Source organism: Psychroserpens sp. S379A (assembly GCF_049800755.1).
Classification (GTDB): Bacteria; Bacteroidota; Bacteroidia; order Flavobacteriales; family Flavobacteriaceae; genus Psychroserpens.
The window spans coordinates 115,343-317,201 of sequence record NZ_JBNAFQ010000003.1; the positions used below are offsets into that span (position 1 = coordinate 115,343).

The 201,859-nt window shown below is 32.1% G+C and carries 190 protein-coding genes and 3 tRNA genes; 79 read left to right on the forward strand and 114 right to left on the reverse strand.

Features of this window, described 5'->3' with window-relative positions:
* Positions 1-11: 11 nt before the first annotated feature.
* Complete coding sequence (locus ACP15M_RS09650; RefSeq protein ID WP_425077003.1) at positions 12-2,174, forward strand: M3 family metallopeptidase; 2,163 nt, start codon at positions 12-14, stop codon at positions 2,172-2,174.
* Between the two features lie 124 nt (positions 2,175-2,298).
* Entirely contained in the window at positions 2,299-2,655 is a 357-nt protein-coding gene (locus tag ACP15M_RS09655) for a hypothetical protein (protein ID WP_425077004.1), read from the forward strand.
* Positions 2,656-2,659: 4 nt separating this feature from the next.
* Here ACP15M_RS09655 and ACP15M_RS09660 read toward each other — a convergent pair whose 3' ends face one another.
* Both ACP15M_RS09660 and ACP15M_RS09665 read right to left on the reverse strand, forming a co-directional pair.
* Positions 2,660-3,271, reverse strand: coding sequence for a trimeric intracellular cation channel family protein (locus ACP15M_RS09660; protein ID WP_425077005.1), 612 nt, complete (start codon positions 3,269-3,271; stop codon positions 2,660-2,662).
* Positions 3,272-3,498: 227 nt separating this feature from the next.
* Positions 3,499-4,215, reverse strand: coding sequence for an RDD family protein (locus ACP15M_RS09665; protein WP_425077006.1), 717 nt, complete (start codon positions 4,213-4,215; stop codon positions 3,499-3,501).
* Between the two features lie 35 nt (positions 4,216-4,250).
* Between ACP15M_RS09665 and ACP15M_RS09670 the strand changes: the two genes are divergently transcribed.
* Genes ACP15M_RS09670 through ACP15M_RS09695 form a run of 6 tightly spaced genes read left to right on the forward strand, consistent with a single transcriptional unit; the run spans position 4,251 to position 10,435 of the window.
* Positions 4,251-5,237 carry a stage II sporulation protein M gene (locus ACP15M_RS09670; RefSeq protein WP_425077007.1) on the forward strand — a complete coding sequence of 329 codons (987 nt, stop codon included), beginning with the start codon at positions 4,251-4,253 and terminating at the stop codon, positions 5,235-5,237.
* Between the two features lie 6 nt (positions 5,238-5,243).
* On the forward strand, positions 5,244-6,119 hold the full coding sequence (locus tag ACP15M_RS09675) for a glycerophosphoryl diester phosphodiesterase membrane domain-containing protein (RefSeq protein ID WP_425077008.1): 876 nt from the start codon (positions 5,244-5,246) through the stop codon (positions 6,117-6,119).
* Positions 6,120-6,869: a DUF4129 domain-containing protein gene (locus ACP15M_RS09680; protein WP_425077009.1), complete on the forward strand. Its 750-nt coding sequence runs from the start codon at positions 6,120-6,122 to the stop codon at positions 6,867-6,869.
* Entirely contained in the window at positions 6,862-8,103 is a 1,242-nt protein-coding gene (locus ACP15M_RS09685) for a DUF4350 domain-containing protein (RefSeq protein WP_425077010.1), read from the forward strand. The genes ACP15M_RS09680 and ACP15M_RS09685 overlap by 8 nt, the downstream gene beginning before the upstream one ends.
* Positions 8,085-9,068 carry an AAA family ATPase gene (locus ACP15M_RS09690; protein WP_425077011.1) on the forward strand — a complete coding sequence of 328 codons (984 nt, stop codon included), beginning with the start codon at positions 8,085-8,087 and terminating at the stop codon, positions 9,066-9,068. The genes ACP15M_RS09685 and ACP15M_RS09690 overlap by 19 nt, the downstream gene beginning before the upstream one ends.
* A 35-nt stretch (positions 9,069-9,103) precedes the next feature.
* Complete coding sequence (locus ACP15M_RS09695; protein WP_425077012.1) at positions 9,104-10,435, forward strand: DUF58 domain-containing protein; 1,332 nt, start codon at positions 9,104-9,106, stop codon at positions 10,433-10,435.
* Positions 10,436-11,138: 703 nt separating this feature from the next.
* Here the strand turns inward: ACP15M_RS09695 and ACP15M_RS09700 are convergent.
* From ACP15M_RS09700 to ACP15M_RS09710, 3 genes are read right to left on the reverse strand one after another with little or no spacing between them, the layout of a single operon-like run.
* A complete protein-coding gene (locus ACP15M_RS09700) occupies positions 11,139-13,439 on the reverse strand; it encodes a TonB-dependent receptor domain-containing protein (RefSeq protein ID WP_425077013.1) in 2,301 nt (766 codons plus the stop codon).
* Positions 13,436-14,362 carry a FecR family protein gene (locus tag ACP15M_RS09705; RefSeq protein ID WP_425077014.1) on the reverse strand — a complete coding sequence of 309 codons (927 nt, stop codon included), beginning with the start codon at positions 14,360-14,362 and terminating at the stop codon, positions 13,436-13,438. Before ACP15M_RS09705 ends, ACP15M_RS09700 begins: the two co-directional genes overlap by 4 nt.
* 56 nt (positions 14,363-14,418) lie before the next feature.
* Positions 14,419-14,931, reverse strand: coding sequence for an RNA polymerase sigma factor (locus ACP15M_RS09710; protein WP_425077191.1), 513 nt, complete (start codon positions 14,929-14,931; stop codon positions 14,419-14,421).
* Positions 14,932-15,061: 130 nt separating this feature from the next.
* On the opposite strand from ACP15M_RS09710, the gene ACP15M_RS09715 reads away from it, so the two are divergent.
* Positions 15,062-16,711, forward strand: coding sequence for a hypothetical protein (locus ACP15M_RS09715; protein ID WP_425077015.1), 1,650 nt, complete (start codon positions 15,062-15,064; stop codon positions 16,709-16,711).
* Between the two features lie 76 nt (positions 16,712-16,787).
* On the opposite strand, the gene ACP15M_RS09720 is transcribed toward ACP15M_RS09715, so the two are convergent.
* Positions 16,788-17,267 (reverse strand): Dps family protein, encoded by a 480-nt coding sequence (locus tag ACP15M_RS09720; protein ID WP_425077016.1) that lies wholly within the window; start codon positions 17,265-17,267, stop codon positions 16,788-16,790.
* Between the two features lie 106 nt (positions 17,268-17,373).
* On the opposite strand from ACP15M_RS09720, the gene ACP15M_RS09725 reads away from it, so the two are divergent.
* Positions 17,374-18,312 (forward strand): LysR substrate-binding domain-containing protein, encoded by a 939-nt coding sequence (locus tag ACP15M_RS09725; protein ID WP_425077017.1) that lies wholly within the window; start codon positions 17,374-17,376, stop codon positions 18,310-18,312.
* A gap of 50 nt (positions 18,313-18,362) precedes the next feature.
* On the opposite strand, the gene ACP15M_RS09730 is transcribed toward ACP15M_RS09725, so the two are convergent.
* The 7 genes from ACP15M_RS09730 to ACP15M_RS09760 form a co-directional block, all read right to left on the reverse strand.
* Positions 18,363-19,328, reverse strand: a complete 966-nt coding sequence (locus ACP15M_RS09730) for a hypothetical protein (RefSeq protein WP_425077018.1) — start codon at positions 19,326-19,328, stop codon at positions 18,363-18,365.
* Positions 19,291-20,334, reverse strand: a complete 1,044-nt coding sequence (locus ACP15M_RS09735) for a cytochrome-c peroxidase (protein ID WP_425077019.1) — start codon at positions 20,332-20,334, stop codon at positions 19,291-19,293. Before ACP15M_RS09735 ends, ACP15M_RS09730 begins: the two co-directional genes overlap by 38 nt.
* Before the next feature lie 84 nt (positions 20,335-20,418).
* Positions 20,419-21,219, reverse strand: a complete 801-nt coding sequence (locus tag ACP15M_RS09740) for an MbnP family protein (RefSeq protein WP_425077020.1) — start codon at positions 21,217-21,219, stop codon at positions 20,419-20,421.
* A 109-nt stretch (positions 21,220-21,328) separates the two neighbouring features.
* A complete protein-coding gene (locus tag ACP15M_RS09745; RefSeq protein ID WP_425077021.1) occupies positions 21,329-21,643 on the reverse strand; it encodes a hypothetical protein in 315 nt (104 codons plus the stop codon).
* 160 nt (positions 21,644-21,803) lie between these two features.
* Positions 21,804-22,001: a hypothetical protein gene (locus ACP15M_RS09750; protein ID WP_425077022.1), complete on the reverse strand. Its 198-nt coding sequence runs from the start codon at positions 21,999-22,001 to the stop codon at positions 21,804-21,806.
* Between the two features lie 133 nt (positions 22,002-22,134).
* Entirely contained in the window at positions 22,135-22,935 is an 801-nt protein-coding gene (locus tag ACP15M_RS09755; RefSeq protein ID WP_425077023.1) for a TIGR00266 family protein, read from the reverse strand.
* Positions 22,936-23,057: 122 nt separating this feature from the next.
* On the reverse strand, positions 23,058-23,513 hold the full coding sequence (locus tag ACP15M_RS09760) for a DUF4442 domain-containing protein (protein WP_425077024.1): 456 nt from the start codon (positions 23,511-23,513) through the stop codon (positions 23,058-23,060).
* 145 nt (positions 23,514-23,658) lie between these two features.
* Here ACP15M_RS09760 and ACP15M_RS09765 point away from each other — a divergent pair, with 145 nt between their 5' ends.
* The 6 genes from ACP15M_RS09765 (at position 23,659) to ACP15M_RS09790 (ending at position 29,963) form a co-directional block, all read left to right on the forward strand.
* Positions 23,659-24,105 carry a DUF4870 domain-containing protein gene (locus ACP15M_RS09765; protein ID WP_425077025.1) on the forward strand — a complete coding sequence of 149 codons (447 nt, stop codon included), beginning with the start codon at positions 23,659-23,661 and terminating at the stop codon, positions 24,103-24,105.
* Between the two features lie 77 nt (positions 24,106-24,182).
* A complete protein-coding gene (locus tag ACP15M_RS09770; RefSeq protein ID WP_425077026.1) occupies positions 24,183-24,521 on the forward strand; it encodes a PadR family transcriptional regulator in 339 nt (112 codons plus the stop codon).
* Complete coding sequence (locus tag ACP15M_RS09775; RefSeq protein WP_425077027.1) at positions 24,521-26,302, forward strand: PspC domain-containing protein; 1,782 nt, start codon at positions 24,521-24,523, stop codon at positions 26,300-26,302. The genes ACP15M_RS09770 and ACP15M_RS09775 overlap by 1 nt, the downstream gene beginning before the upstream one ends.
* 139 nt (positions 26,303-26,441) lie before the next feature.
* Positions 26,442-27,164: a head GIN domain-containing protein gene (locus ACP15M_RS09780; RefSeq protein WP_425077028.1), complete on the forward strand. Its 723-nt coding sequence runs from the start codon at positions 26,442-26,444 to the stop codon at positions 27,162-27,164.
* Between the two features lie 108 nt (positions 27,165-27,272).
* The gene (locus ACP15M_RS09785) at positions 27,273-28,109 is read left to right on the forward strand and encodes a GIN domain-containing protein (RefSeq protein WP_425077029.1); all 837 of its coding nucleotides are present in this window, start codon (positions 27,273-27,275) and stop codon (positions 28,107-28,109) included.
* A gap of 36 nt (positions 28,110-28,145) precedes the next feature.
* Complete coding sequence (locus tag ACP15M_RS09790) at positions 28,146-29,963, forward strand: M2 family metallopeptidase (protein WP_425077030.1); 1,818 nt, start codon at positions 28,146-28,148, stop codon at positions 29,961-29,963.
* 76 nt (positions 29,964-30,039) lie between these two features.
* On the opposite strand, the gene trxB is transcribed toward ACP15M_RS09790, so the two are convergent.
* A complete protein-coding gene (trxB, locus tag ACP15M_RS09795; protein ID WP_425077031.1) occupies positions 30,040-31,020 on the reverse strand; it encodes a thioredoxin-disulfide reductase in 981 nt (326 codons plus the stop codon).
* A gap of 267 nt (positions 31,021-31,287) precedes the next feature.
* Here trxB and ACP15M_RS09800 point away from each other — a divergent pair, with 267 nt between their 5' ends.
* Entirely contained in the window at positions 31,288-31,545 is a 258-nt protein-coding gene (locus tag ACP15M_RS09800) for a hypothetical protein (protein WP_425077032.1), read from the forward strand.
* 62 nt (positions 31,546-31,607) lie between these two features.
* Here ACP15M_RS09800 and ACP15M_RS09805 read toward each other — a convergent pair.
* Positions 31,608-31,682 (reverse strand) — tRNA-Pro (locus tag ACP15M_RS09805).
* Between the two features lie 125 nt (positions 31,683-31,807).
* Between ACP15M_RS09805 and ACP15M_RS09810 the strand changes: the two genes are divergently transcribed.
* From ACP15M_RS09810 to ACP15M_RS09875, 14 genes are all read left to right on the forward strand, one after another.
* Positions 31,808-32,911 carry a PQQ-dependent sugar dehydrogenase gene (locus ACP15M_RS09810; protein WP_425077033.1) on the forward strand — a complete coding sequence of 368 codons (1,104 nt, stop codon included), beginning with the start codon at positions 31,808-31,810 and terminating at the stop codon, positions 32,909-32,911.
* A 127-nt stretch (positions 32,912-33,038) separates the two neighbouring features.
* Entirely contained in the window at positions 33,039-33,647 is a 609-nt protein-coding gene (gene udk / locus ACP15M_RS09815; protein WP_425077034.1) for a uridine kinase, read from the forward strand.
* The gene (locus ACP15M_RS09820; protein WP_425077035.1) at positions 33,647-33,952 is read left to right on the forward strand and encodes an FtsB family cell division protein; all 306 of its coding nucleotides are present in this window, start codon (positions 33,647-33,649) and stop codon (positions 33,950-33,952) included. Before udk ends, ACP15M_RS09820 begins: the two co-directional genes overlap by 1 nt.
* Complete coding sequence (locus ACP15M_RS09825) at positions 33,945-35,324, forward strand: methylmalonyl-CoA mutase subunit beta (protein WP_425077036.1); 1,380 nt, start codon at positions 33,945-33,947, stop codon at positions 35,322-35,324. The genes ACP15M_RS09820 and ACP15M_RS09825 overlap by 8 nt, the downstream gene beginning before the upstream one ends.
* Positions 35,325-35,335: 11 nt before the next feature.
* Positions 35,336-35,977, forward strand: coding sequence for a hypothetical protein (locus ACP15M_RS09830; RefSeq protein ID WP_425077037.1), 642 nt, complete (start codon positions 35,336-35,338; stop codon positions 35,975-35,977).
* 18 nt (positions 35,978-35,995) lie between these two features.
* Positions 35,996-38,122 (forward strand): methylmalonyl-CoA mutase, encoded by a 2,127-nt coding sequence (gene scpA, locus ACP15M_RS09835; RefSeq protein WP_425077038.1) that lies wholly within the window; start codon positions 35,996-35,998, stop codon positions 38,120-38,122.
* A 229-nt stretch (positions 38,123-38,351) separates the two neighbouring features.
* A complete protein-coding gene (locus ACP15M_RS09840; RefSeq protein ID WP_425077039.1) occupies positions 38,352-41,186 on the forward strand; it encodes a M16 family metallopeptidase in 2,835 nt (944 codons plus the stop codon).
* Between the two features lie 136 nt (positions 41,187-41,322).
* Positions 41,323-42,087 carry a ParA family protein gene (locus ACP15M_RS09845; RefSeq protein ID WP_425077040.1) on the forward strand — a complete coding sequence of 255 codons (765 nt, stop codon included), beginning with the start codon at positions 41,323-41,325 and terminating at the stop codon, positions 42,085-42,087.
* Positions 42,087-42,986: a ParB/RepB/Spo0J family partition protein gene (locus tag ACP15M_RS09850; protein ID WP_425077041.1), complete on the forward strand. Its 900-nt coding sequence runs from the start codon at positions 42,087-42,089 to the stop codon at positions 42,984-42,986. Before ACP15M_RS09845 ends, ACP15M_RS09850 begins: the two co-directional genes overlap by 1 nt.
* A complete protein-coding gene (locus tag ACP15M_RS09855; RefSeq protein WP_425077042.1) occupies positions 42,976-43,566 on the forward strand; it encodes a DUF5683 domain-containing protein in 591 nt (196 codons plus the stop codon). The genes ACP15M_RS09850 and ACP15M_RS09855 overlap by 11 nt, the downstream gene beginning before the upstream one ends.
* A gap of 3 nt (positions 43,567-43,569) precedes the next feature.
* Entirely contained in the window at positions 43,570-44,271 is a 702-nt protein-coding gene (dapB, locus tag ACP15M_RS09860; protein WP_425077043.1) for a 4-hydroxy-tetrahydrodipicolinate reductase, read from the forward strand.
* A 60-nt stretch (positions 44,272-44,331) separates the two neighbouring features.
* Complete coding sequence (gene lepB, locus ACP15M_RS09865) at positions 44,332-45,912, forward strand: signal peptidase I (protein WP_425077044.1); 1,581 nt, start codon at positions 44,332-44,334, stop codon at positions 45,910-45,912.
* A 24-nt stretch (positions 45,913-45,936) separates the two neighbouring features.
* Complete coding sequence (locus tag ACP15M_RS09870) at positions 45,937-46,557, forward strand: WbqC family protein (protein WP_425077045.1); 621 nt, start codon at positions 45,937-45,939, stop codon at positions 46,555-46,557.
* Positions 46,557-46,865, forward strand: a complete 309-nt coding sequence (locus tag ACP15M_RS09875; RefSeq protein WP_425077046.1) for a DUF6122 family protein — start codon at positions 46,557-46,559, stop codon at positions 46,863-46,865. The genes ACP15M_RS09870 and ACP15M_RS09875 overlap by 1 nt, the downstream gene beginning before the upstream one ends.
* A gap of 30 nt (positions 46,866-46,895) precedes the next feature.
* Here ACP15M_RS09875 and ACP15M_RS09880 read toward each other — a convergent pair whose 3' ends face one another.
* The 8 genes from ACP15M_RS09880 to ACP15M_RS09915 form a co-directional block, all read right to left on the reverse strand.
* Positions 46,896-47,918, reverse strand: coding sequence for an endonuclease/exonuclease/phosphatase family protein (locus tag ACP15M_RS09880; RefSeq protein WP_425077047.1), 1,023 nt, complete (start codon positions 47,916-47,918; stop codon positions 46,896-46,898).
* A 10-nt stretch (positions 47,919-47,928) separates the two neighbouring features.
* The gene (locus tag ACP15M_RS09885) at positions 47,929-48,804 is read right to left on the reverse strand and encodes a rhomboid family intramembrane serine protease (protein ID WP_425077048.1); all 876 of its coding nucleotides are present in this window, start codon (positions 48,802-48,804) and stop codon (positions 47,929-47,931) included.
* Complete coding sequence (locus ACP15M_RS09890) at positions 48,801-49,562, reverse strand: rhomboid family intramembrane serine protease (protein ID WP_425077192.1); 762 nt, start codon at positions 49,560-49,562, stop codon at positions 48,801-48,803. Before ACP15M_RS09890 ends, ACP15M_RS09885 begins: the two co-directional genes overlap by 4 nt.
* Before the next feature lie 9 nt (positions 49,563-49,571).
* On the reverse strand, positions 49,572-51,434 hold the full coding sequence (gene mutL, locus ACP15M_RS09895; RefSeq protein WP_425077049.1) for a DNA mismatch repair endonuclease MutL: 1,863 nt from the start codon (positions 51,432-51,434) through the stop codon (positions 49,572-49,574).
* Complete coding sequence (locus ACP15M_RS09900) at positions 51,434-51,721, reverse strand: riboflavin synthase subunit beta (protein ID WP_425077050.1); 288 nt, start codon at positions 51,719-51,721, stop codon at positions 51,434-51,436. Before ACP15M_RS09900 ends, mutL begins: the two co-directional genes overlap by 1 nt.
* A gap of 2 nt (positions 51,722-51,723) precedes the next feature.
* Complete coding sequence (locus ACP15M_RS09905) at positions 51,724-51,948, reverse strand: hypothetical protein (protein WP_425077051.1); 225 nt, start codon at positions 51,946-51,948, stop codon at positions 51,724-51,726.
* A gap of 149 nt (positions 51,949-52,097) precedes the next feature.
* Positions 52,098-52,580: a 6,7-dimethyl-8-ribityllumazine synthase gene (ribH, locus tag ACP15M_RS09910; protein ID WP_425077052.1), complete on the reverse strand. Its 483-nt coding sequence runs from the start codon at positions 52,578-52,580 to the stop codon at positions 52,098-52,100.
* 1 nt (position 52,581) lies between these two features.
* Positions 52,582-53,346 (reverse strand): tetratricopeptide repeat protein, encoded by a 765-nt coding sequence (locus ACP15M_RS09915; protein ID WP_425077053.1) that lies wholly within the window; start codon positions 53,344-53,346, stop codon positions 52,582-52,584.
* A 121-nt stretch (positions 53,347-53,467) separates the two neighbouring features.
* Between ACP15M_RS09915 and recF the strand changes: the two genes are divergently transcribed.
* The 4 genes from recF (at position 53,468) to ACP15M_RS09935 (ending at position 56,477) form a co-directional block, all read left to right on the forward strand.
* Entirely contained in the window at positions 53,468-54,547 is a 1,080-nt protein-coding gene (gene recF / locus ACP15M_RS09920) for a DNA replication/repair protein RecF (protein ID WP_425077054.1), read from the forward strand.
* Positions 54,544-54,972 (forward strand): lipocalin family protein, encoded by a 429-nt coding sequence (locus ACP15M_RS09925; protein ID WP_425077055.1) that lies wholly within the window; start codon positions 54,544-54,546, stop codon positions 54,970-54,972. The genes recF and ACP15M_RS09925 overlap by 4 nt, the downstream gene beginning before the upstream one ends.
* 6 nt (positions 54,973-54,978) lie before the next feature.
* On the forward strand, positions 54,979-55,275 hold the full coding sequence (locus ACP15M_RS09930; RefSeq protein WP_425077056.1) for a DUF721 domain-containing protein: 297 nt from the start codon (positions 54,979-54,981) through the stop codon (positions 55,273-55,275).
* A gap of 68 nt (positions 55,276-55,343) precedes the next feature.
* Positions 55,344-56,477 carry an acyltransferase family protein gene (locus tag ACP15M_RS09935; RefSeq protein WP_425077057.1) on the forward strand — a complete coding sequence of 378 codons (1,134 nt, stop codon included), beginning with the start codon at positions 55,344-55,346 and terminating at the stop codon, positions 56,475-56,477.
* A 162-nt stretch (positions 56,478-56,639) separates the two neighbouring features.
* Here ACP15M_RS09935 and ACP15M_RS09940 read toward each other — a convergent pair whose 3' ends face one another.
* Positions 56,640-57,572 carry a peptidylprolyl isomerase gene (locus ACP15M_RS09940; RefSeq protein WP_425077058.1) on the reverse strand — a complete coding sequence of 311 codons (933 nt, stop codon included), beginning with the start codon at positions 57,570-57,572 and terminating at the stop codon, positions 56,640-56,642.
* Positions 57,573-57,699: 127 nt separating this feature from the next.
* Here ACP15M_RS09940 and ACP15M_RS09945 point away from each other — a divergent pair, with 127 nt between their 5' ends.
* A complete protein-coding gene (locus ACP15M_RS09945; protein WP_425077059.1) occupies positions 57,700-58,155 on the forward strand; it encodes a hypothetical protein in 456 nt (151 codons plus the stop codon).
* Here the strand turns inward: ACP15M_RS09945 and ACP15M_RS09950 are convergent, their stop codons facing one another.
* The 5 genes from ACP15M_RS09950 to recQ all read right to left on the reverse strand — a co-directional run bounded on the left by ACP15M_RS09950 (position 58,156) and on the right by recQ (position 62,433).
* A complete protein-coding gene (locus ACP15M_RS09950; protein ID WP_425077060.1) occupies positions 58,156-58,764 on the reverse strand; it encodes a MarR family transcriptional regulator in 609 nt (202 codons plus the stop codon).
* A gap of 54 nt (positions 58,765-58,818) precedes the next feature.
* A complete protein-coding gene (locus ACP15M_RS09955) occupies positions 58,819-59,082 on the reverse strand; it encodes a DUF2024 family protein (protein ID WP_425077061.1) in 264 nt (87 codons plus the stop codon).
* A 3-nt stretch (positions 59,083-59,085) separates the two neighbouring features.
* On the reverse strand, positions 59,086-59,811 hold the full coding sequence (locus tag ACP15M_RS09960) for a hypothetical protein (RefSeq protein ID WP_425077062.1): 726 nt from the start codon (positions 59,809-59,811) through the stop codon (positions 59,086-59,088).
* A gap of 55 nt (positions 59,812-59,866) precedes the next feature.
* The gene (locus ACP15M_RS09965; protein WP_425077063.1) at positions 59,867-60,100 is read right to left on the reverse strand and encodes a thioredoxin family protein; all 234 of its coding nucleotides are present in this window, start codon (positions 60,098-60,100) and stop codon (positions 59,867-59,869) included.
* A gap of 131 nt (positions 60,101-60,231) precedes the next feature.
* A complete protein-coding gene (recQ, locus tag ACP15M_RS09970; RefSeq protein ID WP_425077064.1) occupies positions 60,232-62,433 on the reverse strand; it encodes a DNA helicase RecQ in 2,202 nt (733 codons plus the stop codon).
* A gap of 86 nt (positions 62,434-62,519) precedes the next feature.
* Between recQ and ACP15M_RS09975 the strand changes: the two genes are divergently transcribed.
* The 4 genes from ACP15M_RS09975 to lptB all read left to right on the forward strand — a co-directional run bounded on the left by ACP15M_RS09975 (position 62,520) and on the right by lptB (position 65,465).
* Positions 62,520-63,488, forward strand: a complete 969-nt coding sequence (locus ACP15M_RS09975) for a KpsF/GutQ family sugar-phosphate isomerase (protein ID WP_425077065.1) — start codon at positions 62,520-62,522, stop codon at positions 63,486-63,488.
* Entirely contained in the window at positions 63,488-64,315 is an 828-nt protein-coding gene (tatC, locus tag ACP15M_RS09980; protein ID WP_425077066.1) for a twin-arginine translocase subunit TatC, read from the forward strand. The genes ACP15M_RS09975 and tatC overlap by 1 nt, the downstream gene beginning before the upstream one ends.
* Complete coding sequence (locus ACP15M_RS09985; RefSeq protein ID WP_425077067.1) at positions 64,308-64,655, forward strand: carboxymuconolactone decarboxylase family protein; 348 nt, start codon at positions 64,308-64,310, stop codon at positions 64,653-64,655. The genes tatC and ACP15M_RS09985 overlap by 8 nt, the downstream gene beginning before the upstream one ends.
* A gap of 66 nt (positions 64,656-64,721) precedes the next feature.
* Positions 64,722-65,465 (forward strand): LPS export ABC transporter ATP-binding protein, encoded by a 744-nt coding sequence (lptB, locus tag ACP15M_RS09990; RefSeq protein WP_425077068.1) that lies wholly within the window; start codon positions 64,722-64,724, stop codon positions 65,463-65,465.
* Here the strand turns inward: lptB and ACP15M_RS09995 are convergent.
* From ACP15M_RS09995 to ACP15M_RS10005, 3 genes are all read right to left on the reverse strand, one after another.
* Positions 65,462-67,045: a hypothetical protein gene (locus tag ACP15M_RS09995; protein WP_425077069.1), complete on the reverse strand. Its 1,584-nt coding sequence runs from the start codon at positions 67,043-67,045 to the stop codon at positions 65,462-65,464. The genes lptB and ACP15M_RS09995 overlap by 4 nt on opposite strands.
* Positions 67,046-67,375: 330 nt before the next feature.
* Complete coding sequence (locus tag ACP15M_RS10000) at positions 67,376-68,191, reverse strand: TerC family protein (RefSeq protein ID WP_425077070.1); 816 nt, start codon at positions 68,189-68,191, stop codon at positions 67,376-67,378.
* Between the two features lie 9 nt (positions 68,192-68,200).
* Positions 68,201-68,956: a CDP-alcohol phosphatidyltransferase family protein gene (locus ACP15M_RS10005; RefSeq protein ID WP_425077071.1), complete on the reverse strand. Its 756-nt coding sequence runs from the start codon at positions 68,954-68,956 to the stop codon at positions 68,201-68,203.
* A gap of 122 nt (positions 68,957-69,078) precedes the next feature.
* On the opposite strand from ACP15M_RS10005, the gene ACP15M_RS10010 reads away from it, so the two are divergent.
* Both ACP15M_RS10010 and ACP15M_RS10015 read left to right on the forward strand, forming a co-directional pair.
* Positions 69,079-70,149, forward strand: a complete 1,071-nt coding sequence (locus ACP15M_RS10010; protein ID WP_425077072.1) for a PorV/PorQ family protein — start codon at positions 69,079-69,081, stop codon at positions 70,147-70,149.
* A gap of 17 nt (positions 70,150-70,166) precedes the next feature.
* Positions 70,167-71,336, forward strand: coding sequence for a DUF4105 domain-containing protein (locus tag ACP15M_RS10015; RefSeq protein WP_425077073.1), 1,170 nt, complete (start codon positions 70,167-70,169; stop codon positions 71,334-71,336).
* Between the two features lie 5 nt (positions 71,337-71,341).
* Here ACP15M_RS10015 and ACP15M_RS10020 read toward each other — a convergent pair whose 3' ends face one another.
* The 21 genes from ACP15M_RS10020 to ACP15M_RS10120 all read right to left on the reverse strand — a co-directional run bounded on the left by ACP15M_RS10020 (position 71,342) and on the right by ACP15M_RS10120 (position 94,393).
* On the reverse strand, positions 71,342-72,736 hold the full coding sequence (locus ACP15M_RS10020) for an exopolysaccharide biosynthesis polyprenyl glycosylphosphotransferase (protein WP_425077074.1): 1,395 nt from the start codon (positions 72,734-72,736) through the stop codon (positions 71,342-71,344).
* A gap of 40 nt (positions 72,737-72,776) precedes the next feature.
* Entirely contained in the window at positions 72,777-73,799 is a 1,023-nt protein-coding gene (locus tag ACP15M_RS10025; protein ID WP_425077075.1) for a glycosyltransferase family 4 protein, read from the reverse strand.
* Entirely contained in the window at positions 73,750-75,114 is a 1,365-nt protein-coding gene (locus ACP15M_RS10030; RefSeq protein WP_425077076.1) for an O-antigen ligase family protein, read from the reverse strand. Before ACP15M_RS10030 ends, ACP15M_RS10025 begins: the two co-directional genes overlap by 50 nt.
* Positions 75,115-75,158: 44 nt before the next feature.
* Complete coding sequence (locus tag ACP15M_RS10035) at positions 75,159-75,971, reverse strand: transglutaminase domain-containing protein (protein WP_425077077.1); 813 nt, start codon at positions 75,969-75,971, stop codon at positions 75,159-75,161.
* A 144-nt stretch (positions 75,972-76,115) separates the two neighbouring features.
* Positions 76,116-77,258: a glycosyltransferase gene (locus ACP15M_RS10040; protein ID WP_425077078.1), complete on the reverse strand. Its 1,143-nt coding sequence runs from the start codon at positions 77,256-77,258 to the stop codon at positions 76,116-76,118.
* 30 nt (positions 77,259-77,288) lie between these two features.
* Positions 77,289-78,260 carry a hypothetical protein gene (locus ACP15M_RS10045; protein WP_425077079.1) on the reverse strand — a complete coding sequence of 324 codons (972 nt, stop codon included), beginning with the start codon at positions 78,258-78,260 and terminating at the stop codon, positions 77,289-77,291.
* The gene (locus tag ACP15M_RS10050) at positions 78,260-79,705 is read right to left on the reverse strand and encodes an MBOAT family O-acyltransferase (RefSeq protein WP_425077080.1); all 1,446 of its coding nucleotides are present in this window, start codon (positions 79,703-79,705) and stop codon (positions 78,260-78,262) included. Before ACP15M_RS10050 ends, ACP15M_RS10045 begins: the two co-directional genes overlap by 1 nt.
* 28 nt (positions 79,706-79,733) lie before the next feature.
* Entirely contained in the window at positions 79,734-80,831 is a 1,098-nt protein-coding gene (locus ACP15M_RS10055) for a glycosyltransferase family 4 protein (RefSeq protein ID WP_425077081.1), read from the reverse strand.
* Complete coding sequence (locus ACP15M_RS10060; protein ID WP_425077082.1) at positions 80,828-82,156, reverse strand: glycosyltransferase family 2 protein; 1,329 nt, start codon at positions 82,154-82,156, stop codon at positions 80,828-80,830. The genes ACP15M_RS10055 and ACP15M_RS10060 overlap by 4 nt, the downstream gene beginning before the upstream one ends.
* A 69-nt stretch (positions 82,157-82,225) precedes the next feature.
* Complete coding sequence (locus ACP15M_RS10065) at positions 82,226-83,059, reverse strand: FkbM family methyltransferase (RefSeq protein WP_425077083.1); 834 nt, start codon at positions 83,057-83,059, stop codon at positions 82,226-82,228.
* A gap of 26 nt (positions 83,060-83,085) precedes the next feature.
* A complete protein-coding gene (locus ACP15M_RS10070; protein ID WP_425077084.1) occupies positions 83,086-83,823 on the reverse strand; it encodes a class I SAM-dependent methyltransferase in 738 nt (245 codons plus the stop codon).
* Positions 83,824-83,922: 99 nt separating this feature from the next.
* Positions 83,923-85,122: a glycosyltransferase family 4 protein gene (locus ACP15M_RS10075; RefSeq protein ID WP_425077085.1), complete on the reverse strand. Its 1,200-nt coding sequence runs from the start codon at positions 85,120-85,122 to the stop codon at positions 83,923-83,925.
* Positions 85,123-85,130: 8 nt separating this feature from the next.
* The gene (locus ACP15M_RS10080; protein ID WP_425077086.1) at positions 85,131-86,297 is read right to left on the reverse strand and encodes a glycosyltransferase family 4 protein; all 1,167 of its coding nucleotides are present in this window, start codon (positions 86,295-86,297) and stop codon (positions 85,131-85,133) included.
* A 32-nt stretch (positions 86,298-86,329) separates the two neighbouring features.
* Positions 86,330-87,118: an FkbM family methyltransferase gene (locus tag ACP15M_RS10085; protein WP_425077087.1), complete on the reverse strand. Its 789-nt coding sequence runs from the start codon at positions 87,116-87,118 to the stop codon at positions 86,330-86,332.
* Positions 87,119-87,142: 24 nt separating this feature from the next.
* Positions 87,143-88,036, reverse strand: a complete 894-nt coding sequence (locus ACP15M_RS10090; RefSeq protein WP_425077088.1) for an FkbM family methyltransferase — start codon at positions 88,034-88,036, stop codon at positions 87,143-87,145.
* A gap of 32 nt (positions 88,037-88,068) precedes the next feature.
* On the reverse strand, positions 88,069-89,136 hold the full coding sequence (locus ACP15M_RS10095) for a hypothetical protein (RefSeq protein WP_425077089.1): 1,068 nt from the start codon (positions 89,134-89,136) through the stop codon (positions 88,069-88,071).
* Positions 89,137-89,154: 18 nt separating this feature from the next.
* Complete coding sequence (locus tag ACP15M_RS10100; RefSeq protein ID WP_425077090.1) at positions 89,155-90,006, reverse strand: sulfotransferase family protein; 852 nt, start codon at positions 90,004-90,006, stop codon at positions 89,155-89,157.
* Positions 90,006-91,100 (reverse strand): glycosyltransferase, encoded by a 1,095-nt coding sequence (locus tag ACP15M_RS10105; protein WP_425077091.1) that lies wholly within the window; start codon positions 91,098-91,100, stop codon positions 90,006-90,008. The genes ACP15M_RS10100 and ACP15M_RS10105 overlap by 1 nt, the downstream gene beginning before the upstream one ends.
* A gap of 30 nt (positions 91,101-91,130) precedes the next feature.
* On the reverse strand, positions 91,131-92,519 hold the full coding sequence (locus tag ACP15M_RS10110; RefSeq protein WP_425077092.1) for an asparagine synthase-related protein: 1,389 nt from the start codon (positions 92,517-92,519) through the stop codon (positions 91,131-91,133).
* Between the two features lie 3 nt (positions 92,520-92,522).
* Positions 92,523-93,524 (reverse strand): glycosyltransferase family 2 protein, encoded by a 1,002-nt coding sequence (locus ACP15M_RS10115; protein ID WP_425077093.1) that lies wholly within the window; start codon positions 93,522-93,524, stop codon positions 92,523-92,525.
* 5 nt (positions 93,525-93,529) lie between these two features.
* Positions 93,530-94,393 (reverse strand): glycosyltransferase family 2 protein, encoded by an 864-nt coding sequence (locus ACP15M_RS10120; RefSeq protein ID WP_425077094.1) that lies wholly within the window; start codon positions 94,391-94,393, stop codon positions 93,530-93,532.
* A 110-nt stretch (positions 94,394-94,503) separates the two neighbouring features.
* On the opposite strand from ACP15M_RS10120, the gene ACP15M_RS10125 reads away from it, so the two are divergent.
* Complete coding sequence (locus ACP15M_RS10125) at positions 94,504-95,397, forward strand: sulfotransferase (protein WP_425077095.1); 894 nt, start codon at positions 94,504-94,506, stop codon at positions 95,395-95,397.
* A 6-nt stretch (positions 95,398-95,403) separates the two neighbouring features.
* Here the strand turns inward: ACP15M_RS10125 and ACP15M_RS10130 are convergent, their stop codons facing one another.
* From ACP15M_RS10130 to ACP15M_RS10210, 17 genes are read right to left on the reverse strand one after another with little or no spacing between them, the layout of a single operon-like run.
* Positions 95,404-96,444 (reverse strand): hypothetical protein, encoded by a 1,041-nt coding sequence (locus ACP15M_RS10130; RefSeq protein ID WP_425077096.1) that lies wholly within the window; start codon positions 96,442-96,444, stop codon positions 95,404-95,406.
* Positions 96,365-98,212 (reverse strand): asparagine synthase (glutamine-hydrolyzing), encoded by a 1,848-nt coding sequence (gene asnB, locus ACP15M_RS10135; RefSeq protein WP_425077097.1) that lies wholly within the window; start codon positions 98,210-98,212, stop codon positions 96,365-96,367. Before asnB ends, ACP15M_RS10130 begins: the two co-directional genes overlap by 80 nt.
* 20 nt (positions 98,213-98,232) lie before the next feature.
* Positions 98,233-99,399 carry a glycosyltransferase family 4 protein gene (locus tag ACP15M_RS10140; protein WP_425077098.1) on the reverse strand — a complete coding sequence of 389 codons (1,167 nt, stop codon included), beginning with the start codon at positions 99,397-99,399 and terminating at the stop codon, positions 98,233-98,235.
* A 17-nt stretch (positions 99,400-99,416) separates the two neighbouring features.
* The gene (locus tag ACP15M_RS10145) at positions 99,417-100,313 is read right to left on the reverse strand and encodes a sulfotransferase domain-containing protein (RefSeq protein WP_425077099.1); all 897 of its coding nucleotides are present in this window, start codon (positions 100,311-100,313) and stop codon (positions 99,417-99,419) included.
* 19 nt (positions 100,314-100,332) lie between these two features.
* Positions 100,333-101,265 carry a hypothetical protein gene (locus ACP15M_RS10150; protein ID WP_425077100.1) on the reverse strand — a complete coding sequence of 311 codons (933 nt, stop codon included), beginning with the start codon at positions 101,263-101,265 and terminating at the stop codon, positions 100,333-100,335.
* Complete coding sequence (locus ACP15M_RS10155; RefSeq protein WP_425077101.1) at positions 101,262-102,203, reverse strand: glycosyltransferase family 2 protein; 942 nt, start codon at positions 102,201-102,203, stop codon at positions 101,262-101,264. Before ACP15M_RS10155 ends, ACP15M_RS10150 begins: the two co-directional genes overlap by 4 nt.
* A 29-nt stretch (positions 102,204-102,232) precedes the next feature.
* A complete protein-coding gene (locus ACP15M_RS10160; RefSeq protein WP_425077102.1) occupies positions 102,233-103,576 on the reverse strand; it encodes a sulfotransferase in 1,344 nt (447 codons plus the stop codon).
* The gene (locus ACP15M_RS10165; RefSeq protein ID WP_425077103.1) at positions 103,573-104,811 is read right to left on the reverse strand and encodes a polysaccharide ABC transporter ATP-binding protein; all 1,239 of its coding nucleotides are present in this window, start codon (positions 104,809-104,811) and stop codon (positions 103,573-103,575) included. The genes ACP15M_RS10160 and ACP15M_RS10165 overlap by 4 nt, the downstream gene beginning before the upstream one ends.
* Before the next feature lie 2 nt (positions 104,812-104,813).
* Entirely contained in the window at positions 104,814-105,680 is an 867-nt protein-coding gene (locus ACP15M_RS10170; RefSeq protein WP_425077104.1) for an ABC transporter permease, read from the reverse strand.
* Between the two features lie 54 nt (positions 105,681-105,734).
* On the reverse strand, positions 105,735-106,565 hold the full coding sequence (locus tag ACP15M_RS10175) for a glycosyltransferase family 2 protein (protein WP_425077105.1): 831 nt from the start codon (positions 106,563-106,565) through the stop codon (positions 105,735-105,737).
* A complete protein-coding gene (locus tag ACP15M_RS10180; RefSeq protein WP_425077106.1) occupies positions 106,558-107,418 on the reverse strand; it encodes a polysaccharide pyruvyl transferase family protein in 861 nt (286 codons plus the stop codon). Before ACP15M_RS10180 ends, ACP15M_RS10175 begins: the two co-directional genes overlap by 8 nt.
* Before the next feature lie 2 nt (positions 107,419-107,420).
* Positions 107,421-108,179: a sulfotransferase gene (locus tag ACP15M_RS10185; RefSeq protein WP_425077107.1), complete on the reverse strand. Its 759-nt coding sequence runs from the start codon at positions 108,177-108,179 to the stop codon at positions 107,421-107,423.
* Positions 108,180-108,181: 2 nt separating this feature from the next.
* Positions 108,182-109,168, reverse strand: a complete 987-nt coding sequence (locus ACP15M_RS10190; RefSeq protein ID WP_425077108.1) for an SDR family oxidoreductase — start codon at positions 109,166-109,168, stop codon at positions 108,182-108,184.
* Positions 109,168-110,460 carry a nucleotide sugar dehydrogenase gene (locus ACP15M_RS10195; RefSeq protein ID WP_425077109.1) on the reverse strand — a complete coding sequence of 431 codons (1,293 nt, stop codon included), beginning with the start codon at positions 110,458-110,460 and terminating at the stop codon, positions 109,168-109,170. The genes ACP15M_RS10190 and ACP15M_RS10195 overlap by 1 nt, the downstream gene beginning before the upstream one ends.
* 1 nt (position 110,461) lies before the next feature.
* Entirely contained in the window at positions 110,462-111,049 is a 588-nt protein-coding gene (locus tag ACP15M_RS10200; protein ID WP_425077110.1) for a sugar transferase, read from the reverse strand.
* A gap of 2 nt (positions 111,050-111,051) precedes the next feature.
* Positions 111,052-113,529 carry a polysaccharide biosynthesis tyrosine autokinase gene (locus ACP15M_RS10205; protein ID WP_425077111.1) on the reverse strand — a complete coding sequence of 826 codons (2,478 nt, stop codon included), beginning with the start codon at positions 113,527-113,529 and terminating at the stop codon, positions 111,052-111,054.
* 3 nt (positions 113,530-113,532) lie between these two features.
* Positions 113,533-114,327, reverse strand: a complete 795-nt coding sequence (locus ACP15M_RS10210) for a polysaccharide biosynthesis/export family protein (RefSeq protein ID WP_425077112.1) — start codon at positions 114,325-114,327, stop codon at positions 113,533-113,535.
* 103 nt (positions 114,328-114,430) lie between these two features.
* On the opposite strand from ACP15M_RS10210, the gene ACP15M_RS10215 reads away from it, so the two are divergent.
* From ACP15M_RS10215 to ACP15M_RS10250, 8 genes are all read left to right on the forward strand, one after another.
* Positions 114,431-116,299, forward strand: coding sequence for an ABC-F family ATP-binding cassette domain-containing protein (locus tag ACP15M_RS10215; protein WP_425077113.1), 1,869 nt, complete (start codon positions 114,431-114,433; stop codon positions 116,297-116,299).
* A 119-nt stretch (positions 116,300-116,418) separates the two neighbouring features.
* Positions 116,419-117,189 (forward strand): O-methyltransferase, encoded by a 771-nt coding sequence (locus ACP15M_RS10220; protein ID WP_425077114.1) that lies wholly within the window; start codon positions 116,419-116,421, stop codon positions 117,187-117,189.
* Positions 117,190-117,263: 74 nt separating this feature from the next.
* Positions 117,264-117,947: an ABC transporter ATP-binding protein gene (locus ACP15M_RS10225; RefSeq protein ID WP_425077115.1), complete on the forward strand. Its 684-nt coding sequence runs from the start codon at positions 117,264-117,266 to the stop codon at positions 117,945-117,947.
* A gap of 61 nt (positions 117,948-118,008) precedes the next feature.
* A complete protein-coding gene (locus ACP15M_RS10230; RefSeq protein ID WP_425077116.1) occupies positions 118,009-118,584 on the forward strand; it encodes a cob(I)yrinic acid a,c-diamide adenosyltransferase in 576 nt (191 codons plus the stop codon).
* A gap of 152 nt (positions 118,585-118,736) precedes the next feature.
* Entirely contained in the window at positions 118,737-118,958 is a 222-nt protein-coding gene (locus tag ACP15M_RS10235) for a DUF2795 domain-containing protein (protein ID WP_010177336.1), read from the forward strand.
* 178 nt (positions 118,959-119,136) lie between these two features.
* Positions 119,137-122,493, forward strand: a complete 3,357-nt coding sequence (gene secA, locus ACP15M_RS10240) for a preprotein translocase subunit SecA (RefSeq protein WP_425077117.1) — start codon at positions 119,137-119,139, stop codon at positions 122,491-122,493.
* Between the two features lie 143 nt (positions 122,494-122,636).
* Positions 122,637-122,765, forward strand: coding sequence for a hypothetical protein (locus ACP15M_RS10245; protein ID WP_425077118.1), 129 nt, complete (start codon positions 122,637-122,639; stop codon positions 122,763-122,765).
* Between the two features lie 12 nt (positions 122,766-122,777).
* Positions 122,778-123,041: a hypothetical protein gene (locus ACP15M_RS10250; protein WP_425077119.1), complete on the forward strand. Its 264-nt coding sequence runs from the start codon at positions 122,778-122,780 to the stop codon at positions 123,039-123,041.
* 2 nt (positions 123,042-123,043) lie between these two features.
* Here the strand turns inward: ACP15M_RS10250 and ACP15M_RS10255 are convergent, their stop codons facing one another.
* From ACP15M_RS10255 to ACP15M_RS10270, 4 genes are all read right to left on the reverse strand, one after another.
* The gene (locus ACP15M_RS10255; protein WP_425077120.1) at positions 123,044-123,739 is read right to left on the reverse strand and encodes a peptidoglycan DD-metalloendopeptidase family protein; all 696 of its coding nucleotides are present in this window, start codon (positions 123,737-123,739) and stop codon (positions 123,044-123,046) included.
* A 64-nt stretch (positions 123,740-123,803) separates the two neighbouring features.
* Positions 123,804-125,423: a hypothetical protein gene (locus ACP15M_RS10260; RefSeq protein WP_425077121.1), complete on the reverse strand. Its 1,620-nt coding sequence runs from the start codon at positions 125,421-125,423 to the stop codon at positions 123,804-123,806.
* Between the two features lie 51 nt (positions 125,424-125,474).
* Positions 125,475-126,053 (reverse strand): hypothetical protein, encoded by a 579-nt coding sequence (locus ACP15M_RS10265; protein ID WP_425077122.1) that lies wholly within the window; start codon positions 126,051-126,053, stop codon positions 125,475-125,477.
* On the reverse strand, positions 126,037-126,588 hold the full coding sequence (locus tag ACP15M_RS10270; RefSeq protein WP_425077123.1) for an RNA polymerase sigma factor: 552 nt from the start codon (positions 126,586-126,588) through the stop codon (positions 126,037-126,039). The genes ACP15M_RS10265 and ACP15M_RS10270 overlap by 17 nt, the downstream gene beginning before the upstream one ends.
* 177 nt (positions 126,589-126,765) lie before the next feature.
* Here ACP15M_RS10270 and ACP15M_RS10275 point away from each other — a divergent pair, with 177 nt between their 5' ends.
* From ACP15M_RS10275 to ACP15M_RS10285, 3 genes are read left to right on the forward strand one after another with little or no spacing between them, the layout of a single operon-like run.
* On the forward strand, positions 126,766-127,341 hold the full coding sequence (locus tag ACP15M_RS10275) for a DUF2911 domain-containing protein (protein ID WP_425077124.1): 576 nt from the start codon (positions 126,766-126,768) through the stop codon (positions 127,339-127,341).
* 6 nt (positions 127,342-127,347) lie between these two features.
* A complete protein-coding gene (meaB, locus tag ACP15M_RS10280) occupies positions 127,348-128,427 on the forward strand; it encodes a methylmalonyl Co-A mutase-associated GTPase MeaB (protein WP_425077125.1) in 1,080 nt (359 codons plus the stop codon).
* 48 nt (positions 128,428-128,475) lie between these two features.
* Positions 128,476-129,192, forward strand: a complete 717-nt coding sequence (locus ACP15M_RS10285; RefSeq protein ID WP_425077126.1) for a glycosyltransferase family 2 protein — start codon at positions 128,476-128,478, stop codon at positions 129,190-129,192.
* On the opposite strand, the gene ACP15M_RS10290 is transcribed toward ACP15M_RS10285, so the two are convergent.
* The 10 genes from ACP15M_RS10290 to ACP15M_RS10335 all read right to left on the reverse strand — a co-directional run bounded on the left by ACP15M_RS10290 (position 129,189) and on the right by ACP15M_RS10335 (position 141,260).
* Entirely contained in the window at positions 129,189-129,767 is a 579-nt protein-coding gene (locus ACP15M_RS10290; RefSeq protein WP_425077127.1) for a phosphatase PAP2 family protein, read from the reverse strand. The two genes, ACP15M_RS10285 and ACP15M_RS10290, sit on opposite strands and share 4 nt — an antisense overlap.
* A complete protein-coding gene (locus ACP15M_RS10295) occupies positions 129,767-129,994 on the reverse strand; it encodes a hypothetical protein (protein WP_425077128.1) in 228 nt (75 codons plus the stop codon). The genes ACP15M_RS10290 and ACP15M_RS10295 overlap by 1 nt, the downstream gene beginning before the upstream one ends.
* 18 nt (positions 129,995-130,012) lie before the next feature.
* Positions 130,013-131,395 carry an MATE family efflux transporter gene (locus ACP15M_RS10300; protein WP_425077129.1) on the reverse strand — a complete coding sequence of 461 codons (1,383 nt, stop codon included), beginning with the start codon at positions 131,393-131,395 and terminating at the stop codon, positions 130,013-130,015.
* Positions 131,396-131,778: 383 nt separating this feature from the next.
* Positions 131,779-132,888, reverse strand: coding sequence for an ATP-grasp domain-containing protein (locus tag ACP15M_RS10305; protein ID WP_425077130.1), 1,110 nt, complete (start codon positions 132,886-132,888; stop codon positions 131,779-131,781).
* Positions 132,889-132,934: 46 nt separating this feature from the next.
* Positions 132,935-133,882 carry an NAD(P)H-dependent flavin oxidoreductase gene (locus tag ACP15M_RS10310; RefSeq protein WP_425077131.1) on the reverse strand — a complete coding sequence of 316 codons (948 nt, stop codon included), beginning with the start codon at positions 133,880-133,882 and terminating at the stop codon, positions 132,935-132,937.
* Positions 133,883-135,496, reverse strand: coding sequence for a S8 family serine peptidase (locus tag ACP15M_RS10315; RefSeq protein WP_425077132.1), 1,614 nt, complete (start codon positions 135,494-135,496; stop codon positions 133,883-133,885).
* Positions 135,497-135,528: 32 nt separating this feature from the next.
* A complete protein-coding gene (gene mnmA / locus ACP15M_RS10320) occupies positions 135,529-136,716 on the reverse strand; it encodes a tRNA 2-thiouridine(34) synthase MnmA (RefSeq protein ID WP_425077133.1) in 1,188 nt (395 codons plus the stop codon).
* A 78-nt stretch (positions 136,717-136,794) separates the two neighbouring features.
* The gene (locus ACP15M_RS10325) at positions 136,795-137,493 is read right to left on the reverse strand and encodes a toxin-antitoxin system YwqK family antitoxin (protein ID WP_425077134.1); all 699 of its coding nucleotides are present in this window, start codon (positions 137,491-137,493) and stop codon (positions 136,795-136,797) included.
* Between the two features lie 126 nt (positions 137,494-137,619).
* Positions 137,620-139,542, reverse strand: a complete 1,923-nt coding sequence (gene yidC, locus ACP15M_RS10330) for a membrane protein insertase YidC (RefSeq protein ID WP_425077135.1) — start codon at positions 139,540-139,542, stop codon at positions 137,620-137,622.
* Positions 139,543-139,622: 80 nt separating this feature from the next.
* Complete coding sequence (locus ACP15M_RS10335) at positions 139,623-141,260, reverse strand: CTP synthase (RefSeq protein WP_425077136.1); 1,638 nt, start codon at positions 141,258-141,260, stop codon at positions 139,623-139,625.
* 444 nt (positions 141,261-141,704) lie between these two features.
* On the opposite strand from ACP15M_RS10335, the gene ACP15M_RS10340 reads away from it, so the two are divergent.
* From ACP15M_RS10340 to ACP15M_RS10370, 7 genes are all read left to right on the forward strand, one after another.
* A complete protein-coding gene (locus tag ACP15M_RS10340) occupies positions 141,705-142,538 on the forward strand; it encodes a hypothetical protein (protein WP_425077137.1) in 834 nt (277 codons plus the stop codon).
* Between the two features lie 245 nt (positions 142,539-142,783).
* Complete coding sequence (locus ACP15M_RS10345) at positions 142,784-144,385, forward strand: T9SS type A sorting domain-containing protein (protein ID WP_425077138.1); 1,602 nt, start codon at positions 142,784-142,786, stop codon at positions 144,383-144,385.
* Between the two features lie 353 nt (positions 144,386-144,738).
* A complete protein-coding gene (locus ACP15M_RS10350) occupies positions 144,739-145,302 on the forward strand; it encodes a Crp/Fnr family transcriptional regulator (protein WP_425077139.1) in 564 nt (187 codons plus the stop codon).
* 115 nt (positions 145,303-145,417) lie between these two features.
* Positions 145,418-145,834 carry a DoxX family protein gene (locus ACP15M_RS10355; RefSeq protein ID WP_425077140.1) on the forward strand — a complete coding sequence of 139 codons (417 nt, stop codon included), beginning with the start codon at positions 145,418-145,420 and terminating at the stop codon, positions 145,832-145,834.
* A gap of 156 nt (positions 145,835-145,990) precedes the next feature.
* Positions 145,991-146,185, forward strand: a complete 195-nt coding sequence (locus ACP15M_RS10360; RefSeq protein WP_425077141.1) for a tautomerase family protein — start codon at positions 145,991-145,993, stop codon at positions 146,183-146,185.
* Positions 146,186-146,187: 2 nt separating this feature from the next.
* Positions 146,188-146,562 carry a nuclear transport factor 2 family protein gene (locus tag ACP15M_RS10365; RefSeq protein ID WP_425077142.1) on the forward strand — a complete coding sequence of 125 codons (375 nt, stop codon included), beginning with the start codon at positions 146,188-146,190 and terminating at the stop codon, positions 146,560-146,562.
* Between the two features lie 128 nt (positions 146,563-146,690).
* Complete coding sequence (locus tag ACP15M_RS10370) at positions 146,691-147,722, forward strand: serine hydrolase domain-containing protein (protein WP_425077143.1); 1,032 nt, start codon at positions 146,691-146,693, stop codon at positions 147,720-147,722.
* Between the two features lie 115 nt (positions 147,723-147,837).
* On the opposite strand, the gene ACP15M_RS10375 is transcribed toward ACP15M_RS10370, so the two are convergent.
* From ACP15M_RS10375 to ACP15M_RS10435, 13 genes are all read right to left on the reverse strand, one after another.
* Positions 147,838-152,040, reverse strand: coding sequence for a CARDB domain-containing protein (locus ACP15M_RS10375; RefSeq protein ID WP_425077144.1), 4,203 nt, complete (start codon positions 152,038-152,040; stop codon positions 147,838-147,840).
* Positions 152,041-152,143: 103 nt separating this feature from the next.
* Positions 152,144-152,374: a DUF3820 family protein gene (locus ACP15M_RS10380; protein WP_425077145.1), complete on the reverse strand. Its 231-nt coding sequence runs from the start codon at positions 152,372-152,374 to the stop codon at positions 152,144-152,146.
* 213 nt (positions 152,375-152,587) lie between these two features.
* Positions 152,588-153,130: a DUF922 domain-containing protein gene (locus ACP15M_RS10385; protein ID WP_425077146.1), complete on the reverse strand. Its 543-nt coding sequence runs from the start codon at positions 153,128-153,130 to the stop codon at positions 152,588-152,590.
* Positions 153,130-153,531, reverse strand: coding sequence for an OsmC family protein (locus ACP15M_RS10390; protein ID WP_425077147.1), 402 nt, complete (start codon positions 153,529-153,531; stop codon positions 153,130-153,132). Before ACP15M_RS10390 ends, ACP15M_RS10385 begins: the two co-directional genes overlap by 1 nt.
* The gene (locus tag ACP15M_RS10395) at positions 153,528-155,435 is read right to left on the reverse strand and encodes a LysM peptidoglycan-binding domain-containing protein (RefSeq protein WP_425077148.1); all 1,908 of its coding nucleotides are present in this window, start codon (positions 155,433-155,435) and stop codon (positions 153,528-153,530) included. The genes ACP15M_RS10390 and ACP15M_RS10395 overlap by 4 nt, the downstream gene beginning before the upstream one ends.
* Before the next feature lie 164 nt (positions 155,436-155,599).
* The gene (gene guaA, locus ACP15M_RS10400; protein ID WP_425077149.1) at positions 155,600-157,135 is read right to left on the reverse strand and encodes a glutamine-hydrolyzing GMP synthase; all 1,536 of its coding nucleotides are present in this window, start codon (positions 157,133-157,135) and stop codon (positions 155,600-155,602) included.
* A gap of 106 nt (positions 157,136-157,241) precedes the next feature.
* Complete coding sequence (locus ACP15M_RS10405; RefSeq protein WP_425077150.1) at positions 157,242-158,612, reverse strand: pyridoxal phosphate-dependent decarboxylase family protein; 1,371 nt, start codon at positions 158,610-158,612, stop codon at positions 157,242-157,244.
* Between the two features lie 21 nt (positions 158,613-158,633).
* On the reverse strand, positions 158,634-159,446 hold the full coding sequence (gene pyrF / locus ACP15M_RS10410; RefSeq protein ID WP_425077151.1) for an orotidine-5'-phosphate decarboxylase: 813 nt from the start codon (positions 159,444-159,446) through the stop codon (positions 158,634-158,636).
* 33 nt (positions 159,447-159,479) lie between these two features.
* Complete coding sequence (prfA, locus tag ACP15M_RS10415; protein ID WP_425077152.1) at positions 159,480-160,556, reverse strand: peptide chain release factor 1; 1,077 nt, start codon at positions 160,554-160,556, stop codon at positions 159,480-159,482.
* A gap of 399 nt (positions 160,557-160,955) precedes the next feature.
* A complete protein-coding gene (locus ACP15M_RS10420; protein ID WP_425077153.1) occupies positions 160,956-162,134 on the reverse strand; it encodes an AIR synthase related protein in 1,179 nt (392 codons plus the stop codon).
* Positions 162,135-162,171: 37 nt separating this feature from the next.
* Positions 162,172-162,873: a Curli production assembly/transport component CsgG gene (locus ACP15M_RS10425; protein WP_425077154.1), complete on the reverse strand. Its 702-nt coding sequence runs from the start codon at positions 162,871-162,873 to the stop codon at positions 162,172-162,174.
* A gap of 227 nt (positions 162,874-163,100) precedes the next feature.
* On the reverse strand, positions 163,101-163,241 hold the full coding sequence (locus ACP15M_RS10430; RefSeq protein ID WP_425077155.1) for a hypothetical protein: 141 nt from the start codon (positions 163,239-163,241) through the stop codon (positions 163,101-163,103).
* Between the two features lie 298 nt (positions 163,242-163,539).
* Complete coding sequence (locus ACP15M_RS10435; RefSeq protein ID WP_425077156.1) at positions 163,540-165,726, reverse strand: glutamine synthetase III; 2,187 nt, start codon at positions 165,724-165,726, stop codon at positions 163,540-163,542.
* Between the two features lie 188 nt (positions 165,727-165,914).
* Here ACP15M_RS10435 and ACP15M_RS10440 point away from each other — a divergent pair, with 188 nt between their 5' ends.
* Complete coding sequence (locus ACP15M_RS10440) at positions 165,915-166,928, forward strand: glutamine synthetase beta-grasp domain-containing protein (RefSeq protein ID WP_425077157.1); 1,014 nt, start codon at positions 165,915-165,917, stop codon at positions 166,926-166,928.
* A 55-nt stretch (positions 166,929-166,983) separates the two neighbouring features.
* Here ACP15M_RS10440 and ACP15M_RS10445 read toward each other — a convergent pair whose 3' ends face one another.
* Positions 166,984-167,925 carry a calcium/sodium antiporter gene (locus tag ACP15M_RS10445; RefSeq protein ID WP_425077158.1) on the reverse strand — a complete coding sequence of 314 codons (942 nt, stop codon included), beginning with the start codon at positions 167,923-167,925 and terminating at the stop codon, positions 166,984-166,986.
* A gap of 253 nt (positions 167,926-168,178) precedes the next feature.
* Here ACP15M_RS10445 and ACP15M_RS10450 point away from each other — a divergent pair, with 253 nt between their 5' ends.
* Positions 168,179-168,538 carry a BlaI/MecI/CopY family transcriptional regulator gene (locus ACP15M_RS10450; protein WP_425077159.1) on the forward strand — a complete coding sequence of 120 codons (360 nt, stop codon included), beginning with the start codon at positions 168,179-168,181 and terminating at the stop codon, positions 168,536-168,538.
* A gap of 2 nt (positions 168,539-168,540) precedes the next feature.
* Positions 168,541-170,718, forward strand: coding sequence for a M56 family metallopeptidase (locus ACP15M_RS10455; RefSeq protein ID WP_425077160.1), 2,178 nt, complete (start codon positions 168,541-168,543; stop codon positions 170,716-170,718).
* A gap of 45 nt (positions 170,719-170,763) precedes the next feature.
* Here the strand turns inward: ACP15M_RS10455 and ACP15M_RS10460 are convergent, their stop codons facing one another.
* Positions 170,764-172,743, reverse strand: coding sequence for an endonuclease (locus ACP15M_RS10460; RefSeq protein WP_425077161.1), 1,980 nt, complete (start codon positions 172,741-172,743; stop codon positions 170,764-170,766).
* A gap of 644 nt (positions 172,744-173,387) precedes the next feature.
* On the opposite strand from ACP15M_RS10460, the gene ACP15M_RS10465 reads away from it, so the two are divergent.
* From ACP15M_RS10465 to ACP15M_RS10490, 6 genes are all read left to right on the forward strand, one after another.
* The gene (locus ACP15M_RS10465; RefSeq protein ID WP_425077162.1) at positions 173,388-173,540 is read left to right on the forward strand and encodes an SsrA-binding protein; all 153 of its coding nucleotides are present in this window, start codon (positions 173,388-173,390) and stop codon (positions 173,538-173,540) included.
* 100 nt (positions 173,541-173,640) lie between these two features.
* A tRNA-Arg gene (locus tag ACP15M_RS10470) sits at positions 173,641-173,714 on the forward strand.
* Positions 173,715-173,902: 188 nt separating this feature from the next.
* Positions 173,903-174,463, forward strand: a complete 561-nt coding sequence (locus ACP15M_RS10475) for a YeeE/YedE family protein (protein ID WP_425077163.1) — start codon at positions 173,903-173,905, stop codon at positions 174,461-174,463.
* A gap of 1 nt (position 174,464) precedes the next feature.
* Entirely contained in the window at positions 174,465-174,872 is a 408-nt protein-coding gene (locus ACP15M_RS10480) for a DUF6691 family protein (protein WP_425077164.1), read from the forward strand.
* Positions 174,873-174,976: 104 nt separating this feature from the next.
* Positions 174,977-176,383, forward strand: coding sequence for an MBL fold metallo-hydrolase (locus ACP15M_RS10485; RefSeq protein WP_425077165.1), 1,407 nt, complete (start codon positions 174,977-174,979; stop codon positions 176,381-176,383).
* A 3-nt stretch (positions 176,384-176,386) separates the two neighbouring features.
* Positions 176,387-176,656 (forward strand): heavy-metal-associated domain-containing protein, encoded by a 270-nt coding sequence (locus tag ACP15M_RS10490; RefSeq protein ID WP_425077166.1) that lies wholly within the window; start codon positions 176,387-176,389, stop codon positions 176,654-176,656.
* On the opposite strand, the gene ACP15M_RS10495 is transcribed toward ACP15M_RS10490, so the two are convergent.
* From ACP15M_RS10495 to ACP15M_RS10530, 8 genes are all read right to left on the reverse strand, one after another.
* A complete protein-coding gene (locus tag ACP15M_RS10495) occupies positions 176,653-176,943 on the reverse strand; it encodes an ATP-dependent Clp protease adaptor ClpS (protein ID WP_425077167.1) in 291 nt (96 codons plus the stop codon). The two genes, ACP15M_RS10490 and ACP15M_RS10495, sit on opposite strands and share 4 nt — an antisense overlap.
* A 38-nt stretch (positions 176,944-176,981) precedes the next feature.
* Positions 176,982-177,818 carry a 50S ribosomal protein L11 methyltransferase gene (gene prmA / locus ACP15M_RS10500; RefSeq protein WP_425077168.1) on the reverse strand — a complete coding sequence of 279 codons (837 nt, stop codon included), beginning with the start codon at positions 177,816-177,818 and terminating at the stop codon, positions 176,982-176,984.
* A gap of 275 nt (positions 177,819-178,093) precedes the next feature.
* Positions 178,094-178,843: a triose-phosphate isomerase gene (gene tpiA, locus ACP15M_RS10505; RefSeq protein WP_425077169.1), complete on the reverse strand. Its 750-nt coding sequence runs from the start codon at positions 178,841-178,843 to the stop codon at positions 178,094-178,096.
* A 37-nt stretch (positions 178,844-178,880) separates the two neighbouring features.
* Entirely contained in the window at positions 178,881-179,369 is a 489-nt protein-coding gene (locus ACP15M_RS10510) for a TlpA family protein disulfide reductase (protein WP_425077170.1), read from the reverse strand.
* A gap of 4 nt (positions 179,370-179,373) precedes the next feature.
* Positions 179,374-180,450, reverse strand: coding sequence for an ABC transporter permease (locus ACP15M_RS10515; protein WP_425077171.1), 1,077 nt, complete (start codon positions 180,448-180,450; stop codon positions 179,374-179,376).
* Positions 180,451-180,504: 54 nt separating this feature from the next.
* Entirely contained in the window at positions 180,505-180,870 is a 366-nt protein-coding gene (locus tag ACP15M_RS10520) for a four helix bundle protein (protein WP_425077172.1), read from the reverse strand.
* 103 nt (positions 180,871-180,973) lie between these two features.
* The gene (locus ACP15M_RS10525) at positions 180,974-182,077 is read right to left on the reverse strand and encodes a BT_3928 family protein (RefSeq protein ID WP_425077173.1); all 1,104 of its coding nucleotides are present in this window, start codon (positions 182,075-182,077) and stop codon (positions 180,974-180,976) included.
* 68 nt (positions 182,078-182,145) lie between these two features.
* Positions 182,146-182,685: a DUF1599 domain-containing protein gene (locus ACP15M_RS10530; RefSeq protein WP_425077174.1), complete on the reverse strand. Its 540-nt coding sequence runs from the start codon at positions 182,683-182,685 to the stop codon at positions 182,146-182,148.
* Between the two features lie 130 nt (positions 182,686-182,815).
* Here ACP15M_RS10530 and folP point away from each other — a divergent pair, with 130 nt between their 5' ends.
* Genes folP through ACP15M_RS10555 form a run of 5 tightly spaced genes read left to right on the forward strand, consistent with a single transcriptional unit; the run spans position 182,816 to position 186,735 of the window.
* On the forward strand, positions 182,816-183,589 hold the full coding sequence (folP, locus tag ACP15M_RS10535) for a dihydropteroate synthase (RefSeq protein WP_425077193.1): 774 nt from the start codon (positions 182,816-182,818) through the stop codon (positions 183,587-183,589).
* Between the two features lie 46 nt (positions 183,590-183,635).
* A complete protein-coding gene (locus ACP15M_RS10540; protein WP_425077175.1) occupies positions 183,636-184,325 on the forward strand; it encodes a hypothetical protein in 690 nt (229 codons plus the stop codon).
* A 35-nt stretch (positions 184,326-184,360) separates the two neighbouring features.
* A complete protein-coding gene (cdaA, locus tag ACP15M_RS10545; protein ID WP_425077176.1) occupies positions 184,361-185,143 on the forward strand; it encodes a diadenylate cyclase CdaA in 783 nt (260 codons plus the stop codon).
* Position 185,144: 1 nt separating this feature from the next.
* Positions 185,145-185,939: a DUF3667 domain-containing protein gene (locus tag ACP15M_RS10550; protein ID WP_425077177.1), complete on the forward strand. Its 795-nt coding sequence runs from the start codon at positions 185,145-185,147 to the stop codon at positions 185,937-185,939.
* Between the two features lies 1 nt (position 185,940).
* Positions 185,941-186,735, forward strand: coding sequence for a DUF3667 domain-containing protein (locus tag ACP15M_RS10555; RefSeq protein WP_425077178.1), 795 nt, complete (start codon positions 185,941-185,943; stop codon positions 186,733-186,735).
* Here ACP15M_RS10555 and ACP15M_RS10560 read toward each other — a convergent pair.
* Both ACP15M_RS10560 and truA read right to left on the reverse strand, forming a co-directional pair.
* Positions 186,732-188,498, reverse strand: coding sequence for an ABC transporter ATP-binding protein (locus ACP15M_RS10560; RefSeq protein ID WP_425077179.1), 1,767 nt, complete (start codon positions 188,496-188,498; stop codon positions 186,732-186,734). The two genes, ACP15M_RS10555 and ACP15M_RS10560, sit on opposite strands and share 4 nt — an antisense overlap.
* The gene (gene truA / locus ACP15M_RS10565; RefSeq protein WP_425077180.1) at positions 188,498-189,238 is read right to left on the reverse strand and encodes a tRNA pseudouridine(38-40) synthase TruA; all 741 of its coding nucleotides are present in this window, start codon (positions 189,236-189,238) and stop codon (positions 188,498-188,500) included. Before truA ends, ACP15M_RS10560 begins: the two co-directional genes overlap by 1 nt.
* Positions 189,239-189,340: 102 nt before the next feature.
* Here truA and ACP15M_RS10570 point away from each other — a divergent pair, with 102 nt between their 5' ends.
* Positions 189,341-189,835 (forward strand): metallophosphoesterase family protein, encoded by a 495-nt coding sequence (locus ACP15M_RS10570; RefSeq protein WP_425077181.1) that lies wholly within the window; start codon positions 189,341-189,343, stop codon positions 189,833-189,835.
* A gap of 157 nt (positions 189,836-189,992) precedes the next feature.
* On the opposite strand, the gene ACP15M_RS10575 is transcribed toward ACP15M_RS10570, so the two are convergent.
* On the reverse strand, positions 189,993-190,403 hold the full coding sequence (locus ACP15M_RS10575) for a DUF4293 domain-containing protein (protein ID WP_425077182.1): 411 nt from the start codon (positions 190,401-190,403) through the stop codon (positions 189,993-189,995).
* A 222-nt stretch (positions 190,404-190,625) separates the two neighbouring features.
* On the opposite strand from ACP15M_RS10575, the gene rho reads away from it, so the two are divergent.
* Entirely contained in the window at positions 190,626-192,251 is a 1,626-nt protein-coding gene (gene rho, locus ACP15M_RS10580; protein ID WP_425077183.1) for a transcription termination factor Rho, read from the forward strand.
* Between the two features lie 146 nt (positions 192,252-192,397).
* Here rho and rpsT read toward each other — a convergent pair whose 3' ends face one another.
* From rpsT to proS, 3 genes are all read right to left on the reverse strand, one after another.
* Entirely contained in the window at positions 192,398-192,649 is a 252-nt protein-coding gene (gene rpsT, locus ACP15M_RS10585) for a 30S ribosomal protein S20 (protein WP_425077184.1), read from the reverse strand.
* A gap of 25 nt (positions 192,650-192,674) precedes the next feature.
* Positions 192,675-192,746: transfer RNA gene (locus ACP15M_RS10590), tRNA-Glu, on the reverse strand.
* A gap of 146 nt (positions 192,747-192,892) precedes the next feature.
* Positions 192,893-194,371 (reverse strand): proline--tRNA ligase, encoded by a 1,479-nt coding sequence (proS, locus tag ACP15M_RS10595; RefSeq protein ID WP_425077185.1) that lies wholly within the window; start codon positions 194,369-194,371, stop codon positions 192,893-192,895.
* Positions 194,372-194,688: 317 nt separating this feature from the next.
* On the opposite strand from proS, the gene ACP15M_RS10600 reads away from it, so the two are divergent.
* Positions 194,689-195,687, forward strand: a complete 999-nt coding sequence (locus tag ACP15M_RS10600) for a hypothetical protein (RefSeq protein ID WP_425077186.1) — start codon at positions 194,689-194,691, stop codon at positions 195,685-195,687.
* A 32-nt stretch (positions 195,688-195,719) separates the two neighbouring features.
* Positions 195,720-197,240, forward strand: coding sequence for an OmpP1/FadL family transporter (locus ACP15M_RS10605; RefSeq protein WP_425077187.1), 1,521 nt, complete (start codon positions 195,720-195,722; stop codon positions 197,238-197,240).
* Between the two features lie 80 nt (positions 197,241-197,320).
* Here the strand turns inward: ACP15M_RS10605 and ACP15M_RS10610 are convergent.
* A partial coding sequence (locus ACP15M_RS10610; RefSeq protein ID WP_425077188.1) for a T9SS type B sorting domain-containing protein occupies positions 197,321-201,859 on the reverse strand: 4,539 nt, incomplete at its 5' end.

Sequence of the window (201,859 nt, forward strand, 5' to 3'; positions counted from 1 at the left end):
TAACAAACATAATGATTTCAAAATCGATTAAAGCTGCTCTTTTATGCAGTATTGTCCTATTTGCAAGTTGCAAGGAAGACGAAAAAAAAGCCGAAAACAAAGAAGAAACGACAACCATGAGTGACAATATTTTGTTACAGGATTGGACTGGTCCTTACGAAGGTGTTCCTGCATTTGATAAAATGAATGCAGCAGATATTAAAGAAGCTGTAGAAACAGGTATGGAACTAAACCTTGCCGAAATCGATGCTATTGCTAATAATGAAGAACCAGCAACCTTTGAAAACACTATTGTTGCTATGGAAGCAGCTGGTAAAACTTTAAATAATGTGTTTACCTATTACGGAATTTTAAGTAGTAATATGTCATCTCCAGAGTTTAGAGAAATTCGTGCCGAATTAGCACCTAAATTATCTGAATTTTCCTCAAAAATATCTCAGAATGCAGCCTTGTTTCAACGCATTAAAACCGTTTATGAAGCCTCTCAAAAATCACCTCTTGAAGCAGAAGCACAACGTGTTGTTGATTTAACTTATAAGAGTTTTGAAATGAATGGTGCCAACTTAGATGCTGCTAAAAAAGAGCGTTATGCTGCAATCAACAAAGAATTATCTAGTCTTTATAATGATTTTTCTGACCACGTATTACACGATGAAGAAAATTATGTGACCTATTTAACAAAAGATCAATTAGATGGCTTATCTGAAGGGTTTATAAAATCGGCAGCTAAAATAGCAACAGATAAAGGACAAGATGGTAAATATGCAATTACCAATACACGTTCTTCAATGGATCCTTTTTTAACCTATTCTACTGAGCGTGAATTACGTAAACAAGTATGGACAAACTACTACTCTCGTGGAGATAATGGTGATGAATACGATAATAATGAACTCATTGCTAAAATACTTAAACTACGTAGAGAACGTGTAGAACTTATGGGTTATGATAATTATGCGCAATGGCGTTTACAAGATCGTATGGCTAAGACTCCTGAAAATGCTATGAATCTTATGGAAGCGGTTTGGCCTGCTGCAATTGCTCGTGTTGCTGAAGAAGTTCAAGACATGCAAGCGGTTGCCAACGAACTTGGAGATAAGATTACTATTGAGCCTTGGGATTACAGGTATTATGCTGAAAAAGTTCGTAAAAAGAAATACGATTTAGATAGCGATGAAGTAAAGCAATATTTACAATTAGATAAATTAACTGAAGCGATGTTTTATGTAGCTGGACGTTTATTTAATTACAAATTCTCACCTATTGAAAAAGGAAAAGTTCCTGTATTTCATGAAGATGTAAACGTTTGGGAAGTTACAGACAAAGACTCAGATAAGCATATTGGCTTATGGTATTTAGATCCTTATGCTAGAGAAGGAAAACGTTCTGGAGCTTGGGCAACTACGTACAGAAGTTACACCTCTTTTGAAGGCGAAACTAATGTACTTGCTTCTAATAATTCTAATTTTGTAAAACCAGCTCCTGGTGAAGCTGTTTTGGTGTCTTGGGATGATGCTACTACTTTCTTCCACGAATTTGGTCATGCATTACACTTCTTTTCGAGTAATGTAAAATACCCAACACTTAATGGAGGTGTAAGAGACTATACTGAGTTTCAATCACAATTACTAGAACGTTGGTTGTCTACAGATGAAGTTATCAATCAATTTTTAGTGCATTATAAAACTGGAGAGCCTATTCCTGCTGCATTGGTTGAAAAAATTAAGAAAGCATCTACCTTTAATCAAGGATTTGGAACTACTGAATATTTAGCATCTGCTCTAATGGATATGAAATTACATTTAGCAGATCCAGCTAATATTGATATTGATAAATTTGAGCGCGAAACTTTAGCTGAATTAAACATGCCAAAAGAATTACCTATGCGTCATAGAACACCTCACTTCGGACACGTATTTTCTGGTGAAGGCTATGCAACTGCTTATTATGGTTATATGTGGGCAGATGTTTTAACGAGTGATGCTTCGGAAGCTTTTAAAGAAGCTCCTGGAGGATTTTACGATGCTGATGTGGCTGAAAAATTAGTAAAATACTTATTCGCACCTAGAAATGCTATGGATCCTGCTGAAGCTTACAGACTATTTAGAGGTCGTGATGCTAAAATTGAAGCACTAATGAGAGACAGAGGATTTCCTGTAACCTCAACTAAGTAAACTATTTTTAAATATAAAAAACCGTTATCAGATTGTAAGATTTGATAACGGTTTTTTATTAAAACTAATCTATACAATTAATAACAAATTCATTCGTTTTTTATCAAACTAACCATAATTTATCATGACATTTAATAAAAAGATTTTTCTAAACATTCCAGAATATCTTTTAATTGCTGCTGTACTTTTTTATTGGATGTCTGCAGGTTTAGTCATCAATTATATTGCAATTGTACTCTTAGTAATCATTATTTTACAAATGATTTACAAAAACAAGGTTATTGGTATTATAATTCCTACTATAATGATTTTAACTTGCTTCTATATGATTATAGCGTTGCTTTCAGAAGTTCGTGAATTTCCAAGTTTTAATGCTGAAGCGCAAACGCTTCTATTTGTAGGATTAGCCTATTTTTCAATAACTATAATAGCTTCAATTGTTATGATAATTAAATATACATCTTTATCAAATAAACAATAGAAGCTTAGGAGTTTTCTTTATACAAGCTAGGCAAACTAATTTTAAACTTTACAGCAAGTAGACGTATGATGATAACAATCATACCAGCTATAATAAAAACAACATTGTTATTAATCGTAAATTCGCGAAGCAAAAAATAAGTCAGACCTCCAATAATACAAGCAATTGCATAAATTTCCTTTCTAAAAATCACAGGAATTTCATTACATAAAATATCTCTAATCACACCTCCAAAACAAGCTGTAATTGTACCTAAAGCGATACAAATAATAGGATGCAATCCAGCAATAACGCCTTTTTCTATACCAATAACTGTGTAAAGTCCTATACCTATGGTATCAAATAGAAAAAGAGATTTACGCAAATAACTAAGCTTGCTTTTTAACACTATTGCAAATACTGTTGCTCCAAATATGACATAAACATAAGTCATATTAGTCATCCAAAATACAGGTTGAATACCAATTAGTACGTCACGCAAAGAACCTCCTCCTACTGCTGTAACAAAAGCAATGATAAGTACTCCAAAAGGATCCATCTTTTTATTAAGTGCGATTAGCACACCAGAAATAGCAAACGCTACTGTTCCTAAAATGTCTAAAATTTGAAAAAACATACTGAGTCTAAACTAGAGATAACAAATGTACTTTGCAAATGTAGATCATCATCAATTATGAATAATTATTTAATTTATAAAAAGTTAAATCTAAAGACAATTCACACAAGTTTTTTTTCAAAAAACTTGGTTCGGAATAAGTGACTTTCGTTTTGTGAGATGCTTCGACTTCGCTCAGCATAAGCGATTCATACAAGTTTTTTTTTTCAAAAAACTTGGTTCTCTGCTTACATGTTTTGTGTGAAGTAGTTATAATCTTTAATAACAGTATCCACAAAATCTATAGGTTTTTGCGTGGTTTCAATCTCCATGACTTTAGTGATCTTATTAGAAAGCGATAAAATAATATTGTGCTGACCTTTAACACGTGCTTCATCGTAAAGATTTTTGATAAATTGCATTTCGTCATCTTTAAAAACCGTCACTTGACTATAGGTAGGAATATAATCTTTTGGAATCTCTTTTAACAAGGTATCATGAACACTTAACTTTACTTTTTCGCTAATCACTGTTGTACCTGCAGCTATATCTCCAACACGTTGACCATTACCTCTAATCAATATCGACAATACTGCTAATCCACCACTTGTTAACGATACATCTACAATACGAAGAATCCAACGTACAAAATAATTTGCAAAACTAGGTTTTGAGCCATCTAATTTTACAACTCTAGTCTTCATAGTATATTTACCAATGGTTTGACCATTCCAAAAGGTTTCTAATAAGACATAATACAAAAAAGCTGGTAATGACACTAAAAGCCATAATGCCCAAAGATCTGAATTATCAAGTGCCAAAGACATCATAATTATAATCATGGCAAAAAAATAAAGTCCGATAACTAAGGTGTCAATAAGGTAAGCCAATAGTCTATCTCCTAAATTAGCAACATTTTGTTGAATCCCTACATTTTGAGCGGTTTCTATTTGAAATTCTTCCATATTTTCTTTTCTTTGAAAGTAAATTAAATCCTCTAATGCGAGAAGCTGCTTTCGTTAAGCAAAATAAAGATAAATGGTTAAAATTTGAAAATGTTCTTTCAAATAATAATAGCATAGATCCTAACGAACTTTCAGACTTATATATTGAAATTACAGATCATCTCAGTTATGCCAACACGTTTTACAAAAACAGTAACACTGAGCGCTATTTAAATCAAATTGCATCGCAAGCGCATCAAAAAATTTACAAAACAAAAAAAGAATCTAAAAATCGTCTTATTTCATTTTTTAAAACGGAATTTCCATTGATGTTTTATCAGCATCATCGCGAGCTTTTAATTGCATTTTTTGTGTTTCTTTTGTTCTGTATCGCTGGAGCTTATTCGGCTGCTACTGATGGTGATTTTGTGCGTTCCATTCTTGGTGATGCTTATGTGAATATGACCTTAGACAACATTGAAAACAATGATCCCATGGCAGTTTACAAACAAATGGGAGAGTTTAACATGGCACTTGGCATTACCATCAATAATATAAAAGTAGCACTTATGGCTTTTGCCTACGGAATTATGTTTGGTATTGGATCTTTATTTATCATGATGCAAAACGGTATCATGCTTGGCAGCTTTCAATATTTCTTTTATGAAAAAGGCTTGCTTTGGGAATCTGTAAGAACCATATGGATTCATGGAACTTTTGAAATTTCTGTAATCATAATTGCTGGATGCTCTGGATTAGTTTTAGGAAATGGTATGTTATTTACTGGAACTTACACACGATTAGAAGCTTTTAAACGTGGTGTTATTAACGGACTTAAAATTTTAATAAGTACCATTCCATTTTTTATAGTTGCTGGACTTCTTGAAGGCTTTGTCACTAGACATACTGAAATGCCAGATTGGTTAGCCATTTGTATTATTGGTGGTTCACTTGCTATCGTTATTTTTTATTATGTGATTTACCCAAGACAGCTTTATAAAAAGTCCCAACAAATTCAACTTAATGAACTTAAAACCGACTAAAACAAAATGAAAAACTATATAGAATTAAAAAAGCAACGTGAATTCGGACAATTACTAGCTGATACATTTGCCTTTATTAGAAATGAATTCAAACCCTTTTTTGGTGCCATCATAAAAATATCTGGACCTTATGTAGCTCTATTTCTATTTGCTATGGTGTTTTACATATACATTATAGGTGATATGTTTAATTTTGATTTATTACAATCAAATCAATTTGGTGCTAGCCCTTTAAAAATGATTTTTGCCTATGTTCTCTATTTTGTTACTGCTATTTTAGCCTATACGTTTACAACATCAACAGTATTACATTACATCAAATCTTATATTGATAATAATGGTATTGCTAATGTTGACGACATTAAGCAAAATGTTTATAAGAGCTTTTGGAGTTTTCTTGGGCTTTCAATCCTTAAGGGATTAACCATCATTGTATCTATATTAATTTGTTGTTTACCTGTATTTTATTTTATAGTTCCAATGATTGTTACCTTACCTATTTTAGTGTTTGAAAAAAGTAATGCTGGTGATGCCTATAGTAAAAGCTATTCGCTTATAAAAGATGAATTTTGGATTACCTTAGCGACCATCATTATTTTTCTAATAATTTATTGGGTAGTTTCTAGCGTATTTGCTGTTCCAACAGTGATTTACACCTATGCCAAAATGGGTGTTTTTAGTGGTGAAATTGATCCTGGTAATTTTGATACTTTTATCGATCCTGTGTATATACTACTGAATGTTTTAAGCACCTTTTTTCAATACCTTCTTAATATCATAACTATTGTAGGAACTGCCTTTATTTATTTTAATTTAAATGAACGAAAATATTTTTCAGGCACTTTAGAACGCATTGACTCATTAGGAAAACTAGACGAGTAAATGAGGCTATTCTGGTTCTTTATCTGCTTTTTTTTATGTGTTCAGTTTAGCTCAACACAAGACAAAGATTCGGTTATATCTTATGACGATTCAGCACTTGAGGTCAGAGATATTTCAGAAGATGATCTTGAAAGTTATAAAAGTGATGATGATTTTAATTACATTGAGAGTGAGCCAGAAGATAATTTTCTTGTTAGAGCATACAACACTTTTGTAAATTGGATTAGCAATCTTATTCGTGAAATTGTAGAAGCTATTTTTGGTGTTGGTGAAGCTCAAGGGTTGTTATACTTTATCTTTAATGTAGTTCCATATCTTATATTAGCGTTATTGATTTTCTTATTGCTTCGGTTTTTCTTAAAAGTCAATTCAAGAACACTTATTACTGGTCAAAAAGAAGCGGCAAGTTTTCAGTTTACCGAAGAAGAGCAAATTATTAAAAATGAAGACATTAACGCATTAATCACTAAGGCAGTTTCAGAAAAAAACTACAGATTAGCCATTCGCTATTATTATTTGTTATCTCTAAAATATCTTACTGAAAAAGAAGTCGTTGTTTGGCAACAAGAAAAAACAAATGAAGATTATATTACTGAAATAAAATCTGAAACCTTAAAAAACAACTTTAAAAGCATTACAAGAATATACGATTATGTTTGGTATGGCGAATTTGATATTGACCAATTACGATTTGAAAGCCTTAAAACATCGTTTGAAACCTTAAACAATAGCATAAGTAATCGTGAGTAAACAAGTTAAATTTTATATCGCTTTAACTGCATTGGCAATTTTCGGAATTGTACTCTTAGAGTATTCTAAACCCAAACAAATCAATTGGTTTGCCTCTTATGTAAAGCATCATAAAATTCCGTTTGGCACTTATGTTTTTCATGAGCAACTTGAACGTTTATTTTCTGAATCAAAAATCACACATCTTGAAAATCCTCCTTATCAAAATTTATCGCAATCTGATAGTATAAATGGAACTTATGTCTTTATAAATGACTATGTTCAATTTGGCGACACAGAACTAGAAAAATTACTCGATTGGACCTCTAAAGGCAATACTCTTTTTATAGCTTCAGAAGATTTTGATGAACAACTGTTAGATACTCTACAACTTGACACAGATGTACTAAGCATTTTTGAAGTTGAAAGTGATCATTTTAAATTTCAGCTTAGTAACACTACACTAGACACTACAACTGTTGCTTTTGACAAGAGTAATTACGCTTCATTTTTTAATACCATCGACACACTTAACACCTCAGTTTTAAGCACTATAAAAGAAATTAAAGTTGATGAAGACACTCAAGATTCAATTCAAGTAAAAACACCTATCAATGCCATAAAACAACCATTCGGAAATGGCACTATTGTATTAAGTACTTTTCCGCAAGCATTTACAAATTACTTTATTTTAAATACTCCCAATCAAAATTACACAGCAGGATTGATGTCGTATTTAAGCGATTCTAAGCCATTATATATTGATCACCATTACAAGTCTGGAAAAGCATATTACACATCACCAATGTATATTTTATTAAACACCAAAGCTTTAAAATGGGCTTATTACATCATGCTTATTGGAGTTGTAGTCTATATAATTTTTGAAGGAAAACGTAAACAAAGAGCCATACCTATTGTAAAGCCTCTTAAAAATCAAACTTTAGATTTTACACGTACCATTGCTAATATGTATTACGAAAAAGAAAAACACTATGAAATTGCACAACATAAAATTCAGCATTTTTTAGAATACATCAGAACGCATTTACATTTAAGCACCACTACTATTAATGATGAATTTATAAAAAACCTTGCTGCAAGGAGTAATAATAGCATTGAAGACACAAAATCTTTATTCGAAACTATTGAATATTTTAGCCAAAACACTCAACTCGACAATATACAATTAGAGCGATTAAATACGCTTATAGAAACTTTTAAAAGTAATAACTCATGGAAGAAAAAGACCTAAATTTTGATAATAGAATTCCTTTAGAGGACTTAAAAAATGCGGTAGATCAAATCAAAAGCGAATTGCGTAAAGTTATTGTAGGACAAGATCAGTTTGTAGAATTGCTTATCGTAGCACTTTTAGCCGATGGTCATGTGCTTATAGAAGGTGTTCCTGGTATTGCAAAAACCATTACTGCAAAACTGTTTGCCAAAGTGCTTAAAACTAATTTTAGCCGAATTCAATTTACACCAGATTTAATGCCAAGTGATGTTTTAGGAACGTCTATACTAAACATGAAAGATTCAGAATTTGAATTTAAACCTGGTCCAATATTTTCAAATATCGTTCTTATAGATGAAATCAATAGAGCTCCTGCAAAAACTCAAGCGGCTTTATTTGAAACGATGGAAGAACGTCAGGCAACCATAGATGGTAAAACCTATACCTTTGAAGCTCCTTTTATGGTATTAGCTACTCAAAATCCGATAGAGCAAGAAGGTACTTATGCTTTGCCTGAAGCACAATTAGACCGTTTTATTTTTAAGATTAAAGTCGATTATCCGAGTCTTGAAGATGAAATTAAAATTATTGATTCTCATCATAAACGTCAAGGACAACTACCACAAACTATTATTGAGTCTGTACTTGACACCAAAAGCTTAGAAGAATACAAATCTAAAACTCAAGCTATTGTTGTTGAAGAAAAAATTATAAAATACATTGCTGAAATTGTTTCAAAAACACGAAATCATCCGCATTTGTATTTAGGTGGTTCGCCAAGAGCATCTATTTCAATTTTAAATACTGCAAAAGCTTTTGCTGCAATTAACGGACGAGATTTTGTGATTCCAGAAGATGTAAAAAAAGCTGTAAAACCAGTTTTAAACCACAGAATTATTCTAACTCCAGAACGCGAAATGGAAGGCATGACTACCGAACAGGTTGTAGATATGATTGTGCAATCTGTTGAAGTACCACGTTAAGAGTTATTAGAAATAGAAATCTATTGAAATAAAAGATGAAATTTATAAAGTCACTATACATACACAAACAATTTTACATCTATTTAGCTGTAATTTCGGTGTGCTTTTTAGTGTCTTATTGGCTACCACTTTTATATGCTTTTTCATGGATACTGGTTGTGTTTTTAGCGGTTCTTTTTATAACCGACTTGCTCCTCCTCTATCGTTTTAAAAATGCCATTAAAGCGCGACGCATTCTACCAGATAAATTATCTAATAGTGATGATAACTCTATTCCGTTAACGCTTAGTAACTACTATCCTTTTACTCTTTATATTGATGTTATTGATGAACTGCCTATTCAATTTCAAAAACGAGATTTTTCATATAAAACCATTTTAAAACCTAATCAAAATCATGATTTTACGTACGAAGTAAGACCTGTAGAACGTGGTGAATATGTGTTTGGTAATCTTAATGTTTATACCTCGTCTAAATTGCGAATTGTGAAGCGCAAATACCAGTTTCAAAATGAGCAAATGGTGCCTGTATACCCTTCGTTTATTCAAATGCAGAAGTACGACTTTCTAGCTATTGGAAACCATTTAACACAAATCGGACTTAAAAAGATTAGACGTATTGGCCATACTTCAGAGTTTGAACAAATAAAAGAATATGTTGTTGGTGATGACTACAGAACGATTAATTGGAAAGCCACTGCAAAACGTGCGCAATTGATGGTTAATCAATTTCAAGATGAAAAGTCGCAACCCATTTATTCTATAATTGATACTGGTCGTGTGATGAAAATGCCTTTTGATGGTTTAAAGTTATTAGATTACGCTATCAATTCGGCTTTAGCTTTTAGCAACGTCGCTTTAAAAAAACATGATAAAGTTGGATTACTAAGTTTTTCAAAAAATATTGAAACCTTTCTGCCAGCCATTCATAAAATTACTTATCTCAATAAAATTTTAGAGGCTTTATATAACATCAACACACAATTTACGGATAGTGATTACGGATTGCTATATGCGCAAATAAAGCGAAAAGTAACACATCGAAGTTTACTTTTACTCTATACAAACTTTGAGCACATTAGTGCTTTGAAACGCCAATTACCATACCTTCAAGCTATTTCTAAAAAACATATGCTTGTGGTTATTTTATTTGAAAATACTGAATTAGAAACACTTATTTCTACTAATGCTGAAGATTTACAAAGCATTTATCATAAAACCATAGCCGAAAAATTTGCTTACGAAAAACGATTGATGGTTAAAGAACTTCAAAAACATGGCATTCAAAGTATTTTAACTGCTCCTGAAGAGCTCACAATTAATACCATTAACAAATACTTAGAAATTAAAGCAAGAGGGCTACTTTAAGTGTCATTCTGACCGAAGCGGAAGAATCTTCATCATTTACAACTCCAGTTTTTCTAAATAGGTTAAGATTTCTCGGCAAGCTCGAAATGACAATTAAACATCATTAGAGTGTCATTCAAAGTCAAAGCACTGAAGCAAAGAATCTTATCATAATAATGCATAACTATAGATTCCTCCATTCTAATCGAAATGACATTAAAACACGATAATAATCAAACACTATTCGAGTATCATTCAGAACCAACATAGTGAAGCGAAGCATCTTATCATAATGCATAACTATAGATTCCTCCATTCTAGTCGGAATGATATTAAAACACGATAATAATCAAACACTATTCGAGTGTCATTCAGAGCGAACATAGTGAAGCGAAGCATCTTATCATAATGCATAACTATAGATTCCTCCATTCTAATCGAAATGACATTAAAACACATTAATAATCAAACACTATTCGAGTATCATTCAGAACCAACTTAGTGAAGCGAAGCATCTTATCATAATGCATAACTATAGATTCCTCCATTCTAGTCGGAATGACATTAAAACACATTAATAATCAAACACTATTCGAGTGTCATTCAGAGCGAACATAGTGAAGCGAAGCATCTTATAAATCCAAATCTTCAATCTTTCAATCATTCAATCATTCAATCCTTCAAACTTTCAAACTTTCAAACTTTCAAACTTTCAAACTTTTAATCATAAATACACTCTAAACATGAGGTTAGGCGTAAATCCTAAAGAAAACTTATCAATCACTTCAATATCATTATTAAAGTTGTTATTTCCGAGGTACTCTCTACTAATCAAATTATTTTTATTGTAAACATTTCGTATTGAAAGTCCGATTTTTCCCCTTAGCTTACTACCTTCAGAAAAGCTAAAGGTATAAGTAGACGATAAATCTAAGCGATGGTAATCTGGCAATCGTTTAGTGTTGATACCATCGTTAAATTGAATTCCGTTTGAAGTTTCTGTAGATTCTGTAAATGGTTTTCCTGTTTGCCAACGCCATCCTAAAGCAATTTGAAAATTTGAAATCTTATAACTCAATGATGTACTAAGCGAATGCATCACATTAGATCTAGATGTGAATGCTTTACCATTGTTTAAATTACGATAGGTGCTTTCAGAATTATTAAACGAATAACTTACCCAAGAATTAAAACCGTTAAACCGCTTTCTTAAAAACACATCTACACCATAAATGCTTTGCTCTCCTAAATTAAACTGACTGTTTTGCGGATTTAAAAACCCAAAGGACAAAGCTGTAATATTATCAAGTGTTTTGTAATAATTATCAATATCAAAAGTCCATCCTTTATTAGTATATATAAAACCTAAAGACACTTGCTTGCTGTTTATAATTGGAAACTCTTTTTCGTTTGCCAAACGCCAAAGACTGTTTTCTAAAGATAAATCGCTAATAATGGTTTCATCTATTTCACTAATCACTTGATTTTTAATTTCTCCAGATACTTGAAGCTTAAAATTTTTAAACAATTGTTTATACAATAAAAGTCTAGGTTCAAACTTATAAGTATTTAGCTCATCAAAATAAGTCACTCTTGCTCCAATAGAAATATCAAACAACTTTTTGTTTTTATAATCGTAATTGGCATACAAACTATGTGTTTGAACCATCGATTCATCTTGATCTAAAATAAACTCAAGATTAGCTGTGTTTTTAAAAATATAACCAACATCTTTTAGCGTGTATTGATAGCCTAACGTCAGAGTGTTTTTAGTATTAATCTTCTGTTGAAACTCCGTAGAAATTCCTGAATCATGAATAAGGTTTCGTTTTTCAAAATCTGAAATTTGTGAGCTGTTTTCTGAAGTTATATAATTATAATCCAATTCATAATCTGAAAAAAATGCAGCAGTATATTGCTTTAAATTTTTATTCCATTGTTTTTCCCAGCCCAAACTATAGCCTGTGTTTTTAATCGTCATACGATCATTAAATGTGCTATTAGCAGTTGTATTATTTACAGTATAATCTAACTGATTGTCGATAGAAATTAGACTTGCAAACACGTAGTTATTAGCATTCGGTCTATAATTCAATTTGATGTTATAATCTAAAAAGCTAAAATCGTTATCAGGATTATCGCCATTTTCAATTTTGGTACTTTCAAATACTTTATCTGCCAATCTATTAAAAGTAACTGTTTGATATAAATTGGCATAACTAGACCTTACTGAAGCTTGTATTCCTAGTTTATCTTTTATAATTGGAGTTTCGATTAAAGCATCTGCATTAATCCCATTAAAACCCATTTGAACTTGAAGTTCTTGTTCTATTTTGGTATTGGTCGTCATGGTAATAACGCTCGAAGCACGTTCTCCATATCTAGGATGCGAGCCTTTATTAATAAACGTAATATGTTTTGTTGCATTAGGATTAAAAGGAGAAATCATTCCGAAGAGATGTCCTTTATGGTATATATTTATTCCGTCCCAAACAAATCTGTTTTGATCCAATTTTCCGCCTCTAACCAAAAAACCAGAAGCTGTTTCGTTAGGACTCACAACTCCTGGTAATAATTGAATACTCTCCAAAACATCTGGTTCGGTTAATCCAGGTAAAATTGCAAGATTAGTTGGTTGTATTTCATACGAACCATCTTTTTGTTTTGAAATACCTTTAGCGAGATAACTTGTAATAACGACCTTTTCTAGTTCTTGAATACGTTCTTCGGAAGTCCTTTTATTTACAATAATATATCTGTGATCTACAACCTCAAAACTGAGTTGTGCTTGAAGCTCTATCTCAGACAAAACTTCGCTTAGTGTTCGTTTTTCTTTTTTTAAAGAAATTGTTTTATCAGGTAAAATATTGTCATAGTAAGAAAATCGAACATCATAAACCTCTTCAATAATTTCAAAAGCATTTTGTAAGGTTTCAGAATTGAAACTAATATAAAATTTAGCCTCTTCTTGCGAAAAGGCTAAACTAGGTAGTAATACCAAAAAGCAAATAATCAATTTTTTCACTTTATGTTCAAATAAATGTTTCCTTTTTCTTTTTCAAAATACTGTATTTGTAAAGACTTAAATACTGTTTTTAAAGCAGTGTTCAAATTTTTATGGGTAAAACTACCTGTATATAATATGTTTTCATCGATTGCATTAGAATGAATTTGAATATTATACTGCGATTCTAAAGCCGAAATCACATACTTTATTGGTACGCTTTTAAAGCTACTTTCGCCATAAATCCAACTCGGATTGACATTAGTAACATTCCATTGTTCAATGGTATTTCCGTTAATTCGTCTTACAGAATTTGTAGGACGAAGTATAAAAGATTCATCGTTAGTTTGTACGCTAACTTTTCCTTCAAAACATACCACTTCAAAAAGATCTTCAACTGTATTTACATTAAATTGAGTTCCTAAAACTTGAACCTTTCCATTAGCTGTTTCAACCGTAAATGTGCTTCCTTTTTTAACTTTAAAATACGCTTCGCCATCTAGGGTTAGCGTTCTATTTTCTTTCCAATCGTCTTCATTATAAGTTAAGGTAGATTTGGAATTTATAATGACTTCAGAACCATCTAATAATGCAATGGTTTTTTGCTCGCCAAAACTAGTTTCAATAGTTACTACATCATTACCAAGAATTGAAAACAAACCTATAAACAGCACAATTGAAGCAGCAATTCCTATAAACCAAGGGTTGCTATTTAAACGACGTACTTTTCTTTTTTTAAGAGCAATTTTTTCTTGAATTTTCTCAAAGGAAGGTTCAGTAGACGCTTCTAAAGCTTCATAGGCAACAAGTCCTTTTTTAAGTTTTAAAAATGATTTGTAATCACTTTCAGAAACTAAAGTTTTTAACTCAGCATCAGAGAGTTCTCCAGCTAACCATTGTGCTAAAAACGTATCGTTTTCGTTATTTTTATCTGTTATATTCATGACTTATCATATATAGGACAACTCTGTTTTAAAAAACCCTACTTTTATTTTCTTTTTTAAATATTTCCAATGTCTGCTCTTAAAACCAATAGTGCAGAATGCATTCGTTTTTCCACTGCTTTTACCGAAATACCTAACTGTGCTGCAATATCTTTATACGTCTTTTTTTCAATTCTATTAAGTAAAAACACTTCTCTTTGTTTTTCGGGAAGTGAGTCGATAGTGCGTTGCAACTTCTCCATAAATTCTTTTTCTAACATAATAAATTCTGGAGATTCATTGGTATGTTGATGCCTTATACTTTGTTGGTGCTTGTGTACCACTTTTTCATGCTTAACTAGATTTAAAAACATGTTTGATGCTACAGTATATAAATAGCTCTTTACTTTGTCAAATTCAACCCGACCACAATTATCCCAAAGTTTTACGAAGGTCTCTTGCAAAATATCTTCAGCTTTATCTATATCTTGGGTTTTAAAAAAAATAAAACGTCTTATATCTTTTGCATACATTTGATAAAGCTTTTCAAATGTTTTGGAATGACAAATATTATGTTGGTCTTTAGGCATTAAAAAGAATGAATGAATGAAGCTCAAAACTAATTAAAAAAAAATTAGAGAAAAAAGTAGGGTATTTTTTTTTAGAGTTGTCTTAGTTATGATTAATCGCTAAAAAAAATCAATTAACTTAAAAAATTCTATGATGAAAAATTTTAAAATATTTCTTTTAAGCTTTGCTCTTATAGCAGGTTTTTTAACCTCATGTTCTAATGAAGACTCAGTTGTTGAAGAACAAAACATTAACGAAACCGAAGCTATTACTCAATCTTTAAACCGACTTGCACAACAATTTGACAATGATGGTAATGTGGTTGCAACATCAAATCCTGCTGGTAACATTGTGTTTGATTTTGGTTTTGATTTTATATACCCATTAAACTTATCATTTAACAATGGAGCTACTGTTGCAGTAAATAACTTAGATGAGTTGATTGAAATTTTAATAAACTCAACTGATAATTTATACGTCAATGGAATCGAATTCCCTTTTGAAGTTGAAATCTATGATGAAGATTCTGATGCTATTGTTGTAATCAGTATTAATAACGAAGAAGAATTTCTTGATTTAATTGAAGACCTTTGGGATGATGATGATTCTTGTGAATGCTACGAAGTTTATGATCCTGTTTGTATTGAAATTCAAGATCCAAATGGAAATTCATTTGTTATTACTTATCCTAATGAATGCTATGCATTATGTGACGGATTTACTCCAAACGATTTTTCGAATAATTGTGAAGAAGACTACAATAATCCTGGCGGATTTGAATGTTTTGAATTTAATTTCCCTATCTCAATTGTAACTGATGCAGATGTTACAATTGTGGTTAACTCCCAAAATGAACTTGACAATGCACTTTATAATACATATAGCTTTGACTTTGTATATCCTTTCCAAATAACGACAGACGATGGTGACATTGAAACCATCGAAGATGCTGAAGATTTTTATGAAGAATTAGAAGACTGCTTTGATGATTATGAAGAACCATGTCTTTTAGATATTGCTTCTTTAGAAGTATTGTTGCAAGAATGTGACAACATGGAAGCAGAAATATATAATGCTAATGGAGACAACTTAGAAAATGAATATTATCTTGCCTTTGATGGCAATGGAGAATTGATTGTTAATGGCGAACCAACTGTTGTTGATTCTGGTTCGTGGAGTATTTCTACTACTAACGAAAATACCATTCTTACTATTAACGGTTTACTAACCTTTACAGATTTAAATGGTAGCTGGGAATTATCTGAATGTGAAGAGCTAGAACTAGAATTTACAAATGGAAACCAGTCTTTAGAAATTGACCTAGATTGTGAAGACATAATAGTTGAGCCTTGTGACGAATGCGATGATGAAGAATATGATCCTGTTTGTGTTGAATTTACTGATTCAAATGGTAATATTATAAGACTTCCATTTAATAATGAATGTGAGGCATTATGTGAAGGCTTTACTTCTGAAGACATTATAGACTGTGAAGAAAATAGCGATTGTACCATAGACCCTGTTTTAGTTATACTACTTGAATGTCCTTGGACTGTTAATAATTCTATAACTTATGAATTTGACGACAATGGAGAAGTAACCATTTCTGGATCTGGTTTAACAACTGTAGGATCATGGACTATTTTTATGGGTAATAATGGTTATCCAGTTGTAAATATTGAAGCAAACATCGGAAACTTTAATGACGAATGGCATTTTGTAGATTGTAACTTAATTAACAGTCTTCAAGTCAATAGTGCAACCAATCCTGCCTCTCAGATAGCATTAGATTGCGAATAGGCACAATAATAAGTTTATCTCATAAAAAAACCTTCAAAATATATTTTGAAGGTTTTTTTATTGGTCTTGGTGTTTTCTAAACTGTTTCACCTAACCAAGCTTTCATCATCCAAACTGTTTTCTCTTGCTCTGTAATCAATTCACTCATCATAGCGCTAGTACCTTCATCATTTGCATCACTAGAAACATCTAATATTTGGCGTTCTAGTTTAAGCAATTCAGTAAGCGAATCTACAATTAACTTTACAGCTTTATCATCCTGTGATATATCTTTTCCAACTGGAATTTTAGCCGCTTTTGAATAATCATCAAACGTATGTAATGGTGTTTCTCCTAAAGTTAAAATACGCTCAGCAATTTCGTCAACTTTTACATTTGCATCAGTATATAATTCTTCAAACTTCACATGAAGATCAAAAAATTGTTTTCCTTTTATGTTCCAATGAATTCCTCTTAAATTCTGATAATACAATTGAAAATTTGCTAATAAATCATTTAAATCATTAGCGATTGTCTGTGCTTTTTTGGTATCTAAACCAATACTATTTAGTGTCATACTTTTATATTGTTTTTATTGATACAAATTTAACACATAATTTATTTGCTCAATCATAGTTTTTATAAATAGTTTTTATATTTTTATAGTCTAAATAAATACAAAAATGACAATCACACAACTTCACTACGTTCTCGCTATAGCTGAACATAAAAATTTCACCAAAGCGGCCGAAAAATGTTTTGTTACGCAACCAACTTTAAGTACGCAAATACAAAAATTAGAAGATGAATTGGACGTTTTAATATTCGACCGAAGTAAAAAACCAATAGAGTTAACTGATGTTGGTCGGAAAATTGTACATCAAGCAAAAAATATTGTAGATGAGTCAGGTCGCATTCAAGATATTGTAGACCAGCAAAAAGGATTTATTGGAGGTGAGTTTAAGTTAGGAATTATTCCAACGATAATGCCAACATTACTTCCAATGTTTTTAAAGGCGTTTATCAAAAAATATCCTAAAGTAAAACTCAAAATTGAAGAGCTTACAACCGAAGAAATTATTACTCGTATTAACGATGGTCATCTCGATGCTGCCATTGCTGCTACACCTTTAGTTTTAGAATCTATTAAAGAGCGTGTTTTGTATTATGAGCCTTTTGTTGGTTATATTCCTAATGATCACAGATTATATAGCAAGAAAAAATTAGACACAACCGATTTAGATATTGATGACATTCTTTTATTAGAAGATGGTCATTGTTTTAGAGATGGCGTGATTAATTTATGTAAAACATTCAAAAACCATATAGATGATCAATTTCAATTAGAGAGCGGAAGTATAGAAACTCTAATCAAACTATCTAATGAAGGTTTAGGCATGACGTTATTGCCTTATTTACATACCATGGAATTAAACGATAAACAAAAAGACAAACTACGTCATTTTAATGAGCCTTCTCCAGCTAGAGAAGTTAGCATTATTTACCATAAAAATGAATTAAAGATGCAAATTATCGATGCTTTGCACAATACTATTTCTGGTATTATTAGAGGTGCGATTGCATTTCAAAATGTTGATATTATTAGTCCTATGCCTAAATAAAAAAACGCAGTTAAATTAAATTTAGCTGCGTTTTTTATGTAGTAAAAAGGTTATAACGAAAAATTTAAATAAAGAGATAACTGCTGCTTAGACTCTACATCTCCATTTAATAAATTTTGTTTTAAAGGCAGCGTATATTTAGCACCTAATAAAAATTTTCCTTTAGTGAATTCTGAGCCAACAGAAGCATTAAAAATTGATCCATCAGTATTTTTCAATTCTTCATCAAATTGTTCTATAGAGTCATATACGTCTCCTGAAACACCAACAAACGGTTTAATTGATGTTAACTTAACTTTGAAATTATAAAACAAACTAGTTGCATAACTAAATTGATTTCCAAATTTATAATCATTCTTGTTTTCAGATTTAAAATAGTAAGACATATTAGCTATAACACCAATGTTGTTTTTACTAAATCCATACATTAAAGTTGGAAACACATCTAAACTACCTGTTCCCACTTGAAACCCTGGGTTAACTTTATTAGTTAACTTTTCTTCAAACTCTCCTGTTGGAAACTTCACTCCCAAACCTATATTTAAAACGTGATCTGAACGTTCTCTATCTGTATTAAAATCGACTACACCCTCTTTTTTCTTTTTGTAAAATTTAAAGCGGTACCAACCCATTACATTAATATCTCCTAAACCACTTATTTGCTCAGAACGATCTTGAAAGTCACGCGTTAAATCCTGAAAAGGCACTACTGCACTCATATAAAAAGAATCATTTATTGGAACTGTTCCCCAAAGTTGATAGGTATTAAAACGTTCTTTACTTTTAGGTGAATCTTCAAATATTCCATCGCGAGATTCAAAGCTTTGGTGTATATATCTCAATCCAACAAAATTCGACATACTTAAATCTCCAAAAGAAGTGCTTCCGCTAGTTGTGGAACAACCACAAAGATCACAAGCGTAAACTTTTCCGAATAAAAAAGTCAATCCAATCAAAAGCACCAAGCTTTTGTTCCATTTAAAACTCTGAAAATCTCTCATCTTGTAAGAATTCATAATCGGTTAATGTTTTTAGAAAAGCAATGATGCTAGATTTTTCGTAATCAGAAAGTGTAATTCCGTAAGTTCCATCTTCTCTCAGTAAAGAAATGTCTACATTTCCATTATCAACTAATCCTGAATCGTAAAAATCTAAAACAACTTCTAATGTAGAAAAACGTCCATCATGCATATAAGGGAACGTTTTTTCAACATTTCTCAAACTAGGCACACGGAATTTATAAAGATCGTTTGGGTCTTCTAAAATATTAAATCTACCTTTATCATTTAACATCGGATTTACAGGTAGTCCGTTGTTTCTAAACGAATGATCAGTAAATAAATCTGTTGCATGACAACTTGCACATTTAGCTTGAAAACTATTTCTTCCATCCAATTCAATAGGAGATAACTGTACATTATCTTCTTCTCTAACATATTTATCGTATTTAGAATTAGATGAAATCATCATAACCATAAATTGAGATAAAGCTTTAAGCATGTTTTCACTATTCACTTCGCCATTTTCAAAAGCACGACCAAATTGATATTGATAATCAGCATCATTTTTTAATTTATCAATAACATTACTTAATGTTTCTCCCATTTCTAGTTCACTAGTAATCGGAATAATAGGTTGTAAATCTAAATGTGACGCTGCTCCATCCCACATAAAATCCATTTGATAAGCCATATTTTGAATGGGTTGCGCATTTCTAAATCCAATACCACCATTTACACCATGGCTTAAATTATGCCCATGATGAGTAAATGCAAATGCTTGTTCATGACAAAATGCACAAGGGATTGAATTATTTGAAGACAATCTCCCATCGTAAAACAATGATTTTCCTAGTTCAAAACCTTCCTGAGTTAAAGGATTGTTATCTAAATCATAAACTAAATCTGGAAAATTAGATGGTAAATCTAGAACCAATGGCTTTGATACATACAAACTGTCATCATTTGAACAAGACACCAAAACTAGTTGAAGAAAAATAACTATAATTAGTTTTTTTTTCATTTTAGTAATATTTAAATTTGAGTATAAAGTGCCAGAGAAAGCAATTAAACAATCACTCTCTAGCACCTTAAACTTAACCTCAAATTAATTATGTACGTGATGTACTTCAAAAATTCCCATTAAATTATTTGCGATAACAGGAGTTGTTTCTTGATTTGTGTGTACTTGATTATAGCCATCTGAGAAATTAATAGATGTTTCACCATCAAAAACTTTAGAGATATCGGCAACAATATGAACTTCTGGCTGAGCTGATTCTCTAACTCTAACCGTGTTTGGAAATGTAAGAGTTACTTCTCTATAATTATCTAAAGATGTACCTACACTTCCCATATGTATATTAACTGGTTCATTAGTATCTAAAGTATTAGAAGTATAAGTTCCATCAAAACGCATAAATCTGTAACCTGTAGCCCAAGACCATAACATTCCTTCTTCTTGAGCAAGGTCTAAGAAATCTCCTTGACCTTCTGCTCCTAATGCAAAACGTCCTTGATCTACACCAATACCAAAAGTAATTTCAGTATAATTAGCTGCATCTACGTTATCTAAAGTTATAAATATTTCGCCTGCATTATTCCCATCGGCTTCATCAACAATAAATATATTATCTTCTGTTGGATATGTATATACATTTCCATTATCATCTTTAACACGTACATTACTAATGATGTACTTAAGTGTTTCTAATTGGTAAGATTCTTGATTTGATTTACTATAAGACGTGCCAAAAATAAAGTCTTGGTCTCCAACTCCATTGTCAAATTTTAAAACTAACTCTCCTTTTTGTCCTGCAAGGTCTTCTTGTGATGCGTCATCATCTGATGAACATGATATGATTGATATGCACAGTAATAGTGCAAATGTAATTTTTGTAATTTTCATTTGTATTTGATTTAATTATTGAATAATATACTATTAAGGAAGCACTTTACGGTCTTCCTTTAAGGTTTCAAGTTTTAGTATAAAAACTGAATAAAACGATAAATAAATCTTACGAAATAGGAGGTTTATAAAGCTTAGATCCTAAGCTAAATGCATAAAGATTGGCATACTTATAATTGTGAACTACACTCCATTTACTAACATAGATATCCTTTTGCTTTTCTAAGGTTTTATGAAAAAAAACAGGAAAAAAAGATTCAGCCAAAACATTACTTATTGTATTTGAACTACTATTTGAAGTCTTAGTAGAAACTACCTGCAATTGTTTTGATAAATGACATTTTCCGTTACATTGTAATTCTGGCTCTTCTTTATTTACACAATAGGTTTCGATAATATAATCAATATTTAACTGATAATACAAAACCTGACCAACATAGTATATTGGTCGAAATGCAAAAGCTAGTAGTAATATGAAAACGAATAATTTCTTCAGGACACTAATTTTGCAACAAAGTTAATCTAAAATGAATTCATGGTGAAACTAAATATAAAAAAAGAGCGACTCATTGAGTCGCTCTTTTTTATGCTTTTAATAATATTAAACATTGATCTAATTCAGGGTTCTGTAGAATTAAAGATTTGATATAAATCTTAAGCTCTTCAATTTCGTAAGGTAACAAACGACTAAGTGCTTTTTTTAATTCTTTACAAAACAATGTACTGTCAAAACTTACTTTTGCAAGTACAGTTTTGGTGTACTCGAACATTGCTCTTGCCATAATGTAAAGTTAATTTAGGTTTTAGTTAAGTAGATTTATGTATAGGCTTTCCATTTTGATTACCTTATAAATTTAGTAAAAAATTTGATTGCTTGTTGAACCTAAACAAAAATTTAACAGAAAAAATAATATTTTAAAACCTATTATCGCCATCAAGCAAATCGCCTAATCCACCAAGAATACTACCTTCTCCTCTATCTTTCCCTCCGCTTCTAGGTGCAGATGCTAACACTCGTCCAGCTAATCTGCTAAATGGTAAAGATTGAATATATACAGTACCAGGACCTTGTAATCTTGCAAAGAATAAACCTTCTCCACCAAAGATGGTATTCTTAATACCTCCAACAAATTCAATATCGTAATCCACTCCTTGCGTAAAACCGACAAGGCATCCTGTATCGACTTTCATTACTTCACCAGCTTGCAATACTTTTTTAGCCATTGTTCCTCCTGCATGTACAAATGCCATACCATCACCTTCTAACTTTTGCATGATAAACCCTTCACCTCCAAACAATCCTCGACCTAATTTTTTTGAAAACTCAATACCAACACTAACGCCTTTAGCTGCGCATAAAAAAGCATCTTTCTGGCAAATGAACTTTCCATTAAATTCTGTTAAATCAATAGGAATAATTTTACCAGGATAAGGTGAGGCAAAAGATACATTTCGTTTGCCTGTTAAGTCGTTATAAAAAGCTGTCATAAATAAACTTTCGCCTGTAAGTATACGCTTACCAGCTCCTAAAATTTTTCCGAAGAATCCAGAATCTTTTTGAGAACCATCTCCAAAAACAGTTTCCATTTTAATACCTTCATCCATCATCATAAAGCTTCCTGCTTCAGCAACAACACCTTCATTAGGATCTAACTCTATTTCTACAAATTGCATTTCTTCGCCGTAAATTCTGTAATCTATTTCATGTGATGTCATAATTCTATATCTTTAGTTGTTGATTTATTTATAAGTTGAATTGTTTTGACTTTTGTTACAGACTAAAAAAATTCCAAATTCTAAATCCATAATTCCTACTGCAAACTTTTCACTTTACACCTTTAACTTTTAACTTTAATACTCCATTCAAAATTAAAATCGGAAACTTGAATACCTTCCGAATTTATACCTTTAGAATTTAACACTATACTTTGTCCTTCTCCTGTTTGAATAGCTTTAGTAATTAAATCATCGATGGCTTGACCTTGGTTACAGGTAAAACGTATTCGTCCAGTGGCTTTTTTACTATATGTCGCATTATTACTGGTTACTAACATCGACATTTTTTGTCCGCTTGACTTAATTTTAGACATCACTAAAGCTCCAGTGGTTAACTCTGCAGCCATACCTTGTACTGCCCAAAACATCGATTTAAACGGATTTTGATTGATCCACCTGTGCTTAACTGAAACTTCACAGGCTGTATCAGATAGCGACTTTGTACGTACACCACAAAAATAAGCAGCAGGCAATTTAAATAATAAAAAGAGATTTAGTTTTCTTGGCGAAACAGTCATATTTACTAGAAGTTTCAGCTAAAATATTGAAAATAATCCATATTTCAATTTGTTAATATTATGTTAATTTTTAGTACTATGCGTAACATAATACCTTCTTTTAGACATATATTTGCATAAGAAATTACTATATGTTTTAAAAATCATGCAAGACAATCATCAAAAAAACATCGCAACATTTATTCATTTATCTACGTTTAGCAGGTTTATCATTCCGTTTGGAAACTTTATTGGACCAATCATACTATGGATGGCTAATAAAGAAAAATCAGAATTTGTAGATGCACATGGTAAACAAGCTATCAATTTTCAAATGAGCATCCTTTTGTATGCACTAGTTCTAGGATTACTAACGGTTCCGTTTTTTCTTTTCAATGTAATTAGTTCTTTAGACTTTCTAGATATTAATGCTTTTGATGGCATACATATTAATATCTCAGAACCTTCGCCTCTATTGTATTTAGGAGGCGGATTAGGTGCTTTGGCTGTATTAGGCTTTATATTAGAACTTGTATTTATTGTTATCGCTAGTTTAAAAGCTAGAGATGGAGAGTTTTATCATTATCCGTTAACTATAGACTTTATAAAATAAAAATAATATTTCATCAATTAACCATCAATCATCAATCAAAAAATGAACAGTTTATCAAAACTAAATCTCACTAAAGTATGAAGATAGAAAACACAAAAGCTCAAATGCGTAAAGGCGTATTAGAATACTGCATATTATCGGTCTTAAAAGATGAAGATGCTTATGTTGCAGAAATTCTAGGTACACTTAAAGACGCAAAACTGCTTGTAGTAGAAGGTACGATTTACCCTTTACTTACGAGACTTAAAAATGCTGGATTACTCAATTATCGTTGGGAAGAATCCACCTCAGGACCTCCAAGAAAGTATTATGGGCTTACAGAAACAGGACAATTGTTTTTAAAAGAACTTAATGGCACTTGGACCGAATTACAAAACGCAGTTAATATAGTAACCAGTCAAAAAACAAAAAAATAATGAATAAGACAGTCAACATAAATTTAGCAGGTATATTCTTCCATATCGATGAAGATGCATACTTAAAATTACAGCGCTATCTTGAGGCTATAAAACGTTCATTTACAGACTCTCAAGGTCAATCAGAAATTATATCAGATATAGAAGCACGTATTGCAGAATTATTTAACGAACGTGTTCAAAACGAAAAACAAGTTATTAGAATTAAAGAAGTCGATGAAATTATTGCCATCATGGGACAACCAGAAGATTATTTGGTAGATGACGAAATCTTTGAAGACGAACCTAAAACATCGTATCAAAAAAGTTCAAGTCATAGATCTTCTAAAAAGTTTTTTCGTGATACAGACAACTCTTATATTGGTGGAGTTTCTGCTGGGTTAGGACATTACTTTGGTATCGATGCCATTTGGATTCGTTTAATATGGATCTTACTAATTTTTGGTGCAGGAACTGGAGTACTACTATATATCCTTTTATGGGTTTTAGTTCCTGAAGCTAAAACAACATCAGAAAAACTAACCATGACTGGTGAACCAGTTAACATTAGTAACATCGAAAAAAAAATTAAAGACGGATTTGATAGTGTATCGCAAACTGTTTCAGACACGGTAAAAAATGTAGACTTACCAAAGCAAGGACAAAAAATTAAGTCCTCATCAAAAACCTTTTTTGATACCATTGGTGATATCATTATGTTCTTCTTTAAAGTGTTTGCAAAATTTATTGGAATCATCTTAATTATCGTAGGAGCAGCAACCTTAATTTCGTTGTTGATATTTTGCTTAAGTCTTGGAGCCATAGACGTCATTCATTTTCCTGGACTAGATTTGTTTGAAGCCGCAAATGCAGCAAATACACCTGTGTGGCTAATTTCATTAATCTCACTATTTGCCATTGGAGTACCATTTTTCTTTGTTTTCTATTTAGGACTTAAAATTTTAATCAATAACTTAAAATCTATTGGCAATGTTGCAAAATTCACACTTTTAGGTTTGTGGCTAATGGCAATTATTGGTAGTGTTATTATAGGCATTAGACAAGCAAGTGAACATGCTTATGATGCTACTGTTAGCAAAAAAGAACTACTCAACATTAAAACTAATGATACATTAACACTCACTATGGTTAATAATACCATGTATAGCAAGCAATTTGGAAGACATGGCAATTCTTTAAGAGCTGTATACGATGAAAATGATGAAAAACTCATTTACAGTAGAGATGTTAGACTTATTGTACGTTCTACAAAAGATTCATTAGCTTCAATTAATATTGAAAGAACTGCTGAAGGCAGAAATTATAAAGAAGCTAAGCAAAGAGCACAAGAAATAAATTACGGTTACAATTTAACAAATAAAAAACTTGAACTAGATGGCTTTTTAACTACAGCTTTTGAAAACAAATTTAGAGATCAAGAAATAGAAGTTACATTATACTTACCTGAAGGCACTATTCTTTATGCTGAAGACAACACCTATTCATATCACAGAAACTCTAGTTACTATAATGACATTTTAGATAATGGTATGGAAAATCAGTTTTTAGAGATAACAACTAATGGCGTGAAATGTTTAGACTGTCCTGAAGATGAAGAATTCAAGGTAAAGGTAGATATTGAAAACGAAACTACTGGACTCAAAATAAATGATGAAGGCATTGAAGTAAATACCGAAGATAGTAGCCTAAAAATTGACAATGATGGTATCAAAGCTAAATCAGACAGCGTAAATCTCAACATCGATGATGATGGTATAGAAATCACTTCAGATGATAATTAACAATTCAGAAACATAAATCAACAGTTCAGGTATTTCAGTTTTGAAAACCATTCTAAAACTGAAATATTTGAACCATCAATCAAAAAACGAACAATTAATCATTAACACACTGAAATAATTCAGTAAAAAACAATCAATCATGACAACACTAATAAAAATCATTGTAAGCGCTCTACTGAGTGTGCTATTAGTGTCTTGTAACTTCGATATGAACTTTGGAGTTAAAGGCAATGGAGATGTGACAACAACTAACAGAGAAATAAATGAAGATTTTAATACCATCTCTGCAAATGAAGGCTTAGATGTTTACCTTACTCAAGGTGATACCGAAGGTATTAGAGTACAAGCCGACGAAAATCTTCAAGATATTATTCTTACTGAAGTTGAAAATGGCGTATTAAAAATTCACACCAAAGAAAACATTAGTCATGCAGCTTCAAAAAAGGTAATCGTAAATTTTAAAACTATTGATAAAATATCAGCATCTAGCGGAAGCGACCTTACATCAACTTCAGTCATTACTGCAGACGAACTTGAAGTTTATACATCTAGTGGTAGTGATGCAAAACTAGACGTTAAGGTCAACCATCTCGTTTGCGAATCTTCTAGTGGTAGTGATCTTAAAATATCTGGCACAACGCATACACTCAGAGCTGAAGCTTCAAGTGGTAGCGATATTAAAGCAGCCAATCTTAAAGCTGTCAGTACCATGGCTAAAGCGAGCAGTGGCGCAGATATTTCAGTAAATACTTCAAAAGAATTAACGGCAAGTGCCAATAGTGGAGGCGACATAAAATATTATGGAAATCCTGAAAAAGTAGAAAAAAACGACGGTCCATCTGGAAGCATAAAAAAAAGATAACCTGCTAAAAATCAACTAACCAACTTGTTTTTTTAAGCCATTTCAAACTCAATTTCGAGTTTGGGATGGTTTTTGTTTTATATTTGTTATAACACTTAATGTAAACGAATGAAAAAAATTGCCTTATTTCTAATAATTACCTTGAGTTTTTGTGTTTTTGGTTTTTCGCAAGATACAGATAAAATAAAAGGAGATAGAAATGTAACCATTAAACAAACCTACATTGACGACTTTAATACAATTATAGTTGGTGAAGATTTTGAAGTTGAACTATACTTTAACAGTAAACCTTCTGTTGAAATTGAAACTGACGATAATTTACATGAATATATTACAATTGAAGTGATTGACAGTGTGCTTACTTTTAGAACAACAAAAGACATTAGGTCTAAAAAAGCCATGAAAATTAAAGTAAATTACAGCAATGGGTTTTCACATATTGAAACACGAGATAACGCCGAAATAAGATCATTAACTTCTTTAGAGCTAGATAATGCAAGCTTAAAAACTTCAGGATCTTCAAAAGCATACTTAAACATTAAAGCCACTAACTTCAATATTAATAGTTTAGATAAAGCTAAAGCAAAACTCAATCTAACTGCGACAAATACTACTATACAATTGAGCGATAATAGTAAACTTAGTGCTCTTATTAACTCTACAGAAACCACAATAGATTTATATCAACGTGCTAGTTTAGATGTTGAAGGTACAACCGATAATTTACTTTTAACCTCTGATAACAATGCAAAATTTGATGGTAAAAATTTCACTGCAAAAACCTGTACTGCGATATGTGAATTTGATAGCGACACTTATTTAGAGGTTACCGAATCTATCATTATTGAAGCCTCAGGATCTAGCGAAATCTACCTGTTTGCAAATCCAAAAATCACGATAAATAAATTTACTGATACTGCAAAACTTCAGAAAAAAGAAAAATAATAACCAATTAATAACTTTAACTCTAATTAACTTAAAATGAAGAAAACACTTTTACTACTTGCGATTCTCATATCTATAGCGTCGTGTAAAAATGACACTACAAAAGCAGAAACAACTACGGCATCAAAAGAAGATGTACAAGCTTTTTTAGATGAGTACACTGGAGAATTCACAAAACTATACTATGAATCTGCACTTGCAGAATGGGATGCCAACACCAAAATTGTAGCAGGTGATACTACTAATGCTTACAACGTTCAAAAAGCTAATGAAGCTTTAGCAAAATTTACTGGAAGCACAGATGTTATTGAAAAAACAAAACAATTTCTTGAAAACAAAGGTGATTTAGACATCGTACAAATACGTCAGCTTAACACTATTTTATATGCAGCTGCAAATAATCCTGAAACGGTTTCAGAGTTAGTTAAAGTTCGTATAGCTGCTGAAAATGCTCAAAACGAAGCCCTTTTTGGATACGACTTTCAAGTTAACGGAAAATCTGTTACTACAGGAGACATCGATAAAGTATTACGCGAATCTAATGATGAAGCCGAACGTTTAGCGAATTGGGAAGCCTCAAAAGCTGTTGGTAAAGGCCTTAAGGATGGATTAAAAGACTTGAGAAAACTACGTAATGAAACAGTGAAAGCTTTAGGTTATGACGATTATTTCACTTACCAAGTTTCAGATTATGGAATGACACGTCAAGAAATGCTAGATGAAATGAACAAGATGGTTAAAGAAGTTTGGCCACTATATAGAGAATTACATACTTGGGCTAGATACGAGCTTGCTAAAAAGTTTAACGCTAAAGTTCCAGAGTTTCTTCCAGCACACTGGTTGCCTAATCGTTGGGGACAAGATTGGAGTTCGCTAGTTACTGTTGAAGGTTTAGATATTGATGCTGCTTTAGCAGGTAAAGATCCTGAATGGATTGTAAAAGAAGGCGAAAATTTTTACAAAAGCATTGGCTTTGATCCTCTTCCAAAGAGTTTTTATGAGAAATCAAGTATGTATCCTCTTCCTGCTGATGCTCCTTACAAAAAAAACAATCATGCTTCAGCATGGCATATGGATTTAGAAAATGATTTGCGTTGCTTAATGAGTGTTGAACCAAATGCTGATTACTACGAAACCATTCATCATGAATTAGGTCATATTTATTATTACCAAGCTTACACCAATCCAAATGTTCCTCCTTTACTTCGTGGTGGAGCTAATAGAGGTTACCATGAAGCTATTGGAAGTTTATTAGGTTTTGCTGCCATGCAAAAACCATTTTTAGCTGGTAAAGGTCTTGTAGACGCAAATGCAAAAATTGACGAAACTCAAAACTTACTAAAAGAAGCTTTAAGTAATATTGTGTTCTTACCATTTTCAGCTGGTGTTATGACCGAATTTGAAAATGCGTTATATGCTGAAAATTTATCAAAAAATGAATTTAATAAAAAATGGTGGGAACTAGCTAAAAAGTATCAAGGTATGGTTCCTCCATCAGATCGTGGAGAAGAATTTTGCGATGCTGCTTCAAAAACACACATAAACAATGATGCTGCTCAATATTATGACTATGCTGTATCTTATATTTTATTGTTTCAGTTTCACGATCACATTTCTAAAAACATCTTAAAACAAGATCCGCATGCAACTAATTATTTTGGAAGCAAAGAGGTAGGAACGTTTTTAAAAGGTGTTCTAGAAACAGGAGCTAATAACGATTGGAGAAAATTACTTTATGAAAGTGTTGGTAGTGAAATGAGTGCTAAGCCAATGTTAGAATATTTCAATCCGTTAATGGACTATCTAAAAGAAGTAAACAAAGGAAGAACACATACGCTTCCTGAAAGTTTATAGTGTCATTTAAATTCAATAAAAAAAGAGCTTAAAGAAATTAACTTTAAGCTCTTTTTTATATCTATATTTTACAATACTAATTGTAAGTAGACGTACTTACCTCAAAACTTGAATCTTTAGCCGCTAAATAACGCTCAGCATCTAAAGCAGCCATACATCCTGTTCCTGCAGCTGTTACAGCTTGTCTATATACATGGTCTGCAGCATCACCCGAAACAAACACACCATCAATATTAGTTTTTGCTGTTCCAGGCACATTAATGATATAACCTGTTTCGTCTAAATCTAAAAAGTCTTTAAAAATATCTGTATTGGGTTTATGACCAATAGCTACAAAAAAGCCAGTAGCAGGAATCTCAAATTTTTCATTTGTTTTATTATTAAAAACTCGAACTCCAGTAACAACTTGTCCGTCACCTAAAACCTCATCAGTTTCAGTATTATAAAGAATATCAATATTTTCAGTATTCTCAACTCTAGCTTGCATAATTTTAGAGGCTCTAAATTCATCTCGTCTTACTAGCATTGTTACTTTCTTACAAAGTTTAGATAAGTAGTGCGCTTCTTCACAAGCTGAATCTCCTGCACCAACAATTACAACTTCTTGATTTCTATAAAAGAATCCATCACAAACAGCACAAGCAGAAACACCTCCTCCAAGTTTTAAATATTTCTGTTCTGAATCTAACCCTAAGTACTTAGCAGAAGCTCCAGTTGAAATAATAACAGTATCACAATGAATTTCTTTAGTTTCGTTTACCCAAACTTTATGAATATCTCCCGAAAAATCAACTTTAGTAATCCATCCGTCACGAATATCTGTTCCAAAACGAGCAGCTTGATTTTGAAGCTCTATCATCATTTCTGGTCCTGTAATTCCATCTGGATAACCTGGGAAGTTCTCTACATCATTAGTCGTTGTTAATTGTCCTCCAGGTTGTGTTCCTTGATATAAAACTGGATTCATATTTGCTCTTGCAGCATATATAGCAGCAGTATATCCTGCTGGTCCTGATCCTATGATTAGGCATTTTACGTGTTCAATAGTCTCTGACATATTTTTATTACATTTTTTCTAAAACAAAAGTAGAATTTTTGAGAGAAACCTAACATAGAAGTTATCAACAGTTCCTATTTAAATATTCATGTTTTCAATAGGAACCAAAAACACAACCGAAGAACTTAAAACAATCAGTAAAATTTCTAAATAAACTAAAACCAATCAATCTCTTGTTGGCACATGGGAACTCATAGGAGTTTATAATTATAAAAAAATACTATAAAAGACTCTTTTAAAACCTCTGAAGACTATAGACAAGTAAAAATGTATACCTCCTCTGAAGTTATGTGGAGCAAAAGTGTTCCAAAAGATTTTACTGAATGGTTTGGTTATGGATCATATGATCTTAATGACAATACACTTTCTGAAGTTTTAGATTATGGTTCAAAAATTATGAGTGAGATTATTCAAGAGAAAAAAGAATTTATTTATGAAATCCATTTAACTGAAAACTCATTTATTCAAATTGAAATTGATGACGATGGTAATCGTATCTATATTCTGAAAACTACAAACGAATAGAATAAAAATTGAAACTATCATACATTAAAAAAAGCTGAACATTTCTGCTCAGCTTTAGCTTGTCGGAGTGGCAGGATTCGAACCTGCGACCTCCGCGTCCCAAACGCGGCGCGATAACCGGGCTACGCTACACTCCGAATTGGTTATCTTTAAATTTTAAAAAGCAAAATCTTACACTTTCTAAAATCGGATTGCAAATATATATCTTTTCTTTAAAAACTGATACATTTTATTATTAAATTTAAAGTCTAAAGCTTTTTTTATGACCTTTAAGAATAATTTTTTAGTGTTCATTGTATTTTATGCTTTACTAGCCTGTGCTCAAGATAAAAACCCAATAAACACAGAACACACTTACGAAGTGATTGTCGAAGACCTCAACAATCCTTGGGGATTTGTTTTTCTTCCCGATAAGTCAATATTAATTAACGAGAAAGATGGCAGAATTATTCACTTTAAAAACGGAAAAAAAACTGAAATTAAAAATGCACCTAATATCTATAATCACGGACAAGGAGGTCTTTTAGACATCGTATTACATCCTGATTATACTAATAATGGCTGGATTTATTTAACCTATGCTTCTTCTGATGAGAATGATAAAGGTGGTCATACAGCCTTAATGAGAGCTAAACTTAAAAATAACACCTTAATAAATAAGGAACTTCTTTATAAAGCTTCACCTAACACAACTAAAGGCCAGCATTTTGGCTCAAGAATTGTTTTTGATGACAAAGGTTATCTATACTTTACGATAGGAGATCGTGGAAATCGCGATAAAAATCCTCAAGATATTACTCGTGATGGCGGAAAAGTTTATCGCTTACATGATGATGGTCGAATTCCCGATGACAATCCATTTGTAAACAGTCTAAACGCAAAAAAAGCAATCTACTCATATGGACATCGAAATCCGCAAGGCATGACTATTCATCCTGATACTAGAGCCATTTGGACACATGAACATGGTCCAAGAGGTGGAGATGAAATAAACATAATACAAGCAGGAAAAAACTATGGCTGGCCAGTAATTAGTTACGGAATAAATTACAGCGGAACTCGCTTTACAGATATAACTAAAAAAGAAGGCATGGAACAACCGTTACATTATTGGGATCCTTCAATTGCACCTAGCGGAATGGCTTTTATTTCAAGTAACAAGTATAAAGGTTGGAAAGGAAATCTGCTTATTGGCTCTTTAAAGTTTCAGTATTTAAACAACTGTTATATTAAAAATGGTAAAGTAATAAAAGAAGAACGATTACTCGATGGGTTAGGTCGTGTTAGATCTGTAAATCAAGGTCCTGATGGTTTCATTTATGTTGGCATTGAAAATTTAGGAATCGTAAAACTACTCAAGAAATAAAGTACCATATCAGTAATAATTCGTAAAACTAAAATTGAGTACTAAAAACTAAAAAAGAAGTTTCAAAAATTAAACCATAAACTGAGCATAAATAATTAAATTTGTAGATACATTTTAAAACAAAATTATGCTCATCATAGGTATTGCTGGCGGAACTGGATGTGGAAAAACCACAGTGGTCAATCAAATTCTAAACCAACTTCCTGAAGGTGAAGTTGGAGTTATTTCTCAAGACTCCTACTACAAGGACACCTCTCATTTAAGTTACGACGAACGTGTGAAGATTAATTTTGACCATCCTAGATCTATTGATTTTGAATTGTTAGAATCGCATTTAAAAGACCTTAAAAATGATAAAGCTATTGAGCAACCAGTATATTCATTTGTTAAGCACAATAGAACTGGAGACACCATAAAAACTCTTCCTAGAAAGGTAATGATCGTTGAAGGGATTTTAATTTTAACAAACCCTGAGCTCAGAGACATGTTCGACATAAAAATATTTGTACATGCAGATAGTGACGAACGCTTAATTAGACGACTTAAAAGAGATATTTCAGAACGTGGACGCGATATTGACGAAGTCTTGTCAAGATATCAAAACACCTTAAAACCAATGCATCAACAATTCATTGAACCAATGAAGGAGTATGCAGATATCATTATACCTAACAATAAATACAATACTGTAGCTGTTGATATTGTAAAAACTATTATTAATGAAAGACTGAATTAATGAGTAAATATCTCAAAAACATATTTGTCATTATCTTTATTGTTTTTTCGGTTTGGATGCTATTTATTGATTCTAACTCGCTAATGATTCATCACGAACTTAATGAAGACATTTCCGATTTAGAAGACGAAAAAGAATATTACCGAAAGGAAATCGAAAAAGACAAAAAGGCAATAAAAGAATTGAGTACAGAAGATGGTATTGAAAAATTAGCTCGTGAAAAATATTATATGAAAAAAGATAATGAAGACATTTATATCATTGAATATGAAGACAGCTTAAAAACTAAAACAAAAGATGACTAAATCTTTATTTAAACAATTTTCTGAAGTTTCCTCAAAAGAATGGAAGCAAAAAATTCAGGTAGATCTTAAAGGCGCAAATTACAACGATACACTTATATGGCAAACCAATGAAGGTATTGATGTAAAACCATTTTATCATAAGGACGAGTTTGATGAACTTCCAGAGGTTTCTGCTTCAAAAGCAACAACCTTTAAAATTTGTCAAACCATATTTGTAGCAGATGTAAAAAAATCGAATGCAAAAGCCTTAGATGTCATTTCAAGAGGTGCTGAAGCCTTGAAATTTATTATTCCAACCGATAGCGTTTCCATAGAACACCTTCTTAAAAATATTGATCTATCCAAGATTAGTACCTACTTTGAGTTACAGTTTTTATCTTCAGAATATGTAAAACAAATACAGGTTCTAAAAAAAGAAGATGTTTCTATATACATCAATACAGATATTATTGGCAATCTAGCAGCTTCAGGAAATTGGTTTTCTAACCTTAAAGACGACCACAATCATTTTGAATCTATAGTCAACACTACAAAAACATTAAGTATCAATGCGTCGCTTTACCAAAATGCTGGAGCAAATATCATTCAACAACTAGCATACGCACTTGCGCATGCCAATGAATATTTAAATCATTTTGATAAAAAATTAGATCTCACGTCAAAAGAGCAGTTACAAGTTGTCTTTAATGTATCTGTTGGTACAAATTATTTTTTTGAAATTGCAAAGCTTCGTGCTTTGAGAGTGCTTTGGAAAACTTTAGCGTCTGAGTATAATGCAAATCCTGAATGTCACATTTTTGCTTTACCTTCAATGCGAAATAAAACCATATACGATTACAACACAAATATACTAAGAACCACTACAGAATGTATGAGCGCAATTCTTGGTGGTGCTAATACAATTAACAACTTAGCATACGATGTCGTTTATCACAAAAGCAATGAATTTAGTGAACGTATTTCCCGCAATCAATTACTCATTTTAAAACATGAGAGCTACTTCAATACAGTAAATAATCCAGCTGATGGAACCTATTATATCGAATCATTAACCAATCAAATTTTAGAAAAGGCTTTAGAATTATTTAAAGATATAGAAGAGAATGGAGGGTTTTTAAGCCAACTAAAAAACGGAACTATTCAAAGAAAAATTAAAGAGAGTGCTACTAAAGAACAGGCTCAGTTTGATGAAGGAAAACTTGTACTATTAGGTACTAATAAACATCCAAATAAAGAGGATAAAATGCAACATGAATTAGAAATTCATCCGTTTTTAAAAACTAATCCTATCAAAACATTAATTGAACCAATACTTCAAAAAAGACTATCAAACAGATTGGATACAAACAGATTAGAAGAAGAAAACAATTAAAATCAAACACAATGAAAACACAATTTATTTTTTTTGTAATATGTTTAACTCTTGTAAATTGCAAAGAACCACAACCTAAATTAACATTTAAGTATTCCAACAAACCAGAACTCGTTAATTGTGGAGATGAAAACTCTAAATTACTCAACGAAGCCATTTATAATTTAGAAGAAATCCTCATTAAAAATTACGTAAGCAAAAACCCAAATTTAACTTATGCTTATCGCGCTTTTTTAAAAGAAAGCACAAACAACAGAACCAATTACAACACCATTTCTAACCAACACGCCTTAGATATATTTGAAAGCCTAAAACGTATTGAAGGCTTATGGATAAACAAAGACAATAATCTTTCACTTAATTACAACCACGACATATTTAACTGCATTAGCAACAATATCAAAGACCAAGATTTAAAGTCCACCTTTAATGCGCTTTTATCAACAAATAGTATGAGTATTAGAATGCTGAAAGATGTTCTAGTATCAAAAAGCAGCAGACTCAACACCGACAAGTATTTAGCAACTTATGTAGCTCTAGAACTATATTACTCTAAACTATCTAATGTTGATTTGTCTAAAACACAAGAGACACCTAAAGACCAAAAGCTTAAAAAAGAAAAAGATCCACACGCTGGACACAATCATGGTTAGATGACGAAACCCATTGAAATGAAGAGAAAAAATATTCAACATATTAAGTTAGACCAAACATCTAATCAAAACACCAAAGAACAACCAGCAAGTGAATTTAAAACGGCTGAAGATATTGATATCAAATCAACATATTCTAAAGCAGACATTAAAAACCTTGAACACCTTAACTTTGTCGCTGGCATTACTCCTAACCTAAGAGGACCATACTCAACCATGTATGTGCGCAGACCATGGACAATTCGTCAATACGCAGGCTTTTCTACTGCCGAAGACAGTAACGCATTTTACAGACGAAACCTTGCTGCTGGACAAAAAGGACTATCTGTTGCTTTCGACTTAGCCACACATAGAGGTTACGATTCCGATCACGAACGTGTTGTTGGTGACGTTGGAAAAGCTGGTGTTGCAATTGATAGCGTCGAAGACATGAAAATTCTTTTCGATCAAATTCCGCTAGATAAAATGTCGGTTTCAATGACCATGAATGGCGCAGTATTACCCATTATGGCGTTTTACATCATAGCTGCAGAAGAACAAGGCGTAAAACCCGAACAACTAGCAGGAACCATACAAAATGATATCCTGAAGGAGTTTATGGTACGAAACACCTATATCTATCCTCCTACACCTTCAATGAAAATTATTTCTGATATTTTTGAATACACCAGTCAGAACATGCCAAAATTCAACAGCATTAGTATTTCTGGCTATCACATGCAAGAAGCTGGAGCCACATGCGACATTGAACTAGCCTATACTCTAGCTGATGGTTTAGAGTACATCAAAAAAGGTCTAGAAGCAGGAATGGATATCGACACCTTCGCTCCTCGCCTGTCCTTCTTTTGGGCTATTGGCATGAACCATTTTATGGAAATCGCTAAAATGAGAGCTGCCAGAATGTTATGGGCAAAACTAGTCAGTCAATTCAATCCTAAGAATCCAAAATCTTTAGCATTACGAACACATTGTCAAACCTCAGGATGGAGCCTAACAGAGCAAGACCCATTTAATAATGTAGCAAGAACAACCATTGAAGCTGCTGCTGCTGCATTTGGAGGCACACAAAGCTTACACACCAATGCTTTGGACGAAGCCATTGCTTTGCCTACAGATTTTTCAGCAAGAATAGCGCGTAATACTCAAATATTTTTGCAAGAAGAAACAGGAATCACAAAAACTGTTGACCCATGGGCTGGAAGCTATTATGTTGAAAAACTAACACATGATATCGCTCAAAAAGCTTGGTCGCTAATCGAAGAAGTAGAAGAACTTGGAGGCATGACCAAAGCTATTGAAGCTGGAATTCCAAAATTAAGAATTGAAGAAGCTGCTGCTCGTAAACAAGCACGAATTGATTCTGGTCAAGACATCATTGTCGGTGTAAATAAATACCGATTAAAAGAAGAAGATCCAATATCTACTTTAGAAGTCGACAACCAAACTGTAAGAAACGGACAAATTAAACGCTTAAACAAAATTAAAGCATCTAGAAATCCTGAAGCTGTAAAGCAATCTTTAAAAAAAATAACTGAAGCCACTAAAACAGGACAAGAAAATTTATTAGCTTTAGCCGTAGATGCCGCTCGTAATCGAGCTACTTTAGGAGAAATTAGTGACGCTTTAGAAGCTGAATTCGGCAGATACAAAGCTCAAATAAAATCATTTTCAGGCGTGTATAGTAAAGAAATTAAAGACGATATAAGTTTTCAAAAGGCTAGAGAATTAGCAGACAAATTTGCTGAGCAAGACGGAAGAAGACCACGTATCATGATTGCAAAAATGGGACAAGATGGTCACGATAGAGGCGCTAAAGTAGTCGCTACCGGTTACGCAGACGTTGGCTTTGATGTAGACATTGGTCCTTTATTCCAAACACCTCAAGAAGCTGCAAAACAAGCTATAGAAAATGATGTTCATGTTTTAGGCGTATCGTCCTTAGCTGCAGGACATAAGACACTTGTACCTCAAGTGATAGAAGAACTCAAAAACTATGGTCGTGAAGACATCATGGTCATCGTTGGAGGTGTAATTCCTAAGCAAGATTATCAATATTTGTTTGATGCTGGAGCTGTTGCAGTTTTTGGACCAGGAACAAAAATTAGTGATGCAGCAATTAAGATTTTAGAGATTTTAATTGAGTAAGCAACACTCTATTTTTATACCTCTATAAAATTGAAGTGAATATTTTTCTACTTCATAAATCTCTCTACCCTATTCTTAAAATCAACAACCTCTAAGAGTCACATTTTTAAATGTTTAGATTTTTTTTAATCTAAATGGAAGAAAATTAGCACACCATGCAATTTTCAACTAAATTTTTAGTTATATTTGGTTAACAACATTTTTTTCAATCCAAAAACTCTAAAAACTCATGAAAAAACTATCACTTTCAGCATCAGTATTGATGCTTTTTATGCTTGTTCTTAATCTACAGGCTCAAGAAGTCTTAAAAAAGACAACAAAGATCAATCCTACTGAAAAAATTCCTTTTAATCCAGAAGTCAAGATAGGAAAACTCAGCAACGGTCTCACCTATTATATCAAAAACAATGGAAAGCCAGAAAATAAAGTTGAACTTAGACTTGTCGTAAATGCTGGTTCTATATTAGAAGATGAAGACCAATTAGGTTTAGCACACTTTATGGAGCATATGAATTTTAACGGAACTAAGAATTTCAAGAAAAACGAACTCGTTGATTACCTGCAAAGTATTGGTGTGAAATTTGGAGCGCATTTAAATGCGTATACTAGTTTTGACGAAACAGTATACATTCTTCCTATCCCAAGTGATGATCCTGAAAAATTAGAAAAAGGGTTTCAAATTATTGAAGATTGGGCACACAATGCACTTTTAACCAATGAAGAAATTGATAATGAAAGAGGTGTTGTACTTGAAGAATATCGTTTAGGTAAAGGCGCTAATGAACGTATGATGCAAAAGTATCTACCAAAAATGCTATATGGTTCAAAGTATGCTGAACGTCTTCCTATTGGAACTAAAGAAAACTTAGAAACCTTTGACTACGAAAGCATTAAGCGTTATTATAAGGATTGGTACAGACCAGACCTCATGGCAGTAATGGCTGTTGGTGATGTTGACGTAGCAACACTTGAAGCTAAAATAAAAGAGCATTTTGGTAAAATTCCAGCTGCCAAGAATCCTAGACCAAGACCAGTATTTGACCTACCTAATCACAAAGAAACTTTTGTGGCAATAGAATCAGATAAGGAAGCTTCCTTTTCGCAAGTACAGGTAATGTTTAAGGATAGAGAAAACTCTAAAGCAGATGAAACTCTAGGTGAATACAGACAATCTATTGTTCAAAGTTTGTTCTCTCAAATGATAAACAATCGTTTAGAAGAACTAAGAAATGGTGAAAATCCACCTTTTGTTTTTGGTTCTAGTGGATATGGTGGAACATATGCACGAACTAAAAATGCATATCAATCTTTTGCTATGACTAGTGAAACTGGACAAATGCAAGCTCTAAAAACTCTATTGGAAGAAAATGAACGTGTAAGACAACATGGTTTTTTTAAAGGTGAATTAGAGCGTGCTAAAAAAGACATTATCGCTCGTATGGAAAAATCATACAAAGATAGTGACAAAATGGAGTCTAACAGAGTCGTTAGCGAATATATTAGACACTTTTTAGAAAATGAGCCAATGCCTGGAATTGAATGGGAATACAATTTTTACAAACAACAACTTCCTCGCATAGGCTTAGATGAGGTTAATGCTTTAATTTCTAGCTATATTAAAGATGATAACAGAGTGATTATCCTAACTGGTCCTGAAAAAGATGGTGTTACAAAAGTTACTGAAGAAGAAGTTAGATCACTCTTAGAAAGTGTTAAAAACACTAAACTCACTCCATACGAAGATACAGCTGTTGCAGAATCGCTTATTACAACGCTTCCTGCTTCTGGAACAATCACAGATTATTCTGTTGACGAGAAACTTGGCACTACTACTCTTACGCTAAGTAATGGTGCAAAAGTAACTTATAAGGTTACCGATTTTAAAAATGATGAAATTTTATTTGATTCGTTTAGCTTCGGAGGAAATTCCTTATACACTAATGAAGAGCATATTGCTACTGTTAATGCAAATGGTGGTCTAGCAGAAGCAGGTGTAAATGGATTCAATAAAACTGAAATGTCAAAAATGATGTCTGGTAAAATTGTTAGAGTTCGACCAAGTATTGGCACATATAGCGAAGGCATGTCTGGTAATGCAACACCTAAAGATATGGAGGATTTATTTCAGCTAATACATCTTTATTTTACTTCACTTAACAAAGACGAAAAAGCATTTAAGTCATTCATTGAAAAACAAAAATCTTTTCTTGGCAATATGATGTCTAATCCGCAAACTTATTTTTCAGTAAAAATGGGAGAATTTATGTATGGCAAAAGCCCAAGATATACTGGCTTTCCTACTCCAGAAAAAATGGATCAAGCAAACTACGATTTAGCATACGAAAAATACCAAGAACGTTTTGCTGATGCTGGAGATTTTCACTTCTACTTTGTTGGTAATATAGATGAAAAAAAGCTTGCCGAATTTAGCATGAAATATTTAGCTAGTTTACCATCTACTAATTCTAAAGAATCTTACAAAGTAAGCGATTTTAGACCACTTACTGGAATGCACGAAAAAATCATCGAAAAAGGTGAAGACCCAAAAAGTGCGGTTAGAATCACCTATCATGGACCGACAGAATACGATGCTAAAGAAGCGCTTGCGTTTAAAAGTTTAGCCGAAGTATTATCTATCAAGCTTATTGAAAAACTTAGAGAAGAAGAAGGTGGTGTTTATGGAGCTGGTGCAAATGCTAGCATAAGTAAAATGCCTTATGGTTGGTATCGATTTAATATTAGTTTCCCTTGTGGACCAGAAAATGTAGAGAAGTTAAAAAATGCTGCGCTTACAGAAGTAGAAAAGCTTATTGCTAGTGGTCCTAGTGAAAAAGACTTAGACAAAGTTAAAGAAGCTCAAATTCTAGACAGAAAAGAAGACATAAAAGAAAACAGATTTTGGCTTAGAACATTAAAGAATGCTGACTACCAAGACAAAGATGCAAGTAAGATTTTTGATTTTGAAGAAACCGTAAGAAGTTTAACAACTGCAGACCTGCAAAATGTTGCAAAAAAATACCTTACAAAAGGGTACATTTTAGGCATTCATAATCCTGAACAATAAATCTTAACACTATAATCTAAAAGACCACTTTTGCATATTGCAAAGGTGGTTTTTGTTTATACCTCTGTTAACAACTTACCCTTTTAAAACACATAAATAATCGTATTTTTACACTTCATAAAAACCAAATCAATTAATGGGTAAAATCATTGCAATTGCCAATCAAAAAGGAGGTGTTGGAAAAACAACAACCTCTGTAAATCTTGCAGCTTCTCTTGGTGTGTTAGAAAAAAAAGTATTGCTTATAGATGCAGATCCTCAAGCTAATGCTACTTCTGGACTAGGAATAGATGTTGAAAGTGTTGAAGTTGGTTCCTACCAATTGTTAGAACATACTGTAACTGCAGAAGACTGTATAGTAAGCACCAATTCACCAAACGTTGATATCATTCCAGCCCATATCGATTTAGTGGCTATAGAAATAGAGCTTGTCGATAAAGACGAACGTGAATACATGCTCAAAAATGCTATATCGCACTTAAAATCTACTTACGATTACATTTTAATAGATTGCGCTCCTTCTTTAGGGTTGCTCACTTTAAACGCCTTAACAGCTTCAGATGCTGTAATCATTCCTATTCAATGTGAATATTTTGCACTTGAAGGCCTCGGTAAATTATTAAATACTGTAAAAAGTGTTCAGAAAATACACAATAAAGAATTAGATATTGAAGGCATGCTGCTCACCATGTATGACCAACGCTTACGCTTATCTAATCAAGTGGTTGAAGAAGTTCAAAAACATTTCAACGACATGGTTTTTGAAACCGTTATACAACGTAATGTACGCTTAGGAGAAGCTCCTAGCTATGGAGAAAGTATTATTAAATACGATGTTAGTAGTAAAGGTGCTTCAAATTATTTAAGTTTGGCTAAAGAAATTATTAATAAAAACGAATAATGGCGAAGGCAACAAAAAAACAAGCATTAGGACGAGGACTTTCTGCACTTCTGAAAGATCCTTCTAACGATATTAGCTCTGCTAAAGACAAAAACGCTGATACTATCATTGGAAATATTGTTGAGCTTGATATTAATGCTATTGAAATCAATCCGTTTCAGCCTCGTACCAACTTTAATGAAGAAACCTTACGCGAATTAGCATCTTCAATTAGAGAGCTTGGTGTTATTCAACCCATTACAGTAAGAAAATTAGACTTTAATAAGTTTCAACTTGTCTCTGGTGAACGTCGTTTTAGAGCTTCAAAATTAATCGGATTAGAAACCATTCCTGCTTATATTAGAATTGCTAACGATCAAGAATCTTTAGAAATGGCTTTGGTTGAAAATATCCAAAGACAAGACCTAGATCCAATCGAAATTGCACTCTCTTACCAACGCTTAATTGATGAAATCAAATTAACGCAAGAGCAAATGAGTGAACGTGTTGGAAAAAAACGTTCTACAATTGCTAACTATCTACGTTTATTAAAACTAGACCCAATTATTCAAACTGGAATACGAGATGGCTTTATTTCAATGGGACATGGTCGAGCTATTATAAACATAGAAGACCAAAGCGCACAGCTGGATATTTATGAAAAAATTATAACCGACAAATTATCGGTTAGAGCAACTGAACAGCTTGTAAAAAACTTTCACAACACCAATACTGTTAAGGCTACTAAAAAGGAAGAACTTCCAAAATTTATTAAAAAAGGAGTTAAAGAATTTTCCGAATACTTTGGACATAAAATTAGCGTTAAAGTATCTAAGAATGGTAAAGGACATATTTCTATTCCGTTTCATTCTGAAGAAGACTTTAATCGCATAAAAAAACTCGTTCAAAGTGCCAAATAAGCAGCTTTATATCATTGGTCTTTTTATTCTTTTTGGGTTGAGCTCGTTTGCTCAAAACAAAAAAGACAGTGACAGTTTACAAGTTGATACAGATTTTATTGTGGTTGCCGATAGCATTCAGCGTAAACCAATAAACATTTTAGCGCCTTCAAAAGCGGCCTTCTATTCTGCTGTTTTGCCAGGTTTAGGACAAGCCTACAATAAAAAATATTGGAAAATTCCTATTGTATACGCAGCTCTTGGTGCTGGTATCTATTTTTATAGTACAAACAATAAAGAATATAACGAATACAGAGATGAATACAAGCGACGATTAGCTGGCAATAGTCCGTTAAGTGGTAAATTTCCTGGTGTTAGTGACGAAGGACTTATTAACGCTCAAAAAACGCTTAAACGTAATAAAGAACTATCTCTACTCATTACCATTGGATTATATGCTCTAAACATTATTGACGCTAATGTTGATGCACATTTACTGCAATATAATGTTGATGAAAACCTAGCCATTAAACCGCATTTTCAGTATAATCAAATGGAGAATTCTTCAGACTTAGGACTCACACTCAACTTTAAATTCTAAACCATGAACATTGCGTTATTGGGCTACGGAAAAATGGGCAAAGCCATCGAAACCATTGCAGTTAGCAGAGGACATCATATCGTTCAAAAAGTATCGAGTCACACTAAAGACTATTCATTAGAGAATGTTGATATAGCAATCGATTTTAGTTTGCCTTCAACAGCTTTTAAAAATATAAGCAACTGCATTTTACAGCAAACACCTGTAATTTCAGGAACTACAGGATGGCTAGAAAAGTATGACGATGTAGTTTCACTTTGCCAAAAAAACAATGGGACGTTTTTATACGCTTCAAATTTTAGTTTAGGTGTCAATATCTTTTTTGAAGTCAATAAAATATTAGCTAAGTTGATGAAAGACTTACCTCAATATAAAGTAGGTATTGAAGAAATTCATCATACTCAAAAACTTGATGCTCCAAGTGGCACAGCGATTACTTTAGCTGAAGATATTATCAATCAATCAAACCATAAAAACTGGACGCTAGAGACTGCAAAACCAAATGAGATTGGTATTTTAGCAAAACGAATTGAAAACGTTCCTGGAACACATCAAATCAATTATGAATCTGAAGTTGATAGCATTTCAATACAACACACAGCGCATAATAGAAAAGGATTTGCGCTTGGCGCTGTAATTGCTGCCGAATGGATTTATAATAAAACAGGAGTTTACACCATGAAAGATGTGTTAAACATTGGTTAATGTAATGGTTATGAGTAACGTTTTTAAATATTTTTCAACCAACAACACAAATAATATATTATGACAATAACGCAGTGGTTAATTTTCATTTTAATAATTCAAGTTGTTCACGGACTTGGCACATGGAAACTATACGTTAAAGCTGGACGACAAGCTTGGGAAGCCTTTGTTCCTGTATACAATTCAGTAATCTTAATGAAAATCATCAACAGACCTTGGTGGTGGACGATTTTACTGTTTGTGCCAATAGTAAATTTGATTATGCTTCCTGTGGTTTGGGTTGAAACTGCTAGAAGTTTTGGTAAAAACACATATCAAGACACCTTTTTAGCCATAATCACATTAGGTTTTTATAACTACTACTTAAATTATGCTGCTGATGTGTCATATATTGAAGATAGAGACTTACAGCCGAAATCGAGTTCAGGTGATTGGGTAAGCTCTATTTTATTTGCTGTGGTTGCGGCTACTATTGTTCATACCTATTTTATTCAACCTTTTACGATTCCTAGTTCTTCATTAGAAAAATCGTTGCTAGTTGGAGATTTCCTTTTTGTAAGCAAATTTCATTATGGAGCCAGAATACCAATGACTACAGTTGGCGCTCCAATGGTTCACGATACCATTCCTGTTTTAAATAAAAAGTCTTATGTATTTGATGATCGCTTTGATAAAAGAGAGAGTTCATGGAAAAACAAACTTCAGTTACCATATTTGAGATTGCCAGGTTTTGAAGATATTGAGCGTAATGACATTGTAGTTTTTAATCAGCCAGCAGACACCTTGCTAGATATGAACGATTTTAATCCGGATCGTAATTACTACAAACCTATCGATAAAAAAACAAACTTAGTGAAGCGTTGTGTTGGTGTTCCTGGTGATTCTTTAGAGATTATTGATGGTTATGTTTATATTAACGGAAAACAAAATCAATTGCCAGATAGAGCAAAACTTCAGTTTGCTTACGATATTGTCTTAAAAGGAAATTATACTGGTCAGCAAATTTTGGAAGCTTTAAAACGCTATGACATTACTGACAATCCATATCAAGTAGATGAAGGTGCTATTGTCGTTCAAGCTACTGAAGAATCTGTAGCTAAAGCAAAAAACAATCCTTATTTTGCAAGTATCACTAGACGTATATCTCCTAAAGGTTTTGATGGAAACCTGTTTCCTAGAGATCCTCAATATCCTTGGAATTACGATAATTTCGGTCCAATTTATATTCCAAAAGAAGGCGAAACCATCAATTTAGATTTAGACGTTTTACCATTGTATAGACGTTTAATCTCTGAATATGAAGGTAATTCTCTTGTCGTTCGAGGCAATCAAATTATAATTAATGGCTCACCTGCTACTTCCTATACATTTAAACAAAATTATTACTGGATGATGGGAGACAATAGAGACAACTCTATTGATGCTAGAGCTTGGGGATTTGTGCCTTTTGACCATGTGGTTGGAAAACCTGTTTTTATTTGGATGAGTTGGGATGGACTTAAAAATCCGCGTTGGGAACGTTGGTTTACAACTGTTGGAGGAAGCGGAAAAGCGACATCTTACCTTATTCCATTTTTAGTTATTTTATTTGGTTGGATTGGCTTTAGTAAATGGCGTAAACGAAAAAAAGCGAATAGTTAAACGCTTTTAGTTCTAAATAGAGTAATGAAAGTCTTATTACATCCTACTTACTTTCCAAGTATTGCACATTTTGTAGCGATGATGAAGGCTGAAACTATTGTGTTTGAGGTTCATGACAACTACCAAAAACAAACCTATAGAAACAGAGCTACTATTTTTGGTGCAAACGGAAGGTTAGACCTTAATGTACCTGTGCATTATTCTCAAAAAAATAGGCAATTGTATAAAGAAGTTTGTGTATCAACTATTGATAATTGGCAAGATCTACATCTAAAATCTTTAGAATCTGCATATCGTGCATCGCCTTTTTTTGAGTTTTACATTGACGACTTAAAACCACTTTTTGAAATGAACGTGCAACATATCATGGATTTCAACTTTAAGTGTTTAGAAGCCATATTTGATTGTTTGCAATTACCATTTAAATACCAAGTTACAACACATTTTGAAAAAGAACCCAAAAACATTATAGATGCAAGACCTCTAGCAAATAGCAGAAAAGAAATCGTACAAAATTTCCAGTCTTACGCTCAAGTATTTGATGACAAACATGGCTTCTTAAATAACTTAAGCATTTTAGATTTGCTCTTTAATGAAGGTCCTAATTCAACTATATATTTAGAATCTCAAAAATTGACACTGTAATGCTTCAATCACTAATTCATTATAGTATTCATTTTATACTACCATTACTAATTGCCTTACTTTACTTTAAAAACCAATGGAAATTTGCGACTATCGTTATGCTAAGTACAATGCTTATCGATTTAGACCATCTTTTAGCAACACCAATTTTTGATGCGAATCGTTGTAGTATCAATTTTCATCCGCTTCACTCCTATTATGCCATTGGAATTTATGTGTTATTAGCATGTATTAAGAAAACTAGGCTCTTAGGAATTGGATTATTAATTCATATTCTAGCTGATACTGCAGATTGCTTAATGATGTAACTGTTAGGTGTTAGGTGAAAAACAAAAACTCTATTTTTCCAGCTTTACTTTAGCCATTATCGGATAATGATCTGAAAGCTTTTCGTCAAAGGTTTTAAACGAATTTACTTTAAAGGCTTCATCAACCAACACAAAATCTATTCGAACAGGAAAAAACTTAAAATCGAAGGTTCTTCCGAAGCCATTTCCAGCGTATTTAAATGCATCTTTAAGATTACCTTTTATTTCTTTGTAAACGTAAGAATATGCGGTATTATTAAAATCACCACAAATAATCATTTTGTACGAACACTGTTTTTTATGCATCAAAAACAATTCAGTTTGAAATTGCTGCATCTTAAACGTACTACTTACACGTTTGAATAAGTTTTCAGAATTTTCGTTGGCTAATTTTTCAACTGCTGGATCAATTCCTAAGGATTGTAAGTGAACATTATAGATTCTTATCGTATCTGCTCCTTTAACAACATCGGCATAAATGGCATTATTAGATGTTTTTGGAAACTCAATAGAACCAGATTTAATTATCGGGAACTTTGTAAAAATCGCTTGTCCGTTTTTCACTTTATCTCCAGATAACTCTTCATACTTATAATAACCATCAAAATTAATCTCGTTATCTGGTCGATACTCTTGCATACAAAGAATATCTGGCTGATGTTCAGAAATAAAATTAGAAATATCCTGTTTTACAGTCTTATCTTTAATCCAATCAAACACATTGAATAAACGCACGTTATAATTCATTATAGAAATATTCTCGCTATCATCAATATTTTTAGACGCTGAAAACTTATACAAAGAAAACACATGGTTATATCCTAGAGCTAAAACGAAAACTGAGAGTAAAAGCTGACGCTTAACATTAAGTAGCCAATACACAGCAAATAAAATGTTGATGATGATTAATGCAGGAACTGCTAGACTTAAAACCGACAAGAAAGCGAACTGCTTTGGCGACATATATGGTAAGATGTAAGATAATAACAAGGCAAATGCCATCAATGAATTGACGACAAATATCAACTTGTCAAAACCTTTTAGATTTTTCATTTAAAAATCATTAATCCTTTCCTGCTTTAAACAAAAACGCTTTTTCTTCTTTAGTTAAGCTATCATAACCACTTTTACTGATTTTATCTAGGATAAGATCAATTTTTTTCTGGTTATTAAACTCGTTAAACTGTTCTTTATTATGACCAGCAAATGGTTTCTTTTTGTTTCTATGAACCGTTTTTAATGGAGATTTTGTTTTAAATAAATTAGTAAAACCATCCATAAACCTCTCAAACCCTTTACCAATATCGTTGCCTTTAAGGAGTTGTGTGGCATACAAATAGCCTAAAATACTGCCACCAAAATGAGCCACTTTACCACCTTGATTTATCCCGAAAAGTCCAATAAAATCAATAATAACAATTGCTAAGCCAATATGCCATAATTTTATAGTTATGGCAAAAAATTGCGCTTCACGATAAGGCATATATGCGCACAAAAATATCAATAAAGCATTCACTCCTGCTGATGCGCCAACTAATGGTCCAACATTTACTAAAAGCGACTGAGGCACAATATTATAGATTAACAAAAACAATAAAGCTCCAGATAAAATACCCATAAAATAAATGGTTAGCGACTGTTTAGGCGGAAATAAGTTAACCATACTTCTTGAAATGAAATACAGTACAATCATATTAAATGCTAAATGCAACAACCCATAATGCGCAAAACCATAGGTAATTATTGACCAAGGCTTGATTAAAAATTCAAAAAAATCTTTAGGTAGCTCTAACCAAGCCAAAGTATGCGTTCTTGGAATATTTACAAAGACTTGAATTAGCCAACCTATAAAAAAAACACCTATATTAACTACAATGATTTTTTCAAAAACATTGAGGTGCTTGAGTTTTTCTTTTATATCGTAAGTTAAAGAGGTCATCTATCCCAACGATTTTGGTTAAACTGTGTTTTTTTCCAATACCACATAATGATAAATCCGGTTAATGCACCACCAACGTGAGCCATATAGGCTGTATTACTTGGACTGAAAAATGACTGACCAGTAATTGCTGAGACGATATCTAAAATGATAATTCCAGGAATAAAATACTTAGCCTTAATAGGAATTGGCAAGAATATCAACATGAGTTTGGCTTCAGGATTCATCATACCAAAAGCTGCTAAAATTCCCATAATACAACCTGAAGCTCCAACCATTCTGCCATAAAATGATTCATTGAGAATTTTTAAATTTTCCGAACCAATCAAATTACTAACTGCAGCCTCATTTAGACCATCAGGACTATTCATCACAGACACAATTTCTGAAACCGTATAACCTTTTTCCAATAACAACTTGATTGAGTCATAAAACTCAAAATAATTAAACCCTAATTGAAATAACATCGCACCAAATCCTGCAGACATATAAATAAACAAGAATTTCTTACTTCCTAATTGTGTTTCTACAGCGGTCCCAAACATCCATAAAGCAAACATATTAAAAAAGATATGTGCTGGTCCTCCATGCATAAACATGTGAGTTATAATCTGCCAAGGCTTAAACCAATCATTTAATGGAAAAAATAAAGAAAACCATTGACCAAATAATAGTCCGTTTTGGATAGCTATTGTTCCAACAAACATAATCACGTTAATGATTAATAAATGTTTTACGGTATCTGTAATGCCTCTCATCATAAATTTTTACATAAATTTTTTATCAAAATCATCAACACTCATCGTTATAAACGTCGTTCTATTACTTGGTGACACTGAAGGCGCTTTGCAAGCAAACAAACTATTGACCAAATGTTCTTGTTCTATACTTGTTAACGATTGTCCAGATTTAATAGCTAAACTTTTTGATAATGATTTAGCTAGTAAATCGGTTGCACTAAAATTACTATCTGGTACTTCCTGCTCAACATCACTAATGAGCTGTTCTAAAATAATAGACACTTCACTTTCAGGAACGTTTACTGGAACACCTGTAATTTCTATACTACTAGTTTCAAACTTTGAAAACACAAAACCTGTGTGTTCTAAATCTTCTTTCAATTGCTTTAGCAATTCCATCTCAGAAGATGAAAACTGTAACTGTAACGGAAATAATAATTGCTGACTTACAGCTTCTTTAACAGTTGTATGTTTTAGCAAACCTTCATAAAGTATGCGTTGATGTGCTCGATGTTGATCTACAATCAACATTCCAGATTTAATCGTACTAATAATATATTTATTGTGTAATTGATAAGTCGTTTGAGTCGATTCAACAGCATTCGTATCATTAAAAAGTGACACATTCTCTGGTTGACTCTCTAACTCAATTTCACTAAAGTCTTGAGGAGTTGTTTTTGTGCTTTTACTTTCTAATCCAACATACAAGCTTTCCCAGTTTGCAACAGGTTCTTTCTTAAAAGATGCTGAAAAATTACCTGATCTTTCAGATATTTTTTCTTCCTGAAACGGATTATAACTTCTGTCAACTTCAATCGTTGGATTAGACACCTGTTTTCCTTCAAAATTGTAAGGTGTATCTAGATTTTTATCACGATCAAAATCTAAAACAGGCGCAATATTAAACTGTCCTAAACTATGTTTAACCGAAGACCGCAAAATAGCATATAACGTATGCTCATCGTCAAACTTAATTTCAGTTTTAGTCGGATGAATATTTATATCAATCGTTTTTGGATCGACCGTTAAGTTTAAAAAGTAACTTGGATGGCTTCCTTCTTTTAACAACCCTTCAAATGCAGCATTAATCGCATGGTTGAGATATGCACTTTTTATAAATCTATTATTGACAAAAAAGAATTGTTCAGTTTTTGTTTTTCTAGCAAATTCAGGCTTACCTACAAAACCAGATATTTTTAAAACTTCGGTTTCTTCTTCAACAGGTACTAATTTCTCGTTGGTTTTTCCTCCAAAAATATTCACCACACGTTGTCTATAATTGCTCTTTGGAAGGTTAAAGTTTTCGCTTCCGTTGTGAAACATCACAAAAGCAATATCAGGATGCGCTAAGGCAACACGATGAAACTCATCAATAATATGTCGTAATTCGACAGTATTCGATTTTAAAAAATTTCGTCGTGCAGGAATATTAAAAAACAAGTGTTTTACAGCTATTGAAGTCCCTTTAGGCGTCACAACAACCTCTTGAGATTTGATGTCGCTACCTTCAATTTCAATTTGAGTGCCAAGCTCATCGTCATCTCGTTTGGTTTTCAATTCTACATGAGCAATGGCAGCAATACTTGCCAAAGCCTCACCACGAAAACCTTTTGTATTTAAGCTGAATAAATCTTCGGCAGAACGAATTTTAGAGGTCGCATGACGTTCAAAACTCAAACGCGCATCAGTAGTGCTCATTCCTTTACCATCATCAATTACTTGAATTAAAGTTTTTCCAGCATCTTTTACAATAAGTTTAATGTGCTGAGACTCTGCATCAATAGCATTTTCAAGCAATTCTTTAACTACTGAAGCTGGACGTTGTACGACTTCGCCTGCTGCAATTTGATTAGCAACATGATCTGGTAAAAGTTGAATGATGTCTGCCATTAGCGATTTGGAAAGAATATTGTAAGGTCAAAATCTATGATAAACAAGAATACTAAAATTAAAATTCCGATAATAATCATGGTTCGTCTATTAGCTCCAGATTTATCTTCATTGTATTTATAATCATCTAAAGCATTATTGAGTTTTGTTTTTAAACCTTTATTGCTAGAAGCCGTTACACGATACTCATCAAACTTATGTTTAAGCTCAAACGGATTGCCTTCGCCTTTATAATAACGAGGCGTATAACTGTACTTTTTGTTCTTGCGTGTGTTTAAAATTCCCATAATTATGATATTTCGTAATGATTTAAAATAAACCAAACAACAATTATCATTCCTAAAACAATTAATAATACTACTAATTTGTTTGCAGGTTTACTTTTAGATTTCCCCTGACTTCTAATGGTTTCCCATTGCGACTTGATATTTTTATCTGAACTGTCTTGAGATTCCCTTAGATGTCTAGGAGTATAACTAAAGCGTTTGTTTTTTTGTTGCTGAAATAAATTCACTACAAAACCTTATAGATGTTATATTCAAAAGTACTGAATTTACAAGGAATAAAGGCTTCAGAAAACCTAAAAATTGTTAACAACTAGAAATGTAGAAGGTTATAAAGTTGGAAAGTTAGGAAAGTTAAGAATTATACTTAGTACAATACTTACTTTCTGCGTAACTCTGCCATTTTAATAGCAGCAATAGCAGCTTCGGTACCTTTATTACCATGTTTACCACCTGAGCGATCAATAGATTGTTGTTGATTATTATCGGTAAGCACACAAAAAATCACAGGAGTATCTGATGTTACATTTAAATCCTTAATCCCTTGTGTAACACCATCGCAAACAAAATCGAAGTGTTTCGTTTCGCCTTGAATCACACATCCAATAGCAATGACTGCATCAACATTTTGAGAAATCATTTTTTTAGATCCATAAATGAGTTCAAAACTTCCTGGAACATCCCATTTAATAATATTTTCGGGTAATGCACCACAATCTAACAAGGCATCTAAAGCACCTTTGTAAAGTCCGTTAGTAATGGTATCATTCCATTCTGAAACAACAATCCCAAACCGAAAATCTTTCGCGTTTGGGATTGTGTTTTTATCGTAATTTGATAAGTTATGGTTTGCAGTTGCCATATTAGTTCTTTGCTTCTGCTCTTCCTATAAATACATCAATATTAGTAGCTTCAGAAGCGCTTGAAAATTCTTCTTTTATTCTTTTAAAATAACCCAATGCTTTTTCAGATTGTCCTAAACCTAAAGCCACATTAGCAGCTTTAAACAAATACATTGGTGTTGTATATTCATTTGAAGAAGCAGCAATTGCTTTTTCATAATAACTAAGAGCATCTTCTGGTTGATTTAATTGTACGAATGCATCTCCAATTCCACCTTGAGCAACAGGTCCTAAAACAGCATCATCTGTTTTAAAGTCGCTTAAATGCTTTACAGCATTTGTATAATCTTTAGTATTTAAATATGCCATTCCAGCATAATAATTGGCTAAGTTTCCAGCTGGAGTGCTTCCATATTCATTAACGATATCTAGCATACCATATTTTCCTTCTCCACCAGTTAAGGCTAGATTATATAATGAATCTTTAGCAGTTCCGTTTACAGCTTCTTCAAAATATTTTTGAGCAGTAAACATTTCGTTCATAGCTTCACTCGCTTTTGGTTCTGCAATAAACTTATTGTAACCTAAGTATCCTAAAACAATAGCAGCAGCAAGACCAACGACTATAAAAATATTCTTCTGATTCTTAACAGCCCAATCTTCAGCTTTAGAAGCACCTTCATCTAAGGTGTTAAAAACTTCAGCAGTTGTTGAGTTTTCTTCAATAGCTTCAACTTTTTCAACTTTTGTTTTTGGTTTGTAACCTCTTTTCTTATAAGTTGCCATAATTCTTTATTTGTGCCCGCAAAAATAAAATTTTTATTGGGAATTAAAAGGTAAATTATTTGTTATTTTTACTTCTTCTTATTAGAGATTAAACCTAAATACGAATATTCCAGTCTGTTTTATGATTTTAAAAACCCTCAGCTTGGTCAATTACAAGAATTTTGAAAGTCAGGATTTTGAGTTTGACAACAAGATAAATTGCTTTGTTGGCTTTAATGGCGTTGGGAAAACTAATGTTCTAGATGCTATATATCATTTGTCTTTTGGAAAAAGTTATTTTAATCCAATAGCCACACAAAACATTAATCATAATGCAGATTTTTTTGTGGTTGATGGTATTTTTGACAAACACGAACGTACTGAAAAAATTATTGTGTCTCTTAAACGCGGACAAAAGAAAATGATTAAACGCAATGGAAAAGCTTATGATAAATTTAGCGATCATATTGGGTTTATTCCATTAGTTATCATATCTCCAGCAGATCGTGACTTAATTATTGAAGGCAGTGACACTAGGCGAAAATTTATAGATAGTGTTATCTCACAAAGTGACAAAGTGTATCTCAACAATTTGATTAACTACAATAAAGTGCTCTCTCAGCGTAATGCACTTTTAAAATATTTTGCGCTCAACAATACTTACAATCAACAAACTATTGAGGTTTACAATGAACAATTACACACTTTTGGCTCTGAAATTTTTAAAACAAGACATGAATTCTTAAAGGCTTTTATTCCTATTTTTAAAGCACGTTATGAAGCGATAAGTAATAAAAATGAACAGGTTAATCTAGTGTATAAAAGTGATTTGTTTGAAAATGACTTAAACACGCTTTTACTACAACGCATCAATAAGGATAAAGCTTTACAGTATACAAGTGTTGGAATTCACAAAGACGATTTAAGTTTTGAAATTGAAACACATCCTATTAAAAAATTTGGAAGTCAAGGTCAGCAAAAATCCTTTTTAATTGCGTTGAAGCTGGCACAATTCGATTTTATAAAACAGCAAAATGGTGTTACGCCTTTACTGCTTTTAGATGATATTTTTGATAAATTAGACGAACAACGTGTGGCACAAATTATCAGTTTGGTTGATAACGAAAATTTTGGTCAGTTGTTTATAAGTGACACACATGCTGAACGGACTGAAAATGTAGTCAAGCAAATTCATCAATCGTATAAAATTTTTAAATTGTGAAAAAAGAACAAAGATTACTTTGCTTTATCGTCTTAATAGGAATCTGTTTTGGATGTTCGAAAAATCCGAATTCTTTTATACCTCATCTTAATGGTTACTGGGAAATTGAAGAAGTGACGCTTTCTAACGGAACCAAAAAAAGCTATACTTATAATGATACTGTAGATTATATTGAAATTTCAGATAGTTTAACAGGATTTAGAACCAAATTAAAGCCTAATTTATCTGGAACTTATGAAACTTCAACAGATAAAGAAGGTATTACCATTAAAATTGAAAATGACAGCTTACATTTGTTATACACTACGCCTTATGCTAGTTGGAAAGAAACAGTTTTAAATGCTAATAAAGATCAATTATTAATCATAAACGCTAATAAAGATATGTACCTTTATAAAAAGTACGAAGCTTTTAACTTAGACTAAACTCTCATGGCAAAACGCAATAATGAACATTTACCGATAAGTGATATTTTAAAAGAGTTTGTTGATGCAAACAATCTTCAAACTGGTTTAGATAAAGTCAATGTTAGAGAGGCTTGGGCTAAAATGATGGGAAATGGCGTCAACAATTACACCACAAATATTGTTTTAGAGCGCGGCACGCTTTATGTACAATTGAGTTCTAGCGTATTGCGTGAAGAACTGAGTTATGGAAAAGAAAAAATCATACAGATGCTTAATGAAGCTTTAGGCAAAGACATTATTAGTAAATTGGTACTGCGTTAATTCGATATAAACTTAATGCTTGAAAGGTCGTTTGTTTTAAAACGCTTACAGTTACGCACAAATAAGAAATGAAAAAAGAAAACATCTATTTCCCAAACTTAAATGGATTGAGGTTTATAGCTGCGTTTTTAGTATTAATACATCACATCGAACAATTTAAAGTAATCTATGGTGTTGCTAACTCACAAGTTAAGATTCCTTTTATTGGAATTATTGGAAAACTTGGAGTGGTTTTATTTTTTGTGCTTAGTGGTTTTTTAATAACCTACTTATTATTGGTTGAAGAAAAGACAATTAAAAAAATAAGTATTTCTAAATTCTACATGCGTAGAATATTACGTATATGGCCTTTATATTTCTTCATTATTCTCTTAGCTTTTTTAGTACTTCCGAACATAGACATTTTCATTTTACCTAATTATGGTAAAGATGTTATTTATTCAAATTTATCTTGGAAATTACTCTTGTATGTTTTTTTCTTACCAAATCTAGTGCTTTCTTTATACGGAATTGTTCCTTATGCGTCTCATACTTGGTCTATAGGAACCGAAGAACAATACTATTTGGTTTGGCCAGTACTTCTAAAACATATAAAAAAATATCGCGTTGTATTAATGTTTGCCATTATCATTATTTATCTCGCTGTTAAGTTCTTTTTTACAACCTCGTTTGCTAGTTTTATTCCTCACCACAAAATATTACGTTCATTTTGGAATTCATTTCCTATTGATTGTATGGCAATTGGTGGTATCTATGCTATTCTTCTTTTTCAAAAGCATCGATTTTTAAAATACCTATTACGAAATGATTTGTTTTATGCTTCAATTCTTATCGTTTCTATTTTGATGATAAAAGGTGTACGCATTCCTAATTTTCACTATGAATTTTACTCTGTATTCTTTGGAATAATCATTCTTAATTTTTCAGTTAATGATAAGATTAAACTATCATTAGAAAATAAAATCTTGAATTATCTTGGTTCTATATCTTATGGTTTATACATGTACCATCCCATTGGTATTGTATTAGCGCTGTCTATAAGCTTATCGTTAGATTTTAGCACAAATTGGATTTTATATCCACTGAGTTTGGCTTTAACCATACTAATGTCTAGCTTATCATATACCTATTTTGAATCGTTTTTCCTTAGGTTTAAGAAACGGTTTTCATATATTAGAAGTGGTCATGCAAAAGCTGAATAAAATAGTATTCAAATAAAAAAGCACCTTAGTAAAGGTGCTTTTTTATTTGCTATGAGATACTGAAACAAGTTCAATATTAATAGTTTTAAAAATCAAAAGATACTTCGACAAGCTCAGTATAAGTGACTCACTCAATTTTGCTTTGCAAAATTGGTTCGCTACTTACTTTACATCCATCAACTCCACATCAAAAACTAAAGTCGCATTTGGTGGAATAACTCCTCCTGCTCCAGCAGAACCATAACCTAAATCACTAGGAATTACCAAACGTGCTTTATCGCCTACATTAAGTAAACAAATACCTTCGTCCCAACCAGGAATCACTTGTCCGACTCCAACTTGAAAATCTAAAGGCGCATTTCTTTTGTATGACGAATCAAATACAGTTCCATCTGCTAACTGACCTTTATAATGTACTGATACCATTTTACCAGCTTCCGCTGCTTTACCTTCACCTTTTTGAATGATTTGATAACGCAATCCACTTTTTGTTTCTTCAAATCCTGAAGCCAACTTATCTAATTCAGCTTTAGCAGCTTCACGTTCAGCAGCAACACGTTTTTCGCGTGCGCCTTCAAAAGTTCTAAACGCTTCAATAGCATTAAAAGCTTCAGCAGTTGCTCCAACTCTAATAATCTCTAAGGTTTCAATTGCATCACCTTGAGCAATAGCATCAACAACCTCTTGTCCTTCTTTTACTTTTCCGAAAACCGTATGATTATTATCTAACCAAGGTGTTTCGACATGCGTTATAAAAAACTGACTTCCGTTAGTTCCTGGTCCAGCATTTGCCATAGACAAAACTCCTGGTCCATCATGTTTTAAATCTGGATGAAACTCATCATCAAATTTATAACCTGGATTTCCTGTTCCTGTTCCTTGCGGACAACCACCTTGAATCATAAAATCTTGAATTACTCTATGAAATTTCAATCCATCGTAATAAGGATTTCCTTGTGGCTTTGCTGAATTTTCTAAATTACCTTCAGCTAAAGCAACAAAATTACCTACTGTTCCTGGCGTTTTTTCGAATTCTAAAGCGACTAAAATTTCGCCTTTTGTAGTATTAAATTTTGCGTATAAACCGTCTTGCATTGTGTTTTGTTTAAATTGAGGTGCAAAGATACACAATGATTTAGGATTTTCGAATTGCGATTCAAGAAATACACTCTAATTTTGTACTCGTAAATATTAAACCTAATTTTACCGAAAATTCCACTCTATGAGTTTTATTACCAAATTAAAAGCCGCTTTTGGAAATCCGAGAGCAATGGAAAAACTTCATGTAGACGACCATACAGAAGCCATTATTAATGATATAGAACATGAGCCCTTTGCCATTTCTGATTCTAACGTGTTGTATGCTGGTTTAAATGAGCTAGGCGGTTATTATTTTTTACAAACTGTTATTGTTGGAACCTTTCATATAAAAACAAATAAAGGCGCACAACTTAAAGTGATTGGTCATGATTTTGAATTGCTTTTAGAGTCTGATATGGTAGAATTAGAATCTGACCATTCTAATGTATCTAACAGAAGTATTTCTAAAATTGATTTTCAAATTGAAGAAACTGATGCTGCAAAAATAAAGCGTTCTAACTTGAAACAGCTTATTTTAACTAGCAAAAAAGAAGTTATTGAATTCTCGGTTTATGAATCAAATGACGAGGAAGAATAATTAGATTTTTTCTTCAAACTCAGGACAATCCAATCGTATATCAGTATTTAGTAATTCCTTTTCTAATAAATTACAATAATCTGAATCATTTTGTTTTTGGTAATACTTGCATCCAAAACATGTGCGTTGTACTGTTAAAATTCCTTTTCGATTTAATTTATAAATTAATTCGCTTAAGGTTTTAAAAACACTTTCTAAATCTTCTTGTTCTAATGTATCTACTTGATGTTTTAAAGGTGACGCAAAATCATAAGTTTGAGAAAGAACTTGTTTTCCTAATTGAGAAACATGAATCGTATAACTTCTGCTATCACTAGACGAATAATCTTTAAGAATTAATTGTTTTTTATTTAGAATTTTAATGGCATCGCTTATTGTTGGTTTGGTAACGTTAAACTCTTTAGCCAAATGACTTACATTACAAAGTTCTTGTTTGTGATAGGCTATAAAAATTAAAATTTGAATTTGTATTGGACTTAATCCAACTTGTTTCGCTTTTTCCCAAAGTAAAATTTTGAAGACTTCAGATATACGTTCAAGACCAGCTACAATCTTACTAGGAAGATTGTTCTGCTGATAACTAGGATTAAAAATACTTTTGTTCATCATATAAAAAGCCTGCCGAATTTTGGTCGACAGGCAAAGTTAGTCATCCTAATTAAATTAATGACAATTTTCCATTTCGATTATTGAATAGCCTTGTTTGACTATCTCATTTATAACAGCTTCTGAAGCTTTTTCTATATGACAGAAGTTGCATTTTTTAGAATTTAACTCATCCGTTTCAAAAGATTTACTAGATAAATACTGATTCCCATATTGAAAGATCTTTTCTTCATCATTTAAGATGCTTGGTACAAGAATATCAAAATGCATTGTTTTGCCATCCTTTCTTTGAACATAGGTATCCCAAACTGAAACTTTCATAACTTATTGCTTTACTTTATATGGTAATGATAAGTTTTCGCTCGCCACACTAAATACGTCGTACACACCTAACATTGGTAATTCATTATTACTCGTATTCACTTTCATAAAAGCCGAAACACCATCGTAGTTAAAATCTGTTCTGTTATTTATTCTGTAATCTGGCACTATAACTTTAATTGTATTTGTACTCGTCATCACAGGATAACCAGGAGAATCCATATACATTGGCATTCCTGGATTTGTTGGAGGTAAAACCACAGTATCGTCAGCCTTTTTAAATTGTTTTACCGAAAGACCTCCAGCAACTCGATCATCTTTATGAAGTATTACCCAATGAGGATGCCAAACAACTCCATCATTATCATATACTTGATCACTATTTTCGTCCCATAAAGGCGTATCGTCAAAATCGGGATGAGAGGTTAATGCTAGTGCAACAATACCTTCTGTTTGATTAAAACCTACATCTGTTGATTTTAATGACGTTGGAAAAACATAACCTAACACCTCAGCGCCATCTAATTTACCAATTTTTGATGGCACTGTTCGTCCAGCTATTCCGTTTACAGATATTTCCCAAACTGTTATACCCAAATCGTTTTGATGTTTCACTTCTACTTTCGAAATGATAAAATCATCAGATTTATATTTATGTTCTTGAGCACTAGAGATAAGACCTTGACTTATAAGTAATACTACTATAATTAATGTTTGTATAGATTTCATAATTAAATTGTATTATTGATTTTAAATTAGGATCCCTAACTATTTAAATTAAAGATTAGCCTTTAACATCTGCTATAGAGGCACCAAAATTGATATGCAATGTGTTTCCGTTTGGTGTTACCAATGCTGGTACAGATTGAACTCCAGCTTGTTCTGCTTCTGAAATTCTTGATCGTTCTTCTCCAATGTTTACAACTTCAACATTATCTGATCCTACTAAATTAATAATGTCATGCTCTGCACTTACACAAACAGAGCATCCTGCGTGATAAAAAATTGATTTTCTCATTTTAATAAACTTTAAATTATTGCAATATTGCGATACAAATATAGTTAGGATTCCTTACTTTTAAAAATATTTATATGTAAAATTTATAACTCTTTATAAAAATAAGGTTGTATATTGCTTAAAACAAGGTTCTAATTAGCCACTTCGCTCATAAACTTAATGCGAAACAATCGGAGTTCTTCTTCTTCATAATCACCATCAAACTCATCAACAGCTTCAGAAATCTTATCGGTTTCAGATTCCATAAAATAGTCGTGAATTTCTTCTTGTTGATCTTCATCAAGAATTTCATCTATCCAATAATTAATATTGAGTTTGGTTCCAGAGAACACAATAGCTTCCATCTCTTTAATAAAATCAGACATATCCATTCCTTTAGAAGAGGCAATATCATCTAAACGTAATTTTCTATCGACATTTTGAATGATATATAACTTAATTGCAGAATTTGATCCTGTGCTTTTAACCACAAAATCATCAGGTCTTAAAATATCATTATCATCAACATAAGTAGCTATTAGTGCTATAAAGTCTTTTCCATATTTTTTAGCCTTTCCTTCTCCAACACCATGAACATGACTTAACTCATCAATAGTAATCGGATATTTTAAAGCCATGTCTTCAAGAGAAGGGTCCTGAAAAATAACAAATGGTGGCACTCCTAATTTTTTAGCATTGCGCTTTCTAAGGTCTTTAAGCATCGTCATTAATTTCTCATCAGCAACACCTCCACCTCCTTTAGACGCAGTAATAATTCCATCATCTGAAGTTTCATCGAACACATGATCTTCGGTCATCATAAAAGATGTTGGAGAATCGATAAAATCACGACCTGCTTTTGGCAATCGTAACACACCATAGGTTTCGATATCCTTCTTTAAATAACCAGCCACTAAAACCTGACGAATTAAAGCCATCCAGTAACGTTTGTCTTTATCTTTTCCTATACCAAAAAATGGTAAGGTATCTGTTTTATGTGAAGAAATAAGTGCATTTGAAGTTCCTACTAAAACATTTACCAAATCTTTAGATTTGTATTTCTCTTTAGTTTTATCGACCGTTTCTAATAAGGTAATCACTTCTGCTTTAGCTTCATGCTGTTTTTTTGGATGACGAACATTATCGTCCATATCTCCTCCTTCACCAGTTTCATTATCAAACTCCTCACCAAAATAATGTAATATAAACTTTCGTCTAGATACTGAACTTTCAGCAAAAGCAACAACTTCTTGCAATAGTGCTTGTCCGATTTCTTGCTCTGCAACAGGTTTACCAGACATAAATTTTTCTAATTTTTCTATGTCTTTATAAGCATAATATGCCAAGCAATGTCCTTCTCCTCCATCACGACCAGCTCTACCTGTTTCTTGGTAATAACTTTCAATACTTTTTGGCATATCATGATGAATTACAAAACGTACATCAGGTTTGTCTATTCCCATACCAAATGCAATGGTAGCTACAACCACATCTGCATCTTCCATTAAAAACATATCTTGATGCTTCACACGCGTTTTAGGATCTAAACCAGCATGATAAGGCACAGCATTTATGCCATTAACTTGAAGCACTTGAGCTAACTCTTCAACTCGTTTTCGACTCAAACAGTAGACAATACCAGACTTCCCTTCATTTTGCTTCACAAATCGAATGATATCTGCATCTACATTTTTCGTTTTAGGGCGAATTTCATAATATAAATTCGGTCTATTAAATGACGCTTTAAAGGTAGTTGCATCAGTAATATCTAAACTTTTTAAAATATCTTCTTGAACCTTTGGAGTTGCAGTTGCTGTTAATCCAATAATTGGAATATTGTCTCCAATACGTTTAATAATATGTCTTAGATTTCTGTATTCTGGTCTAAAATCGTGTCCCCATTCACTAATACAATGGGCTTCATCTACTGCCATAAATGAAATAGTGACTGTTCTTAAAAACTCAACATGCTCTTCTTTGGTAAGAGATTCTGGAGCTACATACAGTAATTTTGTAATTCCATTTGTGATATCTTCTTTAACACGTTTGACTTCAGTTTTGTTTAATGACGAATTTAAAACGTGTGCAACACCTTCTTCATTTGACACACCTCTAATCGCGTCAACCTGATTCTTCATTAAAGCAATTAAAGGAGATACAATTATGGCTGTTCCTTCTTTTATTAGCGCTGGAAGCTGATAACATAATGATTTTCCTCCACCAGTTGGCATGATAACAAATACATCCTCACCAGCAACAACACTTTTAATGACACTCTCTTGAAGCCCTTTAAAATTTGAAAAACCAAAGTATTGTTTAAGCGCAGAATGTATATCAATTTCTTTTATACTCATTAATCCCTATTAGTATTTTTGATACATTTGCATAAGACTAAAGATAACAATTTCTTTAAATCCATCAAACTCAAAAAAAATTAATTTTGAACAGTATACAATCTATCTTAGAAACTGGTAGAAAAACTATTGATTTAGAGCGTGATGCAATCGCTAATCTCAGTCATTTATTAACTGATGATTTTGCACATGCTGTATCTTTAATTTACAACTCTAAAGGTCGTGTTATTATTACAGGAATTGGTAAAAGTGCCATTATTGCTAATAAAATTGTAGCTACACTCAATTCCACAGGAACTCCAGCAGTCTTTATGCATGCTGCTGATGCAATACATGGCGATTTAGGGTTAATTCTTGAAGATGATGTTGTGATATGTATTTCTAAAAGTGGAAATACTCCAGAGATTAAAGTTTTAGTGCCTCTAATTAAAAATGCTAAAAATAAAATGATAGCCATTACTGGAAATGACACTTCATTTTTAGCACAACAAGCAGATTTTATACTAAATACATTTGTTGAGCAAGAGGCTTGTCCGAATAATTTAGCTCCAACAACAAGTACAACTGCTCAGTTAGTAATGGGAGACGCATTAGCGGTTTGCTTGTTAGAACTTCGTGGTTTTTCAAGTCAGGATTTTGCAAAATACCATCCTGGAGGAGCTTTAGGAAAACGCTTATATTTAAGAGTAAGTGATTTATCATCTGTAAATGAAAAGCCTAAAGTAAAATTAGACACTTCGGCAAAAAATGTGATTGTAGAAATTTCGGAAAAAATGCTAGGTGTTACAGCTGTAGTTGATGAGAATAATAAGATTGTAGGAATTATTACTGATGGTGATTTAAGACGAATGCTAACCAAAAGTGAAGATTTTATTCATTTAAGTGCTCAAGATATTATGGGAAGTCATCCAAAACGTATCGATGAAGATGCTATGGCTATTGATGCTATGGAGCTTATGGAAGAAAATGGTATTTCTCAATTATTAGTTGAAAAAAACGGAGAATATGCTGGTGTTATTCATATTCATGATTTAATTAAAGAAGGTATCATATAATGGCAAAGAACAATCCTAATGAGATGTCTTTCTTAGATCATGTTGAAGACTTAAGATGGCATTTAATTCGTATAACTATAGGCATTTTAGTTTGTGCAACTGTTGCTTTTATTTTTAGTGGCTTCGTTTTTGAGCATATCATATTTGCGCCAAAGCGAATGGACTTTCCTACCTATAAATGGTTATGTAAAGCTTCGCAGTTAATAGGTATTAATGATGCAACATTTTGTGCTACTGAGTTTCCTTTTAAAATTCAAAGTAGAACTATGGCTGGTCAGTTCTCGGCAGATATTTGGACCTCAATTTTTGCTGGACTTGTATTGGCTTTTCCGTATGTAGTTTATCAATTATGGAGTTTTATTAGTCCTGGTTTACGTAGCAGTGAACGTAAATACTCTAAAGGATTTATCTTTATTACGTCTTTGTTATTCTTTCTTGGTGTGCTATTTGGTTACTATATAGTTACACCATTATCAATAAATTTTTTAGCTAACTATAGTGTAAGTTCAGAAATCTCAAATGAGTTTGATATTAGTTCGTACATTTCAATATTACGATCTTCGAGTTTGGCTTCAGGATTAGTATTTCAGTTGCCAATTATTGTCTATTTCTTAACAAAAATTGGATTGGTTACTCCTCAAATCATGAAAAAATACCGAAAGTTTGCTTTGGTAATTGTCCTAGTGCTTTCTGCTATAATTACACCTCCAGATTTAGCTAGCCAAATTATTGTTGCTATTCCAATTTTAATATTATACCAAGTGAGTATATACATATCAAAAGTTGTATTAAAAAACTTAAATAAAAAAAGAAAAAATCATGCCTAATAGTGTTTCAGAGTTTAATGCCTATCGTTCTAAAATGAATGATGCCATACTAGCAGATAATAATAAAATTATTAAACGTATTTTTAATCTAGACACCAACGCTTTTACTGAAGGTGCTTTAGATAAAAAAACCAAAGAGTTATTAGGATTGGTAGCTTCTACGGTTTTAAGGTGTGATGATTGTATTAAATATCATTTAGAAGCAACCTACAAAGAAGGTCTTAAAAAAGAAGAAGTTGTTGAAGCTTTAGGTATTGCAACTTTGGTTGGTGGAACAATTGTGATACCTCATTTACGACGTGCTTATGAATATTGGGATGCCTTAGAAAATCAACAGTAAATCTAAGAGCGTTAAACTTATAATAAAGAAAAAGTAAGTCGTAGTTAATTTACTATTTTAGCAATCATGAAAAAATTAAGAGCCGATAATTTAATGAAATCCTATAGCGGAAGAAAAGTCGTTAAAGACGTTTCGTTAGAAGTCAATCAAGGAGAGATTGTTGGATTACTTGGACCAAATGGAGCTGGTAAAACCACTTCTTTTTACATGATTGTTGGACTCATAAAACCTAATGGTGGTAATATCTATCTTGATGATACTGAAATTACTAACTATCCAATGTACAAACGTGCTCAAAACGGAATTGGATATCTGGCTCAAGAAGCTTCTGTGTTTAGAAAATTAAGTATTGAAGACAACATCTTAAGCGTGCTTCAAATGACTAAACTCAGTAAAAAAGAACAGGAGCATAAAATGGAATCCTTAATTGAAGAGTTTAGCCTAGGACATATTCGTACTAACAGAGGTGATTTATTATCTGGTGGTGAGCGTCGTCGTACCGAAATTGCTAGAGCTTTAGCTACAGATCCTGATTTTATTTTACTAGACGAACCCTTTGCTGGTGTAGATCCTGTTGCTGTTGAAGATATTCAAAGAATTATTGCACAACTTACCAAAAAAAATATTGGAATTTTAATTACAGATCACAACGTACAAGAAACATTAGCAATTACAGATCGAACATATTTAATGTTTGAAGGAAGTATTCTTAAAGCTGGTAAGCCTGAAGAATTAGCCAATGACGACATGGTTAGAAAAGTTTACTTAGGTCAGAACTTTGAACTGCGTAAAAAGAAATTAGAGTTTTAAGGGATTTTTAAAATGCCCCAATGTGCGCTTTTTTGGGAAAAATTCTCTTTATATTTTGTCTTCAATTTTGAAATAATATTTGTGTACTGAGTATATATAACTACTTCAGATTGCTTTAGCTTTAAAGATTTAATGTTTTCAATATCAAACAGTTCGTTTTTAGATTTTAACACACTAACGGTTACTGTATCAGTATCTTTTACAAAATCTCTAACTTTACTAGATCTTATTCTTCTGTTTGCTTTATGTTTTGTCATATAGCCCAACTCTATCAACTTGTTGGTCATATAACTATGTTGTACATCTTGTAATATACTTAGATTGTTATCTATTGCATAATTGACAGATTCATTTCTATTTAAATCTAAGTCGTACACAAAATCTTTCCATTCTTCAAAGAGGCAATATGAAAAACCAAACAATGGTCTTGGTCCTTCTAGAGTTGGCATGGCCATTCCTGATTTAAAAACCAATTCAACTGTATTTAATTTAACAAAATTATCTGGATTGAAGCCTGCATCAATACTTAACTCATTTCCAACTTTATTCTTGAGTTCAAATCCAGGTCCCCAAGCCGAACTAGAAGTAACATTTACACCTATAATCCAAGGCAAGAATATTGTACAAATAACTAGAACTTTACCTCCTTTATGATTCATTAGTTTCATTCCTGAAACGCTCAACAAAATTAAAGGCACAATTAATGTAATCATATATTTATATGATGGATACAAACCAATTATCAAATAAGGAAACAAACCAATTAAAAAAAGAATACCGTTTTTATATGTTGCATGTTTAAAATCATAATAAACACCAGCTATTAATAGAAAAATTAATGCAGGTGTCAAAAACGTAATTGCAACAGCACCTAAACTTAGTAAAGAGGTTTCTTTTCGTTGCATAATAGAATTCCCTTCGCTATAGGTCATATATATATCTGTTGGAGAATATCCAGATAAGTAAATAAAGAAAACCACAGATAATGTATACATTAGGAATACAAACACCATTTTTTTTGAAAATATTTTAGACAAAACCTCTTTAAAACCGTTAGCTTGATATAAAATATATTCGCCAAACAAAATGAATAAATAAAAGCCACAGCTCCATCTAAAACTAGCACCTAATCCGAATAGTAAAACTGAAAAAGTTAAATGCGTCCATTTTCCATTTTTCAAAAATTTTAATAAAAAAATATGCGATAACAATAAACCTGAAATAGAAATCATGGTAGGATTAACTAAAAGGCTTGAAAAAAGTACTTCTGGAATAATAAAAGGCAGTAGCAACAATCCGTAGAAACTATGTTTGTGATTGTTACCGTTTTTAAGAAATATGATGTGTGCTAACAAACATAACGACAACAAACCAAATATAAAGGAAATACATATTGAAAAACCTCTTATAAAAGGTTCATTTTTTGCATCTAAAACCGATAAAATTATATCAAACATACTATGATAAGAAGAATATGGTGGCTGCATTTCAGCTTTTCTTCCCATAAGATGATACATCACTGTTGCTGCATCGTCACCTTCAATATAACTGAAACAAAGACTAAAAATGTATAAACACATGTAAATAAACATGTAGTATAAAAACACCTTAATTTTCATAAAATTGTTTTACTAATTTTAAAACCTTTTCTTGTTGCTCATTACTCAACTCATAATACAGCATCAAATCCATTAAGAGTTTCTTTAAATTGATCTTGCAAATCGCAATCTAAAACAACAACCCAAATTCCTTTTTAAATGTTTTAATCAAGTCATAATTACTAGATGTTGCTCAAAATTACGGCCCAACCTAACAGGTTTTATTATTAATTGCAGCCTTGCTATTTCTGAATAAAATTCTCTAAAATTGTTTCAGCTATACAAACAGGACTTACAAAAGGAATATGCGGTTTAGGATTTTTCTTTATTTGATTTTGTTGCTTCTTGTATCAATTTTTTCTGATATCGACCTTGTACAATATCAACAATAACTAAAATAGCAATTACAAAATAAAAGGTCGTTTTACTCATTGGAACAATTTCATTTCCAAATATTTTTAAATGTGCCAGATGACCTCCTTCGGTTACGAGCATGATTCCGACAATAAAAAGAATAAACAAACCAAGAACTTCATACATTCGGTTTTTTGCTAAAAATATTGATATTCTGTCTGCTAACAATAACATAAGCAATCCGCTAGCAACAATTGCAATAGCCATAACGACAAACGCAGTTGTAGAGTTTTCAATATCACTTGTTAGTCCGATAGCAGCTAGAATAGAATCGAATGAAAACACCAAATTCATAATCACAATACTAGTAATCACTGCGTTTGAAGATTTCCTACTGTCTTGATTACCATTAAGGTCTTCTTCAAAATTGCTTTTCCCAATCATGTGCCAGATCTCTTTTATAGCTGTATAGATGATAAAAGCACCTCCTGCAAGTACAATTAAACTGTGACCATTAAATGCAAAATGAAATACGTCGCCAATCTTACCTGTTAACCATGAGAAAGGCTCTTGAAAGAAATCAATAATAGATACCAACACAAATAACAATACGATTCTAAGTACAATAGCAATTAAAATCCCAATTTTTCTAACACGTTTCTGGTCACTTAAAGGTGCTTTTTTTGATTCTAAAGAAATATAAAGCAGGTTATCAAATCCTAATACTGCCTGAAGCAACACAAGCATTAATAATGTAAAAATGACTTCTAACATAGAAATAAATTATTTAGTTGTAAGATTTTTAATTACTGAAAGTACGATGTAAAGTATGATGATTAATGGAATTGCAATAAAATGAAACACAATCATAAAAAGTACACTTATACTAATTAAAATGTACCGAAATTTATTATCTGTAAACCCAAAGTTTTTAAATTTTAACGCAAATAGCTTAATGTTTGAATTAAGTAAATAACAACTTACTATAGTTATTCCTATTAAAAACCATTGGTTTGAGATCAACAAATTAAAACTTACGTTATTCTGAAATTCAACAATTAAAGGCAATGATATGATGAGTAAAGTATTGGCTGGAGTTGGCAAGCCTTTAAAATAGGTTTGTTGGTCTTCATCTATATTAAATTTAGCCAATCGGTAAGCCGAAGCTAATGTAATGCATAAACCTATTAATGGCAATAGACTTATAGATGTAAGGTCTAACATTGTCTCAGAACTCCATTGAGTTTCAGTTACCTTTTCTGGAACATTCATGCTCATAGACATTAATTTAAACATGACAATACCAGGAACCAATCCACTAGTAACCATATCTGCTAAAGAATCTAACTGTACGCCTAAAGCACTTTGCACGTTTAGCTTTCTAGCTAAAAGTCCGTCAAAAAAATCGAAGAAAATTCCGAGAAAAACAAAAAATGCAGCAGCCACAAAATTATTATAAACGGCAAATATTGCTGCAATGCTTCCGCAGAACAAATTAAGAAGTGTAACAAAATTAGGAATGTACTTTTTTACAGACATGCAAAAGATTTATGTAAAAATAGCAAACTATTTTAGACTTATACAAGTGTAATGCAATAACTACATCATTTTGCAGTTTAATAGATTAAAAATATTATGCATCTTTGTAAAAATTTTTGCTGTTGAAGACATACTTACTCATCATACTGTCATTAATGACATTGGCAGGCTCTGCTCAAACTACTCGCAAATATTCCAATGAATTTTTAAATATTGGTGTTGATGCTGCTGCTCTTGGTATGAGTAATGCTGTGGTTTCACATACTTCAGATGTAAACTCTGGTTACTGGAATCCTGCTGGATTAGTTGAGTTAGAAGACAACCAACTTGCAGCCATGCATTCTAGTTACTTTGCTAATATTGCCAACTACAATTATTTAGCCTTTGCAAAACCTTTAGATGACAGAAGCGCTATTGCTGTATCTCTTATTCGTTTTAGTGTCGACGATATTTTAGACACAACACAATTAATTGACGATCAAGGTAATATTAATTACGATCGTGTGAGCCTCTTCTCTACTGCAGATTATGCCTTAACATTTTCATATGCTAGAAATTTGCCAATACCTGGTTTAAGCTATGGTGTTAATGCCAAAGTGGTAAGACGAATTATTGGTGATTTTGCTAGTTCTTGGGGTTTTGGTTTAGATTTAGGAATACAATTTGAAAATGATAACGATTGGAAGTTTGGTATCATGGCAAGAGATATCACTACAACCTTTAACGCTTGGTCTTTTGATGATGATAAACTTGAAGACATTCAAAGTGCTATTGAAGGTCAAAACCAAACCGAACCTGAAAGCACAGAGCTAACCATTCCGAAATTACAAATAGGAATGTCTAAAAAATTCATTTTTCATTACGATTACTCATTATTAGCGTCTTTTGATTTAAATGTTAGATTTGAAGAAAACAACGATCTTATATCTACGTCTATAGCCAGTATTAATCCTGCCTTAGGTTTTGAATTTGGTTATACAGATTTAGTGTTTTTAAGAGGTGGTGTAGGAAATTTTCAAAATGAATTACAACTCGATAATTCTGAAAAGCTAACCTTTCAACCTAGTTTGGGCTTAGGTTTTAAATACAAAGGCATATATATAGATTATGCATTTACAGATATAGGAGACCAAAGTGTTGCATTATATAGTAATGTATTTTCTTTAAAACTTGATTTTAGTATCTTTAGATAGTGAATACATTCGCCTATATGAAGCTAAATATTTTATTCCTCTTTTCTTTTTTAATTTCCGCAATCACATTTGGACAACAAAGGCAGTTATCACCTCAAGCAGAAATTTCAGTTTTAACTATAGGTTCTGGAACGAATCTCAATGATGCTTTTGGTCATAATGGTTTCAGAATTAAAGACAGGCAGTTAGGTTTAGATGTTGTATATGGTTATGGCGAATATGATTTTGATACGCCTAATTTTTATTTAAAATTTGCACAAGGAAAACTCAACTACCTTATTAGTAAACATTCGTTTTCAGATTTTTATAAAATCTACACCTATTATGACAGAACCATACAAGAGCAGGTTTTAAATTTATCGGCTTCAGAAAAACAAAAGCTATATGATTATTTAGTTCATAATTATAAACCTGAAAACAGAAGATATCTGTATGATTTCTTTTATGATAATTGCGCAACTAAAATTAGAGATGTGACCAATCATATTTCTGATAAGACAATTACCTTTTCAACGCCTAAAACCTACAAAGCAAAAACTTTTAGGCAACTTATACATGAACATGTTGGACTTAACACTTGGGGAAGTTTTGGAATAGATATGGCATTAGGCTCTGTAATTGATAAAACAGCAGAACCTTATGAACAGATGTTTTTACCTAAGTATATTCATGATTTTTTTGGTGAAACAAAAATTAGCAACTCTAAACCCTTGGTAAAAGAAAGCAAAACCATTTATAAAAAAAGGCATCAAAACCATACTGAAAACTTTTTATGGAGCCCTTTTATGATAATGACTTTGATTGCTGTTTTTATTCTTTATATCACTTACAAGGATAAAAAACAACACAAACGCAGTAAATGGTTAGATGTTTTTGTTTTCGGAATTACAGGTGTTTTAGGAGTCTTGATGTTACTCTTATGGTTTGGCACTAATCATTCTGCAACAGCTCAAAACTATAATATTTTATGGGCTTTTCCATTAAACTTACTAGTGATTGGTCAACTATTAAAACCGAAGATAAAAAACTGGTTTAAAAGTTATTTAAAGTTTTTAATCATCATGTTTGGCTTAATTACCTTGCATTGGATTATTGGTGTTCAGGTATTTGCAATAGCTTTAATTCCATTACTTATTGCTTTGCTTTATAGATATATCTACATCTATAATTTTTTAAGCAAAGCATAAACTTTTTATTGTCCACGATAATACAGTATTGTGCTTAAGGTTTTTACTACGATGTTTAAATCTAAAAACACGCTTCGATGTTTGATATAATATAAATCGTATTGTAACTTCATTAAACTATCGTCAACTGATGAGCCATATCTTGTTTTTACTTGAGCCCAACCTGTAAGTCCAGGTTTAACTATATGTCTTGTTTCGTAAAATGGTATAATTCTAGACAATTCATTAACAAAAAACGGACGTTCAGGTCTTGGTCCAATGATACTCATTTCTCCTTTTAAAACATTAATAAACTGAGGAATTTCATCTAGTCTAGAGCGCCTCAAAAATTTACCAAACTTGGTGATTCTAACATCATTTTTTTCAGCCCATTTTGCTCCATCACTTTCAGCATTAACAATCATACTCCTTAATTTCTTAATCTGAAATACCTTTCCGTTTTTACCAACACGCTCTTGAGAGTAAAATAATGGTCCTTTATTAGCTATAAGATTTCCTATTAGAATAATTGGTAATAAAAGTATTCCTATTAACAAACCAATAATTGAAAAGAGAATATCAAACGTTCTGTGAAAAAATAAGTATAACGTATTTTGATTGCTCCTACTAAACGGAAAGTATTTATAAAAGTCTTTTCCTACAAACTGTATTGGCACGCGATAAGTGATTTCCTCGTAAACTTGAGTGTATTCTCGTATTGTAAAGCCGTGTTCTAATAAATTTATTAAATCGTGATATATTTCGGGAGTTATGGTTTCAGAATTGTAACTAGCGACTAAAATTTCAGATATTTTATGCTTCTGAATCACATCCATAAGCTCATGAGGCTGAAACTCTTTTAAACCCTTAAATTTAATCGGTTTGTTAGCTTCTTTTTCGCAATTAATAAATCCAATTATCTTGTAGTTTGGGTCTGTTTCTTTTAAAGGTTTAATAATGTTTTCAATATTAGAAATTTCGCCAACTAAGACTACTTTTTTATAAAATCGTGGCGAAGAAATGAAGGTTGTATATATGAGTCGCCATAAAAATAACATGACGATTATAGTTAAATAAAAGTAAAGAATTTGCAACCTATTTTCGGGTAATGATGGTGTAAAGAAAGGAGTTAACAGATAAAACAAAACAGTCGTTGAAACTGTAATTACAATATTTCTAAAAGTAACATCTAGTTTATCAGATTTTTGAAGGTCATAAATTTCAAAAATGGTTCCAAAAACAGTAATATATAGCACCAATACATATAACGCTACACTATTTCGATTATTAATCATTAAATAATCGAAATCTAGAAATAACTCAATAATATATAGGCCAAAGAAAATAGATATGATATCAAAAATACGCAAGAGAATCTTACGTTCTGATATTTCGAAATGTATGCCTTTTTTCTTAGTCATTCTTCAAATTATTGATAAATATAACAAGTAAAAATAACTTTTAACATGAATTCAAATCTAATGCTTTAAACCAAACTTGTTTTACTTGTTTCCAATCAAATTTTTCTACTTTATTTCTAGCACTTTTAATCAGTTTTTCTCTTTTTTCAAAATTATTTATCACAGAAATAATGGCAGTTGTCATTTGTTCAGGTTCGTTTGGAGCAACGAGTATTCCATCAACATCATTGTCAATTAAATATGGTAATCCTCCAACATTAGTAGAAACTACTGGTAATCCTAAAGCCATCGCTTCAATAACACTAACAGGCATATTGTCGAAGTTAGTTGTATTTATAAACACATTGTAATCTTTTGATAAATCAATCCATTCTTTTTTTTCTAATTTACCAGTAAATTTCACCTTTAAGTTTAGTTTCATTGCTAAGGATTCAACACTTTTTTGAGATCCATCAGCATCAGGACCAACCATACATAAACTAGCATTAGGATAAGATTCGCTCAACTTATGTAATACATGAATAGCTAATTCTGGATTATAAATTTTAGAAAACGAACGTACCCAAAGCAATTTAGGTGCTTCATATACTCTGGTTGCAAAATTATAATCATCAATTTTAATTGTATTAGGAATATGAGTAATATCATTATATCCAGCGTCTTCGAATATCTGTTTTAAAAACATTGAAGGAGATACATTACGTTTAGCATTCTTAAAGATAAGGCGACTTAAATACGGATTGTTTTTTAATCTTGAGGCTAAATTCCCTCCATGAAGAATTGGGATATAATTGACATTTAAAATTCGACATAACTGACTAATTAACAAAGCATAATAAAAATTTTGAGTACTATATGTATCTATTAAAACAATGTCAATTTTTCTAGATAATTTTATGCACGTCCAAGCCATATCTAACAACCTCAACAATTTATTAGACTTTGAAGATGCATAATAAACACAAAAACCTTCGCTTTCAAACAAAGAGCCTAAAGTTTGTATTCCAGATAAATTAGATACTTTGTTGTTTAAGTTGTTTCCTATGTATAGGACGTTTTCCATCAGTAATATTTAAAAGCGCTAATGCATATATAAAAGCTGGAGTAGCTAATCGCATAGATGAATGATTAATCGTTGCAAACCAAAAACATAGAAATGCATAGAAAAAGTAATTACTCTTATTTCTTGATCTCAAATCTAAGGGTTTAAATATTAAAATAAGTAACATTATAACGCCTAAAATTCCATGCTCAGCTAAAGTTCTACTAACCTCACTGTGAGATGTAACACCTTGACCTTCAACTTCAATACGTTGATCTTTTGCACGACTAGAACCAATACCAAAAAAGGGATTAGAAATAAAACCTTCTAGCTCTCCAAGAAATAATTCTCCTCTTCCTGTTGTAATATCTGATTTGTCTCTACCTAAATGATCCTTGTTAGTATATCTTAAGTCTATATAACCATCGGTTTGATTAGAACTAAACATCCAAGTTGCTACAGACACAAAAGCAAACACCGTAAAAAGCAATATGACTTCATTTTTTCTTTTTCGAGATACTTTAAAATAATAAATTACCAAAAAGGCTAAAGCAGCCATGGCTGCTGTTACTACTCCTCCACGACTAAAAGTCACTACAGCTCTATATGTTATTACTGAAAACAAACCTATGTTTAAAATCTTATGGCCTAAATTAGGAGACTTTGTAAACAATCGTACTACCAAAATAAACATACCTAATCCTAAAATTGTAGATACTTGATTTGCTCCCCAACCACCTGAAGCCGATCTATTAGATCCTGTTCCTGACAATACATCTTTTACACTAGGATTATAAAATAGTATATAAATGGTATGTGATATTATAGGCAATAGCATACATAATAGTATTCTATTAATTTGTTCGACACTTACTCTTTTACCATAACAAAATAAAGCTGCAACACCTAGACATACTGGACCACTTAATACAAAAGCAATATTTGTTCTAAAATTTGCATCAAAACTTAATGTCGTAGATGCTACAAATATAGATGGCACCAACAACATTAAATATAAAAAGTAAGGGAATCCACTACCTGAAATTCCTTTATAGAACATACCTAACATCACAAAAAATATCACCAAATATTTACCTGCTTCATATGAAATAGAGCCTTTAGTCATTCTAAACAATACTTCTGCTCCAACAAAATAAGCGCATGCAGTTAATACATGGTATGTTTTAGAGGATTTAGGAGCTAAAAGAATTTTAGCAAGAAAGTAACTAAAAGCAGCCAAAAAATAGATTTTAGCCAAACCCTCATTAAAATAAACCAGCATACCTATTACAACATGCAGTCCAATAGCATTTATATAAGTAACATCTGTTTTCAATAGTTAATTAACTTGCTTAAAATAAAAAATTAAACCTCGAGAAATTACTGGCTTTTTTTTAGAAATATTTTTTTATAGTCTCCTAAAGGAAAGCGATAATAATAACTCTTTCCAAAAATGAATAATATAAAATGTGTAACAAATATAGGTATATAAGGCCTAGTATATTTTAAAAAGGCATCATACGTTTTATTAGAATAATTACACACCAAAAAAGGAATAGTATCTGGATTTAAATAGTTTCTTTTAATATTATTTTCATCTAATACTTTTAGAGTATTAAAAGACTTAAACTTGATTTCTTTATTTTCATTAATTAATTGATATAATTCTAAAACAGATAATGGCATATCATTATGATAAAACATTACGCTAGAAGATGTATCTACAAGAATCCACTTATTTAAATCTTTTATAAAGACTTCGTTAAATGAATGTCCTCCATAACTTTCATCAAATGGCGCTCTAGTGTTTCCCCATTCTCGAACCTTAATATCATTTATTACACCAAAATTATTAAAAATTTGAGCCATATCGCTGCAAACTCCTCCTTTCCCCTCTAACATTATCTTTAGTGCATTCTCAGAAGGCTCACTCAAACCTGGACCTCCTTTAATATTATTATTTAACCAAATATTTAATGTTTTAACAAGTTCTAAATCAGATTCTGGTTTATGGGCTGAAAAAATGATGTTATTAACTTCTTTAAAATAATCTGGAATATGATTTTTAGGGTTCAAATCATTATAACAAATTTTATCAATATCTTCAATGCTAGAATTTTTAGACAGCAATTTAAAACGAGCTATGTATAAAAATGGATGTCTTTTAAATACCCAAAGTAACTTTTTAATCATTGATCAATATTAAATTTAAAGAAGTTGATAAATGTAAAATTTTTTTTTTGTTAGACCTAATTAATTATAACTTAACAGTATTGAAATCAATGTTTTAAAATAATGATACTATTTATAGTATAAATCAGACTCCTATTTATAAAATCATAAACAGCTATCTATTAAATCATTAACCACTCTAGTATTGTAATACTCATAAGTGAATTTTTGAATAGCGTTTCTTTTGGCATTAATCATTTTTACATATTGCTCTGCTGATAAACTTAGTAGTGTTTCTATCTGTCTCTGCAAATTTTCCATAGTTATTGGATAAAATAAAAACCCGTTAACTTCATTTTTTATGTAATTATCTATCGACGATATATTAGAAACTATTGGCAAACAACCATAATTCATCGCTTCTGCAATTACTTTTGGAAATCCTTCAGAAGCAGATGGTAACAATATTGCATGCGATTGTTTGTATATGTTATGAACATCAACACGTGATAAAAAACCATGAAACACAAAGTTTAAATCACTCTCATGTGCTCTTTCTTTATACAAATTAATAGCCTTACCATTACCAACAATATGTATTTTATTAACGCCTTGTTTTAATCTTTCCTCTAAACCCTTAAAAGCATCAATCAATAAACCTACTCCTTTTTCGTCTTCTAATCGACCAACAAAACAAAAATCAAATCCTTTATGATTTATAACTTTGTTTTTAATCATCTCTTCTCCATCTACAATTTCTTGATTAGTCAAACAAGGATTTTCGAAAGTTAAGCATTGGTGTGGTTGGTCTTCCCACTGACCATTAATAGTCACTTTACGTTTTTGATGTTTTAACAACCAACGCTGAAAGCTGTATGCAATGGGTGCATTTTCTTGTTTCCAATTGCCTGCATATTTAAACCAGCCTTTTTTTGAGCTAAAGTACATTAGATACGGAATAACAAAAACTCCTATTCCTGTTGGTGCTCTAAACTGAAAATAATCTGCTTCATTAATAGCTTTTCTAATTACTTTTAAAACTGAATAAGCCTTGAAAATGATTGTTAGTTTGTCGGTAATCTTTGGTCCACCCAATGCAGGTAATGCAACAAATTTGATTTTTTTTGATGTGTAAGGTAATGAACTTGGTGGAGGAGCCAAATCATGCAACATCGCTACATGAGTAATCTCATCAAACACATCAATTAAATGATTAATTTCTGTGACTGTTGCACCTAAACCAACAATTTGACCTTCGAGAGTTTTGTAATGCTCTGTATGTGAAATTATGGTTAGTTTTTTCTGCATTTAAAATGATATTAACTCGCTTTCTGCTTTCTAATTATGAATTCTCTTGATTAATACATCTTCCTTTTTAATAAGATTAGCTACTTTTCTTGAAAAAATCTCAGCACCTTGTTTATTTAAATGCCTCGCATTATAAAAGTACTTTTTATCGTAACATAGCTCATCTTCACTAAAATCGAAAAATAAGAAATCATATGCTTCAGCAAGCGATTTATAATAATCTAGTATACCTTCTTTGTTTTTAATAAACTCTTGTCCTTCAATATATACTGGAGAATATACAAAGAGTACTTCAATATTTTTGTCTTTACACTCTTTTAAGTACGCATTAAATTTTTGCTCTAAATCGCTATCAAATTCAATTTCATACTTTTTCATTTTTTTTTTGGCTTTTTTAAAATCTGAATTCCATGTTCTATCCTGTCCTTCATAGCCTTTAATTCTTTCTGGTTCATTACTTTGAGTTCCTAAACTCATATTCAATGCCATTGTGATTGCATCTGTTTTAGATTGATATCGAATGAGTGGTAATTTATAATCAAAATAAGAATAATTAGGATACTCTGAAGTCGCCTCAAAAAAGTCATTATTCCATAACATGTAAGGCAATATCTGTTTTGAATTGAAAAAATTTCCTTTTTGCAAAGTTGTGACATCAATGGAGTGAATTATCAATTTTGGCTGCTTATTATGCTTTAAAGCAAGCTTGTGCCTTAGATGTTGCATATTAAACGTATTACCATCTATACCAAGATTATAGACTGAAAGATTTAATGAATCTTCAATTATTTTAGGATCAAAATGAACCCAAGCACGAGAGCTTCCGTAGATGAGTACATCTGCTTCTAATTTGCCATCTAAAACCGCATTCCAAGTAGTATATTCTTTAAATGCAAACCCATTAGATTTTTTCAGATTAGTAGAAATAAAAACATCAATAAAATAAGCAGTTATAATAATAGGAAGCGCAAAAACGAATATTTTTAATAAAAATTTCTTCATTAAAATTGAAAATAGATAAACTCCTGTTTAGATCCTGCAAAAACAAAAATCAATATAACTATTAAATAATAAAAGCACCAACTCTTCCACTTGCTTTTTGTAAACATCTGTTCAATCGCATATTTATTTTCTCTTCCAAACCATTCAACACATAAAAAGAAAACAATTAATATTATAGTAGGTATGGCAAGGGTTCCATCTTTAAAATAAGGCGCATTAAAAAGTGAGCTTGAAAATATTGTTGAGATATAGCTAAATGCGTGATGTATGTTTTCTGCTCTAAAAAATATCCAAGCAAAAACGGTTAAACCAAATGTTATTAGCATTAAACCAAACTCTTTTAGACTTGGTAAATATCTACCTTCGGCAATTGTATTTAAATGGTTTCGGTTGTTTTTAGTAAGTAGTATTGGTAAAAAATATAAGGCATTTAAAACTCCCCAAACTATAAAGGTCCAATTCGCTCCATGCCAAAAGCCACTAACAGTAAAAATGACAAATACATTTCTAATTGTAGTTTTTAATTGACCTCTACTACCTCCTAAAGGAATATAAAGATAATCTCTAAACCATGTTGATAATGACATATGCCATCGTCTCCAAAATTCTGACATATCTCTTGAAAAATATGGAAACGCAAAATTTTGTTTCAAATCAAACCCAAACAATCGCGATACTCCTATTGCAATATCAGAATATCCTGAAAAATCGCCATAAATTTGAAAGGTAAAGAACACAGCACCTAACACTAGAGTGCTTCCGTTTAAATCGTCAGAATTATTAAATATGTAGTTAGCATATTTAGCACAATTATCTGCAATGACTACTTTTTTAAACATTCCCCAAAGTATCTGTCGCAAACCATCTACAGCTTTATTGTATTCAAATGTTCGGCTTTTATAAAATTGAGGCAATAAATTAGTCGCTCTCTCAATTGGTCCAGCAACTAACTGCGGAAAAAAGCTTACAAAAGCAGAAAAGGCTATAAAATCTCTAGTCGGATTTAGTTTTCTTTTATAAACATCAATGGTATAACTGAGTGTTTGAAACGTATAAAAACTAATTCCAACAGGTAAAATGATGTTTAATGAGTTGACATTAATAGTTGTTCCGAAGAAAGAAAAAGCAGATACAAAATTATCTAGAAAGAAATTATAGTATTTAAAAAATCCTAGAAAGCCAATATTTACAAGAATGCTCGTCCAAAGCAATGCGCGACGTTTCAGTACAACTTCTTGGTTGGCTAAGGCTCTTCCAACACAATAATCAACAGCAGTACTAAATAAAATTAAAGATAAAAATCGCCAATCCCACCATCCGTAGAAAACGTAACTAGAAACCACAAGTAATACATTTTGTAACTTTAAATTTCTATTAGTCACAAACCAATACAGTACAAAAACGATTGGTAGAAAAATAGCAAAGTCTATGGAGTTAAAAAACATTGGTTGTAATTACTTAGTGTTTAAATTTCTATAATAATTCTTCGTATCGTTTTATAATATATTTCCAATCATGAGCATTAGCCCAAGTTTTGGCTTCATTATTAAATTTAGACTTGTTTTCAATAATTTGCTGAACAGCTTCAGCAAACTCATTGGCATTATTTGCATCAATTAAAATTCCAGAATGATTTGAATTTATAGCATCTTCAATACCACAACCTTTGGCTCCAATTGCAGGAATTCCCATTGCATTTGCTTCTAAAATAGCAATTCCGAAGCCTTCAACATCACCTGTATTAGTTTCTGAACTTAACATTACAAAAATATCTGTAGCTTCTAAAGACTGCTTTAATTTAGAATCATCTACACTGCCATGAAATGTAATATAAGACTCAACCTTTAAAGATTTAGCAGTGGTCATAAACGCTTCAGCTTCGGTTGGAATACCAATACAATGGTAATGTATTTCTGGAAATTTCTTAATTAATTCTGGAAGATGTTTAATCACATTTAGTTGCCCTTTTCTGGAGCTTACACGACCAACCGTTGTTAAAACAGGCTGACCTTTTAGAGTAATTTCACTCTTAGAATTCTCCCATTCTGAAGTTGTAATTCCGTTAGGAATCACAACAATAGCTTTATTTAAATGACTTACTAGACTTTTGGTGTAATTAGATACTGCAACAATAACATTAAATCGTTTTAATGAAGCGTTTATAGAACCACGTAACAAAGTCGATTTAAAATTAACTTCAGTTCCATGAGCAACAGCTATGATTTTTCTTTTAAAAAAAAGCCTAGAAAAAGCGACATTCCATAGCGAAAACTTTCCTGTTGCAATACAATGTGTTGTGCTTTTCATGTATTTAAACGTCTTCACAATTCTCTTAATATACATGAGAAATCGAAACTTATGCAACGTAATACGTTCTACATAAAAAGGTAAAGTAGCATCAAAATCTAATTCTTCAGAACCCGTTTGCGAACGTTGGTCTGCGATTATTCTAATTTTGTATCCAATATTACTTAAATGCAATGCCAAATTATAGGCATGATTCCCTATTCCTCCAGGTTGTGGCGGAAATTCTGATGTGACAATTAAAATATTTGGCTTTGATGCTTTCATACCAATGACTCGATTAAAGCGCCTTCTTTTAATTTTTTACTGGACAGATACCAAGATTTCGATACTTGAAATATCACGATTGGTAAAATCAAAATAGTCACAACTAACCCAATTAATAATAAGGGTTTATTTTTTTTAAACTGATAAGGAAATATTGATATTGGTATCGTTCTAAGCAATGCCAATCTTGCAGATGCATTACCGAAATATGTTCTGAAATAATATAATACGCTTGGTATTGGTCTTGCTGCAAAAAAGTTGGAAGGTCTAAAAGCATCCCAACTTCCCATTTCTCTTAAACCTCCAGTTCCAGCTTTAACATCTACACAGGATGCTAACGGATTAGAAACACTTTTCAGTTCTTCAAGATACAATCGCATTCCAAATTCTCCGTCTCCCATTCGTTGCTTTTCAAACTGACGGTCAAACAATCCAACGGTTTTAAAAACACTTTTATACAGCATTGCATTACCAGTAGCAAACTGCGATGCAACTGCAAAAAACGAACGAGCTTCAGGAATTTGACCTCCTTTAGGATAAAACACACCAGCAGACACTTGAGCATTAAAGTAATCTAAACATTTTAAATGTGATGAAATCCAATCTTGTTTGATTCTTACATCATCTTCAGATAAAGCAATAAATTCACCTTTAGCGTTTTTTATAGCATTATTTCTAGCCAACCACAAGGCCTTTTCTTGTTGTTGAATAATATTAAGATGTAATTTAAAATCTTTATAAAACGCTTCATTAAACGCATCTGATTGGTCCACAACAATAACCTCAAAATTTTTATAATCCTGTTGTTCTAAATCTAACAATACATCTTTTAAATATGTATATCTATTTAGCGTTGGAATCACAACACTTACTTTTGGATTACGTTCTATTAAACTTGATTGGAAGCTCTTATAATCAACATCATACAAATTAACATTATTAATTTGCACTCTAGATACATTTCTAGTTTTATACCAAGAATTAATTTCTTTGAATGGATTTTTAAATGATAGTAATCGTAATATTAAAACATAAAACACCCAAGCTTTGTTAAAGTATTTTCTAATAAAATGATAGTTATCCTGTATATCTACTTCAGTAAAACTAGTATAAGTAGCTACATTTCCAATGTATCCTTTTTGAACAGCTTGCCATGATAAATCGTATGCTCTTGCTTGTTTTGAGATAAACCCTTCATCCATTGTAAGTTTTGAAATAACTTCTTCTGGCAAATTTTCAGCAATAGGAAATATAGATTTTCCTGTATTGGTATAGCATTGAAAATAATGCGTTGGCTGAAGGTATTTTAAAAACTTAAAGAGCATCTTATTCTCTAATATTAATCTAAAAGAAATGTTTTTTATTTAAGACCATTTTGATTTATAAAACTAATTTTAGATTGATTCTGGCAGTTTATGATTTTGAGTGATTCCTTTTAGATATTCTGGATAAGCTTTTTCTTTTGGAAGTAATAACAAATGACATTTTCCTCTATTCTTAATGGTTTCGGCTGTTATTAACTCTTCACCTGTTTTAAGATACCAAGCTTTATAATTCATCTCTTTACACCAATCTAACATGAGTTGTCCTGCGGCTTCCATTCCTAAGTTTTCGACATTGTGCATTTCTATAAAAAAGCTACACTGTGTTTCTTTTGCAAGTGTTTTAGCTTTTTGCATTACGAGTGTTTCTGCTCCTTCTACATCAATTTTAACTAAATCTGGTTTTATATTATAAAATGAATAAATATAATCTAGCGTTACTGTTCTTACTTCTAAAAAGGAATTCATTGAAGCTGCAGTTTCTGCATGAGATTCGTACATGCTTCCAGCTGCTCCAGCTCCTACTGTATAAAACTTAACAGTGTCGTCTAAAGTATTACCTACAAAAGCTGTAAGGTATTGAGCTCTACTTCCTAAGTTATTTCTTATAATGTTTGCTGCTGCTTTTTCTAATGCTTCAGGATTAGGATCTACAAGCACAATTTGTCGCTTTGGGTTTTGAATTAATGACAGTAATGCTGTATAACCAATATTAGCTCCAATATCAAAAATAACCTCATGGTGCTTAGATAAATAAAACCACCACGCATCGTCTTGATCTACATGTTTTCTTATGGTTCCAGAAACCGTTTTAAGTGGCACACCACACAAGCTAGTTTCTATATGTTTTGAAGCATCAAGATTTAACGTATAATATATTTTTTTTAATAGCTTTTTTATAATCATAACTGTAATGTATGCTAATGCGAATTCTACTTATAAGCTATTCCAATTAAATGTGCTGTATTCACTTTTGAATTTGCACTATTTTTAGATTGAAATCTATTGATGATATTAGAAAAAACTGACTTAATTAAGCCAATCGGATTTTTTAAACTATAACTTTTTAAACCTTGTACTCTATACTTTCCAGTCTTTACAGCATAATGTACATCTACTGAGTCAAAATACTTTTCGAGTAGCGTTTGTAATTCTTGTCTAGTATAATGCCTAACGTGATCAGGATTTTTATCTGGACCTTCATTTTTTATAAAATCTCCATTAGGTGTTGTAAAATAAGCCCAACCGCCTTTGTCTATTGCTTTTGAAATATTTTTCACAAAGATATCATCTTTCTCAACATGCTCTATTACTTCAATACAAACCACAGCATCATAAGAAGCATCTTCCAGTGTAGATTCAGTCATATCTTGAACTACAAGGTCTTTGATGTTACTTCGTTTTTTTTGAATGGTTTTTAATATGTTTTTGGTAAACCCTAAATTTAGCTCTTCACGAGTACCACTTTCTTGAGGTACATCTAACAATGTTATGTTGGCTGGTATGTTTATAGTGTAAGGTGATTTTCTGCCTCCTACATCTAATACAGACATTTTTGATTTGTTGCTTTTACTAGACTTTATAAGTCGTTTAATGTCATTACGCACAGTAACTAAATGTGTAGGCATGATAGAGAACGTTGCCCAGCGCATAAATTCGTAGTTTGTCATAAATGTTATGATCTTATTTGTAACTACAATATTATAGATAATGAATTAAATAACCATCTAGTTTTATAAAAAGCTGCCTCAAATTTTTAGTGCACAAAATCAATCTTTATAAAAACGAACAAAAGATGCATTTTGTTTTTGAAGATTAAACTCTTCTCTCACGCGATTAATAGCTGTTTCTTTAATGTTTTGTTTTTTACTTGAACTAAGATTAATGACTTCAACAATTTTATCTGCTAATAGTTTCGGATTTCGTTTTGGAATAACCCATCCTGTTTTTTCATTCAAAACATTTTCACTCAATCCTTCAGCATTAGACACAATACACATTAAACCCATAGCTTGAGCTTCTAAAACTGCATTACAGAAGCCTTCTTGCTCACTATACTGAATGTAAATATCAGATTGCTCTAAATGCTTTCTTACGGTTTCTTGTGGCAGCTTTCCTGCTAGAGTTACGTTGTCTTGAAGACCTAATTGGTAAATTGCAAAAGTTAAACGCTCAAACTGACCACCATCACCAATAACTGTATAATGAAAATTAATTCCTTTTTGTTTTAATTGATGAATGGCTTGTAGTGTATATTCAATTCCTTTTTTCCAGTGTAATCTTGCAACAGTTACAATGTTTACAACTTCATTACTTTTACGAATGGTTTGAGGTTTAAAAAAATCGATATTTATTGCTGGAGGAATGACTTCAATTTTATTAGCAGATACGTTAAAATTTATTACGTCTTGCTTCATTTCTTGAGACAGCACGTGATATTTCACCTCTTTTAAAAAGAGCCTATCATAACAGTTTTTATGTTTTAAAGGAGATAGATACAAATCGAAACCTCTAAAACTTACTGCCATTTTAGCATTTATTGCTTCAGCTACATTTTCTCTGTTATTGGTTAACATTCCGAAGCCAAAGTGCAACCAATCTAATTGTTTTGTTAGTAGAAACTCATTAACTATTACATTTCTTATCCTTTTTTTGAAAGATAAACCATCTTTTTTATCTAACTGATATAATTTAAAACTACGCTTAGGATGCAACAACAAACTCTTTAAAATTGATGTACAGCTATTAAAAATAGAGCGCAATGGATTATTGCTATTAAAATTTGAAGATTTAACAATGGTACACGGAAAATTGAGGTCACCTTCTTCTACATAATCAACAAACAACATCACATTAAAACCATTGTTTTGTAACCCTTTTATTTTATTTCTAAAAAAGGTTTCAGAATATCTTGGCACTGTAGTAAGTACAAGTCCGATGGTTATTTTATGTTGATGTGTTTTATGCATGTATTACATTATACATTTTTATATAGCTCAAACATTTTTGCTAGCATTTGCGCTTCATTATGTTGTTCTTTTACAGTTTTTAACGCATTTTGAGTAATTTTTAACTGCTCATTTTTTGGCATTGTATTGATCTCTATCAATTTTTCGGCTAATTTTTCAGAATTACGAATAGGAACTACAAATCCGTTATACGAATCTTGTATCACTTCAGTCATTCCGCCACAATCTGTTGTAAGTACAAGTGTTTGTAATGACATTGCTTCTAATGCAACATTAGCAATGCCTTCTGTTAAGCTTGGCAACACTAATACATTTGAAGATTGCATCATTTTTTGCACTGTATCAAACGGCTTTTGCTTAGATAAAACCACTTCAGCCTCTAGTCCTAAATCTTTAATTTGGTAGGCTAATTGTATATTTCCTTGCGCACCAATTATGGTGTATTTAAATTTTACACCATTATCTTTTAATAGTTTGCAAGCATCTAAAGCATAAGTATAACCTTTAATAGAATGTGGTCTACCAACCGATAAAATATTAAATACCGAATCGTCCTTTTTTATCGCATTGGTTAAAGGCTCTAAATGTAAGCCACTATAAATAACTTTAATTTTCTCTTGTTTTGCAGCATACTTTTCAGCCTCTAAAGCAATCGCTTTAGACACTGCATGAAACATATCTACTTTAGGAAAATAGGTCTTATAAGCTGCTCTAACACTAGAATCTACAATAGGCGAAAAATTAATCTGCGTTCCTCTTAAACTCAATACTAACTTTATACCAAATTCCTTTACCCAAATCCAATCTTTTAATCCTTTTGCCCATTGCAAATGAAAAACATCTGGCTTGTGCCATAACACAGGATAGAATTTTATTTTATCAAGCAATGTGTTTCTATCTTGAGACTTTAAAATGGCATCTAACTTTTTTTTATCCTTTAGTCTAAAAAGATATAGCAAAACACTGTATCTGATTAAATGAATAATTTTATACCATTTTTTATTTTTAAAACCAGCAATGGTAACATTAGCGTGATAATCGCTCTTGTTTTTTACAATTCCAAAAAGATAAATTTCACAGGCATGTTTAGAAGCTAAGCCATTAATTAAGCGCTCTATAAAAGTAGATGAAGGAATAACTCCAGAATAAATTGCTATTTTTAATTTATCACGCATTATCTATTTTTGAGTATCTCTTTGTAGTAAAATTATAAAACCGCTTTGGATTTAAGATGTTCTACAGGTTTTATATTAAAATTCTCTGCTCTTAAACACAAATAATCTCCTCCAAGCACATGAATGATATAATTGTTACGTTTTAAGTAATGTATTGAAGCTTCTTTTTCAGATTCTGAAAGATGTTTGTGTTCAAATAAAATTACTTTAGGTTGATAGATATTAAAATCTAATTGAGAAAGCACTTGCCAATCATAACCTTCGGTATCAATATGCATGATATCAATTGTTTTAACATCATGTTTTTCGAAAAGATTTTCTAAGGTCAATCCTTTTATTTTAGACTCAACAATATAAGGCTCTAAAATACCATTAAGGTGTTTGGTAATGTTTTCTTTTTTAAAGGAACCCAGTTGATCATACCAAGATGGTAAATCGTTAATATGATCTTTTACACTTTCAGATACTGAATAAAATGTTTGAAAAGAGCCATTATTAATTGCTGCATTTTCAAAAATAAATCGAGAATCGTTATTGTAATTCTTTTTTAGTTTTTCAACCAATAAAGGTACAGGTTCAACAAATAAAGCAGTCCATTTTTTATGTTTGGTAATCAATTTGTATAACGGATCACCTGTAACACCATCGTTAGAACCAACTTGAACGACGTTTGTAGGTTCTTCGTTAAAAAGAAGATCAAGCCATAACGAAGCACTATCATAATGAAAGTCTGGTTTAGGATTTAACTTATGATAAACAGACGTTATAAAATCACCTATAAATGGTAAGCTTTTAATGGATTGCTTTATACTATTTTTCATTTTACAAATAAAATGTTTGATGCTTTAAAAGTAAGAGTCCCAAACTTTAATTTTTGGACTTTCAGTTATTCTTTTTACAACAAAATCGTAATCTCTAATAAAAATTGTATTAAACTGGTCTTGATTGTACGATTGTAATTTAACTAATTGTCTTCTTTCTGGTTCATACTTATATGGTTGAAAATCATAACTCAGCAGTATATCTAAAATTTCTTGGTTTTCTACTCCATAAAATTGATTGCTAAAGTTTATTTCTATAATTATAGCTTTTAAATTTTTATTTTTTAGCGTTGAAGCGCTTCCGTTGAGTACAAATTTTTCAAATCCTTCGACATCAATTTTCATAAGATTAAATGATTCTGAAGCTTCCAAAGCATCAATTGTTGTCACTTCAACTTTAACAGCGTTTTTGTAAGTATCATCTACCACTCTATTCATGGTACTATTGTCTGTAGAGAAAAATAAATGACTGGCTTTGTCGGCAACTCCAATGTTAAGTGTTTGAATTTTATCATTCAATTTATTCAATGCGATTTGCTTATTAAGCCTTTTAAAAGTATTTGGAACAGGTTCAATTGCAACTGTATTAGATTTAGATACTCCTGAAGCTAATAACGCATAATGGCCTATATTTGCGCCTACATCTAAAAATGTATCTTCTGCTCTTAAAAAGTGAATTAAAAACATCGATTCATCAAATTCATACAAGCCAAAGTAAATATTACCTACAATTCCACCATCTCCTTTTGTGGCTAAAAACTTTAAATTGCCAACCCATTTATACTTAATGTTTTTAAGAAACTTATTTTTTACATTAAAAATCACATATCTTAAAAGTGCTTTATTAGGATGATTCTTTGTGACAGGATGATTTTTAAACATCTTATTTCGCTGTTTAATCTTCCTATAAACTTTCATTTTTTTAATACGCTTCAACAACATATATCCCTTTAATTTTGTATTAACTGAAATTGATTAAAAAAGAAACTCCATAAATTTAAGCTCTCCTTCCATAATTTGCGATTTTTTATTTGAATAGCTTCAAATTGTTCAGCATTTAACGATTTGTGAAACTCTAACACTTTTTCTGAAATGGTATTTATTTCAAAAGGTTCAACCCAAACAAGATGCTCTTTCCAATTAATACTATTAGATAAAGGGAGTAAGCCATCTGTATTTATATACACTGGAATTCGTCCCATTGCTAAGGTTTCATAAAATCGTACTGAAAAGTTTCCTGCGCCACGATAACAGACGATATAATCAGAATTTTTCATGTTTTCAAAATACTCTTCTGCTACTTTAGTGACTCCTCTTCCGTGTTTAACGCCTCCTCCATATTGGTCTCTAACAATAAAATTAGTTTTAATATTTGAAGCGCTTTGCAACTGACTCAAAATTTTAAATCTATTGAATGAGGTAGATTGTATTTTTTGAGGACTCATTTTTACGAACTTAAAATAGTATTTTAAATTTCTATGAACGACTCTTAGTGTTTCTTGAATTCTATTAGATAACGATTGAGATGCTTGTCCGCAAAAACCAATCGTAGGTTTAGCATTATACGATCTTAAAATTACATGTTCTGAGTCGTAATAGCGATGTATAGGATCTCTATGAAACACAGGCAATCCTAAATGAGAATTTGGCAACTTACTCATGTAACCACTACATCTAAATACACGAACATTAGAAAAATCTGGAATATGAACACCAAAATCACCCGAAATAAAAACAAAAACTATTTTATTAAGACGATTCATTTTTTCAATAAATGCCTTGGCTAATGCTTCTTTTTTTTGATTGACATAAAAGTCCCAAGACATTGGTAAAATAATAATATTTGCAGCTTCTAGTTGTTTAACCAATTGCATTTTTTGATTAGAAAATCCAAACACTTCTTTTGCTGGATTATCAATAAATGTGTCGGACTTTATAAAAACTTTTAAAAGCGGAAATAAAGCAAAGCGATGTTTTGGGTTTGAATCATAAAGAGATTCTGGGTAGTATAACTTCATTTAATACTTTGCAATAAATTATTCTCTTTTGTATAATTGAGTTTCAAAGATATCTAATAATTTATTAATATCTGCTCTATCTTGTGTTGTGATTTTAGGTTTGACATGTTTTTCATGCTTTAGCAAATCACTTTCGGGATGCGTTTTGCTTGAAGGTTTTCTGTAAGATGATTTTAAGTTCGCTATTGGTTCTATCGAAAATGCTTCGCATAAATTATAAAATTCTTGAACATCTGCAATCAAATCTTCATACTTAACAACAGCAGACTTCTTTTTGTAAACACCAAATACTTCTAAAGGAATCACGTTTTCTATACACCATCTTAAACATAGCTTTTCGGTATCTGAAAGAGTTTTATATCCTGTAATATTATAGCTGAATTTGTCTTGAATTAATTGAACTAATTGCGCTTGCTTTGAAAATATTGACAAATCATAAAGCCATGGAAAATCTGATTGCCTTTGAGATCGAATGACATCGTAAGGGTTTCTAATAATATGAATTACAGGAATATTAAACACATCATTAATGTAATGCGCTGAAAGATTTGCACGTACAAATTTGATGATATACTTTTTTGGAATAAAAGGCCAAAGGTGCATTTTAAATTTCCGATTGCTGTTTTGAGCAATCCAATTACAATCCACTTGGTTTTTAAATACGCGATTTAAATATTTGTGTGCTTTTGCATTGCAAGTGTTTTCATCAAACCATTGGTCGCATATTAAATGTCCATTCCTAGTTCTAGTGTCATGTTCAGGTTCAAATAACATTCTGTAACGAAACTGTTGAGCCATAGTTTCACTCAACCAACTTGTTCCGCTTCTTGCTGTACCTACAACAACAATATGTTTATTAAACTTAGACATTAATTTTTAACAGTTAGCTCTGTATATAAATCTTCGTGTGCTTTTATAAAACTATGCATTGTAAAATTATTAACACAGTATGCTCTAAGTGAAGCACCTATTTTTTCTCTTTCGTCGCTGTTTAACTGTTGAGTGTGCTTTATTTTTTTAGCAAGTGCTTTATAATCTCCAGCAGGAAAAAGAAGCGTTTTAAAGTCTTTCAACACATAATTGATTCCAGTAATATCAGATCCAAGAATTGGAATTCCCATACTCATTGCTTCAACTAAAGCCATTGGCATTCCCTCTTTTCTTCCTTGATTAAGTGTAGGTATAACATACAAATCTGAATCCGTTATATAAGGACGTACATCTAATACTTTGCCATGAAAAACAACTTGATCTAACAGATCTAATTCAGCACACAAATTGTGCATGGTTTTACCATAATCGTTATCATTATCTCCCAGAATACTTAATCTAATGTTACGATCGTTTAAATGATGAACAGCTCGTATTAAAACTTCAATTCCTTTAACAGGTACAAGGTTTGCGACAGTGATAATCTCAAAAAACTCCGATTTACTTTTTTTAAATTGAGATGAACTATAATATGTTGTATCAATCCCTAAAGGAATTAATTTTTGATTTTTTTTATTTGGAAAATACATCTTCATTTCATCATTAATGGTAATGATGAAATGTGCTAGCTGGCTTTTTATTTTCCAATGCTTATTAAAGCCCATAGCTTTTTTAGTGTAAATCCACTTTGTTCCTGCCAATCGTGCTGCAATAGCTTCAGTCCAATCATTACTCCATTGCCAAGAATGTACTACATCGTAGTTATTTTTTTTATAAAATTTTGAAATTGGCAATACTCTAAATAGCAACGAATAGTAAGGTCTGTATTTCGTTTTTGTATCGAATATATGAATGGGACAACCTAATGCTTCAACCGTTTTAAAAAAAGCACCTCTATTATGAGCGCAAGCAATTTCTATATCAAACTTTGTTTTATCAATTCCTTTTACTAAATCATAAACAACCTTACCACTACCAGCAGTATCAAAATTTGGAATTGTAAATAGGATTTTAACTTTGGGAACGTCACTCATAACTCTGCTACAAAAATAAACTATTGCAAGTTACTTATTATATAGTTTATCCCAAAGACTCAAAGTTAATAACATACTCACTGCATGCGCATGATATACTTTATCTTTTTGATTGAAATTATTATGCACTTCTGAAATTAATTCTTTAGGCACAATACTATTTTGAAATATGTAATCTTTGAGTTCTAATTGACTTGAGTCGTCTAAAAATTGTAACTCCCAATTACGCTGAACTAATGGTTTTTGCATAATCGCTTTACGCATTCTGTTGAGTTTTGAATACACTCTGTATGGTAAATTATATGGCGATTTATTGTAGTTATAAGTATACAGATTAAACGGTTTTTCTTGATGCCAAACTATTTTAGCCAATGCTGGATTTCTTCGCTTAATATATTCAATTTGAATAGCTCTTTTAGCTAAATAAGACTCAGGAATTTTACAAATAAATTTACAAATCTCATTATCATAATACGGGATCGTAATTGGTTTTACTTCACTAAACACATTTAAATTTATACTCGTCCATCTTGGTGCCCAATATATACTTTTAAAGGCTCTAATTCTTGCATTAGCATCATCTTCAATATCTATAGCTTGATGCAACATTTTAACACGCTGAAACAAATAATCTTTAAATTCACCTTCAAAACCATAATGCTTCCATAACTTTTGAGCAAGCTGCATTCCTGAAGGTTTTACTACTTTTTTAAAGAGGACCTCAACTTGTTGAACAACATCTAAATGCTTAGGAACTTCCATATCATTAAAAAGCACGTCTCCCCAATGTCCTAGACTAAAAACATCTCCCATTTTACTATAATGATCAATGAGTGCCATTTGTCTTGGGTGAGTAAACTCAGAATAACATTCATTTATTTTGGCTAAACGCTCTATGTTAGACCATAGATAATTTGGCTGAATTATAAATTCTTCAAACTCAAAATTACATTGGTTAGCAATTGCTTTTCCTATTTTTCCTTCAGGATAACCATTTTTAAACGAATAACTATAGGAAGACACCTCTTTGCCCAACTTATGAAGCGCAACAGCTTGTGTCCTACTATCTAATCCGCCAGATAAAGGCAAAATAACCTTCTTATCTTCAACTTGTCTATTGATAACACCTTCAAACAATTCGCCAAAAGCATCAACCGTATCTGAAAACGATAAAGTTTCATCTGGATTGTAAACCCAATTGAAATATTGAGATGATGACACTAGATAACCATTTTCATCTAATACGTTTTCTGTTCCTGGGCGAAGTACTTTTTTGTGTTTCCAAAATGTATCATTATCTAAAAAAAAGCCTGTGGCTATATATACACAAATAGCTTTTAAGTCTAAAGATTCAGGCTCGCCTTTTATTGCAACAACTGTTTGCTTTTCTGGAATAATTGATGTTGTTATTTTAGGCATAGATTACAAGTACTGTTTAACTTTTTCAAGAACCTCCTTTGGTAGTGTAACATTAACTATAGCTGGCATTTTTCTTTTAATGAATGAAAAATAACGCAAATAAAGTAATTGTCTGTATTTCTTTTTATCTATTAATATATTTTTTTGGAAATAGTCTTTTAAATAAGCTTCACTAAATTGTTTGTCATTAACCATATCTCTCCAAAGCGTCTTTAAGGTTCCTATGTTATTTCCACTTAAGAATGTATTAGGATGTGCTTTAAAGTTTTTATACTTTTTTAAAAAATCTTCAAAATCGTATAAATGGTAATGCAATAAGAATCCTCTTTTTATACTCTTTAAAGGTGACTCATCAATTGTTTTATAGCGATGTACGTTTTTAGGTATCGTTTCAGAATTTACTCGTATTGCCAATTTTCCCATATTGTGACCTAACCAATATGAATGTACAATGGATTGCTTATTGTAAGGGTTATAAAATGAATAATAGATGCGATTAAAATGACTTTTGAAGTTTTTTTGAACCTTAAATTGTGTTTCTTCAAGCATCACGTTTTGATATGCCATTTTTGTAGTTAGTACCTCTAAAGTTTGCAATTGCACAACATCAAACGATTTTAAAGGTTCAAAAAAAGCAGATAAATTAATTGCGTTTTTATAGTCTGTAAGAAATAATTCGTCGGCATCAAGAGAAATCAACCAGTCTATACCTAAATCGCGACATTTCATTTGTGCATCATAAGTGTTTAAACATTGTCTCGCTGTATGAATTACGTTTGCATTACTACAAAGGTGTTCCATATAATCGAGATGCTTAAATTTTTCAGCAGATATAGAATCATTACTTTCAACGCCTTCTATATCGGCAATTAATTGCTTCCCATTATCTGTAGTTCCATCAAAATAAACGTAAATTTTTTCAATACCAATTGCAAAATGATATCTTAAATTTTGCCTCAATAAACGCGCTTCGTTTTTTACTGTTATAACTAATGCTACTCTCATCAAACTTACTTTAAGTTACGTTTATACTGCATATACATATTTAAAAAACTTAAACTAAGTTTTTCACTTCTAGTCATTTTATATCTCACACGATTGAAGAAACGAGTAACATAGGAATTATATAATGATATCGAAATTTCATCTTCTTTATAAACATTTTTTATAAACTTTAAATGCTCAAAAAAGTAAGCTTTATAATATGCCACATTTCTATTATCTAAAGTAGAAACACTATCTCCAGACTTTCTAAAATAGGCAATTGTATCGTTATTTTTAGAAATAGCTTTATTTAAAAAGGCTTCATGATAAAATACACGATCTCCAATAATATTATAAGATGTATACGTTTTTGCTAAGTGACACAAATTAGACTTAAAAACAGCAGCATTTACATTTAAAATAGGACAATACAGTATCTCATTAGTATGTAAGATCTCATCTTCATTTTTCTTAAATACTGGATGATTTAATTCTCCATAGACTCCTTTTTTTAAGCTGAATTTTAATGTTTTTGCAACTGCAACATCACAATTTTGTGAGTTTAGGACTTGAACTTGCTTTTCTAAGAAATCAGACTCTGCTTTATCGTCGCTTTCGGCAATCCAAATATATTCGCCTTTTGCTAAATCGAATCCTTTTTGCCACTGCTTAGATGGTGAACCTGTATTTTTAGTATTGATTATAAAATGTGAAACTTTAGGATGATTTCGATAAGACTCCAAGACCTGTAAACTGTTGTCATTAGAGCAATCGTCTAAAATAATCACTTCAAAATTTGAATATGTTTGATTAAAAATACTATCCAGTCGTTCTGGTAAAAACGCAGCATGATTATAGTTAGGAAGTATGACAGAAACGAGCTTATTCACAGTGTGCCAAATTAATAAAAAAACTTGGATAAAAAATTCAATTTCTATCGAATTTAAGCGACTTATCCAATAATAATTGCCCTATATTTATATCGCAAAAATGATTTGAAATGAAAAGAGCAATTTTGGTTACTGGAGCACATCGTTCAGGCTCAACATGGACTGGCAAAGTTATAAGTCAGTCTAAAAACGTTCGATATGTTCAAGAGCCTTTTAATCTTTCCATAAAGAAGTATAATTCGCCAATAAAATCTTGGTTTGAACACCTCAACATTTCGAAAGACACCAACTATCAAGATGATATAAAAGTGTATCTAGAATCATTTTTAAAACCTTCTATTTTTAATAAATATAAACACTTTGGAACTCTTAAAGGTCCAAAATTATTTTACTCTTACTTTTTAGATTTCTACAGAAAAACATTTAAACGTACTCTAATTAAAGATCCTATTGCCATTATGTCGGCAGAATGGATTTATAAAACGTTCCCTACAGACGTTGTAATTTTAATTAGACATCCAGCAGCTTTTATAGCAAGCTTAAAGGTTAAAGGATGGGAATTTAATTTTAACGCGTTTTTAGATCAACCCGATTTAATGCACACCTATCTTGAGTCATACAGAGATGAAATGACTTCCTTCACTAATAAGAAACAGCCTATTTTATTACAAGGAATTTTACTGTGGAATATTTTATATTCTGTGGTGTTATGCTATCAAGAAACTTATAAGAATACGTGGTACTTTGTAAAACATGAAGATTTGTCTGAAAAACCTATTGAAAAATTTTCAGAGCTATTTGATTTTTTAAACTTACCTTTTGATGATAATACTAAAAATTATATTAGAGAAACTACAACATCTACAAATTCATCTGATTTAAAGCGTGATTCAAAATCGAATATACTAAAATGGAAAGAACGCTTAAGCACTGAAGAAATAGAACAAATTAAACTTGGCACTTATGAGGTGTGGAAGCACTTTTATGAAGAAAAAGATTGGTAAATAATCTTATTTATTGAATTTTTTTTCAATTTTAAGCCTTATCCGTTTTTTAACGAATTGATAATAATATCTTGTAATTCTTAATTGGTTGTCAATATAAAACATGAAACCATTGTTGTAGAATTTCCTATTAAAAAAATATAATATTTCACCAAAGTTATGCGCTTTTAAAAAAGGTTTACGACTTGGACCTGTATAGTGTATAAAATCCACTTCAGTATTTATTTTTTCAACAACAGTATTAATCGTCAAAGTTTTATAATTGTCTTCTTTTTCTTTACCATAAATGCCGCTATTAATTTTTTTAACCTGTATTATCTTCTGAAGAGCTAACAGATTAACCACAAAATTAAAAAAGCCTTGATCTCCAAATTTAAAGCGCGTTTGTTTAGAAAACCCTGTATTTAATTCATTTCTGTAGTCTTTTAAATAGGTTTTTAAATGCTCTATAAACAACAGATTCATTGCAAAGTGTCCCGATGAAAAATACCATAAATGCTTAAGGTTAAACTTTGCATTGCTAAAAGCCTCTGGTACAAAGGCAAAATTATTAAATGTTTTAGCTAATTTTTCGTCTGAGTAATCTATTGCTTTCCCTTGAAAAATATAAAAATCATTTTTTAAGTTTTTAAGTTTTGTTTTAAAATCACTACTTGTAATTATTGAATCTGCATCCATATGCATATAATAATCATAAGCATATCCCATTTCTGGTAAAAAACAAATATTAATTTTAGTTAATAAGCCTGTTAATTTAAAACTATGGTAGGTATTTATTTCTTTTGTTGAGAGTACTGTGACATTCTGTTTTTTATCAATAGAATTAATCTTAAAATCTCCATCTTTAATAACTATCACAGGATTTTCTATACCATAATGCTCAATACTTGCAATTAAAGCTTTGCAATAATGAATATGACTTTTTGCCAATGAAATAACTATAGCTAGAGACTTTTTTTCCATAAAATTAATCATATATATGTTTTGCTGCCCATTTTTGCCAAGCGTAAATATGCCAAACTCCCCAAGCTGAAAATCGCCCTTCATTATAATAATCTAAAATAGATGCTTTAAGGCGTTCACTATCTAAAAATTCTGCTCCATAAAATGGAATTTCAAAAACATGGTGCATGACGTCGTCTTTTAATTGGTTATTAAGCCAATCGTCTAAAGGCACCATAAATCCCATTTTCTTTTTATTTATTAGAGCTTTAGGTATAAAATGATTTAAACAGGTTTTTAATGTTTTCTTTAAAACTTTGTGTTGTGGTAAACTAGACTCTAAATGCCATGAAAAATCTACACTTTCTTTATCTAAAAAAGGCACACGAACTTCTAAACTATTTGCCATACTAGAACGATCTACTTTAATGAGTACTCGCTGTAAATGTGCATAAAACTCGTTATATCGTAAACTATTTAGCAATTGTTTTTTTGTCGTAACCTCATCAAAATTATACAGCTCTAAAAGTTCCTTAGAATAAGAAGTATTAGGAAACATTTCATCTAAATGTAATGGAAATATATGCATGTGCTTTGCCATTTGCCATTCACTAAATGTTTTGTAATAGTAAGGTGCAGACGTATTACTTAACTTACTTTTATTTAATAATCTAACAATTGGTTTCCTTATTGAAAATGGAATTTTAAACAGATAAAAATGCTCTGCAAATTGTCTAAAACGTGGATATCCATAAAACAGCTCGTCACCTCCATCACCAGATAGCATGACTTTATATGTTTTGGATGCGTGCTTGGTTAACAAATACGTTGGCAATGACGAATAATCACCAAAAGGTTCTGCGCATTTTTCAAAATAATCATCAATACTCGCTAAAATTTCTGAAGGCTTCACTTTATAAATATCTTGATTAACCGAAAGTTCTTTTGCGTAATCTTGTGCTATTTCGCTTTCGTTAAGATATGCATCATCAACCTTTAAAGTAATGGCTTGAATATCTGGTTTATTGTTTTTTGAATGTGCAGTAATTAACGGACTATCAATTCCTCCACTTAAAAATGTTGCAATAGGAACATCACTAATTAATTGTCGTTTTACTACAGCATCTAATAGTGTATTGTATTTATTAGCTGTTTCATCATCTTCTTTTTTTTGATGTTTAGCTAATTTTTCAAAACTTGTAAGTTGCTTTTTATTAAGTGTTCTATCACTTTTAAATTCTAATAATTCTCCAGGATTAACCTGAAAAACTGAGTGATAAACCGTATTTGGAGCTTGCATATATCCAAATCCGAAATACTCTTTCATTATGTCTGGACGAAGCTTTAAATCGTCTTTAAACCAAGGATGTTTAAAAACTTGATCAAATTGCGAAGCTGAAACCAAACCTTTCTCATTTACACCATAAAACAAAGGTTTAATCCCTGAAAAATCTCGTGTTAAAAAAACTGAATCTGTCTGCAAATCTATCACTGTTATTGCGAACATTCCATTGAGTTTCTTTACCGTTTCTTCAATGCCAATTACATCAAATAAATGCACTATAATTTCGGTATCTGAAGATGATTTTAAGTTTTGTAGTTGATAGGTTTTAGCAAGTTCTTTATAATTATAAATTTCTCCGTTAAATACAACATCATAACGTCTAGAAGGGCTTTTCTTAGGTTGGTTTCCGTTAGCAGAAAGATCTAAAATTGATAAACGATTAAAACCTAATTGATAGTTTTTTCCACAATAAGTTTCAGATGCATCAGGTCCACGATGCTTAGATAGCTCTAAAATTTGAGAAAATTTTTCAGCAGTACTTAAAGATCCCTTATTATTAAAACTAAACTCTCCTAAAAATCCACACATAAATTAATAACCATTCGAAATTAACAAAGTTCTTTATACATATCATTAAATTCAACAAGCTCTTTTTCTATTGAAAATTTATGTCGCAATTTATGGTTATGTGCTTTTAAATTTTCAGCATTTAAATGTAAACAAGCTATAATTGCTTCATCTAATTGCATTGGTTCACAAATATCGAATGAAATGCCATTAATACCATCGCTAATAATTTCGACCATACCTCCATTACTAGAAACTACTGTTGGCAAATTGTGAAATGTTACATCTAATAAACCGTTTGATAAAGCTTCGTAAATTGATGGCTGAATAGCTAAATCATAATTTTTATAAACCTCTTTTAATACACTTGAAGGTACATGCCCTTTTAACACTACTTGACCTTCAAGACCTAATTGATGAATTCTATATTCTAAAAACTCTCTAAATGAGCCTTCTCCATAAATATCTAAGTTCACAAAAACACCTTCATTTTTTAATCTAAAGATACTATCTAATAAATAAAACTGTCCTTTTTCCCAAGCAAATCTACCAACACAAATAGCCTTTATTTTATTTTTGTTTTTGATATCAAAAGACTCTTTAATGTGTTCTGTTTTTAAAAGGTTAAAATCAAAACCTCTATAAATTAGTCTTAATTTATTTTCAGGAACACCTTGTGCGATCGCCTTTTGATTCATGAAGTTACTTATAACATGTACTAAATCAAAATTAGACACTTTATTTAAAAACTTAGCTTTTTGGTTTTTAATTACAGTATCACTAACCAGTTCTTTACCTCTTAACGAAACGATTAATTTGTTTGGTTTTAGTTTTAAATAATGAATTAATTCGTGCGGAACAACATGCAAATGATGTACATGAATGACACTAACAGTTTGATTTAATAAGGGTTCCCATTTTAAAAAAAATCTAAATTTATTTTTTAACGTAGCGTCTGGTAAAATCGTTTTATAGTGTTTATCTAAAAACAAGCTTTTTAAAACAAAATAGAACACCTTAAAACTAAATAATGCTTTATTAGAATTAAGTGTTCTAGCTTTAACTTTTTTAGATTCTACGAACATCTTACTGCAAATAACCTCATGCACTACTTGCTCAGAAGCCTCGTTTAATTTTTCAATTAAATTGGTGGTGTAAGGCTGATTAGGATGCCCAAAAGATTTTAAAACGTGTAGAATTTTTGTCATGTTCATTACGATTAAAATCAATATCCATATTTATTTACTCTGTCATATTGAGGGAGTAAATTATTCTTAAACTCAAATGAATTAAGAAATTGATTTATATATTGTTCATCAAGTTCAGTATTTTTTTTACTAAAACTACGATGCAATTTTATGATTTTGTTTTTGAATCTTGTTGGTATTAGGTGATCCTTTCCGTATGGTGTCTTTCCTATAATATTATAAAATCGAACGGAATTAAAAAAATCTGATTTGAATGATACATTTTCTTTTGCGTTTAAAATACTTTCAGAAATTGAAAGGTTCAAATTAAAAAATGAATTTAACTCGTTAAAAAACAATTCTGGATTATAATTTAAATCTTCGTAATATAATATTTTAACTTTTTTTTCGGCTACCTTATTTTTTATGTAGTTATAGTAATCATAATACTTAAGATAAGAACCTCTTGAAAAATTTAAAGTTGAATCTTTTCGAGTTAAGAAATTTTTAAGCGTTGCTGTACCTCCTTTTTTTAAGTATTCGGCATACATACTCTTAACAAAATCTTTTTGATTGCGCAGTACAATAACAAAATTTGCATTCGGAAAAAACGCTAGCAATCTGTCGAATATCATTTTTCTATTTAGAGCATCTTGCAATGGAAATCCCGAAAATTGTTCTTCGCATAAGGTGAGTATGCCTTGTTCTGTTTCATTAGGACTTAAATACTTATAAAAAAGTGTTTTGGCATGTTCTAGCGAGAAAGTAAGTGCGTTTTCTCGTAGTATATATTGATTAAAATCTGACAAGGTAGAAGCATCACGTAAGTGCTTATAATTAAATTCAGAATACATTGGATAAAACTTTTTTTGAAAAAAAGTAGATCCCGTTTTATGCAAACCTAAATGAATGTATACTTTATTATTATTTACCATTTCGTCTTTTAATATCTAGCTATTTTTTTAGCCAAGCAAAATTCTTGTTTTTAACACGCTTCAAAAATTTAATAACGTGTTTTCTTTTCTCTAAAATTTCATATTTCATTGTAACGCGCAATGGCATCTTCAAATCTAAGTATTTATAAGTATAATAGACCTCTGCACATTCATACTTTAAGAGCAATTTATTAACTGTGTTGTTTTTATTAATTTGTTTTAACTGATTTCTTAAACTTTCAACATCAATGCTTGAATTTTCATTAATAGTCTGTATGTCTAAATAATCTCTACCTCTTACTAATCCTAAATGAAAACCATGCCATGGACGCTTATTATTCAACAATGCATCAGCATTAAAATTAAAAGCGGCTTGACATAAATTGAATAATACATGCTCATTTCGCTCTGTATCTTTCAAAATTTTCAATTGAAAAGCTTCATCATTTTTAAAGGCACTAATTATTGGATTCATTTTTTCATAATACTCTTTAACTTTTACAAAATGTAATCCTGTTAATCTACCTGATGATTTATTTGGATGGTTAGGAAGTGCTCTAACTTTATTACTAAAAGGTACTCCAGATGTTTTAGCTTGGTTTAAATGAAAATCGAATAAATTAAAGCCTTCATCTAGATGAATAATATCTACATCTCCAAAATAAATGGTATCAAACTGATTAAAAACCTCTAATTGCAAAATATGCCTAAGTGATTGCCTTGCTGCTCCTCTATGTTTGATTTTTTTTAACCATGTTGAGTTATCTATAGCATCTTCAATAAGTATTAACTGCGGATATGATTTTACTAAATCGGAATATTTATCAGGTAATTTTTTATCTAATAAAATAATGACTGCGGCATTTGGATAATGTAATTCTATTCCTAAAAGGTAATACGGAATAAACCTATCATAGTTACCATAAATAAACGTGCAAAATGCATTTTTCACCGATTCTCTTTAAATTTTTTAAAAAAGTAGTTGTGCTTGCCAAAGAGTCTCTTTGAAGCTTTAGCCAGATACAAATATAAAGTCTTTAATCTAAATGTTTTAATTAACATCTCATGAAAATGTATTGGTATTTTAATTTCAGGATTCATTAAATAAGCCTTTGAACACTTTATCAAGGCGTACTTTACATAATGCTTTGGCAAGTCGTAATTTTCTTTTAACTCCATTAGTGTTGTCCAATGCAAATGAAATGTTGATGCAAAATGATGCTTTCTATCTAATCTTCGTTTTTTTCCTATAGTATCTAAATGGAAACGACGTAATGATAAAAATTCGTCAACTTTTTTTACTTTTAGAGTTTGGAACAACATCCTACAAGAAAAATTATACTCTTGACCAACCTTTATAGTTTCGTTAAACTTTACTTTTTCAGCAATACTTCTAGACAAAAACAGATCATTAGTAATCCAACTTATATATGTAGTACTATATGATAAAAAGTTAATATCATCTTCTTTATAATCATAACTATATGGATTGCTTTTATCTTTATTAAAATACTTTGATTTACTAATTACAAAATCGACATCGTGATTTAAAATCGCATCGACTTTTTTTTCAATTTTTTGAGGCACCATAAGATCATCACTATCAAACCACTGAATAAAATCACCTTGACTTACCTCAAATCCATAATTTCGTGCTCCATTTCCTCCTGGCAAATGTGCATCTTTAGGTCTATGAAGGTATTTAAAGCGCTTGTCCTTGTCTACATAGGTTTTTAAAACTGTTTCTGTATGATCAGTACTACCATCATCAACGACAATGCACTCCCAGTTTTGATAAGTTTGCTTTAATACAGAATCTAACGTTTCTCCTATTAAATGTGCACGATTATAGGTTGGAATAATAATAGAAACTAAATTGTTATTAGACATGAATTTTAAGTCTGTTAATTGCTGTAATATTAAGCGTATTTTTTCATTTCCTCTAAAACTTCTCGTTCTAACTCGTTTATATCAAAACTGGCTTTATTAATCTTACTTTGCTTGTCTATTTGATTGCTTTTTAAAACTTGTAAATCTAGTTGCTTTAAGTTCATAAACTCAAGAACGTTAGAAATTTCAGAATCTAATTGCTCCAACTTTAAAGTATATGTTTGAGATTTTGGAATGTCATTTAACATTCTATTTATATTGGTATTTATATAATAATAATACCATGTACATTTTTGAATATAGGTCAAATTTTGCCACTCGCTTGAAGAAAATTCACCTACTAAATCGCCTCTAAGTCTGTATTTGTCCCAATCATGTCTATAATGCTCCATGTCTTTATACCATCTTCGAAAAACCATAGATTTTATACATGATAAAGGCTCTCTTATTAAATGTATAAACTTTGCATTTGGAAAATAATTAGAAAGAAAAGGAATTAAGTTCCATAAACGTTGATCGGAATGAATTAATAATTGGTCGTTAGAACAATTCCATGTTTTGGTTTCTAGTATTAACTTTAATTCTTCAAAAAATCGATTATCAGATTGGTTATAAGCTATTTCTGTACTTAACCTTATTAATTGACCAATATCTTCATGATAAGCAGCACATTCAGGATGCTGATTTAAAATATTTACAATTGACTTGCTTCCAGAACGACCTGTACCCAATACAAATACAATTGGTAGTTCTCTTTGTTCGCTATACGTTTTTAAAAATGATGATTGTTCTTGCTCACTTAAAGGTCTTCCATTTTTACCACCAAAGCTATTGTTTTCAGCTAAAGTGTCATACTGACTCTTATCTCTAGTCTTAATCGTAACTGCTTTTCCACTACCTACAATTTCTAAAGGTCTTATATCTCTATTAACTGTTGTGCCAATGCCTATGATTGCACCATCACCAATGGTTACTCCAGGAATTATAGAAACATTCATTCCTATCCATACATTATTACCTATAAAAACAGGTTTATGTATTGATTCATTATCGTAAGGAAGTGCTTTCCCTTGATAATTATGATTTTCAGTGTAAATCGTTAGATTACGAGAAATATGAGTGTTATGACCAATTACTAGACCTCCATCACTTTTTACATAAAAATTATCACCTATATGAACATTATTTCCAATAATAACATTTCTAGGTTTAGAAATAAAGTGTTTATCTCCATTTAATCGAAATCCATAACCAACACTTCGTATCTTATTGATAAGGAACTTTTTTTCATTTGCTATAAGTTCCTTATCCTTTTTTCTAAAATAAGTATAAACTCTATCTAAATATTTTGTAATATACTTTTTAAAAATCATAACCATTTATAATCTATATAAAATGCCTTATTATGACCTGGTAATTTACCTGTTCCGTAGTAATCCCCTTTTTCTACATTTAAAATTCCTGCCTCTTTAACATTTTCTACTGTGGTTGATTTTTCATGTACAGCCAAATTATAATAATAATTACCAGCACTTAAAGGCCACTTGTCTATAACTAAACTTGCTTCTCCAGATGCTTCATCAAATAACTTATTGATAATATCACTTCTACAGGAAAATTTAAAATTAGAGAACATATCAAAAAAGCCAACAGACAGCGAAATGTTTTTCCTTTCTGGGTTTATAAAACTGACTTTTATAATAACTCTTTGACCTACAACGACTGCATTTATTTCTTTCATATTGGAATCAAAAAATTTCACCTCTTTCACTCCATATTTACAGTCGTAATTTTTATAATTAAGACCAGTAGTATTTGTGTTTTCTAAATAAAAATCAATACCTTTTTGAACTTCGCCAGAATAGGATACTGAGCCATTACTTATAACAATTAATCTACTACATAGGTTTTGAATTGCACTCATATCATGACTAACAAACAAAACTGTTCGTCCTTCGCCTCTACTAATATCTTGCATCTTACCTATTGCCTTTTTTTGAAATTCGGCATCTCCAACAGCTAAAACCTCATCAATTACTAAAATATCGGGTTCTAAAAATGCTGCAACAGCGAACGCTAATCGAACTCGCATCCCAGAACTATATCGTTTTACTGGAGTATCGATATACATTTGGCAACCAGAAAACTCTATGATCTCATGTTCTTTACGTTTAATTTCAGCTTTGGTCATACCTAAAATAGCACCATTTAAATAGATGTTTTCACGACCAGTCAATTCAGGATGAAATCCTGTTCCTACTTCTAATAAACTTGCTATTCGACCTTTAGTTTTAATTTCGCCAGTACTAGGACTAGTGACTCTTGATAATATTTTTAATAATGTAGATTTTCCAGCACCATTTTTTCCTATAATCCCTAAGACTTCACCTTTTTGGACTTCAAAATTAATATCCTTTAATGCCCATACATAATTACTGTCTGCTTGATTAGTTCTATCATTAACAGTACCAACCTTTAAAAAAGGATCTTCTTTACCACGAATACGATGCCACCAACGACTCAAATCATGACTTACAGTACCTGTACCTACAAGACCTAATCGATATTGCTTGCTTATATCCTCAACTTTAAGAATGGTATTACTCATAATTACACAGTATCAATAAAGGATTTTTCTGTTCTGTTAAATATAACTAAACCAATTAAAAACAAGGTGACACAAACAATTAAAGTATAGAAAAAACCAAACCAGGTAAAGGTTCCTGTATTTAGTAACATATAACGAAACCCTTCAACAATTTGTGTTACTGGATTAAATTCTACAAATAAAGCTACACTTTCTGGAAATTTAGCTCTTGCTTCAGAAACTGGGTATGGCACTGCAGATAAATACATTAGCAATTGTACTGCAAAACCAACTAAAATGGATAAATCTCTATACTTTGTTGTCATTGATGAAATAATCATTCCTAGTCCTAAACCTAAAAGCGCCATCATTGTAATATAAATCGGGAATAATATCAATTTAACATTACAACTCACATCAGCTCCATTAAGGTGAAAAAAGATGTAAAACCCTATAAATATGGCTAATTGAATAGCAAATTTTAATAAGTTAGAAATGGTAATTGATAAAGGCATAATAACTCTAGGGAAATAGACTTTACCAAAAACACCTTTATTAGCAGTAAAAGTACTTGAGGTTTTAGTTAAGCATTCTTTAAAATAATTCCACGCCGTAATACCTGCTAGATTAAATAAAAAAGGTGGTACTCCACCAGTGCTTATATTTCCTAAATTATTAAATACTAAAGTAAAAATAACAGATGTAAACAAGGGCTGTATAACATACCATAATGGTCCTAAAACAGTTTGTTTATAGACTGTAACTACATCTCGTTTTACAAATAAGACTAACAAATCTCTATATCTCCATATCTCTTGAAAATTGAAATCTATCAATTTTCGTTTAGCAGAAATTGTATATAACCAATTGTCGTCTTTAAGGGTACTCAATGTTATTTGTTTTTTGGAAATGCTAAGATAGAAATGATATCTTAATAATTATAACTACTTGAATAATTTAAAACCAAAAAAGGTTTTACAAAATGAATTTAAAACTTCCTTTTTATAAGTCGTCTTTTTTATATGTTCATTTTTTAATCGAAGATATTCATGATGCAAACTATGAAATGATCCTAGTTGTTTTACATAAAAATCAACATGTTTTATACTTATATAATTATAGATTGAATTATACTGCTCTTCTGTAATAGAATTATCACGAGACCCTTTAACTTTCCTATAAAAAAAACATGTTTTAGGTATTTTATAAACCTCTCCGCCTCCTTTTAACAAGCTAATCCAAAATTCCCAATCTTCTAGACCATGAATTAACTTTTCGTCATATTTACCTGCAAGTTCCCAATCTTTTTTCTTGAAGAAAGCACTACAAAAAATCATGTTACTTTTTGCCAACTCCTTTAATGAAAATTCTTTTAATTTCCATTTTCCGCTTTTTTGCCCAAACCATTCCACTTCACAATACACCAGCTTTAGATTTGGTTTTTCAGAAAAAGCTTCAATCGCTAAACTCGTATAATCCTTAGAGATTTTATCATCAGCATCTAAAGGCAAAATATAAGTCCCTTGTGCTTTTGAAATTGCAACATTTCTAGCATGACTTACACCTTGATTTTCAGTTTTTATGTATTTAAATCTCTGGTCTTTATTTATCCATTCTTTAGCAATTTCTTCAGAATCATCAGTACTTCCATCATTAACAATAATACATTCCCAATGACTATAAGCTTGGTTTAATACTGAAGCTAATGTTTCGGAAAGATACTCACCTTTATTATAACAAGGAATTATTACCGAAACCAATGGAAAATCATTCATTTGAGAAGTATGTTTTTATAGCTCTTTTAAATTGTTTCGATTTTTTGAAAGGGAATGATTTTATTAAATCTAATAAAACTTTGCTTAAATTCTTCTTCAGTGGCATAGATTCTGTTTCGTTGGCACGAAAAATTTCATCAAGCTCATCAACATTGTACTGTTTATAAGTTATGTGTTTACCAATATTTAAATGCAAGGAATCAAAGTAATCATAAAATTTAATATCATCACCTGTTAATCTATCTGAAACTTTTAGCCATAATGAAGGAATTCCCAAAGCATGTGAAACAATTATTCCATGAAGCGATGACGATAGCGTAAACTCACATTTTAAAATCTCATCTATAACTGTTTCTGGAGTATTTGTAAGCACGTCTATAACCTTCACATTTGGAACATTTGCATAATCTTTACAAACTTCATCATAATCTACATAATGTGGTATAATACCATATTTATATTTGATTTGATTCTTGTTTTGCTTAAAGAATAGTGCTAATAATAAAGCAGGATCACCATATCGTTCAGGAACATTATATCCTAAATTTAATAATCTTTTTCTTGTATGAGGTCCTCTAACGCCTAAAAAAGTGGCTTTGGCTACATTATCATTAGAATCTATAATCCCTGAACCCCAAACAATGCTATGCGAATTAGCAAATCGGATAATACTACCTATCATCAAATAGTGCTTCTTTTTAAAAATCTTAAAGTATTTTTTTTTGTGAGGTCTCGACCAGCGAAAACGCAAAGAAGTTAGCTTCGATAATAAAAAAGGTACTAATAAATCTCCAAAATTTTCTTTATCAGATTTTTCAGATTTAACCTTAGACCACCAATAAACATCTATCATGATTAATAATTGTAATTTCCGATTATTACATTTTCAATGTTGTTAATCTGTTCTGCAGTCAAAAATGTTTTCCATTTATCAATACTATCTGTATTTAATTTTTCAGATTTAATTGGTACATCTACTTCTAAAAAAGCAGAAATGTTTTTCATTAAAAAATCATAATCATGATAAAAATCTTCATATTTAACTACATAAACTTCATGTGGATATTTTTCTTCCAAATAATTTAGTCTTTCAATATGAGATTTCCAACGCAAAGCGCATTTACTTTCAATGGGTAACTTACTAAAAACATCTTTGTTTTCGTTGTTAATTCCTAAAAAAGGATTGACTTCATTTAAAGGCAATCTATTATACCAACTTAAAACACCTGAATGATTTAACATGCTAGCGACTGTGGCGTAAACATCTCTTTTAATGCCTATGAATTTAGCATCGTTAAAATGCTCTTTTAAGGGTTCAACCAACCAAATATTTGGATGAGTTTTTTCTAAAATACGGGTTTTGTTAGCCTTATTAAACACACCTTCATAAAGCTTTAATATGTGCTTAATATCTTTTAAATTTCTGTTAGGGTTAACAGCTACTTCGGTAACTTTATTAAACAGTTTTTCATCTTCTATGTACGCATCAAAAATTTCTAGATTGCCTATGGTTCTTCCCAATAAATGAGTGCCTGAACGTCCAGAACCAATAACAAAAACAATCTTTTTATTACTGACTTTACTCCTAAAAAAATTAGTTAGTATATCATACATGCTTATACTTTATCTTTAAAATAATTCCAAGTGATATGTAACCCTTCTTTAACTGTAAATTGTGGTTTATAATCTAATAGGTTTTCAGCTTTAGAAATGTTAGCTAAAGAATCTCTAACATCACCTAATCTTGGTGGTCCATAAATAGCATCTACATTAGACTTTGCAGATTCTTTAAGGGAATTCCATAAATAATTGATGCTAATTCGTTCACCACATGCTACATTATACACTTGATTTTTTGCTGCTTTTGAAGCAAAAAACCCTTTTATATTGGCTTGCACAGCATTATCAACAAACGTAAAATCACGTGTTTGCTCTCCATCGCCATTTATTTTAGGTGAAGTATTATCTTTTAAGGCTTGCATAAATAAAGGAATGACTGCTGCATAAGCACCATCAGGACTTTGCTTTGGTCCGAACACATTAAAATATCTTAAACCTATAACATCTGTATCATATGTTTTTCCAAAAACATCAGCATACAATTCGTTTACATATTTGGTCACTGCATAAGGAGATAAAGGTTTACCAATATTATCTTCAACTTTAGGCAATTCAAGACTATCTCCATAGGTAGAACTTGACGCTGCGTAAATCATGCGCTTTACAGATGATGATTCTTTTAAAGCAACCATCATATTCAAAAATCCTGAAATATTAACTGCATTAGTCGTCGCTGGATCATTAATTGAACGAGGAACAGAACCTAAGGCTGCTTGATGCGTTACATAATCTATACCTTTCATTGCATCTTTACAAGTTTGTAAATCTCTAATATCGCCTTCTAATAATTCAAAAGCAGGATTATTATAAAACTCTAATAGGTTTTCACGATGTCCATTTGAAAAATCGTCAAGCACACGCACTTTTTTTGCTCCATACTTTAAAAGGTACTCAACAATATTAGAACCTATAAAACCTCCTCCTCCAGTAACAAGAAACGATAACTGACTTAAATCTTCTGAATGGTATTTATTTTCGTACATTATAATCTAGCATCTACTGATTGTATAGGTAATAACGATTTAACATCGAAAATCACACCTATATCTGATTTCATTTTTTGTAAATCTAACTCTAAAAATTCGTTATGAGAAACCGCAAGCACAATTGCATCGTAATCTGATCGCAATTGAGAAGCATCATCTAATAAATCAAAGTCATACTCATGCTTTACTTCTTCTTTTGAAGCCCAAGGATCAAAAACATCAATATTAGTATTGTAGGTTTCAAATTCTTCAATAATATCTATCACTCTAGAATTTCTTATATCTGGACAATTTTCTTTGAAGGTAATTCCTAAAACTAAAACATTAGAACCTTTAATTCTAACACCTTTTTGAATCATCATCTTCACCGTTTCTTGAGCAACATAAGCTCCCATACTATCGTTCATTTTACGACCAGCGAGAATAATTTCAGGGTTATAACCAGACTCAATCGCCTTTTGAGCCAAATAATAAGGATCAACACCAATGCAATGTCCTCCAACAAGACCTGGACTAAATTTTATAAAATTCCATTTAGTGCCAGCAGCTTCAAGTACTGCTTTAGTATCGATGTCTAGTAATCTAAATATTTTAGAGAGTTCATTCACAAAAGCAATATTGATATCTCTTTGAGAATTCTCAATCACTTTAGCAGCTTCTGCAACTTTAATAGTTGGTGCACAATGTGTTCCTGCAGTGATAATACTTTTATATAAGTCGTCAACAATTTTAGCAATTTCTGGAGTTGAACCAGAAGTTACTTTAAGAATTTTTGTTACTGTATGCTTTTTATCTCCTGGATTTATACGTTCTGGAGAGTAGCCAGCATAAAAATCGGTATTGTATTTAAGACCAGAGTTTTCTTCTAAAATTGGCACACAAATATCTTCAGTTGCTCCAGGATATACTGTAGATTCATAAATTACAATATCTCCCTTTTTAAGCACTTTAGCTACACTCTCACTTGCTTTAATCAATGGAGTAAAAACAGGTCTTTTAAGTTCATCTGTTGGTGTTGGAACCGTTACAATATAGACATTAGAATCTGCTAAATGATTTGTTTCATTGGTAATAAATAATCCTGTAGTAGAATTTGGATCAGAAGTAAGTACAGACTTTAAATGATCATCGTCTACTTCTAAAGTTTTGTCAACTCCACTTCTTAGTTCATTAATACGTTTTTCATTGATATCAAACCCAATGACCATATACTTTTTTGCAAACTCCACTGCAAGTGGCAGACCAACATAGCCTAGACCAAGAATTGTTATTTTATGTGTGCTATTCATCTTAATTCAATATAGATTTTAAAATAAAGTTCAAATCTAAAGAAAAACTATAATTATCAATGTATTTTTTATTTATTTTGACTTTATCTGGCCAAATAATCGTTCTATTGTAAGTTTCAGGGTCAAGTTGTTGCGACAGAATCTCTTCCTCATTTCTATATTTTAAAGTTGCAGGACCAGTAATGCCTGGCTTCACTTTTAAAATTAATCTATCCTCTCCTTCTAAAATATCTGCAAAACCCGGAACATCTGGTCTAGGACCTACAAAACCCATATGACCTACCAATACATTAAAAATTTGTGGTAGTTCATCTAACTTATATTGTCTTAAAAATTTTCCGAAGGTAGTAGCACTCATATCTAAATGACCTAAAGCATGTTCTTCTTTTCGTAAGGTTCTTATTTTAAAGATATAAAATAGCTTTCCATGCTGCCCAACTCTTTTTTGCAAAAACAAACCAAACTGTTTTGTTTCAATAGTTGCTACAACAACAAATAATACAATTGGAATAATCAACACTGGAATTAATACTATAGAAAATACTAAATCAAAAAATCGTTTTACTCTAAGTTGAGTTTTTGTAATCACAATTATACGCGATTATATAAATTTTTAATCCGTTTTAAAATTGATTTTTTATCCTTTTCATGATAAGCATTTCCATACACTCCATAACCATAGCCATAACCATAGCCATAACCATAGCCATAACCATAGTTATGGTTTGTTTTATGTTTGTAGAAATTAAGAACAAAACTAATATTCTTGACTTCACCTGTTCTATACTTAGCATTTATAAGTGATAACATTCCTTTTTTAGTGTAATCTAAACGAATCATAAAAATTGTTGCGTCTGCATATTGAGTAAGTTCAAGAGCGTCAGTGACTAATCCTAAAGGAGGTGTATCTAACACAATCATATCATAATCTCGTCTGAGATTAGCCATAAGATCACGCATGTTATCAGACATTAAAAGTTCAGAAGGGTTTGGAGGTACTGGTCCAGAAGGAACAATATCTAAATTTTCAATATGAGTTGAGTATTTTACTTCATCAAATGTGTGTTCATCAATTAAGTAATTAACGACACCTAAATCATTTTGTATATTAAAATCACCAAATATCTTAGGCTTACGTAAATCAAGACCCAATAGTATTGTTTTCTTTCCTGATAAAGCATAAACAGTTGCTATGTTTATTGAGCAAAAGGTTTTTCCCTCTCCACTTACTGAAGATGTTATCATTAATGTTCGCCCTTCTGTTTTACCTTGTTTTTTATAAATAAACTGCAAGCTGGATCTTATAGCTCTAAAGGATTCTGAAACAGCAGATTTAGGTTTTTCGAATACTATTAAATTATTTTTATATCTATATTTCCCTATTAAACCTAAAATAGGAATCTTAGATAATTGTTCAACCTCATCAGATCCATGAATGGTGTTATCTAATAAAAAAACTATAAAAATTAACAACATTGGAATAAAAAAGCCCATCATTAAAGCCATCATGTAATTGAGTGACTTGTTAGGACCAATTTTTCCTCCTCCAATGTCTTTCGCTTCATCGATAACTAGTATATCAGAAATATTTGCAGCTTTTACTATGGCAGCCTCACTTCGCTTAGCTGTATAAATATCATACGCTGCTTGGCTAATATCTAGCTTTCGTTGAATTTTCAAAAACTGTTGTTGATCTTCTGGTAAATCATTAAGCTTAGCTTCTAAATTAGCTATGTTTCTATTAAGAGATAATAATTGCGTCCCAATTGTTTTTTTAGTTGATTTTATTAATTCTAAAAGCACGTTTTTTTCAGAATCAATTTGTTTATCTAACTCTTTAAACAAGCCTGAGCTTTCTTTTGTTGTATACTCTAAATTTTGACGTTCTGCAGCCAATGTAAGTATATTTGACACACTTCGCAATATATTACTTTCTTGTATTCCAACACTGGTTGGTGCAGCAATCTCAGTATAATCGGTTTTTGTATTAAGATAGGTTTCTAAATTATCTAGGTAATTTAATTTTAATTCTTCTTCTTCTTTTCTTGTATCATACCCTCGTAATTGAGTAGAAATTTGAGTAATCTCATCGGTGACATCAAATACTTGGTTCTTCTTTCTAAATTCATTCATCTCGTCTGTAAAATCCTTTAGCTTTTCATTAACCGCAGCCAAACTACTATCAATAAATTTAATTGTATTAGTGGCATATAAGTTTTTCTTTTCTAGCTCAGACTCAGTTAGAATTCTAGATGTTGCATTTAAAAAATCAACAATTTTTGATTTGTTAGTTCCTGCTAACTGAAGCTGCAAGACTGATGGTGCAGACTTAGAGTGTGGGGAAATTATAATACTCTTTTTATAATTATTAACAACTGCATCAAAGTTTAAAAATTGAATAAAAAACTCAGATCCTACTTTAATATTTGAATCCGTTTTTAAATTTAAATGTCCATTGAGAAATGGCAGTTCTACTAATTCTCCACTTCTATATTTTTTAGTAAAAACACCAACTGGTACTGTTACACTTTCAATAGATTTATCTTGATATTTCTGAGCACTTCTTTTTGCGTTTTCAAATTCTGTAAAAACTTCAAATTCATTATTGCTTAGCATACGTATTCCAATAGGATAACCTATAATTTGAAGTTTCGTTTTATCTATTTCAAAATCAAATGGTGCCTTTTTATAAATATCTACTTTTCTGTATTTACCTTCAACCAAATAGTTCATGTAGAACTGTAATGAATCTACAACTTTCTCATTATGAGTTCTAGTTTTTATTGCAGTAATTATTTTTCCAACCTTCCCAGAAACACCTCCCCAATTAAATGAAATACTTGTATTTGCTGTAAAAAAAGGATTTTGATCATTTTCAACAGAAATAAGCGAGTCTAACTTGTATACATTTTGCTTTCTTACATTTATAAAGTAGGCAATTAAAAGAGCTGTTCCTATAGACAACAACACTAGTTTCCATAGGTTTAATATTTTAAATAGATAACCTCTAAAATCAAAACTTACTCGTCCTAATTCTCCATGATCAAATTCTTCGTTGTTGTGCTCCATTATCTATATTCTTGAAAATAGTAATATCGATGTTGTGATAAATGATAATACAGTAACTATAGTTCCAAAAGTTTCAACTGCTGTACGTCCTGTTCCTAATGATTTTTGTCTTAAAGGTTTTACGTAAATGATGTCATTAGGTTGAATGTAATAAAACTTTGATTTCATCACATTAACATCTGTTAAGTCGATAGTATGTATTTGTTGACCTTGAGGATATTGTCTAATAATTTGAACTTCTTTCTTATTACCTGTCACTGGAATTTCACCAACATTTGCAATTGCTTCAAAAATATTAACTCGATCTTGAAAAAGTGTCACAGAACCAGGACTGCCAACTTCGCCATTTGCTGTGTAACGCAATCCCGATAGTTTAACAGTTATAAATATGTTAGCCGTTTCTTTAAATTGTTCGGCTAAAAGTTTTTCCTTTAATTGCTTTTCAACCTCTTCAGTTGTATAACCTAAAACATTTATTTTGCCTAGTTCAGGAATTCTAATATTCCCATGAAGATCTACTGTAAAACCATCAAAATAAGCACGTTCTGAACTATTTGCATTTAAACTTTCTTCTCCTACAGGATTAAAAATAGTCACATTATCTTGATCTAAAACTTTAATACGAATATTCAAAATATCATTAATTTGTATTCGATAAGCTTTTGGTTGCTCTGTCATTGTTTGCGTAGAATCTGAAGGCGTATTTTTTTCTTGAAGGTAGATTGTATCTTTATATGGTATACAAGATGTTGACAAGACACAAAGTAATAATCCTAAAAGCAATAATATTCTTTTCATTTTAAATCCACTTGTTGCTTGACAAATATAACTTATCGCTATTAATATCAAAACTATTCGATGTATTTTTGAGTAATATCACTTTCTTTGTAAAAAAATTGTTTTGAATTATATTACTGTTGAAAATATATCGAAATCTTATGGCGAATTAGAGCTCTTTTCTAATATCTCATTTAGCATTCATAAAGATGATAAAATAGCTTTTGTTGCTAAAAACGGAAGCGGAAAAACGTCTATTCTAAACATTCTTTCAGGTCAAGATAGTCCCGATTCAGGACAAGTCGTAATGCGTAATGGTTTGCGAATTTCATTTCTGTCCCAATCACCGCAATTCGATTCTAACGCAAGCATTAATGATACTATTTTTAGTTCGGACTCTCCTCAATTAAAAATTATTGAAAACTATGAAAAAGCACTATTGAATCCTGAAAACACAGAAGCTTACCAAAAGGCTTTTGAACAAATGGACATTCATAATGCTTGGGAATTCGAATTGCAGTTCAAACAAATATTATCACAACTTAAACTAGACGATCTTAACCAAAAGATTAGTACCATGTCTGGCGGACAAATAAAAAGGTTAGCTTTAGCTCAAGCTTTAATTAGTAATCCTGATGTGCTTGTGCTAGACGAACCTACTAACCATTTAGATTTAGAAATGATTGAATGGTTAGAACACTATTTTTCAAAATCACAGTTTACGTTATTCATGGTAACACACGATCGTTACTTTTTAGAGCGTGTATGCAATGAAATCATTGAACTTGACCACGGAAAACTATATACTTATAAAGGCAACTATTCTTATTACCTTGAAAACAAAGAAGCTCGAATTCAATTAGAACAAGTTGAAACTGGAAAAGCTAAACAACTTTATAAAAAGGAACTTGAATGGATGCGTCGTCAACCTAAGGCGAGAACTACGAAATCTAAATCGAGAATTGACGATTTTTCAGACATAAAAAAACGAGCACACCAACGTCGCAAAGATCATAAAATTCAGCTTGAAATTAATATGGAACGTCTAGGTAGCAAAATTGTTGAGTTTCATAAGGTTTCAAAATCGTTTAAAGACAAAATTATTCTTAACGGATTTGAATATGTATTTAAGCGTGGTGAACGTATTGGTATTATTGGAAAAAATGGGACAGGAAAATCTACATTTTTAAATATGCTAACGCATAGCATACAACCAGATACTGGAAAAATCATCGTTGGTGACACAGTAAAATTTGGCTATTATACACAAGGCGGAATTGAAGTAAAACCTGAACAAAAAGTCATCGATGTTATCAAAGCATTTGGTGAATTTATTCCTTTAGCTAAAGGCAGACAAATTAGTGCAAAGCAACTGCTAGAGCGTTTTCTTTTTGATGGAAAAAAGCAACATGACTTTGTTGAAAAATTAAGTGGTGGAGAACAGAAACGTTTATATTTATGTACAGTTTTAATTCAGAATCCTAATTTTTTAATTCTTGATGAACCTACAAACGATTTGGATATCGTTACACTTAACATCCTTGAAGAGTTCTTACTCGATTTTCCAGGTTGTTTACTGGTTGTATCTCACGACAGGTATTTTATGGATAAGATTGTAGATCACTTGTTCGTTTTTAAAGGTAAAGGCGAAGTACAAGATTTTCCAGGTAATTATTCTGATTATAGAGTTTACGAATCATCTCAACCTCAAGAATCTAAACCAATTACAAATAACACCACTGAAACAGAGAAAAAAGAAAATCAAAACAAAGCCCAAAAGTTATCTTATAATGAACAGAAAGAATATAAAAACTTAGAGAGTAAAATTCGTTCTTTAGAATTAGACAAGAAGGCTTTAGAAGAAAAATTCAATGACACTTCATTATCTCAAGACAAAATAAATGAGCTTTCACAACAACTTCAAAATATCATTACTGATATTGAAGACAAAGAAATGCGTTGGTTTGAGTTAGCCGAAAAATTTGAATCCTAAACTGGCTGTTGACTGTTGCTTAAAAACCCTAAAAGAACTTTTAACTTTGAATTATGTAAAACATCATTCGTCACACCACTAACCACTAACTACTAACTACTAACTACTAATTATCATAAGTGTTTCAAATTATTGAATACATAAAATTTTTATTCAAATCTACCAATCAACATGGTGTGCACTCTCCTTTTGTATACAATTTAGTTACTAAATGTTTTTATGATTCTAAAAAGCATGACGATTATTCCAAACTTTCAGCTTATAGAACTGCATTATTAAAAAACAAAAAGCAAATTAAAATTACAGATTTCGGTTCAGGATCAAGAGTTTTTAAATCAAATTTAAGAGCCGTTAATACCATTGCTAAAACCTCTGGATCTACATTAAAAAGAACCCAATTACTTTTCAGACTAGTTAATTATTTAAAACCAAAACACACCTTAGAACTTGGCACTTCGCTAGGAATTGCAACTCAAGCAATGGCTTTAGGTTATTATAAAAACCATGTCACAACACTTGAAGGTTGTCCGAATATTTCAGAAATCACAAGACAACAACTCAATGAGTTCAATATTATAAATGTCACTCAAAAAACTGGAGAGTTTTCATCATCACTTTCAGAATTAAAAGAGAAACATTTTGACTTAGTATTTTTTGATGGCAACCACAATAAAAAAGCTACTTTACAATACTTTCATAAACTTATTGATAATACACACAATGATTCTGTATTTATATTTGATGACATTCATTGGTCAAAAAATATGGTAGACGCTTGGGAAATTATAAAAAAACATCCTAAAGTAACTGTTAGTATTGATACCTTTTTTTGGGGATTTGTTTTTTTTAGAAAAGAACAAGCTAAAGAAAATTTTACCATCAGATTGTAACATACAGAAATGTAACACGTCTTATGGACTGAAATCTGTATCTTGCAGATGCATTAATAAAAACTTAGGTAAGAATGAGCAACGTTATTGAAATTAGAGGTATTATTCGAAATTTTCAACTTGGTCAAGAAACAGTTTATGTTTTAAAAGGCATCGATTTAGATATCGAACAAGGAGATTATGTTGCCATAATGGGACCTTCTGGTTCTGGAAAATCTACATTAATGAATTTACTAGGTTGCTTAGATACTCCTACAGCTGGCTCCTATATTCTTAATGGAAATGACGTTAGTCAAATGACTGATGACCAACTTGCCGATATTAGAAACACCGAAATTGGTTTCGTATTTCAAACCTTTAACTTATTACCAAGAACGACTGCTCTAGACAATGTGGCTTTACCAATGGTTTACGCAGGAATGTCAAAATCAGATCGTAATAAACGTGCTGAAGAAGTTTTAACAGATGTTGGACTAGCAGATCGTATGGACCACAAACCTAATCAATTGTCTGGTGGACAACGACAACGTGTTGCTGTTGGTCGTGCTTTAGTCAATAAACCTTCAATTATTCTAGCCGATGAGCCTACCGGAAATTTAGATTCAAAAACTGGTCATGAAATCATGACGCTTTTTGATGAAATTCACAAAGCAGGAAACACAGTTATAATGGTAACCCATGAAGAAGATATCGCAGCACATGCCAAACGAGTAATTCGTCTTAGAGATGGCATAATCGAAAGTGACACTAGAAATTAGAAGTATAGAACATACTGCAATAAAACTTTTACTTTCAACTTATAACTTTTAACTTGCATATATGAAAATATATACAAAAACAGGAGATAAAGGAACAACTGCACTTTTTGGTGGCACACGTGTTCCAAAACACCATATTCGTATTGATAGCTACGGAACCGTTGATGAACTCAACTCACACTTAGGACTCATAAGAGATCAAAATATTAACCAACATTATAAAGATGTTTTAATAGATATTCAAGACAAACTATTTACTGTTGGAGCTATTTTAGCTACAGATCCTGAAAAAGCAGTTTTGAAAAGCGGCAAAGAACGTTTAAATATTCCAAAGATTTCTGAAAGCAACATTGCTAAATTAGAACAAGAAATGGATGCTATGAACGAAGCATTACCTCCAATGACGCACTTTGTATTACCTGGTGGACATCAAACCGTGTCATTCTGTCACATAGCACGTTGTGTTTGCCGTAGAGCCGAACGTTTAGCAAGTGCATTAAACGAAATAGAACCTTTTCAACCTGAAAGTTTAAAGTACCTAAACCGACTTTCTGACTACCTCTTTGTGTTGGCACGAAAGTTGTCCTATGACTTGCAAGCCGATGAAGTAAAATGGATTCCGCAAAAAGAATCCTAGAGTAACACACTTTGCAGAATAAATAATTAGTTCTACTTGGCTTAAACGATTGAAACTATAAGTTCTTTTAAATTTTTATTTAATTAATTCACTTTTTTCTTGACTTTATGAACTATAATTTTATTTTTGCAAAAAAATAAACCTATAAAGAAATGTATTGGACATTAGAATTGGCATCGTATTTAAGTGATGCGCCTTGGCCAGCAACAAAAGACGAATTAATTGACTACGCTATTAGAACAGGAGCTCCTTTGGAAGTTGTTGAAAATCTACAAGCGATAGAAGATGAAGGCGATTCTTACGACTCAATTGAAGAAATCTGGTCTGATTACCCAACAGATGAAGATTATCTCTGGAATGAAGACGAATATTAAAGCTGCTTGATGCTCAAGCTACTTTAAACGTAAAATAAAAGTTAAAAAGTCTCAAATTGAGACTTTTTTTGTGCCTTAATCTTTCAAAATAAATAACACAAATCATATCTTTGAGGTTTACTAAACATTAAAGATGAAACGTTATAAATAACGTTTATAAATCATATAAATAAACACAATGAGTTTTTTAAATTCAGTATTAAAAGTATTTGTAGGAGATAAAGCTAAACAAGATGTTAAAGCCTTAACTCCTATCGTAGAAAAAGTAAAATCATTTGAAGGTGCGCTTGAGCAATTATCACATGACGAATTAAGAGCAAAAACAGCAGAATTCAAAGCGAAAATAGCAGAGGCAAGAAAACCACTTCAAGATGACATCGATCAGTTGTTAAAAGATGCCGAAAACACAGATGATATTGACAAAAGAGAAGACATCTACGAATCTATAGATAAAATCAAAGATGATATTTACGAGGTTACCGAAGGTGTTCTAAACGATATCATGCCTGAAGCTTTTGCCGTTGTAAAAGAAACAGCAAAGCGTTTTGTTCACAATACCGAAATCCCTGTGCAAGCTAATGAGTTTGATCGTTTGGTTTCTGGCGATAAAGATTATGTCACTTTAAATGGTGACCAAGCCATTTGGGCAAACTCTTGGGATGCTGCTGGTAAAGCCATCACTTGGGACATGATTCATTACGATGTTCAGCTTATTGGTGGAGCAGCCATGCATCAAGGTAAAATTGCCGAAATGCAAACTGGTGAAGGTAAAACTTTAGTAGCAACGCTGCCTGTGTACCTAAATGCTTTAGCTGGAAAAGGCGTACACTTAGTAACCGTTAACGACTATCTAGCAAAACGTGATAGTGCTTGGATGGCTCCAATTTTTGAATTTCATGGCTTAAGTGTCGATTGTATTGATTACCATCAACCTAATTCTGAAGCAAGACGAAAAGCTTATCGTGCAGATATCACTTATGGAACCAATAATGAATTTGGGTTTGATTACTTAAGAGATAACATGGCACATTCGCCAGACGATTTAGTACAACGTCCTCACCACTATGCTATTGTCGATGAGGTCGATTCGGTATTAATTGATGATGCTCGTACACCTTTAATCATTTCTGGACCTATTCCGCAAGGCGATCGTCATGAGTTTACAGAACTAAAACCAAAGGTTGACAATATAGTAAGCGTTCAACGTAAATATTTGACAGGTGTTTTAGCTGAAGCAAAAAAATTAATTGCTGAAGGTGATACCAAAGAAGGTGGCTTCCTATTATTGAGAGCTTATAGAGGTATTCCGAAGAATAAGGCCTTAATTAAATTCTTAAGTGAAGAAGGTATAAAAACATTACTTCAGAAGACTGAAAACTTCTACATGCAAGATAACAATAGAGAGATGCCAAAAGTTGATGCTGAACTCTACTACGTTATCGAAGAAAAAAACAATCAGGTAGAATTAACCGATAAAGGTGTTGAATTCTTATCTGGTAAAGACAATCCAGATTTCTTTGTCATGCCAGAAATTGGTATGGAAATCTCTAAAATTGAAGCTAAAGGACTTTCAAAAGAGGAAGAAGCTGCCGAAAAAGAAGAGTTGTTTAGAGACTTCGGAATTAAGTCTGAACGCATTCATACACTTAACCAATTACTAAAAGCATACGCATTATTCGAAAAAGATATTCAGTATGTTGTGATGGATAATAAAGTTATGATTGTCGATGAGCAAACAGGTCGTATCATGGATGGTCGTCGTTATAGTGACGGATTGCACCAAGCGATTGAAGCTAAAGAAAATGTAAAAATTGAAGATGCCACACAAACCTTTGCAACGGTTACGCTTCAGAATTACTTTAGAATGTATCGCAAGTTATCTGGTATGACAGGTACTGCTGTGACTGAAGCTGGAGAATTTTGGGAAATCTATAAATTAGATGTGGTGGAAATTCCAACCAACAGACCAATTGCTCGTGATGACAGACAGGATTTAGTGTATAAAACTAAGCGTGAAAAATACAATGCGGTTGTTGATGAAGTGACCAAATTATCGCAAGCTGGTCGTCCAGTATTAATTGGTACAACCTCTGTAGATATTTCAGAATTGTTAGGAAAAATATTAGCGCAACGTAAAGTGCCTCACAATGTATTAAATGCAAAACTGCATAAAAAGGAAGCAGATATTGTTGCCGAAGCTGGACAACCTGGTCAAGTAACCATTGCAACCAATATGGCTGGTCGTGGTACAGATATTAAATTGTCTGACGAAGTTAAAGCAGCTGGAGGTTTAGCAATTGTTGGTACTGAGCGTCACGATTCACGTCGTGTCGACCGTCAGTTACGTGGTCGTTCTGGTCGTCAAGGAGATGTTGGTAGTTCTCAATTTTATGTGTCATTAGAAGATAACTTAATGCGTTTGTTTGGTAGTGAACGTATTGCCAAAATGATGGATAAAATGGGATTAGAAGAAGGTGAAGTGATTCAGCATTCTATGATTTCAAAATCTATTGAACGTGCTCAGAAAAAAGTAGAAGAAAACCAATTTGGTGTTCGTAAGCGTTTGTTAGAATATGACGATGTTATGAATGCACAACGCGAAGTGGTTTACAAACGTCGTCGTCACGCTTTACATGGTGAGCGTCTTCGTGTAGATTTAGCGAATATGATTTATGATACTTCGGAAGGCATTGCAGAAACGAATAAAGCTGCCGAAGATTTTAAAAACTTTGAGTTTGAATTGATTCGCTACTTCTCTATGAGTTCTCCTATCTCTGAAGCAGAATTTGCTAAAAGTTCAGTTCAAGATATTGCAGGAAAAATATACAAAGCTGCTTTTGAGCACTATCGCGAAAAAATGCAACGCAATGCTGAGTTAGCCTTTCCTGTAATTGAAAATGTATATTTAAATCAGCGTGATAAATACAAACGTATTGTTGTGCCATTTACAGATGGTGTAAAAAATCTTCAAGTTGTAACAGACTTAGAAAAAGCTTACGAAACTAAAGGCACACAACTCATTAATGATTTTGAAAAGAACATTACTTTAGCCATTGTTGATGATGCTTGGAAAACCCATTTACGTAAAATGGATGAACTTAAGCAATCGGTTCAATTAGCAGTACACGAACAAAAAGATCCATTATTGATATATAAGTTTGAAGCTTTTGAACTCTTCAAAGAAATGATAGATCAGGTGAATAAAGATGTGATTTCATTCTTATTTAAAGGAGAGTTACCTACCGAAACACAAAACAACATTCAAGAAGCTAAAGCTCGCAAGCAAGAGAAACTACAAACGCAAAAAGAAGACATTCCAAATATGGACGAGCGTGCCGCTCAAAGTAGAGCTGCTGGAGCCAATGCTTCTCAACAACAGCAAGTGGTCGAAACCATTGTTCGTGATAAACCAAAAATTGGTCGTAATGATCGTGTTACGATTAAGCATGTTATGAGTGGTGAAAACAAAACGGTTAAATACAAGCAAGCAGAGCCTTTAATTGCTAAAGGTGAATGGGTTTTAATTGAAGACTAACCACTAAGTGGTATTTGATTATCTCACTCAAACGCGCATAACATATTGTCATTCAGAACGAAGTGATGAATCTAAAAAATCCTGAAATTAAACATTCGGGATTTTTTTATTACCTTGATAGCACTAACGAAACACAAAACACTATGAGAAATGTTCTTGCAACCATTGTCGGATTTATAGTTGCTTCAGTAACTGTTTACATTTTCGAATCACTTATTGGTCATAATTTATTTCCATTACCAGAAGGCGCAAAACCTATGGATATGGAATAGATTAAGGACAACATGCATCTTATTCCTATAGGCTCAAAATTTTGTGTCGTTATCGCTCATTTTGTAGGTATTATTGCTGGTATGTTTGTTGCAGGAAAAATTTCTAAAACGAGTATGATTCCTGCTTATATTGTTGGAGGCTTGATGCTTGCAGCTACATTTTTCAATATAGCTATACTACCAAAAGAATTATGGTTTACCTTATCTGATGGTATTTTAGTAATTATAGGTTTTCTCGTTGGAAAGTCGCTTGCTAAGAAACAAATATCTAAATAAGGTTAACCTTTAAGTTTCAAAATCAAATTAGGATTTGGACAATTATGCTTATAAAACGCTAAATCTTGTTTTGAACACACTCCAGGATAATCTCCAACATAGTTTTGCAAATCTTTTATAATCTGAAAGTGTAAATGTGGTGGATAATCACCATTAACGGAAGCATCTCCTAAAGTTGCCAATTGTTCTCCTTTTTGAAACTCCTGTCCCACTTCAACATTTTGTAAAGACTCTAAACTTAGATGACCATACAAGGTATAAAACGAAACATCTTTTAAATGATGTTTTAAAATTATTGTCGGACCATAATCGCCAAAATTGGTATTATTTTTAAAACTATGAACTGTAGCATCAAAAGGTGTATAAATTGGAGTTTCGGCAGCAATCCATAAATCTAAACCTAAATGAATGTTACGTTCGGTTTCTAAATTTGACGTCTTAAAATAAGCGCTTCGATTATAAATAGCTCTGGTTTCAAGATAACCACCATAAGCAACTTTTCCGTGTTGAGACTGAATGTGATTATTAATATAAATTGCTAGTTTTTCTGAAGATGACACATCAACATTCTGCAATGCTTTATTATCTTTTGAAAGATCTAAAGACACATAATCTGAATTTGAAATTGAAGGCTCTAAAAGCGGAAATGAATCTTTAGCTAATTCATTTAAAACTTGAGAAAACACTATTGAAGACATGGTTTGTTTTTCTCAAATATATAAAATAAAACAAGGTTGTTTTACTTTTGTAGATATTTAATAGTTACCTCAAGATAACATCACTATACTTAGCATTAACAACAATAGATTTACCAGAGTTTTTATCGCTAATATAATTTTCTATCGTTTTTTGAGAAGTCATTTCATTATTGAGTTTAGAGCGATTGCCTTTAAAAAACACACTATAATCAGACTTTGGAAGTGAAATAAGCGCATCACTATTTTCCAAAATTATATTCAAATTACTGAAGGAATCTGCAATATTAGAAATAGTTAAATCACCAAAGCTTCCATCAATAATAGCATTATCTAATACATTACTCAATACAATATCTGATGAATTACTATTTAAAACCAATCGGTTTACATTTTGAATGTGTGCATCTTCGACATATTTAAGATTGAGTTGCCCTAAACTCCATGTAGTGATTTCTACAGGAGAATAAGCAACATTGATGGAAGTCTCGCTTCCATCAATGTGATTTGCTAATAAAACTGAATGTGAAATATCACCTTTTAGGTTATGAATAACCGAACCAATTTTTAATTCGCCATGCCTTACATTCATATTCAGTTTAGCCTTTTTAGGCATTTTAATTTTAATGTTTTTTTTAACCTTATCTCCTCTTAAGTGTAATCGTCTTGCTAGACTTTCATTTCGTTTAGCATGTGCTGCATGACGCTCTTCTACAACCTTAGCACGCTCTTCAAGATGTTTCGCGCGTTCTTCAATATGCTTTGCTCTTTCTTCATGTCGTTTTTCTAAGGCTTTTGCTCTAAGTTCATGAGCTTTTTCTCGTTCTGCCATACGTTGTTCTATAATTAAAGCGCGTTCTTCCATTTGCTTGCCGTGTTTTTCTTCCCAAGCTTCCATTTTTTCAGCCCATTCATCATCAAAAGATTCTTCTAGCTTCTTACTCCAAATAGCCATTTTTGCTTCATAATCTTTTCCAAATTTTTCTCCCCATTCTTCCATAGCTTGCTCATAAGATGTAAAATCTACTGCTGCCATTTCTTTTCCCCAAGCTTTCATCGCCTGTTTATACTCTTCACCATACTTTTTAGCATATTCTGAACTCCATCGTTCTAAATAAGCTTCGCCTTCTTTTTCATAAGCTTCAGTATCAAAACTTATGTTTTTTACACCTTTAGGCAATTTTGGGATTTTTGGAACTTTAGGCATTTTTTCTACTCTAAGTTTAGCTATTTCAGGCATTTCAGGCAACTCTGGCATCTCTGGTAATTCTGGCATGTCTGCAATGTAGACGTTGATATCCTCCAAACTTTTAAGTGCTTCTAAATCGAGATTTAAATCCTCAAGGTCAATTCTAAAAGATTGTGATGCGTTCCAATTTGGGAATCGATCTCCTTCTGAACTGATGTTTACATAATCGCCTGAGCCTTCGATTTTAAGATTCCAATTTTTTAATGCGTCTTGAAGTTCTTCTTTAGACATTTTTTCTCCTTCGATGTAAGCTTCAATCTCTAAGGAGTTTTTATTCCATGTATCGATTTCTATTTCGACATAACTCGTATTTAAATCGATATTTACATCTTTGCTCACATTAATTTTTTGTGATGCTTTGGTTAACTTTTGTTGTGCTGAAACACTAAAAGCAAAGCAAAATAAAAGTAATGCGACTATTTTATATGCTGTTTTCATAATTTTGATTTTGTTTTGAATTTGCATTCAAATTTGGTCTTTAATATTGTTTTACATTAGTTCTTCTTCCGAAGTATTTAAATCGCGTAATTGTTCTTTAAGACGATACAATAAATTGAGACGTAGTTTTAAATTATCTATAAGCGCACTCACTGTTAATTCATTAGGACCATTTTCAGTAAGCTCAACAGACAAACGTTTATACTCTTGATTCAATTCGGCTAATCTTACTAAATAACCATCAAAAAGCTCTTTACTCTCTGGTGTTTGCTTAATTTTTGATAACTCTAAATTGATATTGGCTAAATAATAATCTTCAACCTTTTTTAAATCTGGAGAAATATCACCAAGTGATTTTAATTGGTCTTCATCTGTTTTATTCTGATTTTCTACTACTTGATTTTCTATAGATTTTGGTTGTTTCATAAACTTATATGCTCCAAAAGCTAATCCGATCAAAATAACTATACTTGCTGCTATTTGTAAAACACTGAAACGTTTTTTGATTGATGTTTCTTCTGGAAAAGCTGCGTCTAACTTTTTAAGAAAACGTGCTTCATGACCTTCGCTCATTTTTAATTGCGAATCTTTGTCTTCATTTTCAAATAACTGCCTAAGATCTTGTGCCATTTTTAACAGGTGTTAATAGTTCTTTTAATTTCGATTTTCCTCTAGATAATTGAGTTCGCGATGTCACTTCTGTAATATTTAAAATTTCAGAAATCTCTTGATGATCGTAGCCTTCTACCAAATACAACATGACAACATATTGATATTTATCTGGTAATCTTTGAATAGCATCTTTAACCTCATCTAAAGTTATTGTATCTTCTACTAACCATTCGCTTTCATAGTTTGAATCGACTACTTTTAAGTGCACCTCATCTAATTCTTGCAAATGTTGCTTTTTAGATTTCAAACAGTCAATACATTTATTAATCACGATACGTTTTAACCAGGCTCCAAAAGTAACTTCAGCTTTAAATTGATCTAGCCTTGAAAATGCTTTAATGAATGCTTCTTGTACGATATCTTCAGCTTCCATAGAATTTTTCATAAAGCGCATGGCAACGACATACATACCATCACAATACTGCTTATATAATTGCAGTTGAGCTACGCGATTGTTTTGCCTGCATTTTTCAATAATATTAGATTCTAACATCTAAAATTGCTTTTGGTTTGGTTGAGTTCACTATAAAGACGACACAAAAAACAGAGTGTTGCAAAAACATGAAACTTTTTTATAAAATATAATACTTATCCTAAAAGTACGTTAAGTTATGTTGTGATGTTATCGATTTACTAGTATCTTTATCATCCATTTTTGAAATTGATTTTTATGAACACGTTTTTAAAACGACTTCTTGTTATATTGTCCATTGTAGCTATTGGACTTTTTCTTTACTCATACTTTGTTGAAGATATTTTTTCAAAACGTTTAAGTCCGAAAGATACAGTAGAGTTTAAACTTAACGATTTAAAATTAGAAGTCTTTTATAACAGACCTTCAAAAAAAGGGCGTGAAATTTTTGGTGCATTAGTACCATTTGATAAAGTTTGGCGAACAGGTGCAAATGAAGCAACCACTTTTGAAACGAATAAAAATCTTATGATTGATGGTATTTATGTGCCTAAAGGAAAATATACTGTATGGACAGTCCCAAAAGATAGCACTTGGAAAGTAATGCTAAACACCAAACAATATCCTTGGGGAGTTGATGAGCAAATGCAACCGTTATGGGATCCTAATTACGACCTTTTAGAAATTGAAGTTACTACAGAAACTTTAAATAAAACTGTTGAGCAATTTACTATTGCCTTTGATAATTCTACAGATGACCTTAAGCTAACCATGGCTTGGGACAAAACAAAAATTGCTGTACCTTTAGTGGTACTAAAAGATAAAAAGCAATAAAGGCAGTTGACCAAAAAAACAAAATCTTCAGCGTTAAAAAACAAGGAAGGTGTTTCTCAATCTGAAATCACTAATGCATTGTCTATTAATAAAATTAGGCAAAAGCGTAAAGCTAAACCCAGTACAGAAGACTTAATTTCTCAAATTATTACAGGCAATATTACTGCGTTAAGTAGAGCCATTACTTTAGTTGAAAGCTCTAACCCAAAACATTTAAAACAAGCCAACGATATTATTAAAGGCTGTCTTCAACATGCAAATAAGTCTGTAAGAATAGGAATTACTGGTGTTCCTGGTGTTGGTAAAAGTACGTTTATTGAAGCCTTTGGAATGCACTTAACTTCTATAGGAAAAAAAGTTGCTGTACTAGCTGTTGACCCAAGTAGTAGCTTAAGTAAAGGTAGTATTTTAGGTGATAAAACTAGAATGGAAGATCTAGTGAAAAACAAAAATGCTTTTATAAGGCCTTCGCCTTCTGGAAATTCATTAGGAGGTGTTGCTCGAAAAACTCGTGAAACCATTATATTATGTGAAGCTGCTGGTTTTGATACCATCATGATTGAGACTGTTGGCGTTGGACAAAGTGAAACTGCTGTACATAGTATGGTTGATTTCTTTTTATTGCTGAAACTGGCTAGAGCTGGAGATGAGCTTCAAGGTATAAAACGAGGTATTATTGAAATGGCTGATGCTATTGCCATTAATAAAGCAGATGGCGACAATCTTAAAGCGGCAAAATTGGCTAAGGTAGAATTTAACAGAGCATTACATTTGTATCCTTTAAAAGATTCTGAATGGCAACCTAAGGTTATGCTTTGTAGTGCTCTGCAACAAGAAGGTATTAAAGAGCTTTGGAATATGATTGAATTGTATATTGAGCATACTACCACAAATCAATATTTTGATCATAACCGAAAAGAACAAAGTAAATTTTGGTTATTACAAACTATTGAAGACCGATTAAAATCAGATTTTTTTAATCAATCAAAAATTAAAGAGGCTTTAAAATTACAATTGCAACTCATTGAAGACGGTAAAACAACCCCTTTTGTCGCTGCTGAATATCTGCTTAAGCTAAAAGACTAATTAAAGTTAACCTTATACCATTCTTCATATTTTTAGACAACTTTTAGTATGTTATTTAAGTTTACCATAATTGTTCCTGTATATAATGAAGAAGATAATATAAGTCGTCTCGGAAAGGAGCTTTTAACTTATATCGAAACATCAAAAATAAAGACTACAGTGTTATTTATAAATGATGGATCTACTGATCAAAGCCTTATAAATATTGAAGCCTTATGCCATAAAAACGATAGTTTTAATTTTATATCTTTTGATAAAAACTATGGATTAAGTGCTGCTTTAAAAGCTGGATTCGATCACACAAACACTGAACTTGTTGGTTACATTGATGCCGATTTACAAACAACTCCAAACGATTTCAATTTGCTTTTAGAACATATTAACGATTACGATTTAGTAACAGGTGTAAGAATACGTAGGAATGATAACTTATTAAAAAAACTTAGTTCTAAAATTGCCAATAATATACGTCGATTGTTCACTAAAGATGGTATGGACGATACTGGTTGTCCGTTAAAAGTGATGAAAACCGAATATGCCAAACGCATTCCCATGTTTAAAGGTTTGCATCGTTTTTTACCAGCCATGATTCTTTTACAAGACGGAACCATTAAACAAGTCTCTGTGCAACATTTTTCAAGACGTGCTGGCACATCAAAATTTGGTATTAGCAATCGGTTAATTGGTCCTCTAACAGATTGTTTTGCGTATTTATGGATGAAAAAAAAGCATCTAAAATATAAGGTAATCAAACACAGTTTTTAATTGTTTTCATATCTATTTTGTAGGTACTTAAAGAGCTTATAAAACAGATTACCAGATATCATTCCAAACAGCATTCCACTTAGTATATCTAATGGATAATGTACACCAACATAAATTCTGCTATAAGCCATAACTATAGCCCAAACAACTAAAATGTATGGCAGGTATTTGTACTTAGATCGCAATATTAAGCTCACAAATGTGGCTACAGCCATTGAGTTTGATGCATGGCCAGAAAAGTATCCATATTTACCACCACATGAACGTTTTACTAACCGAATAATATCATCAATTTCCGGGTTGTAACAAGGTCTAAGTCGCATCACTAAAACCTTTTTAAAAAGATTAGTAATTTGGTCTGTAAAGGTAATCATCAATACAATTACAAGAAGTGTCAAAAGAAACACTTTAGTGTTTTTAATATGCTTATACATTAAAAACAATAAAAGTGCATAAAACGGAATCCAATTAAACTTGGTTGTATAAAACAACCAAAAGGCATCCCAAGTTTTATTGCCTAAACCATTGAGGTAGACAAATAATTCGGTATCAAGTTGTACTAACTCTTCTAACATTAATCGTCGTATCTAGAAACTTCTCTATCATAAAAATCTGTTGCTGCTTGAATGAAATTTTCAGCTTCAGCTTCAATTTCTTTTTGATCGTGCTCATCAAACTCTTCAAACCATTCTACTTCATCATCTTCAAGATTTATAATAAATCTAGGAAATTCGGTATGAATCACATAAATCGCATTAGGATGATCTGTATTATCACCTAGTATAAATTTTGGAAGTTCCATATATTAAAAAAATTAGTCTTAACTATTAGTTGAATTCAAAATTAACTTTTTAGTTAGATAATTAAACCTAATAAACAATAAAATTGCTGCAACAGTTAATCCAGCTAACAAACCTAACCAAATACCAAAACTACCATAAGCTTCCTCTTTTCCTAAAAAATAGCTTATAGGAAAGCCAATAACCCAATATGAAACAAATGTAATTAGTGTTGGAATCTTGACATCTTGTAAACCTCTTAAAGCTCCTAATACCACAACTTGAATCCCATCACTAACTTGAAAAATTGCAGCTGCTATCATTAACTTTGAAGCAATACTAACAACCTCAATGTTATCTGTTAAATTTTCGGCATCTTTAAAATCGACATATAACTTTGGAAGTTGATCATGAAATACATAAAACACAATTCCGAAGCAAACAGAAAGTATCGTTGCTAGTAGAAATAAAGAAAATGCGATTCGTCGTAACTCAAAATAATGTTGTAATCCTTTTTGATTTCCAACTCGAATCATTGAAGCCACACTCAATCCCATAGCTACCATAAAGGTCATTGATGACAAGTTTAGCGCTATTTGGTTTGCAGCTTGTGGATTTTTACCTAACAAGCCACTTAACCATATCGCAGCAGTAAAAATAGCTACTTCAAAAAACATTTGCATTGCACTAGGATAACCTAAATTAATAACTTTTTTGAACATCAATTTATCTAAAACAAAAAACTTAATGCTTGTTACATAAGCTTTAGATTTTTCCTTTTTAGTAAGTAACCACCAAAGGTAAATGACCATAATTATTCTTGAAGCTAAAGTTCCATAAGCGGCTCCAACAATACCAAGTTCTGGAAAACCAAACTTCCCAAAGATGAGTACATAATTCAATACGATGTTAACAATATTTGCTACTAGAGTTGCATACATTGGGTATCGCGTCATTGAGAGTCCGTCACTAAATTGTTTAAACGCTTGAAAAATAATTAAAGGAATTAATGAAAAAGCAACCAAGTTAAGATAAGGTATCGCTAAGTCAACAACCTCAACAGGCTGTTTCATAAAATACAACAAAGGCTTTGCCAAAAAGACAGACAAAAATAAAACGATTCCCAAAATTGTACATAAAAATAAGCCATGCTTAAATGAGGACTTTCCTTCTTTAAATTGATTAGCAGCATCAGCTTCGGCAACAAGAGGTGTGATAGCTGTTGAAAAACCAATACCTAAAGACATTGCAATAAACATAAAGCTATTGCCTAAGGACACAGCAGCTAATTCTGCTGTTCCTAGTTGTCCTACCATGACATTATCAATAAACTGTACAAACGTATGACCTAGCATGCCTAGCATTACTGGAGCTGCCAATTGCCAATTTTGTTTAAATTCTTTTGTGTAATTAGATACTACCATTTATAACATAAGTTCTGGCGGCAAAGGTAAGTTTTACAGATGTACTTTTGATAAATTTCTTAGTGAAGAAATATAAAAGCACCATAATTTGAAAGCTTAATGTTATAAACTTACAATTGTTAATAACTTGATTTCTATTTGTTTATCCAAAATGATAGAAAGCCTTATTTTTACCCTATGAATACCTTATTTTAGTAGGTTAGGTATTTGGGGTAGAAACTTTTTTAGCTATTATTTTAGAGGGATTTAAAAATTTTGTTGTTAAAAAACGTTTCAGACAAAAAGAGGACATGTCCTCTTTTTGTTGTTTATAGACTTATGTTGTTTAACGAAGTTATACGTTTTGAATTTTATAGTTTTGTGTTTTTATTAATCAAAAAACACTAAAATCGTCTTCCAAGCCATTCTGTAAACCTATAAAGTGTTGGAATTGGATCTTTAAGAAAAGATTTTGTTTCGGTATTGTTTAACAAATAATTCTTTTTGAATATAAATAAAGGATTCTTTTTAATTGTTTTCAATACACCTTTTAAGCGCATATATTCAATATCATCATAGTGCTGTTTTTTTATTTGGTTATTCAAAGCCAATTGAATAGCCAAATTAGGAAAATTTATTCCAGCAAACACAGAAGCTTCAACACTTCCCCAAAAACGAGCATTGACTTCAATGATTTTAAAATCATCAGCATTTTTGTCATAACGCAAATCTATATGTGCTATTCCAGACCAATTTAAATTTTGCATAAGTTGAGTCACAACACTGAGTAAAATATCATTTTTTAAAAAATCAAAGCATAATTGTGGTGCAAAAGCATTATCGCCTTTAAGTTTTCCTTTTTGAATGGTATGTGTTAGAATTTTGCCATTTAAACAAAGCACACTACAATCGATATCATAACCTTCAATATACTCTTGAAAAAGTAACTCTTCTACATTTGAATGCTCATCTAAATATAAGTTGAGTTCTTTATGAGTATTGAACTTAACAATTCCATCTCCACCTTTTTCATGCATTGGTTTTATTAAAACTGGAAAAGCAAGCCCTAATTTTTCCTTTGAATAGGATTCAAAATTATCAAAATAACGATACTTAGGATGTGCTAAATTATGCGTCTTTAAAAAGCGACTTAACTTATGCTTACTAATTGCTGTTTCAAAATTATCAATTTCTGGAAGTGCTATAACTTTAACTGAGCTAGGCAAAAACTGTTGATTGCGTATAAAAAATTTTATTTCTTCTTCGGCAATAGGAATTATTACTGAAATATCATGAGCTTCAATTTCTTTAGAGATAGTGTTTAACCAATCTTTATCTGAAGCCTTTTCATAATGCTTGTAATAAGATATGTGCTTTGAAAACTTAGCAGCAGTCCGTTTTTTATCTGATAAGACATAAAGCTTGTAATCTAAATTAAGAGATAAGCAATTTATAACGCTTAGAGCCCAAGTGCTATTACCATCGGGAATTAAAACATGACACTTAGGGTTCATTAATTGTAGGGAAAATTAGTCAGTTATGTTTCAAATATAATTCTTTTTAAAAGAATGGTTGATTGGCATGTTGCTGAGCTTTATTAAATTCAGAAATCATATCTGTAACAATTTGAGCTGCAGGCTTTATGTTATGAATCAATCCTGCGATTTGCCCTATTTCTAGTTCACCATCTTCAAGGTCTCCTTCAAACATACCTCGTTTAGCACGCGCTCTACCTAAATGAGTCTTTAGCGCTTCAACTGAAGCACCTTTTTTATACAGCTCTTGTAATTCATCATAAAACTTATTTTTTATAAGTCTTACGGGTGCCAATTCTTTTAAAGTTAATTGCGTATCACCTTCTTTAGCATCTACAACAACATTTTTAAATGCTTGATGAGAAGACGCTTCTTCACTAGCCACAAATCGGCTTCCAACTTGAACAGCATCAGCACCTAAAATCATCACAGCTAACATGGTTGCTCCTGTTGCAATTCCTCCAGCTGCAATTAAAGGCACTCTTAATTGTTCTTTAACCATAGGAATTAAAGTCAGCGTTGTTGTTTCCTCACGACCATTATGACCTCCTGCTTCAAAACCTTCAGCAACTACAGCATCTACTCCTGCTTCTTGTGCTTTAAGAGCAAATTTTACACTACTCACAACATGCACCACAGTTATACCTCTATCTTTTAACCAAGTGGTCCATGTTTTAGGATTTCCTGCGGAAGTAAATACAATTTTTACACCTTCTTCAACAATGATATTCATAATTTCCTCAATATTAGGATAGAGCATCGGAACATTAACACCAAACGGTTTATCTGTTGCTTTTTTACATTTTTGAATGTGTTCTCGTAACACATCTGGATACATTGAACCTGCTCCAATTAAACCAAGAGCTCCAGCGTTACTAGCTGCAGAAGCCAATCTCCATCCACTTGCCCAAATCATTCCTGCTTGAATTATTGGATATTTTATATTGAATAGTTCGGTAATTTTATTTGCCATTTATGATTTTATAAGTTTAAAAAGTTTAGAACCTTTATTAGATTTGAAAGACATGATATAAATTCCTGAAGTCATTGAAGCCATATCTAATCTAGTTTGAGACTGAATAATATCTTTCTCTAAAACGAGTTTTCCTAGCATATTATAAATCTTCAAAGTGGTAGCTTCGGTACTTGTAGGAATTTGAATATTAAGCATGTTTGTTACTGGATTAGGAAATACCTTAAAACGCACAAATTCTTCTTCAGTAATTGACAATGCGATATTTAAAGCTAATTGTAAATCTGGAATACCATAACCTAAAAAGAAATCTGGTGAATTGAATTGTGAAGCAGACATTCTTACAAATTCTTTAATCTCTTCGTGAGAAGCATTTGGCAAGGCTTGCCATAATGAAGCAATTCCTCCAGCCATTATTGGAGCACTAAATGATGTTCCGTTACTATTAACAATTGTATTACTTGAATTCACAACAGCTGCAGCAGCTCCTCTTGCAACAACATCTGGCTTTAGAGTAGGCTGCGTTGCATTTCCTTGAGAACTGAATGGTGCATAATTACCTTCAAAATCTACTGCTCCAACACTCAATACTCCAGAAGCATCAGCTGGAGCTCCAACAATTTGCCATGAGTCATCACCAGAATTTCCTGAGGAGTTAACAACGAGTATACCTTTCTCGTTAGCAATGTTTGCGCCTTTAGTAATAAAAGCAGTATGACCATTCATATCACTAGGTGCATAACTGTAATTTTCATTATCATACACTCTATATCCTAAAGAGGAATTAATAATATGAACTCCTAAGCTATCTGCACGTTCGGCAGCTTCAACCCAATAACTTTCTTCAACAGGCATTTCGCTTGTTGGATCTTCTGTTCTAAACAAATAATAAGAAGCATCAGGAGCAGTACCTACAAATTCATCTTGAATATGACCAGCCATATCACTTAAAACTCTTGTACCATGTTCGCTTCCATCAAATTCAAATACCTCATCACTTCTTTCAACAAAATCATAACCACCTAACAAATCACCATTATCTCGTAAACGTTGAAATGCTCCCATTGTATCTACATTAGGAAAACCAGCATCTAATACAGCTATAACAATTCCTTCGCCTGTATAATCTGAAATATGTAAATGATCTACACCAATCATTTCGACTTGGTTTTGAGCACTTCCATAATTAAAATCGACTAAGCTTTCTTCAATTTCAAACTTGTCATTGCTCATAGCAACTCTAGATTCTGCATTAAGACTCCTATCTGCAAAGTCGATATGATCTACAAAATCTAAATTTTCTAAAGCATTGATATCTACTTCCAAACCAATAACATAAACCGCATTAAACCATTTAGATTTTGCCATAACTGCAATTCCGTTTTGGGCTTTTAATTGTGAAATATAACTTTCGTTAACAGGCACATCACGTTCATCAATAGGAATATTGTGCGCTGCTTTACGATCAATAGCATTTTGAGTTAAAATAGAAATTGGATTGGCTATAGAAGTTGCAACATTTTCTTTGTCTGTAAGATACACCCAAGCGTGTTCTTCTTGTGCAAAAGACATATACTGAAACAGTAAAGCTCCTAAAACTAAAAGTTTCTTCATCTAGCAATTGTTTGGGTAAGTTTTACTGCAATTTAAGAAATAACTCCCGAACCTACTAATTCGTCTTCTAAATACCAAGCTACAAATTGTCCTTCTGTAATAGCAGATTGCTGATTGCTGAACTCCACAAAAAGTCCATTGCTAACTTTATAAATTGTTGCTTCTTCAAGTGGTTGACGATAGCGAATTCTAGCTTTGACTTGCATCGATTCGCCATTGGCTAAGGTTAAATCTTCACGAATCCAGTGCAATTCGTCATTAGACACAAAAAGTGTAGTTTTTAAAAGTCCTGGATGCCTTTTACCTTGACCTGTATAAATTACATTATCTTCAACGTCTGTATCAATAACAAATAAGGGTTCAACAGTTCCTCCAACAGCAAGGCCTTTACGTTGCCCTTTTGTAAAATAGTGTGCGCCTTGATGTGATCCAACAATAGTTCCATCTGAAACAGCGTATTCTTGTTTTTTTGATAGAAATTGTAATTCTTCTTCTTTAGAATTGAATTGAGGTAATTTTTGTTTATACGTTTCTAAAGTTTTAGGAATCTCAACAATAACACCTTCTTTTGGTTTTAATTTTTGCTGAAGAAACTCAGGCAATCTCACTTTACCAATAAAACATAAACCTTGAGAATCTTTTTTGTCTGCTGTAACTAAATCGAGCTTTGAAGCAATGTCTCTAACTTCTGGCTTGGTCAGCTCACCAATAGGAAACAAGGCTTTAGATAATTGCTCTTGTGATAATTGACATAAAAAATACGATTGATCTTTATTTGTATCGACTCCAGCTAAGAGTTGATATGTAGTTTTTCCATTTTTTTCAATCACACCTCGCCGACAATAATGACCAGTGGCTACATAATCTGCTCCAAGATTAAGAGCAATTTTCATAAAAACGTCAAACTTGATTTCACGATTGCAAAGCACATCTGGATTAGGTGTTCTTCCTTTTTGGTACTCATCAAACATATAATCTACAATACGCTCTTTGTATTGTTCGCTCAAATCAACAGTTTGAAAAGGGATTCCTAGTTTATCTGCAACTAACATGGCATCATTACTATCGTCAAGCCATGGACATTCGTCAGAAATGGTTACAGAATCGTCATGCCAGTTTTTCATAAACAAGCCAATAACTTCATAGCCTTGCTCTTTTAATAAATACGCAGCAACGCTTGAATCTACTCCTCCCGAAAGTCCGACGATAACTCTTTTCATGCTGTAAAATTAAGAAATAAAAATAGCAACATAAACACTGTCGCTATTGTAAATGACTATATGTTAAATAAGTTTTACCTATTGCTTTTTAGGATTCTTACTTCGTCTAGTATGATCTTTTGTTTCTTTGAGTTTTCCACCTTCATAATATTTCCAAATATCATGTTTACGGTCTCGTTGATATTCTCCTTCAGCAAGAATGATTCCATCTGCATCATAGTATTTAGCCATACCATGAAGTTCATCGTTATCGTACAAAAAGTCTTTTAATAAGATCCCTTTTTCAGAATACCATTTAGAATCTCCATGAAGTTTACCATCTTTATAATGAGAACGTTCAGCAACTTGCCCATTAGGATAGTATATAATTTTTTCACCTTCTAAATTACCATTGTCATTAAAAAATTCGGTAGACATGACTGCGTCAACCTTATTGTGATAGTATATCCATTTCCCAACATAAAGTTTACCATTCATGCTGCCTTCGCTAATGAGTTTACCATTAGAAGACAAAAATTTTACCGAAGCCTTATTGTTGTTTGGATTAAACACTTTTACAGCGCTCAAAACACTCTTTTTATTTTTTAAGGTATAAAACTTAAAGGTATCTACTTCTTTACCATGCTCAAAAGTTCCTTGATATCGCAACTCTTTAGTTTTATCAAAATACTTTCTCCAAACACCATGTCGCTTTCCGTTTTTATCAAACTGATTTACCGTTTGTCCAAAAGTTGAAGCTGTTATTACCAATAAAAATATAGATGCTAATGTTTTCATTTTAATTATTGTTCTAAATAAAAATATAATAACGTTAATAATTTCAAAATGTTATTTTACAAAAAAGCTGCCAAAGTAAATAATGACAGCTTTTTTTGTGCTTTTGTAATTAATTTAATGTATTAATTACTTCTTTCTTTGTTGCTGTGCTTGTTTTTGAGCTTCAGCTTGCTCCATCATTTCAGCCATTTTTTTCTGAAACTTGTTTTGCTTTTTAGGCTTTTTCTTATTCTCTTGAATTTGAGCATGAATCTTATCTTCATCTAAGATGTAATTCTTGATTACAATCATAATACCAATACTAATCAAGTTAGAAATAAAGTAATATAAACTCAAACCAGAAGCATATTGATTAAAGAACACCAACATTAATAAAGGTGAAAAGTAAATCATATATTTCATCATCTTAGCCATATCAGGCATACCTTCTTGTGTTGGTTGTGATGCCATTTGTTGTCCTGTTGTCATTTTCATATAAAAGAAAATAGCAATGGCAGCTAAAATTGGAAATAAACTCATATGATTTCCATAGAATGTAGATATAACAGGAATATAAGTATCCCATTCAAAAATCACATCGTAAGACGATAAATCATCAGCCCAAAGGAAGCTTTTTTGTCTTAAATCGAAAGCTGTTGGAAAAAACATAAACAAAGCATAGAATACAGGCAACTGAATTAAACCTGGTAAACATCCAGCTAACGGACTTGCTCCTGCTTTGTTTTGAAGTGCCATCGTTTCCTGTTGCGCCTTCATTTTATTGTCTTTGTATTTTTCTCTTATCGCATCTAATTCAGGTTTTAGCACTCGCATTTTTGCCTGAGATAAAAACTGCTTGTATTGCACAAACGACATCATTAATTTAATTAAGACAGTCATGACAATAATAGCAATACCATAAGGTAAGAACGAACTTAAAAAGGCAAATAACGGAATGAATAACTGTTTATTAATCCAACCAAAAATTCCCCAACCAAATGGGATACTCTCTTCTAAATCATAATCATATTGTTTTAGAATCTTACTATCTGTTGGTCCAAAGTACAGTTGAAAATTATTGTTAGCTTCACCAGCATTAAACACTAAAGGCAACTTTGAAGCATATGCCTTTGTAAAGACTGTATCTATCTCTTCATCTTGAACTAAATCTTTAGATGAAATTGTAGCCTTTTTAAAAGGTTGATCTGCAACTAATATTGTACTAAAAAAATGCTGTCTATATGACAACCACCTAGCATCTTCAATAATTTCTTCATCATCACCAGCTTGTGCTAACTTACTTATTTTATCACCTTCGTACATGTAGGTTAAACGCGTATAACGATTTTCGTAAGTGATGCTTTGATCGTGACGATAGGTTTTTAATGCCCAATCTAAATTGATCTCCTGTGAACTATTGATGACATCACTCATCCCTTTTGAAATGATTGAGAAATCAATCATATAATCATTAGGTTTTAACTCGTAGCGATATTCTAAAAACTTACTTTCAGACACTTTAAGTTTCATCGACACCACAGTATTCTCACCATTTTTACTTACTGAAGGCTCAAAAGGTAAATCTTGAGTATTTAATATACGGTTGTCTGCCGTTGGAAACTGAATATTAAAGCTTTGGTTATTATTTTTAATAAGATCAATTGGAATAGAATCATAATCAACAAATGCTTTAAGTCTAACTCCTGAAAGGAATCCGCCTTTATTGCTGAATTTTAAATCTAAAACATTTGTTTCAACAACAGTTTCCTTGTCTTTTGCTGTTGGCAAAGTTGCAGCATAAGCAAAAGCACCTAGTTTACTTTTTAACTCAACAACTTTTAACGAATCGGTTGGTGACACATAAGAGTAGTTTTCTGCAGTTGTTGCTTTAGTGTCTTTAGCAGTTTGTGCTGCAGCTCTTTTATCTGCTTCTACTTGTTCTTGTTTGGCTTTTTCCTGTTCTGCTAGTTCTTCTGGTGTTGGCTGATTTTGCCACATCATGAATAACAAGATTCCGAAAATTAGGACGAATCCTATAATGGAGTTTAAGTCAAATTTTTTTTCTTCCATAAGTTATAAAATTTCTCCTCCCTTTGTAGGAGGAGATTTAGTTTTGAACTTCCTTTACTGTAACAAAAAGTCGTCCAATATTAGTTTTGTGCCATACTGACACTATTTTTATTGGTTTTAAAATTTAGTGCTGCTTTTACAAAAGCGACAAACAATGGATGCGGATTAGCCACTGTACTTTTATATTCTGGATGATATTGTACACCAACAAACCAATTGTGCTCTGGGATTTCAACAATTTCTACCAATCCAGTTTCAGGGTTTAGTCCTGTTGCTATCATGCCTGCATCTTCAATTTGTTGCTTGTAATCGTTATTAAACTCGTAACGATGTCTATGTCTTTCTTTAATAGTTGAAGATTGATATACTTCTTTAGCGATACTATCATCTAACAAATTGCAATCCCAAGCACCTAATCTCATTGTACCACCTTTGTCTGTGATTGCCTTTTGAGATTCCATCAAATCAATAAAAGGATGCGCAGTTGCTTCATTCATTTCGGTAGAATTTGCATCTGTTAAGTTGAGGACATTTCTAGCATATTCAATGACTGCCATTTGCATGCCTAAGCAAATTCCTAAAAATGGAATACTTTGCTCACGTACAAAACGAACAGCTTCAATTTTACCTTCAATACCACGTTCTCCAAAACCAGGAGCTACCAAAACACCATCGAGATGTTTTAGTTGACTTGCAGCATTAGCTTTAGTTAAATGCTCAGAATGTATCGACTCTACTTTAACCTTTACTTCGTTTTCTGCACCAGCATGAATAAAAGCTTCTAATATTGATTTATATGAGTCTTGAAGTTCGACATATTTCCCAATTAAGCCAATAACCACTTCACCTTTTGGATTTTTATGACGTGTTAAAAATTGATTCCAACGTGTTAAGTTAGGTTGCGAACTCTCTAAAGCTAGCTTTTTTAATACGACTTTATCTAAGCCTTCGTCAAGCATTAGATTAGGAACATCGTAAATGGTTGATGCATCAATAGATTGAATGACAGCTTCAGGACGTACATTACAAAACTTAGCCAGTTTTGTACGTACTTCATTTGGTAATTCATGTTCTGTACGACAAACTAAAACATCTGCCATGACACCACTTTCCATTAAGGTTTTAACACTGTGCTGCGTTGGTTTTGTTTTTAATTCGCCAGCAGCAGATAAAAACGGTACTAATGTTAAATGGACTACAATGGCATTGTTCTCGCCTAATTCCCATTTTAACTGACGTACAGCTTCAACATAAGGTAACGACTCAATATCACCAACAGTACCTCCAATTTCGGTAATAACGATATCGTAATCACCTGTTTGTCCTAAAATTTGCACGCGATGTTTAATCTCGTCTGTAATGTGAGGAATCACCTGAACGGTTTTCCCTAAAAACTCACCACGACGTTCTTTCTCAATCACACTTTGGTAGATACGACCAGTGGTTACATTATTAGACTGACTTGTAGGTACATTTAAAAAGCGTTCGTAATGCCCAAGGTCTAAATCGGTTTCTGCACCATCGTCTGTAACATAGCATTCGCCATGTTCGTATGGGTTTAGAGTTCCAGGGTCTACATTGATGTATGGATCTAATTTTTGAATGGTAGTCTTGTAACCTTGTGCCTGAAGCAATTTTGCTAGGGAAGCTGCGATGATTCCTTTACCAAGTGAGGATGTTACACCTCCAGTTACAAAAATGTATTTAGTAGTTGCCATGTTGCGTTATTAACGCAGGCAAATTTACAATAAAAAATGGCTTTAGTAAATTATTTGAAGAGATAAGACCATTTTTTTATTGGCATTTGGTTTGTCAAGCTTAATAAATTCATTATCAGATTTTTATATTTATAGCTGACCTAGAGGAGACCTGGAGGAGACCTGAAGGACACCTGGAGGAGACCTGAAGGAGACCTGGAACAAGACTTAAAGGTAATGCAATAACGATTAGTAATCAAGTTAACCCGCTTATAACCCGAGTATGACCCGCTTATGACCCGAGTATGACCCGCTTATGACCCGAGTATGCTCTTGGTTGTTTTTGTAAAACTTAATTATACTATTTTGTATAACTAGGTATAGACGTTAATATTATCTAAAACTAGAGTTGTTGCTTGATGGTAACTGTATCTTTGCTTTTTATTACTTAACCCATTTTTTAGCATGAAGCAAATTCCATCACTTATTACAGTTATTTTTCTTGTACTTTTTTCGAGTTGTAAACATGAGTCTTCTGAAAAGAATACTTCTTCTGAAGTTGAAGTTCGTAACCCGAAAAACTTTATGAATAAAGGTCATAAATTGGTTTATGAGTTGATTGCTACTGTTGGTACTTATGAGCAATTACGCGCTAAACATGATGTGGTTTATACTTATACCTACATGACTCCAGACAATAAGAGTGATGTATCTACTGAAAAATACATTTTTGCTAATGAACTTTCGTATGGTGCATATGGTAAGCATGAACGTACGTTACCAGGATTGGCTGGTGTTTTGGAACAAGGTTATGATGGTAAAGAGTATTGGCTTAAGGCTGATGGTAACATAGTTAATGATGTAGACGCATTGAAGCGTGTTCAATTTAATAGACCTACTAATTTTTATTGGTTTACTATGTTTCAGAAGTTATTAGACCCAGGGTTGCATTATACATATTTAGGAGAACAGAAGGTTGATGACCAAATTTATGATATTGTAAAGATTACCTTTGAACTGGATAATGACAAGCCAACCGACATTTATCAGTTGTATATAAACTCTGAGACTGGTTTGGTAGATCAGTTTTTATTTACAGTTGCCGATTTTGGCGTGATAGACACACCGTATTTGATGCAGTTGGATTATGAGGAGATTGATGGTTTTTTAATACCTACCCAACGTAAATACAAGACCTCTAATTGGAATGCGGATGTTAGCACAGCGCCTTGGACGCGAGTGACTTGGAGCGATATTCGTTTTGACACAGGTTTATCTGAAACTGATTTTAAGCCTTAATACACTGCTTTTGCTTGATGATTTTAAAAACTAGCTGTCTTAATTTAAGATAATGCATAAAAAAACTCCTACTAATAAGTAGGAGTTTTCTTGTTATACCTGTTGTATTATTACGTATTTAATCACTAATAACCGTATGATACACAAAATCAACTTTTTAGGAAAAATATTACAATTGTGTTTTGCTTATCATAAAAAAAATCAATTTTAGCAACTAAATTTAACTAACTTAATTTAACCAAACTATGAAAAAAATTAACCTTATTCTTTTATGTCTAGTCGTAAATATTACTTCACTATCAGGACAGATCTATGTAAAACATGATGCTACAGGATCTAATGATGGTACTTCATGGAATGATGCGTACACTAATTTACAAACTGCTATAAACAATGCTAACGTTGCTGATGAGGTATGGGTGGCTTCTGGAACATATAAACCAGCCGAGTCTCCAGATGCAAGTGCACAAGGTGATTTGCGATCATGGTGCTTTTACCTTAATAAGAATATAAAGCTATATGGAGGTTTTTTAGGTACAGAAACGACTTTATCTCAAAGAGATTTTATAGCAAATGAAACCATATTAAGTGGTGAAATAGGAAATATTGCTAATTTTAGTGATAATAGTCATCATGTAATAATTATTACCAACACGTCTAAAGATGCTTTATTAGATGGTTTTACAATTGAACATGGGAATTCTAAAGGTGGTGTTAGCGTTAATTTTGATGGAAGAACTTTTTTTTCACAAACAGGTGGAGGAATTTACATTACCTATGCTAGACCAACATTGAAAAACTTAAATATTTCTGAAAACAGGGCTAATCGTGGTGGCGGAATATATATTAATCATGCTACTCAATCTCCGTTTGCAGACCGACTTGTTATGGAAAATGTTACGTTTTCTTTTAATATTGCACAAAGTGTAGTTGCAGGTGGAGGTATTTTAATAAACGATGCCAACCCTATTTTTTACAACGCCATTTTTGAGGGCAACAGAGCTGAGGTTCTTTCTGGTGTTGGAGGTACAGGAGGCGCTGTAGCCCTAGTTAATTCTGATGATGTTCGTTTTTACAACCCTGTATTTTATAATAACTACGCCTTCAACCGAGGTAGTGCTATAACCACTGATGATGCAGAGTTTACTATTTTAAACGGTACACTAGTAAATAATGAAAAGATACCGTTAGACATTCAATACTCAACCACTAGATCAAGTTCGGTTAGTAAGTCTGTATTTTTTAACAATGGAGATAGCAGTAACGATGATGTATATGGTGATCTAGACGCTTCATATAGCAGTAGTACGTATAATGCTTCTGACTTTCAAACTACATATGGAGAAATAGAACAGGTATCAGGACATTTTACAGATTTATCTTCATTAACAGCTACTGATATTTTTGTAGATATAAACAATCCGAAAGGAAATGATAATTTATGGAGAACTTTTGATGATGGCTTAATGCCAAAGAATGGCTCTGTACTTTTAGAAGCAGCTGGAAATACATCTGGACCTTATATTTATGATGTAACTGGAGAATTTAGGTTTTTTAATATTCAAGATTTAGGTGCTTATGAAAATCCTGGCACTTTAAGTACAAATCCTGTATTACATGATGAGCCATCTTATAAAGTATATCCAAATCCAACCTCTTTAGGCTATATTAATATAGATGCCGATGAGGCTCTTAAAATTGAAGTTTATGATATCGTTGGAAAAAAAATAAACACTATCTACCCTACAACAAAAACAATAGATGTTTCTAATTTGAAAAAAGGTGTTTATCTAATAAAAATTAGTGATAAAAAAAGATCTGAGACAAAGAAAGTAATAGTTAATTAGTTTGGTTAAACCTATACTTAACTTATCTAACTGATACTGACGTTTAACTGGTTTTAGTTATAAGCTCGCCCAAAACTTAAGTTTAAAAGGTTTTGGGCGTTGTACTTTTTGATGATTTAGTTGTTTGTATATACAATGTTTGTCAACTCTTATGATAAGAGTAGTGCTTACTTTGCTAGTTACTTAAGACATAGTATAATTTGTTAATTTTATGTTGTGAATTATACTTAGGCACTAACAAATTGCTACTGTACTGCAAGCATTCTCACGGACAGGTGCAGTAAAGGCATTATTTATAACTTTGTATAGGCATCACTAAAATTGATGTAATATTAATTAGTTATAATATTTAAATGAAGCATCCTTTAAGAGCACACATAGAAGAGCTTATTAAACTAACAGATGAAGAGTTTGAACTTGTCTTGAGTTATTTTGAAACTACAACTAAGCGTAAGCATCAATACATTTTGCAAGAGGGTGAAATTGCTGATAAAGAATATTGGATTGTAAAGGGCTGTTTAAAAAGTTACTTTTTTGACGAGAATGGGAAAGAGTATATTTTACAATTTGGCATGGAAGATTGGTGGATTACAGATTATGAATCTTTTGTAAAACAATCTAAATCTAAAATATATATAGACTGTATTGAAGATTGTGAATTGCTTTATATTACTTATGAAAATAGAGAAAAACTCACTAAAGAAATGCACAAAATGGAACGTTTTTGGGCAAAAAAAAGTAAGTTTGGCAGAATAGCACTTCAGAATAGGATTTTATCGTTAATAAAAAATTCATCGAAGGAACGATATGAACTGTTGCTTGAACAGTATCCTAAACTTTTTCAAAGAGTGCCTAAAAAATTAATTGCTTCTTACTTGGGTGTTAGTAGAGAAACCTTAAGCAGGTTAAGTTCGTAAAAGTATTTTTTTTTGAGTGTGATATTTGTCACTAATTAATAGTGACAATAGTCCTGTTGTTTGCCTTATCATTATTTGACTTTTGTATGATAATACTATTTCAAAATTAAATGATATGAACACTTTAGAAAATTTTCAAAATTTGAACACAGGATTACTCTTACAGAGATTGAGTATTGGTATACTTATTTTATTACACGGACTCACAAACTTGGCTTCTGACTATTTATTTATTAAAAGTTTACTAAATGGTATTGGTCTTTTTGAATTTATTGCCTATTTGGTTTTTGTTGGTGAAATTATTGCGCCATTACTAATAATTATTGGATGGCGAGCAAGGTTAGCAAGTTTAGTTTTAGCATTTAATATGCTTGTTGCAATTTTAATGGCTCACTTAGCTGACATTTTTACTTTAAACGCTTTTGGTGGTTGGGGTATTGAGCTACAAGGACTGTTTATGTTTGGTTCGGTTGTTATATTTTTATTAGGTGCTGGTAAGTATGCTGTATCTACAACTTCTATATGGGATTGATTTAATAAAGCGAAACTTAATTGTAGCCTTATTAGTTTTTAGACAATGAAGGCCTGCATTTACACACTTAGCTCACTATTTATGGTTACCAATTTTAATCTGCAAATTGTTGGGATTATATTTTCTGATTATTAAAATTAACTAAAACAAAAAATTATGCCTTATATAAACATTAAAGTAACAGACACTCATGTGACTAAAACACAAAAAAGACTTTTAATTGAAGGAGCCACAGCGTTAGTTGTTACTATTTTAAACAAAAAACCTGAAACGACTCATGTGATAATTGATGAAGTACCTCTTGAGAATTGGGGAGTTAATGGAAGTCCATCTTTAAACACAAAAAAATAATTATGATGTATCAAGATTGCGTTAGAGATATAGAACGCTTAATAGACACCTATTTTGAGGGAATTTTTTATGGTAAAACCTCGAATCTGGAGGCTTGCTTTAGTGCTAATGCGAGTCTTTATGGTGATTTAAACTCGGTTGAATACTCTGAAAGTATTGATGAGTATATAAAAACGGTAGAAAACAGAAAAAGTCCTTATGATTTAGGAGAAACTCAAAGCATGTCTATTATAGGTATAGATATACTTGGTAAAATTGCAATGGCAAAGTTACATGTACCTATGCTAGGCTTTAACTATTATGATTATTTATCACTTTTTTGCATAAATGGAGAATGGAAAATAGTTAACAAACTATTTACTAATGTTATTTTATAGAGTTTGTTTTTGATCTTATATTGAAAGAACTATGTATAGAATTTATAAAACAGTTTATAAAAAGCTTAACTTAGTAACATTCAAAATAAATGAATGTTGAACCTAAATAAGATGAATTTATATTATAAATGAACAAATCTAAATCTATAATAATACTGAGAGTTGTTTTAGTTGTTTCTGTAGTGATTTCGATGTTTTTTGTTCCGTGGCAGTTGGTTAAGGCATGGATACTTCCACTTCCTGAAACGATTGAAGAACAATTAGATGAAGCCATTGGTCACGGATTTGATGGTATGGTTGTTTATGTAGACCAAGCCAAAAAACCTCCACAATTTTATGCTTCGGGTTTACACCATCGAGAATCTGAGACGCCTGCTCAACCAGACGCTCTATTTAAGATTGCCAGTATTAGTAAGTTGTATGATGCAGTAGCTGTCACTAAACTGGTTAACGATGGAAAGCTATCGTTAGATAAAACCATTGCTGATTATTTGCCTGAGCTTGTAGGCAGAATTGAATATGCCGAAACCATAACTCTAAGATTAATGATACAGCACAGAAGTGGTATTCCTAATTTTACGAATACTCCAAACTTTTGGGCTAGTCCAACAAAGACGTATAACGAAAGCTTATCATTGATTTTAGATAAGCCAGCCAATTTTGAGCCTGATGAAGATTACGAATACTGTAATACTAATTATCTTTTAATTAATAAAATAATGGATGATGTGCTAGGTTATAACAACTTTCAATTTAAGCGCGAACAATTTCTTAAACCATTAGGTCTTTACAATACGTTTGGCTCATTAAATGATGTTGTTTTAGATGATGTAATGAGTGGTTATCATTTGGGATATCCGTTTGATTTAAAAGAAGAAGATTATGGTATGGTTGCTACTGCAGAAGATGTAGGCATTTTTCTGAGAGCATTAAATGATGGCTCCTTATTTGAAGAAGGAGAACAAGAAATCTATGCTTCGTTGTATAAGTACGAACATTCTGGTTGGGTTCCTGGATATCAAAGTTTCGCGAAATATTATGAAGAACTTGATACTGTTGTTGTTTTATTTTACAGCACAACTGATGAAAAGCTTTACAACTGGAACTTATCTGAAATCATAAACAAGAGAATTAAAAAGATTATACAACATAAAAGCTAGCCACTAAAATATGGCTGATCGATTATGATTGATTTTTGACTAAAAATTTAGCAATAACTTGTTGTATCATGTCTCCTAATTTGCCTTTTGGGAAGCTTTTATTTAGAGTTTTCTTTTATTCTTTTAAAATCTTAAAGACTTTAGAGTTTTCATTAGACGTTACTTTTACAAAGTATATCCCTGATGCATGATTTTCGAAACTTATTTCGTACTCCTTTGTGTTGGGTTTTGTACTTAACAATAACTGACCAGACACATTAAAAACATCTATACGCTCTAAATTTATATTGTTAGCCGATATTGTTAATTGATTAGTAACTGGGTTTGGAAAATAGCTAAAATCATCTGTTTGAAATTCATCAATACCTAAGACACTTTCATTAACTGTAAAATTACTAACATAAAATGTTGAACTATTGGCATCATTAATGGTTCCGTTAGTTGCCCAAAATGCAAAGCGCACAAAACCTGTTTGAGTAATAGATTCTTCTATTAATTGATTTTCATTTGAAATAGATGACGCACTGTTCCATGTTCTTAGAGGTGTCCAATTTTCTCCATTATCGTAAGAAGACATTAATACAACCTGATCATCACTACCTAAACTGGTTGCATTATTAGTCCCTGTTTGAGTAAGTGCAATATTAAATTTAAGCTGTGATAGCTCATCGACATCAAAATTAGGAGACATTAGCCAAGCTCCATCAGCATCTCCTTGATTGTCAATATTTATTTTTGCTGAATACATACTAAAATCGCTTGAAAAATTATTTGCAAGTTCCCATTGAATTTCAGCTTGAGTACTTCTCATTTGAACACCATTTAGAAACCAACAAGGTGCTTCATAATCGTCAAAATCCATAGTGTAAGGTACATCTTGAACACAATCTATATCATTTATAATCGTTTCACCACCTATTGCAAAGTTATCTAATCTAAACCCTCTTGGTGCAGATGATGCAGTGGCATAATTGCTGAAATATTTATACCTGAATGTTACACTACTTTCGTTTTGCAAGAATGAGATGTCCATTTTTACATCTAAAATTACTCCGTTATAATCAAACCAACCTGGTTGTCCAGCCATATCACTCATTGATGTCCAATACGGATACCAATTACTTGTTGTAGGACTAGAATTAACGGTTAAGATTGTCCAAGTGGCACCACCATCTAATGAGTATTCCATATTAGCACCATTTTCATTATACTTACCTATGCTCATTAAGTCGAAGGCCATCACCAAAGGCTCTGATGTGTCTGTATTAGTAAAATCAAATGTTGGAGTTTGTATGTAATATAATGGTGTGTACCACGTTTGCCAGCTTCCGTAAGGAACTTCTTCAGTTCTTAAAACTCCATCATAAAGTCGTTCGCTCATACTTACTCTTTCGGTAAGTGCAAGCTTATTAACAACTCGGTAGTTAGTTAATGCTGTTGACGTAAAATTAGTATATGCAAATCCGCTCCAGCCATGTAACACATCTGCTTCAAAGTTTTCTAAATAAGGAAATTGAGTAATACCACCAAGGCCAAGAGACCAAGCTCCCGAGTTATTTGTTTCATCTATTTCGTCATTAGAATCAGTATCATCAATTACATACACCAAATAACTATAATCTGATAGTGTACTAGGGAGATTGTACTCTAAAATAAGGTGGTGATTTCGGTCAGGTTTAATTTGATTTAGTGGTTGTGTTCCAATTAAATAATCACCAGCATCGTAGTTTTCATCTTGTGATAAATAGAACTTTATATTTGAAGGTGAACTTATATAGTTTCCAACATTTTTCACATCAATTGAAAAATTGAGTTTTTGAGTTGCAGCACTTAGGTATAGATTTTTATCATATGGTACGAGTAAATCTATTTCGGCTTCACGGATTTGGAAATTATCTATCAATGCACCTTCTGTGTCTCCATTACCAGAAGTGCCATCATTGTTCATTGTACCAACATTAAATCTAAATCGAACACTGGTTTCATTTTGTAATTGTGGTATGCTAAGGATGTATTTTGTATTGCGGTCTATATCTCTTGAATTATAGGCTGAATATCCTGCTAAAGCTAATTCAGTTTTATTAAATAAAGCTTCGGTATATGGTGTGCCATTTAACACATCTGTTGCATCATATTCATTGTATTCTAAAACATCTTTCCATTTTGAGAACGACTCATTGACAGGGTTTAATGGTAACCATGTCGCGCCATTATCTGTAGTATAGCTCACATTTATAGTAAACTCAAAGCAATGACATAACGCAAAATTATCAAGTATCATATCAAACTCTAGTACTGGGTTTACAGATGAACTTAAATCGAATACAGGTGTATATAAATGCATTCTACTCCATGGAGAAGCAATTCCGGAAGGTTTAGTGATAAATGCATTGTCTCCAGAAAACACAGTATTTAAAATTTGGCCTTGCGCATTGGTCAATTCCCAATCATCTTGACCTAATGTTGCATTGTGTTTCCATCCAGTAATATCATTTTCAAAGTCATTAAAATAAGGAAAATTAAATGTTTCGGTTTGCTCAATAGGAATCACTCCAATGTTATTCGTTTCTCTCATTTCGTCTAAAGCATTACTCGGATCTATATCATAGATAATAAAATAATTTCCTGTAGCAACAGTTGGCTTAGTGTAATTAAACTCTAGCCATTCACCAGTATTATTTCCTGCTAAAGTAGATATTGTATTAGAACCTAAAAGCACGTCACTTGCATCTAATACATTATCATTAGACCAATAAAAATTAGTGACAATACTTTGTGATAGATTTGTACCTGAATTTCTTAATTGATACTTAAGTACATCTGTAGCGTTGTTTGAAGAGGTATATCTATCATTACTAAAAATACTCTCAATAGATAAGTCTGGTTTTTCGACTCCTAAATAAAAATCGTCAAAAATAAGGCCTTCAGGTTCTATATACTCATTGTGATATGTAATTCTAAACCTTACATTTTCATTATCGCTTATACTAGGATCTAATGGAATATTTAAATATTCCCAATCGTCAGACATGTTTTCTGGAATAATAACTAGTTCTTGCCAATACGGATTACAATCTATCGAATATTGTACAGTATATTCGTTGTCATAGTAACCTACTCCATTAGGATAATTAGCTTTATACCAGAAACTCAAAATTATCGGATCAGTTTCAGAAGCCAAATTAAAATATGGAGATTCTACCGATTGAAAAGTGCCATCTGGATGCTCAATTATAGTATTACTTGTATGCCAAGCATAATCTCCCGAATGTGTTTCTTCAATATGATGCCTAGTCCCTACACCTCGTTCCCAAATATCAAAATCGGTGAAAGAGCCTCTATTAGATTTCCAGTTAATATCGTCATCTTCAAAATCTGTAGTATATGGTAATGTAAAAATGGGTTTTACTAACAAAGATGCATAGCCAACATTATCTGTTTCGTCATCTTCCTCTAGAGCATCTGTGTAATCATGTTTGTATACAATATAATATTGACCAGGTGTTAAGCTTGGAGGTGTAGGAACTACATATTCAAAAGTTGTATCACTGCTACTCCAATTACCAGATTGTGTACCTAGAAATGTATCTGAAGCATCTAACTGGGTATCAGTTGAAAGGTAATAATTGGTTTCTAATGCATAATATTGAGAATATTGATTATCGAAATTAAGACTTGTATTGACTTCAATCTCTGGACATAAAGGTGATATTTCTATATCTTCACCTGTGGTCGCATAGATGTTATAATATTCAGGTTTAATAGCAAAATCATCTAAGCTACAACCAAATCCGTTGACGTAAAAACTAGTTTTAAATCTAAATCTAAATTTAACATTATTATTCCCTGCTAATGATGAAATATCTAACGCTGGATATCTAAAGCCACCAAAAGACAATGAAAAGCCACCAGCTGTTTGCCAATTTCTTTTTGACGCACCATCAGGATTTAGAAGACTCCAAGTTGCTCCGTTATCTAAAGTATATTCTAAATACAATTGTCCTTGATTAATTGATGCTTCATACTTAAACGTCAATACGTAAGGTAATGCCGCATTAGTTAGATCAAATGCAGGACTTTCTAAAGCCATTTCTGAATATGAGTCTGGAGAACCATTTAAGGTGGTATTCCAAGACAAGTCGGTATCAAAAGGGTTTGAATTTGAATGACCGCGTTCCCAATTATCAGAGCCATCGAGAGCATAATGCGTCCAACCTTCATCTGAAGAAGGGTTATCAAAATTAATAAACTGAGGTAAGGACAGTTGTGCAGTTGCAAATTGTACACATAAGAAACACGCTATGTAAAATTTATTCATCTTAAGGTTGGTTTGTATATAGACTAACGACTGTAAAAGTCTTTTGAATGCTCAATATACAATATCTTAAAAGAAATAAAAACTTGAATTACTTAAAACTGCATTACTTCGGAAACCGATCTTTAAGGTCTCTAATTAAATACTCGAGTCCGTTAATTTTAAGTTCATAAACTTGTTGCATCATGTCTCCTAATTTGCCTTTTGGGAAGCCTTTGTTGTGATACCATACCACATAATATTCTGGTAAGTCAATTAAGTATCTGCCTTCATATTTTCCATAGGGCATTTTAGCATGTGCGAGCTTGATTAGGAATTGTTGATCTGGTTGGAGCATGTTATAAATCTTTATTGCTAAAATAAACTAATAATGTCATTTCGAGCCTGTCGAGAAATCTCTTTAGATTCCTCCACTCTGGTCGGAATGACAATAGAGGATAGGTTGATGAGATTCCTCGTCGCTTTGTTCTGTCTGAATGATAATAGTAAGCTAATGAAGAGTTTAATGAGATTTCTGACGTTGATTGGAATGACAAAATATTCTAAATTATTATTCAGATTTAAAAGCTTCAAAGGTCTTTAAATTTTCAGCTACATAAGTATTCCATTTAGCCTGTGCTTCTTTATTGATAGAGTTTTGGCTTTGGGTATCGTAGGCTTCTTGCATGTTTGCCAATTCTTTGTTGATTTCTTTATGCAAGGCGTTTAATTGAGACTTGACATTGTTTGAGACTTCCAATAGAGATATGCGATAACGAAAGATACGTACATGCAATTCGGTAATATCGAAATGCAGTTGTTCATGTTTTAAAATATGATCGTTACATCGTGAAGCAATATACCAAGAACTTTTAGGATAAAAGTGTGCATAGGCTTGGGTTTCAAAACTTGTTATTTGTCCGTCTGTTTTCTTTACCGAATACGAAAATGTAATGCCAGATGCAGTGACTGCTGCAGCATCTGTGTTGGTTTTTGCTTTTCCTTTAAAATCGTTCCACGACAGTTTTTGAGATTCATTCCATTCAATGGTTTCTGCTTCATCTACAGTATTGAATGTAACAAGCGTAAGAATTAAAAAAAATCTAGTTAGCATTATTTCCAGTTAAACGTGATATCTTTTTCGATATCAGGATGTAAACTGTAATGCACAGGACAGGTATTTGCTGTATGTTCTAAAATTTTACGCGTTTTATCATCTGCTTCAAACGGAAAATTCAACACGACTTCAATCTTAGAAATTCGTCTAGGGTTACTTGCCATCGTTTTAGTGACATGCGCTGTGGTTCCAGTCATGTCAACATTCATATCACGTGCTTTAATTCCCATAACGGTAATCATACAACTCGCTAATCCTGTAGCAACAGTATCTGTAGGAGAGAACGCTTCTCCTTTACCATTATTGTCTGTTGGAGCATCTGTAAAGAAAGAATTTCCAGATTTAACATGCGTACTTTCGGTTCTTAAACCACCTAAATAGATTACTTTTGAAGTCATTGTTTAGCTTCTATAATGGTTAAATTATCGTACTTTACTATGTAAACTGCTTCGTTATAGTAACCTCCAAACATCTTTTTTGAATATCTGAATTTGTTCTCGACATATTCGGTTTCTATATCGCTAGATGAAGCTTGATATAAATCTTCTTCTGACGCTAAACGCAATAATAAATCTAGAGTTAAGTCGAAACCACGAACTGCATATTTATTAGGACTCACATTATAAGTATTCATGTATTTTTTTACAAAGCTATTTCTAGATTCTACAGCAATAGTCTTATTTGGAGAAGGATAATGAAATTCTAAATTAGACAAATGGTAGTTAGAAATCTCTTTGCCTTCAAACGCTTTGTTCATTTTGGTAGTCATTAATACAATTTTGGTATCATCAATATTAAGTCCGTTAATCATACTAATCACATTAGACGCAAAGCCTTCGTTATCGGTTTCAAGAAATACGATATTGGTTCCTGTTTTAAAAACATTCTCTAAATCAACTTGATAAATAAAGTAAGCTTCTTTACCTTCTTTATCTTTTCTAGACTGAATTTGAGTTGCTGAAGGAAACTCTCCTTTAAGCTTGTCACTTATGGCTTTATGTTTAGAATCTGAAATGATGACCATATGTCTTGGAAAGGAATCTTTCTTGATGTAATTGATCATGGCTTGCTCTAATAACTCATCTGCTGGAATGGTTTGAAATACATTGGCATATAAGTTCTTGGGCATCGTTAAAGGTGATACTACAGGTACTTGATCACTTTTTAATTGTGAAGCCACACGATCTAAATTGGTTGGCATTAACGGACCAATAACTGCATCATATTCTGAAAAATCATTAGCTTCTAATATTTTTGAAACCTCAGCTATTTGATTTCTAGTATCAATTACTTTTAAATTGGTAGAAATACCTAATGCTTTAGCTGAATCTAAAGCCATTAACACACCTGAGTGAAAATCTAAAGACACAGATAATAAGCCATTGGCACGAATCATCTTTTTTGCTTCTTGTACCGAATCGACATCAACTTTATTTAAGCTAAAAGGCAACATCAAAGCTAAACGTTTAGCACTAAGGTTTTTTAGATTAGCAGTTAAGTTGGTATTAGCAACATCTCTTACAACGTTGGTTGTTTCTATATGTCCAGGTACTTTTAATACCATTCCTAATTTTAAACCACCTTCTTTAAGTTCTGGGTTTAAAGCTTCTAATTGATCTTGTGTTACACCTAGCTTTCGATTTAAAGCCATATAACCTTCACTCTTTAAAACGGTGTAGTAGTTGAAATCTTCTTCAACTGGTTTTTCTTCATTATTGCTAATGTTAGGCACATTAAGTTCGTCACCAGGCTGCAGAACCTCATTCATATTTGGGTTTAAGGCTTCCAATTCTGGAACAGTAATTCCGAATTTATAAGCCACTCGCCACTTCCCTTCTTTTGGTAAAACCGTATATTTTTTGATTGTATTGTTTAAACTAACCTTACTGACAACGGTTTTAAAACGCGGAATTTTAATTTTATCTCCTTTTCTTAAGTTTTTAGAATACAACGATGTATTCGCTTTTTTGATATCTTCTACTTCAACACTATATTTTTGCGAAATACTAAAGAGTGTTTCTTTACGTCTTACTTTATGTGCTTTATAACCGATAAGTTCTTTAGTTTCTTCTCCTATTGGATCGTTTTTTACACGAGACGAAGGAATAATTAAAACCATGTTAGGTTTCAAACCTTTATTAGCATCAGGATTAAGTGCAAAAATATCGAAAGGTGTTACCAAATACTGTTTGGCAATTTGCTCAATGGTTTCACCTTTTTGAACCTTGTGTGTTTTGTAATCTTGAGCCATTACAGATAGACTGCAACAGAAAACTACAATGAAGATTAAGAGTTTTTTCATTCAAAAATATGCTTTAAGGTCTTCCGAAGTTGACATTTTATGTTTTTATAAGGATTAAAAATAACCTTTCCGAAATTATTTACTTCGGAATAATACTACCTTCCCTTAAAAAGGGAAGAATGATTCTAGGATTTAGAAACAAATCTTAGAATTAGGTCACAAATTTATTCCCATTCAATCGTTGCTGGTGGTTTTGAGCTAATATCGTATACTACTCTATTAACGCCTTTCACCTTATTTATTATTTCGTTTGAGGTTTTTTGTAAAAATTCATATGGTAAATTTACCCAATCGGCTGTCATACCATCTGTACTTTCAACAGCTCTCAATGCTACACATTTTTCGTACGTTCTTTCGTCTCCCATCACTCCTACACTATTAACTGGTAATAACATTGCTCCAGCTTGCCATACTTTATCGTATAAATTCCAAGACCTTAAGTTATTAATAAAAATAGCATCTACCTCTTGTAATATACGAACTTTCTCAGGAGTTAGATCTCCAAGAATACGAATGGCTAATCCAGGACCTGGAAACGGATGACGACCTAATAGTTGTGCATCCATATTCATAGAAGCACCAACACGTCTTACCTCATCTTTAAACAAGGTCTTTAATGGTTCGACTACTTTTAGCTTCATAAAGTCGGGCAAACCTCCAACATTATGATGACTCTTAATCGTTGCACTTGGTCCACCAGTTGCTGAAACACTTTCAATAACATCTGGATAGATAGTCCCTTGCGCTAACCATTTTACATCTTGAATACGATGTGCTTCATCATCAAAAACCTCAATGAACACGCGACCTATAGTTTTTCTTTTTTCCTCAGGATCGCTCTTACCAGCCAAAGCATCCAAAAAGCGTGCCGAAGCATCAACACCTTTTACGTTGAGTCCCATACCTTCGTATTGATGCAAAACATCTTCGAATTCATTTTTACGAAGTAATCCGTTATTTACAAAGATGCAATACAAATTTTCTCCAATAGCTTTATGCAATAACATTGCAGCTACAGACGAATCTACACCACCTGATAAACCTAAAACCACTTTGTCATTTCCGATTTGAGTTTTAAGAGCTTCAACCGTTTCTTCAACAAAGGATTGAGGTGTCCAATCTTGCTCGACTTTAGCAATTTTAATTAAGAAATTATGTAATAATTGGTGACCATCAGTTGAATGATATACTTCAGGATGAAACTGAATGGCGTAGGTATCTTCACCTTCAATTTTGTAAGCTGCATTTTCAACATCTTCAGTACTTGCTAATAACACTCCTCCTGTTGGGAGTTGTTTGATGGTATCACTATGACTCATCCAAACCTGACTGCCTTCGTGTATGTTTTCAAAAAAATCTTCATCAGCCTTAACAAAAGCTAAATTTGCTCTTCCATATTCTCTAGTGTTCGATTCTGCCACTTCTCCTCCAGAAAAATGAGCTAGATATTGAGCACCATAACAAACGGCTAGCATTGGTTTTTTTCCTCTAATATTTGATAAATCTGGATGAAGTACATCTTTACCTCTAACCGAATTTGGGCTACCAGATAAAATAACAGCTTTAAAACTGTTAGAATCGTTAGGAATTTTATTAAATGGATGAATTTCGCAATAGATATTTAACTCTCTTACACGACGTGCAATTAGCTGCGTGTATTGCGAACCGAAATCTAAAATAAGGACTTTGTTGTGTTGCATGTGCAAAAGTAATAATTGATTTACGAATTATGATTTTAGAATGTTGATTTTTTGGATTTAGTTTTTAACAACTTATGACCATATCATGTAATTGAAATTTATGTTTTCAAGCCATTGTATCAAGAATCATCTTGATATCCTCTTCAGTAGTATCTGGATTGATAAAACAAAATCTAGAAACCGTTTCAAAATGGTCTCCATTTTTCCACTTGGTAGGTGTTACTAAGGCAAATCCTTTATCGTGATTGTCATAAGTCCAGTTTGTATAATCTTCTGGATTCCAACCTATTCTTCTGTACAATACACAAGACAAACTAGGTTCACGAACCAATTCTACATTAGGATTATCTTTAATGATACGACCAGCAATTTGAGCCAATTCGATACCTCTTTCGACAGCTTCTTTATAGCGATTTGTACCATGAGTTGCCAATGAAAACCACAATGGTAATCCTCTAACACGACGCGTTAATTGAATTTGATAGTCGGTTGGATTAAAACCATGAGCACCTTCATCTTTAAAGATATCGAGATACGAGCCTTGTTGTGAATGCGCATTTTTAGCAAATTCAGGTTGTTTATAAATTACAGCTCCACAGTCATAAGGAGAAAACATCCATTTATGAGGATCGATGGTGATGCTATCTGCTCTTTCAATACCATTAAACAAATGACGTACAGAATCAGCTACTAAAGCACCTCCTCCATAAGCAGCATCAACATGGAACCAGAGTTTTTCTTTTTCACACACCTCAGCAATACCATCTAAATCATCGATGATTCCTGCGTTGGTTGTTCCACCAGTAGCTACTACAGCAAATAATCGTTTACGTTGATGGAAGGTTAAGTTTTCAATTGTATCTTTAAGGTTTGTTCCTGTTAATTTTTCTTCAGAATTCACCAATAATATATCAACATCTGCCACTTTAGCCATAGCTTTTATAGACGAATGTGCACCAATAGAAGTAATGATTAATCCTTTTTCTCTTTTGTAAGTATCATCCTCTCGCCAATGTTCTCTAGCAGTCACAATAGCAGATAAATTAGCCGCAGTTCCTCCACTTGTAAAGACTCCAAAAGCACCTTTAGGTAAACCTGTTAAAGAAACAACCCATTTCATGGCTTCGTTTTCGCAGAAAATTCCTCCAGCACCTTCCATCCAATACGCGCCATGAATACTAGACACTGAAGTCACCAAATCAAACATTACTGCTGATCTGGTTGGTGCTGCTGGTACAAATGCTAAATTTCGAGGATGATCAACCGGAACACTAGCTTTAGCCAAATGCTCTTTCCATAACTGAAACGCCTGTTCTCCTCCAATTCCCTTTTCTGTAATGGTTTCACCAACCAACTCTTTAAGAGCTTCAGCTTTAAGCGGTTTTCCTATTTTTTGTTTGGTATGTGAAATGCGATCGATAGCATATTTCATGACATCCATGGTCATTTCGATAAGCTCAAAATCTATTTTATGCATGTGTTATAATTTCAAATATTCTTATTTTAATTCTTGAGCCATTGCACGTTGTAAAGTTTCTGCCTTTTCAGCAGCAGCTTGTGCAAAATCGTTTCCATTAGACGCATAAATAATGCCTCTTGAAGAGTTGACTAACAAACCTATATTTGAGTTCATTCCGTATTTACAAACGTCTTTTAAGCTTCCACCTTGAGCACCAACACCTGGAACCAATAAAAACGCTTCTGGAATGATTTTTCTTACATCTGCAAGAAATTCAGCTTTAGTTGCACCAACAACATACATTAGGTTTTCTGAATTTTTCCAAGTTTTAGATGTTTTTAAAACGTGCTTGTATACTTCTTCGCCTTCAATTGTTTTTGTTTGAAAATCGAATGCACCTTGATTAGAGGTCAAGGCTAATAAAATTGTTTGCTTGTCTTTAAATTCTAAAAATGGCTCTACTGAATCTTTTCCCATATAAGGTGCAACAGTAACGCTATCAAACGCTAAGTCTTCGAAAAAGGCCTTTGCATACATATGACTCGTATTACCAATATCACCACGTTTAGCATCAGCAATTGTAAAAATTTCAGGATGATTTTCATTGAGATATTTGATGGTTTTCTCTAGAGCCTTCCAACCTTTTAAACCATAAGCTTCATAAAAAGCAGTGTTTGGTTTATAGGCTACACATAAGTGATGGGTTACATCGATAATTGCTTTATTAAATGCAAAAATAGGATCCTCTTCCTCTAGCAAATGCTTCGGAATTTTATTGAGGTCGACATCTAATCCTATACATAGAAAAGAGTTCTTTTTCTGAATTTGTTCAGTGAGTTGTTGTGTTGTCATGCTATAAAAAAAGCCTCAAAATGAGGCTCGTTATTAAATATGTTCGTCGCTTGCTTTTAGTTTTTCAGTGTTTTCAGCAAGTTGTAATTCATCAATAATTTTTTGGATATCTCCATTTACAATATTTTGCAAATCGTATAATGTGAGTCCGATTCTATGGTCAGTGACACGACCTTGCGGATAGTTATACGTTCTAATCTTTGCGCTTCGATCTCCAGAACTTACCATGCTTCCACGTTTGGCTGCATCTTCTTCCTGTTTCTTAGCTAATTCTAAATCATAAAGCCTTGAACGCAATACTTTGAAGGCTTTTTCTTTATTTTTATGCTGCGACTTTTGGTCTTGACATTGCGCTACTAATCCTGTAGGTTCGTGTGTTAAACGCACAGCAGAATAGGTTGTGTTAACTGATTGTCCTCCAGGACCAGAAGAACAGAAAAAGTCGATACGTACATCTTTAGGATCGATTTCGATATCAAATTCTTCAGCTTCAGGAAACACCATACAAGTAGCAGCACTAGTATGCACACGACCTTGGGTTTCGGTTTGAGGCACACGTTGCACACGATGTACACCAGCTTCAAATTTTAATGTTCCGTAGACATCTTCACCAGACACTTCAAACTGAATTTCTTTAAATCCACCATTAGTTCCTTCACTATAATCGACGACATCAACTTTCCATCCTTTGCCTTCGCAATATTTTGTATACATTCTGAATAAATCTCCAGCAAAAATACTAGCCTCATCACCACCTGTTCCAGCTCGTAGTTCTACCACAGCATTTTTAGAATCTTCAGGATCTTTAGGAATTAATAAAAACTTAATTTCATCTTCAAGTTTTGGAATACCATTTTTAGCTTCGTCGTATTGCATTTTAGCCATTTCTACCATTTCAGGATCACTTCCATCAGCAATAATTTCTTCAGCTTCTTGAAGATTATTCGATAATTCGATATATAATTCACGCTTATCCATTAACAAACGTAAATCTTTGTATTCTTTATTCAGTTGTACATAACGCTTTTGATCTGTAATAATATCTGGCTGAATGATTAAATCACTCACCTCATCAAAGCGTTGTTTTATAATCTGTAATTTCTCTAACATCTATCTCTTAAAATTGTGTTTCAAAAGTACAATATTTTATGGATTTTATACCGTTGATTATTTGTTAACAACTCAGAAAAATATTTTTTTAAGTTTTAACGTTATATGTAATATGCGAAAGCAGTTCACCTCCATACTAAACTACTACAAATCAATGGCTTTTTGGTCGTTTTTGGTCACTATAATCATTACGATTATTAATCCAGAATTGATTTTAGCACTAGGCACCAAACTATGCTTAGTGTTCTTATTATGGTTTATGTTAAGCGATAGAAAAATGCGAGAACGTCTTCGTTTTTATCGTATACGAGGTGTATCAAATCTGAAATTTTTCAGTGTGATTTTTTTATTTGACAGCTTTATAACTTGTGCGTTTTTACTTGTAATAAAAGGATTTATCTAATACTCAAACGTTCCAAACTCACTTGTAATTGTTAATTTCTTAGCTTCAGAAGCTTCTACTCGACCTATAATTTGTGCATTAACATTGAAACTTTTTGAAATCGCGATGATGTCGTCTGCAATTTCAGAAGACACATATAATTCCATTCGATGTCCACAGTTAAACACCTGATACATTTCTTTCCAATCGGTTTTAGATTGCTCCTGAATCAATTTAAATAAAGGAGAAATTGGAAACATATTATCTTTTACAATATGTAAATCCTCTATAAAGTGAAGAATTTTTGTTTGCGCTCCACCAGAACAATGTACCATTCCATGTATAGTTTCACTATTATATTTTGAAAGAATTGCTTTTATAATTGGCGCATAAGTTCGAGTTGGTGACAAAACCAGTTTACCAGCATCAATAGGTGAATCATCAACAGCATCAGTTAATTTAGTTTGACCAGAATACACTAAATTTTTAGGAACAGACGCATCAAAACTTTCAGGATACTTTTCGGCTAAATATTTATGAAATACATCGTGACGCGCAGATGTTAATCCGTTACTTCCCATACCTCCATTATATTCGGTTTCGTAAGTTGCTTGTCCGAAACTCTCTAAACCAATAATAACGTCTCCAGCTTTAATATTAGCATTATCGATAACGTCACTTCGTTTCATACGAGCTGTTACTGTAGAGTCTACGATAATTGTTCGCACTAAATCTCCAACATCTGCCGTTTCTCCACCAGTAGAATGAATAGTAACACCAAAGGATTTTAAATCTTGTATTAACTCTTCGGTTCCATTTATGATTGCAGAAATTACGTCACCAGGAATTAAATTTTTATTACGACCAATGGTTGAAGACAGCATGATATTATCGGTAGCACCAACACATAGCAAATCGTCAATATTCATGATGAGTGCATCTTGAGCGATGCCTTTCCAAACTGAAACGTCACCTGTTTCTTTCCAATACATATAAGCTAGCGACGATTTTGTTCCAGCTCCATCAGCATGCATAATTAAGCAATACTCCTCATCGCTGGTTAAATAATCTGGAACAATTTTACAGAAAGCTTTAGGGAACAATCCTTTATCGATATTCTTTATGGCGTTGTGAACATCTTCTTTAGAAGCCGAAACACCACGTTGTGCATAACGTTTACTTATGTCTTCACTCATAATTTATAATTATGACCACAAAAATAAGGATTGTTATTTATTTTTTACCGTAATATTCATCATTTAAAAGATTAGAATCAATAACTGTAGCTTGACCTTTTAATTTTTTGGCTTTTTGAGAAGCACCACCGAAATAAAAGTTAAGACCAACAGCTATTCTAAAATATGTATCATCAGAATCTCCAGCTTCTAAGCCATCTAATTCATCACTAAACACATAATTATAATCTGTATATAATTTTACTCCAAACGTTTCAGAAACAATATACTCAAGTCCACCACCACCTTGAAACTTATTTGCAGTTTCTTTAAAATGGTTAGATGCATTTAAGCCAGCTCCTGCAAAAACAAAAGGTGAAACCTTACTGTGTGGCAGTATAGCAAGTTCGAGATTAATATCAAACGACATAAAGCCTTCATTATAGATGTCGATGTAAGCCAAATTGAATTTATGATAACCAATATCGATTCCTAAATGAGGTGTGATGTGTCTTTTATAACCAAAATGACTGTAAATCTCGAACATAGGATCTACGAAATCTCCATTAATCACAGAAGTTCCTAGCGCGACATCAAACACATTCGTACCTCTTAGGTCGTAAAATTCAGTTTTATATACATCTTTTACTTTGGCTTCACTTTGCTCTTTTGAAGTTTCATCTTGAGCAAATACAATTAAAGGCATTAGACATAATACTAAAACACCAAATGCTTTAAGAAACGATGGTCTTGCTATCATCAATTTTAATATTAATTAAACTTAAATTAATAACAACATAGATGTAATGCTCACAATTTATGGGACAATTGCACTGTAATATAAAAAATTAATTCTCAATAGATTACGACAAACAAACATTTCATCTGCATCCATAAAAAAAGACAAACGAAATAATTGTAATTCGTTTGTCTTTCTAGTCAATAGTGTGTAATCTAAAGACTGTTTCTTTTGTAACTGAAAAGTGTTTACGATTCTGCTTGTAAACGTAATTCTGTCTTTACGACATCATCATGCGTAAGATCCTCATTGACATCTGAAGCGTCATCTTGAGAGAATAGCAATGTAGCAAACATCAAAGCAGCCACACTAAGTAGTAACTTTTTCATTTTTACAAAAATTGATTAATAGCACTACAAACATAATCAATTAAGTCGCTAGGTATATAGTGTTAGCCTCTTTTTCGATTAGCTGTAAAAATAAGGCGTTGAAATACCTCTTTTTTCCTACAAATAGAGTAGAAATACGTACAAAGTTGAACGATTTAAACACAAAAAAAAGCCTGCAAAACAATAGAAATATATGGTTTACAGGCTAATTTAATCAATGCTTTTTTTATTCAGAATCAATTCATTCCTATAAGATTTGAATTAATCGTTTATAAAAAATTTTCTTTCAAAAAACGTACTATTTAGTAAAAAGAAGTTCTCTGTATTTTGTTAAAGGCCAAAGCTCGTCATCTACTAATAACTCTAACTTATCACAATGATATCTAATATCTTCAAACAACGGCTTTACTATATCACAATACGCTTTAGCTTTCTTTTCTAAACCTGAAATTGTATTAGCCTTCTTACGTTCTTCAATCATTTTTGTAACGTTTGAATTAATTCCTTCTATATGATTAGAAATCTGCTCAATAAGGTTAAGTTGTTCTTTAGCAAGTTTTTTAAAAGAAGTTCCGTAAATCTCTTTTAGTCCTTTTACATTATCAATTAATATATTTTGATAACGAACTGCGGTTGGAACCACATGATTTCTAGCGATGTCACCTAGTACACGTCCTTCAATTTGAATTCTCAACATGTACTCTTCAACTTCAATTTCATAACGTGCTTCAGCTTCAATTTTATTCATCACTTTCATCTCTTCAAAAAGCTGAATACTTTTCTTAGACACTTTAGCTTTTAATGCTTCTGGTGTTGTTTTATGATTACTTAAGCCTCGCTTTTTAGCTTCTTTTTCCCATGCTTCTCCATAACCATTACCTTCAAAAAGAATAGGTTTTGACGTTTTTATGTATTCTCTTAACACATTAAAAATAGCGTCATCTTTTTTCATGTCTTTTTTTGAAATCAACGCATCCACTTCCGCTTTAAAATCGACTAACTGCTTAGCAACAATTGTATTTAGCACTGTCATTGGATTGGCACAATTTGCAGTAGAACCTACAGCTCTAAATTCAAATTTATTACCAGTAAAGGCAAAAGGAGACGTTCGGTTTCTATCAGTATTATCAAGCAACACATCAGGTATTTTACCAACAACATTTAATTTTAAATCTGTTTTTTCCTGAGGTGATAATTTACCATTTGTTACATTTTCTAATTCATTTAATGTACGTGTTAATTGTTCTCCAATAAATACCGAAATGATTGCTGGAGGCGCTTCGTTAGCACCTAATCGATGATCGTTACTTGCTGAAGCAATTGCAGCTCTTAACAATTCTTCATTATCATAAACCGCTTTTATCGTATTAATAAAGAAAGTCAAAAACTGAAGGTTACTCATAGGTGTTTTACCTGGACTCAATAAGTTTACTCCAGTATCTGTACCTAAACTCCAATTATTATGCTTTCCAGAACCATTAACACCTGCAAAAGGTTTCTCGTGAAATAACACTTTAAAATTATGGCGTTCAGCTATTTTATCCATCACATCCATTAATAAGGAATTATGATCAACAGCTAAATTAGCTTCCTCGTAAATTGGAGCCAGCTCAAATTGATTTGGTGCAACTTCATTATGTCTTGTTTTTACAGGAATTCCAAGCAACATACATTCCGTTTCCAAATCACGCATGTAAGCCATCGCTCTGTTAGGAATTGTTCCAAAGTAATGATCATCTAATTGCTGACCTTTAGCTGGAGAATGTCCCAGAAGTGTTCTTCCTGTTAATGTAATATCTGGTCTAGACGTAGCCAAACCACTATCAATTAAAAAGTATTCTTGCTCCCAACCTAAGGATGCATTTACTTTTTTAACATTTTTATCAAAATATTTACAAACTGCTACTGCAGCATTATCTACTGCCTGAAGCGCTCTTAATAATGGTGTTTTATAATCTAAAGCTTCTCCTGTATAAGACACAAAAACTGTAGGAATACACAACGTGGTTCCATACACAAAAGCAGGTGATGTTGGATCCCAAGCTGTATAACCTCTAGCTTCAAATGTATTTCTAATGCCTCCATTAGGAAAACTTGATGCATCAGGCTCTTGCTGAACCAGTTGTCCTCCTCCAAATTTTTCAATTGCTAAACCATTTCCTATGGTTTCAAAAAAAGCATCATGTTTTTCTGCAGTAGCTCCAGTTAAAGGTTGAAACCAGTGTGTATAGTGTGTTACTCCTTTTGAAATTGCCCATTCTTTCATTCCTGTTGAAATATGGTCTGCTACAGTTCTATCAATCTTTGATCCTTTTTTTATAGCATCAATCACACTTTCAAACGCTTCTCTTGTCAAATACTGACGCATTACTGATTCACCAAACACGTTAGATCCAAAAATCTCAGATCGTCTAACATCTTCTGAAATGGTAGTTGGTTTGTGATTAAAAACTTCTTTTAACGCATGAAATCTTAAAGTAGACATAATAGGTATGTGTTTTTTATTTTACAGGGCAAAAATAACAATATTTACAAACTAAATAAAATTATCCCTTAAAAAATTAGGGCTTAAACATTTTTAAATAACATTTTATCTAAAATAACCCTATTTTTTTTGACCATTTCGTAAAAATTATAATATTTGCGTTTTAATTTTCAATAAAATCAAACATCATGAGTAAATCAAAATTAGAATACATTTGGTTAGATGGTCACGAACCTACACAAAACATGAGAAGCAAAACTAAAGTTGAAGATAACTTTAGTGGTAAATTAGAAGACTGCGCTATTTGGTCTTTTGATGGATCATCAACAGAACAAGCTGAAGGAGGTGCTTCAGATTGTTTATTAAAGCCTGTAGCAATTTATCCTGATCCTACACGAAAAAATGGATATTTGGTCATGTCTGAAGTATTAAATTCTGATGGCACACCTCATCCTTCAAATGCGAGAGCTACAATTGACGATAACGACAATGATTTTTGGTTTGGTTTTGAACAAGAGTATTTTTTGATGGACACAAAAACAGATTTACCATTAGGTTTTCCTAGAGGTGGATTTCCTGGACCTCAAGGAAAATATTATTGCTCAGTTGGTGGACGCTACACTTGGGGAAGAGATTTTGTTGAAGAGCATGCAGATTTATGTATTGAAGCAGGACTAAACTTTGAAGGCATTAATCAAGAAGTTGCTCCTGGCCAGTGGGAATTTCAATTGTTTGCAAAAGGGGCAAAAAAAGCTGGTGACGAAATTTGGGTTGCTCGTTATTTGTTAGATAGACTTACTGAAAAATATGGTTACTATATTGAATATCATCCAAAACCAGTAAAAGGCGACTGGAATGGCTCTGGAATGCATGCTAATTTCTCTAATACCACATTGAGAACTTGTGGTAGCGAAGAAACTTACAGAAAGATTTGTGAAGCTTTTAGACCAGTTACTGAAGAGCATATTGATGTTTATGGCGCCAATAATGACGAACGTTTAACTGGATTGCACGAAACTGCACATGTTTCTGATTTTTCTTATGGTATTTCAGATAGAGGTGCTTCTATTCGTATTCCAATTATAACTGTTGAGAATGGCTGGAAAGGATGGCTTGAAGATCGTCGTCCTGCTTCAAATGGAGATCCTTACAAAATTGCTGGCCGAATTATAAAAACTGTAAAATCTGCTAATATTAGCTAGAAGAATACATATACTCACCAAAAAACGTCTTCCTATTAAACAGAAGGCGTTTTTTTTATGACTTAAACGCAAAGAAAATAAACAATCCGTAACCAACGACCAGTAATAATCCTTTGTATCTAGAAATATTTAATCGCTTCGGAATAAATATTAACGGAATTAATATCGCAGCAAAAGCTAGCATCCAATAGATATCTCTAGATAAGATGTTTGCATCTGTGACTTCAATCGTTTTTACAATTGACGTTAATCCTAAAACAGAACCTATATTAAAAATATTAGATCCTATTAAATTACCAAGCGATAAGGCTTTTTCTTTTTTAACAGCAGCAATCACGGAAGCTGCTAATTCTGGTACACTTGTACCAATTGCAATTACAGTTGCAGCAATAACTGCATCACTCACTCCTAGAGTTTTAGCTAAATCTTTAGCACCTTCAACCAACCATTCTGAACCAAAATACAATGCAACAGCACCTATTAAAAGCCACATTATGATTTTAAAATTTGAAACCACAGCAAGATTATCATCTACTTCCTCAACAACATCTTCCTTTTTGGCTGCTCTAATCAAAACAAATAAGAACAAAACTAATGCTCCAAATAAAATACAACCTTCTATTGGTGTAAGCTGATTATCATTACTCAAGAAATAGTATAACGCTATAGAAAACAACATCATAACTGGCCAATTGAGCTTATAAAAACTTTTATCGACAGCAATAGAACTTACTAAGGCTGTTATTCCTAGAACCAATCCTATGTTAGCAATATTAGAACCAATAACATTATTAATCGCTATTGCAGGAGAACCAGTTAGCGCAGCGTTTAAACTCACCAATAGTTCTGGAGCAGATGTTGCAAAGCTTACAACTGTCATTCCAATCACCATTTTAGAAATGTTTAACTTAAAAGACAGTGCCACTGAAGATCGCACTAAAAACTCTCCTCCTACAACCAAAAGTATCAATCCTAAGATGATCCAAAGCAAACTCATGTAATCCAATTTTTTGCGAAGATAAATGAAAGTGAAAAGTGAAAAATAAAAAATGAAAGGTTTTTTTTATAAACTTAAAAAATAGTTAAATAACTATAATTGTAGTTGTATAACTATAAAAATAGTTATACATTTGTTTCGCGTTAGGGATTGTAGTAAAAATCCTTTTTATTTTTTAAATAAAAAGATTGTAACGTAAAGCCCGACCATCTCGATTGCAATCGAGATTGGTAACGCTCTAATAAATTTAATTATGCAAAAACTCACCAATAAAGAAGAAGAAATCATGCATATTTTATGGAAGCTCGAAAACGCTTTTGTAAAAGATGTACTAGCCGAAATTAAAGACGACAAACCACACTACAATACTTTATCGACTATAATAAGAAACCTAGAAGATAAAGGTTACGTGAGCTATAATGCTTACGGAAAAACACACCAATATTACCCAATAGTTAGTAAAGAAGTTTACAAAAAACGCTTTATGAACACTGCTATTGAAAGCTATTTTAACAACTCTTATAAAAATGTGGTTTCCTTTTTTGCCAAGGAAGAGAAAATTAGTGTCGAAGAGCTAAAAGAGATTATAGCTTTAATTGAAAACAAGAAATAATTATGGAGTATCTATTAAAATCATCTGCCATCATTTTTATATTCTATGTTTGTTACCAACTTTTTTTGCAACGTGATACTTTTTTTGAATCTAACCGTTGGTTTTTACTTTCTGGATTAATCATGGCTTCTTGTATCGGTTTTATTGTCATTCCGCAATACATCGAATACACTCCAATAACATTGTCTAATGTGGATTTAAGTACAACCACTAATGCGTCGACCACTCCAATTAAAAGTGAACCTTTTAATTACACACAACTCTTATATTGGTGTTATTTTGCTGGTGTTATTTTCTTTATTGGCAGATTATGCATTCAATTATTATCATTGAGAAAACTTTTAAAACATGGTAATACAAGTCGATTTCAAAACTATAACCTTGTGGAATCTAAAGAAGATATCGCACCTTTTTCTTTCTTTAATTTTATTGTTTACAATCCAAATCAGTTTAGTGTTTCAGAATTAAAACACATTATTAATCATGAAAAAGCACATTGTAAACAATTACATTCTATTGATAATATAATCGCTCAACTTGCTTGTATACTGCTATGGTTTAACCCATTTGTATGGCTATACAAAAAAGCGCTTCTTCAAAATTTAGAATTTATAGCAGACCAAAAAGCACAATACATTTCGCCTTGTGAAAAAAGCTACCAAACTGTTTTACTAAAAGCTAGTGTTCAAAATCGTGAATTAGTAGCATTAGCTAATAATTTTTACACATCATTAATCAAAAAACGAATTGTCATGTTACACAAATCAAAGTCAAAAAAATGGAATCAATTAAAACTTTTGATTGTCTTACCTCTATTAGCACTTTTTGTCATGAGTTTCAATATCAAAAAAGTTTATGTTGAAGCTAGTAAAACTGAAGAAACTCTCGTAAAAGAAAACAAAGAAACTATTGAAATCATTATCACAAAAAACACCAGTGACGATGACCTAAAAAGCATTAAAGATACTTTAAAAAGTAAAGGCATTAATTTTATTTATAAGGATGTTAAGCGCAACTCTAATGGTGAGATTATTAGTATAAATACTGAGTTTAATAGTGATAAAAGCTCATCAAATTACAACATATCTGGAAACGAAGGCATTAAACCATTTCGTTTTAAGAGTAGTGATGACAACTTTAGTGTTGGCACTATTGATAAAAACACTTTCATTTTTGAAACTAAAAATGGAAAAGCAAAAGCACAATCAACAAATGGCACAAGCAAAGTAATTGTTATTGATGAAGATAACGAAAACAACTCAACAACAGTTGATGTTAAAGTTATTAATAATGAAAACTCAAATAGTGATTCAGAAAAGAACACTTTTGTATTCGCTTCTAGCAATGAAGATTCTAATGTTTTTATTAATGATTCTGAAGCGCCTCTTTTTATAATTAACGGAAAGGAAGTTGACAAGTCTGTATTTGAAGACGTAGATTCTGATGATATTGAATCGATTTTTATTCTGAAAGATGGTAGCGCTATAAAAAAGTATGGTAAAGCCGGTAAAAATGGTGTGATAGTAATGACGAAAAAGGGAGCGAAAAAGTTAATATCTGAAGATGAAGATACCATTATTACTCGTAAGTCTAAAAAATCATTTGTTATTAAATCTGATGGTAAGAAACCGCTTTATATTTTAGACGGAAAGATCATCAACGAAGAAGATTTTAAAGATGTAAACCCGAATAACATCATTAGCCTAGATGTTTTAAAAGATAAAAACGCAATAAAAACTTATGGTGACAAGGGTAAAAATGGTGTTTTTGTTATCAGTACAAAAAAAGACAGTAAAACAAAAACACTAATTGATGGTGATGTCGTAATTATTAAATCTGAAGAGGATGGTCCCTGGAAAATTGACACAGCTGTTTCTTCAGTTTATGCAATAGATAAAGACAAACACTTCAATGTTATAGAATTTATTATCACTAAAGCGTCGTCAAATGCGTTTCTAGACCAGCAAAAAAATGACCTTAAAAAACATGGCATCGATGCTAAATTCTCAAAAGTGCGTCGCAATAAAGCTGGAGAAATCACTAGCATTAAAATTACTTTAGATGATAATAACGGACGAAAATCTAGTGCTAGTTGGAAAGAAAAAGATCAAGCTATTCCAGATATTGTGATGGGAAAATCTAATGACGATAAACTTTTTATTAGAGCTATAGGAAACTAAAACGAATAAAAAAGCCCAAATTTAAATTTGGGCTTTTTTAACACTCTAATCTATCATAATTTTTTTAACCACTTGTGTATCATCTATACTAAAATGAAGCAAATACATTCCGCTAGATAATTCTAAATCTATAAAAGTTTCGTTTTGTAAATTAAAGCGTTTAATCATGCGACCATCAACTGAAAATACTTCAATTTTAGCATCACTTTGTAAACCTTTAATAAAAACTCGATTAGTCGTTGGATTTGGGTACACATACAACTTATCTAAATCAAATTCAGAAACACCTAAAGGTTGCATCCAAATATCGCCAACATTGGTTCCCCAAATATATTCTACTAAATCAGGATAATCTATAAACGGATTTCGATTAAATTGCCATGTATACACCACATTATTTCGATTCATTTCGTAATCATCTGGAGGATCATTTCTGTGCCAATCTAACAAAGTCGCTAAATCACCTAAAGGTTCATTATTAGTTGTTGGAAATCCGTTAACCACTTGAAGTCCGTTGTATCGTATTTCCATATACAACACACTTCTAGCCACATCACCATAAAAGCTTCCTTGAGTAGCATTAGGACCAGTATATTCTCCATAATGCTGGTTTCCCCTCGAACTATTTTCAGGTCCATCTACAGCTCTTAAAGCATGCGCATCAGAATTCCCATGACGTAATGAATCTGCAGTCGTATTCCAAAAGACATCTCTTCCGTCAGAAATATCATCGTCATCAATATCAAAAAAGCCACCACGAGAACGAGGATACGTGTGTTCCCTATTCCATTTTTCGAAATTATTAGACGTGGTTTGAAAATCTAATTTCGGTCGACCTTGCTCTGTATACACTAACCACACCTGATTGCTGTTTTCAGGATTTTGATCGGCTTCCATTAAAATATCAATCACATCTGCATAGGTTTGCGCTCTTACCACACCTTCTTCAGCAATTATATCTTGTAATGCCTGACGTAATTGTGTATCTGCCAAACCATCTAAACTATCATAATAACCATTAGGCTGTGTACTGCTCACATTTCCGAAGGTAGGATTTAAAGGTGTTCCAAAATTAGCCACAGTAAAATCGTTATCTACGATTCGTATCTCAACATTATCATTAAGCTGTACGTAAGGCACAGGCAAACTTTCAAAACGAATTTTAGCCACCTCGTCACCTTCATCGTCAGCATCATCAACAAGTGTTATCGTAGTAGACGCTGAGTTTTGTCCATTAGCTATGGTAATCATCGTATTTCCAGAAAAATCAGATGCATCAAACCCTTGATTATTTAAAAGAATATTAAAATTCAAATCTTCAGTTAAGGTCGTTTCCGCAGTAAACGTAATATCAAAACTTTCATTTTCGTCATATTGTGTTTGTGCAATATCAATACTAATACCATTGAAAATAATTCCGCTTCCATCATTTAATTGTCTTGGAGTTGGTGTTGTTGATTGATATGAAATATTTCCCATACCATCATCAAAACGCTGAATAGAATTGGTATTATTAGACGAGCCTTCGTTAATTTGTTCTATATCGACAAAATTTGGGTGATCATTAAAGATATCTATCATATCTAAATCATCGCTATCTGATGTATCATAAATCAACACATCAACTAAATTAGTAATGGTAGCAACTGTTTCTTCAGGAAAATCAAAATCGTTAGCCTGATAAATAGCGACAGCATCTGCACCATTCTGAATCACGTTTTCAGAAATTAACAATTGAGGCACAGGTGATACCGAATTACTCCCAATAAGTAGAAGTCCGTTAACATCTGTCACATAACCATCTAAATCAATTGTAAAATAACTTGAGTTCATCCCAGAGGTCGAACCATTAAAAAATACTAACACATAACCATCTAAGGAAAAGTTAGGTGTTTCTGAGAGCAATTCTACAAATTCCATATTGTCGGTTCCAGGAGTATCGCAATCGAGTTCATTGATAACCACTTGAGAAAATAATGGATTTACAACAAAACCAAAGACAATAAAAAGTAATAACGATTTCATTTAATATTGTTTTTAACAAATGTAATCATCCATTTATGTTTTATCGAAGCATTAGATTATTAAATCAATAATTTTAACATAAATAACATCTAAATTATTGGTTTCAAAAAAAAAGACAAGTCTTACTTTTTTTGTTTTAAAAATGACGAAAATGACAAAAAATGCTTTTTTCTAGACAAAATTCCTCTTGGTTAAAAAAAACAACTCAAAAAACGCCCTTGATTTATTGCAAATTATAACACAAAATACATTTTATAATTACAAATAAATACATCTTTTAAGACAGTCACATAAATATCGAAATATATTTCATTTTTTTGATTATAATATCATATTCAATTTCATGAATTTAGTTAAAAACGTTTGGTAATGAGATTCCCAAGGTTATATATTGAAAACTCAATCAAAAAAAACAATCAAATAATTAACCTTTAAAACCAAAACATTATGATGACATTAGCAAAACTTATTATCGATGTAATATTTTCATTTTAATAAAATAACACATTAATAATCAACCAAAAAACAATCAACCAACAATGTAAAGCTTAGTCTAGAATAGGTTTTACATTTTCTTTTAAACATCAATTTGGCAACCACTCCTAAAAGCAGTATTTTTAAACCTCTTTAATATTAAACACTTAATGAAAAAAGAGCTATTTAAAACACTAGCCAAACTTAACAAAGTTATTTTACCAAGTTATACAAAACGACGTTTAGACCTTAGTAAAGCTTCTAAAATTCAATTAGCAATTATTGGATGGCGTGCTTATGTAACCATGCGTGCTTTAGATTAAAAATCACACTTACAATTATAGCGCAAATCATTATCAAATATTTTGAATAATTTTGTTTTGTGTTTCTTCTAAAAAGGAATATATTTGCACCCACAAAATTGGCCACGTGGCGCAACTGAATAGCGCACTTGATTACGGCTCAAGAGGTTGCAGGTTTGAATCCTGCCGTGGTCACTAATAACTCAAAAAAGCAAGCATTATAATGCTTGCTTTTTTATTTTGTGTCTTTTTTAATTTTTAAAAGTATTAGTATTACGCAACATCAACTTCAAGTCTTTTAGACAGCACTCGCAAAACTATTTCTAACAAAAACCATAAAGCATTTCAAAAGCTCTATATATATTTGTAAAAACTAAACTTATATGGAATTTATATTACAGCCATGGCCTTGGTACATTTCTGGACCATTAATAGCATTAATCATGTTTATATTAATCTACTTCGGAAAAACATTCGGCATGTCTTCAAACTTAAGAACACTTTGTGCTATTGGCGGTGCAGGAAAAAAAGTAAAGTTTTTTGATTTCGATTGGAAAGCACAACGCTGGAATCTTGTTGTTGTACTTGGCGCCATCATTGGTGGTTTTATTGCCCATCACTTTTTGTCAGTTCCTACTAATATAGATTTAAATCCAAAAACGGTTGAAGACCTTGCGGTATTAGGTTTTGATAACGCTGGAAAATCATTATTACCAAACGAACTCTATAGTTGGGATGCTGTATTTAGTATTAAAGGCTTACTAATTTTAATCATTGGTGGATTTCTAGTTGGTTTTGGAACTCGTTATGCTGGAGGTTGCACTTCTGGCCATGCCATAACAGGTTTAAGTAGTTTACAATTACCATCTTTAGTGGCTGTAATTGGTTTTTTTCTTGGAGGACTTATTATGATTCATTTAATATTCCCTTTAATTTTTGGTTAGTATGAAAACATTGAAATTTTTAATCGTCGGAATTATCTTCGGAATAGTATTAGTAAAATCTGAAGCTGTATCGTGGTATCGCATTTATGAAATGTTCAAATTTGAATCCTTTCACATGTATGGCATTATTGGAACTGCAGTAATCACTGGAATTATTTTACTCCTAATTAGCAAAAACTTCAAAAACATTAATGGTGGAACCATGACTGTACCTAAAAAAGACAAAGGCTTATATCGCTATATTATTGGAGGCATATTTTTTGGATTAGGTTGGGCTCTATCTGGAGCTTGTCCAGGACCAATGTATATTTTAGTTGGTACAGGAGCATTTTCTGTACTCATTGTTATTGCTGCTGCATTACTAGGCACTTATGTTTACGGAGTTATCAAAGATAAACTTCCTCATTAGCAAAAGCTGACATTTGTCAGATTTACAAACGGAATACTTCTTATCTTTGCAATATGAATACCATTTACCACTTAGCAAATGGTAAATATTAAATTAGAATTCTTATGAAAATTGAACAAATATATACAGGTTGCTTAGCACAAGGTGCTTATTATATAGAATCTGAAGGCGAAGTCGCTATCATTGATCCTTTAAGAGAAACACAACAATATGTTGATAAAGCTAATGCTAACAGCTCCAAAATTAAATACATTTTTGAAACACATTTTCATGCCGATTTTGTGTCAGGACATGTAGATTTAGCAAAAAAAACTGGAGCGACAATTGTTTTTGGTCCAGGTGCAGAAACCTCTTATGATATTCATTCTGCTAAAGACAACGAAACATTTAAACTAGGCAATATTACTATAAAAGCACTACACACTCCTGGTCACACTTTAGAATCTACAACCTATTTATTGATTGACGAAAACGGAAATAATCACGCTATATTTTCAGGCGACACTTTATTTTTGGGTGATGTTGGCAGACCAGATTTGGCCATAAAATCTGATTTAACCAAAGAAGATTTAGCAGGAATGTTATACGATTCACTTCGCAATAAAATTATGACACTCGCTGATGATGTTATCGTCTATCCTGCTCATGGTGCAGGTTCTGCTTGTGGAAAAAATTTAAGTAAGGAAACTGTTGGTACTATTGGTGACCAAAAGAAAACCAATTACGCTTTAAGAGCAAATATGACTAAAGCCGAATTTATTGAAGAAGTTTTAGATGGTATTGCTCCTCCTCCACAATATTTTGCAAAAAATGCCATGATGAATAAAACAGGTTATGACAGTTTTGAAACCGTTTTAAAATCTGGAAACTCACCTTTAAATCCTGAAGATTTTGAAGCTATGGCTAACCATGAAGAAGCTTTAGTTTTAGATGTAAGACCTCAAAGCGACTATATTAAAGGTCATATTCCAAATTCTATATTTATTGGTTTAAATGGACAATTTGCACCTTGGGTTGGTGCCTTGATTACCGATTTAAAGCAACCTATTCTATTGATAGTTCCTGAAGGCAAAGCCGAAGAAGCTGTAACGCGCTTATCTCGAGTTGGCTACGATAATACTCTTGGTTATTTAGAAGGCGGAATTAACGCTTGGACTGCTTCAGGTCGAGAGATTGATACTTTAGAATCTATTTCTGCTGAAACATTTGCGCAACGTGTTAAAGAAGGTCATGTAAATATTTTAGACGTGAGAAAAGATGGCGAGTACAAAAGCATGCATGTCGAAAATGCGCAACACTTCTCTTTGGATTTTATAAACTCTAAAATGAACGAAGTTTCAAAAGACAAAACCTATCATATTCATTGTGCTGGAGGTTATAGAAGTGTCATTGCTGCATCTATTTTAAAAGCTAGAGGATTCCATAATTTAGTTGATATTGCTGGAGGTTTTGGAGCCATTAAAAAAACTGATTTACCAACAACAGACTTTGTTTGTCCTTCAACATTATAAACTATGACTGAAACTGTAAAAATTCAAAATTTAAAATGTGGTGGTTGTGCTCACACAATTAAAACCAAACTAGAAGACCTTGACAACATAAGTAATGTTGTTGTTAATAATGACACAGATGAAGTGCATTTTGATTATTCAGAAGCATCGCAAATAGCAACAGTAGTAGAATTACTTTCAAAATTAGGATATCCTGTTGAAGGAGCATCAAATCCTATTACAAAAAAGGCAAAATCGTTTGTGAGTTGTGCTGTAGGCCGAATGAATAGTTAGATGATTTCTGCGCTCAAACCTGCTGCTAACAGCATAGAGCAACGTGGTTCTAATTCTTTATATTCACCTGTTTTTACGGTACATTTTCCTTTATAATGCACAATGATTGAGCATTGTTCTGCTTGTTCTGGTGTATGGTCACAAGCATAAATAAGCGTATCGATGACATGGTCGAATGTATTGACATCATCATTATACAACAAAATTTCGTTAAGAGGTTGTTCTAGTGTATCGACTTGAACGTCCTCTTTTGTTTTCTCTTTGGTATTTAATATTTGGTGCATCATAATAAACTTAAATCAAGTTCGCTAGATAAATTTAAAGATTATTTTTCAAATTTTAAAGCTACCCAGTTATTTCTCTCTAAAGTGTCAACGAGTTTTAATCCATATTTATTACACTCCTTTTCTATGATTGGAATATCATCATTGTAAAATCCGCTTAAAAATAGCAATGCCCTTTCATTTAATGTATCTGCATAGGTTTGCAAATCATTTAGTAAGATATTTCTATTAATATTGGCAATGACAATATCGTATGATCTACCAGGAAGTAAAGACGCATCACCTTCTAAAACAGTAATATGATTGCATTGGTTACGTTCTACATTTTCAAGACTGTTAATATAACACCAGTTGTCGTAATCGATAGCATCGATTGGTTTTGCACCTTTCATTTCGGCTAAAATTGCCAAAACTCCTGTGCCACAACCCATGTCTAAAACCGATTTGTTTGTAAAATCGTTTTTTAAGATATGCTGAATCATCATATGTGTGGTTTCATGATGTCCTGTACCAAAACTCATTTTTGGCTCAATGATGATATCGAACTCTGTATTTGGCTTATCATGAAAAGGCGCACGAACCGTTACTAGATTATCGACAACAATAGGATTGAAGTTCTTTTCCCATTCGGCATTCCAGTTGGTTTGTTCAATTTCTTCTGAAGTATATGTTATTTCAAATTCTTCAGATTTTAGAATTTGAATATCGTCTAGAATCGTGTCATAATGTTCTGTTTTCTGAATGTAAGCAGTCACACCTTCTTCAGTCTCAACAAAACTTTCAAAGCCTGCAAAACCTAATTCTGCAATTAGAATTTCTACTGCTGGTTGTAATGGTTTTACTTTAAAGTAATAAGCGATATATATTGTGTTTGACATATCTGTCTTAATTAAAATGAATACAAAAATTTTATAGCATTGTCATTTTGAAATTAGAAATTTGTTTTGATTGAGGCATCTCTTTTTATAAGTTCTTTTGAGATTCCTCATTGTTCTACTTTATCGGAATGACATTAATAAACTTGCGTTAGTGATAGAAACGGCATCCTTTTACGTCAGTTCGAGTGATGCGAAGCATTGTATCGAGAACTAGTAAAAGATACAGTGAATAGCACGACCAACTTGTTTAGGTTGGGAACGCCAAAAAAATAAATTTAAAATGCATTCACAATCGCATAAAAATCTTCGGCCTTAAGTGCTGCTCCACCAATTAATCCACCATCTACATCAGGTTTTGAAAAAATTTCTTTAGCATTTGTTGGTTTTACACTTCCTCCATAAAGAATGGTCATATCGTCTGCAACTAAGGTTCCATATTTAGTTTCAAGTGTTTTTCTGATAAAAGCATGCATGTCTTGTGCTTGCTCTGGAGTTGCTGTTTCGCCAGTTCCAATTGCCCAAACAGGCTCGTAAGCCAAAACAATATGTTTAAAATCTTCTGCTCTTAAATGATACAATGCATTTTTTATCTGACTTTCTACAACAGCTTCTTCTTTACCTGCTTTACGGTCTGCCAACTCTTCACCAAAACAAAAAATGATTCGCATATTATTTGCTAAAGCTGCATCTACTTTTTTTGCTAAAGACTCGTCTGTTTCATTAAAGTAAGCACGACGCTCACTATGACCAAGAATTACGGTTTGAATGCCAATACTTTTTAACATTCCAGCACTGATTTCTCCTGTGTATGCTCCATTTTCGGCAAAGTGCATGTTTTGAGCCACAACTTCAATATCGTCTTGTCTGGTAGATTGAAAGGCATGCCACAAGTTGGTAAATGTTGGTGCTATCATCACCTCAGCATCTGAGGTTTTTGTTTGCTGTTTTAATTCTGAAATTAAAGTTTCGGTTTGAATTAAACCATTGTTCATTTTCCAATTTCCTGCTACGATATGTTTTCTCATAATTCTGTCTGCAATTGCAGTATGTTTTAAATTTCACTTAATTTAATGTGTTTCTGATTGAAGGATCATTAGCTTCAATAGCTTCAAAAAGTTCAATCTTACCTTTTGAATCGACAATCATGTATCTTGGAATCCAATCGATATCAACAAAATCCCCTAACAGTCCTTTAGTGCCTTTTGGCATAAAATAATGTTCTCCTTCAATATTGTGTTTTGTAATGGCACGTTTCCAAGTATCTACTTTTCTATCTGCTGACAAAAACAAATATACAGCTTGAGGTTGTTCTTTTTGTAATGCTTTAAGATTAGGAAAACCCACAATGCAATCGCGACACCAACTTGCCCAAACATCAATAACGATTTGTTGTCCTTTATACTTTGAAAGAATATCGCCAAATTTTACTGAATTGCCATTTAAGCTTATATATTCTTCATTTAAAACTTCATCAGAAAATTGCGTTTGAACCGTTTTAGAACAACTCAAAAGCACAACAAAACAAAACAGAAACGTTATGACTGACTTCATTTGATTATTCTAATTTCACTTTAGGGTCCAACCATCCGTAGATGACATCTACAAAGATATTGATAATGATAAACAAAAGTGCAATTACTAATACAGAACCCATTATTACAGGTAAATCTAAAGTGTTTAGCGCATTTACAATTTCTTTTCCTAAGCCATTCCAACCGAAGATATATTCTACAAAAACTGCGCCTGCTAACATAGACGCAAACCAACCAGAAATAGCTGTTACCACTGGATTTAAAGCATTTTTTACAGCATGTCTTTTAATAATCTGAAACTCAGACAATCCCTTTGCTCTTGCAGTTCTGATATAATCTTGATTAAAGACTTCAAGCAATGAGTTGCGCATTAATTGAATCACGACAGCCAAAGGACGAATGCCTAAAACGATTGCTGGCAAAATAAGATTTTTCCATTTAATATGCATTTGCTCACCAAAATCATCGAGTTCGTATAAACTACCTGTCATTTCTAAATTTGTGTATTCATGAAGAATATAACCAAAAAACCAAGCAAATAAAATGGCACTAAAAAAGGAAGGCACACTCATACCTAGTGTGCTAAAAATTTGAATGGTTTTATCTAACCATTTATCTTTAAACAATGCTGAAATGATGCCTAGAAATATTCCTAGTAAAATAGCTATAACAATTGCAGACACAGCTAATACAGTAGTATTTGGTAAGGTTTCTCCAATAACCTGAGATACTTTTTTTCCTTGCTTTGTAAACGATTCTCTTAAATATGGAAACTTGACAACCGTTGTTGTATTTGAAATTGTAAACAACTCTGAAGCACGATATTTTCCATCGCGTAAAAATGTATAATCTTCTGGTTTTGTGGAATGAAACGAAAATGGAGACACATCGTTTAAATAGTACAAATATTGCGTTGAAATAGGCTTGTCAAATCCGTATTTAGCCTTTACTGCTGCAATTTGTTCGCTGTCTTCATTTTGTCCCAACATCATTTGCGCTGGATCTCCAGGCAATACATTAAATAAAAAGAAAATGACAGTTACCACTCCAAATAATGTGAGTAATGCGTAAAAGGTTTTATTTAGGATATAGTTTAACAAGTGTTAGTGTTCAGTGTTCAGTGTTCAGTGTTCAGTGTTCAGTAATTTATCAAACTACTTACTTCCAAACTTTTTAGGGTTATTTATCATATAATTAATTAGCTTACCTATTTCTTCTGTTTCCGAAAATAGTCTAACATAATCTTTATTAGAGATGTACTTACATTTTAAAGCAAACTCTAACCATGTTTGAGTTTCAGAGTTTTCAGCATCACTATCAGACAACTTACTTATGAAATGTTTTGGATACAATCTTTTTCTATAAGATTCTGCAATATTAACAGCAACACTTCTTGAAGACCTTCTAATCTGATCTGTAAGTGAATATATTTCTTCTTTTGGAAAATGTTTAGAAATTTCAAAAATCTCCATTGCTAACTCAAATACTTTTTGATAAGCAAATAAATCTTGAAATCTCATAATTTAACTCTTTTTTTACCACTTGTTCATTGTTCACAATTCACTACTTAAAATCAACTACTAACTCATTACTGCTTACTGTTTACTGTCTACTGCTTACTGTTTACTGTTTACTAAACTCAAGGTCATCGATATCGTTCCAATGTACTTTTTGTGTTACAGTTCCTTTTTCGAGGATGACAACGCCAGGATTAGCTCTAACAATGGTTTTTAAAACTTTTTCATCACATAGATAAAACTCAGCATCTAAATTATAAGCGTCTTGAATTTCTCTTTTTTTATCAGTTCCAGAAGCCGTTAAACCCATAACTGTGTATCCATTTTTCTTAGCTTCATCAGACATTGCCTTTAGTTTTGCCATGCCATCAACTTCAGCCTTATCTAAATTATAGGATACAATCATCACTAATTTTTCTGTATCTAAAAATTGCTGCGTTAAATCTTCGTCTTCAGATTCAATAGAAAAATCTTGAATTTTAGGCACGTCACCTTCCTGAACCGTTTCAGTTTCTACACCTATAATCTTATCATAAGTTTTAGGACCACGACCACGATCTGTAATTACTTTTTCTTTACCATCTAAAGTATACGTCCAATGATAATCTATAATAGCATCTTTAGCATCTGCTGGTAATTGCATGTTTTTTTGAAGGTTATCTCCAATTTTATACGCTCTAAAATCGAAGGTTGGCAAATGCATTAGTACATGATAAGCAAACCAAAGACAAGCAATAAAGCTTAATAATGCTCCAAGGGTTAATCCGAATGTACTTAGTATAGGTTTAATATGTCGTTTTCCAACAAAAAGCACTAAAATCAGCACCAATAAAATCACATCTTTGCCAAAGGATTGCCAAGGTGTTAATTTTAGGAAATCTCCAAAACAACCACAGTCTTTTACTTTGTCAAAATAAGCTGCATAAAAGGTTAAAAATGTGAAAAAGACAATCATTCCTAACAAACTCCACACTGTAAATTTTGGCTTATAGCCAATAAGCAGAAATACGCCTAAGATGACTTCAAACACAACAACAAACACCGAAATTCCTAATGCATAAGGCATAAACACAGGAAGATCTAACACATCGTAACTAAAATATTCTTGAAGTTTGTATGAAAATCCTAAAGGATCATTCAGTTTTATAAATCCTGAAAAGATAAACAATCCTCCAACTAAAATTCTGCAGATATTAACTAATGCTTTCATGCTTTAACATTTACTTTTAAAAGATTTCTCGACTAGGCTCGAAGTGACAACTTTATATTAAAATTGAATTATTCATCATTAAGATGAATCATTGCAAATACCGAATAATTAATCATATCCTGATAATTGGCATCAATCCCTTCGCTTACTATGGTTTTTCCTTTATTATCTTCAATTTGTTTGACACGTAATAATTTTTGTAGAATCAAATCGGTTAAACTACTCACTCGCATATCTCGCCAAGCTTCACCATAATCATGATTTTTATCCATCATGAGTTGCTTAGTAATTGCAATTTTATCGTCGTATAACACTATAGCTTCATCTACAGATAAGTCAGGTTGTTCTACAACACCTTTTTCTAATTGAATTAGAGCCATAGTGCAGTAATTGATAATCCCAATAAACTCACTTACTTCACCTTCATCTACTTTTCGTTCGTCATTTTGTTGCAAACCTCTAATGCGTTGTGCTTTTATAAAAATTTGATCGGTTAACGATGGTAATCTTAAAATTCGCCATGCACTTCCGTAGTCTTTCATTTTATTTATAAAAAGACTTCTGCATTGCGAAATGACATCGTCATATTGTTTTGAAGTATCTTGCATTTAAACCATTTAATTTTCCGTAAATTTCGCATAAATTAATCAGATTAAAAAACTTTAATCACACTATATAGTTTTGAGTAAAACCATCAATTGTAAAGGACAATTAATAGACCTAAGTCAGCCAAAAGTCATGGGTATTTTAAACGTAACACCAGATTCGTTTTATGATGGTGGACGCTTTAGAAATTCTTCTGCTGTGATGCGACAAGTCGATCAAATGTTAGAGGAAGGTGCCACTTTTATTGATGTTGGCGCATACAGCTCTAAGCCCAATGCTGACAACGTTAGCGAAACTGAAGAATTACAACGCATTTTACCTGTAATTGATTTGATTGTAAAGAATTTTCCAGAAGTAATCCTATCTGTCGACACCTTTAGAAGTGAAGTTGCAAAACAATGTATTGAAGCTGGAGCAAGTTTGATTAATGATATTTCAGCAGGACGTTTAGATGAAAAAATGTTAGACACAGTTGCAGCTTTAAAAGTTCCTTATATCATGATGCACATGAGAGGAAATCCGAAAACGATGCAACAGCAAACTAATTATGACGATTTAATAAAAGATATTCTTTTTTATTTTTCAAAACGTATCGAAAAAGCAAAAGCCTTAGGTATTGTAGATTTAATTATTGATCCAGGTTTTGGATTTGCAAAAACTTTAGAACAAAATTATGAGCTTCTGAATAAATTGGAGCTTCTAAACATCACTAATTTACCTATTCTAGTTGGTATGTCAAGAAAATCTATGATTTATAACACTTTAGACGTTTCAGCTAAAAATGCTTTAAACGGAACGACTGTACTTAACACTATTGCTTTACAAAAAGGCGCTTCGGTTTTAAGAGTTCACGATGTTAAAGAAGCTATGGAGTGTATTAAACTTGTTGAAGCGCTGAAGCATTGAACAATTAAAAAATTGAAAATTTAAATCTTTGAATTATAACACAAAAATGAAATCTTACATATATCTCATTATTTTCCTTTTATTTTTTTCCTGCGGAAAAGATAAATCTGTATTGCTACCTGAAATAGAACATGCAAAAATTACAGAGATTTTAGATGTATCTCCTGCTTATTTGTTTTATGATGAAACGCAACCTGACAGTATAGAACTCAATCGGAAGAATTTAATTGGCACCACAAATTGGTTATTTAATGTAGATAAACGTTTAACTTTAGAACAAGCCATTCCGAAGATTAAATTTTTACAAGACAAAAAGCGTAATGCCCAAATGCATAAAAATGAAAATGCTAAAAATTACTATACCTGTAATGATACGAGCATTCAAAATTTAGGATTCATTGAGTTTACCGAAGTTCGTTATCAAACGATTCCTCTAAGAGATTATTTTAAAGATAAAGCACAATATGAAAAAATGAGTTTAGGATTAAATATTATTTCAGAACACAATTATAGCTTAGAGTCATCTTATAAAGGCAAATCAAATACCGAACTCTATTCTAATATTAATGAAGTAATTGATAAGATTGACGAATATTACTCCATTGAATCAGATGTAAAACTCTATCTATTATTCCATTCAAAATTAAGTTTTCAAAATTATATAAGCATTAAATCTAAAATGCAAACGATTATAGACAAAGGAATTCTCATTGACAACAACGAGTTCATTTATTAAGCAATAATTATTACATTTACAGAAACACGCTAACCTTGAATACATTCGAATTTTGGGATTTTGGAATTATAGATTTTATCGACGTATTTCTCGTCGCTATCTTACTCTACTACATCTACAAGCTGGTTAAAGGCACTGTTGCTATCAATATTTTTATTGGAATCATTATTATTTATGCAGTTTGGAAAGTCACAAACTTATTAGAAATGCAAATGCTTCATAATATTTTTGATGGTTTTATGAAGGTTGGAATCATTGCTCTAATCGTTGTATTTCAACCAGAAATACGAAAGTTTCTACTCATGGTTGGCTCTACAAATTTAAGTGGACGCGGAAAGTTATTCAGCAAAATGAAATTCCTTAAAAGTGATATTGAAACCGAAACTAATGTCGATGCTATTGTTGCTGCCTGTCATAAAATGGGAAGCACAAAAACAGGAGCATTAATTGTTTTAGAACGCAATAATAACTTAGATTTTTTAGTGAATACAGGTGACGACATGAATATAAAAGTCACGCAACCTATTATAGAAAGTATTTTCTTTAAAAATAGTCCGTTACACGATGGCGCCATCATTATTGCTAATAATACAGTAAAAGCCACACGAGTTATTCTTCCTGTAAATAATGAAAAAAACATTCCGCAACGCTTCGGATTAAGACATCGTGCAGCTGTTGGTATTACTGAAAAAACAGATGCCTTAACCTTAGTTGTTAGCGAAGAAACCGGACAAGTATCTTATATCAAAAATGGTGATTTTGTCATGTTTGAAAACATAGAAGAACTGCTTAACCTTTTGAAGAAAGATTTGGTGTAATATGAACTGTAAAAACTGCAATACAGCTTTAAATAGTCATATTAATTTTTGTCCAGAATGTGGTGCAAAAATAATTCGTAACAGATTAACTATTAAGCATATCACTTCAGAGTTTAGTGCACAGTTTTTAAATATTGATAACCGATTTCTAAAAACATTTATTCACCTATTTACTAAACCTGAAGCAGTTATTAGTGGCTATATAGATGGCACCAGAAAAAAATACATCAGCGTAATTCAGTATTTAGCAATTTCACTTACATTATTAGGTTTACAGCTTTTTATTTTAAATAAATTTTATCCAGATTTTTTCAATGCAGCATTTAATGATTCTCAAAGCTACTTAGCGATGTATCCAGAAGAAAAAAGAGCAGATATAGAAGAATATATGACTAATTATTATACGTTTATAAACGAGTATCAAAGTTTAATTTATGTTATAGGCATTCCACTTACTGCATTTGTAACTCGCTTAACATTTATAAAAGAGAAGCTATATAATTTTACAGAACACATTGTTATAAATACCTACATTACATCACAATATATTATTTTTTCTTTCTTCACTTATTTATTATTTGCCGCATTAAATTTAAACATAAGCATACTAGTCACCACATCATTGTTATTATATGTATTTTATTATGGCTTTGTGTTTTACAAAACGCATACATTAAGTATTGTGACTATAGTTTTACGTTTCATGCTATCACTAGCAATTATTTGCACTATATTTTTATTAATTTTTATTGTAGGAGCTATTGTAGGTATTATGTATTTTAAATTTTTCAAATAAAATGAATTGTAAAAACTGTCATACCGAACTTCCTATAGAAAGTGACTTTTGCAATTCTTGTGGAGGAAAAGTCATTCGAAATCGCTTAACCTTTAAAAATCTATTTGAGCATGTTAGCGAGACTTTTTTTAATTATGACAATAAACTTCTTAGAACACTTGTAGGTTTAATTAAAACACCTGAAGCTGTTATAGGTGGTTATATTAATGGTATTAGAAAACGCTATGTCAACCCAATTAGTTTCTTTGGTCTTACTTTAACTTTAGTTGGTCTTGAGTGGTTATTTCTAAGAAAATTTTTTCCTGAACAACTCAATTTATCAGCTCTAGCTGTTGGTGGAAACGAATCAACACTCAATAATATTTTTAGCTTTACTCAAGATTATTCATCGATAATTATGATGCTTTCTGTACCAATATATGCCATCATTTCTAGGATTGTCTTTTTTGATAATAAAAAGTTTAATTACGTTGAACACATTGTCGCATTTACATATATGATGGCACTTCTTTCTTTATTTGGAGCAGTCATAAATATTGTTGGTGCCTTTTTTGGTTTAGATCTTGGAATTGCTATGTATGTCAATTTACCTTTACAAGTTTGCTACGTATCTTATTGTTTTAAAAGACTTTATAAAATAAGTTTTGCAGAAATATTTGGAAGAATGGTACTATCCTTATTTGTGTATATGATATTGTACATTCTAGTAATTGTAATTGCTTTTTTAGCTATATACTTAATTGAAGGAAAAGAAGCTCTCATAGACGTAATTAAAAGCTTTAGACCAAAATCCTAAGCTACTTCAGCTTTTAAAAACTGAACTTCATAGAGGTTTCGATAATAGCCATCATCCTTTTTAAGAAGCTCGTCATGTGTGCCTTTCTCTACAACTCTTCCCTCATCCATCACAATAATTTGATCGGCTTTTTGAACCGTTGCCAAACGATGTGCAATAACAATTGAGGTTCTACCTTTAGTAATCTTATCGGTTGCATCTTGTATTAATTGTTCAGAATAAGAATCGACAGACGACGTCGCTTCATCTAAAACCAAAATACTAGGATTCGTCACATAAGCTCTTAAAAAAGAAATCAATTGACGCTGACCAGAAGATAGCATCACACCTCTTTCCTTTACATTATACTGGTAACCATTAGGTAAACTCATAATAAACTCATGAATACCAATATCTTTGGCAGCTTGATGAACCTGAGCTTCAGTTATGTCAGGATTTTTAAGTGTAATATTATTAAAAATTGTATCGGCAAACAGAAATACATCTTGTAATACTACTGCAATTTGTGCACGAAGTGATTTGAGAGTTAAACTCTTGATATCAACATCGTCTATACATATCGTTCCTCGCTGAATATCGTAAAAACGGTTTAACAAATTAATAATTGTAGATTTACCAGCTCCTGTTGCTCCAACAATTGCAACTGTTTCTCCAGCATTAATATCGAATGAAATACCTTTGAGCACTTCTTCATCTTCAACATAAGAAAAGTGTACATTTTTAAAGGCTAGGTTCCCTTTAAATTCTGAAGCAATATGAGTTCCAGCATCATCAATTTGAGAGGTTGTATCTAAAACTTTAAATACACGATCTGCGGCAACCATTCCCATTTGAAGCGTATTAAACTTATTGGCAATCTGGTTTAAAGGCCTGAACAGCATTGGCACAAACATGATAAATGCAAATAAATCACCTTCTGAAGCAGTACTACTCATAACAACTCCAATACCTCCAACCCAAACAATAGTCCCTAAGGTAATAGACGATAATAATTCAGCAATTGGAAAAAACACAGAGTTATACCAAACGGTTTTTAACCAACCTTTTTTATGACGCTCATTAATGGTTTTAAACTTTTCAAATTCAGTAGTTTCACGTGTAAATAACTGAAGAATTTTCATTCCTGTAACACGTTCTTGAACAAATGAATTAAGGTTAGAAACTTCTGTACGTACTTCTTCAAAAGCACGTTTCATATATTTCTGAAATATTTTGGTTGCAAACAATACAATTGGCATGGTTGTAAATGCAATAAGACTAAGTTTCCAATTCATATAAAACATCATTCCGCCAACAACCAACATTTTTAAAACATCACTAAAAATCATAAAGAGTCCTTGCCCAAAAATATCTGCAATACGCTCCATATCTGTAACTGTTCTGGTAATCAAAACACCAACTGAGGAGTTATCATAATACTTCATTTTGAATTTAAGCACATGCTCATACAATTTTACTCTAATATCTTTTACAACCGATTGTCCTAGCCAACTTGCGTAATAGATAAATAACAACTGACTTACAACTTCTAAGGTTAACAAAGCAAGCATGGCAATGATGTAAAACAAAAAGCCATCATACTGCTGTAAAGTAATATGCTTATCTATAGCTTGCTGTAAGACATAAGGTCGTAATGCGCCAAAAACAGCAAGACCAACAACACAAACCAATGCTGTAAAAAACACCAGTTTATAAGGTTTTATGTATTGTAGTAATCGCTTAAAAAGCGATACATCAAAAACTTTTTTCTTATCGTTAGCCATTAATCACTTATGGTATTTGGGTATTCAATTTTAGTTAAATATAATCCATGCGCAGGAACAGAAAAACCAGCTTTTCCTCTATCTTTAGACTTTATAACATCGTGTAAATTTTCAACATTCATCTTTCCTAAACCTATATTAATCATCGTACCAACAATAGCTCGAACCATATTTCTTAAAAAACGATCTGCCTTTATGGTAAAGAAAAGTTCGTGACCATTGATTGTCCATTCTGCAAACATGATATTACAATAATACGTTTTTACATCTGTATGAACTTTAGAAAAGCATTGAAAATCTTTATACTTTAATAAGATATTGCATGCTTCATTCATAGCATCAACATCTAAATTATTATTTAAGGTATATGCATAATCAAAATTAAACACATTTTTTTGTTGCGAAATTTTATAGATATACGTTCTGCTCAACGCATCAAAACGTGCATGAGTTTCATCTTTAACTTGAAAAACATCATGAATAGCTATGTCGTTTGGCAAAAAAGAATTCAATTTAAAAACTAAGTTATTATCAATGGTTTTATCATAATCAAAATGCGCATACATCTGCGAAGCATGAACTCCTGCATCTGTTCGTCCTGCTCCCATTATAGAAATGTTAGATTGTAGAATCTTAGACAGTGCTTCTTCTATAACTTGCTGAACAGAAATAGCATTAGGTTGAATTTGCCATCCATGATATGCTTTTCCGTTATATGATAATTCGATAAAATATCTCAAGTAAACCTGTATTTTTGTAAAAGTCCAAAGATAAATTATTCCTACTAAGACAGGAATCATATTAACATAATATAACTATTTTCGCTTTTACAGAAGTAAAACATGACTAAAATCTTATTACTTTCAGACACGCATAGTTACATCGATGATGATATCTTAAAATATGTCAAACAAGCAGATGAAGTATGGCATGCTGGAGATATTGGTGATTTAAAAGTTACTGATGCCATAAAAAAACTAAAACCTTTGCGAGCTGTTTATGGAAACATCGATAGCGATAAGGCTCGAGTTGAATTTCCAGAACACCATCGTTTTATGTGTGAAGAAGTTGATGTGTGGATTACACATATTGGAGGTTATCCACCAAAATACAATATGAGAACACGTGATTTGATTAAGGAGAATCCACCAAAGATTTTTATTTCTGGTCATTCACACATACTCAAAGTGATGCCAGATAAGCGCTATAATTTAATTCACATGAATCCTGGAGCAGTAGGAAAGCATGGATTTCACAAAGTACGAACCATGCTTCGCTTTACTATTGATGGCAAAACAATTGATAATTTAGAAGTGATCGAATTTCCGAAACGGTAATATTACTGCGGAAAAATAATATAAGATCTCGTTTTACAACTAGATTAGTTCAACCATCAAAACTCTATGCACTTTATTTATGAGTTTTGGGTTTCATAAAAAAAGCCCAAGATCTTCACCTTGGGCTTACGCACTAAAATAATTAAGATAATAGGGTTTATCGCAATCGATCAACAGATTTTACAAGGTCTTCATCCTTTTTTATGGCCTTATTGGCCAAAACCAATAACACGATAGATAAAATAGGTATGAATATCCCAACACCTTTCTCTGAGATGTTACTCTCTCCAGGTGGCATTAGCAATTGATACACAAAAAATCCTAATAAAATAAAGTTTAATATGATATTAAGTCGTCCCAATACAAATTGAAACTTCCTGTTTTTAAAATTAAAAATTGAAATAAAAGATAACAAGGCAGATCCCAAAAACAAACCTAAATACAAATAGTCATCTACTGCAAATACAGCGACATCATCACTGTTAGTCCATAAGTGCAATACAAATATTAAGCCAGCAGAAACTAACGCTGATAATAAAAGGTAAACTGTTTGTATACGTTGAATCATTTATAAGTATCAATAATAAGGCACAAAATTAATAGTTTCTTTTAAAAGATGTATTAAATTTTAAAAATAAAATTGTATTATTGCACATATAATTTGTTACCAACAGTGTTACAGATTATTAAATCTTCAGATTTTTTTCAAATTTTTCCCACTAAGCACATTTTTCAGAAAAGTAAGGATGAAATCAATTTCAGTTTAAAAAAACTTAATTATTAAACATAGATGTTCGAAATTTCCGAATTAAAAGCAAAAAAGCTTCCTGAGCTTCAGGAAATTGCTCAAAAATTAAAAGTTCCAAAATACCGCAGTTTAAAAAAATTAGATTTGGTGTATCAAATTCTTGATTTCCAAGCAGCTAATCCAGATGTGGTAAAAAAAGAAGTTACTAAAGACAGTAATGAGGAACCAAAGAAGCCTACTCAACAAAGAAAACCTAGACAACGTGTTCAGAAAAAACCTGAGCAAAATCCTACGCAACAAAAAATGGAATTAGACGATAAGAAAGATGATAAATCTTCTCAATCTAATGACAAAAAAGATACTAGGAACAATCAAAAAAACAATCAGAGTAACGATAATCGTTCAAAAAATTCTAACGACAACAAACATAATAATCGTCAGAAGAATAACGACAACAAACAAAATAATCAACGCTCTAAAGACCATAATAACTCAAATAAAAACAACGGAAACAAAGATAATCGCAACCGTTATAGAGAACCAGATTTTGAATTTGATGCCATTATTGAAAGTGAAGGCGTTTTAGACATCATGCAAGATGGTTATGGTTTTTTACGTTCATCAGATTACAATTACCTCTCTTCTCCAGATGATATTTATGTATCGCAATCTCAGATTCGTTTATTCGGATTAAAAACTGGAGATACCGTTTTAGGACATGTTCGTCCGCCAAAAGAAGGTGAAAAATATTTTCCACTAATTAAGGTTAGTAAAATTAATGGTCAGAAACCAGAAGTGGTTAGAGATCGTGTATCATTTGAACATTTAACACCATTATTTCCTCAGGAAAAATTTAATATTGCAGAAAAGCAAAATACGATTTCAACTCGTATTATGGATTTGTTTTCTCCTATTGGAAAAGGTCAGCGTGGCATGATAGTATCGCAACCAAAAACAGGTAAAACAATGCTGTTAAAAGATGTGGCAAATGCAATAGCAGCTAATCATCCTGAAGTTTATCAAATGATTTTATTAATTGATGAACGTCCAGAGGAAGTTACAGATATGCAACGAAATGTTCGTGGCGAAGTGATTGCTTCAACCTTTGATAAAGAAGCTCACGAACACGTTAAAATTGCCAATATCGTTCTAGAAAAAGCAAAGCGTTTGGTAGAATGCGGTCATGATGTTGTGATTCTTTTAGATTCAATTACGCGTTTAGCAAGAGCATATAATACGGTTCAACCAGCTTCGGGTAAAATTTTAAGTGGAGGTGTTGATGCTAATGCGTTACACAAACCAAAACGTTTTTTTGGTGCTGCTCGTAATATTGAAAATGGTGGTTCGTTAACTATAATTGCGACTGCTCTTACTGAAACTGGCTCAAAAATGGATGAAGTTATTTTTGAAGAGTTTAAAGGAACAGGTAATATGGAATTACAACTAGATCGTAAAATATCTAACCGTAGAATTTTCCCTGCAATAGATTTAACATCATCTAGTACACGTCGTGATGATTTATTACTTGAAGATAGCACCATTCAAAGAATGTGGGTTATGCGTAAATACTTAGCAGATATGAACCCTGTTGAAGCTATGGAGTTTATTAATGATCGTTTTAAACAAACAAGAAACAATGAAGAGTTTTTAGTTTCTATGAATGGATAAAACCATGTTATAAATATAAAAGTAAAAAAAAGCCTAGACAAAATTTGTTCTAGGCTTTTTTATTACATCTACTCTATTTCTATTTATAAATAAAAAAAGCCTCTCAAATTGAGAAGCTTTTAGTGTTTACTTTCTTAGAAGAGTAATTATTTTAATGTTGCTACATGCTTCATTAAATTAGACTTCAAGTTAGCCGCTTTGTTATCATGGATAACATTTTTCTTTGCTAATTTATCAATCATAGAAACAACTGAAGGCAAAAACGCTTTAGCATCTTTAGCTTCCATTTCACGTAACTTTTTTATCGCATTACGAGTTGTTTTATGCTGATATCTATTCGTTAAACGTTTAGTTTCGTTACTTCTTATTCTCTTTAAAGCTGACTTATGATTTGCCATTGTATTTTTTACTTATTAAAAATTGTAGCCCGTAGGGGAATCGAACCCCTCTTACCAGGATGAAAACCTGGCGTCCTAGCCGATAGACGAACGGGCCATTTGTTTAAAATTTAATTTTTAATTTATCATTTAATAAGATGATAAATTAGTATTTCAAATGAACATGCAATTCCTCATTGCGGATGCAAAAATACAACTATTTTTAAATGTTGCAACACCTTATCAATTTTTTTTAAAAAAAAATTAATATGCCTTGGCAAACAATACTCTTCTAGAAGATGGTTTTCCAGAAAAAACACATATTCCATCCTCTTCTTTTGAATTCGATGGAATGCATCTTATTGTTGCTTTTGTTAGTTCTTTAATTTTTAATTCGGTTTCAGCAGTGCCATCCCAATGCGCCGAAACAAATCCTGTTTTAGTTTTTAAAACGCTTTTAAAGGTTTCAAAATCATCAACTTCAGTAATATGAGAATCTCTAAAGTTAAGTGCCTTACTGAACAGTTCCTCTTGAATTGTTTTTAACAAACTATCAACTTTAGCAATTAAATCAGATATATCAACAATATCTTTAGTTAACGTATCACGTCTAGCTAACTCTACTGTATTATTCTCTAAATCTTTAGGACCAATGGCTATTCTTAAAGGTACACCTTGTAATTCGTGTTGCGCAAACTTGGCTCCAGGTCTGTGAGTTGTTCTCCCATCAAATTTACACGATACACCAATTACTTTTAAATCATTGATTATACTATTAGCTTTATTTGTGATAACTTCTAATTGCTCATCAGTTTTATAAATAGGAACGATAACCACCTGAGAAGGTGCTAAGTTAGGCGGTAACACCAAGCCTTTATCGTCACTATGCGTCATAATTAAAGCTCCCATTAAACGTGTAGAAACTCCCCAAGATGTTGCCCAAACATGGTCTAGTTGACCTTCATTATTTGTAAATTTAACATCAAAAGCTTTAGCGAAATTTTGACCTAAGAAATGAGATGTTCCTGCTTGAAGCGCTTTACCATCTTGCATTAAAGCTTCAATACAATATGTTTCTACTGCACCAGCAAAACGTTCACTTTCAGTTTTCACACCTTTAACAACTGGAATCGCCATAAAGTTTTCGGCAAAATCTGCATACACATTATTCATTAATTCAGCTTCTGCTAACGCTTCCTTTTTAGTAGCATGAGCTGTATGACCTTCTTGCCATAAAAATTCTGCAGTACGTAAAAACAAACGCGTTCGCATTTCCCATCGTACTACATTTGCCCATTGGTTGATAAGGATTGGTAGGTCTCTATAACTTTGTATCCATCCTTTATAGGTATTCCATATAATAGCTTCACTAGTTGGTCTGACTACTAATTCCTCTTCTAATTTTGCTTCAGGATCTACACGTAATTTTCCTTCATTATCAGGATCATTCTGTAATCTATAGTGAGTCACTACTGCACATTCTTTAGCAAAACCTTCAGCGTTTTTCTCTTCGGCTTCAAATAAGCTTTTTGGCACAAAAAGTGGGAAATATGCATTTTGATGCCCTGTTTCTTTAAACATTCGATCTAATTCAGCTTGCATTTTTTCCCATATAGCATAACCATAAGGTTTAATTACCATGCATCCTCTAACAGCTGAATTTTCAGCTAAATCAGCCTTAACGACTAACTCGTTATACCATTTTGAATAATCTTCTGCTCTACTTGTAAGGTTTTTACTCATTTTAAAGTCTTTAGCACAAATACTGTACTGTTTTAATAACAATTTTATTTGACAAAACTAATTAAATTTTATAATGTTCAATAATAAAAACAAAGGTTATGTATACTCTTAACTTTTTATGTTGCATTAAATTGATATAATATGAAATTACTTAACCATAAAGCATAGTTACATTTAAAAGATTACCAACCAAATAGACGTTTTTGGCATAAAAATTGTGACTATGTTAAATAAAAAAATAGTTGCTTAAAACTAACTATTTTTGTAATGTTCAACAGTAAATATATACAAACATGCAATTCTATAACTACCTTAAAATGAAATTGCCATTTTTTGTTGCACTTGGCTTCTCTTTTGTTTTGGCTTCTTGTGGATCATACCAATATGTTGGCTATGAAAGTGATGGCATCTATAGTAACAATGAAGTCACCTATGAAGAACCTTCAAATACTGAAACTGAAACTTCAACTACAAATGAAGATAACAGCTATTACAAAGCTTATTTCAGTGAAAAAGCCAATCAGTATAGTGAAATTCCAGATGACGAAGAAGTGGTTTTTACTGATATTGATTCGTACAAAGGCGAGTATTCAGAAGAAAACCAAGCAGGAGATTCGCAAAATGGATATGCAGGTTGGGGACAAACTAACAGTAACGTGACCATAAATTATATAGACAATAGTTGGGGCTACAGTCCTTGGGGATGGAATAGTGCCTGGGGATGGAATGCAGGCTATGGTTGGGGTTGGAATAATTGGGGTTGGTACAGACCTTGGGGATGGAACAATTGGAATGTAGGTTATGGTTGGGGTTGGAATAATTGGGGCTGGAATACAGGATGGAGATATAATTATTGGTGTCCACCTGGCTTTAACGGTTACTATTACAATCGTGGTTTAGCTTACCACAATGGGTATAGAGGCTCTAATTTAGCTTATGGAAGAAATAGAAATTCTATAATATCAAGACGTAACACTTCAAACTTGTCTCGACGCAATACATCAATAATTTCAAATCGAGGTACAAGGACAAGAGCTAGAACCAATTCAAGAACAACGATTAGAAGAAACGACAATTCAACTATTCGAAGAAATTCCACTAGAAGTAGATCAAATAGCACTGTAAGACCTAGAACCAATACTAGAAACAGAAATAATGCTACTCGATCACGCTCAAGTGGCAACAGGTCTAGTTCAAGAATGACGACAACTCCAAGAAGAAATAGTTCATCTATGAGAAGCTCTAGAAGCAGTTCAAGATCTTCGGGAACATCATCTAGATCTTCAAGTAGAGGAAGCTCAAGTCGTCGCAGATAAAAAATAATTCCCATCAATTAAAAAAAATCGATATGAAAAAGTTAACTATATTTATGATAGGAGTCTTCTCTATGTCTAATCTTTTTGCTCAAGACATAACTGATGCTCTTAGCTATTCACAAGACGAGATTCAAGGTAGCGCGAGATTTAGAGCTTTAAGTGGTGCTTTTGGTGCTCTAGGAGGTGATATGTCAGCTGTTAGTTTAAATCCTGCAGGAGCAGCAATTTTTAATAGAAGTCATGCTTCAATGTCTCTTTCTAGTATTAATATTAATAATGATGTTTCTTTTTTTAATGAGAAAAACTCATCATCAGAATCCAAAATAGATTTACACCAAGCTGGTGGTGTGTTTGTTTTTGCAAACACTAACAGTAATTCATCCTGGAAAAAATTTGTCATTAGCTTAGCCTACGATAAAACTGCTAATCATGATGACCAATGGTTTGCTAGTGGCAGGAACACAAATTCTGTAGATAATTATTTTTTAGCCTATGCTCAAGGTTTAAGACTTGATGAAATATCTAGGTTTACTGGAGAAACAATTTCTCAAGCTTATGCAGAAATTGGCAACTCTTATGGATACGGAAATCAACAAGCTTTTTTAGGCTATGAATCATTTATACTTGAACCTATTAATGATACAGATGAGAACACTGCTTATGTTTCAAATATTGCTCAAGGAACTTTTAACCAACAATATGATTACATCTCAGAAGGCTATAATGGTAAAGTAAGTTTTAATGCTGCCACACAATATAAAGACAAATTATATTTAGGCATTAATTTGAATGCTCACTTTATCAATTATGAAAAGTACACTTTTTTAAGAGAAACTAATTCTAATCCTGGTTCATTAGTAACTAATGTAGGTTTTGAAAACAATCTATTAACAACTGGCAATGGGTTCTCTTTTCAGTTAGGTGCAATTTTTAAATTAACTGAAGGACTAAGGGCTGGATTTACATATAACTCACCTACTTGGTTTAGAATAAATGAAGAAACTACTCAAAGTATTTCAGCCTTTGTTGATGACATAGATGATGATGAACCTACAAAAAATGTAAATCCAAATATTGTTAATATTTTCCCTGAATACAAACTGCGATCTCCTGGTAAAATTTCTGGAAGCCTTGCTTATGTTTTTGGTAACAAAGGCTTATTAAGTTTTGATTACTCACGAAGAGATTATTCCAATATTGAGTTTAAACCTGAAGATGATATCTTTTTCAGATCTCAAAATGAAGTTATAAATAATATCTTCAAAGTTGCAAATACATATAGATTTGGTGGAGAATATAAACACAAACAATTTAGTTTTAGAGGTGGCTATCGTTTTGAAGAAAGCCCATATGAAGATGAATCATTTGTTGGCGATTTAACAGGTTTCTCTTTAGGCTTAGGATATAATTTTGGCAATACTAGGCTAGATTTAACATATGATCAAGCTGAAAGAACAGTTAACAACTCTTTATACTCTGTTGGTTTAACTGATGCTGCTAAAGTTGATTCAATTAATTCAAATGTTACACTTTCATTAGCTTTTAACCTATAAACAAACTTAATTTATCACAAAAAATAGGCTTTATGAAACCAATCATAAAGCCTATTTTATTTTCTCTTTTAGCCGCTAATTTATCTTTTCAGGGTAAAATGGGCTTTAAATTCTTTTTGTTGTAATGTATTAGGTTCAATGTACTCAACCACAAACCAGTAGTCACTCGATGGCATTGGGCTTCCATTATAGGTTCCATTCCAGCCTTCGCCTGTTGGACTTATCTGCTTCATTAGTTTTCCGTACCTGTCAAATATATAAATTTTTGCGCTTGGTTGGTCAGCAATACCTTTTATGTTCCATGTATCATTAAATCCATCGCCATTTGGTGTAAAGTATTTCGGATAATCCATCACTGTTACCGTATCAACTGCATATCCACAACCTATCGTATCTCTTACCTCTACAACATGATCGCCTGCCAAGACATCTACAAAAATATGACTCTCCTGCCATGCGCCTCCATCTAATCTATACTCATAAACTCCTAAACCTGTCACTGTAACTTCTATAATATGTAACTCTGAAAACGCATCTGTCGTTACATCTGTCAATATACTTGTTGGTGGTGAACTCTCTATAACCTCTGTAACAACTGGATTATCAAAGTTTGAACATCCTGTCACTGCATCTGTAACGATAACACTATAAGTTCCTCCAACACTTGGTATATAACTCCCTTCTGTAGCTCCTGGTATCACCATGTTATCTAAACTCCATTCAAACAAATAATCTGGTGTACTTAGTCCTGTATCTAAGACTGGTACATTTAAAACTTCCGTTCCATTTGTATCTACACACAATATATAACTGTCTTCTAAATCAAATACTGGTCGTGGATGTACTATTAATTCAACTGGTGCTACTGCATAACAAATTGATGAATCAATTGAATTATCTATAACGCCATCATTATCGATATCTACAAAATCTCCTAAACCATCACCATCTAAATCTATATAATCAATAAGTCCATCGCCATCAACATCAAATCCATCAGGTAACGTATCGTTATTTACATCTATTAAATCAAATACGCCATCGTTATCAACATCTATTGTATCGTCATTACCATCACCATCAAAATCTAATGCCATAGTTACTGCTGATAAATCTAAATTCAACAACGCTACTTCTTGTGTGTCATTATCAACACGTGCATAAATCACCTGTGGATTGACAATATTCTCATATAAAAATGGTAATGGATTTACTCCTAACTCAGCATCTGCAACTGTCTCATAATAAGTCACTATATAATTTGCTGGATCTTGACCATTTAATACCTGAGATTCTACATCAGTTAAATTAAACTGTGTACTATTATTACTTGGATCACCATCATCATCCATCTCATCATCACACTCCTCTAATGGTGCTGGTGATGTTGCCTCGGCTGCCTCATGAACCTCTATATTAAACACTGGTGTACTTATTGAACAACCTGTATTGTTATTTGTAATTGCTACATAAATCGGTTGTGGATTCGTAACATTCATATACGGACTCACTAATGGATTGGCCAAATCATCAGCATCTGTTTGTGATACATGATACGTTACTGTAAATAACATAGGATCTTGTCCATTTAATATTTCGGCATCTTTACTAGTTAAATCAAACTCATCAATACCATCGGTGTTTAACTCACAAAGTATAAAATCTGTAACTGCTACAACATCTGGTAATGGATTCACTATGATATCAAAAGTAACTATTGTATAACATTCTGTAATATCATTTTCTACACGTACATAAATCGTCTGTGGTGTACTCGTATTGGTATAAGCTGTTGGATCTGCTATAGCATTTTGGTCTAGCTCTGCATCTTCCTCAGATTCATGATAGGTTGCCGTTACTCCTGACTCACCATTAATGATATAAGCCTCATTCAATGTCAAATCAAATTCCTCTTCCATATCACTAGGATTCACATCATCACACAACTCTAAATCCTCTGGATCTAAACTCGGTGTTGGGTTTGGTAACACACGTATGGTTAGTGTTGTATAATCTACACAACCTGTATCAGTATCGGTAACTACAACATATAAAGTCTGTGGATTGGCTGCTGGTGCTCCATTAACTGAAGTATTAGTGTAATTCTCTGCATCTACTGCATTAATCTCTGCCTGTGCATCTGCATCTGTCTCATAATAAGACACACTCCAACTTGCCTCACCTCCTGTAATCTCATTATCCTTTACTGTTAAATCAAAAACAGTAACCTCGTCGGCTATTAAATCATCACACAACTCTAATGGTGTTGGTTGCACTGCCTCTGGTGGTAATTCTACTCGAATATCAAAGAAACCTGTAGAAGTAACACATCCATTTACATTACTTACTAAGCGTACATAAATCGTCTGCGGATTAGTAACATTGGTATAATTGGTAACATTAGCTATTGGATTTGCTCCTGAATCTGCGTCTGCTTCTGTCACATGATAAGTGAGCATAAAATCTGATGGAACTTGTGTGCCCAAAATCTCTGAATCCTTACTGCTCAAATCAAACTGGGCAAAGCCATCATCATTCGTATCACATATCACATAATCATCTATCGCTGTTGGAACCTCTGGAGATGGTAATACACGTATGGTTAATGTCTGTGAGGTATTGTAACAGCCTGTATTGATATTCTCTGCTCTAATGTAAATCACTTGCTCATCCATAACAATATTTGTATATAAACTCGTAAGTGCATTTATATCCATGTCTGCATCACTCTGCGTTTCATGGTAGGTAATTTCAATATCTAATTCTCCATTCTCTATCTCTACAGTCTTACTCTCTAAATCAAACGCCTCAAAACCATCATTATCTAAATCACAAACCTCTAAATCTGTTGGTGCTGCTGGTGATGGTATTGGATTTACTCTTAGAAGTATCGTCGCTGTTGTACTAACTGAACATCCTGTTACATCATCGGTAGCCCTAACAAATATCGTTTGAGCATTACTCGTATTCATATAAGGACTCACAATAGGATTCGTCCCATTATCTGCATCTAACTGCGTCTCGTAATACGTAAAACTAATTCCTGTTTGACCATTTAACATCTCCGCATTAGCATCCTCTAAGGTAAAGGCTTCCACCTCATCGCCTGGGTTATTATCATCACATAACTCTAATGGCTGTGGTTGAACCAATACTGGAAGCGCATTTACAATCAATTCTAAGCTCGTTAACTTATAACATCCATTGACTGTGTCTTCTACACGAACTGATAAAGTTTGCATAAAAGCTGTCGTATTAATATAACCTGTTGGATTTAAAATTGAATTAACCCCTAAATCGGCATTTGCCTCTACTTCATAGTAAGTTACTATATACTGTAAAGGATCTAAACCATCTAATATCTCTAAGTCTTTACTCGTTAAATCAAACTGTGCAAAGCCATCTGCTAAAACATCATCACATTCCTCTAGTGGTGTTGGGTCCTCTATCTGTGGTGTCGGATTTACTATCAATATAAGCTCTACTATAGTCGCACAATCTGTCGCTATAGTAGCACTCTCTACACGTGCATAAATCGTTTGTTGATCTTCTACTATATTGTTATACGGACTCGTTAAGGCATTAACATCATTATCTGCATCTGCCATTGTCTCATGGTAACTTACTGTCAGCGTCGGATCGCCTCCTGTTATCTCTGTATTTGCATCGGTTAAGGTAAACACTCCAAACCCATCACTATCTGCATCACAATACTCCATTGGCGTTGGTGTAGATGCTACTGGTGCCTGCTCTACAACCAATGTTAAGGTCGTTGTTGCATAACAGCCTGTATTGATATCCTGAACTCTTACAAAAATTATTTGCCCATTAATCGTATTAGTATATGGAATTGGTAAAGGATTTACCGCATTATCGGCATCTGATTGTGTTAAATAATAACTTACTGTATAATTAGGATTATTACCTGTTATCTCTACATTCTTTATACTCAAATCTATACTCGTTAATCCATCTGGAACTCCATCATCACAAACCTCTAAATCTGATGGAACTACTAATGCTGGTAATGGATTAACTACCAAATCAAAACTCCCTGTTGCTATACAGCCTGTAGCCATATTTACCGAGGCATAATAAATCGTCTGTGGATTACTCGTATTACTATATGGACTCCCTAATGGATTAACTAAACCCTGTGCATCAGCTAAACTCTCATAATAACTTACAGCTACCGATTGACCATTAGCAACCTCTACATCTTTTGTCGTTAAATCAAATAACTCTACCTCATCGCCAGGTAAATCATAATCACATAACTCATATGCTGTCACTGGAACTGTATCTGGTAATGGATTTACTATCAATGTTAAATCTGTTGTGTCATAACATCCTGTCGAACCACTCTCTACTCGAACATAAACCGTCTGTACATTTGGTACAATATTATCATATGGAACCAGTAAATCATTAACACCATTGTCGGCATCACTCTGTGTCTCATGATACGTCACTACCATACCAACCTGTCCTCCTATGGCCTGTGCATCAGCTAAACTTAAATCAAAACTCGTAAAACCATCATTGTCATCATCGCAAACCTCTATCGCTGTTACTACATTCGCTATTGGATTCTCTATAACCTCTAAATCCAATGTCGT

Excerpts from the sequence above, each read along its gene's own strand:
- ACP15M_RS09840 (WP_425077039.1), top strand. The coding sequence starts at position 38,352 with ATGAAAAAACTATCACTTTCAGCATCAGTATTGATGCTTTTTATGCTT.
- ACP15M_RS10520 (WP_425077172.1), bottom strand. The coding sequence starts at position 180,870 with ATGAGATTTCAAGATTTATTTGCTTATCAAAAAGTATTTGAGTTAGCA.
- ACP15M_RS10175 (WP_425077105.1), bottom strand. The coding sequence starts at position 106,565 with ATGAATGATTTTCCATTGGTTTCGGTAATAATTCCTTGTTATAATAAA.
- ACP15M_RS10530 (WP_425077174.1), bottom strand. The coding sequence starts at position 182,685 with ATGCAAGATACTTCAAAACAATATGACGATGTCATTTCGCAATGCAGA.
- ACP15M_RS09790 (WP_425077030.1), top strand. The coding sequence starts at position 28,146 with ATGAAGAAAACACTTTTACTACTTGCGATTCTCATATCTATAGCGTCG.
- rpsT (WP_425077184.1), bottom strand. The coding sequence starts at position 192,649 with ATGGCAAATCATAAGTCAGCTTTAAAGAGAATAAGAAGTAACGAAACT.
- ACP15M_RS10290 (WP_425077127.1), bottom strand. The coding sequence starts at position 129,767 with ATGTTAGAAGAGTTAGTACAACTTGATACCGAATTATTTGTCTACCTC.
- ACP15M_RS10360 (WP_425077141.1), top strand. The coding sequence starts at position 145,991 with ATGCCTTATATAAACATTAAAGTAACAGACACTCATGTGACTAAAACA.
- ACP15M_RS10095 (WP_425077089.1), bottom strand. The coding sequence starts at position 89,136 with ATGAAGTTATACTACCCAGAATCTCTTTATGATTCAAACCCAAAACAT.
- ACP15M_RS10355 (WP_425077140.1), top strand. The coding sequence starts at position 145,418 with ATGAACACTTTAGAAAATTTTCAAAATTTGAACACAGGATTACTCTTA.
- secA (WP_425077117.1), top strand. The coding sequence starts at position 119,137 with ATGAGTTTTTTAAATTCAGTATTAAAAGTATTTGTAGGAGATAAAGCT.
- ACP15M_RS09650 (WP_425077003.1), top strand. The coding sequence starts at position 12 with ATGATTTCAAAATCGATTAAAGCTGCTCTTTTATGCAGTATTGTCCTA.
- ACP15M_RS10110 (WP_425077092.1), bottom strand. The coding sequence starts at position 92,519 with ATGCCTAAAATAACAACATCAATTATTCCAGAAAAGCAAACAGTTGTT.
- ACP15M_RS09740 (WP_425077020.1), bottom strand. The coding sequence starts at position 21,219 with ATGAAAATTACAAAAATTACATTTGCACTATTACTGTGCATATCAATC.
- ACP15M_RS10450 (WP_425077159.1), top strand. The coding sequence starts at position 168,179 with ATGCAAAAACTCACCAATAAAGAAGAAGAAATCATGCATATTTTATGG.
- ACP15M_RS09850 (WP_425077041.1), top strand. The coding sequence starts at position 42,087 with ATGGCGAAGGCAACAAAAAAACAAGCATTAGGACGAGGACTTTCTGCA.
- ACP15M_RS10025 (WP_425077075.1), bottom strand. The coding sequence starts at position 73,799 with ATGGAAAACGTCCTATACATAGGAAACAACTTAAACAACAAAGTATCT.
- ACP15M_RS10015 (WP_425077073.1), top strand. The coding sequence starts at position 70,167 with ATGAAGCTAAATATTTTATTCCTCTTTTCTTTTTTAATTTCCGCAATC.
- ACP15M_RS10455 (WP_425077160.1), top strand. The coding sequence starts at position 168,541 with ATGGAGTATCTATTAAAATCATCTGCCATCATTTTTATATTCTATGTT.
- ACP15M_RS10525 (WP_425077173.1), bottom strand. The coding sequence starts at position 182,077 with ATGAAAGCATTAGTTAATATCTGCAGAATTTTAGTTGGAGGATTGTTT.
- ACP15M_RS10605 (WP_425077187.1), top strand. The coding sequence starts at position 195,720 with ATGAAAAAGTTAACTATATTTATGATAGGAGTCTTCTCTATGTCTAAT.
- ACP15M_RS10575 (WP_425077182.1), bottom strand. The coding sequence starts at position 190,403 with ATGATTCAACGTATACAAACAGTTTACCTTTTATTATCAGCGTTAGTT.
- ACP15M_RS09655 (WP_425077004.1), top strand. The coding sequence starts at position 2,299 with ATGACATTTAATAAAAAGATTTTTCTAAACATTCCAGAATATCTTTTA.
- ACP15M_RS10370 (WP_425077143.1), top strand. The coding sequence starts at position 146,691 with ATGAACAAATCTAAATCTATAATAATACTGAGAGTTGTTTTAGTTGTT.
- mutL (WP_425077049.1), bottom strand. The coding sequence starts at position 51,434 with ATGGCAGACATCATTCAACTTTTACCAGATCATGTTGCTAATCAAATT.
- ACP15M_RS10555 (WP_425077178.1), top strand. The coding sequence starts at position 185,941 with ATGAATTGTAAAAACTGTCATACCGAACTTCCTATAGAAAGTGACTTT.
- ACP15M_RS09705 (WP_425077014.1), bottom strand. The coding sequence starts at position 14,362 with ATGAATATAACAGATAAAAATAACGAAAACGATACGTTTTTAGCACAA.
- ACP15M_RS10055 (WP_425077081.1), bottom strand. The coding sequence starts at position 80,831 with ATGAAAGCATCAAAGCCAAATATTTTAATTGTCACATCAGAATTTCCG.
- ACP15M_RS10445 (WP_425077158.1), bottom strand. The coding sequence starts at position 167,925 with ATGAGTTTGCTTTGGATCATCTTAGGATTGATACTTTTGGTTGTAGGA.
- ACP15M_RS10250 (WP_425077119.1), top strand. The coding sequence starts at position 122,778 with ATGCATCTTATTCCTATAGGCTCAAAATTTTGTGTCGTTATCGCTCAT.
- ACP15M_RS10380 (WP_425077145.1), bottom strand. The coding sequence starts at position 152,374 with ATGCTCCAACCAGATCAACAATTCCTAATCAAGCTCGCACATGCTAAA.
- ACP15M_RS09875 (WP_425077046.1), top strand. The coding sequence starts at position 46,557 with ATGCTTCAATCACTAATTCATTATAGTATTCATTTTATACTACCATTA.
- ACP15M_RS09690 (WP_425077011.1), top strand. The coding sequence starts at position 8,085 with ATGGAAGAAAAAGACCTAAATTTTGATAATAGAATTCCTTTAGAGGAC.
- ACP15M_RS09830 (WP_425077037.1), top strand. The coding sequence starts at position 35,336 with ATGAAAACACAATTTATTTTTTTTGTAATATGTTTAACTCTTGTAAAT.
- ACP15M_RS10285 (WP_425077126.1), top strand. The coding sequence starts at position 128,476 with ATGTTATTTAAGTTTACCATAATTGTTCCTGTATATAATGAAGAAGAT.
- ACP15M_RS10265 (WP_425077122.1), bottom strand. The coding sequence starts at position 126,053 with ATGGCACAAGATCTTAGGCAGTTATTTGAAAATGAAGACAAAGATTCG.
- ACP15M_RS09660 (WP_425077005.1), bottom strand. The coding sequence starts at position 3,271 with ATGTTTTTTCAAATTTTAGACATTTTAGGAACAGTAGCGTTTGCTATT.
- ACP15M_RS10295 (WP_425077128.1), bottom strand. The coding sequence starts at position 129,994 with ATGGAACTTCCAAAATTTATACTAGGTGATAATACAGATCATCCTAAT.
- ACP15M_RS10205 (WP_425077111.1), bottom strand. The coding sequence starts at position 113,529 with ATGGAGCACAACAACGAAGAATTTGATCATGGAGAATTAGGACGAGTA.
- ACP15M_RS09735 (WP_425077019.1), bottom strand. The coding sequence starts at position 20,334 with ATGAAAAAAAAACTAATTATAGTTATTTTTCTTCAACTAGTTTTGGTG.
- ACP15M_RS09900 (WP_425077050.1), bottom strand. The coding sequence starts at position 51,721 with ATGGGAATTTTAAACACACGCAAGAACAAAAAGTACAGTTATACGCCT.
- ACP15M_RS09890 (WP_425077192.1), bottom strand. The coding sequence starts at position 49,562 with ATGAGAGGCATTACAGATACCGTAAAACATTTATTAATCATTAACGTG.
- pyrF (WP_425077151.1), bottom strand. The coding sequence starts at position 159,446 with ATGACAACACAACAACTCACTGAACAAATTCAGAAAAAGAACTCTTTT.
- ACP15M_RS10475 (WP_425077163.1), top strand. The coding sequence starts at position 173,903 with ATGGAATTTATATTACAGCCATGGCCTTGGTACATTTCTGGACCATTA.
- ACP15M_RS10190 (WP_425077108.1), bottom strand. The coding sequence starts at position 109,168 with ATGTACGAAAATAAATACCATTCAGAAGATTTAAGTCAGTTATCGTTT.
- folP (WP_425077193.1), top strand. The coding sequence starts at position 182,816 with ATGGGTATTTTAAACGTAACACCAGATTCGTTTTATGATGGTGGACGC.
- ACP15M_RS10115 (WP_425077093.1), bottom strand. The coding sequence starts at position 93,524 with ATGAGAGTAGCATTAGTTATAACAGTAAAAAACGAAGCGCGTTTATTG.
- ACP15M_RS09665 (WP_425077006.1), bottom strand. The coding sequence starts at position 4,215 with ATGGAAGAATTTCAAATAGAAACCGCTCAAAATGTAGGGATTCAACAA.
- guaA (WP_425077149.1), bottom strand. The coding sequence starts at position 157,135 with ATGCAACACAACAAAGTCCTTATTTTAGATTTCGGTTCGCAATACACG.
- ACP15M_RS09730 (WP_425077018.1), bottom strand. The coding sequence starts at position 19,328 with ATGAATTCTTACAAGATGAGAGATTTTCAGAGTTTTAAATGGAACAAA.
- ACP15M_RS09995 (WP_425077069.1), bottom strand. The coding sequence starts at position 67,045 with ATGTGTTTATACATTTTTAGTCTTTGTTTCAGTTATATTGAAGGTGAC.
- ACP15M_RS10485 (WP_425077165.1), top strand. The coding sequence starts at position 174,977 with ATGAAAATTGAACAAATATATACAGGTTGCTTAGCACAAGGTGCTTAT.
- ACP15M_RS10570 (WP_425077181.1), top strand. The coding sequence starts at position 189,341 with ATGACTAAAATCTTATTACTTTCAGACACGCATAGTTACATCGATGAT.
- ACP15M_RS10125 (WP_425077095.1), top strand. The coding sequence starts at position 94,504 with ATGAAAAGAGCAATTTTGGTTACTGGAGCACATCGTTCAGGCTCAACA.
- ACP15M_RS10080 (WP_425077086.1), bottom strand. The coding sequence starts at position 86,297 with ATGCGTGATAAATTAAAAATAGCAATTTATTCTGGAGTTATTCCTTCA.
- ACP15M_RS10100 (WP_425077090.1), bottom strand. The coding sequence starts at position 90,006 with ATGTCTAAGTTTAATAAACATATTGTTGTTGTAGGTACAGCAAGAAGC.
- ACP15M_RS10165 (WP_425077103.1), bottom strand. The coding sequence starts at position 104,811 with ATGAGTAATACCATTCTTAAAGTTGAGGATATAAGCAAGCAATATCGA.
- ACP15M_RS09775 (WP_425077027.1), top strand. The coding sequence starts at position 24,521 with ATGAATAAGACAGTCAACATAAATTTAGCAGGTATATTCTTCCATATC.
- ACP15M_RS10050 (WP_425077080.1), bottom strand. The coding sequence starts at position 79,705 with ATGTTTTTTAACTCCATAGACTTTGCTATTTTTCTACCAATCGTTTTT.
- ACP15M_RS09810 (WP_425077033.1), top strand. The coding sequence starts at position 31,808 with ATGACCTTTAAGAATAATTTTTTAGTGTTCATTGTATTTTATGCTTTA.
- ACP15M_RS10140 (WP_425077098.1), bottom strand. The coding sequence starts at position 99,399 with ATGACAAAAATTCTACACGTTTTAAAATCTTTTGGGCATCCTAATCAG.
- ACP15M_RS10420 (WP_425077153.1), bottom strand. The coding sequence starts at position 162,134 with ATGAGTGAAGACATAAGTAAACGTTATGCACAACGTGGTGTTTCGGCT.
- ACP15M_RS10495 (WP_425077167.1), bottom strand. The coding sequence starts at position 176,943 with ATGATGCACCAAATATTAAATACCAAAGAGAAAACAAAAGAGGACGTT.
- ACP15M_RS09945 (WP_425077059.1), top strand. The coding sequence starts at position 57,700 with ATGAGTTTTATTACCAAATTAAAAGCCGCTTTTGGAAATCCGAGAGCA.
- ACP15M_RS09800 (WP_425077032.1), top strand. The coding sequence starts at position 31,288 with ATGTATACCTCCTCTGAAGTTATGTGGAGCAAAAGTGTTCCAAAAGAT.
- ACP15M_RS09715 (WP_425077015.1), top strand. The coding sequence starts at position 15,062 with ATGATGAAAAATTTTAAAATATTTCTTTTAAGCTTTGCTCTTATAGCA.
- ACP15M_RS10045 (WP_425077079.1), bottom strand. The coding sequence starts at position 78,260 with ATGAAGAAATTTTTATTAAAAATATTCGTTTTTGCGCTTCCTATTATT.
- ACP15M_RS10315 (WP_425077132.1), bottom strand. The coding sequence starts at position 135,496 with ATGAAGAAACTTTTAGTTTTAGGAGCTTTACTGTTTCAGTATATGTCT.
- ACP15M_RS09710 (WP_425077191.1), bottom strand. The coding sequence starts at position 14,931 with ATGCCTAAAGACCAACATAATATTTGTCATTCCAAAACATTTGAAAAG.
- ACP15M_RS09885 (WP_425077048.1), bottom strand. The coding sequence starts at position 48,804 with ATGACCTCTTTAACTTACGATATAAAAGAAAAACTCAAGCACCTCAAT.
- udk (WP_425077034.1), top strand. The coding sequence starts at position 33,039 with ATGCTCATCATAGGTATTGCTGGCGGAACTGGATGTGGAAAAACCACA.
- ACP15M_RS10385 (WP_425077146.1), bottom strand. The coding sequence starts at position 153,130 with ATGCTAACTAGATTTTTTTTAATTCTTACGCTTGTTACATTCAATACT.
- ACP15M_RS10085 (WP_425077087.1), bottom strand. The coding sequence starts at position 87,118 with ATGAAAAATAGTATAAAGCAATCCATTAAAAGCTTACCATTTATAGGT.
- ACP15M_RS09825 (WP_425077036.1), top strand. The coding sequence starts at position 33,945 with ATGACTAAATCTTTATTTAAACAATTTTCTGAAGTTTCCTCAAAAGAA.
- ACP15M_RS09785 (WP_425077029.1), top strand. The coding sequence starts at position 27,273 with ATGAAAAAAATTGCCTTATTTCTAATAATTACCTTGAGTTTTTGTGTT.
- ACP15M_RS09880 (WP_425077047.1), bottom strand. The coding sequence starts at position 47,918 with ATGAAAAATCTAAAAGGTTTTGACAAGTTGATATTTGTCGTCAATTCA.
- lptB (WP_425077068.1), top strand. The coding sequence starts at position 64,722 with ATGAAAAAATTAAGAGCCGATAATTTAATGAAATCCTATAGCGGAAGA.
- ACP15M_RS10155 (WP_425077101.1), bottom strand. The coding sequence starts at position 102,203 with ATGTCTAATAACAATTTAGTTTCTATTATTATTCCAACCTATAATCGT.
- ACP15M_RS10035 (WP_425077077.1), bottom strand. The coding sequence starts at position 75,971 with ATGATTAAAAAGTTACTTTGGGTATTTAAAAGACATCCATTTTTATAC.
- ACP15M_RS09750 (WP_425077022.1), bottom strand. The coding sequence starts at position 22,001 with ATGGCAAGAGCAATGTTCGAGTACACCAAAACTGTACTTGCAAAAGTA.
- ACP15M_RS09675 (WP_425077008.1), top strand. The coding sequence starts at position 5,244 with ATGAAAAACTATATAGAATTAAAAAAGCAACGTGAATTCGGACAATTA.
- ACP15M_RS10425 (WP_425077154.1), bottom strand. The coding sequence starts at position 162,873 with ATGATAGCAAGACCATCGTTTCTTAAAGCATTTGGTGTTTTAGTATTA.
- ACP15M_RS09780 (WP_425077028.1), top strand. The coding sequence starts at position 26,442 with ATGACAACACTAATAAAAATCATTGTAAGCGCTCTACTGAGTGTGCTA.
- ACP15M_RS09955 (WP_425077061.1), bottom strand. The coding sequence starts at position 59,082 with ATGAAAGTTTCAGTTTGGGATACCTATGTTCAAAGAAAGGATGGCAAA.
- ACP15M_RS10260 (WP_425077121.1), bottom strand. The coding sequence starts at position 125,423 with ATGAAAACAGCATATAAAATAGTCGCATTACTTTTATTTTGCTTTGCT.
- ACP15M_RS10005 (WP_425077071.1), bottom strand. The coding sequence starts at position 68,956 with ATGTCTGTAAAAAAGTACATTCCTAATTTTGTTACACTTCTTAATTTG.
- ACP15M_RS09940 (WP_425077058.1), bottom strand. The coding sequence starts at position 57,572 with ATGCAAGACGGTTTATACGCAAAATTTAATACTACAAAAGGCGAAATT.
- scpA (WP_425077038.1), top strand. The coding sequence starts at position 35,996 with ATGAAGAGAAAAAATATTCAACATATTAAGTTAGACCAAACATCTAAT.
- dapB (WP_425077043.1), top strand. The coding sequence starts at position 43,570 with ATGAACATTGCGTTATTGGGCTACGGAAAAATGGGCAAAGCCATCGAA.
- ACP15M_RS10235 (WP_010177336.1), top strand. The coding sequence starts at position 118,737 with ATGTATTGGACATTAGAATTGGCATCGTATTTAAGTGATGCGCCTTGG.
- ACP15M_RS10540 (WP_425077175.1), top strand. The coding sequence starts at position 183,636 with ATGAAATCTTACATATATCTCATTATTTTCCTTTTATTTTTTTCCTGC.
- ACP15M_RS10160 (WP_425077102.1), bottom strand. The coding sequence starts at position 103,576 with ATGATTTTTAAAAAGTATATTACAAAATATTTAGATAGAGTTTATACT.
- ACP15M_RS10230 (WP_425077116.1), top strand. The coding sequence starts at position 118,009 with ATGAAAATATATACAAAAACAGGAGATAAAGGAACAACTGCACTTTTT.
- ACP15M_RS10325 (WP_425077134.1), bottom strand. The coding sequence starts at position 137,493 with ATGAAAACATTAGCATCTATATTTTTATTGGTAATAACAGCTTCAACT.
- ACP15M_RS09930 (WP_425077056.1), top strand. The coding sequence starts at position 54,979 with ATGGCAAAACGCAATAATGAACATTTACCGATAAGTGATATTTTAAAA.
- ACP15M_RS10225 (WP_425077115.1), top strand. The coding sequence starts at position 117,264 with ATGAGCAACGTTATTGAAATTAGAGGTATTATTCGAAATTTTCAACTT.
- ACP15M_RS10345 (WP_425077138.1), top strand. The coding sequence starts at position 142,784 with ATGAAAAAAATTAACCTTATTCTTTTATGTCTAGTCGTAAATATTACT.
- ACP15M_RS10180 (WP_425077106.1), bottom strand. The coding sequence starts at position 107,418 with ATGATAGATGTTTATTGGTGGTCTAAGGTTAAATCTGAAAAATCTGAT.
- ACP15M_RS10075 (WP_425077085.1), bottom strand. The coding sequence starts at position 85,122 with ATGCATAAAACACATCAACATAAAATAACCATCGGACTTGTACTTACT.
- ACP15M_RS09935 (WP_425077057.1), top strand. The coding sequence starts at position 55,344 with ATGAAAAAAGAAAACATCTATTTCCCAAACTTAAATGGATTGAGGTTT.
- ACP15M_RS10210 (WP_425077112.1), bottom strand. The coding sequence starts at position 114,327 with ATGAAAAGAATATTATTGCTTTTAGGATTATTACTTTGTGTCTTGTCA.
- ACP15M_RS09725 (WP_425077017.1), top strand. The coding sequence starts at position 17,374 with ATGACAATCACACAACTTCACTACGTTCTCGCTATAGCTGAACATAAA.
- ACP15M_RS09845 (WP_425077040.1), top strand. The coding sequence starts at position 41,323 with ATGGGTAAAATCATTGCAATTGCCAATCAAAAAGGAGGTGTTGGAAAA.
- yidC (WP_425077135.1), bottom strand. The coding sequence starts at position 139,542 with ATGGAAGAAAAAAAATTTGACTTAAACTCCATTATAGGATTCGTCCTA.
- ACP15M_RS10060 (WP_425077082.1), bottom strand. The coding sequence starts at position 82,156 with ATGCTCTTTAAGTTTTTAAAATACCTTCAGCCAACGCATTATTTTCAA.
- ACP15M_RS10070 (WP_425077084.1), bottom strand. The coding sequence starts at position 83,823 with ATGACAAACTACGAATTTATGCGCTGGGCAACGTTCTCTATCATGCCT.
- ACP15M_RS10460 (WP_425077161.1), bottom strand. The coding sequence starts at position 172,743 with ATGAAATCGTTATTACTTTTTATTGTCTTTGGTTTTGTTGTAAATCCA.
- ACP15M_RS10440 (WP_425077157.1), top strand. The coding sequence starts at position 165,915 with ATGAGTAAATCAAAATTAGAATACATTTGGTTAGATGGTCACGAACCT.
- ACP15M_RS10435 (WP_425077156.1), bottom strand. The coding sequence starts at position 165,726 with ATGTCTACTTTAAGATTTCATGCGTTAAAAGAAGTTTTTAATCACAAA.
- ACP15M_RS09960 (WP_425077062.1), bottom strand. The coding sequence starts at position 59,811 with ATGAAATCTATACAAACATTAATTATAGTAGTATTACTTATAAGTCAA.
- ACP15M_RS09760 (WP_425077024.1), bottom strand. The coding sequence starts at position 23,513 with ATGACTGTTTCGCCAAGAAAACTAAATCTCTTTTTATTATTTAAATTG.
- mnmA (WP_425077133.1), bottom strand. The coding sequence starts at position 136,716 with ATGAAAAGAGTTATCGTCGGACTTTCGGGAGGAGTAGATTCAAGCGTT.
- ACP15M_RS10465 (WP_425077162.1), top strand. The coding sequence starts at position 173,388 with ATGAAAAAAGAGCTATTTAAAACACTAGCCAAACTTAACAAAGTTATT.
- ACP15M_RS09765 (WP_425077025.1), top strand. The coding sequence starts at position 23,659 with ATGCAAGACAATCATCAAAAAAACATCGCAACATTTATTCATTTATCT.
- ACP15M_RS10300 (WP_425077129.1), bottom strand. The coding sequence starts at position 131,395 with ATGGTAGTATCTAATTACACAAAAGAATTTAAACAAAATTGGCAATTG.
- ACP15M_RS10560 (WP_425077179.1), bottom strand. The coding sequence starts at position 188,498 with ATGGCTAACGATAAGAAAAAAGTTTTTGATGTATCGCTTTTTAAGCGA.
- ACP15M_RS09985 (WP_425077067.1), top strand. The coding sequence starts at position 64,308 with ATGCCTAATAGTGTTTCAGAGTTTAATGCCTATCGTTCTAAAATGAAT.
- ACP15M_RS10270 (WP_425077123.1), bottom strand. The coding sequence starts at position 126,588 with ATGTTAGAATCTAATATTATTGAAAAATGCAGGCAAAACAATCGCGTA.
- ACP15M_RS09720 (WP_425077016.1), bottom strand. The coding sequence starts at position 17,267 with ATGACACTAAATAGTATTGGTTTAGATACCAAAAAAGCACAGACAATC.
- ACP15M_RS10000 (WP_425077070.1), bottom strand. The coding sequence starts at position 68,191 with ATGTTAGAAGTCATTTTTACATTATTAATGCTTGTGTTGCTTCAGGCA.
- ACP15M_RS09755 (WP_425077023.1), bottom strand. The coding sequence starts at position 22,935 with ATGACATCACATGAAATAGATTACAGAATTTACGGCGAAGAAATGCAA.
- ACP15M_RS10105 (WP_425077091.1), bottom strand. The coding sequence starts at position 91,100 with ATGAGTGACGTTCCCAAAGTTAAAATCCTATTTACAATTCCAAATTTT.
- ACP15M_RS09915 (WP_425077053.1), bottom strand. The coding sequence starts at position 53,346 with ATGGCAACTTATAAGAAAAGAGGTTACAAACCAAAAACAAAAGTTGAA.
- ACP15M_RS10305 (WP_425077130.1), bottom strand. The coding sequence starts at position 132,888 with ATGAACCCTAAGTGTCATGTTTTAATTCCCGATGGTAATAGCACTTGG.
- ACP15M_RS10310 (WP_425077131.1), bottom strand. The coding sequence starts at position 133,882 with ATGGCAAATAAAATTACCGAACTATTCAATATAAAATATCCAATAATT.
- ACP15M_RS10245 (WP_425077118.1), top strand. The coding sequence starts at position 122,637 with ATGAGAAATGTTCTTGCAACCATTGTCGGATTTATAGTTGCTTCAGTA.
- ACP15M_RS10255 (WP_425077120.1), bottom strand. The coding sequence starts at position 123,739 with ATGTCTTCAATAGTGTTTTCTCAAGTTTTAAATGAATTAGCTAAAGAT.
- ACP15M_RS10510 (WP_425077170.1), bottom strand. The coding sequence starts at position 179,369 with ATGAAGTCAGTCATAACGTTTCTGTTTTGTTTTGTTGTGCTTTTGAGT.
- ACP15M_RS10480 (WP_425077164.1), top strand. The coding sequence starts at position 174,465 with ATGAAAACATTGAAATTTTTAATCGTCGGAATTATCTTCGGAATAGTA.
- ACP15M_RS09680 (WP_425077009.1), top strand. The coding sequence starts at position 6,120 with ATGAGGCTATTCTGGTTCTTTATCTGCTTTTTTTTATGTGTTCAGTTT.
- trxB (WP_425077031.1), bottom strand. The coding sequence starts at position 31,020 with ATGTCAGAGACTATTGAACACGTAAAATGCCTAATCATAGGATCAGGA.
- ribH (WP_425077052.1), bottom strand. The coding sequence starts at position 52,580 with ATGGCAACTGCAAACCATAACTTATCAAATTACGATAAAAACACAATC.
- ACP15M_RS10065 (WP_425077083.1), bottom strand. The coding sequence starts at position 83,059 with ATGATTATAAAAAAGCTATTAAAAAAAATATATTATACGTTAAATCTT.
- ACP15M_RS10490 (WP_425077166.1), top strand. The coding sequence starts at position 176,387 with ATGACTGAAACTGTAAAAATTCAAAATTTAAAATGTGGTGGTTGTGCT.
- ACP15M_RS10375 (WP_425077144.1), bottom strand. The coding sequence starts at position 152,040 with ATGAATAAATTTTACATAGCGTGTTTCTTATGTGTACAATTTGCAACT.
- recQ (WP_425077064.1), bottom strand. The coding sequence starts at position 62,433 with ATGAGTATAAAAGAAATTGATATACATTCTGCGCTTAAACAATACTTT.
- ACP15M_RS10340 (WP_425077137.1), top strand. The coding sequence starts at position 141,705 with ATGAAGCAAATTCCATCACTTATTACAGTTATTTTTCTTGTACTTTTT.
- ACP15M_RS10145 (WP_425077099.1), bottom strand. The coding sequence starts at position 100,313 with ATGGTAAATAATAATAAAGTATACATTCATTTAGGTTTGCATAAAACG.
- ACP15M_RS09965 (WP_425077063.1), bottom strand. The coding sequence starts at position 60,100 with ATGAGAAAATCAATTTTTTATCACGCAGGATGCTCTGTTTGTGTAAGT.
- ACP15M_RS10550 (WP_425077177.1), top strand. The coding sequence starts at position 185,145 with ATGAACTGTAAAAACTGCAATACAGCTTTAAATAGTCATATTAATTTT.
- ACP15M_RS10430 (WP_425077155.1), bottom strand. The coding sequence starts at position 163,241 with ATGAAAAAGTTACTACTTAGTGTGGCTGCTTTGATGTTTGCTACATTG.
- ACP15M_RS09770 (WP_425077026.1), top strand. The coding sequence starts at position 24,183 with ATGAAGATAGAAAACACAAAAGCTCAAATGCGTAAAGGCGTATTAGAA.
- ACP15M_RS10390 (WP_425077147.1), bottom strand. The coding sequence starts at position 153,531 with ATGACTTCAAAAGTAATCTATTTAGGTGGTTTAAGAACCGAAAGTACG.
- prmA (WP_425077168.1), bottom strand. The coding sequence starts at position 177,818 with ATGTCAAACACAATATATATCGCTTATTACTTTAAAGTAAAACCATTA.
- proS (WP_425077185.1), bottom strand. The coding sequence starts at position 194,371 with ATGAGTAAAAACCTTACAAGTAGAGCAGAAGATTATTCAAAATGGTAT.
- ACP15M_RS10020 (WP_425077074.1), bottom strand. The coding sequence starts at position 72,736 with ATGACTAAGAAAAAAGGCATACATTTCGAAATATCAGAACGTAAGATT.
- ACP15M_RS10090 (WP_425077088.1), bottom strand. The coding sequence starts at position 88,036 with ATGAAAGTTTATAGGAAGATTAAACAGCGAAATAAGATGTTTAAAAAT.
- ACP15M_RS09870 (WP_425077045.1), top strand. The coding sequence starts at position 45,937 with ATGAAAGTCTTATTACATCCTACTTACTTTCCAAGTATTGCACATTTT.
- asnB (WP_425077097.1), bottom strand. The coding sequence starts at position 98,212 with ATGTGTGGATTTTTAGGAGAGTTTAGTTTTAATAATAAGGGATCTTTA.
- ACP15M_RS10350 (WP_425077139.1), top strand. The coding sequence starts at position 144,739 with ATGAAGCATCCTTTAAGAGCACACATAGAAGAGCTTATTAAACTAACA.
- ACP15M_RS10040 (WP_425077078.1), bottom strand. The coding sequence starts at position 77,258 with ATGCAGAAAAAACTAACCATAATTTCACATACAGAGCATTACAAAACT.
- ACP15M_RS10405 (WP_425077150.1), bottom strand. The coding sequence starts at position 158,612 with ATGCATAAAATAGATTTTGAGCTTATCGAAATGACCATGGATGTCATG.
- ACP15M_RS10600 (WP_425077186.1), top strand. The coding sequence starts at position 194,689 with ATGAAATTGCCATTTTTTGTTGCACTTGGCTTCTCTTTTGTTTTGGCT.
- ACP15M_RS10365 (WP_425077142.1), top strand. The coding sequence starts at position 146,188 with ATGATGTATCAAGATTGCGTTAGAGATATAGAACGCTTAATAGACACC.
- lepB (WP_425077044.1), top strand. The coding sequence starts at position 44,332 with ATGACAATAACGCAGTGGTTAATTTTCATTTTAATAATTCAAGTTGTT.
- ACP15M_RS09820 (WP_425077035.1), top strand. The coding sequence starts at position 33,647 with ATGAGTAAATATCTCAAAAACATATTTGTCATTATCTTTATTGTTTTT.
- ACP15M_RS09695 (WP_425077012.1), top strand. The coding sequence starts at position 9,104 with ATGAAATTTATAAAGTCACTATACATACACAAACAATTTTACATCTAT.
- ACP15M_RS10185 (WP_425077107.1), bottom strand. The coding sequence starts at position 108,179 with ATGTATGATATACTAACTAATTTTTTTAGGAGTAAAGTCAGTAATAAA.
- ACP15M_RS09670 (WP_425077007.1), top strand. The coding sequence starts at position 4,251 with ATGCGAGAAGCTGCTTTCGTTAAGCAAAATAAAGATAAATGGTTAAAA.
- tatC (WP_425077066.1), top strand. The coding sequence starts at position 63,488 with ATGGCAAAGAACAATCCTAATGAGATGTCTTTCTTAGATCATGTTGAA.
- rho (WP_425077183.1), top strand. The coding sequence starts at position 190,626 with ATGTTCGAAATTTCCGAATTAAAAGCAAAAAAGCTTCCTGAGCTTCAG.
- ACP15M_RS10195 (WP_425077109.1), bottom strand. The coding sequence starts at position 110,460 with ATGAATAGCACACATAAAATAACAATTCTTGGTCTAGGCTATGTTGGT.
- ACP15M_RS10130 (WP_425077096.1), bottom strand. The coding sequence starts at position 96,444 with ATGAAGGGCGATTTTCAGCTTGGGGAGTTTGGCATATTTACGCTTGGC.
- tpiA (WP_425077169.1), bottom strand. The coding sequence starts at position 178,843 with ATGAGAAAACATATCGTAGCAGGAAATTGGAAAATGAACAATGGTTTA.
- recF (WP_425077054.1), top strand. The coding sequence starts at position 53,468 with ATGATTTTAAAAACCCTCAGCTTGGTCAATTACAAGAATTTTGAAAGT.
- ACP15M_RS09950 (WP_425077060.1), bottom strand. The coding sequence starts at position 58,764 with ATGATGAACAAAAGTATTTTTAATCCTAGTTATCAGCAGAACAATCTT.
- ACP15M_RS10335 (WP_425077136.1), bottom strand. The coding sequence starts at position 141,260 with ATGGCAACTACTAAATACATTTTTGTAACTGGAGGTGTAACATCCTCA.
- prfA (WP_425077152.1), bottom strand. The coding sequence starts at position 160,556 with ATGTTAGAGAAATTACAGATTATAAAACAACGCTTTGATGAGGTGAGT.
- ACP15M_RS10275 (WP_425077124.1), top strand. The coding sequence starts at position 126,766 with ATGAACACGTTTTTAAAACGACTTCTTGTTATATTGTCCATTGTAGCT.
- ACP15M_RS10395 (WP_425077148.1), bottom strand. The coding sequence starts at position 155,435 with ATGAAAAAACTCTTAATCTTCATTGTAGTTTTCTGTTGCAGTCTATCT.